General features: G+C 46.1%; 161 protein-coding genes, 1 tRNA gene and 2 pseudogenes. 84 read left to right on the top strand and 80 right to left on the bottom strand.

From position 1 onward, the window contains the following. Nucleotides 1-257: 257 nt before the first annotated feature. Nucleotides 258-1,676: an amidohydrolase gene (locus RIE73_RS20295; RefSeq protein ID WP_446402902.1), complete on the bottom strand. Its 1,419-nt coding sequence runs from the start codon at nt 1,674-1,676 to the stop codon at nt 258-260. Nucleotides 1,677-1,790: 114 nt separating this feature from the next. On the opposite strand from RIE73_RS20295, the gene RIE73_RS20300 reads away from it, so the two are divergent. From RIE73_RS20300 to RIE73_RS20310, 3 genes are all read left to right on the top strand, one after another. Next, nucleotides 1,791-1,913, top strand: coding sequence for a hypothetical protein (locus RIE73_RS20300; protein ID WP_446402903.1), 123 nt, complete (start codon nt 1,791-1,793; stop codon nt 1,911-1,913). A gap of 84 nt (nt 1,914-1,997) precedes the next feature. Further along, nucleotides 1,998-2,768, top strand: a complete 771-nt coding sequence (locus RIE73_RS20305; RefSeq protein WP_446403049.1) for a cysteine hydrolase family protein — start codon at nt 1,998-2,000, stop codon at nt 2,766-2,768. A 126-nt stretch (nt 2,769-2,894) separates the two neighbouring features. Continuing rightward, nucleotides 2,895-3,347 carry a cupin domain-containing protein gene (locus RIE73_RS20310; RefSeq protein ID WP_446403050.1) on the top strand — a complete coding sequence of 151 codons (453 nt, stop codon included), beginning with the start codon at nt 2,895-2,897 and terminating at the stop codon, nt 3,345-3,347. A 235-nt stretch (nt 3,348-3,582) separates the two neighbouring features. Here the strand turns inward: RIE73_RS20310 and RIE73_RS20315 are convergent, their stop codons facing one another. Beyond that, a complete protein-coding gene (locus RIE73_RS20315) occupies nt 3,583-4,260 on the bottom strand; it encodes a ThuA domain-containing protein (RefSeq protein ID WP_446402904.1) in 678 nt (225 codons plus the stop codon). 49 nt (nt 4,261-4,309) lie between these two features. On the opposite strand from RIE73_RS20315, the gene RIE73_RS20320 reads away from it, so the two are divergent. From RIE73_RS20320 to RIE73_RS20330, 3 genes are all read left to right on the top strand, one after another. Beyond that, nucleotides 4,310-5,956 carry a CocE/NonD family hydrolase gene (locus tag RIE73_RS20320; protein ID WP_446402905.1) on the top strand — a complete coding sequence of 549 codons (1,647 nt, stop codon included), beginning with the start codon at nt 4,310-4,312 and terminating at the stop codon, nt 5,954-5,956. Between the two features lie 735 nt (nt 5,957-6,691). Continuing rightward, nucleotides 6,692-10,705 (top strand): response regulator, encoded by a 4,014-nt coding sequence (locus tag RIE73_RS20325; RefSeq protein WP_446402906.1) that lies wholly within the window; start codon nt 6,692-6,694, stop codon nt 10,703-10,705. A gap of 60 nt (nt 10,706-10,765) precedes the next feature. Then, complete coding sequence (locus tag RIE73_RS20330; protein ID WP_446402907.1) at nt 10,766-12,028, top strand: sensor histidine kinase; 1,263 nt, start codon at nt 10,766-10,768, stop codon at nt 12,026-12,028. Here RIE73_RS20330 and RIE73_RS20335 read toward each other — a convergent pair. Beyond that, the gene (locus tag RIE73_RS20335; RefSeq protein ID WP_446402908.1) at nt 12,025-14,352 is read right to left on the bottom strand and encodes a response regulator; all 2,328 of its coding nucleotides are present in this window, start codon (nt 14,350-14,352) and stop codon (nt 12,025-12,027) included. The genes RIE73_RS20330 and RIE73_RS20335 overlap by 4 nt on opposite strands. Nucleotides 14,353-14,887: 535 nt before the next feature. Between RIE73_RS20335 and RIE73_RS20340 the strand changes: the two genes are divergently transcribed. Continuing rightward, nucleotides 14,888-15,454, top strand: a complete 567-nt coding sequence (locus tag RIE73_RS20340; RefSeq protein ID WP_446402909.1) for a helix-turn-helix domain-containing protein — start codon at nt 14,888-14,890, stop codon at nt 15,452-15,454. A gap of 221 nt (nt 15,455-15,675) precedes the next feature. Further along, on the top strand, nt 15,676-19,161 hold the full coding sequence (locus RIE73_RS20345; protein WP_446402910.1) for a WD40 domain-containing protein: 3,486 nt from the start codon (nt 15,676-15,678) through the stop codon (nt 19,159-19,161). Between the two features lie 70 nt (nt 19,162-19,231). On the opposite strand, the gene RIE73_RS20350 is transcribed toward RIE73_RS20345, so the two are convergent. Further along, the gene (locus RIE73_RS20350) at nt 19,232-20,554 is read right to left on the bottom strand and encodes an AAA-like domain-containing protein (RefSeq protein ID WP_446402911.1); all 1,323 of its coding nucleotides are present in this window, start codon (nt 20,552-20,554) and stop codon (nt 19,232-19,234) included. A 508-nt stretch (nt 20,555-21,062) separates the two neighbouring features. Here RIE73_RS20350 and RIE73_RS20355 point away from each other — a divergent pair. From RIE73_RS20355 to RIE73_RS20365, 3 genes are all read left to right on the top strand, one after another. Then, the gene (locus tag RIE73_RS20355; RefSeq protein ID WP_446402912.1) at nt 21,063-22,526 is read left to right on the top strand and encodes a sodium/glutamate symporter; all 1,464 of its coding nucleotides are present in this window, start codon (nt 21,063-21,065) and stop codon (nt 22,524-22,526) included. Between the two features lie 185 nt (nt 22,527-22,711). Continuing rightward, nucleotides 22,712-23,206: a hypothetical protein gene (locus RIE73_RS20360; RefSeq protein ID WP_446402913.1), complete on the top strand. Its 495-nt coding sequence runs from the start codon at nt 22,712-22,714 to the stop codon at nt 23,204-23,206. A 113-nt stretch (nt 23,207-23,319) separates the two neighbouring features. Further along, nucleotides 23,320-25,137: an ABC transporter ATP-binding protein gene (locus RIE73_RS20365; protein WP_446402914.1), complete on the top strand. Its 1,818-nt coding sequence runs from the start codon at nt 23,320-23,322 to the stop codon at nt 25,135-25,137. A 524-nt stretch (nt 25,138-25,661) separates the two neighbouring features. Here RIE73_RS20365 and RIE73_RS20370 read toward each other — a convergent pair. Both RIE73_RS20370 and ilvD read right to left on the bottom strand, forming a co-directional pair. Then, nucleotides 25,662-25,835 (bottom strand): hypothetical protein, encoded by a 174-nt coding sequence (locus RIE73_RS20370; RefSeq protein WP_446402915.1) that lies wholly within the window; start codon nt 25,833-25,835, stop codon nt 25,662-25,664. 199 nt (nt 25,836-26,034) lie between these two features. Next, complete coding sequence (gene ilvD / locus RIE73_RS20375; protein ID WP_446402916.1) at nt 26,035-27,738, bottom strand: dihydroxy-acid dehydratase; 1,704 nt, start codon at nt 27,736-27,738, stop codon at nt 26,035-26,037. Between the two features lie 335 nt (nt 27,739-28,073). Between ilvD and RIE73_RS20380 the strand changes: the two genes are divergently transcribed. Further along, on the top strand, nt 28,074-28,913 hold the full coding sequence (locus tag RIE73_RS20380) for a pentapeptide repeat-containing protein (RefSeq protein WP_446402917.1): 840 nt from the start codon (nt 28,074-28,076) through the stop codon (nt 28,911-28,913). A 341-nt stretch (nt 28,914-29,254) separates the two neighbouring features. After that, nucleotides 29,255-30,535, top strand: a complete 1,281-nt coding sequence (locus RIE73_RS20385) for an ABC transporter substrate-binding protein (RefSeq protein WP_446402918.1) — start codon at nt 29,255-29,257, stop codon at nt 30,533-30,535. A gap of 342 nt (nt 30,536-30,877) precedes the next feature. Here the strand turns inward: RIE73_RS20385 and RIE73_RS20390 are convergent, their stop codons facing one another. The 10 genes from RIE73_RS20390 to RIE73_RS20435 all read right to left on the bottom strand — a co-directional run bounded on the left by RIE73_RS20390 (nt 30,878) and on the right by RIE73_RS20435 (nt 47,935). After that, nucleotides 30,878-32,206 carry a bifunctional folylpolyglutamate synthase/dihydrofolate synthase gene (locus tag RIE73_RS20390; protein WP_446402919.1) on the bottom strand — a complete coding sequence of 443 codons (1,329 nt, stop codon included), beginning with the start codon at nt 32,204-32,206 and terminating at the stop codon, nt 30,878-30,880. 102 nt (nt 32,207-32,308) lie between these two features. Next, nucleotides 32,309-32,902: a pilus assembly FimT family protein gene (locus tag RIE73_RS20395; protein ID WP_446402920.1), complete on the bottom strand. Its 594-nt coding sequence runs from the start codon at nt 32,900-32,902 to the stop codon at nt 32,309-32,311. 889 nt (nt 32,903-33,791) lie between these two features. Further along, nucleotides 33,792-34,487, bottom strand: a complete 696-nt coding sequence (locus RIE73_RS20400) for a pilus assembly FimT family protein (protein WP_446402921.1) — start codon at nt 34,485-34,487, stop codon at nt 33,792-33,794. A gap of 111 nt (nt 34,488-34,598) precedes the next feature. Then, on the bottom strand, nt 34,599-35,642 hold the full coding sequence (hpsC, locus tag RIE73_RS20405) for a hormogonium polysaccharide secretion pseudopilin HpsC (protein ID WP_446402922.1): 1,044 nt from the start codon (nt 35,640-35,642) through the stop codon (nt 34,599-34,601). 82 nt (nt 35,643-35,724) lie between these two features. Next, the gene (gene hpsB / locus RIE73_RS20410; protein ID WP_446402923.1) at nt 35,725-36,585 is read right to left on the bottom strand and encodes a hormogonium polysaccharide secretion pseudopilin HpsB; all 861 of its coding nucleotides are present in this window, start codon (nt 36,583-36,585) and stop codon (nt 35,725-35,727) included. 35 nt (nt 36,586-36,620) lie between these two features. Next, nucleotides 36,621-42,716, bottom strand: coding sequence for a hormogonium polysaccharide biosynthesis protein HpsA (hpsA, locus tag RIE73_RS20415; RefSeq protein WP_446402924.1), 6,096 nt, complete (start codon nt 42,714-42,716; stop codon nt 36,621-36,623). A gap of 614 nt (nt 42,717-43,330) precedes the next feature. Next, nucleotides 43,331-43,567 carry a 50S ribosomal protein L28 gene (gene rpmB / locus RIE73_RS20420; RefSeq protein WP_446373370.1) on the bottom strand — a complete coding sequence of 79 codons (237 nt, stop codon included), beginning with the start codon at nt 43,565-43,567 and terminating at the stop codon, nt 43,331-43,333. A gap of 177 nt (nt 43,568-43,744) precedes the next feature. Next, nucleotides 43,745-45,727, bottom strand: a complete 1,983-nt coding sequence (gene htpG, locus RIE73_RS20425; RefSeq protein WP_446403051.1) for a molecular chaperone HtpG — start codon at nt 45,725-45,727, stop codon at nt 43,745-43,747. A gap of 419 nt (nt 45,728-46,146) precedes the next feature. Further along, nucleotides 46,147-47,055 (bottom strand): sulfotransferase family protein, encoded by a 909-nt coding sequence (locus tag RIE73_RS20430; protein WP_446402925.1) that lies wholly within the window; start codon nt 47,053-47,055, stop codon nt 46,147-46,149. Further along, on the bottom strand, nt 47,000-47,935 hold the full coding sequence (locus tag RIE73_RS20435; protein ID WP_446402926.1) for a sulfotransferase family protein: 936 nt from the start codon (nt 47,933-47,935) through the stop codon (nt 47,000-47,002). The genes RIE73_RS20430 and RIE73_RS20435 overlap by 56 nt, the downstream gene beginning before the upstream one ends. 281 nt (nt 47,936-48,216) lie before the next feature. On the opposite strand from RIE73_RS20435, the gene RIE73_RS20440 reads away from it, so the two are divergent. Then, a complete protein-coding gene (locus tag RIE73_RS20440) occupies nt 48,217-49,389 on the top strand; it encodes a glycosyltransferase (RefSeq protein ID WP_446402927.1) in 1,173 nt (390 codons plus the stop codon). A gap of 32 nt (nt 49,390-49,421) precedes the next feature. Here the strand turns inward: RIE73_RS20440 and RIE73_RS20445 are convergent, their stop codons facing one another. The 7 genes from RIE73_RS20445 to psaC form a co-directional block, all read right to left on the bottom strand. Then, nucleotides 49,422-50,363 carry a glycosyltransferase gene (locus RIE73_RS20445; RefSeq protein ID WP_446402928.1) on the bottom strand — a complete coding sequence of 314 codons (942 nt, stop codon included), beginning with the start codon at nt 50,361-50,363 and terminating at the stop codon, nt 49,422-49,424. Nucleotides 50,364-50,398: 35 nt separating this feature from the next. Further along, entirely contained in the window at nt 50,399-51,391 is a 993-nt protein-coding gene (locus RIE73_RS20450) for a glycosyltransferase (RefSeq protein ID WP_446402929.1), read from the bottom strand. A gap of 12 nt (nt 51,392-51,403) precedes the next feature. Further along, nucleotides 51,404-52,354 (bottom strand): hormogonium polysaccharide biosynthesis glycosyltransferase HpsE, encoded by a 951-nt coding sequence (hpsE, locus tag RIE73_RS20455; protein ID WP_446403052.1) that lies wholly within the window; start codon nt 52,352-52,354, stop codon nt 51,404-51,406. A gap of 323 nt (nt 52,355-52,677) precedes the next feature. After that, the gene (gene hpsE, locus RIE73_RS20460; protein ID WP_446402930.1) at nt 52,678-53,661 is read right to left on the bottom strand and encodes a hormogonium polysaccharide biosynthesis glycosyltransferase HpsE; all 984 of its coding nucleotides are present in this window, start codon (nt 53,659-53,661) and stop codon (nt 52,678-52,680) included. 194 nt (nt 53,662-53,855) lie between these two features. Continuing rightward, entirely contained in the window at nt 53,856-56,519 is a 2,664-nt protein-coding gene (gene clpB, locus RIE73_RS20465; protein WP_446402931.1) for an ATP-dependent chaperone ClpB, read from the bottom strand. Between the two features lie 205 nt (nt 56,520-56,724). After that, nucleotides 56,725-58,683, bottom strand: coding sequence for a glutamine--fructose-6-phosphate transaminase (isomerizing) (glmS, locus tag RIE73_RS20470; RefSeq protein WP_446403053.1), 1,959 nt, complete (start codon nt 58,681-58,683; stop codon nt 56,725-56,727). A gap of 292 nt (nt 58,684-58,975) precedes the next feature. Continuing rightward, nucleotides 58,976-59,221, bottom strand: coding sequence for a photosystem I iron-sulfur center protein PsaC (gene psaC, locus RIE73_RS20475; RefSeq protein WP_006616272.1), 246 nt, complete (start codon nt 59,219-59,221; stop codon nt 58,976-58,978). A 227-nt stretch (nt 59,222-59,448) separates the two neighbouring features. Here psaC and RIE73_RS20480 point away from each other — a divergent pair, with 227 nt between their 5' ends. After that, the gene (locus RIE73_RS20480) at nt 59,449-59,754 is read left to right on the top strand and encodes a DUF3288 family protein (protein ID WP_446402932.1); all 306 of its coding nucleotides are present in this window, start codon (nt 59,449-59,451) and stop codon (nt 59,752-59,754) included. A 99-nt stretch (nt 59,755-59,853) separates the two neighbouring features. On the opposite strand, the gene RIE73_RS20485 is transcribed toward RIE73_RS20480, so the two are convergent. From RIE73_RS20485 to RIE73_RS20510, 6 genes are all read right to left on the bottom strand, one after another. Next, nucleotides 59,854-61,257: an MlaD family protein gene (locus RIE73_RS20485; protein ID WP_446402933.1), complete on the bottom strand. Its 1,404-nt coding sequence runs from the start codon at nt 61,255-61,257 to the stop codon at nt 59,854-59,856. 167 nt (nt 61,258-61,424) lie between these two features. Beyond that, nucleotides 61,425-62,207 carry an ABC transporter ATP-binding protein gene (locus tag RIE73_RS20490; RefSeq protein ID WP_446402934.1) on the bottom strand — a complete coding sequence of 261 codons (783 nt, stop codon included), beginning with the start codon at nt 62,205-62,207 and terminating at the stop codon, nt 61,425-61,427. A 257-nt stretch (nt 62,208-62,464) separates the two neighbouring features. After that, nucleotides 62,465-63,559: a magnesium chelatase ATPase subunit I gene (gene bchI, locus RIE73_RS20495; protein WP_446402935.1), complete on the bottom strand. Its 1,095-nt coding sequence runs from the start codon at nt 63,557-63,559 to the stop codon at nt 62,465-62,467. Nucleotides 63,560-63,833: 274 nt separating this feature from the next. Continuing rightward, nucleotides 63,834-64,820, bottom strand: coding sequence for a hypothetical protein (locus RIE73_RS20500; protein WP_446402936.1), 987 nt, complete (start codon nt 64,818-64,820; stop codon nt 63,834-63,836). Nucleotides 64,821-64,828: 8 nt separating this feature from the next. Next, nucleotides 64,829-65,866 (bottom strand): hypothetical protein, encoded by a 1,038-nt coding sequence (locus RIE73_RS20505; protein ID WP_446402937.1) that lies wholly within the window; start codon nt 65,864-65,866, stop codon nt 64,829-64,831. 133 nt (nt 65,867-65,999) lie between these two features. After that, the gene (locus tag RIE73_RS20510; RefSeq protein ID WP_446402938.1) at nt 66,000-66,659 is read right to left on the bottom strand and encodes an Npun_F0813 family protein; all 660 of its coding nucleotides are present in this window, start codon (nt 66,657-66,659) and stop codon (nt 66,000-66,002) included. Between the two features lie 460 nt (nt 66,660-67,119). Here RIE73_RS20510 and RIE73_RS20515 point away from each other — a divergent pair. The 4 genes from RIE73_RS20515 to RIE73_RS20530 all read left to right on the top strand — a co-directional run bounded on the left by RIE73_RS20515 (nt 67,120) and on the right by RIE73_RS20530 (nt 71,058). After that, nucleotides 67,120-67,193, top strand: a tRNA-Arg gene (locus RIE73_RS20515). A 134-nt stretch (nt 67,194-67,327) separates the two neighbouring features. Next, the gene (locus RIE73_RS20520) at nt 67,328-67,591 is read left to right on the top strand and encodes a glutaredoxin family protein (RefSeq protein ID WP_446402939.1); all 264 of its coding nucleotides are present in this window, start codon (nt 67,328-67,330) and stop codon (nt 67,589-67,591) included. Between the two features lie 374 nt (nt 67,592-67,965). Continuing rightward, nucleotides 67,966-69,471 (top strand): UDP-N-acetylmuramoyl-L-alanyl-D-glutamate--2,6-diaminopimelate ligase, encoded by a 1,506-nt coding sequence (locus tag RIE73_RS20525; protein ID WP_446402940.1) that lies wholly within the window; start codon nt 67,966-67,968, stop codon nt 69,469-69,471. Nucleotides 69,472-69,654: 183 nt separating this feature from the next. Continuing rightward, entirely contained in the window at nt 69,655-71,058 is a 1,404-nt protein-coding gene (locus RIE73_RS20530; RefSeq protein ID WP_446402941.1) for a DICT sensory domain-containing protein, read from the top strand. Nucleotides 71,059-71,883: 825 nt separating this feature from the next. On the opposite strand, the gene RIE73_RS20535 is transcribed toward RIE73_RS20530, so the two are convergent. The 4 genes from RIE73_RS20535 to RIE73_RS20550 form a co-directional block, all read right to left on the bottom strand. Beyond that, nucleotides 71,884-73,521, bottom strand: a complete 1,638-nt coding sequence (locus tag RIE73_RS20535; protein WP_446402942.1) for a sensor histidine kinase — start codon at nt 73,519-73,521, stop codon at nt 71,884-71,886. A 131-nt stretch (nt 73,522-73,652) separates the two neighbouring features. Then, complete coding sequence (locus RIE73_RS20540) at nt 73,653-73,910, bottom strand: hypothetical protein (RefSeq protein WP_446402943.1); 258 nt, start codon at nt 73,908-73,910, stop codon at nt 73,653-73,655. Nucleotides 73,911-73,962: 52 nt separating this feature from the next. After that, nucleotides 73,963-74,100, bottom strand: coding sequence for a hypothetical protein (locus tag RIE73_RS20545; RefSeq protein ID WP_446402944.1), 138 nt, complete (start codon nt 74,098-74,100; stop codon nt 73,963-73,965). Further along, nucleotides 74,078-74,344 (bottom strand): hypothetical protein, encoded by a 267-nt coding sequence (locus tag RIE73_RS20550; RefSeq protein ID WP_446402945.1) that lies wholly within the window; start codon nt 74,342-74,344, stop codon nt 74,078-74,080. The genes RIE73_RS20545 and RIE73_RS20550 overlap by 23 nt, the downstream gene beginning before the upstream one ends. 137 nt (nt 74,345-74,481) lie before the next feature. Here RIE73_RS20550 and RIE73_RS20555 point away from each other — a divergent pair, with 137 nt between their 5' ends. The 8 genes from RIE73_RS20555 to RIE73_RS20590 all read left to right on the top strand — a co-directional run bounded on the left by RIE73_RS20555 (nt 74,482) and on the right by RIE73_RS20590 (nt 84,864). Then, entirely contained in the window at nt 74,482-75,786 is a 1,305-nt protein-coding gene (locus RIE73_RS20555; protein ID WP_446402946.1) for a general stress protein, read from the top strand. Nucleotides 75,787-75,953: 167 nt separating this feature from the next. After that, nucleotides 75,954-77,471, top strand: coding sequence for a hypothetical protein (locus tag RIE73_RS20560; protein ID WP_446402947.1), 1,518 nt, complete (start codon nt 75,954-75,956; stop codon nt 77,469-77,471). A gap of 524 nt (nt 77,472-77,995) precedes the next feature. Further along, on the top strand, nt 77,996-78,457 hold the full coding sequence (gene rimP, locus RIE73_RS20565; protein WP_446402948.1) for a ribosome maturation factor RimP: 462 nt from the start codon (nt 77,996-77,998) through the stop codon (nt 78,455-78,457). An 86-nt stretch (nt 78,458-78,543) separates the two neighbouring features. Further along, nucleotides 78,544-79,965: a transcription termination factor NusA gene (nusA, locus tag RIE73_RS20570; protein ID WP_446402949.1), complete on the top strand. Its 1,422-nt coding sequence runs from the start codon at nt 78,544-78,546 to the stop codon at nt 79,963-79,965. A 105-nt stretch (nt 79,966-80,070) separates the two neighbouring features. Then, nucleotides 80,071-80,334, top strand: coding sequence for a YlxR family protein (locus RIE73_RS20575; RefSeq protein WP_446402950.1), 264 nt, complete (start codon nt 80,071-80,073; stop codon nt 80,332-80,334). Between the two features lie 475 nt (nt 80,335-80,809). Further along, complete coding sequence (gene infB / locus RIE73_RS20580) at nt 80,810-83,830, top strand: translation initiation factor IF-2 (RefSeq protein ID WP_446402951.1); 3,021 nt, start codon at nt 80,810-80,812, stop codon at nt 83,828-83,830. A 64-nt stretch (nt 83,831-83,894) separates the two neighbouring features. After that, complete coding sequence (locus RIE73_RS20585) at nt 83,895-84,530, top strand: low-complexity tail membrane protein (protein ID WP_446402952.1); 636 nt, start codon at nt 83,895-83,897, stop codon at nt 84,528-84,530. A 130-nt stretch (nt 84,531-84,660) separates the two neighbouring features. Then, nucleotides 84,661-84,864 (top strand): hypothetical protein, encoded by a 204-nt coding sequence (locus tag RIE73_RS20590; RefSeq protein WP_446402953.1) that lies wholly within the window; start codon nt 84,661-84,663, stop codon nt 84,862-84,864. Here the strand turns inward: RIE73_RS20590 and RIE73_RS20595 are convergent. Together RIE73_RS20595 and RIE73_RS20600 are read right to left on the bottom strand one after the other, a co-directional pair. Beyond that, on the bottom strand, nt 84,861-85,397 hold the full coding sequence (locus RIE73_RS20595) for an alpha/beta hydrolase (RefSeq protein WP_446402954.1): 537 nt from the start codon (nt 85,395-85,397) through the stop codon (nt 84,861-84,863). The two genes, RIE73_RS20590 and RIE73_RS20595, sit on opposite strands and share 4 nt — an antisense overlap. A 73-nt stretch (nt 85,398-85,470) precedes the next feature. Further along, complete coding sequence (locus RIE73_RS20600) at nt 85,471-86,043, bottom strand: pentapeptide repeat-containing protein (protein WP_446402955.1); 573 nt, start codon at nt 86,041-86,043, stop codon at nt 85,471-85,473. A gap of 157 nt (nt 86,044-86,200) precedes the next feature. Here RIE73_RS20600 and RIE73_RS20605 point away from each other — a divergent pair, with 157 nt between their 5' ends. The 3 genes from RIE73_RS20605 to RIE73_RS20615 all read left to right on the top strand — a co-directional run bounded on the left by RIE73_RS20605 (nt 86,201) and on the right by RIE73_RS20615 (nt 88,142). Continuing rightward, the gene (locus RIE73_RS20605; RefSeq protein WP_446402956.1) at nt 86,201-86,482 is read left to right on the top strand and encodes a hypothetical protein; all 282 of its coding nucleotides are present in this window, start codon (nt 86,201-86,203) and stop codon (nt 86,480-86,482) included. A gap of 9 nt (nt 86,483-86,491) precedes the next feature. Further along, on the top strand, nt 86,492-87,118 hold the full coding sequence (locus RIE73_RS20610) for a TenA family protein (protein WP_446402957.1): 627 nt from the start codon (nt 86,492-86,494) through the stop codon (nt 87,116-87,118). 145 nt (nt 87,119-87,263) lie between these two features. Beyond that, complete coding sequence (locus RIE73_RS20615) at nt 87,264-88,142, top strand: sulfotransferase family protein (RefSeq protein WP_446402958.1); 879 nt, start codon at nt 87,264-87,266, stop codon at nt 88,140-88,142. Between the two features lie 79 nt (nt 88,143-88,221). Here the strand turns inward: RIE73_RS20615 and RIE73_RS20620 are convergent, their stop codons facing one another. From RIE73_RS20620 to RIE73_RS20645, 6 genes are all read right to left on the bottom strand, one after another. Further along, the gene (locus RIE73_RS20620; protein ID WP_446402959.1) at nt 88,222-89,088 is read right to left on the bottom strand and encodes a sulfotransferase domain-containing protein; all 867 of its coding nucleotides are present in this window, start codon (nt 89,086-89,088) and stop codon (nt 88,222-88,224) included. Nucleotides 89,089-89,115: 27 nt separating this feature from the next. Then, complete coding sequence (locus RIE73_RS20625) at nt 89,116-90,030, bottom strand: Npun_R2821/Npun_R2822 family protein (protein ID WP_446402960.1); 915 nt, start codon at nt 90,028-90,030, stop codon at nt 89,116-89,118. Between the two features lie 33 nt (nt 90,031-90,063). Continuing rightward, complete coding sequence (locus RIE73_RS20630) at nt 90,064-91,071, bottom strand: Npun_R2821/Npun_R2822 family protein (protein WP_446377043.1); 1,008 nt, start codon at nt 91,069-91,071, stop codon at nt 90,064-90,066. Nucleotides 91,072-91,076: 5 nt separating this feature from the next. Beyond that, entirely contained in the window at nt 91,077-92,030 is a 954-nt protein-coding gene (locus RIE73_RS20635; RefSeq protein ID WP_446402961.1) for a glycosyltransferase family 10 domain-containing protein, read from the bottom strand. Nucleotides 92,031-92,203: 173 nt separating this feature from the next. Next, nucleotides 92,204-97,513, bottom strand: coding sequence for a CHAT domain-containing protein (locus RIE73_RS20640; protein ID WP_446402962.1), 5,310 nt, complete (start codon nt 97,511-97,513; stop codon nt 92,204-92,206). A gap of 382 nt (nt 97,514-97,895) precedes the next feature. Then, complete coding sequence (locus RIE73_RS20645) at nt 97,896-98,486, bottom strand: CpcT/CpeT family chromophore lyase (RefSeq protein WP_446402963.1); 591 nt, start codon at nt 98,484-98,486, stop codon at nt 97,896-97,898. A gap of 127 nt (nt 98,487-98,613) precedes the next feature. Here RIE73_RS20645 and RIE73_RS20650 point away from each other — a divergent pair, with 127 nt between their 5' ends. Further along, the gene (locus RIE73_RS20650; protein WP_446402964.1) at nt 98,614-99,942 is read left to right on the top strand and encodes a hypothetical protein; all 1,329 of its coding nucleotides are present in this window, start codon (nt 98,614-98,616) and stop codon (nt 99,940-99,942) included. A 49-nt stretch (nt 99,943-99,991) separates the two neighbouring features. Next, entirely contained in the window at nt 99,992-100,231 is a 240-nt protein-coding gene (locus RIE73_RS20655) for a hypothetical protein (protein ID WP_446402965.1), read from the top strand. Between the two features lie 338 nt (nt 100,232-100,569). On the opposite strand, the gene RIE73_RS20660 is transcribed toward RIE73_RS20655, so the two are convergent. From RIE73_RS20660 to RIE73_RS20670, 3 genes are all read right to left on the bottom strand, one after another. Then, the gene (locus tag RIE73_RS20660) at nt 100,570-100,845 is read right to left on the bottom strand and encodes a GlsB/YeaQ/YmgE family stress response membrane protein (RefSeq protein WP_446373733.1); all 276 of its coding nucleotides are present in this window, start codon (nt 100,843-100,845) and stop codon (nt 100,570-100,572) included. A 163-nt stretch (nt 100,846-101,008) separates the two neighbouring features. Further along, complete coding sequence (locus RIE73_RS20665; protein ID WP_446402966.1) at nt 101,009-101,137, bottom strand: hypothetical protein; 129 nt, start codon at nt 101,135-101,137, stop codon at nt 101,009-101,011. 7 nt (nt 101,138-101,144) lie between these two features. Then, nucleotides 101,145-102,842 carry a choice-of-anchor I family protein gene (locus tag RIE73_RS20670; protein ID WP_446402967.1) on the bottom strand — a complete coding sequence of 566 codons (1,698 nt, stop codon included), beginning with the start codon at nt 102,840-102,842 and terminating at the stop codon, nt 101,145-101,147. A 560-nt stretch (nt 102,843-103,402) separates the two neighbouring features. Here RIE73_RS20670 and RIE73_RS20675 point away from each other — a divergent pair. Beyond that, a complete protein-coding gene (locus RIE73_RS20675; RefSeq protein ID WP_446402968.1) occupies nt 103,403-104,353 on the top strand; it encodes a phosphate/phosphite/phosphonate ABC transporter substrate-binding protein in 951 nt (316 codons plus the stop codon). Nucleotides 104,354-104,442: 89 nt separating this feature from the next. Beyond that, entirely contained in the window at nt 104,443-106,440 is a 1,998-nt protein-coding gene (locus RIE73_RS20680; protein WP_446402969.1) for an ATP-binding protein, read from the top strand. Between the two features lie 86 nt (nt 106,441-106,526). Here the strand turns inward: RIE73_RS20680 and RIE73_RS20685 are convergent, their stop codons facing one another. After that, a complete protein-coding gene (locus tag RIE73_RS20685) occupies nt 106,527-107,249 on the bottom strand; it encodes a response regulator (protein ID WP_446403054.1) in 723 nt (240 codons plus the stop codon). Nucleotides 107,250-107,724: 475 nt separating this feature from the next. Between RIE73_RS20685 and RIE73_RS20690 the strand changes: the two genes are divergently transcribed. The 6 genes from RIE73_RS20690 (at nt 107,725) to RIE73_RS20715 (ending at nt 117,874) form a co-directional block, all read left to right on the top strand. After that, nucleotides 107,725-108,960: an ATP-binding response regulator gene (locus RIE73_RS20690; protein WP_446402970.1), complete on the top strand. Its 1,236-nt coding sequence runs from the start codon at nt 107,725-107,727 to the stop codon at nt 108,958-108,960. A gap of 54 nt (nt 108,961-109,014) precedes the next feature. Next, the gene (locus RIE73_RS20695; protein WP_446402971.1) at nt 109,015-110,151 is read left to right on the top strand and encodes a hybrid sensor histidine kinase/response regulator; all 1,137 of its coding nucleotides are present in this window, start codon (nt 109,015-109,017) and stop codon (nt 110,149-110,151) included. Between the two features lie 640 nt (nt 110,152-110,791). After that, nucleotides 110,792-114,052: an adenylate/guanylate cyclase domain-containing protein gene (locus RIE73_RS20700; RefSeq protein ID WP_446402972.1), complete on the top strand. Its 3,261-nt coding sequence runs from the start codon at nt 110,792-110,794 to the stop codon at nt 114,050-114,052. 297 nt (nt 114,053-114,349) lie between these two features. Continuing rightward, entirely contained in the window at nt 114,350-115,666 is a 1,317-nt protein-coding gene (locus tag RIE73_RS20705; RefSeq protein WP_446402973.1) for a four-carbon acid sugar kinase family protein, read from the top strand. 538 nt (nt 115,667-116,204) lie between these two features. Next, a complete protein-coding gene (locus RIE73_RS20710; protein WP_446402974.1) occupies nt 116,205-116,720 on the top strand; it encodes a pentapeptide repeat-containing protein in 516 nt (171 codons plus the stop codon). 227 nt (nt 116,721-116,947) lie between these two features. Beyond that, the gene (locus RIE73_RS20715) at nt 116,948-117,874 is read left to right on the top strand and encodes a CHAD domain-containing protein (protein ID WP_446402975.1); all 927 of its coding nucleotides are present in this window, start codon (nt 116,948-116,950) and stop codon (nt 117,872-117,874) included. A gap of 311 nt (nt 117,875-118,185) precedes the next feature. Here the strand turns inward: RIE73_RS20715 and RIE73_RS20720 are convergent, their stop codons facing one another. Beyond that, complete coding sequence (locus RIE73_RS20720) at nt 118,186-119,373, bottom strand: PEP-CTERM sorting domain-containing protein (RefSeq protein ID WP_446402976.1); 1,188 nt, start codon at nt 119,371-119,373, stop codon at nt 118,186-118,188. 198 nt (nt 119,374-119,571) lie between these two features. On the opposite strand from RIE73_RS20720, the gene RIE73_RS20725 reads away from it, so the two are divergent. Next, nucleotides 119,572-120,957, top strand: coding sequence for a GTP-binding protein (locus RIE73_RS20725; RefSeq protein WP_446402977.1), 1,386 nt, complete (start codon nt 119,572-119,574; stop codon nt 120,955-120,957). Between the two features lie 589 nt (nt 120,958-121,546). Here RIE73_RS20725 and RIE73_RS20730 read toward each other — a convergent pair. The 5 genes from RIE73_RS20730 to RIE73_RS20750 all read right to left on the bottom strand — a co-directional run bounded on the left by RIE73_RS20730 (nt 121,547) and on the right by RIE73_RS20750 (nt 126,657). Continuing rightward, on the bottom strand, nt 121,547-121,768 hold the full coding sequence (locus RIE73_RS20730) for a hypothetical protein (RefSeq protein WP_446402978.1): 222 nt from the start codon (nt 121,766-121,768) through the stop codon (nt 121,547-121,549). Nucleotides 121,769-121,951: 183 nt separating this feature from the next. Beyond that, a complete protein-coding gene (locus tag RIE73_RS20735; RefSeq protein ID WP_446402979.1) occupies nt 121,952-123,352 on the bottom strand; it encodes a protein kinase domain-containing protein in 1,401 nt (466 codons plus the stop codon). Nucleotides 123,353-123,474: 122 nt separating this feature from the next. Beyond that, nucleotides 123,475-124,440: a 4-(cytidine 5'-diphospho)-2-C-methyl-D-erythritol kinase gene (gene ispE, locus RIE73_RS20740; RefSeq protein ID WP_446402980.1), complete on the bottom strand. Its 966-nt coding sequence runs from the start codon at nt 124,438-124,440 to the stop codon at nt 123,475-123,477. Nucleotides 124,441-124,521: 81 nt separating this feature from the next. Then, nucleotides 124,522-125,466, bottom strand: a complete 945-nt coding sequence (gene rsmA / locus RIE73_RS20745) for a 16S rRNA (adenine(1518)-N(6)/adenine(1519)-N(6))-dimethyltransferase RsmA (protein WP_446402981.1) — start codon at nt 125,464-125,466, stop codon at nt 124,522-124,524. A 222-nt stretch (nt 125,467-125,688) separates the two neighbouring features. Continuing rightward, nucleotides 125,689-126,657 carry a CBASS cGAMP-activated phospholipase gene (locus RIE73_RS20750; RefSeq protein WP_446402982.1) on the bottom strand — a complete coding sequence of 323 codons (969 nt, stop codon included), beginning with the start codon at nt 126,655-126,657 and terminating at the stop codon, nt 125,689-125,691. 299 nt (nt 126,658-126,956) lie between these two features. Here RIE73_RS20750 and RIE73_RS20755 point away from each other — a divergent pair, with 299 nt between their 5' ends. Then, nucleotides 126,957-127,478 carry a phosphoribosyltransferase gene (locus RIE73_RS20755; RefSeq protein WP_446402983.1) on the top strand — a complete coding sequence of 174 codons (522 nt, stop codon included), beginning with the start codon at nt 126,957-126,959 and terminating at the stop codon, nt 127,476-127,478. Nucleotides 127,479-127,594: 116 nt separating this feature from the next. After that, nucleotides 127,595-128,011: a rhodanese-like domain-containing protein gene (locus RIE73_RS20760; protein ID WP_446402984.1), complete on the top strand. Its 417-nt coding sequence runs from the start codon at nt 127,595-127,597 to the stop codon at nt 128,009-128,011. 99 nt (nt 128,012-128,110) lie between these two features. Here the strand turns inward: RIE73_RS20760 and RIE73_RS20765 are convergent, their stop codons facing one another. The 3 genes from RIE73_RS20765 to RIE73_RS20775 all read right to left on the bottom strand — a co-directional run bounded on the left by RIE73_RS20765 (nt 128,111) and on the right by RIE73_RS20775 (nt 131,077). After that, nucleotides 128,111-128,848 carry a Uma2 family endonuclease gene (locus RIE73_RS20765; RefSeq protein WP_446402985.1) on the bottom strand — a complete coding sequence of 246 codons (738 nt, stop codon included), beginning with the start codon at nt 128,846-128,848 and terminating at the stop codon, nt 128,111-128,113. Between the two features lie 270 nt (nt 128,849-129,118). Continuing rightward, the gene (locus tag RIE73_RS20770) at nt 129,119-129,403 is read right to left on the bottom strand and encodes a hypothetical protein (protein ID WP_446402986.1); all 285 of its coding nucleotides are present in this window, start codon (nt 129,401-129,403) and stop codon (nt 129,119-129,121) included. 204 nt (nt 129,404-129,607) lie between these two features. Next, nucleotides 129,608-131,077, bottom strand: a complete 1,470-nt coding sequence (locus tag RIE73_RS20775; protein WP_446402987.1) for an ankyrin repeat domain-containing protein — start codon at nt 131,075-131,077, stop codon at nt 129,608-129,610. A 130-nt stretch (nt 131,078-131,207) separates the two neighbouring features. Between RIE73_RS20775 and RIE73_RS20780 the strand changes: the two genes are divergently transcribed. The 3 genes from RIE73_RS20780 to RIE73_RS20790 all read left to right on the top strand — a co-directional run bounded on the left by RIE73_RS20780 (nt 131,208) and on the right by RIE73_RS20790 (nt 134,087). Continuing rightward, nucleotides 131,208-131,678, top strand: coding sequence for a DUF4079 domain-containing protein (locus RIE73_RS20780; RefSeq protein ID WP_446402988.1), 471 nt, complete (start codon nt 131,208-131,210; stop codon nt 131,676-131,678). Between the two features lie 325 nt (nt 131,679-132,003). Continuing rightward, nucleotides 132,004-133,344, top strand: coding sequence for an aromatic ring-hydroxylating dioxygenase subunit alpha (locus tag RIE73_RS20785; RefSeq protein WP_446402989.1), 1,341 nt, complete (start codon nt 132,004-132,006; stop codon nt 133,342-133,344). A 257-nt stretch (nt 133,345-133,601) separates the two neighbouring features. Further along, on the top strand, nt 133,602-134,087 hold the full coding sequence (locus tag RIE73_RS20790) for a sterol desaturase family protein (RefSeq protein WP_446402990.1): 486 nt from the start codon (nt 133,602-133,604) through the stop codon (nt 134,085-134,087). A gap of 128 nt (nt 134,088-134,215) precedes the next feature. Here the strand turns inward: RIE73_RS20790 and RIE73_RS20795 are convergent, their stop codons facing one another. The 7 genes from RIE73_RS20795 to RIE73_RS20825 form a co-directional block, all read right to left on the bottom strand. Next, entirely contained in the window at nt 134,216-137,164 is a 2,949-nt protein-coding gene (locus RIE73_RS20795) for a GAF domain-containing sensor histidine kinase (RefSeq protein ID WP_446402991.1), read from the bottom strand. A gap of 299 nt (nt 137,165-137,463) precedes the next feature. After that, complete coding sequence (locus tag RIE73_RS20800; protein ID WP_446402992.1) at nt 137,464-137,721, bottom strand: DUF4278 domain-containing protein; 258 nt, start codon at nt 137,719-137,721, stop codon at nt 137,464-137,466. Between the two features lie 721 nt (nt 137,722-138,442). Further along, a complete protein-coding gene (locus RIE73_RS20805; RefSeq protein ID WP_446402993.1) occupies nt 138,443-140,278 on the bottom strand; it encodes a glycoside hydrolase family 15 protein in 1,836 nt (611 codons plus the stop codon). A 52-nt stretch (nt 140,279-140,330) separates the two neighbouring features. Continuing rightward, nucleotides 140,331-142,262, bottom strand: coding sequence for an ABC-F family ATP-binding cassette domain-containing protein (locus RIE73_RS20810; protein WP_446402994.1), 1,932 nt, complete (start codon nt 142,260-142,262; stop codon nt 140,331-140,333). A 264-nt stretch (nt 142,263-142,526) separates the two neighbouring features. After that, nucleotides 142,527-144,014 (bottom strand): peptidoglycan-binding domain-containing protein, encoded by a 1,488-nt coding sequence (locus RIE73_RS20815; RefSeq protein WP_446402995.1) that lies wholly within the window; start codon nt 144,012-144,014, stop codon nt 142,527-142,529. A gap of 231 nt (nt 144,015-144,245) precedes the next feature. Next, nucleotides 144,246-144,425, bottom strand: a complete 180-nt coding sequence (locus RIE73_RS20820) for a hypothetical protein (protein ID WP_446402996.1) — start codon at nt 144,423-144,425, stop codon at nt 144,246-144,248. Nucleotides 144,426-144,509: 84 nt separating this feature from the next. Next, the gene (locus RIE73_RS20825; RefSeq protein ID WP_446402997.1) at nt 144,510-145,319 is read right to left on the bottom strand and encodes an acetylornithine aminotransferase; all 810 of its coding nucleotides are present in this window, start codon (nt 145,317-145,319) and stop codon (nt 144,510-144,512) included. Between the two features lie 384 nt (nt 145,320-145,703). On the opposite strand from RIE73_RS20825, the gene RIE73_RS20830 reads away from it, so the two are divergent. After that, nucleotides 145,704-145,859 (top strand): hypothetical protein, encoded by a 156-nt coding sequence (locus RIE73_RS20830; protein WP_446402998.1) that lies wholly within the window; start codon nt 145,704-145,706, stop codon nt 145,857-145,859. Between the two features lie 341 nt (nt 145,860-146,200). Here RIE73_RS20830 and RIE73_RS20835 read toward each other — a convergent pair whose 3' ends face one another. Then, nucleotides 146,201-146,779, bottom strand: a complete 579-nt coding sequence (locus RIE73_RS20835) for a Uma2 family endonuclease (RefSeq protein ID WP_446402999.1) — start codon at nt 146,777-146,779, stop codon at nt 146,201-146,203. A gap of 558 nt (nt 146,780-147,337) precedes the next feature. Next, the gene (locus tag RIE73_RS20840) at nt 147,338-148,645 is read right to left on the bottom strand and encodes a glycosyltransferase (protein WP_446403000.1); all 1,308 of its coding nucleotides are present in this window, start codon (nt 148,643-148,645) and stop codon (nt 147,338-147,340) included. A gap of 599 nt (nt 148,646-149,244) precedes the next feature. On the opposite strand from RIE73_RS20840, the gene RIE73_RS20845 reads away from it, so the two are divergent. From RIE73_RS20845 to RIE73_RS20905, 13 genes are all read left to right on the top strand, one after another. Beyond that, on the top strand, nt 149,245-150,342 hold the full coding sequence (locus RIE73_RS20845) for an interleukin-like EMT inducer domain-containing protein (protein ID WP_446403001.1): 1,098 nt from the start codon (nt 149,245-149,247) through the stop codon (nt 150,340-150,342). A 41-nt stretch (nt 150,343-150,383) separates the two neighbouring features. Then, nucleotides 150,384-151,742, top strand: a complete 1,359-nt coding sequence (locus RIE73_RS20850) for a polyprenyl synthetase family protein (RefSeq protein WP_446403002.1) — start codon at nt 150,384-150,386, stop codon at nt 151,740-151,742. A gap of 239 nt (nt 151,743-151,981) precedes the next feature. Further along, nucleotides 151,982-152,962 (top strand): hypothetical protein, encoded by a 981-nt coding sequence (locus RIE73_RS20855; protein WP_446403003.1) that lies wholly within the window; start codon nt 151,982-151,984, stop codon nt 152,960-152,962. Nucleotides 152,963-153,738: 776 nt separating this feature from the next. Next, nucleotides 153,739-155,394 carry a hypothetical protein gene (locus tag RIE73_RS20860; protein ID WP_446403004.1) on the top strand — a complete coding sequence of 552 codons (1,656 nt, stop codon included), beginning with the start codon at nt 153,739-153,741 and terminating at the stop codon, nt 155,392-155,394. After that, entirely contained in the window at nt 155,391-156,461 is a 1,071-nt protein-coding gene (locus RIE73_RS20865; protein WP_446403005.1) for a hypothetical protein, read from the top strand. The genes RIE73_RS20860 and RIE73_RS20865 overlap by 4 nt, the downstream gene beginning before the upstream one ends. A 145-nt stretch (nt 156,462-156,606) precedes the next feature. Then, entirely contained in the window at nt 156,607-157,482 is an 876-nt protein-coding gene (locus RIE73_RS20870; RefSeq protein WP_446403006.1) for an interleukin-like EMT inducer domain-containing protein, read from the top strand. A gap of 373 nt (nt 157,483-157,855) precedes the next feature. Then, nucleotides 157,856-158,707 carry a substrate-binding domain-containing protein gene (locus RIE73_RS20875; RefSeq protein WP_446403007.1) on the top strand — a complete coding sequence of 284 codons (852 nt, stop codon included), beginning with the start codon at nt 157,856-157,858 and terminating at the stop codon, nt 158,705-158,707. A gap of 72 nt (nt 158,708-158,779) precedes the next feature. Beyond that, nucleotides 158,780-160,864, top strand: a complete 2,085-nt coding sequence (locus RIE73_RS20880; protein ID WP_446403008.1) for an interleukin-like EMT inducer domain-containing protein — start codon at nt 158,780-158,782, stop codon at nt 160,862-160,864. A 337-nt stretch (nt 160,865-161,201) separates the two neighbouring features. After that, a complete protein-coding gene (locus tag RIE73_RS20885) occupies nt 161,202-161,735 on the top strand; it encodes a hypothetical protein (protein ID WP_446403009.1) in 534 nt (177 codons plus the stop codon). 70 nt (nt 161,736-161,805) lie between these two features. Further along, nucleotides 161,806-162,888 carry a DUF2235 domain-containing protein gene (locus RIE73_RS20890; RefSeq protein ID WP_446403010.1) on the top strand — a complete coding sequence of 361 codons (1,083 nt, stop codon included), beginning with the start codon at nt 161,806-161,808 and terminating at the stop codon, nt 162,886-162,888. Between the two features lie 66 nt (nt 162,889-162,954). Further along, nucleotides 162,955-164,118: an alpha/beta hydrolase gene (locus tag RIE73_RS20895; RefSeq protein ID WP_446403011.1), complete on the top strand. Its 1,164-nt coding sequence runs from the start codon at nt 162,955-162,957 to the stop codon at nt 164,116-164,118. 172 nt (nt 164,119-164,290) lie between these two features. Beyond that, nucleotides 164,291-164,815 carry an SCP2 sterol-binding domain-containing protein gene (locus RIE73_RS20900; protein WP_446403012.1) on the top strand — a complete coding sequence of 175 codons (525 nt, stop codon included), beginning with the start codon at nt 164,291-164,293 and terminating at the stop codon, nt 164,813-164,815. A 207-nt stretch (nt 164,816-165,022) separates the two neighbouring features. Then, nucleotides 165,023-165,316 (top strand): hypothetical protein, encoded by a 294-nt coding sequence (locus tag RIE73_RS20905; protein ID WP_446403013.1) that lies wholly within the window; start codon nt 165,023-165,025, stop codon nt 165,314-165,316. A gap of 173 nt (nt 165,317-165,489) precedes the next feature. On the opposite strand, the gene RIE73_RS20910 is transcribed toward RIE73_RS20905, so the two are convergent. Continuing rightward, nucleotides 165,490-166,155, bottom strand: a complete 666-nt coding sequence (locus RIE73_RS20910) for a hypothetical protein (protein ID WP_446403014.1) — start codon at nt 166,153-166,155, stop codon at nt 165,490-165,492. Nucleotides 166,156-166,331: 176 nt separating this feature from the next. Here RIE73_RS20910 and RIE73_RS20915 point away from each other — a divergent pair, with 176 nt between their 5' ends. After that, on the top strand, nt 166,332-166,661 hold the full coding sequence (locus RIE73_RS20915) for a hypothetical protein (protein WP_446403015.1): 330 nt from the start codon (nt 166,332-166,334) through the stop codon (nt 166,659-166,661). 344 nt (nt 166,662-167,005) lie between these two features. Here the strand turns inward: RIE73_RS20915 and RIE73_RS20920 are convergent, their stop codons facing one another. Beyond that, complete coding sequence (locus RIE73_RS20920) at nt 167,006-168,565, bottom strand: SagB/ThcOx family dehydrogenase (protein ID WP_446403016.1); 1,560 nt, start codon at nt 168,563-168,565, stop codon at nt 167,006-167,008. Between the two features lie 442 nt (nt 168,566-169,007). Here RIE73_RS20920 and RIE73_RS20925 point away from each other — a divergent pair, with 442 nt between their 5' ends. From RIE73_RS20925 to RIE73_RS20935, 3 genes and pseudogenes are all read left to right on the top strand, one after another. Further along, nucleotides 169,008-169,571 (top strand): pentapeptide repeat-containing protein, encoded by a 564-nt coding sequence (locus tag RIE73_RS20925; protein WP_446403017.1) that lies wholly within the window; start codon nt 169,008-169,010, stop codon nt 169,569-169,571. A 181-nt stretch (nt 169,572-169,752) separates the two neighbouring features. Further along, a pseudogene (gene dcm / locus RIE73_RS20930) lies at nt 169,753-171,062 on the top strand (DNA (cytosine-5-)-methyltransferase). Beyond that, nucleotides 171,008-171,673 (top strand): nuclear transport factor 2 family protein, encoded by a 666-nt coding sequence (locus tag RIE73_RS20935; protein WP_446403018.1) that lies wholly within the window; start codon nt 171,008-171,010, stop codon nt 171,671-171,673. Before dcm ends, RIE73_RS20935 begins: the two are co-directional and overlap by 55 nt. A gap of 231 nt (nt 171,674-171,904) precedes the next feature. Here RIE73_RS20935 and RIE73_RS20940 read toward each other — a convergent pair whose 3' ends face one another. Beyond that, nucleotides 171,905-172,969: a potassium channel family protein gene (locus tag RIE73_RS20940; protein WP_446403019.1), complete on the bottom strand. Its 1,065-nt coding sequence runs from the start codon at nt 172,967-172,969 to the stop codon at nt 171,905-171,907. Nucleotides 172,970-173,190: 221 nt separating this feature from the next. Between RIE73_RS20940 and RIE73_RS20945 the strand changes: the two genes are divergently transcribed. Beyond that, a complete protein-coding gene (locus RIE73_RS20945; protein ID WP_446403020.1) occupies nt 173,191-174,480 on the top strand; it encodes an ABC transporter substrate-binding protein in 1,290 nt (429 codons plus the stop codon). A gap of 135 nt (nt 174,481-174,615) precedes the next feature. Beyond that, complete coding sequence (locus RIE73_RS20950) at nt 174,616-175,299, top strand: class I SAM-dependent methyltransferase (RefSeq protein ID WP_446403055.1); 684 nt, start codon at nt 174,616-174,618, stop codon at nt 175,297-175,299. Nucleotides 175,300-175,424: 125 nt separating this feature from the next. Here RIE73_RS20950 and RIE73_RS20955 read toward each other — a convergent pair whose 3' ends face one another. Continuing rightward, the gene (locus RIE73_RS20955; RefSeq protein ID WP_446403021.1) at nt 175,425-176,006 is read right to left on the bottom strand and encodes a Uma2 family endonuclease; all 582 of its coding nucleotides are present in this window, start codon (nt 176,004-176,006) and stop codon (nt 175,425-175,427) included. A gap of 440 nt (nt 176,007-176,446) precedes the next feature. Here RIE73_RS20955 and RIE73_RS20960 point away from each other — a divergent pair, with 440 nt between their 5' ends. From RIE73_RS20960 to RIE73_RS20970, 3 genes are all read left to right on the top strand, one after another. Next, nucleotides 176,447-177,835 carry a GTP-binding protein gene (locus RIE73_RS20960; protein WP_446403056.1) on the top strand — a complete coding sequence of 463 codons (1,389 nt, stop codon included), beginning with the start codon at nt 176,447-176,449 and terminating at the stop codon, nt 177,833-177,835. 114 nt (nt 177,836-177,949) lie between these two features. Then, on the top strand, nt 177,950-178,609 hold the full coding sequence (locus RIE73_RS20965; protein ID WP_446403022.1) for an SDR family oxidoreductase: 660 nt from the start codon (nt 177,950-177,952) through the stop codon (nt 178,607-178,609). Between the two features lie 73 nt (nt 178,610-178,682). Further along, a complete protein-coding gene (locus RIE73_RS20970; protein WP_446403023.1) occupies nt 178,683-179,681 on the top strand; it encodes a glycerophosphodiester phosphodiesterase in 999 nt (332 codons plus the stop codon). 203 nt (nt 179,682-179,884) lie between these two features. Here the strand turns inward: RIE73_RS20970 and RIE73_RS20975 are convergent, their stop codons facing one another. Continuing rightward, nucleotides 179,885-180,043, bottom strand: coding sequence for a hypothetical protein (locus RIE73_RS20975; RefSeq protein WP_446403024.1), 159 nt, complete (start codon nt 180,041-180,043; stop codon nt 179,885-179,887). A gap of 975 nt (nt 180,044-181,018) precedes the next feature. Here RIE73_RS20975 and RIE73_RS20980 point away from each other — a divergent pair. Continuing rightward, nucleotides 181,019-181,216: a hypothetical protein gene (locus tag RIE73_RS20980; RefSeq protein ID WP_446403025.1), complete on the top strand. Its 198-nt coding sequence runs from the start codon at nt 181,019-181,021 to the stop codon at nt 181,214-181,216. A 319-nt stretch (nt 181,217-181,535) separates the two neighbouring features. Continuing rightward, nucleotides 181,536-183,812 carry a two-partner secretion domain-containing protein gene (locus RIE73_RS20985; RefSeq protein WP_446403026.1) on the top strand — a complete coding sequence of 759 codons (2,277 nt, stop codon included), beginning with the start codon at nt 181,536-181,538 and terminating at the stop codon, nt 183,810-183,812. Here RIE73_RS20985 and RIE73_RS20990 read toward each other — a convergent pair. After that, nucleotides 183,788-183,961, bottom strand: a complete 174-nt coding sequence (locus tag RIE73_RS20990; RefSeq protein ID WP_446403027.1) for a hypothetical protein — start codon at nt 183,959-183,961, stop codon at nt 183,788-183,790. The two genes, RIE73_RS20985 and RIE73_RS20990, sit on opposite strands and share 25 nt — an antisense overlap. 225 nt (nt 183,962-184,186) lie before the next feature. On the opposite strand from RIE73_RS20990, the gene RIE73_RS20995 reads away from it, so the two are divergent. Then, nucleotides 184,187-186,178: a CHASE2 domain-containing protein gene (locus RIE73_RS20995; RefSeq protein ID WP_446403028.1), complete on the top strand. Its 1,992-nt coding sequence runs from the start codon at nt 184,187-184,189 to the stop codon at nt 186,176-186,178. 156 nt (nt 186,179-186,334) lie between these two features. Further along, nucleotides 186,335-187,192, top strand: coding sequence for a DUF928 domain-containing protein (locus tag RIE73_RS21000; protein WP_446403029.1), 858 nt, complete (start codon nt 186,335-186,337; stop codon nt 187,190-187,192). A 256-nt stretch (nt 187,193-187,448) separates the two neighbouring features. Here RIE73_RS21000 and RIE73_RS21005 read toward each other — a convergent pair whose 3' ends face one another. Beyond that, nucleotides 187,449-190,043 carry a CHAT domain-containing protein gene (locus RIE73_RS21005; protein ID WP_446403030.1) on the bottom strand — a complete coding sequence of 865 codons (2,595 nt, stop codon included), beginning with the start codon at nt 190,041-190,043 and terminating at the stop codon, nt 187,449-187,451. 404 nt (nt 190,044-190,447) lie between these two features. Between RIE73_RS21005 and RIE73_RS21010 the strand changes: the two genes are divergently transcribed. After that, nucleotides 190,448-192,163 (top strand): ShlB/FhaC/HecB family hemolysin secretion/activation protein, encoded by a 1,716-nt coding sequence (locus tag RIE73_RS21010; protein WP_446403031.1) that lies wholly within the window; start codon nt 190,448-190,450, stop codon nt 192,161-192,163. 99 nt (nt 192,164-192,262) lie between these two features. On the opposite strand, the gene RIE73_RS21015 is transcribed toward RIE73_RS21010, so the two are convergent. The 6 genes from RIE73_RS21015 to glgA form a co-directional block, all read right to left on the bottom strand. After that, a complete protein-coding gene (locus RIE73_RS21015; RefSeq protein ID WP_446403032.1) occupies nt 192,263-193,678 on the bottom strand; it encodes a hypothetical protein in 1,416 nt (471 codons plus the stop codon). A 33-nt stretch (nt 193,679-193,711) separates the two neighbouring features. Then, complete coding sequence (locus RIE73_RS21020; protein ID WP_446403033.1) at nt 193,712-194,104, bottom strand: hypothetical protein; 393 nt, start codon at nt 194,102-194,104, stop codon at nt 193,712-193,714. 187 nt (nt 194,105-194,291) lie between these two features. Next, nucleotides 194,292-197,603, bottom strand: coding sequence for a tetratricopeptide repeat protein (locus RIE73_RS21025; RefSeq protein ID WP_446403034.1), 3,312 nt, complete (start codon nt 197,601-197,603; stop codon nt 194,292-194,294). Further along, nucleotides 197,604-197,981: a hypothetical protein gene (locus RIE73_RS21030; RefSeq protein ID WP_446403035.1), complete on the bottom strand. Its 378-nt coding sequence runs from the start codon at nt 197,979-197,981 to the stop codon at nt 197,604-197,606. 415 nt (nt 197,982-198,396) lie between these two features. After that, the gene (locus RIE73_RS21035) at nt 198,397-198,600 is read right to left on the bottom strand and encodes a hypothetical protein (RefSeq protein WP_446403036.1); all 204 of its coding nucleotides are present in this window, start codon (nt 198,598-198,600) and stop codon (nt 198,397-198,399) included. A gap of 33 nt (nt 198,601-198,633) precedes the next feature. After that, complete coding sequence (glgA, locus tag RIE73_RS21040) at nt 198,634-200,109, bottom strand: glycogen synthase GlgA (RefSeq protein WP_446403037.1); 1,476 nt, start codon at nt 200,107-200,109, stop codon at nt 198,634-198,636. A 152-nt stretch (nt 200,110-200,261) separates the two neighbouring features. On the opposite strand from glgA, the gene RIE73_RS21045 reads away from it, so the two are divergent. Both RIE73_RS21045 and RIE73_RS21050 read left to right on the top strand, forming a co-directional pair. Continuing rightward, on the top strand, nt 200,262-200,456 hold the full coding sequence (locus tag RIE73_RS21045) for a hypothetical protein (RefSeq protein WP_446403038.1): 195 nt from the start codon (nt 200,262-200,264) through the stop codon (nt 200,454-200,456). A gap of 23 nt (nt 200,457-200,479) precedes the next feature. Then, nucleotides 200,480-201,208: a potassium channel family protein gene (locus tag RIE73_RS21050; RefSeq protein WP_446403039.1), complete on the top strand. Its 729-nt coding sequence runs from the start codon at nt 200,480-200,482 to the stop codon at nt 201,206-201,208. A 190-nt stretch (nt 201,209-201,398) separates the two neighbouring features. Here RIE73_RS21050 and RIE73_RS21055 read toward each other — a convergent pair whose 3' ends face one another. After that, nucleotides 201,399-202,985 (bottom strand): cation:proton antiporter, encoded by a 1,587-nt coding sequence (locus RIE73_RS21055; RefSeq protein ID WP_446403057.1) that lies wholly within the window; start codon nt 202,983-202,985, stop codon nt 201,399-201,401. Nucleotides 202,986-203,053: 68 nt separating this feature from the next. After that, a complete protein-coding gene (locus tag RIE73_RS21060) occupies nt 203,054-203,431 on the bottom strand; it encodes a DUF1823 family protein (protein ID WP_446403040.1) in 378 nt (125 codons plus the stop codon). Nucleotides 203,432-203,763: 332 nt separating this feature from the next. Here RIE73_RS21060 and RIE73_RS21065 point away from each other — a divergent pair, with 332 nt between their 5' ends. The 6 genes from RIE73_RS21065 (at nt 203,764) to RIE73_RS21090 (ending at nt 211,575) form a co-directional block, all read left to right on the top strand. Further along, nucleotides 203,764-204,117, top strand: coding sequence for a hypothetical protein (locus RIE73_RS21065; protein WP_446403041.1), 354 nt, complete (start codon nt 203,764-203,766; stop codon nt 204,115-204,117). 35 nt (nt 204,118-204,152) lie between these two features. Then, the gene (locus RIE73_RS21070; RefSeq protein ID WP_446403042.1) at nt 204,153-205,019 is read left to right on the top strand and encodes a DNA adenine methylase; all 867 of its coding nucleotides are present in this window, start codon (nt 204,153-204,155) and stop codon (nt 205,017-205,019) included. Continuing rightward, nucleotides 205,012-205,197: a type II restriction enzyme gene (locus RIE73_RS21075; protein WP_446403043.1), complete on the top strand. Its 186-nt coding sequence runs from the start codon at nt 205,012-205,014 to the stop codon at nt 205,195-205,197. Before RIE73_RS21070 ends, RIE73_RS21075 begins: the two co-directional genes overlap by 8 nt. A 1,159-nt stretch (nt 205,198-206,356) precedes the next feature. Beyond that, nucleotides 206,357-207,808: an efflux RND transporter periplasmic adaptor subunit gene (locus RIE73_RS21080; RefSeq protein ID WP_446403044.1), complete on the top strand. Its 1,452-nt coding sequence runs from the start codon at nt 206,357-206,359 to the stop codon at nt 207,806-207,808. A gap of 199 nt (nt 207,809-208,007) precedes the next feature. Next, the gene (locus RIE73_RS21085; RefSeq protein WP_446403045.1) at nt 208,008-211,187 is read left to right on the top strand and encodes an efflux RND transporter permease subunit; all 3,180 of its coding nucleotides are present in this window, start codon (nt 208,008-208,010) and stop codon (nt 211,185-211,187) included. 181 nt (nt 211,188-211,368) lie between these two features. Continuing rightward, a complete protein-coding gene (locus RIE73_RS21090) occupies nt 211,369-211,575 on the top strand; it encodes a hypothetical protein (protein ID WP_446403046.1) in 207 nt (68 codons plus the stop codon). Nucleotides 211,576-211,831: 256 nt separating this feature from the next. On the opposite strand, the gene RIE73_RS21095 is transcribed toward RIE73_RS21090, so the two are convergent. Beyond that, nucleotides 211,832-213,169: an MFS transporter gene (locus tag RIE73_RS21095; RefSeq protein WP_446403047.1), complete on the bottom strand. Its 1,338-nt coding sequence runs from the start codon at nt 213,167-213,169 to the stop codon at nt 211,832-211,834. Between the two features lie 663 nt (nt 213,170-213,832). Further along, the gene (locus RIE73_RS21100) at nt 213,833-215,125 is read right to left on the bottom strand and encodes a class I SAM-dependent methyltransferase (protein ID WP_446403048.1); all 1,293 of its coding nucleotides are present in this window, start codon (nt 215,123-215,125) and stop codon (nt 213,833-213,835) included. Between the two features lie 193 nt (nt 215,126-215,318). On the opposite strand from RIE73_RS21100, the pseudogene glsA (RIE73_RS21105) reads away from it, so the two are divergent. Further along, a pseudogene (gene glsA / locus RIE73_RS21105) lies at nt 215,319-216,275 on the top strand (glutaminase A); the annotation flags it as partial. Between the two features lie 201 nt (nt 216,276-216,476). Next, the gene (glsA, locus tag RIE73_RS21110; protein ID WP_446403058.1) at nt 216,477-217,460 is read left to right on the top strand and encodes a glutaminase A; all 984 of its coding nucleotides are present in this window, start codon (nt 216,477-216,479) and stop codon (nt 217,458-217,460) included. Nucleotides 217,461-217,562: the final 102 nt, after the last annotated feature.

Here is a 217,562-nt window from a genome sequence, read left to right on the forward strand (position 1 = left end):
AACGAAAAATAGGGCGTTTCGGCTTTTAGAAGTTAGCTTGACCGAACCTAATTTTGTACGGTTTTTCCCCCTTGTCTTCTTTCCATCCTTGTCCTCCTTGTCTTGTCCCAACCATAAAATAAAAAACCTACACCTGTAAGGTAGGGATCAGGGGGAGCAGGGGAAGCTGGGGAAGCCGGGGGAGCAATGGTATAGCAACCGCCATAGCGGTTAGGACACATCATTTATGTTCCAGACGTTGCATGCAACGTCTCTACTTAGGAATGTTCTAAACCCATTACTTGACGATAATGCACCTCAAAGGGCTGAATGCTTTTAGACTGGCGATTCATCATCCATTCACTCTGCTCAAATAATTCCTGCCTTAATTCATCTACGTCAATGCGGGTAACTTGTCCATCCGCAACCACTCGTTCCCCATTCACCCAAACTGTATCCACCACATTTGTCGGACGCCCTAACACCAGTGAAGCGATCGGATCAGTACGGGGTAAGACAGATAAATGGGTCAAATCATATAATACTAAATCGGCTTTTTTGCCAATTGTCAATGAACCCAACTCATCCGCTATATTCAACCCCTTTGCCCCGCCTAAGGATGCCATCTTAATTGCCTGACGCGGCGTAATCCAGTGGCGATACTCTAAGTCGGTGGTATTGTGCAATAGCGTACCTATCTTAATCGCTTCCAAGACATCCTGAGCATCATTACTCGCTGCACCATCACAGCCAAAGCTAACATTAATTCCCGCTTTTCGGTAGTTCAAAATGGGTGCAATCCCACTTCCTAAGCGCAAATTACTCAAAGGATTGTGAACCACTGTCGATCGCGTCTGGGCTAACATGCCAATATCGGCATCATTTAACCAGACACAGTGCGCCAAAGACGTGCGCCGACTCAAGTAGCCCATCTGTTGCAAATGTTTCACCGCACTACAGCCATATTTTTCTTGGGCGAGTTGCTGCTGTGCTTTTGTTTCCAATAGATGGGCGTGACGACATAAATTCTGGCGATCGCTTAATTCAATGCAACCCTCGAACAGTGCGTCTGAACAGAGTTGTATCCCCGTTGGTGCAACAAGAATGTTGATTCCTGATTCGGGATGATGAAATCGCTGCACCACTTCCTGCATAAATGCCAGGATTTCCTCGGTTGAGTGATGATACTGATCATGTTTCCGGTTCACCTCCCCATCGGGAATCCCTTGGGACAGGGACTCATCTTGAATCAACGGACCAATAAACGCCCGAATTCCAATCTCCTGATACGCCCGAACCGCCGCCGCAACGGTTTCCATTTCTTTCCCTGGAATTAAAACTAAATGATCGACAACGGTTGTCCCACCCGATAATAACGTTTCCACGGCTGTTCCCAAGGCACTTAAATAAACCTGTTCCGGTTCTAAGGGCGTAAATTCATAAAGTTGGGCAATCCACAGTTCTAACGGTAAGGGTGGAATCATACCCCGTTGCCACAGTTCCGAGGAGTGAGTGTGGGCATTGATAAAACCGGGGAGAAGCAGTTTATTTTCGCCATCGACTGTAGTCTTCCTTTCCCCAGAATTAACAACCGAATGAGGAACAATTGTGGCGATCCGATCTGCCTCAATTTTGACATCGACAGTTGTATAGTCTGGTTCAAGGGGAATTAAAACGTTTTTAACAGTAAAACTCACGATTGATTAGTCGTTTAGGGAAAAGATTATTCGCATAAATCTGGTTCGTAGTTGTGCTTCAGCGCTATAAATTTCCAGTTTGCTGACGATAAACCCTAACGTCAGTTAAGGGAAATGACACTAACTTTAGAGTTTGTTGTTAGCGATGCGAGCGCTTATGGCACGCTTCGTGCCTACTACGAACGCAGATTAAGGGTGTGTCCCCTGGCGAAGCGCGATCGCATCAGTCATGCCTGAACGATAGCACCGTTATATTCTGGCTCATGTCTGGTCAGCCGTGCAATCCTGAGTACAATGATTGGCATGTCTATCATTACTGTCATGAATCAACCGTTACGGACATTAGGTGTCGCCCCGAATGCATGGGGAGTAAATGACGCGATCGCGGATTTGACTCGCCCCTCCCTAACTCCTCATCCGATTACCCTTACCACCGAAACCAAAAGCCTGCGCCTGGATTTAGTTAAATCTGCCATCCTGATCATCGACATGCAAAATGACTTCTGTCATCCCGATGGCTGGTTAGCCCATATTGGCGTAGATGTAACCCCAGCCCGCAACCCAATCGAACCTCTGACAGCCTTGCTTCCTCAGTTACGAGAGGTTAATGTCCCTGTGATTTGGGTGAACTGGGGAAATCGTCCCGACTTACTCAATATTAGTGCTGGATTGCGCCATGTTTATAATCCTACAGGTGCAGGAATTGGACTCGGTGATCCCTTGCCTAAAAGTGGGGCAAAAGTGCTAACCAAAGACAGTTGGGCTGCGGCAATTGTGGATGGATTAAACCACGAACCCGAAGATATTTATATTGACAAATATCGCATGAGTGGTTTCTGGGATACTCCCTTAGACAGTATTTTACGTAATATGGGCAAAACTACTCTTTTCTTTGCAGGTGTCAACATTGATCAATGTGTTATGGCAACATTACAAGATGCTAACTTCCTGGGATATGATTGTGTTTTGCTCAAAGATTGTGCGGCAACAACGTCTCCTGATTACTGCTTTAAAGCCACGATTTATAATGTGAATCAGTGTTTTGGGTTTACCAGCGATTCTCAATTACTTGTTAAAGCTTTAAAAGCGTAAAACATTCAGAATGCAGAGGGCAGAGAGGCAAGGAAAATGGGGAAAGTTAGCAGCTACTAACGGTTTGCATCAAAAAGGAATGACAAATGACCAATGACCAATGACGAATTTCAGGAGAAACTACCCATGGAATCCCGTTGTATGATTCCCGTGATTAAATCCCCCAAGGACTACCAAGCCTATCGCATTAGTCCCCAGGATAGCAACCGTTTAGCTATTATCTTCGATCCGGCGATCGCGGATTCATCATTAACTGTTTGTGTGGAGATTTTTGATCAAGGCGGCAAAACTCCCCCGAATCGTCATCAGATTGCTGTAGAAATGTTTTTTATCCTTAAAGGGGAAGGAATTGCCCGGTGTGATGGCAAAAATGTGCCGTTTCGGGCAGGAGATAGTTTGTTAGTGCCACCAACGGGTATTCATGAAATTATAAATACAGGTCAAGGTCGTTTATATGCGTTATGTTTCATGGTTCCCAATGAGGATTTTGTTGAACTGATTCGCAGCGGTACACCTGTAGATTTGGATGAGGAAGATTTTCGCGTCTTGGGACGTACTGATGCGGTGGTTCCGTGTTAAATAGGCAATAGGCAATAGGCAATAGTAAGGAATTAGGTAGTTCAATAAACGGGAACGGTGGAGATTATCATTCGTTTGTCATTTGTCTTATGTCATTTGTAAGAGATTGAAACCTAGAATCAGGGCGGGTTTTGAATATAGGTTATCATCAATGACGAAACGAAAGTTCCTAAACCCGCCCCTACATAAAACCCTGTCCTCGAACAAGGTGACGAGTTCAACAATCAACAATTAACTAATTTAAAGGACTTGCCCAATACACGGAATTGGTAATAACGCGCAATACATTTGGCTGATAATAAGTAGGATAAAGTTCGTCGCCAGGACGAAAGTAAAAAATTTTACCTTTGCCTCGGTGAAAACAACAGCCACTGCGAAAGACTTCACCCCCCTCAAACCAACTGATAAATACTAAACTATCCGGATTAGGAATATCGAAAAACTCGCCGTACATTTCCTCAGCCGCCAGTTCAAAGGACTCATCTAAACCTGCGGCAATGGGATGGGATGGATCAACAAGCCAAAGTCGTTCTTTTTCGCCATCATTGCGCCATTTGAGACTACATGACGTACCCATCAGTCGTTTAAAAATTTTGGAAAAGTGACCCGAATGCAATACAATTAAACCCATGCCAGACAACACACGCTGATGGACTTTATCGACGATAGCGTCTTGTACTTGATCATGGGCAATGTGTCCCCACCAGATTAAAACATCGGTTTGGTTAAGGATGGCATCAGTTAATCCATGATCAGGTTGGTCTAATGTTGCAGTTTTAACTGTTAATCCTGAGGATTGCAAATGTTGTGCGATCGCGTGATGAATCCCATCAGGATAAATCTGGGCAACCTCAGGTTTTTGTTTTTCCACTTGATACTCATTCCAAACCGTAACGCGAGGATTAGCTGTCATATTATAAACCCTTTATTTCTTTTTCAATTATGCCAATGAACCATGAACCATGAACAAAATTCATAAACAAACAGCATCCCTGTTAACCCGCGATGGAATTCGTCTAGATGCTGATATTTACTATCCCGATACTGATACAGACTTACCTGTACTCCTGATGCGACAACCTTACGGAAGGGCGATCGCGTCTACGGTAGTCTATGCCCATCCTACTTGGTATGCTACCCAGGGGTATATTGTCGTGATTCAGGATGTGCGGGGACGGGGAACCTCTGGGGGAGAGTTTCAGCTATTTGTCCACGAGGTTGCTGATGGCATTGATACCATTAACTGGGTGTCACAGTTACCCGGTAGCAATGGACAGGTGGGCATGTATGGCTTTTCCTATCAGGGGATGACTCAACTATATGCAGCATCGGCAAATCTGCCCGCGTTGAAAACCATTTGTCCGGCGATGATGGCGTATGATTTATATGCAGATTGGGCGTATGAAAATGGGGCATTTTGTTTACAAGTAAATTTAGGCTGGGCAGTACAATTAGCCGCCGAAACTGCCCGATTAAAGGGTGATGCTATTGCTTATCAAGTTCTCTATACTGCCTCTCGCAATTTGCCGTTTTATCATCCATCCTCTAAGTTTATTGAGAGTTTAAGCAAATATGCGCCAAATTCGTTTTACTATGAATGGCTAAATCATCCTCAACCCGGAGAGTATTGGCAAAAACTCTCCCCTAACCTCGACGACGTAGACTTACCAATGCTGCATATTGGCGGTTGGTTTGATCCGTATCTCCGGGGCAATCTGCGCCTCTATAAAGAAATGGCAAATCGGAGTAACTTTCCCCAGCATTTGATTATAGGACCTTGGGCGCATCTGCCTTGGGGACGGAAAGTTGGCGCAAGAGATTATGGCGCAGAGGCGGTAAGTCCTGTGGATAGGTTACAAGTGCGTTGGTTTGATCAGTTTCTCAAGGGAATTGATAGCGGATTGTTGAATCAACCGCCTGTCTATTTATTTGAAATGGGCAGTAATCAATGGCGTTATTTTGATAGGTGGTTGTCAGATAATCAGCAATCCTATTATCTTTCCAGCACAGGTTTAGCTAGTGTGCGAGATGATTCCGGGACTCTTATCCCCCAATCGGAATTATCTGACCCATTGTCCGTCTTATCGGCTGCAACTGATGTCTTTGTTCATGATCCCTGGCGTCCGGTTCCAGCGTTGGGAGGTCATGCAGCAATACCTGCGGGTTCTTTTGATCGTTCTACTATTGATAGCCGCACTGATGTTTTAACTTATACTTCAGCCGCGTTTACTGACGATTTCCATCTAATGGGGGATGTCGCGGTAGAGGTTTTCTGCCACGCTGAGCAATCGAGTTTTGATCTCTGTGCCGTGTTATCGGAAGTCTTTCCTAATGGGATCGTTTATAATTTCACTCAGGGGTATGCGACTGTAAGTCTGGGTCAAGAAACAACACCCGTTAGGATTGAACTCCAGCCAACTTGTATTAAAATTGCCAAAGGGAATGCATTACGCCTAAGTCTAAGCGCTGCTTGCTTTCCAGCGCATCCCGTGAATCCGGGAACAGGCGTATCGTCTGCGGCAATGTCCTTGATGGAGGCTCAAATTATTACACTTACGGTGAATTGTGGTGGAAACTTGACATCAAAGGTTTTGCTACCAATAACTTAAGTTTATCTTATGATATTTGGCTTGATTGATGGGACACGGAAAGAACGAAAATCAGCCATCAGAAAGGATTCTACGCTCTAGACTCTCAACGCTTAAACCTGTCTTAAGCGGTTGCCTGTTCCAGCTTTTAAGCGTTAAAGAGTATAAATACTTAGCACCGAGCTGTATTATACCTTATACAATTAAAACTGGAATAAATAATCCAGGTAAAGGGAGGCTTAAATCGGTTGCTGATGAGGATAAAAAACTAGGTACAATGAGAGAAGTGATCGAGTTCCTTTACCTGTTTGGTTTAACTCTACTATCTATCTAGCGAGAACTTTTACAACGCTAAGATCCTGACATAAAGCCTGCACTCCTGTCGTTTTTGCGTTAACCCGGATAAATTTCAGAACGAGTCTGAATATCAAATCAGTAGCCCAAGGGCGAAGGACTGCACCTATAACCGACAATTAGCATCAAAGCTTATCGTGGCTCAAGCGCCGACGACGAACAGCGCCTAGCTCAATGGCTAGCGCTCAAGGTCTGGCACGGATGTGATACAAGAAAACTAGAACTATTTTAAGGATTATCGAGAACATCTGAGACTCACACACCTTTGCCTAGGCTATTCCTACCTAACTTGTTGAGAACTCTAGTCAACTGCTGATGGTGAAAACACCTGCTTCAGCACGGTTTAAATTGACCAACTTTTCCCCCAAGCTCAACCCAGTCAAGAGTTTTGACGTTTGATTAATGATGAACAAGCCCTCCTTTCTAGAAACGACCCCCCAAGAGAATGACCAGCAACCGTTGGTACAGCCTCACAAGTCTTGGCGTCCCCGTCATTTTCTAGTCTGGATGATAGTGGGTCTAACCACGGTGGCGATTGGCGCTGTCGCCACAGTCAGCTATTTTGGAGTGCGCCAGCTAATCCTGGAAAACCTGAAGCAAAATGCGCTCAATTCAGTGCAAGCCGAAGCCAGTGAAATCGATCGCTGGCTAGCCACGCGCAAGGCTGAAGTCGAAACCATCGCCAGTACCCCGATCTTGCGATCGATGGATTGGTCGCAGATTAAACCGTACTTGGAACGGGAAGTCCAACGCAGCCGGGATTTTACCTCGTTTTCCCTGATCAGGGCAGATGGAACCTTTCAAAGCAGCAATGAAGGTCAGGGGAATGTCAGCGATCGCCGATATTTTCAACAGGCGATGGCGGGAAAAGTCTACGTCTCTGATCCCTTGATTAGTCGAGCAACGGAATTACCGATTATTGCCATTGCCGCGCCGATTCTAGCACTTCCCCCCCAACCGCCTCGACCTGTTGGTGCAACCGTGGGGGCGATTGATATTGAGCGCGTTGCTGAAGTTGTCGAAGAAATTTCCTTTGGCAAGGACAGTTACGCCTTTGCCCTCAACTCTAAAGGAGTACCAATTGTTTATCCTGACCAAGAAACAATGGGAACGCCGGAAAAACCCGCCTCCAGTTTACTTGAGTCACCCGACCCGGATCTAGCCGCGATCGCTCGCCAGATGGTGAACAAAGAACAGGGCATCCAAAAGGCAACTATTGAAGGGGAATCCGTTTATGTGGCGTATGTCCATCTAGAAGAGGCAAACTGGTCGATTGCCTTAGTCATGAACGATGAGAAAATAGAAAGTCCGATCTGGTCACTCAACTTGCTGGCGATTGTCTTAGTCACCCTATTGATCGTTGCCATAATTTTCGTCTGGCGACAGGTGAAACTCTTTGAGATGACCCGGGCTAAAGCCGCCAAAGAAGCGCTGCTTAACCGCTTGACCAATCGCATTCATTCCTCACTCGACCTGGATCGCACCTTACCCGCTACCTTAGAAGAATTGACATCGTTGCTGGGGTTAGAACGAGTCATTTTTGGCTGGTTGCTTGATAAACAGACGTTGAGAATTGCCTACGAGTACACTGATGAGGGTTTATCTAGCGAATCCAAACAGTTAAAGGTAGCGACTCCTGGTAACGTGGAGACTCAGTTCCGCAAGGGTGAGACCGTTAATTTTAAAGTGTCCCCGGTCAATGGTCAAGCGGATGATGCTGGTTTAGAAAACACCCCAAATCCGCCTCCAGCTTCAGAGGACACCTATATCCTGGAAAAGGCTCACTATTCAGCAATTCCCATCCGTCCTCAAACCGGACCGTTGGGCTATTTAATCTGTATCCACGCCACCAGTTGGTCGTGGAGTCCCAGCGACATCGAACTCTTAGAAGCGATTTCTAAACAAATTGCCAGTGCTTGCACCCAGTCCCATCTCTACAGGAAAACCCAAGACCAAATTCAACTCCTCGACAATACCTTAGACTCATTAGAGCGAGAACGCCGACAACTGCAACAAGTTATCGCCAGTGCGCCGATGGCAATGGCAATGTTTGATAACGAAATGCGCTATATGGCTCATTCCCAAAAATGGCTGATGGTGCAAGGGATTGAGGGGGAATCCATCATTGGTCGTAGCCATTACGAGGTGATCCCAGACGTACCGGAACACTGGAAACAAATTAATCAACGGGCGCTCACTGGGCAAGTGATCACCAACCCAGAAGATGTCTGGGAACGTAGCGATGGTTCTATTGTTTACATGCGCTGGGCAATTCATCCCTGGTATACTTCTGATGGTCAGGTGGGTGGGATTGTCATTGCCTCTGATCAGATTAACGAGTTAGTTGAAGCCAGAGAAGCCGCACTGGAAGCGGTACGGTTTAAGTCCAAATTTCTGGCGAACATGAGTCATGAAATTCGCACCCCGATGAATGGCGTCTTGGGGATGGTGGGACTCCTATTACAGACTCAACTCACGTCGCGACAGCGAGACTATGCCCAAACGATTCGCCGTAGTGCTGATCATTTACTGACCATCATCAACGATATCCTGGATTTCTCCAAATTAGAAGCGGGAGAAATGGAACTCGAAACCATTGAGTTTGACTTGGATGGCTCCATCGAATCGGTTCTTGATGTGCTAGCCACTCAAGCCGAAGCGAAGAACCTAGAACTAGCCACCTTAGTTGACCGCCAAGTCCCCCGACAACTCAAAGGTGATCCGGCGAGACTGCGACAGGTGTTGTTAAATCTGGCAAGCAATGCGATTAAATTTACCCCTCAAGGGGAAGTCGTTATTCATGTTACCTTAGAAACCGCCACCTCCAAAAATGCCACCCTCCACTTTGCCGTGTCCGATACAGGAGTGGGCATTTCCCCAGAAGGGCAGGAAAAACTCTTCCAATCCTTTTCCCAAGTCGATAACTCCACCACTCGTCAATATGGTGGCACCGGTTTAGGACTAGCTATCTGCAAACAGTTGGTCGATTTGATGGGCGGCGAAATCGGCGTACAAAGTCAGGTGGGTAAAGGTTCCACGTTCTGGTTTACGGCAAAATTTGACACCCAAACCAACGCTGAATCCCCCACCACTCCCTTTGCCCTCACCCATCTGAAACTGTTGGTTGTTTCCGAAAGCCGCACCACCCGCCAATCGGTGCGTTACTTAGTCAATACCTGGGGAATTGGGATTGATGAAGCCAACTCCGCAGAACTGTCCCTAGATGCCCTGCGCCAAGCCGCGAGACTTGACCAGCCTTATGATGTGGTGATCTGTGATTGGCAACTGCCCCAAATCGAGGATGGGTCGCTGATTCAAACTATTCGCTCTGATTCAGCGTTGAGCCACACCAAAGCTGTGGTGATGACGCCGATGAATCAACGGGATCAAGTCGAACAATTACTATCTGTGGGAGCGGCGAGTTATTTGCTCAAGCCAGTGAGAGCCTCACGGCTATTTGATAGTTTAATGGCGGCGGTAGCGCCCGAAATGATTAAAGAACAGCAGGAGGAAGAACTCGCCCAACATACAACGACTGGAGACTTCACTCATAAACAACCTGCGACTCCTCTGAATATTCTCTTAGCTGAAGATCATCCGATCAATCAACAAGTTATTCTCAATCAGTTACAGATGTTAGGTTATGACGCCGACTGCGCCGCCAATGGTCAAGTTGTCCTGGAATTAGTCGAGCAAAATTCCTACGATATCATTCTCATGGACTGTCAGATGCCTGTTCTGGATGGCTATGCGACTACAACTAAATTGATTGAGCGTTACGGTAGCACTCATCCGGTTATTATTGCTCTAACCGCTCATGCGTTTCCTGAAGATCGAGAACGATGTGCGGCAGTTGGGATGGATGACTATATCAGCAAACCTGTTGATGAGGAAATGTTGAGCGAACGGTTAGAGTATTGGGCAACCCAGATTAGACATGATCAAGACAAAGGGCAAATGGCAGAAGGAAACGAGAAGGTAGAGGACAAAAGGCAGATGAAAGAAGGAAACGAGAAGGCAGAGGACAAAGGGCAGATGGCAGATGGTAAGGAAGACATTAACTCAACCCTCAATACTTCCCCAATTAACTGGGAACACCTCCAGCGTGTCACCCTCGGTAAAAAATCGGCTCAAGAACGACTGTTGCACGCTTTTATCGAACATGCGGAAGCGGATTTAAAGGATATCCAAACCGGAATTGCTGCTGAAGACTATGAACAAATCTATGCAAAAGCCCATCGGTTGAGAGGATCAAGTGCCAATTTAGGCATGGAGGCGATCGCAGAATTAGCCGCCCAAGTCGAAAACCATGGACGTTCCGGTTCTCTAGCCGCGATCCAGGAAAACGTTGGCGAGTTAGAACAACACCTGACTACAGTTTGCGAATACATCCGCACCATGAATGGTCAATCATGAATTCCCTGTTCCCTATTCCCTATTGCCCATTGCCCATTGCCCATTCCCTAACAAATAACCATGGCAAAAATTCTAGCCGTTGATGATGATATAACCGTCCAAATCATTCTCCAAGAGTTGTTAGAGAGTGAAGGTCATGAAGTTCTGCTTGCGGACGATGGAGAAGCAGCGCTCCGAAAAACCCAAGAACTTCAACCGGATTTAATCATCTGCGATTGGATGATGCCTAAACTCGATGGCTTAGAAGTGTGCCGTCGGATCAAGGCAGATCCGCAACTAGCCACCATTTTTTTGATTCTACTAACCATACGTGAACAAGTCGCCGATCGCGTCCAAGGCTTAGATTCGGGGGCGGATGATTTTCTCTCCAAACCCATTGAACCCAGTGAATTACAAGCCAGGGTTCGTTCAGGATTGCGGCTGCGTCAATTAAACCAACAACTCTCACAAGCCCTCCACGAACTCAAGCAAACTCAATCTCAATTAGTTCAGAGTGAAAAAATGTCCAGCTTGGGTCAGATGGTTGCTGGAATTGCTCATGAAATTAATAACCCTGTTACCTTCATTCATGGAAATTTATCCTACATCGAGGACTATAGCCAAGACTTGTTCGATCTAGTTGAATCCTATCAACAGGAGTATCCCCATCCGAGTCCGCGTCTGCAAGACAAAATAACTGATGTAAATCTGGACTTTTTGAGCCAAGACTTTCCCAAAGTCTTGGCTTCGATGAAAGTTGGCACTAAACGCCTACAAGAATTGGTGTTATCACTGCGGAAGTTTTCCCGACTCAATGAAGCGGAACGGAAATCGGTCGATCTCCATGAAGGAATAGAAGGCGCTCTTTTTCTTGTCCAACATCGGTTATCTACATCAGCGGGACAGCCATGGATTCAAATCATCAAAGAATACAGCGATTTACCCCCCTTTGAATGCTACCCCGGACAACTGAATCAAGTTTTTCTCCATATTATTAATAATGCTATTGATGCTTTGGAAAGGGATACAGAAAAAGAGCCACTGAACAATTATTTACCTCAAACTATCCCAACGATTAAAATTAAAACAACTCTTCAAAACAACTATCAAGTTATTATTCGCATTATTGATAATGGAACAGGTATAGCAGAACGTGTAAAACCGCGAATATTTGATCCATTTTTTACGACAAAACCTGTGGGTCAAGGCAGAGGGTTAGGGCTATCAATTGCCCATCAAATTGTGGTAAATCAGCATAGCGGTGAATTGGACTGTGTGTCTCAACTGGATGTCGGCACTGAGATGATCATTAAACTTCCGTTTAAAAAATGTTTGTTAAGTTAAAATAACCGATTAAATATTGGCACCACATTACATTTTTTGGTTTCTACTATTACAGGAATTTTAATCATAAATTCACTGCCTTGACCTAAAGCTGAAATACAGCGGATTTCACCTTTGTGTTGTTCGACTACAATCTGATGACTTACGGCTAATCCTAAACCCGTGCCTCTACCCACAGGTTTTGTGGTGAAAAAAGGATCAAAGATATGCTGACGTATAGTTTCACTCATGCCAATTCCGTTATCTTTAATCCGAATAATAATGGATTGAGGCAGTGCAGAGTTAGGATTAGAGAGTTCAGTTTTTATTCTAATTGACCGAGTTATTGATTGATAATCTAAAGCTTCAATGGCATTATCGAAAATATTGAAAAATACCTGGTTGAGCAGACTGGCATAACAAGTGACTGGCGGAAGTTGACTATAGTGCTTAATCACTTTGATTTCTGGACGATTGCCTTCCGCTCTAAGTCTAGACTGCAAGATAAATAGGGTATTGTCAATACATTCATGAATATCAACGGGTTTTAACTGGGCTTCATCTAATTTGGAAAAGCTTTTAAGGGAGCGCACAATTTTCTCAATGCGTTCAATGCCAATTTGCATAGATTGGATCAGTTTATCCCAATCCTCAACCAGAAACTCTAAATCAATCTCCTCACTCAGTTGGTGAATTTCTGCCGTCGGCTCAGGATAGGTATTTTGGTACAGTTGCACCAGTTTTAATAGGTCTTGGAAATAGGTGCGGGCATAGCTAATATTGCCATAGATAAAGTTAGCAGGGTTGTTAATTTCATGGGCGATTCCTCCAACGATTCGTCCTAAACTCGACATTTTCTCGGTTTGGATCAGTTGGGCTTGGGTGCGTTTTAATTGTTTTAGGGCTTCTTGTAGCGCCTGGGATTTTTGGCGTTCTCGGGTTTCTGATTGTCGTAGCGCGAGTTCGATTTGTTTGCGATCGCTAATATCAATTGCTGCACCTAGGGTTTGTCGCGTTGTGCCGTCTGCATTCTGTTTAAACACCGTTTCTTGGGCAAATAACCAACGCCATTCCCCATTTTTGTGGCGCATCCGATACTCTAACTCAAAGACATCACCAATCTGGGCATATTTGATCCGGTGTTGATGATCCCAAACGATGTCGAAATCATCCGGGTGCATCAGTATCGAGAGAACTTGGTTCCCCATGTCTTGAATTTCTGCGGGGGTATAGCCTAAAATTACATGGATTTCTCGGTTGGTATAGACATTGCGTCTTTCTACCCAATCATGAATATAGATAATATTCGGATTCGCCTCATTAATTGCCTTTAACCAGCGCTGGGAGTCTTGCAGGGCTTGATCCAGTTGCTGGCGTTCAATTCCCACCGCGATTTCATGGGTAATAGAGGCTGAGGTATCCAGGGTGGTTTGATGGAAAGGATGACGGGAACATAGTGCCATCACTCCCACCAGATCAGCTTCCACAATCAAGGGATAGCCCGCAAAGGATACTATTTCTTCCCATCTTGCCCATTCGGGATCACTGATGTTTGGATCATTAGCGATATTATTACTCAGGTAAGGTTGACGTTGACTGGCAATGTGACCAATGATTGAATCACCCACTAAGACTTGAGCGTGAGTCCCGTCAATATGGGTGTATAATCCTGTTGAAGCTTGCAATTCCAGGAGATTGTCCTGGGAGTTTAGCGTCCAAATTTGGGCAAATGCGACATCTAAATGGTCAACTAACGCTTGAGTACAGCGAAATAGCATCGCCGATAATTCAGTTTCCTGACTTAAGGCTAATCCGATATCGGAACGTAAGGCTAACCGTCGCGTTTGTACCGCTAACTCTACTTCTGCTTGTTTGCGATCGCAAATTTCTTGTTGCAGTTGGATATTTTGTTGTTGCAGTTGCAGGGTTAAGAAACGGAGATGCAGGTGCGTTTTAATCCGGGCTAACACCTCATCGACTTGCATGGGTTTGGTGATGTAATCAACCGCCCCTAAGGATAAGCCTTTGACTTTCGCCTCAGAATTCGATGTATCTGTTGCTGCTGTCATAAAAATGACCGGGATATCTTTGGTTTTCTCCCAGGTTTTGAGATGACGGCAAGTTTCAAATCCATCCATTTCTGGCATCATCACATCCAGTACGATCAAGTCTGGAGTCAACTGTTCTAGGAGTTTCAAGCCTTTGATACCACTCTTAGCGATTCGCACTTCATAGCCAGTATTTCGTAAACAGTCTGAAATCGGTTTCAGATTTTCGACCCTATCGTCAATCAGCAAAATTGTTGCCTGTCTAGGAAAATATTGGCGAGTTGCATTGATGGTCATGAACCTATTCTGAGTATTTGCAGCCAACTGTTTATTGCATTTGATGGTATTTTGCTTTTCTGAATACCCAACAATATGGACTTGCGACGAGAATGACTATGATAACTATGGAAGTGATAAGTGTAGCTTATTCTATTTAGCTTATAGCAAGTCTTTCGAGTTGTCAAGACAACAATAATAACTGAAAAATATGACGTTTCTGACCTTCATTGAAATAAACACCTTACTTTTCTGACCTTTTCATTGCCAGAAAAATGATATATATAGAAGTATAGCGGATTAAAATTATCAGCCTTAAAATTTAGGCTGAGTATACAGGCGACACCAGGAATTAGACTGATCGTTGTCTGGATACTGAAAGGGTAACTAACTATTACATTATATTTATCACTTCCAATTTCTTTCCTTGTCTTGAATACCCCGTTCGGATGAAGTAGTCGAATGGGGTCTGTGTCAACCTGTTTGAACACAGTTTAATTCCCTTTGAATCAAGGTTAAAGTATCTTCCGGTTTCTCTTGGGACAGAAACCCATAAATGTGGGTATACATTAAAGTTAACCGAACAAAGGGATTAATAAATACCATCGAGCAATTTTACCGAGCTTTGCAATTTGTCATGGAGATGAAATTTTGTAGTCCAGAAAAACACAAACGGACACTTCAATATACGAGTAACGTTACTAAAGCAGAAAAAATAAATGAATTGAACGACTTTATTTTTAAAAGTCAAGATGTGAGAGAATGCAAAAGAGCTGAAGCCGTGAAACTGAGACTATTAGGACTCAACTACCAAGAAATAGCCAATAAGCTAGGCGTCTCTATTAGTTTTATTGCAAAAGTTCAAAGACAATACACTGCAAGAGGAATCGACGGAATTAAACTCAAATACAAGGGTTCAAAGGGTTATCTAACGCCTACACAACAAGCCGAAATAGTTCATTGGATTAATCACCCAGAACACCGTAAACTTTCGGCATTAAAGAGGCATTTGAAAGATGACTATGATGTTGTTTTTAAATCCAAGGAAAGTTATTATAAAATCTTGAGGGAGAGTCAATTTGGCTGGCGACAAGGGAATAAACCTAAAAAGCATAAAAATTAATAAGTAGGTGGACATAATTAACCTGAACGGTGAAAAACTCGCTTTCGTCAGAAGCAAGCTACGTCATTCGGGTCGGTTCTGGCGGTTCATCAAAAAGATAAATTTAGGACTTAAGGACACACGCCATTTATGGTAGGGGCACGATATTATCGTGCCCCTACAGGTAGCTCCCCTAAACCTCCATAGAACGTTAAAATTAGTTCATATCTCAATCCAGGAATATGAGCCATCATCCCTATCAGGTAGGAGGAAGTCTCACTGTAGATAACGCCACCTATATTTCCCGTCAAGCCGATCGCCTTCTCTATGATGCCCTATTCCAGGGAGAATTCTGCTATGTCTTCAATGCCCGACAAATGGGCAAATCTAGCCTCCGAGTCAGAATCCAGCAACAGTTACACGAACAAGGCTATCGCTGTGTCTATCTAGATATGACTCAACTGGGCAGTGAACAGGTGAGTCATCAGCAGTGGTATCGGGGCATTATGTTGGCAATTGTCAGCAAACTTCAGCTATTGGGGAAAATTCCGCTCAAACAACGCTGGCAAGACTGGGAAACCTTGCCGATGGTGCAACAATTGGGGGTGTTAATGGATGAGATCCTTACCCAACTCCCCCAAACCCGACTCTTTATCTTTGTCGATGAAATTGATACGATTCTCAGCTTATCCTTTCCGGTCAATGATTTCTTTGGCTTTATTCGGTATTGTCACGAATTACGCCAGAATCAAGCCACCTATCAACGATTAACCTGGGCATTATTTGGCGTGGCTACCCCATCGGATTTAATTCGCGATCGCACTCGCACCCCGTTTAATATTGGTCAGGCAATTGATTTAAATGATTTTCACTTAGAAGAAGCCTATCCCCTGCTGCGATATTTCCCGGATTATCTACCCAATCCAAAAGGAATTCTCAAAGCAATTCTCCATTGGAGTGGCGGTCAACCGTTATTAACTCAAAAACTCTGTCAACGGGTGGTTGAGTTGAGTACAATGGCAACCGCATCCAATCTGAGTCTTCCTTCGGGTACAGAAGACCAATGGATTGCAGAAATTGTCAAAACCCAGATTATTGACCATTGGGAATCCCAAGACAATCCTGAACATCTCCGCACCATTCGCAATCGTCTACTCTATGACGAACAACGCGCCGGACGATTATTAGGCTTATATCAACAGATTTTAGACAAAGACGGCATTATTAGTGATGACAGTCCCGAACAAACGGAATTACGACTATCGGGATTAGTGGCGAAACGAAACGGAAAATTACAGGTCAAAAACCCGATTTACCAAACCATCTTTAATCAGGAGTGGATTCAAAATCAATTCAATCAATTACGTCCCTATTCCCAAGCTTTAAATGGCTGGGTTGCCTCAAATTGTAGCGATGAGTCTTGGTTATTACGGGGAAAAGCCTTACAAGAGATGTTAATCTGGGGAAAAAATCAAAGCCTTAGCGATTTAGACTACCGTTTTCTATCCGCCAGTCAAGCCTTAGAACGCCAAGAAAGCCTTGCCAAAGCTGAAGCCGCCCGCCTCCAGGAAGTAGAAGCCCGTCTAGCCATTGAACATCAGCGCAACCAAGAACAGCAACGCAGTTTAAGGCGACAGCGCCTATTATTAGCAGGGGTCAGCAGTGCCTTAGTGATTGCGGCTGGATTAGGGATTTTTGCTTGGTATCAATATCGTCGGGCATCGGTGCGGGAAGCCGAAGCTATTGTCCAAACCGCTGAAGCCTTATTTGCCTCAGATCAACCCTTTGAAGCCTTATTAGAAGCCATTCGCGGTCAACAGCAACTCAAGGGCTGGCAACGGGTGAATCCCGCCGTACAATCTCAAGCCGATGCAATTTTAGAACGAGTGGTGTTAAATATTCATCAGCGCAACCGTTTGGATGGACATGAAGCAGCCGTTCTCACCGTTGATATTAGTCCCGATGGACAAACCATTGCCACAGCGGGAGTCGATACAAGGGTTAAAGTGTGGAATCGAGACGGCAAGCTACTCTCGACATTTAAGGCACATGAGGCGACAATTCGAGTGGTCAAATTTACCCCGGATGGTCAATTTCTGGCGACGGGGGCTGATGATGGCAAGATTCACCTTTGGACTCCCTCTGGCACATTAAAACGCACGATTAAAAGCGATTTAAATGGGATTTGGGATTTAGCATTTAGTCCCGATGGACAAACTTTGGTGGCGGTTGGACGTCCCAGTATCATGGAATTTTGGCAAATTGATGGGACTCCTATCGATCACTTTAAGATCACGCCATCGGGGGGATTATCGGTGAGGTATAATCCCCAGGGGAATCTAATTGCTATCGGCGGAAATGACGGTACCATAACCCTTTTCCATCGGGATGAACAGCGACAACAGATCATCAAGGCTCATCAGGCGGAAATTAATGCGGTTGCCTTTAGTCCTGATGGAGAACAATTGGTGACAGCTAGCCAAGATCAAACGATTAAACTGTGGCGCAAGGATGGTACGTTGCTGAAAACCTTGACTCATCATAGCGCGGGCATTAGAGATATAGATTTTAATCCAGATGGGCAAACCTTTGTGGCGGGTAGCCACGACAAAACCCTGTCGTTGTGGACTCGTCACGGTACGTTACTCAACACCTTCAAAGGGCATCAATCCGCTATTTGGGGCGTCGCCTTTAGTCCCGATGGCAAGATGCTGGCGTCAACTGGCGCGGATAATACAGTCCTGCTGTGGCAGATTCACCATCCTTTCCATCAAACTGTACACGGAGCGGGGGGAAAAGCATTAAAGGCGATTTACAGCCATGATGGACAACGCTTAGTCACGACTGGGGATCAAGATAATTTACTGTTAACTTCAACCTCTGATTTAATGATTAAATCTCTGGATTCTCAACAGGCAGTCGTCAGGAATTTATCATTGCATCCAACCCAAGACCAACTGTTATCGACTGGAATGGATCAGACGATCGAAATTCGCCAGCTAGATGGCACCGTTTTGCAAACGATTCGGGATCATGATGAGGTGGTCATGGGGGCTGATTGGCATCCCAGTGGCGAGGAAATCGTCTCAGCCACCGCCTCGGCTCATATCTATCGCTGGAATACCCAGGGTAAAAAGCTGACAGGTTGGTTAGGTCACTCCGCCCCGATTTGGGATATTCGCTATAGTCCCGATGGCAGTCAGTTTGCCACCGCTGGGAATGATACTACGGTAAAACTCTGGAGTCGAGAGGGCAAGTTACTGCACACCCTCAACCATGATTCAGCCGTGTGGCGAGTGGCATTTAGTGCCGATGGGGAATATCTGATCTCTGGGAGTGGGGATAAAACGGCGAAAATTTGGCGCAAAGACGGTACATTCGTCACCACCTTAACGGGACATCAGGCGGCGGTTTGGGGGGTGGCGTTTAGTCCCGATGGCACGTTAGCAGCGACGGCTAGCATTGATGAAACGGTGAAACTCTGGACGATGGATGGGACATTATTAGCCACCCTCAAAGGTCATACTTCGGGGATTCGCAGTCTGGTGTTTCGTCCCGATGGACAGGTGTTGGCTTCAGCCGGAGATGATCAGGCGGTGGTGTTTTGGAATATTGCCAACATTTTAAACCTGCAACCGTTAGACTATGCTTGCGATTGGGTTAAGGATTATCTTGATACAAACTCCCAAGTTACAGATAAGCCGCGACAACTTTGTCCACCGGGTTAACTATCATGTCCGGTGGAATACATCGATTAGGACGTTCGGCACCATTGTAGAGACGTTCCATGGAACGTCTCTACAATGAATAATGGGTCAAAAAATAGTTGCGATAGAGTTCACAGGGGGGACTTGCCATCAGTCCTTGCAGTTGCACCAAACCCAGTCCTTCTAAACGATGAGCGGTTTCAGCATCGAGGGGAATTGGCTGGGAACTCGATAAAACTTGATCAAAGGCTTGCTCTAACTGTTTATCCTGTGCCAATATCATCCACAGTTGCTCCAAATATTCCCCATAGATCCCTTTAGCTGTAGGGGCTTCTGCTAAGAGTTGTTCTAATGATAAATAGCCGGAACGTAACCAGTAAAACGCCAATTGAAGTAAGTAAGGATGACCCCCGACTAGAGCAACTAAAGGATCTCGGGTTTCTATCCCGACTTGCTCAAGTTGATAACGCTGCGCTAATTCGTGAATTTGAGGGCGGGTTAAAGGGGGCAAGGTTAACGGAATTCCGACATTAAAAGGGGATTGGTGAGGCTGAATTGCTAAGGTTAATTCGATGGAATAGGCAATAATTAACCGTAATTTTTGCCAATTTCCTGGGGTACGGGCTTGTTCGTACCAATGCCGCACCATGGAGAAAAAATGACTGGCTAAGTCGGGATAGTCAAACAGAGTATGCACCTTGTCAAAGGCAATCACCACAGGCGTGTCAACTGCATTGAGGCAATACTCTTGCATATAAACTGTGCAACTCATTTTACTCCCAGCCCCCTCAAACCAATAGTCGTCAAATTTGGGAGCTAAGTTCAACTGTTGGCTAATCACCCAACAAATCCATTGCAAAAATTGCTCCAAATCCTTGAACATGGCGGGTTCTGCCTGTTGGACATTGACTAAAACTGTTTGCATTTCCTGCTGATCAGCAATGCCGAACAGACGATGAATTAAAGAGGTTTTGCCCATCCGTTGTGGTGCTTTCAGACGCATCAAGCTCCCGGCTTGATTCAGGGTGGTAATGGCTAAGGTTTCTATGGGGGGACGCTCAATATATAAAGGTGACGTAGCGGGAAGAGGACGACCGGGAAAGTCGAGTTCTGCTATTGTGGTATTTGGTTGAGTTTTTCGCTGATAGAGTTCGGTGTTTCCTTGAGAAAACTGCGTTAACATAAACGCCAGATTTCGCTTGTTAATGTCACAGTTTAATCTTTGAGAGAGTGCCAGCCAAAGGTGAGAGCCAATGTCTTTAATATAACCCGAATCATATCCCGTTTCTTTAGCAATTTCTCGATATAATTTTCCTGACAACGCCCTGTCTAACACAATGGTCTCAATCTGGCTGAGTTTTCTGGGAGCAAGAATTGTTTTAACCCATTCAAGTGTTTCTTTTTGGCTATGCATTTTTAGGCAGAGAGGTCAAGATTACAGAAAAACTGGTTAATTGTAAATCCTCAAATTTAGAACGATTTTATCAGATCCGATAGTTTTGCAAAGATTAGCGATCACTGACAAACTCAATTAAATACCCATACCCCATCGCTGATGTTATGAATATCTGAGATCTGTTAATATCAAAACATAATTATAAATCAATATGGCTTTGTTGTTATATAGCAGTGTATTAGGATCAGGCAAGTCGGGAATTTTCTCGCCCACTATCTTTCCCTGACGAACGCTAAAATAAGCCTGATTCTGCACGTCCAAGGTGATACGCAAGGAAAAAAAGTGTTGACTGAACCCTAAGTAGAATGTCACTGATTTAAGGTGGGTGGGCAATGCCCACCCTACGGCATATCCAAGGTTTTGGCGATTTCCTCATGCTTATTTCAATGCCATTCACCCTAAGTACAACGCTTGAGTTGCTTAAAGCCAAGATAAAATCGAACATTACAGCATATTTAGTTTTTCCATGCTTAACCTTAAAGATGCCCTTTTCGCCTTTATCTTGGTTGCACTCCTAATTCTAGTGGGGCGGTTTATTCACCAAAAAATCCGTTGGATACAGAAACTCTACATCCCCGAATCCATTGTCGCGGGTGTGGTGGCGCTGGTGTTGGGACCCCAAGTTTTGGGTGCGATCGCCAATCCAAATTCACCCCTAGCCAATGGTGTCTTCCCTGAGTCCATTCGGGAGGTGTGGTCACAGTCTCCTGGGGTATTTATCAATATCGTCTTCGCCGCGTTGTTTCTGGGTGAATCCATTCCCCATCCCCGAGACATCTGGAATAAGGCTGCACCTCAGGTTGTATTTGGTCAAAGTTTGGCGTGGGGACAATATGTAATTGGGATTTTACTCACCTTGTTCATTCTGATTCCTGTCTTTGGAATCGATCCCACAGCAGCCGCTTTAATTGAAATTGCCTTTGAAGGGGGACATGGTACCGCCGCAGGGATGGCGGGAACGTTTCAAGAGTTGGGATTTCCCGATGGCGCTGACTTGGCGGTAGGATTAGCCACGGTAGGGATTGTGTCAGGGATTGTCACGGGAACGGTACTGGCGAATTGGGGGAGACGCCAAGGCTATGTGCAAGGTGTTCAGCAAAATGTAGCTGAACCGGAATGGTTTGAGGATTACACCCACAGTGAAACGCCGCAAATCCGCAGGGCGCGATACGTTCCTTCGGAACACGCTTCGCGATCGCGCTTGATGCGGAATATGTTGGTTGATCCGCTGTCGCTGCACTTTGGCTTTGTTGGATTAGCGATCGCGATCGGGTGGCTGATTCTGCAAGGATTAGTCTGGATCGAGTCGGTGACATGGGGTGTCGGTGGATTTGAACTGATGAGTTATGTTCCCCTATTTCCCATGGCGCTGGTGGGTGGAATTATAGTCCAGTTGCTAATGGAACGATTAGGACTCCATCCGCTAATTATTCGTCCTTTAATGAATAATATTGCAGGAGTCGCCTTAGATATTGTTGTTGTCACCGCCTTAGCGACAATTTCTCTGAAGGTACTGGGTGCTAACTTGGGTGCTTTTCTGCTACTGAGTGTTGTTGGAATTGCTTGGAATATTTTTGCCTTCCTTTATCTCGCCCCGCGCGTGATTCCTTCCTACTGGTTTGAACGAGGGCTGGGTGATTTGGGACAATCCATGGGCGTCACCGCCACAGGTATTTTATTATTGCGAATGGTTGACCCTGACAATCGATCCGGTGCCTTTGAAAGTTTTGCCTACAAACAGTTATTTTTTGAACCCATTGTTGGCGGTGGATTATTCACCGCCGCCGCACCGAGTCTAATTGCTAGATTTGGTCTGGTTTCCATCTTGTTGCTCACAGGCGGGATTCTCGTCGCTTGGCTGGTTTTTGGCTTTCTCGCGTTTGGCAAAAGTGCCAGACGAGCTAGAAAATCGGAAAAGGGAATTGAGTAGGGACAGGTGTTAATTAAGTGTTGACGGGTGAAGGTTGAATGTTAATTGATTTTCCCTTACCTGGCTTTGTACTCTAGAATAAACCTATCAACTGATCAGATCGATTGACCATTTCCTTCCCGGATTGCCGTCACAGGGTTGGTAGGAAAGTATGCTATCCGTCTGCTTTTACATTTGTAAGATCCATGCTCACACATCACCGCTTACCTGTTTGTCTTTCGGTTGTATCGACGGATCTGCCGATTTGGTTCACGATTGAAACGGCGGCTACGCTGTATCAAAAAGAACGCGATCGCTTTCACTTACTCTTAAGAGAACCCTCAATCCCGGAATGGGAATCCCGACACCCCCCTCAAACGGGTGTCACAGATGTCGTCAAGCGCACTCCCCAGCGACTTTTGTGGCTCGAAATTTCCCCCTATCGGATGATTATGACCATGCAGGCAAATGGTAACTTAAGTTATCGTCATCGTTGGGAACGGGGGGTGTACGGTATCAGTCGCTATTGGCTTCATAATAAGGCGACCAAGAACCATCAGTCGTTGCAACTGCGAAACTATACCCGGATGCTGAAACTAGAGGGATACCCTTTACCCCAAAGCTTGGAACTTGACTATGAACTCTGGTCGGGTAAAGTGCGCCTAGGTCACTACCTTCTCCGGCTACAGATGTATCATTGATGGGATGGGGAATTAGGACAAGAGAATTTTGATTACCAATCCAGTTTTTGCTGGATTTATTGATTATTCGTTATAAATAGAAAAATATATTGTTATGCAACCAGATAATAGAAATGGCAACATTTCGAGATATTCTCACCTATTATCGACCGTACTGGGGCATCTCGATTTTTAGCATAACGGCTGCCAGTCTATTTGAAATGATTGATTTAGCGGTGCCTTATGCGATCGGGCAGATTCTCAATGTCCTATCCGATCAACCGTTGGATAGGCTGATGCAAACGGTAATCACCACAGTCGCCACTTTAACCCAAACTCGCGTCAATCAGTCCCTCTCTCTGGCTGTGTTACTGGGTATCATTTTCATCGTCACTGTCGTCAGGGCACCGATTCAACCCTGGTTAGGCAGTTGGTTTCACTGGGCAATCCCCTTACGCGCCCGTCGCGATCAGTCAGAAAACGCTATCCGCAAAATTCTCACGCTTCCGCTAGAATTTTACGATGAAAATAACCCCGGACGAATTGCTGGACGACTCGCGAAAGGTCTAGCCAATCATACCTGGACTTATCCGGAAATTGCCGGACAACTGATTCCCAAACTGGCACGGGTATGCGGCATTTTTGTGGTGATCTGGTTCATTGAATGGCGTATCGCTTTATTATTTTTAATTTCCTTTGTGTTTATCTTGGGGTTCAGTCTCAAAAATCTCAGGGAACTGATTATTGAGGAAGGCTTATTAGATCACCATCAAGAAAATACGGAAAGTCGTACCTCAGAAATCATCACTAATATCAAAACCGTCAAAGCCTTTGCCACAGAAGCCACCGAACTCAACCGACAGCGCCAGCGTCTCAACCGGGAACTCAAATTTGTCTTGTATCGCATCCATTTAGGATATGTTAAATTAGCCACCTGGCAACGAACGGTGATCCAAATTTGTGTCTTTTCTATTTTGGGGTTAACCCTGTTGGCGACGGTGCAAGGCAATATTTCATTAGGGCATTTTATCACGACGTTAACCCTATCCAGCATTGCCTACGCTGAACTCGAACCCATCAACGATCTCTCGGAAACCTTTGCCCGTCGCTATGCTTCTATGGTTCGATTGCATGAATTCATGCAGCTTCCTGGAGGAAGAGATGCAGCGGGGATTGTTTTAGATCCGGCTGATAGCGCCAAATCCTATCAATTTCCGGGCAAAGTTGAGTTACAGCACTTGAGTTTCAGTTATGATGCTAAACGTCCCGTATTGCAGGATATTAATTTACAGATTGAACCCTGTCAAACGATCGCATTAGTCGGGCGATCGGGTTCGGGTAAATCGACGTTGGTTAAACTCTTATTTCGCTATTTTGAACCGAATCAAGGTAGCATCTTGATTGATGGGATCGACATTCGCCAGTTGGATGTGACTGGGTATCGTCAACGTTTGGCGATCGTTCATCAGGATGTTGATGTGTTTAACGGAACATTATTAGATAATCTGACTTACGGTAATCCCAACGTTAGCTTCCAGAAAGTCCAAGAGGCTTGTCGTATTGCCAGAGTAGACGAAGTGATCGACCAATTACCCAAAGGGTACTCCACTATAGTTGGTGAACGCGGTGTGCGACTCTCAGGCGGACAAAGACAACGGCTAGGAATTGCCAGGGCGCTATTAGTTGAACCCGATGTCCTGATTTTTGATGAAGCTACCTCTAGTTTGGACTACGAGTCTGAACGTTCGATTCAGTTAGCGATGCAGACGATTCAGGGAACCTGTACCACCATTATTATTGCTCACCGACTTAGCACAGTACGCGATGCCGATAAAATTGTGGTACTGGATCAGGGTAAGATTGTGGAAATCGGTAGTCATGATGAACTGTTGCGTCATGAAGGAATTTACTGGCGGTTACACTCGCTGCAAGAAACCGGGGAGTTAATTTGATTCTCATAAGTAGGCACACCACATAATGGTTGTAAATCTTTAAAGATTGCATTAACTATTCCTGGGCTTAAATTTTTACTGGGTAAATGTTTAATTTCTGCTGTCAAACTTGGCAAATTACCCTTACCCCAAAATCATTTAGATTTAATCCGAACTAGGGAGGTATTCGGAGGTCTGTACCAAGTTGAGACTCAGTGCGGTATTCAACTCTTGCGTTGCCAGATTTGTCTCTAGCAATCCCTGACTTCAAGCGTCAGCTAAGTCAGGGTTGTTGAATCTTGAGAATTTACCGATCGCCTAAATGCACATCTGATATAGCACTACCCACTAAGGTTAGGACATAAAAGAAAAATTAAAATCGCTCAATCCCTTGTCAGGTAAGCTTTTGTCTTCACTATTGCCTATTGCCTATTGCCTATTCCCTCCCCGCGTAGCGCTATATCATGTCCGGTCAAACTTATGACGATTATAAAAAACACCGATCTCCAGCTAGGAAATCGGCATTGTTAACCTCTAGAAGGGAATTAGTCCAAATACCCCATAAGTTCGTCGCTCGATTCAGTCGAATTAGGCGCGATCGGACGATTGTTCGGTAAAGGCTTAACGTCAAGGACTGTGGTGTTGGGGGTTCTTCTTGCCAACGCTTGTTGGGTTTCAGTTTGAGTGCTTTTATTTTTGGTTGTTGTTCTATCTGCCATAATCCCTTACTCCTAAACTAAAATGGGCTTCAAATTCCAGAATCGCTACAAAATATTACAATTGCTTCATATTTTAACAATTATGCACAAAAAAGGAAATCAGTTAGTCCAAGAGGGAACAGGAAGGAACAGCTTCCCCTGCTCCCAGACGTAGCATGCTACGTCTCTACATTGCTTCCCCTGCTTCCCCATCTCCCCATCATTCTGTAATCTGATTCATCACCGCTTCGAAATCCGTCACCGCACCCAGACTACTAGAGGAGACTAATTTAGCGTACTTCGCCAGCACCCCTGTAGTATACCGGGGTTTGGGCGGTTGCCAATTGGCGCGGCGTTGTTGCAGTTCCTGATCAGATATATTGATCTGTAATAATCGCGCTGGGGCGTCAATGGTAATCGAATCCCCGTCTTGGACTAATGCGATCGCACCGCCAACGAAGGCTTCTGGGGCAACATGACCCACTACCATACCATAAGTCCCACCGGAAAAGCGACCATCGGTAATTAATCCCACCGAATCCCCTAATCCTGCACCAATAATTGCTGATGTGGGGGCTAACATTTCCCGCATTCCCGGACCCCCTTTGGGTCCCTCATAACGCACCACAATCACATCTCCAGCCTGAATCTTACCCGCCAAAATTGCCTCCAGACAGGCTTCCTCGGATTCAAACACACGCGCCGGACCAGTGATTTGGGGCGTTTTCACCCCGGTAATCTTCGCCACCGCGCCTTCGGTTGCCAAATTTCCTTTTAAAATCGCCAAATGTCCTTGAGTATACATGGGATTATCCCAGGGACGAATCACATCTTGATCCGAGGGCGGTGCATCGGGTACATCCGCTAATACTTCAGCCATGGTTTTCCCGGTAATCGTTAATGCATCACCATGGAATAAACCATGAACCAGCAGCATTTTCATCACTTGGGGAATCCCGCCAACCTGGTGCAAATTCGTGGTCACATATCGACCACTGGGTTTGAGATCACACAGTACCGGAACTCTAGCGCGAATCGTTTCAAAGTCATCCAGAGTTAACTCTACCCCGATCGCCCGGGCAATTGCCAGTAAATGCAATACCGCATTCGTTGATCCGCCCACTGCCATAATCACCGAAATGGCATTTTCAAAGGCTTGGCGGGTTAAAATCTGTTGGGGGAGAATCTGCTGCCGAATCGCTTCCACGAGAACCTTTGCGGATTTTTCCGTACTGTCGGCTTTTTCGGCATCTTCTGCCGCCATGGTCGAGGAATAGGGTAAACTCATCCCCATGGCTTCAAATGCTGAAGACATGGTGTTAGCGGTGAACATTCCCCCACAAGAACCCGCACCGGGACAAGCGTTTCGTTCCACCGCCACCAGTTGTTCTTCCGTAATTTTACCCGCGCTATGTTGTCCCACCGCTTCAAAGGCGCTGACAACGGTTAAATCTTGTCCATCCAGATGTCCGGGTTTAATTGTTCCCCCATAGACAAAGATAGCGGGAATATTTAGGCGGGCGATCGCAATCATCGCCCCGGGCATATTCTTATCACAGCCACCAATTGCCAGCACCCCATCCATACTTTGACCATTACAGACGGTTTCGATGGAGTCGGCAATCACTTCCCGCGACACCAGGGAATATTTCATCCCCTCAGTACCCATAGAGATACCATCACTAATCGTAATTGTGCCAAAGACTTGCGGCATTGCCCCAGCCTGTTTAAGTCCGGCTTCTGCCCGTAGTGCTAAGTCATTGATGCCCATATTACAGGGCGTAATTGTACTATATCCATTCGCCAACCCCACAATCGGCTTAGTAAAATCGCGATCGCTAAAACCAACAGCACGCAGCATGGCACGATTTGGCGATCGTTGTACACCTTGGGTAACGACTTTGCTTCTCAGGTTGTCTGACATTGGCTTATTTTCCTTCTTTATTGGTCATTTGTCATTTGTCAAAGAAGAGGGAACAGGGAACAGGGAACGGACAATGGAAAAGCGTATGTAGGGGCGGGTTTTACTACTATCATTTCTTGCCTCACCCAGATGCGACTAAACCCGCCCCGACTGCGTTCCCAACGTAGCCGACTACGTCTCTACACACCCCATCACCCCATCACCCCATCACCCCATCACCTACCCTGCTACAGGACAATTTCTTCATTATCACTCACGACTCACCCATCATGAATCCCTTAAGGTAAACTTGATAATTTAATGCCTTTGATACACATCTACCTAGGCAATCACCTATGGATGCCGATGAACTGCTGAAACGTTATGCAGTAGGGGAACGGGACTTCAGACGAGTTAATCTGAGAAACGCCTCCCTGAGTGGCGTCAATCTGACTCACGCCAACTTGCGAGGATCGGACTTAAGCCAAAGCAATCTGACTGGGGCGTCTCTCAAACTGGTTAACCTGCGAGAAGCGAATCTCACTCAAGCCATCTTAGCTGGCACAGATTTAGCTGAAGCGAACCTCATTTCGAGTAACTTAACCCAAGCTAATCTGAGTGACGCCAATTTAATTAATGCCAGTTTGCGAGCATCAACCTTGAATAGGGCAAATCTCAGTCGTGCCAATCTGTCGGAAGCAATTCTCAGTGAAGCGATAATGCGGGAAGCTAACTTAAATCAGGCAAAATTGACTGACGCTTCACTCAGCCGCACCAATCTCTCTTATGCTACATTAATTAGCGCTAATTTAGACAAGGCGAATTTAACCAATGGAATTTTCCTAGAGACGAACTTAACCCAGGCAAATCTGAACAAAGCCCTGTTACATGGCGCTAACTTTACTCAAGCCGACTTAACCGAAGTTGATTTGAGTCAGGCTCGAATCAATGGTGTGAATTTGACCCGAGCCATCCTGATTAGGGCGAAGTTGAGAGGCGCGAGTATTTGTTGGACAACGCTACGAGGCGCTAATCTTAGCCAAGCTAATTTATATCGCGCTAAACTGTGCTGGTCTAATTTAACGGATGCAATTTTACTAGAAACCGTGTTGCTCGATGCCAATATGGATCAAGTTAACCTGCGTGGTGCGACATTAACGGGGGCGATATTACCCGATGGATTCAGTTATGAGTGAGGGAAGGGAACAGGGAACAGGGAAAAAGGGATTGATTTTTTTTGACAACCCTTAACTCAGGTGACAAAATTTAGTTTCTCTAATATTTTCCCTACACCCCACACCCCATACCCCACACCCTGCCTACCTTTGACGCGAGCTTTTCACCCCTTCAGAGGGTAGGTACTGCCCACCGGATTGATAGCCGAATCAGCATTTTAGTCCATTTTAATGGACTTAAGCTTTGAGCCAAGAACTTGAGTTCTTGGCGGATGATGTGGGAGTCTTAAAAATGGTGTAATATCTCAATTTGAATAACCAGATAAATTCGTCAATCAACCATTAACAATCAACCACGATCAATGATTCGGATCAAAACCTGGAAACAATTTGGACAATTTGCCCTGTTAGGATGGCTGTTAAGTTGGCTGATAAGCTGTAGCCCCGCCCCCACACCGTCAGCGTCGGGAGAACTAGAGTTCTGGACGATGCAGCTTCAGCCTCAGTTTACCGAGTATTTTAACCAAGTCATCGGTGACTTTGAAGCCGAGCACCCAGAGGTTAAAGTACGCTGGGTGGATGTCCCCTGGGCGGAAATGGAACGGAAAATCTTAACGGCGGTATCGGCAAAAACCGCACCGGATGTGGTTAACTTAAATCCCAGCTTTGCCTCCCAGCTTGCCACTCGTAATGCTTGGTTAAATTTAGAGGGGACGATTCCTGATGAAATTCGCCAGCGATATTTACCCAAAATCTGGCAAGCCAGTACCATTGATAATCAAAGTTTTGGCATTCCTTGGTATCTGACCACACGAGTAACAATTTACAATCAAGATTTACTTAAGCAAGCCGGAATTAGTCAACCGCCCACAACCTATACTGAACTAGCAGAGGTTGCCCAACAGGTGAAGGATAAGACAGGAAACTATGCCTTTTTTGTCACCTTTGTTCCCAATGATTCCAGTGAAGTGTTGGAATCCTTGGTTCAGATGGGTGTGCAGTTAGTCGATGAAGAAGGAAAAGCCGCCTTTAATACGCCAGAAGGAATTGCCGCGTTTCAGTATTGGGTAGACTTGTATCAAAAAGGACTCTTACCACGAGAAGTTCTCACCCAAGGACATCGGAATGCCATTGAATTATATCAAGCGGGGGAAACAGCATTACTAGCATCTGGGGCGGAATTCCTAAAAACAATTGAAACCAACGCTCCCGACATTGCCAAAGTATCAGCGGCGTCTCCTCAAATTACCGGAAAAACCGGGAAAAAGAATGTAGCGGTGATGAATTTAGTCATACCCCGAGATACAAATAACCCAGAGGACGCCTTAAACTTTGCTCTATTTGTGACAAATACCGAGAATCAGTTAGCCTTTGCTCAAGCCGCAAATGTTTTACCCTCAACCCTTGCAGCCGTGGAACAGTATCAAGCGCAATTATCAAGTAATCCGAATGCTTCCCCCGTAGAACAAGCACGAGCAATTAGTGCCAATCAGTTAACAGAGGCGGAAGTATTAGTACCAGCAATGAAAGATTTAAACAAATTACAAGCCGCAATTTATGAGAACTTACAAGCGGCGATGTTAGCAGAAAAGTCGGTAGAACAAGCCGTAGCCGATGCAGCCCAGATGTGGGATAATTTGTAGTTTTTAGTTTGTAGTAAGGGCTTTAGCCTATCAACGCTCAAACGTAGGGACTAATGTAGTTTGTAGTAAGAGCTTTAGCCTCAGGCGGTAATGATGAAGGAAGATCAAGGGAAGGGGAAAGCGATCGCGCCGACTACTTAATGCAGTTTGTAGTCAGGGATGGGAGCCTATCATCGCTTCAACGCAGGAACTAACCTCAAAATTATATCGGCGCTAAAGCGCAACTACAAACCGGAAAGCGATCGCGCCGACTACTTAATGCAGTTTGTAGTCAGGGATGCGAGCCTATCAACCTTCCAACGTAGGGACTAACCTCAAAATTATATCGGCGCTAAAGCGCAACTACAAACCGAGGAAGTAACCCACCAGATAAAGAGAACCGCACAGGATAATGGTAGAATCAGAAGCCGTGGTTGTCGCCGCTTGTAGTCCAGCTTCTAAGTTAGGATAGGTGTGACAATCGGCAAGATTAGGACAAACTGATCGCGCGATCGCAGCCAATTCTTCGGGTTCGGCTGAACTATGATCAGGCACAGGAACCAGGTAAACGCGATCGCCCCCTCGCAGTAATGCCCTAAAAATCCCCTCATGCTCTTTAGTTGAGAGGATTCCCATTACCCAAGTTACAGGCGTATTCAGCGTATCCACATATTGACGCAAACCTGTCGCCGCCGCCGGATTATGAGCGCCATCCACCAATAGGCGATAATTCTTCCATTCAGTCCATTGTAAGCGTCCCAACCATTGCGTCTTTGCCATCCCGGAAACAATCGCAGACTCTGGGATATGCCAACCTTGGCGAATCAGGGATTGAAACGTCGCGATCGCCACAGCAGAATTCGTTAACTGAATCTCCCCCAGCAACGGTAATGGATAGATTATCCCCGCATAACTTGCCCATAATGGCGCGTCTGCATTTTGATGTAGGGGCGGGTTTAGGGACTTGGGTGTCGCGATTGATGATAACCTTGGTTCAAAACCCGCCCTGACTACAGTTTGCCGATTGAATTCCTGGGCAGGTTCTACCCAGGTTACTGGACAATTTAACGCCTCAATCCGAGATTGAACAACAGCTTTCGCTTCCGGCGGAAGAGGGGCGATAATCGCCGGACAATTGGGTTTCAGGATACCCGCTTTCTCCGTAGCGATTTGACTCAGCGTCGAACCCAGAACCTGCCAATGTTCGCGACTAATCGAGGTAATAATCGTCGCCAAAGGCTGATCACAGACATTGGTTGCATCCAGGCGTCCCCCCAACCCCACCTCAATCACCGCAATATCCACCTGTTCCTGAGCAAAATAGAACCAAGCCGCCGCCGTAATCACTTCAAACTGCGTCGGCGACTCTTCGGTATTGGGGGGAATCGCCGCTTGCACCTGTTCCAGCACATTAACCAGTTCTGTCGTAGAAATCGGGTATTGATTAATACAGATCCGTTCCGTCCAATCAATTAAATGAGGAGACGTATAGCGTCCCACCCGATACCCTGCTTCACTGAGAACCGAGGAAAGATAAGCGCAAACCGAACCCTTCCCATTCGTTCCCGCCACATGAATCATCGGCACACGCTGATGGGGATTCCCCAACGCCGCCAGAAGTCGCTGGATGCGTTCCAAACCCAGGTGAACACCAAAACGTTGATAGGGTTGCAACAGAGAATTAATATCCATACCAATAGTTCCCCCCTTTTGAAGGGGGGCTAGGGGGGATCTGTTCCGTAGGGTCATTTTACTACACCGTAAATTGATTCTATTTCGTTTCCGGGCTGGAGCTTAATAACAATACTTACCTCTACTATTGGGTTTATCCTGGTCATAACCCATCCGCAAGGTTCCAATTAATGTAGACACATAAACACAACGTTGAACCGGGCTATGGTCTTTTGGAATTAGCGTAATCTGTCCTAGTTGTCCATTGGTATTACCTTTGTAGTTAAACTGGACACGCCAGGGTCCGGTTATCGTTTTGTGACCCGGACTATCTAGGGTTGTCTCGTAGACATCTTGGTCATTTTTTTCCATGTCAACCTTAATATCCTGGTTAAGATTGTGCCATTGAACGCCCGGTGGGATAAAGTCGGTATCAACCCGATGCACCGCCCACTGAACCTGCTCATTCTCCTGTCGGATGCTCACTTGCCAAGTCCGTTTCTCTCGCAACGCATTACTTTTCGCCTCTAGCATGGCTTGGTAAATTTGAGATTGAGCCGTATTCAAGCGCTGGACATTCACAAACTGTAGCCAACCCGGAGCCGCGATCGCACTCACTACCCCGACTATGATCATAACTAGAATTAGCTCCAGGACTGTATATCCAGCTAGGGCGCTGGGAACGGGTTTTGGGGTTAATTGTTTGCTGTGTAGCATGGTAAATTCACCGTTATCGAACCAACGTGTCGGAAGTTCCCTGCTACGATGCGAGCAATCTGCTTTGAGGGTAAATCTATTGTTTGACAGATGCAACTGGCTACATCTGGAATCTGAGTTTTGACCTTTTGTACACAACCAACAGCGACTATCTAATCAGACGGGTTCGTAGTGAGGACTTTAGTCCTAGATTCTGTTGGGTAACAGGCGTCAACCCAACCTACAACCTACGAAGCCAATCTATCCCAGCATTTTAGTTGTGTCACATCGGTAGGGGGTCTTTGTTGGTTTAGCCATGACTTCTAGTCGCTGGGCGCAATGTCAGAACCGATTAGCAGAGTACTCATCGCAATGGGAGCATCTTGCTCTGTTGGTAGTCATACCAAATCCGGCGAACGCTACCCCCGTGATAACCTAGTCCTTACCTTGCGGACTTTGTTTGTGTAGCAGCGATTTCAATCGCCTCCTCTTCAATCGCCTCCTCTTGCATGGGGTGATCAAGGCGGATTTGGTATCAGCACAAAACCTGCTTGGAAATACAGCGCTTAATTCTGTAATAAAGTACAGTAGATCAAAGTCCCCCTTTTTAAGGGGGATGTGAGGGGGATCGACAATGTACCGCATAGCAGAGCAAACTGCTGTAAAGCCTTTTCAGGTACGCTTAGTGCCTACTACTCACCTAATCAATAATCGGCTACAATTCTCTTAAATGGGATGCTCCTCAGGCAACTCCCTTATGATATTTTGCGACAATATTTTTTTTATGCATAGGGGGATGACAAAAAACTTTATTTAATCAATCTTAACGTATTGAAAGTTAATATAAATTGATAAATTCACTCTTTTTATAGATAAGAGGCAAGTTGACTCACTGCCCATTGTCAAATGACTACTGGAACTGGCAATCTTGTGAATTTTTCCCAATTTGCATTGACCCAATTAGGGTTTTAACGACAACGCAACGGGCTGTAGCCTCAATGGGGTCACCATTAGATTGGGGTACGGCTACGGTAATATTAATACCATCACCAATGTCTGGCTCTTCACCATCAACAAGCGCTAGATTACCTTGATAATCAAAGATAATTGTTCTTTCTGTATCTAAATTACAGTTAAAAGCTGCTTGTTCATTATCTTTATTGCTATCAATATTTGAGCAGAGAGTAACCTGTTCAGGTTTAATGTCTAACCCTTCAGTTAAAGGTCTCCAGGCGTTGCTATTGTTGTCTAAATCAATATCGTCACCACTCCTGTCTTGTGTGGGATAAACCGCCACTTGGGGACGTTCTCCAGCCGACTGTCTAAAACTAACGCTATAGCTCAGTTGTGTCCGTTTCGCTTCCCGTTGAGCCTCCTGTAAGGCACTCCATACCTGATCATTCACTTTCGAGACTCGTTGACGGTTAACAAACGCCAGCCAACCCGGTGCAGCAATAGCGGATAGAATGGCAATCATCAGGACAACTACAACCAGTTCCAGCAGACTGAATCCAGCTTCACCTTTGGTTGAGTCTTCCCGCCAAGATTGTTGAGTTTGACGAGTAGCTAGTTTTGTGTATTTTTTTAATAAGGTTGATTTATTCATAATCTTATGTTGTGTTGTTTTTGATTTATTTATGAATGTACAGGTTTTGCCAATGACCAATGACCGCCGTCGGTGAGTTAAGGGGTATTCTTTTACATCTGTTGCTCAAGATTATTCGATAGATCCAATCCCATCCACTGTAATCGTTGACTCGGGGAAGTAGGGAGAATCTTCAGCATATTCTGCATCGTTTTGAATTCTGGCGAGGGCATTGCCTCGGATGTAGATTTGAGCCAGTGTCCTTTCTGTGTCTACGCAAGCGAAGAAGCTAGTTGATTCGGGATTGTCAGGGAGAGTCTTTAACTGTTCTGGCGTTTTTTTGTCTGTTTTATCTTCTTCCCGATCGATTACACCATCACCATTTCTATCTAATCCCAGACGCGATAAGCAATAATTGTCCTCTGGAACAAAAACAGCGTCGTTGTCATCCGGTGAAGTTTGATCAATGTAATCCACTAATACAGCCTGCTGATTACCAACAGTGCTTTGAACCGTACCATCCCACGCATTCATTGCCTGCTCAAGGGACTTGCTTCCCCCTCGCTCAAACAGCTCAAATCCAGAATCCTGTGGAACTATATAAGTATCAGAATCATTAGGGTCTCTAATCCCGTCACTAATTTCAAACCGAGCAATTCTGGCGGCGTTTGACCACTGATCGTTATCTTCATCAATCAGGGAATAGACAACAAGCGAATAGACAAAGTAATCATTACATTGTCTTTCCTTGGCTTGTTCGCTAATATTATCAGGACAAAGATCACCTTCTGCTTCAAAATTTTTATCAACCGCCCTCGGTAATCTTTTCCGCTTCCAAAATGCTAAGAGTGGCTCACCATCTAGATCAAGATTATCGGCAATTCCGTTGTCACCTGTTCCATGAAGACCTTCACCATCGTAGATGTAAACAGCTTGCTCTAATTCGCGAGCGATGTAATCAAGGGCGGATTGCAGTTCTTGTCCTGTCGTCGATTTGGCTTGCTCTTTGCGGTCTGTGGCGAGGAGATTGACCATGAATCCGAGCAGCGGCGTGATCACTAAAGCTGCTAAAATAATCGCCACAAGGAGTTCAATCAGTGTAAACCCCTTGGTTTTTTGGGCTGACCCTGAGCCTTTGGGCTGAGATTTGAAGATTGATTGAATTGCCTCTCTCATGACATCTTACTCCGTAAACGTTACTCAAAACACTGGCTTTTTTTGTTTTGAGTTGTGAATTTGTTCTTTATGCTGAATTGGATTAGCAACCATCAATACCTGCATTATCGCAAATGCTTCTATATTCAGGCAGATTGTCTTCCTCTACAACAACCTCGGTTGACATGATCACTAAGGGGGCTTGAGTTGAGCTTAAGCCAATTCCCCCGGTAAAACTGGATTGGGTTGCATCTTTCTCAAAGTTCTGGGTAAAGTCAGATGTAAACGCATCAGCCCGGTAGACCCGCACCCCGAGTTTGTAACTCGGATAGTCCCGATTGGGATTTCCACCTTGAGTGGGAATTTTGCCGAATGCCTGAATGATGAAGTCTTGAAAGCTATTGCACGCATCATCTCCATCCCCATCGACACAGTAGAATACAGCGTTGTTTTGGGTGGGTTGGCTACAGTATTGATTATCGGAGCAAGTGGGAGCTGCTTTCGTTGGAGCAGGAACCTCATTTAGGTTGTCACCTGGAGTATTTGCTGAATCCTCTGTAATCGCGTTATGAGTTCCTTCTGCATTTTCAGCATCCGTCGGTCCAAAGGGAATTGCTCCGGTTCTCACCCCATCCAGATAGGATCTGGCGGCTTGAGTAGCTTGTTCCACCCGTCTGGCTTGAACCCGTGTAGCAACTGACAGGGTGATTACCGGTGCTAGTCCAATCATCAGAATCGTTACCACAATAATTGCCACTAACGATTCAATGATCGTAAAACCCGACTGACTCGCTGGGGGGGATTTCCCCCCTTGGCGGGGGTGATGATTGCCGACAGCAGCCTTGAAGGAAGGATTCAAGGGAACTGGCTGGCGAGACGTCAGTTGCTGGAAGGCAAATGATATCGAGGAATATCCGCGATTCAATTGCCTTGGATTTTGTTGCATCTGCTTGGGCTTGTTCATGGTTTAATCTGCTGCTGGTTCAAGCCTTGGGTGTTTTACCAGGGACAACTGGGGCGTTCCTTGTCACTGACCGCGTTATTGCCATCTACTGTTTTGGCGCACAATAACGCTTGTAACCAGGGGTCATTGCGGGAAACTTCCCGGTAGAACTCATCCGGAGCGCCTGTGGGGGGTGTGGTGAATTGGCTACTAAATAGGTCAGGGAGCTGACTCAGTAAGCCGACATCATACCCAACTCGCCGTTTTTGGGGTTGGGAGTAGGGGAGTTTTCCCTGAGAGTTACGGGTGGAGTATTTTTGGGTGTATTCAAACAGACCTCCTGGACTTTCCCAGAATGGACCAATCTCTAAAAACGGTTGGTACGGACTGGTGGCATAGCTACTCCGGTCAAATTGCATGAGAGAACCGCTAATAGTTAGAGTTTGGTCAGCCCAGTCTTCTAAGAGGCGGGCGAAGTTACCTACACCACCATCGGGTTCGCCTTCCCTCGCTGGGGTGTTTCCGGCAGCGCTGATTAGGTTAAAGGTGCTGGGAGTGGCTTTCTGGTGCCAATTTGTTCGCTCAACCTCTTCGTCAATATTCCCGCTGGGGTTGATATTGCCGTTGTCCTCTTTAGGGATTTGCAGTTGTAATACGGGGACGGTTATGGGTTGGTCTTGGGCGGTCATGGCGTAGATTTTGACATTCGTTCCGAAGGCGGCTACGTTATTGAAGCCGAGGAAGCGACCCCCGATTATGTCTACGTCGTTGAATGTGATGGTATTAGCCGAATTGCCGATAAAGTTACCTGCTAGTAAATGGGGATCTCCTGAAGGTGTATTAAATGTCAAATTTCCATTCTCCACAACCCAGTATATGTTGTTGGGATCAACGCCACCTTCAAGGTTAAGTTGAACGCCATTTCCACTACTATTTCCAAATGTAAGAGCACCATCAGTACGTCGCAGGACAAATATCGATTCTGGTGTTCCCTGAAGCGTAATCGTCGCACCGTCATTAAAAGTACCCACAGTCAGGTCATAGACATTGACCGACTTTTGCAGGTTTGTTGAAGTAGCATCTTCGGAAGGTTGTGCTGTCAGTGTTCCCCCAGTTGCTAGTAGATCCCCTTCGGGCTCCACAATTGCATCCCCAGGAGTAGCCGGGTTGAGAGCGGCAGGCATCAGGGCTTCTCGTACCTTATTAATTCTGAATTTTGCGCCAGATAGAGGTGTTAATGCTGCTGCTGCTACAGTATCTGAATCATCAATCATATTTTTTGCAACAGAGCATCCTTTTGCCAAGCAGAATGGGTATTTAGCAACTGGATCGTTATCCAAATTGAGTCGAGCCAATTCCGCTGCGATCGCTCCATAAGCTGGATCTTCTGCCACTTTAGGCACGAATACCTTGAAGTCGGTCCCATCATTGACATACTTCCTTTGAGGAGCACCGTCTTTATCAAGCATCCATGCATACTTATCTACATTGGTTTCGTAGTAAATTGGTCGATCAACTTGATAATCAATCCGAGTTGGATCTCCAGGGTCAGTAACCTTACCGCCGACTGTGCCGCTTACTGTGTTTCGGAACCAAAGGTTATTCTGGGTATTGCGGTTGGGTACATTGAGGTTGTTTGCCACACCCCCATAAACACAGCCATTGTTTTCCGGGGCATCACCTGTAGTATCTAGGGTACAGCCGACGCCAATGGGTCGCACAGTATTGTTACGGGCATCGTCCAGAATCAAGGTATGGTTCTTCGTCCGAGCAAAGGCAATGCGGCGCGGGAAGCGTCGGTCTGCTTCCATCAACGCGGGTTCGGCGGTTGTACCGGCTCCTAGACGATCTCGAGGACTCAGATTGCTACCAGCACTTCCTCCAATAGTTGCTACATATGGATCAAACCAATCGGCTTCATTATGCTGTAGCTGATTATCACCTCCGGCTGCTCTGCCCGCCCCAACAGGAGTGTTTATCCCAACACTCTTAGAAGTTACTAAAAGCGCACCAAGTTGATCAACCGTGACATTTTTCTCATCCAAAGTTGGATCGGGATCGGTGGTCAACACGCCATCCCCATTCCTGTCATATCCGACAACCCAGTCCTCCGCCGTACAAGCAGAAACCGGTAACTTGCGGCAGATTTCCATAATATATTCCGCAGAGCCATTGAATCGTCGCTGGACGGGAGTGACGAAGTTGTTGAAATAGGAGCTGCCAACGTAATCTCCACCCTGATTACCGTTTTGAGAATAATCCTCTTCCGTGGGAGTCTTGCCATCAATCGTTATCCCCCCACTGCTAAATCCATTGGTGACAAAGTCGTTGGCAAAGAAGCCATTGTTCAACCGATTAGTGATAAAGCTCTGATTGACAACATGATTATTTCTCAGGTCGTAATCCCCTTCATCGCGGAAGCCAAATCGGAAATCCTTCGACAGCAACGTCATCGAATCAGCAATCACCGTTGCGGGACGCCAGGTATCCCCGGTTTGACAATCCAGGCGTTCATCACCAGGACGACAAGCGAAGTCGGGATTGAGATCGTCCTCATCTTGCCCGCGACCGTAGAAGTTGTTCCAGTTTGCTGCATTCAGTTCGGCGTTGAATTCTTCCTGAGTGTGCGGATTGAACAGAGACTCATCGCCATCATCGACGATGCCATCCTCATTCTGATCCGACCAAGCCCAGAGGTATGCGGGTAAGTCGGTGACTAGGGTCAATCCTTTTTCCTCCTCCCGGAAGTTTTCTGTGTTGTTGCGAGCAAGTTTTTCACCATTGAAGATCAGGATGCCACTGGGACGACGGGTGGGGTCAAGTTTGTAGTCCACGGCGCTTGTTCGCAACGCACCAGCTATCTCCTCCTCGTCTAACTCGTCACCAGGAAGCTGATAGTCTTCTTTGTCGGGTAACTCAGGCAGCAATTGGCTGAGGTCTGGCAAAGCGTCATCACGGGAGGCATAGATAATGCCACTGTTGGGTAGGAGGTATTCATCGACACTTTCGGGAATGAATGAACCGCTGATGCCTTTTTTGCGTAGTTTATCCAGGTCTATCTTGGTCGCCCGCACCTCTAGGGGTTGGCGTTCTTCGATGGGCAGGTCATAGTCGATGACATCATTAGCATCTATGAAGTCGGCGACAGATTCGACTTTTAAGGTGTCTGGGTCATCTTTATGAATCGCTTGAATCTGACGACTATCCAGGAATGCTACCTCACTAATTGCCCCGTGTGGAATAACACTTTCATTCGGTTGCAGGGTTCCATCTAAAATCTGCAAGGCGCAGATGCTTGAGTCAATCGCCGCTTGCTGGGCAAGCGTCCGCTCATCCGGTTCTGCCAGCAAGGCGTCGCGCAGGGGTTCGTTAACAAAGCGTCCATTGGGGAAGACCAGATTCGCTTGATAGGCAAGTTTCTGTTGGATATTCCCATAATCTTCTTTACCCTGACCTCCCACCAGCCCCTGAGCATCTCTAGTCATTTTTGAAACAGTCTTGGAAGTTTGGCTGGGGGGGGCAGGATAACTCACGCCGTTATTCGACTTGCCCCAACCAACCCCAGGTTGAGTCGGGGGCCAGTCTAATTGCCCACTCACATCCGGTAAGCCTTGCGGATTCCTGGCGGTTGTGGCATTAGTCGGGTCGTAGTAGCTACTGACGCAGGCAATGGGTTCTTGCTTTTGATCGTCTCCTTCTTCCGGGAGTTGATATCTGTCGTCGGCATAGTGGTAAACTGCCGTCGCCCTCATCCGCAGGTCACCTTTGGCATACTTGCGTGTATTGGGGTCGATTAGGTTAGTACCCCCTATGGCCGTAAATTCAGCAGCACTCAGATTGGGGAATGGGCTTCCTGTGAGTGGGGGTAAGCCCTGACCATTGCCATCCTGCCAGCCCAGACCTTTCCAAGGATCGGGAACCCAATCAGAATCGATGTTTGCATAGACCTTCTCACCCGCCATCGGGGACATGGGCATGGTATCGGGCCACACAATGGGAAACGTTTCTTTTACTGAAGTTGAAGGGTCATCATAATAAGTGGTTATTACCTCTTTTCCGCCAACGGTTTCCTGCTGGAATTTCGCCTCAACTGTGTCCGTTGTCGGGTCATCCCAGGTTGGCGGGGGCAAGAAGGAATTTTTGCGTTCATACACCCCAGCGCCAGTGACAATCCGCAAACCACCCACGGGGTCGAGTAAATTTTCCGGTTCTCGGGCAGCTGCCTTCTCCCAGAATCCATCTCGACCCTTATCCCCCACATCACTGAGGGGCGTGACCTGGGAGGCGCGACTACGTGTCTCACTGGTATCATCCGGTACATCCCATGTCGTACCCTCAATCTCCTGGCGTGCGTTTTCGCCAACGGGATTTTCATCCTCATACCAGACGGCAGGCAGATTGTGACCGATTAACATGCGATCGCCCACTTCATTTTCGCGATCGCTATCTTCTAGCACCTCAGGCAGCGTCGCTTTGGGCAGAGCGCTTTCTCCCTGGGTATTCAGGGAAACGGGTGCGTATCCCGATGTCGTCTTACCATCCTCTGGATCATAGGGGAACATCCATTCATCTGGCGGACGCAACTGGTCTCCCTCACCGACTGGGTCTTGAAGCTGGGTCTTTTTATCCTTGGGAACCTCCTCGAAGGGTACCCGCCGTGTCCGATCTCTGAAGTAGGCGGTTAATGCCTTCTCTCGCACCTTCTCTTTTTCACTGTCGGCGGCATCCCGGACTTGGGTTTTTACGTCTTCTGGATCTGTACTATTGTTAACATTTGGGTTTTGATCAATCCAGCGTGTTACTAAGTGCCGGACACGAGCTGTATAGGCATCGCTATTGTAGAGGATGGTGCGGGGAACCTCACTATTGGTTGCCGATTGATTGGTTGTGGTTAAATCTTTGATGTCTGGATCATCGCCCTCAACAAACAGATGAACTTTAACGGGTCTACCATTGGCAATATCGGACAGGGGCGCGGCGTTAACCACATGACCACCCACTGTAATTTTGCTGTTTTCTACATCGGGGTAAAAACAAGAGGCGGGGGCGCTCACCTGGTAGAGTTCAATATTGCCCCTGTCTTGGGTTGTCGTGGTAAACAAGTTACCATTGGTAACCATTCTGCCATTCAGGCGCAGTGTCTCCCCACCCACCACGGCTAAGTCATCCTGAAAGACGACGGCATTATTACTCAATGGAATTCTGGCTCGGTCTTGCTGGTATTCTAGTGCTGAGAAACCTGGAGCAGTTCCAGGGGGGAAATATTCATAGTTTTCTTGGTCATTGTATGGCGGTTCATTAAAACCTGCAATACCCAGATTATTCAGATTCTCAACAATAGGCACCGTTGCTGTATAGACAAAGAAACTCTTCTTCAGCTTAGAGCCCGACTTATACCAACCCGCCTGACTCACCAACTTAGCACTCGTTTTCAGCGCCCCAGCACAGGCGCCGCTGCCTGCGCCTTCATCCATTGGGGGAGTTCTAGCGTCTAGCGGACTTCTGGCTGTCGCGAAAGAACCATCGCCCCCACGCAGCGGACTGCGGTAAGAGATGAAATAGATGGTAAAACTATCAAACTTCCCGTCGCCATCGGTATCAACGGGAAATCGCCAAGCGGTTGATACGGCTTCCTCCTGTTCAAGTCGAGCCGCCGCCTCCTCAATGTTGCCATCGTCATTGAGATCGTAACCCACCTTCAACCGCTGTTCATCCGGGAAAGTAAATTTATCTTTCTCTGGCTCACTGTTGTAATCGTCCTTGTACTCAAACAAATTATCAAGCGCACTGTCAGAGGGAGTGCCACGAGGCAGTCGCGGATCATCAAATAAAGCATCCAGCTTAGCGGTTGCCCGATCCATCGCGGGTGCAGCGGCTGCCATCACTTCTTCACTCACCCGGTAGTTCCGAGCATTTTTGGCTCGGTCAAAGGAGCGAAATACGATCGCGGTAGTGAGTAGGATCACCACCAAAATCACCATGGTTACCGTAGGCAGAATAAATCCCGCCCCAGCTAAGCCAGAGCGATGGCGCAAAACCATCAACCTTCGCAATAACCAGGTCATGACTCGTTTTGTTAATGTCCTTGATATCTTTAGGAGTTGCCGATAGAGTTTTTGAATAACCTTGGCTAGCTTTTTCGGGATTGACATGGTGATGTCCTCTCAAGAGGTATCGATAGATAGTTAAACCGAACAACAACGCTTCTCTGGGCGTTCCGTCTGGGGGATTTTGATGATAAGCAATAGCAAGACGTTTAATAGTATGTCCGGATGGGGACGAGCCTCCTTTGTATTATGAGACAAAAGCTCTGGGGGCAAGTTCCCTCTGGCGATAGAATTATTTGACCTATTTCAGACGCAGTTCTCACCGATCACCCTGGCTTAATCCGATTGTACTCTACGGTACACTTCGTCTCATCAGTGAGTTACTAAGCCTAGCTTACCCACTTTGGCGAGAAAAGTGATCATCCTGTTGGATATTTGTCCTTCGTCCTTTGTCATTGGTTAAGGGAGATGGGGAAGTTCTTGTAGGTTGGGTAGAGCGTAAGCGTTACCCAACAGGCTAACATAGCGTCGGGTTACTCGATAAGAAGGCTCTGCCTACGTTCCCAGAGTCCAACCTATAAAGGTAACAGGGTTCCAATTCTGACACCAACTCAGGGCGGGTTTAGTTGCATCTGGGTGAGGAAAGAAACGATAATAGTCAAACCCGCCCCTACACAATACTCTACTTTCCCCATCTTCCCCACCTTCCCCACGGGGATTTAATAATGATGGAGATTAATCCCTGCTTCCTTTGCCATCGCCTGTAATCCCTTCTTCTCCAGCGTCTTAATCGCCTTGGTCGAAAGTTTCAACTTCACCCAGCGATTTCCTTCTTGCCACCATACCCGCTTCGATTGCAAGTTAGCTTGCTGTAATTTTTTGGTGCGGCGGTGAGAGTGGGAGATGGCATAGGCGTTATTTGCCTTCTTTCCCGTTAGTTGACATTTGCGTGACATAACTAGCCTCTAAATGATAGTCCGTACTCCATCATATCTTGGTCATTCGTCAGGGAACAGGGAACAGGGAATGGGGAACAGGGAACATGGAATCTAGCTTAAGTTGACACCTAAAACGTCAGTGCAGGGCGCACGTCAGGTTGATAAAGGGCGCACGTCTATGCGCCCCTACGGTATCTAACGCTCAGTCAACCGCGTCAACACCTGATTCGACCGTTCCACAAACGCCTTCATTCCATTGGCGTCAAAGCCCCGTTGCGCCATTAATGCCAAATCATAGACGTGTTGGCAAATTTGATTGGCGAGTTCTCCACTGGGGGATTGACCTACCCCTTGGACAATACTCCCCTGACTAATCTCCACTAAATTCTCAATCAAGGGATGTGCCGTATTCACCACTAAAATATGCTCCTCCGGAAACTGCGCCGCTTGCTGCTGCAATAGGGCGGTCATATCCTGCAACCGTCGCATGGCTTCCGGGAGTAGTACCATGGCTGGAGGTGTCCCTTGGGGGTCATCGGATTTCAGCGCCTGGGTTTTCACGTTAACCTTGGGCTTGTTTATCGCTTTCTCAAATAACTCCTTAATCAGTTCACTGCGGGTTTTATTGGTTTTGGGGTCAACGATATCCGCCGCCTTGTCTTGGTCAACCAAGGTATTATCTAACTCCGAGTCTACCCGGGAGAACTTGACATCGGAATATTCCTGTTCCAGGAAACTAATAAAGTGGGTGTCGATAAACGAGTCCATATAAAGGACTTCCAACCCCTGATTCTTGTGCAGTTCCACATACGTCGCTTGGGCGGCTTCGTCGGTGCAGTAGAAGACGTGGTTTTCGTGCCGGGTTTTGTTGCGGTCTAAATACTCTTTCAGCGTGGTGTAAGTCCGTCCCTGTTCATCTTGATTCGCGGCGGCTGAACTCACCTCTTGCCAAGCATCGTCTTCTTGGGACTGCACTTCTACCTCTGGTGTCTCTGCTTGGCTTGCGGATTCCCCAGAATAGGTGGTGCGATAGATAATGATATCTTCGACTTGTTTCTTGAACTTGTCGTTATTCAGGGAACCAAACTTAACAAACGTCCCCACATCTTGCCAGCAGCGGATATAGTCTTGCCGTTGCTCATTATAAAGCTGATTCAGGCGGTCAGCAATTTTCTTGGCAATAAAATCGGCAATCCGGCGCACCGTCCGGTCATTGGTGAGGGCAGAACGGGAGACATTGATGGGAATGTCGGGACTATCAATCACCCCGCGCAACGGCATCAAGAAGTTAGGAATCACTTCTTCACAGTTGTCGCTGACAAACACCTGATTACAGAACAGTTTAATATGACCCTTGGTCACATCCACATCGGGTTTAAGTTTGGGAAAATAGAGAATCCCATTCAACAAGAAAGGATAATCTGTCTTCAGATGCACCCACAGCAGCGGGTCTTCCTGAAACGGATACAGATAGCGATAAAATTCTAAATAATCCTCATCGCTCAGGTTTTGCGGTGATTGTTTCCACAGTGCCTTATGCTGATTCAGTTCCTCGCCATCGAGCTTAATCGGTACAGGCATGAAGTCGCAGTACTTCTTCACCAGTTGACGAATCCGGGCGGGTTCGACATATTCGACTTCTTCATCCTGTAGGGTCAGGGTGATGGTGGTTCCCCGTTCTTTGCGAGACGATTCCAACAGTTCAAATTGGGGAGAGCCATCACAAGACCAATGCACCGCCTCAGCACCGGCTTGGTAGGATAGAGTATCAACCTCGACTTTCTTTGCCACCATGAAGCAGGAATAAAATCCCAAGCCGAAGTGACCGATAATCTGCTGGTCAGCGTCTTTTTGATATTTCTGGATAAACTCTTCGGCGCTGGAGAAGGCGACTTGGTTAATGTATTTTTTCACCTCCTCCGCCGTCATGCCAATCCCGTTATCAGAGACGGAGAGAGTCTGGTTATTTTTATCCAGGGAAATGGTAATTTCTGGTTCCCCCACATCCCCATCAACTTCCCCAGAGTAGGACACCATCTTCAGCTTCTGGATGGCGTCCACGGCGTTGGAGACCAATTCCCGCAAGAAGATTTCGTGGTCGGTGTAGAGCGACTTCTTGATAATCGGAAAGATGTTCTCGGTATGAATCGTAATTTGTCCCTGTTCTAGTACAGTCATAGGTGACACTCTGTAATGGTTCGGTTCTTCAGTACGATTGTGTGCGATCGCCCGCTTCTTGGGGGAACAGATAGCCCCCGTTAGAGAATACGGATCTCCGCACTTGGGGACGGTGAGGGAGATGGGGATGTAGAGACGTAGCATGCTACGTCTGGAAGCGGGGGAAGTTGTCAAGTTCTGATAACTTAAACTATTCTTTCCCCCTTCAGCGGTTTAAACTTTCCAATCAGGTACAGGTCTCAACAAAAGCCCAATATCCCCTTGGACGCATGTATTTTGTTAAACTTATGATAAAAATTATGACTAAGTATTGACAAAAACACAGATGACACTTTCCTCAAACCCTAAATACTGGAGTTAAAGTTCAATTTTTTTCCCGACACCCCACACCCGACACCCCACACCCGACACCCGACACCCTAAACCCCATACCCCAACTCCCGCATCATCGGCGCAATAATAGGCATCACCTGGTTAATCGCCTGCCCATTCTTCTGTTTCCACTTATCCGCTTGCGGCTGGGAAACCGTAGTCCAACTGAGACGCCCCTCCTGGATATACTGAAGACTCTCCGGGGACATTTCCCATCCAGTGAACTGACAAAACTGCTCCAATACCACCTGGGGATCAGCTAAAAGCTCTTCATAAGCAACTCGCATCAACCGCTTCTGCCAATCGGGATTCGCCTGTTCCCACTCCAGCACATAACGATTATGCTCCACCCAACTCCAGGCACAAATCTCGGCTAATGACTGGTGAACCACCGTTTGCCAACCCGGTGGAATCGGATAACACCAATGGGAAATCGTCGCACCTTCGGGAAACGGTAACGGGCGCTTCCAGAAAACCCCCGAATGCCAACCCTCCATCATTGAAGAAACACAGGCTCTACCATCACGAACCAGATGCACCAATAAAGCATCCGGAAACATCAGCTGTAGCGCTTCTAAATGAAAGCAATTGGCAACCGTTTTCTCCAAATAGCGCACCGGTTTCCTGAGTAAACCATAATTAAAGCCATCCCGCCAGCGAGAGGGGCGGCGATGGCGTAGGTTTTCGATTAACAGTTCCCGGCGAAACGCTTTAATCATGTCCGGGGTACATTCGGCTGGCGAAATATAATCGGTGGGTACAGATAATCGCTGATAGGGAAAAAACTGAAACCATAACGGATCATTCTCCTTATCAAACGACCAAACCTCTGGTAGGCGTCGAGTAATTTCATACAAATAACTCGACCCTGACCGAGGAGCCGATACAATAAAGACAGGTCTAAGCAAACGCGGCTGCCAAACCTGAAAAATCAGGAACTTTATCGCTGGTGGCATCAGACGTGATGGGCGGTGGGGATAGGTGATAACCGAAGGACTGCATCCGAGTTCCACAAATCGTTTCAATCGTTTGCAAGTTATCCTTGCCAAAGAATTCTAACCAATTCACCCGATAGTTGCCACGGGGTTGATACTGAATATCAACCTGATCGGAAATATCGTGAATTGGGTTTAATCCCACCCGTAGGGCTAAATCACGAATGGTGTTCGTCTTATCCTGGACAAAATCTTCATAGCGGATAAGATAAATCTTATCCCGGTGAGCTTGATAGGTATCCGTTGCCCAGTTCCAGCGGTGAGCGAGTCGTTCAATGTAATTACTGCCCTCGACGTGAGGAAGATCCCCCGCCAACATCAGAGACCAACCCTTGGCTGGCATTTTTTGCAACTGTTTACACCAGTTACCCTCCAAGGCTGGTAAGTTTCCCGGAAGTTTCAGTCGATTCAGGACACTGCGAATCATCTGCCGGGGATCACGCATCACTTGAACGAAGGTGGCTTGGGGAAAACAGGGCTTGACATCTTCATAGAGAAATGTAAAATTGGGATCTTTGATGATCGGCGTCGAAAAATAGAACTTGTGGGCTTGTACCACATCATCAAACGCCAGTTCCTGGTTAAAGAGTTGCTGCCGCAGATGGGCTTTGAGGTCAATGTGGTGGAAGGGGTCAATGGTAACAGACTGACCAGAGATTTGACCCAATAAAGCTGCGATCGCTGTTGTTCCCGACTTTTGATGCCCTAAAATTATAATCGGAGTCGGATGAATCTGGGCAATCTGGTGCTTGTACGCATTTCTCAAGTGATTTACCCATTGAACTGAAGCCCGTGGCAACTGTTTGACGACGGTTGGTATAGGAAGCGTTCCCTGATACATTGCTTTAATGCCTTGTTAACGAAGGAGTTATGGAATCGTTTATTTCGCAAGGGACAAGGCGGGAAAACTCAGAAAGTGAGCGTTTCCCTAGATTGGAAGTACATTTACCCTAAAGAAATGACAGAACAGGTTTTTCGGAAATAACCTGAAACTCATCAACTATCTATTAGGACATGAAAGTCCCAAGGAGCAAGACCCAGTGGTAGCAAGTTGCCTGAATTCTAACTGAATATGTGCTAAATGTAAAATACTTCCCCCATCTCCCCCACCGCCACCCCTGTATGAACAACAACATTATTATCTACCGAGACACGCTCCTACCCTACTCGGAAACATTTATTCCCGCGCAAGTGGAAAACTATGAATCCTACACCGGATTCTACGTTGGAACATCCCGGTGTCGCGGCAGAAACTATCCCCTACCTGCCCAGAGAACCCTCGTTCTCAGCGAGATGGCAAAACTCACCCTAAGACGCAAACTCTTATTTGTGATCACTGGCTTAGGCTATCCGGACTGGTTTCGTCGCCTTAGACAACTCTCACCCCGCCTCATTCATGCTCATTTTGGACCCGATGGCGTTTGGGCATTACCTATGAGGCAACGGCTGAACATTCCCCTAATTGTCACCTTTCATGGCTACGATATCACGGTTAATCAGGACACCCGCGATGATCTGAGTGACATGTTTGGTCCCCATCCCTTAACCCGTGTGTATTTCTGGCGGCGACGGCATTTATTCAAAAAAGCGCACTGTTGTATCGCCGTGTCTGAATTTATTCGCACGAAACTGATTGAAAAAGGCTGTCCCCCGGACAAGATTATCGTTCACTACATTGGCATTGATGTGGATAAATTTGCCCCTCAGCCCCACCCGTCACGTCAGCCAGTGGTGTTATTTGTGGGGCGACTGGTGGAAAAAAAGGGGTGTCAGTATTTAATTCAGGCAATGGCTCAGGTACAATCAGTACGACCCGATATCGAACTGGTGGTTATTGGTGATGGTGGACTACGCTCAACCCTAGAACAACAAGCTGCCCATGCCCTGAAACGCTATCGCTTTTTAGGGGCACAACCCTCGGATGGGGTTCGGGATTGGCTGAATCAAGCGATGTTACTTTGTATCCCCAGCGTTACCGACAGTCGCCACAATTGTGAGGGGCTACCGATAACCCTACTCGAAGCCCAAGCCATGGCGGTTCCCGTCGTCAGTTCCATTCACGCCGGAATTCCGGAGGCGATTATCCACGGCGAAACCGGTTTCTTGGCTGCCGAAAAAGACTGGCAAGGCCTAGCTGAGAATATCCTGACCTTAGCCAACAACGAACAACTCCGAAAACAGTTTGCGATCGCGGGACGCCAACAAGTCGAGCAGAAATTTAACTTAAAGCATAATACCACGAAGTTAGAAGGAATCTACGATCAGATTTTGCAGCACAGATGGGGCAGACAATGAACCATGAACAATCGACCATGAACCATCAACCCTCACCGTTTCACTGTTTTGAGTAAAGCATACGCCAGTTGAGACGGGAATATCGTCGCCAAAGCAATTTTCAACAGAACAATACTGATTATCTTGGGTCTAAGCAACCAAACCGGATCATTAATTATCGCTTGCCCAAAAAAGCGCATCGCTGTTAATCCACGCCGCCGTTCCAAACGACCTTCAATCGCTTTAAAGGTAAAATACTTGTACCGTTCTGCCAGAACCTGCCGTTTCAGATAATCCAAGGGTTCAGGTGACTGAGCCAAGGCTCGTTCAATCACCTGTAAGCTAGCCGCCTCCATTTTCCAAACATCTGTAGACATGGAGTTAGGAGAAATGCGATATAAAATTTGGGCAGAAGGGACACAAACAAATTCATAGCGAGCCGCTAGACGCAACCACATTTCCCAATCTTCTACTGCATTGAGTGACTCATCAAAGCCCCCGACTTCAGCAAATGCCTTGGCTAAAACTAAAACATTAGACCCCCCTTCTATAAAATCTCGCAAAAGCAATTTATCATAAACATTACCATTAGCTATAATGTGACCCCCTGGACGTAAAAATTGACCGGATTCATCAATCCAATCCGTCCAGCTATAAGCCACACCCGCTTGCGGATTCGCTTCTAACGCTTTGATTTGGGCTTCTAGTTTATCCGCTGTCCACAGATCATCGGCATCAATAAAGGAGATATACGTTCCGGTGGCTTGGGAAATCCCCCGATTCCGACTTGCGGCTAAACCAGCATTGGCATAAGAAAAAACCTTTAAACGGGAGTCCTTAATCTGGGAAATGACGGATAAGGTGTTATCAGTAGATCCATCATTAATCACCATCAGTTCAAAATCAGCAACGGTTTGCTGTAATACCGATTCAATGGTTTCTCTAATTGTTTTTTCGCCATTAAAAACTGGAATAATTACCGATACCAACGGCATAGTTATGTTGCTCCTTGTGTCAATTTTAGGGACAGTCAGGACGGGTCTGAACGCAGGTATCCATATAAAGCATGAACCTCAGCCAACTTGCCCAACTTAGCGAGCAACGCTTGTGCCTGCTGGGGAGGTAAGAGAGTTACAATCGTCATTCTCAACACCACTTTCACCAGTACTCGTGCTTGGAGAAGAGACAGATCATTACTAAGTGCTATCCAGAGAAACCGAGCGGCGGTTAATCCCCGTTGACGACTAGATGGTCGTTCTAAAGCATCAACAACTAAGCATTTATAACGGTTAGAAACAATATCTCTCCTCAGAGATTTTATCGATTCAGGAGCCTGATCCAGGGCTTTAGCCATCACATTTTTAAACCCTTTTTCCTGGCGTTCAACGTTATTCGACCAGGAATTAGAGGTCAGAGATTTCCGATATAAAACTTGCGGTTTTTGCACCACAGTAAATGGATAGCAGGCTGCCAATCGTAGCCACATATCCCAATCTTGACCGCCTACTAGTGATTCGTCAAAATTACCCACTTTTTCCAGGGCTTGGCGGCGGATCAATGGATTAGAACCACTGCCAATAAAATCAATCAACAATAACTTTGCCTGCACATCACCACTAGCACTAATATAAGTCCCTCGACGCCAAAATTGACCCTTTTCATCGACCCAATTTGTCCAACTATACGCCACGGCTACTTCAGGATGCGCCTGTAGTGCCTGCAATTGGGCATCTAGCTTATCGGCTGTCCACAGATCATCGGCGTCGAGAAATGCTAAATAGTCACCGATTGCTTTTTCAATTCCCCGATTACGGCTTTTTTGGGGACCTGCATTGGGATAAGAGAATACCTTAATTCGAGGATCAGGGATATTAGAAACAATCTCTAAGGTTGAATCTTGAGACCCATCATTGATAACAATGAGTTCAAAATCTGAAAAGGTTTGCTCTAAAACCGATTGAATTGTTTCGCGAATGGTTGCTTCAGCATTGTAAACGGGAATAATTACAGAAATTACTGGCATAATTAACTTCGATTAATTAGATATATTTTTTCTCCATAAATAAAAAGGACTGAGAAAGCCCCCCCAAAAAAACTCCAGCTCACAAGCCTTAATCAGATCCCGTTTTACCTGCCATCGATACATAATAATGTAGCTAATCAGGCGACGCAAGTTACCAAGCAGCGTTCGGATAAAAATCACAGGTTTTTGCCAAGGAGTGGCATTAATCATTCGCAGTTGACAGGTAGCTAACCCACACCCCCGTGAAATAGAGAGTAAATACTCCCGTTCTAATCGCCAGTGGGGGATTTGATGATAGGTATGCAAATCGGGATGATACCAAATTTCCCAGCCGGCTTTGTACATGTACAGTAAGGGTTCATAATCATCCCCCTGTATCATCACTCCCGGTAATTTACCTGTTAATGTGGGACGCGATGGCACAGTTTCACACCAGGCTTTTTTCCGCACCACTAATGAAGCTGCTGGGGGTAATCTTAAATTTTGCGGTTCAAATTGATGCGGGGTAGAACCATGTTCTCGAATCGCTAAAAAGGCTTGGATGCGTTGAAAGTTTTCCGGCGGTTCGACTTCAAAGTCCCCATGAATTTGTCCACTAAATGCACCCGCTTGGGGATGTTCCTGGGCAAATGAATAGGCTTGGGCTATCCAGTCTGGATTGGGTAAGTTATCATCATCTAAAAATCCAATTAGTTCGCCCTGCGCCGCTTGTACCGCCCGTAATCTGGCATAAGCGGCACCCTGTTGCGGTTCGAGGATATAGGTTAAGGGAACACCAAGTAGCCAATTCTCTTGATAGTCCTGCACCACTTGGATGGTATTATCGCTACTGTTATTATCAACAACAATTATTTCCCAGGAAATCTGGTCTAAATCTGTTTGCTGTCGCAGTTTCTCCAACAGCTTCGGCAAACGGCTGGCACCATTATAGGTGGGAATCGCTACGGTGAAGTCTATAGACATTGTTTGGTCATTGGTCATTGGTCAAAACACTGATTTCACGGATTTATTTGGGAGATAGGGGTAGGGAGGTGAGAGCTTATTGACACTGATTACACAGAGAATTTAGTTCTCTCATCAAGATAGGATGATTGGGATTTTAAGCGTCATTGGTCTTATGTCATTGGTCGCAGAATACTGGTAATCTTTTGGGGCGGGTTTAGTTATATTAGGGTGTTAAAGTAAACGTTAGTAGTAAAACCCGCCCCTACAATTCCCTTTTTTCTCCTGCTCCCCCTGCTCGCCTTAATCAAGCAGGATTGAGGGGTGAGTTGATTTATGCTCACCTACTTGCCTTTCAGGGTAATGATTTGGTTCTGGCGATTAAAATAGCCATTTTTGTATAAATAGAATGGACTCTCTAAACTACTCAAAACGAGTTGCCATTGACAAGCAGCGACTAAATCGGATTGGATTCCCCCCTGATATTTAAGGCGATGAATGATGAGTTTACGCAAATCGTTAACGGTATAGGCAACAAAAGCTAAGGGGCGTTGCCAAGGTTTGACACTTAACATGCGGGTGACAAAACGGCTGAGTCCAATGCCGCGCATAAAGGGGATTAAATAGTCTCGTTCTAAGCGTTTCTGGGGTATTTTATGGTCGATTTCCATGGCTGGGTTATACCAAATTTCCCAGCCGTTGAGCTGCATATAACATAACATTTCTAAGTCTTCGCCTGTCAACATATTCCCCTGAATTCTCCCGGTTAAAATTAGTTGACGGGGAACGCTGTCGAGGTACGCTTGTTTGCGGATGACTAATCCGGCTGACGGGGGTAATAACTTATTGCGGGGTTCGTAGCGAAAGGGTTGGTCACCGCGTTCGGCGATCGCTAAAAAGGGTAAGATGGGTTTTAAGCTGTCTGGGGGCGGTACTTCAAAGTCTGGGTGGATTTGACTGCCATAGGCACCGGCTTGGGGATGGGTTTGGGCAAAGTCAACGGCGGCGGCTACCCAGTTGGAGGCGGGAATGTTATCGTCGTCTAAAAAGCCGATTAGGGGGGCTTGGGCTTCTTTGACGGCTAATTGTCGGGCATATCCTGCGCCTTGTCTGGCTTCAATGCAGTATCGTAGGGGAGTGTCGGGAAAGCAGTTGTCTTGATAGGTTTTAACAATTTCGGCTGTGTTGTCGGTACTATTGTTGTCAATGACGATAATTTCCCAGCGAATTGATTCTGTTCCGGTTTGGCGGCGCAGTTGTTCGAGGACTTGGGGGAGTCGGCTTCCGCCGTTGTAGGTGGGAATCGCGACGGTGAGGTTCAGGGACATGACGGGTTAAGGGTTAAAAGTCACGTTTGCCTAGGTGATAAGCGGTTTGTTTATGGGTTTGTGGTCGGTTCTGACGTGATGACCGGCGCTAAAGCGCAACTACAAGCGCAACTATAAGCGCAATTACGAACGAGTCAAGATGCCCCTCTGCCGAATTATAACTGCATATTGGCGGAATTGGTCAGGGGTTTGGTTCAATGTACCGATTGTGGTTCTGGTAAGTTGACTGTCTCCTTTTTACTAAAGGTGAGGATGTTATCGGCACAATCGACATGGATTGTATCCCCTGCGCTGAATGTGTTTTCTAATAATTTGGTGGCGATTGGGTTTTCGAGTTCCCGTTGGATTGCCCGTTTTAGGGGACGCGCCCCATAGACTGGATCATATCCGACATTGACGATATAGTCTTGCGCCGTTGGAGATAGGTCAATGGAGATTTTCTGATCTGCTAGTAGCCGTTCAATTCGTTGCAGTTGAATCTCGACAATTTGCCGCAGTTCTTTGCGGGTTAGGGTGTGGAAGATGATGATATCATCGACACGGTTGACGAATTCGGGACGAAATTGCTTTCTTAAGGCATCGGTTACCCGTTTTCGCATCTCCTCATACTGGGCATCATCTCCCGCTACATTGAGGATATGATCACTGCCAATATTACTGGTCATGACAATAATCGTATTCCGGAAATCCACGGTTCGCCCTTGGGAGTCGGTGATGCGTCCGTCGTCAAGGACTTGTAATAAAATGTTAAATACGTCCCGGTGTGCCTTTTCTACTTCATCTAGCAATACGACTGAGTAAGGGCGGCGGCGAATGGCTTCGGTGAGTTGTCCTCCTTCTTCATAGCCCACATATCCGGGAGGGGCACCCACCAAGCGGGAAACGGCGTGTTTCTCCATATATTCGGACATATCAATCCGGATTAATGCCTCCTCACTATCGAAGAGAAACTGTGCCAAAGCCCGCGCTAATTCGGTTTTGCCCACGCCTGTGGGTCCCAAAAACAGGAAGGAACCAATGGGGCGTCCGGGATCTTTCATTCCCGCCCTAGCGCGACGAATGGCGGCGGCGACGGCTTCTACGGCTTCCCCTTGTCCAATCACTCGTTTGTGCAGATGTCCTTCTAGCTGTAAGAGTTTCTGGCGTTCTGACTCCAGCAACCGTTTTACGGGAATTCCTGTCCACTTGGCGACAATTTCGGCAATATCGGCTTCGGTGACTTGTTCTCGGAGTAAGGCGGAACCCTTTGCTTGGAGTTCCAGCATCATCGTTTCTTTTGCCTCGCGATCGCGCTGGAGTACCTCTAATTGTCCATACTTAAGTTGGGCGGCTTTATTCAGATCATAGGCACGTTCGGCTTGCTCAATTTTAACCCGGAGTTGGTCTTCTTCTTTTTTCAGGTCGTTAATTTCTTCGAGGAGTTGTTTTTCTGATTGCCATTGTCCGTTAAGCTGTTGGTGATTGGTTTCGAGTTGTTCTATTTCTTGCTCAATCCGGGCTAACCGTTCCTGAGACGACTGATAAGCACTACTGACGGCGGCGACACCCTGACGCTGACTTTCGGCTTCTAGGGATAGCTTTTCCATCTTTAGCTGCATCAGCCTGCGGTCAATGGCTTCGAGTTCTACGGGTTTGGAGGTAATCTCCATTTTCAGCTTAGCGGCGGCTTCATCGACTAAATCAATGGCTTTGTCGGGCAAAAAGCGATCGCTAATATAGCGATTGGATAGGGTGGCGGCGGCGACTAAGGCGGAGTCGGTAATCGTGACATTATGGTGAACTTCGTAGCGTTCCTTAAGTCCCCGTAAAATCGAGATCGTATTTTCTACTGTCGGTTGTCGCACCAGTACCTGTTGAAACCGTCGTTCTAAGGCGGCGTCTTTTTCAATATGCTTGCGGTACTCATCTAAGGTGGTGGCACCAATACAGCGCAATTCCCCCCGCGCTAGCATGGGTTTGAGTAAATTCCCGGCATCCATAGTCCCTTGACCTGATCCGGTACCGACAACCGTATGCAATTCATCAATAAATAGGACAATATGCCCATCGGACTGGGTAACTTCCCGTAACACGGCGCGGAGTCTATCTTCAAATTCCCCCCGATATTTCGCCCCAGCAATTAAACTGCCCATATCCAGGGAAATCAACTGGCGTTCCTTGAGGGATTCGGGTACATCTCCATTAATAATCCGTTGTGCCAATCCTTCGGCGATCGCGGTTTTACCGACACCGGGTTCGCCAATTAACACGGGGTTATTTTTGGAACGGCGGGATAAGACTTGTACCACCCGACGAATCTCTTCATCCCGTCCAATGACCGGATCAAGTTTCCCCGCTTTAGCTTGTTCGGTCAAATCCCGCCCAAATTTCTGTAGCGCTTCGTAGCGGGATTCTGGACTTTGATCGGTAACTTTTTGCGACCCCCGAATCGCCTTAATCGCGGCTTCCAGTTTGGGACTATCCAGGTCAAACCCTTTAAACAAGCGGCGTCCGATGCGTTCATCGACGGCTAATCCCAAAAGTAAATGCTCAACCGCAATATAATCATCTTGCAGGGCGACGCGGGCAGCTTCGGCATTATCCAGCATAATATCCAAGCCTCGCCCCAGATAGAGTTGGTCTACATTATTCACCTTAGCTTGGCGATTCGCGAAAGCCTCCAACTGCTGCTGAAACCGAGGTACATCCACCGACACCCGCGACAGAATCCGGGCGGCTAACCCCGCTTGTTCCAAGAGTGCGATCGCCACATGTTCAACTTCTAGCTGTTGATTGCGACAGCGGCGGGCAACGTCTTGGGATTTAACGATCGCTTCCCAGGCTTTGTCGGTAAATTTGCTGGCGTCGGTGGGCTGCATGAGTGGTTATCGAGTTTCCCTTGAATAGTATCTCCCAGTGGCAGTATAACAATCTACTCTATCGATAGTCTTCGATTTAGACTTCTCGGTCATTTATAGCCGCTACCTGGACAGGTTAGGACATGTTTTACTGTTCCCTATTCCCTATTCCCTGTTCCCTCCCCTCACCAACTCCCTACAGCAGACTCAACCTAAGGTTTGGCACTTATTCCACCGTGACTGATTTTGCCAAATTCCTGGGCTGATCCACATCTAAACCGCGCCGCGCTGCAATATGATATGCCAAAAGCTGTAAGGGCATCACGGCCAAAATCGGCGACAGTAACTCCTCTACCACAGGCACCGATAATAAAATATCAAAGGTTTGAGCGGCTTCTGGATCATGCATCGGGGTCACGCCAATCAATCGGGCATCCCGCGCCTTGGCTTCTTGGGCATTGGATAGCACCTTCTCATATACTGTACCGGGCATGGCGATCGCGACCACGGGAACTTTAGCATCTAACAGGGCGATCGGTCCATGTTTCATCTCTCCCGCTGGATACCCTTCAGCGTGAATATAGCTGACTTCCTTGAGTTTCAACGCCCCTTCTAACGCAATGGGAAAGTTAATCCCGCGTCCCAAAAAGATAAAGTCTTGGGTTTCGGCAAACTCATGGGCTAATTCTTCCAGATAATGTTCCTGACGGGATAACACCACCTCAATCTGGGAGGGAAGTTGGCGCAACCCAGCAATGATTTCGGCAATCCTTGACGGGGGTAAGGTTTGCCGTTGATAGGCTAAATCCAACGCTAAACAGTAAAATACCACTAATTGAGTAACAAAGGTTTTCGTTGCCGCCACACCAATTTCCATTCCCGCAAACGTCTCAATAATATGGGGGACTAAATGTGCCAGAGAACTTTCGGAACGATTAGTAATTCCCACCAGTCGCGGCTGATACTCTACGCCTAAACCAGTACGCCGTCGTTTTTCCATTTCTAAGGCGGCTAGGGTATCGGCGGTTTCGCCAGATTGGGTGACGCCGATGGTGAGGGTATTGCGCGTCAAGGGTGAGGGGGCATAGCGGAATTCTGAGGCATATTGTACCATCGTGGGAATTCCGGCGAGTTGTTCGATCAGATATTTCCCCACCAGACTGGCGTGCCAACTGGTCCCACATGCCAAGATCTGAACGTATTCTAAGTTTTCATACAATGACTCTGACAGTCCCAATTGTATCGGCGTGGTGGGGGATGGCATGTCTCCGGTGACTGGGGTTTGATGGGTGATGCTATCATTTTCACCCACAGACCAATCACTGCTAACATAAGCCTCTAAACAGGTTCGCACTACACCCGGTTGCTCAAAAATTTCTTTGAGCATGAAATGACGGAATCCCTGTTTTTCCACTTGGACGGGATTCCAGTTGAGGGTGCGGGGGAATTTGCGTTGACGTTCCCCGTTAAAATTATAGACTTCTGCCCCCAAGGGGGTTAACCGTGCCAGTTCGCCATTCTCTAGGTTCAACACCGCATGGGTATGGGGGACAAGGGCGGGAGTATCCGAGGCGCAGAAAAATTCCCCTTGACCAAATCCCAGGATTAAGGGAGCCTGTTGTCGGGCGACAATCAGTTCATCGGGATAGTTAGCACAAATCACCGCGATCGCAAAGGCACCGTGGAGTTGGTTCACCGCTTGGCGCACGGCGTCTAGGAAAGAACTGGGGAGGAAAGAACTGGGGTGTTGAAACTCCGGAGTTGAGGGTGTTCCGAGAAATTCGGCAATCAGGTGGGGAATCACTTCGGTATCGGTATCAGAACGGAATTCATGTCCCCGTTTCTTCAAGTCGTCCCGTAATTCCCGATAGTTTTCTACGATGCCATTTTGCACCACCGCCACGCGCTGATGGGTGTCGGTATGGGGGTGAGCATTATATTCTTCGGGTTTCCCGTGAGTTGCCCAACGGGTATGTCCAATACCGAGTCTGGCTTGGTTATCGGTGCGTTCTAGTTTTTCCCGTAAGTTATAGAGTTTGCCTTTAGCGCGAGTGCAATCAATTTTCCCTTCCCAGACGGTGGCAATTCCCGCCGAATCATAGCCTCGATATTCGAGGCGTTCTAACCCTGCCATTAAAATATCTGTCGCGGGTTGCGTACCAATATAACCGACGATTCCACACATTGAACCGCTCACTCCTCAAACATGATGCCTTCAACATCTTATGCGATACAGGCTAGAGGGCAACCCGTGGGAACGTCAAGAATCGTTACCAGGACTTACACAGACTTGACCGTTAAACCACTTATGTCGAAGGGACACGGCAGATCGTATCCCTTCTAAATTTGCCTTTTTGTATCTCCATGAAAACCTGGCAATTTCTGGTAAGGACACAGCAGCTTTACCATGCAAGCCACAGCTTGAACAGCAATGCCGCCATATCCCTACAATGATATAGATTGGTCTTAAAATACCCTTAGTAGGCAAGACCCATACTGCGGGTGGTTTCAGCGCCAAGATAAACCCGAACGCTTAAGAAATCAGTCGGACAAGCGGTTTCGCAGCGCTTGCACCCGATGCAATCTTCGGTACGTGGAGACGAGGCAATCTGACCAGCTTTACAGCCATCCCAGGGTACCATCTCCAACACATCCAGGGGACAAGCCCGCACACATTGGGTGCAACCAATGCAAGTGTCGTAAATTTTGACGCTATGAGACATAGAATAACGGCTCCAAACGAGAGTTATCGGTAATTGATTGATATTATCCCAACGCTAACCCGAATTGGGAATAGCGGGGGATACTACGATGGATTAAGGCTTAGTTTACCGCAGCCTTCTCATCTGTTTGAGCATAAAGTTACAGAACTTTAAACTCTGTAACATCTCAGGGGAACTGACCACAGACGTATAAAGAATAACGGCAAAAAAGTCAAGTCAGATTATTTATGTCATCAGTCTTAGAAAACAAAGATCAAAACCATCCCCAAGAAAAGAGCGATCGCGCCCTAGTAGATCGTCTCTTGGAAATCAAAGCCGATCCGACAGATTACCAGTTGACAGAATTGGCGCGATTACGGATTCGCTATTCTCGGTTTCCTGGTGCTAGAGAGATTCAACAGGGGCTAGAACGGATTCTCCAGCAGTGGAGTTTGACCGAAGACAGGTTATTTGAGTTAACCCGTCACATCCACAGCCAGGGTCACGTTTACAAGCAACCCAAGTCTGTCGAGAGCCAAGATGACTGGACTTAGCCATTAATGGGTTTGTAGTAGGGGCTTTAGCCTGTAATCTTGTGCCAACCCAACCGATAAAAGTGACAAGTTACTACGTAAGCCGGAGCAGTTCACCGATCACTCCGTATCCGCCGCTGACTTTTTCGGAATTGGCGGCAATTTCCTCAGGATAGGGTGATGGTGATTCCGTTGAGGTTGAGACTTAGCCAACTCCTCATCGATAGAATTGGGACTCAGTTCACGGGATTGATCCACAACATTAACCGCCGCCGTTGTAATTTCAGCACTGGCGGATTCGACAACTTGTGCTACCTCAAGTTGCTGTTCCAACTGTTCCGTAGAAGAAACAAGTTCACTCAATCCGTTGACTAACTCTTTAAAATTTTGACGGAACGCCGGATCACCGGTTAAATCTTCCAAATCCGATGTAATCTTTTGCGTATTTTCAAATGTTACCCGCGCTGAGTCTAATAGCTGTTGTAAGACTAACGCATTGCTGGGACTGTCCAGGGAATTGGAAATATCGCGTAAATCAGCAGATACCTCAGCCGCATTAGCGGAGAGAGTAGCTAAATTTTCGGAGGCGGTTTCGACGTTTTCAATGATGGTGCTGACATCCGCTTGATCGACTTGTGCATTGACCAAATCAATCGTCGTGTTGACATTTTCTAGGGTGGGTCTCAAGTCGCTTAACAGAACGCGCAACTGCTCGCTGGTTTGACCTACACTGGTTAACGTGCCGACTAAAACTGCCCGATTTCTGCTGACCAAATCATTGGTTGAGGCAATTAATCGATTCAGTTGCACGGCGGTTTGGCTAAATTGCTCTGCCGTATTACCAATGCGTTGAGTTGTCTGGGTAGCCGCTGTGGTAATCGCATCAGACGCCTGAGAAAAACCGCCGACTTCTTGACGCACGGAACGAGATAATAAGGATAATTCACCCGCAAGTTGAGCAATACCACTGGCGGCGAGGGAGGCATTTTGAGCCAGAGAGTTGATGTTATTAAAAAATTGCGGATCAGTATAGATAGTGGTTAAGCGCTCAGTATTGCGGAGAAGTTCAATAAAGCTCACCCCAATCTCACCCTGAATCTGCTCACCTTCACAAATAATCACATCCGAATTACATTCAGAACTCAGAGGCTCCATCGACTGGATATTTGAGGACAATTCCCGCAGGGGAGTAATGTCTACTGAGGTTTCCCCAATTAAACCAGATTGATTGGCTTCAATAGCAACATCCTCTGGGATCACTAAGTCTTCTGATTCAATTTCGATGGTGACATCAACACCATTGGTGGTGGCTTGAATATCGGTAATGTTGCCCACATCAACGCCGCGATAGCGCACCGTGGCACCTTCTTTCATCCCGGCGACGTTGGGAAAGTTAACCACAAAGCTGTAACTGCGATCGCCAAATTTCCACCCCCGAATCCAAACCGCCAAACCGACAAGCACGGCTAGTCCCACTAGAATTAATAAGCCAACGGAGCCTTCTCGAATGGTTCGCGATCGCATGGTTTCTCCTCACTGTACCCTTGTGTGGTGAATTGATGGGTTATCCTCATGACGGCTACCAACCCAAGCCTGGACAAATTTGTTCCCTGTTCCCTGTTCCCTTTCCCAACCAAAATGTCCCGCCTGAGACCGATAGCTTCATGACTAATGACTCCCTTACTCCCATCCTAACCAACCACCTGAATTGGTCCGCTGGTACTAGCACTGAAAAATTGTCGCACCAGAGGATTATCGGTTGTATCAATCTCGCTGATCGGACCTTGCCACTGTACCTTGCCTTTGTAGAGAAAAACAACTCGGTCGGTGGTACGGCGAATTGTACTATCTTGGTGAGTGACCATCACATAAGTCTTACATCCGCCTTCAACACATTGGAGTTGACGGACTAAATCCTCAATGACAGTAGAGGCGATCGGGTCAAGTCCAGCCGTGGGTTCGTCATAGAGTAAAATTTCGGGATTGTCTTGGGGATGATCGGGGTTCGTCATAATCGCCCGGGCAAAACTCACTCGCCGACGCATCCCGCCTGAGAGTTCAGCCGGATACTGATCGGCGATTCCGGGTAACCCCACCATCTCTAGCTTCTCATCGACTAATTCCCGAATGCGATCCTCAGACAATTTAGAATGCTGGTAAAGAAAAAATCCCACATTTTCACGGATACTCAGGGAATCAAACAGAGCGGATTGTTGGAATACCATACCGATGCCAATTGGGTCTTTGGCATCTTCAATTAAACCCGAACGCTTTTGTCCTTGCACATAGATTTCACCCCCATCCAGGGGCATTAAACCCGCCATCATGCGTAGAATGGTAGATTTACCTGTTCCAGAAGGTCCAATAATACCTAAGGCTTCGCCCTGATAAATGGTCAGATCAACATTATCCAGGATGACGTTACCCCCAAAGGACTTGGAGACTCCCTTTAATTCAATCAGTGGTTCTTTCATAAGGAACTTGTGCAAGAAGGCAGGAGGTAGAGGGCAGAATGCTCCAAGGGAAAAAACGTGTTTCCATTCCACTTTAATAGGTTCATCCCACTACCATTTCCACCTATTCCTGGGAGTCTCCCTGAAGCCCGTGCGTAGGGACGCAAGGCTTGCGCCCTTGATATACTGCGCGGGGTTACTTCGCCCCCTGGGAAATCTCAAAACCTACACCCTAGCGTCAGCCTGGTGTAGGTTGTTCACAAATCCCCAAAGACGCCTTAACGAGATCCACTCGTTGCCATGGCGGCATCGGCTTCTGATTCTACCTCCAACCCAAAGACACGACAGAAGGCTTTTTGCACCTTATAGCCTGAGTCAATCGACTCCAAGGGGTCTTTCCGCAGGCGGTGACGTAAGCACAACGTAATCACCCGACGAATATCATCCACTGTGACTTCCGTGCGCCCTTCAAAAGCAGCCAGGGCTTTGGCAGCACGATTGGTGACAATATCCCCGCGCAATCCATCCACATCCAATTCTGAGCAAACCTCAGAAATATTCACCCGCATGTCGTAGTCCATTTCCACGTCAGACAGTTGGGTCTGGGCTGTGACGATTTGCTGCTGTAATGTCTCTTGGGCTGCCTGGTGTGCTTTGATATAATCCAATGGATTTTTGTCAAACGCGGCTCGTTCCTCCACAATTTTGACCCGCAGCCCTGGCTCTTTGACGGTGCGGATTTCCGCGTGCATACCGAAGCGATCGAGGAGTTGCGGACGCAGTTCTCCTTCTTCCGGGTTGCCAGAACCCACTAACACAAAACGAGCCGGATGGCGAATGGAAATCCCTTCTCGTTCGACGGTATTCCAACCACTGGCAGCCGAGTCCAATAGCACATCAACGAGGTGATCGTCAAGTAGATTCACTTCATCCACATAGAGAATACCGCGATTGGCTTTGGCTAACAGTCCGGGTTCAAAGGCTTTCACTCCTTCGGCTAATGCCTTTTCAATATCAATTGTGCCGCACACTCGGTCTTCGGTTGCGCCCAGGGGCAAATCAACCATCGGCACTTTTTTCTTTACGGTTGGAGCAGATTGTCCTCCTCCATTACTATTCATCCAGTCCGGGTCGTTGGGATCGCTATTGAAGGGATCGTCGGCAACCACTTCAATTTCTGGCAACAAGTCAGCCAACGCCCGAATGGTGGTGGACTTACCCGTACCGCGATCGCCCATAATCATTACCCCACCAATTTTGGGGTCAATGACATTCAGCAGGAGAGCCAGCTTCATTTCGTCTTGACCCACGATGGCGGTAAACGGAAAAACAACGCGGCGGACAGTCTTAGGGGCTTGGGCAGTCAGACTCACTTTGATTACCTGATAACCGATAAATCACGCCTTTTATTGTGCCACATCGGTGGAACGTCTGGGAGATGGGGAGCGGGGGGAGCTGGGGAAGCTGGGGGAGATGAGGAGGTTAACTCAAAACTCTATTTTCCCGATTGCCCATTGCCCATTGCCCATTCCCGATTGCCCATTGTCTGTTCCCTGTTCCCTGTTCCCTGTTCCCTGTTCCCTGTTCCCTATTCCCTGTTCCCTGTTCCCTGTTTCCTAACAAAGGACAAATGACAAATAACAAAATCTATTCCAGCAACGACGCCGTTAACAACGAATAGACCTGACCATCAATCAAAAGGCGGGTAATGCCTTTGGCTTGTAGATAAGAACAGGTTTTCTGTAACATTTTCCCATCAGGCACTTTAATCACGCGCTGGGAACGGTTGGAAAAGCGGCGTGCCACCCGATGATTATCAAACACTGGTAACGTTTGTTGCTGGACTTCCTCAGCCGGAATACCTCCCAAGTCACTAAATTCTCGCAGAGGTCGCGCAATTAATTCAGCGGAACGGTCGATCACTAAATAGCAAGGTTTGGGAAAAGACGCTTCCGACAAGGGTAAGACCTGAATATTTGCCCCCCTGGGAACGTGACTCGTGGTCAGAGGTTCTGGCGTCGTCGTATCGTCCTCGTCCTCGTCTTCGTCCCAATCTTCCTCAAAATCCTCATCTAAATCCTCATCATCTAAATCCATTAAATCTTCATCCAGCAAATCCTCTAAGGGACTGGTTTCTGCCTGATCCATGTCCTCAAGCAGATCGTCGGAGTCTTCTGTATCCCGTTGAGTTTCGGTGCGATTAAACTCCAAAGGCAACTCCCCTTGTTTTGCCTGAGACTCGGCATCAGAGGGAAAGGTTACAGAAGAACGTCTGCGCCGCCGACGTTGGGGATACTCAGATCCTAATTCGTCCTCGTCTGATTCTTCCTCTGCCGATTTTGCCGAGGGTTGGGGTGAGGGAGTAACTGATAATGACTTGGGTTCAATCCGTTCCACTAGCTTGGGTTTGGGCTTCGCTGTTGTTGATGTCCCCGACCCTGGCGTGCGATTGGCTCGCTTTTGCTGGATGAGTGCTTCATAGTCCGATTCCAACAACGTGCTTTTAAGCAAGCGGCTAATCGTTGAATTACTTACACCATAACGATCAGCCAGGGTTGAGGTCGTCTCTTCTGGCTGTCGATACAAGTTCAAAATATTTTTTTTATCGGTTTCAGTTAATTTTCTTGGACTCATAGCTAATTTTAAGTTCGCCGACGTGAACCGCGACGAGAACGACTGGAGACGTCATATTCCAGGGCAGCGCCTATGGCAAAAAGTACGGCACTAAATATAAAGAAGACATCCAGGAGACCTCCGCTTTCATATTCCTGACCACGAGCCTTAGCCAGAGCGTCATAAGCTTTAAACCCCATATCCGCAATGTAGAGGGAAAACGTTGCCGCTGCAATCATGCGCCATGATTGGGCAAAGCGCCCCCCCCAAAATGCTAACAAAAGTGTTGAGGCGATGATGAGTAGGAAGACATCGAAAACGATGTAGACAAAATTCAGCGTTTTCGATAGAGGACTCAGGGCGTTATCCAGGGAAATAACCCAACTGGGCAAGTTTGCCGCTTCTGGAACCTCAGCTTCAGCCGTTCCGGCTGCTTCAGTTGGGTTAACTGCAATCGGTGGTGAAATAGAAGCAAAAAGTAGGGGCGATTCTATCGCTGTTGCTGGCTGAGTTGTCGGCAACCCAGAATTTCCCTGCGACTCTCCGGCTACAGGAGGAGCTAATAAAACCCAAACGGCTAAGGCAATCCCCAAAGCAGCGATTAATCCCACCGTTACCCACTGCTTCCACTCTAAGTTTAAGCGCCTTGGCAGAACCGCTAAAATCATGCCCCAACCAATACAGATATAAGAAATCACGTAAAAGAAATCAGCCGGAGATACATCGGGGTCAAGACCAAAATATAGCTCCCATACCCCGAAGATCAAATTAGCGATAAAGTAAAACAGCATCCCTAAACCAATTCCCAGCCAGACATTACGTCCACTAGCAATCTGAGGGCTACGCCAATTTCTATAGCAGAGTAAAGCAGCTGCCAAAAAGGGTAAACACTCTAGGACATAAGTGCTAAATGAGTACCAAAAGGGATACTCTTCTCCCGGTGGTTTGACGCTAAACAGTAGAAAAAACAGTATGGACACTACTGCCCACCCAATGCCTATATAGACGATATTCTGACCGGTCAGCAGGGATTTAGTTTTAGAGGACTTATCTACAGAACTGCTCATAATGCTTTCTTTAGTTTGAGATCTCTAACCAGGGCAATTACACAATACGTTATTTATTAAACTTAACGGCTGGCGTCCTAAAATTCCATCTTGGCAACCATCGATGATACATTTATTTATCCTTAGTGTTCCCTTATCGCCACAATTTTCCTAGGGGAGAGGATTTGAGCCACTCCATAAACTGACTTTGCTCAGCTGTAGGCATATCCTGCAAAATCTCGCCCACTCCTTCGGCAAAATTCGCATTGCCAAAGTATTCCTTGCCCAAGCGATAGAGTTCCTGTAATAGGGTGATCAGATGGTGTTCTTCCCACGGTGGAACTTGCAGGGTGTTGAGCGGATCAACCGTCAGTAAGTGGTTCACGGCTTCCGGCGAATCGGCTTGGGGAAAATGCCACTGTTGAAAGACATCCGTGATGTCCTTCTGAAACAATCCCGCCTGCCTATTTCCGAGTAAATCTTCAACATCCAGGTAAACCGTTTGCAGGAGTAAGAGACAGGCTTGGGTATAGGGAGCAATTTTGGTATCCGGACCGCCTTCTGCACCGAGTTGCTCCAGACGGATTTTTCCCCACACACTAAAGCGGTCAGGTTCTTCTAGTAAAACACAAGCTTTTCCCTGATTATCTGTCAAATCTCGCCAGAAGGAGCGGGCTTCTTCTTCCTGATGAGCGCGAAACACACTAATCAGGCGAAAGGTTTGCCCCTGGTAATTGAGAATCGGGATTTGCTGCTCTCGCTTCGGGTGCTGAATGCTAGAAATTTCAACATCCTGCCTTTTCAGAATAAACATAACACTGGCAAATGACTCCTGACCGGGCTAGGGGGGTACTACAGGACAAGCTGTAATCTAATTAACCATCTTTGTTGTCTGGGATTTGAGCGAGTGACAGACAAGTACATCCAGTTTATGAGCCATTCCCCTAAACTGATAACTCATCTGTTTTTCACGGCTAGATCCCTCATCCAGGCTCTAAGGGATGGGTGGGGTGGTTGACACAGGTATTTCCACTATGGTGGTCTATAGTAGTTTACCTTGACCTCAAGCTGCTTGAGTCTTTAGTTTCCTCAATATCTAGAAAAGCACCTCGCTACACGCAAAAACCAATGTCGGTTACAATGCTACAATCAACGATATCTTAAATATCTGCTACCCAGCATACAGGCAAGTTCAACGGCGATCGCTAAAATTTGAATCGATTGGTCGATGACTATTGCCCGTTAGGGGTTGAATTTTTGTATTATAAATCTATGCCCTCGTAGCTCAGGTGGATAGAGCAAGGGATTTCTAATCCTTTGGCCGTGGGTTCGAGTCCTACCGAGGGCGCTCTATCCTGGGGAATAAGGTGATGGGACACAGGCGGATGTTAACGTTAGCGAAACCCAACCAGACACGTCCAACACCCTCTCACGCAAGACCTCCCCGTCTTTATTGCTCTAGATGCTGTTGACCAATAGCCAATGACGAATGACACCTTAATTTTGTACAGCAAACCGGGTTGCCATCTGTGCGAAGGTTTACAAGAAAAGCTGGAACAAATTCAAACGTTAGATTTTCAGCTAGAGGTGCGGGACATTACCCAGCGAGACGATTGGTTCCAGGCTTATCAATATCAAGTGCCTGTGCTGTGTTATCACAAAGACGGTAAAGAAACACCACTTCCTCGCCCTTCACCCCGTTTGAGTGTGCCGCAGTTGGAAAAAACGTTACAGAAATATTTGTAAGCCGCAAAGAACAGCAGCCGACTGGGTGTACGCATCGGGTTGCGGTTGGATGGGGGGTTTTTGTGCCAATACACTGTAAATCAGCGTCTTTTGCTTTCGACTTTGCAGTTTAAGGTATTTAATCAGTTTAGGTAGGATTTATCTAGTGCAGCGCGGCTTCAAATACTAACCAGTTAACAAGCGGATTAAAAGCAGCTACATTATGTTCCTTATAGCCTTCTGCCATGGAGCCTTCGGACTTCTGCCTTCTTGTACTAGTGTTCTTTGAGCACCTTGATCGGGATGCGATCGCGTCTGTGTAATCCTACCAAGCAACAGGACGGCTAATCTAAGGTTCTCCTTTACCCCTATCTTATCGTGAGGAGTTGATTGAGATGAAGCTACATGACCTACTAAGGGCAATTCCTACCGTGGTGGAAATGCCGAATCATCCAGCACTTGACGCCCAAATCACAGGAATCTGTACCAATTCCCACGCCTGTCAACCTGGCAATTTGTTTATTGGAATGCCCGGAACCCGTGTCGATGGTGGGGAATTTTGGCAAAGTGCGATCGCCTCGGGTGCTGTGGCGGCGTTAATTTCTCCCCAAGCGGCACAAAAACACCCCCCTCAGCCAAAACCTGATACTGAACCACCCTGTATTATCTGTGCCACTGACATGACAGTCGCCTGCGCCCAAGCAGCAGCGGCGTTCTACGACTACCCCACCCGCCAGCTTCAGTTAGTGGGTGTTACGGGTACGAATGGCAAAACCACGACAACTCATCTGATTGAATTTCTCCTCACCCAAGCCCAACGTCCTACTGCCCTTTTTGGCACCCTTTATGCCCGATGGCAAGGATTTTCCCAAACGGCGGTTCACACCACACCATTTCCCGTAGAACTACAACAGCAGTTACGTTCAGCCGTAGCAGCAGGCTGTGAGTTAGGGGTGATGGAGGTAAGTTCTCACGCCTTGGCACAAGGTCGGGTGTTAGGCTGTGAGTTTGATGTCGCTGTATTTACCAATCTCACCCAAGACCATTTGGATTTCCACCGGGATATGGAGGATTATTTTGCGGCAAAGGCATTATTGTTTAATTCCGATTATCTGCACGGCAAAGCGATTATTAATGCCGATGATCCCTACGGTAAACGCTTAATCGCACAAGTTGGACGCGATCACACTTGGAGTTACAGTGTTCAGGATACCTCGGCAGATTTGTATACGAGTGACTTGACTTATACACTGATTGGTGTTAAAGGAACACTACACACGCCAGTGGGTGAAGTGACATTTAATTCGCCCTTGGTCGGTCAGTACAATTTGTCCAATGTCTTGGCTGCGATTGGTGCAGTGTTAAATTTAGGATTAGATCTCAAAACAGTCGTCACCGCCTTAAACCAATTTCCAGGAGTACCGGGGCGGATGGAACGGGTGCAACTTCAACCGGATCAAGATATTAGCGTAATTGTCGATTATGCCCATACGCCAGATAGTTTGGAGAACCTGCTCAAAGCCGCCCGACCGTTTATTCAGGGGAGAATGATTTGCGTATTTGGATGTGGAGGCGATCGCGATCGCACCAAGCGTCCGAAGATGGGGAAAATTGGCGCAGAATTAGCTGATGTCGCGGTGGTGACCTCCGATAATCCCCGTACTGAAGACCCAGAACGGATTATTCAAGATATCTTAGAAGGGATTCCAGAGACGGTAGAGCCACTCGTAATTAGCGATCGCGCCACAGCGATTCGCACGGCTATTTTAGACGCCAAACCGGGTGATGGGGTGCTAATTGCCGGAAAAGGTCACGAAGACTATCAAATATTAGGGACAGAAAAAATTCACTTCGATGACCGTGAACAAGCGCGAGAGGCTCTAAAACGTCGATTTAGTTGATTCGTCATTGGTCATTTGTCATTTGCGATAATTGAACGGTTAAGTCAGGGCGGGTTTAGTTACATTAGGGTGACAACGAAATGTTAGTAGTAAAACCCGCCCCTACAAAAGATGTTTTATCGGAACTTCTCTACAACCCCTGATAACTGATAACTGATAACTCCCCAGCACCCCAGCAACCTAATGAACCCACCACCGACACCGGATTTGTCTGTTTACCAGCTAGCCCTGGATAATTTGACAACGCCTCAGTCCCTCTCAATCAGTCCAGTGGGACTCAAAACCTTGGTTGGAGCCATGGTTGATGTCCTGATGGAAGAAAAAATCCCCGCCACAATCTGGGTGAAGTCCCCATCCGTCGCCGGGTGGCGGGAAGAATTGTTGCGGTATCGACAACAGAGGAGTATTCCGCAAACCCTCTATTGGTGTAACTGTGTTGATGAAACCGCTGATGCGATCGCGATTCAGGATAACTCAGCCGTTAACCCGGATGCTCCACTGTTCCCCCTTCAGCTAGCCGCCGGAAGCCAGCTTAAACGGGAGTCGTTTTTATTAGTTCTGTCTGACCAATTGACCAGTTTGATTGTGGCATATCAGCTACTTGAGGGGGAAAATCCTGGAAATCAGCCTCAATCATGGCTAGCGATTTGTACCTTTGAACGACGAGTGATCTATCGGGTTTTGCAGGGACTCAGAGGAAGTATTGCGATCGCAGATAGTACGCCCGATGAGTTACTTGCTGGCGGGGACAAGCGATTTCCCTTGGTTCAAGCGACAGATGAGAAGACATTAATCACCCAGGTGTTGGTCAAACAACTACAGCGGACAGGGGAAATTTTACACTCAGGAACAATGACTGAACCGGGACAAGATAGCGCTATCACTCAATTAACCCATCACCTTAGCCATAAAGACGAACTCTTGCGGCGAGTGGCGCAGGAACTGAAAACCCCATTAACGAATATGAAAACGGCGCTGAGTCTCTTAGAGTCGCCGCAACTCAAACCCGCCCAACGCCAACGTTACCTACAGCTACTCAATGGTGAATGCGATCGGCAAAATTCATTAATTGTGGGATTGTTAGATCTCGTTGCAGCCGACGAACCTCAAGCGGGAGTCAAATCTGTCGTGGAATTGGCAGAAATTATTCCCGGTGTGGTGAGTACCTATCAACCGTTGGCTCAAGAGAAAGGAATTCAAGTCGGTTATACGATCCCGGCTGATCTACCGAGGGTTTCCTGTTTAGAAACCTGGTTACGGCAAATCGCGATTAATTTACTGCACAACAGTCTCAAATTTACTCCCGCCGGAGGTCAGGTGAGGGTACTGGGAAGTCTTCAGGGGGAATATGTTCAGTTGGCATTTACTGATACAGGAAACGGAATTGCAGCCAGTGAAATTCCCAAAATTTTTGATAGTTTTTATCGAGGACGCCCCATTCCTGGGGAAGAAATGGGAGCGGGTTTGGGATTGACCATTGTGCAGCAATTGTTATTACGTTGTGGCGGGTCGATTTCGGTGACCAGTCAAGTGGGGAAAGGATCGACGTTTAAAGTATTATTGCCTGTTGTTGGTGATGATCAATGAGACAGGTTGTTGGGGCGGGCTTAACTAAGTAGGGTCTGCTGAATATGTTTTGTGGTGGGGAGAGGGAACAGGGAACAGGGAACAGGGAGGAAGGAGGGAACTTGAATAGCTTTGGTTTCCTGTCGCTAGAATTGATGCGTCCCTGAATTTAGCAGAATACCTATTGAATTTTCCCACAAAATTAGGGGTTGAGGTATTTGGTAGTTGATCATCACCCAGAAGGAAATAATGGTTTGTAGTCAGTGCTTTAGCACGGGAGGCACGCTTTGTACAGACTACCGAAAAGATAGCCTTTATTACCCCTTTTTGAGGAGGCGATTGAAATCGCTGCTACACAAACAAAGTCCGCCTGCGCGGACTGGTTTATAAAGGGGGATAGCTAACCCGGATTTGGTATTAGAACGCTTGGTATCACGCGCCATGCCTGACTAACAAGCGGGGTAAACGTCTGTGCTACCCGACAAAATAATGGTGCGTTACGCTGCGCTAACGCACCCTACAATTTGGGAATAATTGGGAGATAATTTGGGAATAATTTGGCTTACTTTTGAATGATATTTGAATTTCCTTGTTCCGCTTTCTTTTCGTCACCGTCAATGCTTCCAGCTTCGTCAGCGCGTCGGTATAGCGCTGGAGTGCATTTTCTAAATCAAGGGAATTCATGGGAAAATTGTGACATCCTATCCCGTTAATATTTCCTATGGAAATAAACCTGGTGAATTTCCCCACACCCCATACCCCACACTCTACACCCTGTCTTTTTTTTAGCTGTCTTGTCACCCGTTGAGATCGTTGGGTTTCGTTCCCAGGACTCAACCTGCAACATTATACCAATATTCCCTCTTGATTACTGCTACTATTCCTAACTTCCAAAGGTAAAAAGATTGTCATCACTTCCCCAGCTTGTGGTCGCTGACGCACAATTAGTTTACCGCCTAAGGCTTGGAACAAATGCTTAGTTACATTCAAATTCAAACTCAGACTGCCTGTTTCTGGCTGAAACATTAATAACTGACCAATTGACTTTAACGTTTGGCAGGTTGACTGTCCGAACTTATCCAAATTCCCGGAATTGTCTGGATTAGGTTGAGACTGAAATTGCAATTTTAACTGATCTCCGGCGGGTGTGACCTGCACCTGAATGTGACCGCCTGCGGGTAACGTGCGGGTAAAATTCTCCACTAAACCCGTCAACACCTGATCTAACATTGCCGGATTACTCACCACGGTGGGCAGATTTTGCGGTAATACGACATCCAAGCTGACATTACGCCGCTGTGCCTGCTTTTGCCAGTGGGGAATACTATTTTGGAAAATTTGAGCCAATGACATTGATGTGAGATTAACCGGGGCTTCTTTAACCGCTTTGGTTTCTAATTCAACGGCTCTAAAAATTAACTCCATGCGGTTAATCTGTTCAGTACATTCATGATCGATAATTTCCAGACGCCGAATTACTTCTGGCGCTAAATCCCGACGTTTTAATAATAATTTAGTTAAGGTGCGAATCGTCGTCAGCGGCGTGCGGATTTCATGAGTTAAGGCTTGCAATAGTTCCACATCGGGAGTGGCTTCACGAAGATGGGAAACTCGATTATTGACACGGGTTTCGGATTTAGCCAAGGGTTGCCACTCTCGGTCTTCAATTGTCTCCGTGTAAGATGAGTCTTTAGAGGCTTGAGTAACTGAATTAATCGGAGTGACCGCTATGGTTTCATTCTGGGGTTCGGGGGAAGATTTGGGCATGTTTTGTAGCAACTGACGCCCAAATTCCATGACAATTCGATAATCTGGGGACTGAGGGGAAAACTGCTTAACTAATGTATCTAAATAACTCAGTTGATGAGGATTGGCTAATAATAATCGCGGATAAAGAGACGCCCAAGCTTTTTGCACGTCCTCTGGATCAAAGGAGAAGCGAAATCCAGGTACACCATTTGGATCGTCTCCCGCCGCCATAACTAAACTAAAGCCACGGGTAAAGACTAAGCAAAACTGTTCCTCAGTGAGGGAGTCAGCCGGAAATAAACGGAGTTCATAGGTCGTATTAACCGTACCTTGCTCCTGTTCAGATTGAGCTGGAGGCAATTGAAAGGGCATAAAACTCCAGGGGTTTACGGTTTCAGTGGTAAACACCCCAGCTTGGAAATGAGACAGCAAATCCGGGTGACTTAAAACAGGTGCAGGACCGGCTAAAACTAACCCGTTGAGGGAGGTGGAGGTGTCACCTTGATCCGGTTGGCAAATAACCTGTAAGAGTAACTGTTCCAGCGACGCGATCGCACTTTGCCATTCCCTTTGCGATCGCCTTTCGTCTCTCATCCGCTGACTCGCCGCACTGCGCTGTCCCTTATCCATGACAACCGTTGTCGATTCAACCTGAGATTCGACCGGATTGTTCTCTCCAATCTGCGTATTCTGAGCTAAAACTTCGCTGATGTTTGGTAATAACCACTTTTGCACCGCTATCTATCCCCATGAACAGCCAATTCTACATGTCTATCTATGAGGATACTGGCTCTCGTCATCTCTCTGGGGTCGTAGAACCGAACCCATGAGTCGCAATTTCCCTGAAATGGTCATTTGTTTATGTCTTATGTCATACTCGTGCAAGAAGGCAGAAATAACGGAACAGCTAATATCTCCCCCAGCTCCCTCTGCTCCCCCAGCTTCATCGTCTCTACGAAGCTGCTCAAGTTTAACAAGGGGGGAGTAGGAGTAAGAGAAGCAGAAATCTGTTTCCCCGATTGACAAGCATTTAAAATACAAACCGGAATCCCTTTTCCTGTCAACAAATCAGCCAACTCCGACGCCTCCACCGGATCAGCCTTTCCCTGACTTTCTCCCTCCAAAAACTTTCTCCTCCAACTTATCAGATAACGACTTGTATGTAGCCGGACGCAATTACTCCACATTCACCCGTAACTTTGCCGTCTCAATCGCTTCAATTAAGGGACGGGAAATGGTACGATAACCGACATCCTTCTCTTCATCCGGTCGTGCTGTCACCAAGAGTAAATTAATCACCGGAAACGGTGGCATACTTGCCCCAATGGGAACGGGTTTGGTATGCTTCCGCAGCATCATACAATCCACCGCCAGGGGACGCGGTTCCCAATTGGGGAAACACCAACCATTCCTCAAAATACCATTCCAGACTCTGTTCTTGTTTCGGGGTGAAGGGGTCAGTAATCGCGATCGGATAATTTACCCGCCCATCAAAACTGAGAATCGCCGTAAATCCGCTATCGGTTACTTGCTGTTCCCGAATCGTGATCATGGTCATTCGTCATTCGTCCTACTCGCGCAAGCAAGAAGCCAGCTACGTCTTTCTTCGTACAGTGTACAAAATTTATGTCTACCTACTTATCTCCCCCGATTGATGAATATCTGCCATAAAAATGTAGAAATAGGGGTATCAGGGTGAAAACCTATAAAGAGATGGAGGCGGATACTATGACATTAGGTCAATATCAACGCGGTGTGGGGGTCTTTCCGACGCGACAAGCCACCGAAGAGGCTCTCAAACATCTGAGAGATGCCAATTTTCCCATGAACCAAGTATCAGTCATTGCCCGGGATGAGGAGCAAATTGCCGGGGTTGAAGTGCATGACGATACCGAAAATGAAGCCGGAGAAGGTGCGGCGGCTGGTGCAGTGGCGGGGGGAGTGACAGGAGGGATCGTCGGTTTAATTGGTACATTGGGTGCGATCGCCCTTCCTGGAGTTGGACCCATTTTAGTCGGCGGTGCAGCCGCTTCAGTAATTGGAAATACGCTCTTGGGTGGGGCGGTTGGTAGCGCGGCTGGCGGCTTATTTGGGGCGTTACTTGGATTAGAAGTTCCCGAAGCCGAAGCTAAACTTTACCAAGATCGCTTAGAAAAAGGACATTATTTAATCCTGGTGGATGGCACACCAGAGGAAATCAGCCGTGCGGCTTCTATCCTGAAACCTCAAGGAATTCAAGAGTGGAGAAGTTATAACCGTCCTGAGGTGAATACTCCTGCTCCCGGCTATACTCACCCAACGGCGGCTCCGGTGGGATCTCCTACACCCCTTGGTGCGGCGTACACAGGACCCTTTGGTGAACCGTTGGGTGCAACGCCGACGGGTGTAACTCCGGTTACTCCACCACCAACAGAACCAACACCTGTAACGCAAAATCAGCGAGCGATTGGTGTCTTTTCTTATGAGCAAAATTTAAAAAAGGCTCTCGATGGGTTAAAAGCGGCTGGATTTGACATGAACCTCGTTTCAGTGATTGCCAAAGACGCCGAACATCCCGATCAGGTGTCTGGGGTGAGAGTTACTGATCCGGTGAGTCATGAAAAAGCTAAAGATGCAACCACAGGAACTGTAGCTGGGGGTGTCTTGGGGGGATTAACCGGATTACTGGTTGGGTTAGTCACCGTAGCGGTTCCTGGTGTGGGTCCGGTGGTATTTGTTGGAGGCGAAGCCGCCGTGATCGCATCTGCATTAGGTGGAGGAGCCATTGGTGCGGCTGCTGGTGGTTTAGTCGGTATACTCGCGAACTTAGGCGTTCCCGAAGAGCAAGCCAAAAAATATAGCGATCGCCTGTCTCATGGGGATTATTTGGTGTTGGTTCAAGGAACAGATGAGCAAATTCAGCAAGCCGAAACCATTCTGCGCGATCGGGGGATTGAGGAATGGGAGATTTACAACAATCCCAGCGCCCCCATGACTCATCCCGGTCGTGTCTTTCCATAGCCCAAAAAAAGCCGAGTCAAAAACGCCAATCTCACGCATAGTCAGGGTTTGACAGAAACCCTGATCCCTCCTAGGATGGATAGTTCGAGTCAGCACTTACATCAATCCCTTCTGATCAGTCCAAGTTGGGTTATTCAAAACTTGGTGCTGGTCTAGTTCTAAACAATATGTCATCCATCCAAAGACTGACCCCAAGCAAAAGTAAGCGTAAATTTCGTCTTGCCCTTTTGTGGGAACGAGCGGTTGCACTTGTGGCTTCGCTAAATTACCTATTGGTTTTGTTTGACTTAACCTACCTACCTCTAAGAGATTTTTGGCTACATGGGGAAGTCCAATTATTGAGTTTTGACATCGGTCCATGGAGTTTTCCCGGTTTACCCTTAGAGGTTCCCCTACCGCCGATTACCCAGTGGTATGACCCAATCAAAGGGATTCAACCCTATCGAGAAACCGAACAATATTTGGATAAGGTTAATGCATTGGAAGCGGAGATTGATGCAACCAACCTAAGAACAAAACTGAGGAGCTTACAATCTCCTGAAGTCATCCAACTCTTAGAAGATCTGCGCCAACGTAGCGTAGACATGATTGAGACAAACCCATTCCAACTTGCCGATAAAACGGGAGATTTGGAAAAAATAAAAAATAAGATGCGGGAGCATATTGTCAATGACGAGGATTCTGCCAAAGAAGCCTTTAGAGAATTTTGGAGCCAAGAAAACTTAACCGCTAAAGACCCAGAGAATGAACTCGAATTTTTCAACGAGGAGATTCGTCCTTTAATTGAAGCTAACTACTACCGTCCCATTGGAGAAACAGGTGATTTTGTTGATTATTTTGGACTCGTTGATTTCCCGTTTTTCCTAATCTTTTTAACAGATTTCTTGGGTCGTACTTGGTTGATCAGTCGCCACCGCACTGGGGTCAGTTGGCTCGATGCAATGTTATGGCGTTGGTATGACATCTTTTTGTTGATTCCCCTCTGGCGCTGGCTGCGGATTATCCCAGTGACGATTCGGTTGGATCAGGCGAAGTTGATCGATATGAGTGCAATTCAGAAACAAGTGCGTCAAGGATTTGTGGCTGAAATCGCTGGCGACATGACCCAAGTTGTGGTAATTCAGATTATTAACGAACTTCAATATTCCATTCGCCAAGGAGAGATCGCGAATTTGCTTCAGCAACGGGAAGTTCGCCCCTACATCGATCTCAACGAAACCGACGAAGTCGCAGCACTGACTAAGATTATGGTGCAGATGACGGTTAATCAAGTGCTTCCCGCCATCCGTTCCGATGTAGAAGACTTGCTACGGCATAACGTGGACAAAATTTTGAATCAGTCTCAAGCCTATCAGGGACTAGAGAGAGTACCCGGTGTAGAAACAATTCGCAATCAGTTAACCGAACGACTGGTACACCAAATTACCCAAGCGCTCTACAATGGACTAGATGCCGCGATCGCAGATGATCCAGTTGGGGATCAAATTCTGCAACGGTTAATTCGTCATCTGGGCGAAGCTTATGGCTCTCAGATGCAGACCCAGAAAACCTTAGATGAAATTCAATACTTGCTCAATGCTTTCTTAGAGGAAGTCAAAGTCAATTACGTTGAGCGTTTGTCCCAAGAGGACTTAGAGGACATTCTTGACCAAACCCGGGCAATTCGGCAAAAGCGACAGGTGTAAGCTGTTTGGCATTTAAACCTTAATGTCAATAATGACGCCATCCTTGTAGTGTGAGCATCTTGCTCGCTACCCATTCCTTAAATGCATAACAGCTTATAGTGCGAGCATCTTGCTCGCTACTTAATTGATGAGGAGATGGGGGAAGCTAACCCTGAGCGAAGCCGAAAGGTCAACACCTCGGTTGGCGACCCGATCGCACAATGAGCCAAGATTGCGTTAAACTCAAACATAGCAGAGGAGAGATCGACTATATCCAACGAACACCCTCAAGTGTGTCATCCTATTTGGTACTCGATATCACCCTCAAGTATTCCTCAAGGACACCCATCAAGTGGGGGTCGAGGGGGAAGTAGCTGTACCGTTCAGCTTTGATCGAGTGTTCCCTTGAGGGTTCAACTCGGTGAGAAGCTCAAGTTTTTATAACAGAGCATACGGTGGAGATTGTGTCAATTATTGCTAGGCTTCTTGGCATAGATTTTAGATGGTGGTGGGTTGAACCCACTTTTTTTTGTTGAAGTTTTTCTATGACTCATCCCCTGATTCCACAACTAATTGATTTGGCAACCCCAGTAGCCGAAAAATTGGGATTGGAGTTCGTTGGGGCGGTGTTTCACACGAACAGACGTCCCCCTGTACTTCGGGTAGATATCCGCAACCGCGACGGCGATACGGGTTTAGATGACTGTGAACGCATGAGTCGGGCTTTAGAAGCTGAATTAGATGCCGTGGATCTGATTCCTGACGCCTATGTTTTGGAAATTTCTAGTCCTGGGATCTCGCAAGAGCTAACGACAGACCGAGACTTCGTCGCATTTAAAGGATTTCCCGTGGTGGTTAACACGACTGAACCTGACCAAGGACATAAAGAATGGCGAGGGAAATTAATTCGCCGGGATGATACCCGTGTATATATCAACCAAAAAGGACGGGCGATCGCCATTCCTCGCGATCAAGTGACTAAAGTACAGTTCGATGAGCAGGGTTAAACCCGTTTAGATCCTTTGGAATTTAGTCATTGAGCATTGGTTCTGGTGTTCACGACCTACAATAAACAGTTTATGGAGATTTGCCTATGTCTATCGTTAATCTGCCTGGATTAAAAAAGATGATCGAAGAGATCTCTCAAAGCCATAATTTACCGAAATCAGCCGTTCAACAGGCACTGAGAGAAGCACTGATCAAAGGCTACGAGCGCTATCGTCGAGCGCAACGTATGGAGCGACCTCATTTTGATGATGAGTATTTTAACAACTTTGAGGTCGATTTAGATATCGAAGAAGAAGGATTCCGCATTCTTTGTACCAAAACCATTGTTGAGGAAGTTGGCAACACCGATCATCATATTTCCCTCAAGGAAGTTCAAGAGGTGGCTTCAGAAGCGCAATTAGGGGACTCGGTGGTTCTGGATGTTACCCCCGATCAACGTGATTTTGGTCGAATGGCAGCTATTCAAACCAAGCAGGTACTCTCCCAAAAACTCCGGGATCAACAGCGTAAGTTGATCCAAGAAGAGTTTGAAGAGTTAGAAGGAACCGTTCTCCAAGCCAGGGTGCTGCGATTTGAACGGCAATCGGTGATCATGGCGATTAGCAGTGGCTTTGGTCAGCCGGAAGTGGAAGCCGAACTGCCCAAGCGCGAACAATTACCTAACGATACTTATCGCATTGGCAGTACCTTTAAGGTTTTTCTCAAAAAAGTGCGTGAAGGTCCTCACCGTGGACCCCAGCTTGTGGTTTCGCGAGCTTCGGCTGGTTTAGTGGTCTATCTGTTTGCCAATGAAGTCCCAGAAATCGAAGATGAAGTCGTGCGAATCGTGGCGGTAGCGCGAGAAGCGAATCCACCGTCGCGTCATGTCGGACCTCGAACTAAAATTGCTGTGGATACCTTGGAACGAGATGTTGATCCCGTTGGAGCTTGTATCGGTGCTAGGGGATCACGCATTCAAGTGGTTGTTAATGAATTGCGCGGCGAAAAAATCGATGTGATTCGTTGGTCGCCTGATCCCGCCACCTATATAGCGAATGCTCTGAGTCCCGCCCGAGTCGAGGAAGTCTTATTGGTGAATCCAGAAGGGCGTCAGGCTCACATTTTGGTCGCTGAAGATCAACTCAGTTTAGCCATTGGCAAAGAGGGACAGAATGTTCGCCTAGCGGCTCGTCTTACGGGTTGGAAGATTGATATTAAAGATATCGCCAAGTACGACTACGAAGCTGAACACCAGAAAATGCAGGAGTTACAAGCCGCGATCGCCCAGAGGGAAGCCGAACTTGCCGATGAAGAAGAAGATGAGGAACCGCTCGAAACAGAAACTCCCTCACCTGCTCATTTAGAGGCAAAGGAGACGCCTGCTCAACCCTTAGCTGAGGATGAGGAAGACTTAGCCGAGGACGAGGAAGACTTTGTTGAGGACGAGGATGAATTTGCTGAGGATGAATTTGCCGAGGATGATGAAGAATTAGCTTCTGAAGAACAAGAGGAGGATATTTTGTCCTAATCGTAGGAGGAGCCAAACCAGGTGGTAGGGTTCTTCCTACCCCTTCTGTCCTCTGGCTAATCTCAACCCAAACGGGGGTAAGTGACCCGATTTAGTCTGAATCTTATGGAACCTAATTACCGACGTTGCCTAAGTTGTCGCCGGGTGGCACCCAAATCAGCATTCTGGCGAGTTGTGCGAGTCCATCCATCGCGACAGGTACAATTAGATCAGGGCATGGGACGTTCGGCTTATATCTGTCCTCAAGCGAGTTGTCTAGCCGCCGCTCAGAAGAAAAATCGATTAGGGCGATCGCTCAGAGCATCGGTTCCCGAGGAAATTTATCAACGACTATGGCAACGTTTAGAACCTTGTCCTGGGAGCATCTAACGCCGCAGCGATTAGATCCAACCCATGCCAAAAACTCCAGCAAGGTTCTCAATGAACCGAAGCAATCGCTAGGATAGCCAGAAAAAAATGATAAGTTAGAAGCATTGGTTAGAACTCTAACCGCAATCCGCTCTAACCAAGCGGATCGAGTAAAAGATTACCGCCTGTGGACGCCTTTGTAAGAGCATCACCAGATTAAGTTCTGGACTTTCGGGCGAGAAAGTACCCAACGTGGCATCGGCGGATGAAACGGGAAATCCCGTTCGCGTAAGCTCGGCGTAAGCCAAGACGAATAAGACCGTCACTGTTTTAGCTGATGTGGGGATGCTAGAAGCCCAAACAAAAGCGAAGCAGGTTGGGGGACTTCAAACAACATCCTATTGATTCAAGCCAATCCGGCACGAAAATCAATGACCAAGCACGCTTTCAATCATTTAGTTATGGTGTAACAATATGTACGACGGGGGAATAGTGGATGAACAACGGCAAAGTCAGAATTTACGAACTATCACGGGAATTGAATTTGGACAACAAGGACATTTTGAATATTTGCGAAGGACTTCATATAGCAGTCAAAAGTCACAGTAGCACGATTACAGAATCTGAAGCTGAGCGAATCAGAGCGGCGGCAGAAAAATATTCAGAGGGGATCACTAGCCTCAAAGGGCGTGATCAAGCGACCTCAGCCTCTGCTAACCATAAAGATGGACATTCTAACAATCAGCGCAAACAGCAAATTCTGAGCGTTAAGCCTAAGCCTCGTTCCAGTTCTAGCTCGTCCCAGGGATCAGCACCTGGGTCAAAGTCTGCTCAACCCCCCGTCAAGCCGACTGTAAATCCACCGCGTCCACCTGCCCAGCTTAATCGACCAACGACACCGGCGAATTTGCAGGAGGACGATTCTGAATCAAAACTAGAAGAACCAACTCCAACTCCATCAACAGGATCACAGGAGAAAGAGACTACAGCTGAAGTGGAATCTAAACCCAAACTTATCCAACCCCCCGTTCGACCCAAGTCACCGAAACCCAGTCAACCTACCCAGGTCGAACGACCGAAATTGAAGCGCGAGCGATCAGATGAGACCCCCTCAAAGCCGGCTGAGAAAACTCAGCCGCCTGAATCGACGAGTGTTCCGGAAACGAGTCCTCCTGAACCGCCAACTCCGGAGCAAGCTCCCGCTCCAGCGCGTCCTAAACCGCCAGCTCAGCCTGTTCCTAAGCTGCAAGCTCCCCCCAAACGCTCCCGACCGACTCGTCCGGCTGAGAGTCCAGAAGTGGCAGCTATCGACTCAGGGACTCAGGAACAGAAGCAGGACGAGGTCGAAGAAGAGACAGAAACCCTTCTGGAACCGCCTGAACTCAAAGCGCCTAAAGTCAAACGACCCACACCGCCACGTCAGTCGAAGAAACGGGAATGGATTGATGAGGAAGAAGAGCAGCAAGGATCTAAAGCCGGAAAATCGGCGAAGCTCAAGCGGAGACCGAAACTGATCGAAGATGATGAGGAAGAGTTTGATAGTGACTACCAAAAAACTGACACTCCTGTAGCCATCAGTATGTCGGTGGCTCGTCCTCCTAAACCTAAATCTCAAACCGCACAGACGCCCCCACCAAGCGCAGCCAATCAGGTCAGGAAAAAGCCAGAAGTTAAAACGGGCGGTAAACCAGAAAGTCGCGATCGCCGTCGTGAAAAGCAAGAAGCCGCTGAACGCCCTGAGCAAATTGTCTTAAGTGATTCGCTAACGGTTCGAGAACTGGCGAATAAGCTGAACCTTGCCGAAACGGAAGTGATTAAGCAGCTATTCTTCAAGGGATTGGCAGTGAATATCACCCAAACCCTGGATCTGCCCACCGCTCAAATGGTGGCTGAAGAACTTGGCGTTGAGGTGCAGACAGAAGAAGCCGAATCAGAAGCCGCTAAAACCGAAATGCTGGATGCGGCAGACTTGGAATACTTGGTTCATCGTCCACCCGTGGTCACGATCATGGGTCACGTCGATCACGGTAAAACCACACTGCTCGATGCGATTCGTGAAACCAAAGTGGCACAAGGGGAAGCCGGGGGAATTACTCAACATATTGGTGCTTACCATGTCGATGTGGAGCATGAAGGTCAACTCCAACAGGTGGTCTTTCTTGATACTCCCGGTCACGAAGCCTTTACCGCAATGCGGGCGCGAGGAGCGCGAGTAACCGATATTGCCATTTTGGTCGTCGCCGCCGATGACGGGGTGCAACCCCAAACCCGTGAAGCGATCAGCCATGCCAAAGCGGCTGAAGTGCCGATTGTGGTTGCCGTTAACAAAATCGACAAGGAAGGGGCACAACCTGACCGGGTGAAGCAGGAGTTAATGGAACATGGATTAGTTCCAGAAGAATGGGGCGGTGAAACAATCATGGTACCCGTGAGTGCTATCCAAAAAGAAAACTTGGATACGCTCCTGGAAATGATCCTGCTGGTTTCTGACATTGAAGAACTCTCGGCTAACCCCGCCCGATTAGCCAAAGGGACGGTCATTGAAGCCAATCTGGATAAATCCAGAGGTCCAGTTGCCACATTGTTGGTACAAAATGGCACGTTGCGGGTCGGTGATACCCTAGTGGCGGGATCGGTCTTCGGTAAAATACGAGCGATGATTGATGACCGAGGCAAACGAGTCGAGGAAGCAGCTCCCTCCTTTGCCGTAGAGGTCTTAGGGTTAAGTGATGTGCCAGCGGCTGGGGATGAGTTTGAGGTCTTTGCCCAAGAAAAAGAAGCTCGTGCTGTGGCGGATGAAAGGAGCGCAGAACAACGCGAGTCTCGCTTGCAACAGGTGATGTCCTCTCGCCGAGTCAGCCTGAATAGCCTGTCTGCCAAAGCTCAAGAAGGAGAACTCAAGGAACTCAACTTGATCCTGAAGGCAGACGTACAAGGCTCCGTCGAAGCCATTCTGGGTTCACTCAAGCAGTTACCCCAAAATGAAGTCCAAATCCGAGTCCTATTAGCGACGGCTGGAGAAGTCACCGAAACTGATGTTGACTTAGCGGCGGCTAGTGGCGCAGTCATCATTGGCTTTAATACCACGTTGGCTCACGGCGCTCGCTCGGCGGCGGAACAAGAGAGTGTGGATGTGCGCGAATACAACATCATCTACAACCTCTTGGATGACATTCAAGCAGCGATGGAAGGGTTACTGGAGCCAGAATTGGTGGAAGAACCCTTGGGTCAAGTGGAAGTTCGGGCGGTGTTCCCCGTTGGTCGCGGTGCGGTGGCAGGTTGCTACGTCCAGTCGGGCAAAGCCGTGCGGAACTGCAAGATCCGAGTACAACGTCGGGGTCAACTGATCTACGAAGGCGTGCTTGATTCGCTGAAGCGGATGAAGGATGATGTTAAAGAGGTCAATGCTGGATTTGAATGCGGTATTGGCGTTGATCGATTCAATGATTGGTCGGAAGGTGACATCATCGAAACCTACAAGATGGTGAGCAAGCGCCGGACTCTATCAGCGACTTAAGTGATATGTGATTAGTCCTTGGTTAATGACTAAGGACTAATCACACAAGACAAAGGACTACCCAATGCGCTCTTTTTGGTCTGAACCGTTCTTGTGGATACATTTGGCGGGTTTAGCAGCACTGCCTCTTACGTTAGAGGTTGTCGCCCTAGGGCTGGCAACGGGTGAACCCCTGTTGCCTGTCTGGTTAGAACTTCTGATTGTGGCAGTTATCGGCATCGCTCCAGTTTTGTGGATGCAATTGACCCGCCCCTTTGATATTTTTAGTCTACTCATCGTTGCTCTGAAACCCGATCGCCTCACGGAAGCCCAGCGGCGACTGTTGAGCTTATTTGACCGAAAAACCAACCCCCTGCTGACGATTGGGGCAGCCGGGTTTATGGTATGGGTACTATGGCAAATTTATAGCATCGCGCCCCTAGCCGCAGGAGTTGTTCCCTGGACTGTGTCATGGCATGTGGTTGGATTGGTTGTGGCAGGATTAGGGTTTCTGGCAAGCCACTTATTTTTACAAGTGCCTCTAAGTGTGGTACAAGTTCTGTTTACGAGTGAGGCAGAATGGGCAGGGACTCAACCTTATCCCGTGGAAAAAATACCGGAAAAGTTTACCGTACCTGGGTTTCGGGTCAAACAAATTTTACCTGCGATCGCACCAGAGTCATCCGTGGGCGAATCGTCCCCTGAACAAGTGGATTCATGAACCGATCAGTTGTTGCAAATGTAACAATTTAAACAACGCAGCTTCGTTATTCTGAAAATAAGGTTAAAAAATACAAACAACATTTAAGAATTGCTACGGACTCATTCTGTTTAGATCACGATAAAGGTTTATGAAAAGCACAACTGTATCCGAATCCAATCAAATTTCCCCCGATAGTCCAGTTTGGGACAATCTCAAAGAAGCGATCGCCGCCAGTTCTGGATTCCAACGCTGGCAGATTGAGCATCCCGCCGCCCACCACCTTCAGGATCGCAGTTTAGAATATCGGGTGCGTCGGTATTTACGGGATACTCTAGAAACTCTGGCATATTAAATGCCAATCTGAGGCAAACCCTGACTCAGGCGGGTAATCTGTCGCAGGATGTCCGTCAGGCGATCGCCTTCAACATGAACATCGGCGGTTGGGTAGTTTTCTAGGACTTCAATCAAGGTAATTTGATTATCATTGAGCGCCGACAGAACTAAGGCAGATCGCAACGACTGGCGATTTGCCCGGTTAGTTGGAGTATGAATCACCTCACTCGCTTGATCCAGCATCACGTCTCCCACAGGAGTATTAAGAATCCGAGACAGCATAATCCCATTGACTGCAATGGGTTGGGTTAACGTCGTTCGCAGTTCTTCAGGTTGCTTCCCAGCCATATCCAGATAAGCTCGTAGAGAACTCGATAACTCACCAGTTTGGGCAAACGTCGAGAGTTCAGGAACCGATACCGTCTCTCGCAAAAAACGGTATTTTAAAACAACGGATTCTGAGGCGTTAGCAACAAAGCTATAAGACCAGACCCCAACGACAATGATCCCACTATATAGAAAACATCGTAAATTTGATAAATAGTTAGACATTTGAAGTAGGAACAGGGAACAGTAGAACAATCAACAATCAACAATCAACAATCAACAATCAACAATCAACAAATTAAGGTAATAAAATGCCATCTGGCATAATGGCATAACTAAGTTTAGCGTTAACCAGAATCGTATTATCCAAATCTGCTCCTCTCAAATCCGCTCCCCTCAAATCAGCCGCCGTCAAATTCGCATTGCTTAAATCCGCCGCCCTTAGTTTAGCAAGGCTTAAATTTGCACCAACTAGATTAGTACTTGCTAACTTCGCCAAATTTAATCCAGCGCCAGCCAGATTAGCACGAGTTAGATTTGCACCGATTAATGCTGCCACAATCAGATTAGCGCCAGTTAACTTCGCATCCGTAAGATTCGCAGCAACCAGACTCGCACCACTCAGGTTGGCATACTCCAGATTGGCACGTCTTAAATCGGCACGGATAAGATTAGCGCCAGCCAGATTAGCGCCTCTCAAATTCGTATTGCTCAAGAGAGCATCTGCCAATTGTACCCCGCTTAAATCACACTCGACACAGCTACCTGTTTGTCGCAATTGTTCTAGGTGTACTGGATTGAACGCTTGCGCTGAGGGATTTAGCCAGAGAGACGCAAACAAGATGAGAGGGGGAAAAACTTTAAATGTCATGGCATGACGTTTGAAGTGTGACGGCTTTGTGAGGGTTATTGGATAATACTATCTTTAATCTGGCTAAACTTAGCTACACCATTAGACTTGATGGCAATTTATTACCTTAATTTGTTGCCTATTGCCTGTGATAACTAAACCCAACGCTCTAGAATCTATGACTCCTATCACCTCAAGCTTAGACTATCATCACCAAAAATTAACGGTTTGCATCACCCGCCCTTTAATTGAAATCACCGATAGTGAGAAGATACTGGCAGTTGACAGGTCAAAAGAGCGACAATCAGAGGAGTGGGTTATGCTGGAAAGACTACTGCTAGCGATCGCGGTTACGTTCTCCGTGTATTTATCAGTAGACGGTGAATGGGATCAAACACCGAACCCTTCAGTCTTACAACTCCCCACCTTTACTGAACAACATCTGAGTCCATGGCAATAAACGAGCGCAATGACAGTTAGCAGCGATTTATGGCAATCCAATCAAGATTTAGCACAGGAGTGTCTCGCGCACCCTTTTGTCCAAGGTATCGCCACAGGGACACTGGAGCGCCAGAAATTCGCCTACTATGTGGGTCAAGATGCCTTTTTCTTAGCAGCCTTTGCTCGCGCTTATAGTATAACCGCCGCTAAATGTCCTGACTGGGATGGATTTAACATGTTTCATAATCTCGCTGGCGGTGTTCTCGAAGAACTACGCCTGCATCAGAATTATGCCACAGCCTGGGGAGTCAATTTGCACCAGATTGAACCGACTATAGCGACACGCCGCTATACTGACTTCTTGTTGGCAACAGCTTGGGGAGGTGAGATTGGTTTAATTACGGTGGCGATGACACCCTGTATGCGCCTGTATGGGTTTTTGGGTCAAGAATTAGCCAAGAATGGCATTCCCGAACACCTCTATACGGATTGGATTCGCACCTATAGTAATCCAGAGTTTGAGCAGTTAGCGCAGCAATTAGAGCGGTTGACGGATCAATACACCCAACTCTCAGCCCCTGTAAAATCCAGCTATCGCTATGCTATGCTGTGTGAGCGAGACTTTTTCGATTCAGCGTGGCAAGCTGGTTCTTAACAGCTAAATAGTGATTAGGATAGCGTATTGAAAAAAATTCTAAATCTCACTCACAGTCAAAGTAAAAAAATCAATTCAGTTAGCTGATTAGGATTAACCTTATATTTTGTAGATCAATCAACTATTTTTAGATTCTTATCCTATTATGAATAGATTCCCTGATTTTATCATTGTTGGCGCGGGTAAATGTGGTACAACTTCATTACATAACTATCTCGCTCAACATCCCCAAATTTACATGTGTCCCCAAAAAGAAACCTTCTTTTTTATTAATGAAAAAACGCGAGAAAAACACAAGCCTTGGGGAGCAGTGACTACTGTTGAAGACTATTGTTCCTTGTTTCAAGATGCACCCAAAGGTAGTGTAACGGGGGAAATCTCTACAAACTACTATGCCTATCCTGAATCAGCCCAGTTGATTTACCAGCACATACCGACAGTTAAAATTCTTGCTATATTGCGAGATCCAGCAGAACGAGCATTTTCTGGTTATCAAATGCATGTTCGTCAGGGAATTGAAAAGAGAAGTTTTGAACAAGTTATTTCGGAAGATAACAAATATGTAAAACGAGGATTTTATTTTTCGGAAATTATTTCTTATTTTACAAGATTTAATCGTCAGTCTATTAAAATTTTATTGTACGATGATTTATGCCAAAATCCTATTGCGTTTATGCAAGATTTGTTTAATTTTATTGAAGTAGATGATAACTTTATTCCAGACATGAGTAAAAAAGGAAGAAAGGGTGGACTACCTAAAAATCAATCTTTAAATCAACTATTAACCAAACCTAATTTACTAAGGAGTTCTGTTGCGGCTGTTCTGAAATTAGCTATGCCACTACAGCTTCGGCAAAAAATTAGAGCAGGACTGATTAAGAAGAATACTTACAAAGCTAAGCTTTCTCCAGAAGCAAAAAGGAAACTAATTGAAATTTATAAAGATGATATCCTTAAGCTTCAAGATTTACTTGAAAGGGATTTATCTAATTGGTTATCTATGCCCAATCAAGTCAAGGAATAGATAAATATTGAATATATTCCTAGATTGCTATATTATGGACAATTCACCGGACTTGATATTATTTCTGTGCTATTCATTTTTAAGTGGGTTTACCGTTTAACCAATGGGAACAATTTAACCCAGTAAGTTCCTGTAATTGAATGATATCATCATGGTAAAAATCGAGTATTTCTGTCCTGATACGTTCTGATAAAGGTGGTAGCGGTTTTTCCTGACTTTTTTCTAGAAACGTTTTTATTTGGGGTAAAAGTGGTTTAAAAATAGGTTTAAAAAAATTTTTTATATTATTTCGAGAGTTGACAATTTGCAAAAGTTTTCTAGAAGAGTCATCTATTTTTAGGTTGCCTTTATGATAGCGTTGTTTAAAATCAAACTCAAAATTTGAATCTACACCAATAAAAGTAAGTAGTTCTTTGAAAAATACTTGTTTTTTATGGACTATATCATCATATAACAAAATTTGTATTTTTGCTCGATCAAACAAATCAAAATATTTTTTTAGGTTTTGATAATACAAACCCGGCTTGCGAAATGTTTCTTTTTCAAAAAATTTCGATAAAACAACTGAATCAAAATCCTTTATTTGTTGTGGTGTGAAATATTCTCCCCTAGCCCATAAAATATGAGAATAAGCCCTTTCAGCGGGATTTCGCAATACGGCAATAATCTTTACATGAGGAAATAAATTTTGAATCCTGGCAGCCACACCATCACCATGAAGATAAACACTGGAAACCTCACCCAAAGCTTTTTGAGTTGTAGCTCCTTCAAATTGAGCAAGATATTCTCCTGCATCTTCAAGTGAATTTATGTAAGGTTTACGACTCAAACGATCACTGCCTTTATTGGGTATTAAATATATGGCAGGATGCTGCTTAAGATAATTATGAATAGAGGTTGTTGCCGCTTTATGCGCCCCAACTACTATGAAAGTAGGATATCTCATGGTAACTAATTACCTCTCTCTAATGTCTTAGGGTTTTCTATTTATTCTACCTTTAAGCTTTTGCCATAGATTTTTTTGCGTTGGAGTTTGTAACGATTCATCATCAGGGATATGTTCACCAAGATAGCGATAATATTTCCAGATATCCCAATAGGGACAACCGGGCTGGATGCGAATGCCTGCCCAATGTAAATAGTCTAGCGGTTGATTGACATTCGGATCAATCAGGTGATGATCTTGAACCTGAAAATGTTTGCTACCCGCCCAACTTCCTGGCGCACCACCGGGGCGGCGCACGATATTAAATCGCTGGGAAACCTGCTTCAAGATCATATAGTTTATGATAGGTTGATCAGAGGTTTTTTGGGAAAAGTCAAAGTATTCCGGATGAGACGCACATTCACTGAAGGTTTGATAGAGTGTTTCCTCAGATATCGTATTTTTCTTGGCGCCCCAAAACCCGCCATTGAACATATCCTGGATATCATTTTCGCTAAATACACCGTCTTCTAATACTTTTGGCGTAAATACATTTTTGATTCCACCGCTATGTTGATAGTCATAGCAAATAAAATCATACTTATTTAAGTATTCGGTTGTCTCTATTATTTTATCAAAGACAACAATATCTGTATCGATATAAATAAATTTATCAAATTCGCCAAACCAACAAGCTTGTTTGCGGAATTGATTGGGTCGAGCAAAAAATCCTTTGCCAAATATTTCGTATAATTGATTTGAAAGACGTTCAATAAAGTCTAAGTCTTGATAGAGTTCTACCTGATAGGATTCTTTTAATAGTTGAGCAATAGTTTGATAGTTATCATCATAAGGAATTAAACAAATTGGGGTATCAGGATCATGAAAGCGGATACTTTTGAGCAGAGCAATTGTCTGCTCAATGACTTTATCGTTAGCTGTAATATAAATTCCACGACTCATTGAAAACTCCTCGACTTATGTTGATTAAACTATCTAGGGCGTTAGTTTAAGTTTCCTCAAGATTTTAGTCGCTAGATTAGGCGGTTGATTATAGGGTTTGGGTCGAGTGGTGAATTTTGGACAATTTTCGGGTTCATGAAGGTAGCGATAATGCAAAAAAATATCACGATAGGGAAAGTCTAAATTTTCACCCGCACAAACTTTCTTGATCAATTTAGAGGAAACACCAATGTAGTGCAGATACGTTAAGCGTGTACCTTTATCGTATAGTATGTTGTCGCTATTCGTAAAATGTGAAGACGTGACAGAATTTCCCGTTTTTTGAGTAGCTGGTAGAGTTAAGGCAAAATTATGAATGGAGAGATCAGACCGCATTCTCATGTAATTTAAAACAGACTGATTAGGCGCTCGCAAGTATAGTACCTCGGCTTCTCCTGCAGCTAGCTGCGAGATCAACCAGTCTCGTCTCTCTTGGGGAAACATATTTTGCTTTGAGGCATAAAATCCAGAACAAAATATTTCTGATTTGATTTTCACGTCATCAAATACTTGAAATAGAATTGATGATTCTATGTTGTAAATATGTCCCGGATCTTTGTATTGAAAGTCATAAACAACAAAATCACTCTCCTCTAACTGTTTAAAGATGAAATCTAACGAATTCATGACCAAAGTGTCAGCATCAAGATAGATGAATCGCTCAAATGGACTGTCCGGATCAAAGGCACAGTAGCGGTGATTTTCACCCACTCGATAGAATTTCGAGGTGATTCCTTGCTCCTGCCATACCTGTAAAGCATTGGGATGGGTTTTCCATACCTGATAGGAGAAATCTTCCCAGCGTTGGAACAGGGCAGTATCTTCAAGCAAGGTCACATTTTGGCGATTGGCTACTTCTAGTCGGACTTTATCTAACTGATTGTTATAGGCAATTACACACACAGGTATGTCGGAACCGGCATTGGCTTCAATACTATTGAGCAACGCCACAAGTTGATCATAAACGGCATCGTTAGCTAGGGTATAAATTCCTTCTTTCATCAGGTTTAATTGAGTTTTGCCACTAGGTTAGATATGAAGTTAAGCAGATTCAATTTATGCAAAATTATCTGACGGGCTTCAGCGATCGCGTCCTTGGCTTCATACCAAGCATCTGGGGTTGAGGTTACTTCTTTAATATAAGCGATGCCCTGCTCATCTAAGCTAGGGAGTCGCAAAAAGCTTCCAGGTGGCAGTAATTTATCCGCCGCCGAACCGCCGTAGTAAATAGGTAAACACCAGGCGAGTAAAGCGTCCCAGAGTTTTTCGCTGACATACCAATCATTCCCAGCATAGTTTTCGATCGCCAGATTATAGTAGTACGGTGCCATGCCATGCCATTTGTTTTTCAGGGTACCCTTTGCCTGCGCCCAGTCTGGTAATCTACGCCCATACAGGTCAAACTCAAACCCACTCTCTCGTAATGACTTCAAGAAGGCTAAACGTCTACGATGTTCAGCAGTGCGATCGATTCCTGAGGTGATCCAACTACAAGGGTGTATTTTTTCCGGCGGTATCATTTCATTTAATTCTCGGAAGGAATTGGCGTGATACCAAATCGCGGGCATATAATCAGGGGTGGGAGCAAAATCATCGGGTCCGGAAATATAACCGCAATACTTTTTTGCCGCTTCGTAGTTTGCCTTGTGGTTGTGAACCACTTTATCCAGGGGGGGTTCTCGTAATAAGTAGATTATCCGCTCTTTGGGAACGCCGCGTAACTGGGAAGCGACATCGGGTTTTGAGGTCTTTTTTTGGAGCAAACGTTTCCACCAGGGGAGTTGGGGACTAGGTTTGGGAAACGAATACTGGTACATGAGCAGAAAATCAGGCTCAGGGGCTTGGGAGAGCATTTGGATGTTATCCCAGATTCCACAAGGGTTTGGTGTTTGTTCCCATAGCCAGTCCGCTTGATTCAGCCCACGATAACTACTTATCATTCCGACAATTTTTCTGCCCATGTTTTTTTGTCAGTCTACCGTATCAGTCTTAGCATTTATTCTGCCAGTCAGCCAACTGCAACAATTGGGGAATAGATTTTATGGTTAAATCGGGCGCACGTCTGTGCGCCCCTACGGTTTCTGGGCTAAGGGTTAATTCATCTTGCTGAGATGGGCTACGCCACTACTACCTACTACCAAGGATTACCCACCAGGGTTAAAGCACTCCAGTAGTAAGGATGGGTAAAATCTTGGTCTGGCGTTTGGGCGAGTTCGGGGTTTAAGGGAATCTGTATATCCCCAGCGATTAACTGTTTGTCCTCTAATCGGACTTCACCGTTAAGCATCGCCAGTTGAGTTTGGCGCAAGGCTTCGGCTTTAATTGGCGCTTGTTGCAAATGGTCATAAAAGCTGGTCATGAATCCCAGAGTACCCGTATCGCTAACATACCAGAGGCTTCCTAAGGCGGACTTTACCCCGGCTTGTATGGCTAAACCCGCAAACCCTAATTCGGCTTCTCTGTCTCCCAAAGCGGTACGACAAGCGCTGAGAATTAACAGTTCTGCCGGAGGATTATTTAATCCGAGTTGTCGCAGTTGATCTAATCTTAGCTTTTGATTCCATAACTGGATATAGGAGTTAGAGGGTTGACCTGATTTAAACTCGCCGTGAGTGGCTAAGTGGACAATACCAAAGGGTTGGGATGAGCGGATTTCCTTAATATTCTCCAAGGTAAATTCTTGGTTAAGAAAGGCTTTCCCTTGCCACAACGGACCTGCGATCGCGGATAATTCTAAGGGTACAGCAGGTAAGGGATTCAGATCCTGGAAGGTATCAGCACCCATGGCGAGAACACCAACATTACGGATATCCACATAGCGAGTATCGGTGAGTGATAGACTGGGCATCAAGCCAACGCTATAACGTTCGATCAGAAATCCTTCGCCATCATGGAGTGCGGCTACAGGTAAAGAACGTAATCCCTCGTCCATGATGAAGGCGAGGTTATCAATGTCTTGGGTTTGTAGATTGTCTTCTAGGGGAGCAACCAGCCATTGATACAGTTGTTGTCCTGGAGTGATATAGTCACGGGGAATCCTGACATTGGTGACGTTGCGGCGAAATTCCTGAGCGACTTCTAGGACTTGTCCACGGGTGACTCCAGCGATGCGTCGCCGTATCGGGGGTTCCTCGGCGGAGATGATCAGCAGTTCTAATTGATCACTCTCTTGGGGAGTAATTGTAACATGGGGACCGGAGCGATTGAGGTAGTTATCAAACGCCTCGGTATTATTCGTTTCTAATCCGATATAGTTGGTGTTTTTTGAGATTTCAGTTGGCGCAAAGCTGACATAAATGAGTGCGGGTTTTTTCCCAGTTGCTTGTTCAATTTCACTCAGAATTTGACGCGCTTCTGTCTCGCTTTTGATCGGGGTACTTACGCGATTGGATGCGATGGGTTGGACGACTGGGAAAGATTCGATTTCCTCTTCGACTTCATTTTGTGTTAGGGCAGTCGGTGAAATTTCGATTAGTGGTGTCGTTGGTGGAATTTCGATTGGTGGAATTTCGATTGGTGGAATCGTTGGTGGAATCGTTGGTGGAATTTCGATTGGTGGTTCAACGTTAACGCTAACCTGTTGCGGTTCAGAGAAGGACACGCGATCGCTCCCTATAATGGTAAACGCTAAAATATCACCTGTCTCATCCGTTGGCGGGGTATATACCAACACATCATCGACGGAGAGTTCTGTTTCCGAAGTCACTGGTATCCCATCTTCTAGCGTCAGCGTTCCGGCAGTAATTTCGCTAATTTGGAGCGTAGTATTATCACCATTTTCATCTGCCACTTCTATATCTAAATCTGACAACGTAAATGTAATCGATTCATTAGTTGCTGTCGTCGGCAATGATGCATTAACTATTAACGTTGGAGATTGGTTCACAAAGGTAATCGTGATATTGCCCTGGGATGAGGTTATCGTATCTGGAATCAGAGTACCTGACTCTGGAAATTGTTGACCCGTGGGAATAGTAATTTCGCCTGCATTAATTCCTCCGGCTATCCCATTGATACTTGCATCTCCTATCGTAAATAACTCATTATCAATTCCACCATTATGAGTAATGTCTACTATACCCGACTCAGTATTTCCTTCGGTTTTAATCGTGATATCCGTTTCTGCACCTGCAATTGTCCCCACACCCCTGACTAAACCATCGGGAATTCCATTGGCGGTGATGCTGACATTACCCCCACTTCCATCAGCAAAATCAGAAAACGCTGAGGTGTCGATACTCTCAAATACAATGTTACTTCCCTCTAATGTTACTGAATTGCCTGTTGCCGTTCCGGTTTCATCTGTAGCTAACGCAAATGCTGTTGTCTCAATTGCCCCTGTTTGAATCCCCTCAGCAGCATTTACGTTAACTTCACCTCCCGTTGCTGCACCAGCCAAACTACTCTCTTCACCAGAAGCCGAAGACAATGCAGAAGAATTAATAGCATCGGTATTGATAGAACCAGCTTCAGAAGTTAAGCTTACTAATCCTCCAGTAGCAGAACCAGAAGTCCCAAAAGATTCACTAAAAGACGAAGCTGAGGAGTTAATTACGCCTGTGACATCGATATCGCTTCCAGCTTCAATAGTTACTGATCCACCTATACTATTCAGTTCACCGTTGCTGCTACCTGAGGTATTAATTCCATCTGTTGTAATAGTGCCTGTAGCAACTAACTCTACTGCACCCCCTTGGGAATTTTCATCTCCTATGTCGTCGAATGCTTCATTAATGGAAGAGGCATTAATTTCACCTGTCTGAATATTTCCACCTGCTTCTACGTTGACTGCCCCTCCTTCAGAACCATAAAAATTATTAGCCTCAAAAAATGAATTAATCGCAGTGGTGATAATATCGCCGTCCGAGGTTAAGGTAACAGCTCCACCTGTGGGAGAGCCAAAACCCGCCCATGTTGAACTCGAATTAATTTCTCCAGTTGTAATTCCACCTGGTGCATCGAGAGTAATTGCACCGCCATTGTTATCCGCAGAACTAGAATTGAGTGTCCCTCCTGTGGTGTCAATAAAACCACTGGAACTGATCAGTTCAATCGAACCCCCCAATGTGATGATGTTATCGTTAACTTCAATATTGCCACCTGCTAATAAAAATACATTCAGTGGTTCACTACTACCCTCACCCAGTTCATTATGAATTTCAGCGTTTACAAAAATATTATTAGCAGCATCTAGTGTTAAGTTTCTCTCAGTATCTGAAAAGCTAAAAATGTCAGCAGCTAACGTAATATTACCTTCTTGAGTTCCACTATCTCCTGTGGTAATGCTTACACTCGTTCCCTCATTAAGAGCATTGACAATATCATCTACACTGATAATTGCATCGTCAGCCGTTGGCGTGAATATATCAGGATTGCCTCCACTAAAAGAGCCGCCACTACTAGCCATCTCAGTAATCGTGACATTACGTGGATCGAGTAACCAACTCCCAGGTAAACCATTAGCGGCACTCGCATCGACTGACCCACCAATGGATTCCAACAAATTTTTCCCAGATGTTTCAACAAAACCACCATTCCCACTTTCTGTACCCCCTCGCGCTGTGATTGTACCAGAAAAGCGGGTAAAATCATCTGACCAAATAATTACACGTCCACCATTCCCATTAACGCTGGCATCGGCATTAATAGTTACTTGATTACCAACTACAGTTGTGTCAGCCGTGGGAACTGTACCTTGTCCTTTATACTCGCCACCCACTCGGATTTCACCCCCACCTGTGTCACCCGAAACATCAATTTGGGCTTGATCGACTAAACCGACAACAGTTCCGAAAACATCTACATTTCCACCAACTGAGTCAGCGGAAGCAGCCACTGTTCCTGATACAATTGCGGTTCCTGGTTGCTGCGGAATTACCGTACCTGCGGCAGTTTGTACCGTGTTATCTTCATTAACCGTTAAACCTGTTTCCTCATTACTCCCTGTGAGTAATTCTGGCAACGTTAATGGTGTGATTGCGTCGGGGTTATTTGTGGATACCTCCAAACTCAAAACTCGTCCTGTTTGCGTCAGACGCAAACGGCTGGTTCCCGGAACAGCGGCTATCGTAATTGTGCCACCAGTCGCTTCCATTATCCCTGTGTTGATCACATTTCCGCCAACTAGAGAGAGTGTTTGCCCTTCCGATACAGCTAAATTACCCGCATTAACAATACTTCCAGGCTGTGAGGTGGCAAACTCAAAGGCATTGGGATTACCAACAAGATTGATATAGTTATTTGATCCTAAAGCATCAAACCAACCACCATCTAAACCAATCCCTGTAGCTGTAGTAGCCGTAAAGTCAGCCGGAACATCCAGTCTGGCGTTAGCACCGAAAACGATACCTGAAGGATTCATCAAAAATAAATTTGAGTTACCGCCTGTGACTTGAATTAAACCATTAATGATTGAGGGATTTCCCCCATTAATTCGCCCTAGTATGTTTTGAATCGAGGGTTGAGAAATAAAGTTGGCAATTTGTTCGCTGTCTAGTCCAAATTGACTAAAACTGTGGAATAGATTCGCCCCATCTCCCGATAATTGACCGCCCGTGATATCGATCTGATTACCTATTGGTGTAACCAGAGTTCCTGTCTCATCCACCGCTGGTGTAATTTGTGCCTTTGCTGGCATAACATTTATAGCGGCGATGAGAGGAAGTGCAGCAAATGATACAATCTGTTTTAAAACTTTGCGAATTGGACGGATACAGGTTGGTTGTGAGGATAAACCTGATCGGTTGATTGAACGGCGGCGTGCGATCGCCCACACGACAGCTTTACGGGCTTGCAGACGTTGCTCAATGGAGTGCTGATAACATATACTGTCTGAATGATTGCGATAATAATAGAGCGGTTTTTTAAGGTGGTATACGTCTGTTAGTTCAGAAAGTCGTAAGGATAGATCGTAGTCTTCAACATAGTAAAATAACTCATCAATTCCCCCCACTTGGTTATAGACAGAACGACGGATTAACCGGAAGTGAAAGGTCATGAATTTTTGTAGCATTCCTTCTTTTGAGAAGGGAATACGACATCGACTTCCATAACCTGTCACGTTACCGCTTTCATTAATTACCTGATAGTCGGTGTAAACCATCCCCACGTCTGGCTGAGTATCCAGAATTGCGGCGGTTTCCGCCAATGCGGTGGGGGCTAATCTGTCATCGCTATCTACCCAACCAATATAGGAACCCGTGGTTTGAGCGATCGCACATTTCAGTGAAATACCTCGTCCTTGATGTTCAGCCGCAATTACCCGGACTCGCGGATCACGTTTAGCATAGTCTTGGGCAATGGTAACCGATCCATCTGTTGACCCATCATCCCACACAACTAGCTCAAAATCCCCCCAGGTTTGTGCCAGTATGCTGTCAATCGCTGCACCGAGGTAATGTTCTCGGTTATACGTAGTGATAACAAGAGAAATAGCGGTAGTCATAGCATCCTCCGAAAGGGTGATTTTGAGTTCTTGATGCGTGGATAATCAAACGGTGAAAAACTGCGATCTGCTGCTGCGATCGCCTGCTTAATCCTACTCTCTATCGTAGTCGAGGGAGTGGCGATCGGCTAATTCCAGCAATTTAGCTAAGTAGGCGGACAAAATCAAAGTTAACGGTTGAGATTAGCAAGGAACAGGGAACAGTAAGGATGGTCGGCTTCTTAATATTTCTTAGTACAGCGTACCGAATTGATGTGCAGGAACTTAATTGTTACGGATACAGTTAAACTTTACATCAATAAGGACACGACAATGCCGTGTCCCTACCTCTATTTAACAGTGCTTAAATCAGCGATATTCAACCTCAGAGTCAACCCATTGCTTAAACCTTCACTTCATCAGCAAAACTCGCCCGTCGGACAAAGTAAAATGGACCAGCAATAGACCCCCAAATATGCTCATCGGTTACGGGATCGCGTCCCCGATCTAAACTGATAAACTGATTTTCGTCAATTTCAAACGTGCTATCTAGATAGGTTTCTTTCCCTTTGCGAACAACCTTACAGGCTTTACCCGGTTCAACCTGTCCTTTAAAGCTTTTCCCTGTCCATTCCACAATCATATTACAACCCGGAAGTTTATCTAGCTGATCAATGGTTAGGGTTTGCAGGCGATTAAGATCACGAGAGGCGCCGTAAAATTTTTCGGGCTCTTTAACGGTGTAATTTTCAATTTCAATATGATCGCCAACCACCATTAATTTCAACACCCGTAAGCGGTAGGGGACATTCAGAAGATAGTCATAGGCTTGTTCGACAAAGAAACTGACGCCATCCAGGAGTGACGACGGGAGGGGACGCATAAACACCCGGATATGGGCGTAAAAGGGCGGATTATCAAAGGCTTGTTGTTGGTTACTAAAGTCAGCCGCCATCCAACGGGCTAATGTGGCAATGTCAGTAGAATGAGTCATTATACGGTGTTTTAATCGAGATATTGGATACGGATCAATTTTAAAACGTTGTGTATATTCCTAATAACAGAGGCATTCCCATCTTGATTGCTGTACCCTAGTAGAGTTGAGCGGTGAGCAAACCTCTGTGGATGCAATTCTAGAGCAAGCCAAAGATCTCAAACAAGCCCTAACCAACTTCGTACTGGAAGCAGACGGAGAGTTAGCCGTCGCCTTGGAAAGCTATGCGGCGGATCAGTTGACGCGAGAACCCTACGATATCAACCAGCGCAACTTGGTGATTGATACCTTCTTAACTGAGGGTGAGGTGGACAATCAGACACCGTTGGATCTGTTCCTAGAACACCATCCTAATTTAACAGCCAGCGATCGCACGTTGTTAAACCGCTGGCGAGATAGCTTTATTGGCTTGTTTGAACTGACTCACATCCTCCCCGATGGCTTTGAACTGAAAAATTGGCTAACGGATAAGCATTACACCGTCAAACCCACTCATCCCACTACCATAGACCAAATGCGGCGGTTTAAGGTTGGGGAAATCTTACTCACTCGCCTCGCCCCTGTCACCGATACCTACTGGATGATTTTTAGTCCGATTATTTCCAAAGGGCGCTTAAGTCAGCCGAAGCTAGCCGTAGCGATTGGGGAATTCAAGAATAACTACAAAAATGCTCTTTACCGTGATGCGCCGGAACTGTTAGAACAGGCTTGGGACTCTGTCGCTACCTATCATCAGTCATTTGTAGACTTTTTTGGACGCGATCGCGTTACCCTCCCTGGATACCAGCTTAATCAAAAATTAGCTCAACTGCGGGATAAAATGACTCAGGAACGTCTAGCAGCGGCTGGGATTGATCCGTCGAAGTCCCTGAAAGAGATGATTCAAGATTCGGGTACGGATGAGGAGGAGGTTAAATCAGCAGCGGTAGAAGCAGGCGCAGACGCTACAGCCGTAACCAATATGTTGGATAATGCCGCTAAATCTCCGATGATGATACCTAAGGTGGATTTACCGGACGATATCCGCAACGCTGAACAGGTGACTGTTTTTTCTCATCCCCGTTGGGGTCAGATGTTTCTTCCCAGTTACACCAAGTTTCAAGAGATGCTAGCATCCGAAGACTGGCAAACTTATCCCAATGCTGAACAACGAGTCCACAAATACTTAAATGATCCTCAGATTAACCTGTTTATCTGGCAACAGCTAGCCCAGGAGTATCCGACTCAACTGGAGACGGTATTACAAACCGTGTTAGATCGTCCAGATTTTAATCTCCAGCAGGATTTAGAACCCACCCTTCACCAAGAGTTTCATAAACCCCTAGAACCGGAACTCCCAGAAATTGCTAGCGTTCCCCTGCATTTGCACAATCTGTTTGAGTCGGCTGTCGCTGAGGTTCACAAATCCAAGTCTAAAGGTAAGCGGAAAAAGAAAGCCGCTAAAGGCTTCCAATAATTCCTTGGGTAGGTTAGGATAGGCAAATTATCTACTAATATCTCTATCGATGGATAGAAAAATCATTCGCCTTTGCCTATTTATCGTGAGTTGTAGTGCGGTGGGACTTGTTGTGGGAGGTACTGCTGCTCAAGCAGAATTGAATCAATGTTTAGGTGTTGCGACACCGACCGATGACTGCTTGTTGCAAGATCCCATGGTTAAAACGGTCGAAGGAATGGGAATGGGTTTATTAGCAGGCGTTGGTGCTTCGGTTGGCGCAGTCTGGCAGATTTGGCAAAATAAGTAGGGCTTGCTGCACAAACCGCAAACCCTTATCTATCAAGAGTTAGAGGAGGTTTAAAGCCGACTAGAAGTGCAATCCATCCCTCCTGGATGGGTGAAAAGCTTGCACTTATAGGGAGACGAAAAGCACTACTGTTTCCTTCATCTCTCCCTCACCCCCTCACCCTCTCACCCCATCTCCCCCTCACCCCATCTCCCCAAGACTTATTCAGCAAGCCCTAAGTAGGTGGGATCGTCTTATGTCATTCGTCTTATGTCATTCGTCAATAAAATAGGCAAAAAGCAGATATTAACCTGACAGTCTTCTGCCTTTTGCCTTTTGCCTTCTGTCTTATTTTTTGATTAGGCGGATTTCTGAGTGACTAAACCCCAGATAAAGATTAACAGCAAGGCACCGAGAACGGCAAAGATAATACTGCCAATACTGAGAGCGCCTGAAGCGGCAGCGGCGGCACCGGACGAGCCTAACAAGAGTTTACCCAGAAACCCTCCAACTAAAGCACCGAGAATTCCTAAGCCAATGGTGGCAAAGATTCCACCGCCTTGATGTCCCGGATAAATGAGTTTCGCGATCGCGCCTGCAATTAGACCTAATACGAGCCAAGCAATAATATTCATAGAATTTTCTCCTTAGTGTAATCTTTATTGTGTCTATGTCTCTATTAGCTTCAGGATATCAATTCACTGTAACTCCTCGCTTCTACCCAATTAAATAAATTAACTCTGCCTAAATCAGTATTTATGATTATCCGAAGATGTAGAGACGTAGCATGCTACGTCTCTACACCCAAATTAATTCTTTCCCAGCTTCCCCAGCTTCCCCAGCTTCCCCAGCTTCCCCCGCTTCCCCCGCTCCCCCTGCTTCCCCCGCTCCCCCTGCTCCCCCTGCTTTTCCTATCTTTGAGCGCAACTCGGTATTAGTGGGGGCGCTGGCGTTTTAATCCAACCCAGCCTAAGGAACTAAACAGTAACAAACCGAGTACAGAACTGGGTTCGGGTACGCTTTCAACTTCAAAGACACTCACGGTGCCACTGGTTTCATTGGCAGTAACCACCAAGGGGTTATCATTGGGACTGTCGTTGGCGGCAATAAACAGCAACCCTTCCAACCCCAAATCACCGACGGCGGCTAACTGTTCGGCTGTCGGATCAGGATCTCCTTCCTCATCTAAATTAAATTCAACGGAGAAGTCGCGGTTGTTAACATAATCGAGGAAGAAGGGGTTAAACGGATCAGTGATGTCATAACTGATAATTCCACCGATGCGTTCCAAACCAATAAAGGCAATGGTGCGACCAAAGAGTTCAGCAATCGTCACCGCTTGAGGTTCAGGTCCCTTATCATCACTGCGATCGTCAAATAGGTTGATTTCGTCGTCGGAGTTGAACAACTCTGGGAGAAACTCGGCTGTAATCTGTTCAAACGCATCACCACTGTCGAAGATGAGTTCGCCGTCTGTATCAAAAATCGAGAATGAACGTCCGCCAAAGGTATACAGTTCGTCAAAGTCCCCATCGCCGTCTGTATCCCCTAGAGTATTGGTCACTTTTAAACGACCTAGATTTTCATCCTTTTGCAATTCCTCTGCATTGGGGAAAGCCTCTGGGTCGAGGATTAGGTCACCTATCCTTTCCTCCTCACTAAAAAAGTCAAAGTCGCGGCTGTCACCTTCGTTCCCGGTAACCAGATAGGTATTGCCATCCACGGTATAGGAGGCAATTCCATCGGGTTGATACATCCCGAACAGGTTGTCATAATTCGCGATATTGATCGCACCGTCTTCATCGCTGGCGTCTAAGGCATTCGGTGGCAGGCTATAATCTTTGAAACCTAACCCGATCACGTCTTCAACCTGACCACTGGCGATATCAACCACCGCGATCGCATTATTCTCCTGTAGGGTGACATAAGCTTTTTGGGAATCCTGGGACACGGTCACAAATTCGGGTTCCAGGTTTTGAGCCGGGTTATCATCGTTGGGTCCAAACAGGCGAACGTTGGCTGGGATGGAAACACCATCGAAATTAGCGGTGGTTACGCTAAAATCCGTCAGGTCAATGATACTGACCGAACCTTCTGGATCAGTATCTGGGTAATCATCACTCAACTCACCCTCGTTAGCCACAATAATCTTGGTGCCATCTGGGGTGAAGGTGAGTGAGTCCGGGACTGAACCAACCGAAACGGGGTCATGTATGGAATTACCGTCTGCGTCGAAGAACAACACAAAACCGGGATTTTGCGGTATCTCATTGGTGACAGAGACAGCAACTATACCATTGCTATAGCTGACGCTGTTGGGGGACCCAAATTCAGAAACGTCGATGGGGTCGAACAACGACGACGACGGATTCGTCGGATTGCTAATATCAAGGATATTAATCCGATCTTGACCGGAACTGGTTACGAACAACCGTTGAGTGATCGGATCATACGCCGTTTGTTCGGCGGTGCTGTCCGCGAAAATCTCTGTCGAGAAGGAACCGATGGGTGTCAGGTTGAGATTAATCGCGGCGGCTGGTGTCGCCACCATACCGACTAAGACGACTGACTGTAGGGTTGACTGAACTATACTGGGCATTCGATGAATGAGTGAATTTTGATGCCGAGACATTGGTGATGAACCTCCTGATTCGGATGCAGTCGAGCGCGAGCAGTCGGATGGTGGGTAGAATCTACCCAAAGACGTTACGTTTTGTAAAGCCAAATTGCCACAGATTTGGGTAAGAAAGCTGGGAAATTTTACCTTTCTTGATGTATCGCACCGGAATGAACACTGACTATTTGCCAAACACCGAAAAACCCATTCACGCTTCCCACCTAGCGCGAAAGGAGCAAGTTGTTTACAAAAGTTAACTATTTCCGTCGGGTCACACTACCCTACTGATGCACTCTTTATTTAGCATGGTCTTACACAAATAACCCTTAGAAAAGAGTCCTGGAACACCTTCATCAACTCTTTAAGGAAAATACGCGAAAACTTCACGAAATCTTTATGAACAAATTTGTCAAAATTTGATATATACCCAGCCAACCGACAAAATAATCTTAAACTGAAGTTCTCCCATACTTGGAAACTGGAGAAGCCTTTCCTGGCTAAACGGACAAGAAAAGCTCAAGCAAAACCAGCGCATTGTTATCAACGAAAATTTGTTATCATTAAGAGTTAGACAAATGTTGCCAAAATTCTTGAAAGAAGTTGTCCTGCTGAGTTTGTTCACCACCCTCGTAAGCTGTGGTGCAACACCAGACACCTCATCGTCAACGTCAACCTCGACGCCAACCCCAGCCCCCCAATCCACCACTACCGGAACTCTTGTCCTTGCCGACGTTAACAAAAATGCTGCTGCCAAGCTAGAGAGCTTCCAGCCGATGGCAGATTACTTAGCCGCCCGCTTAGAAAAATTTGACATTGGTGTCGGTGAGGTAAAAGTTGCCCCAGACTTAGATACGATGGCAAGCCTGCTCAAAGAAGGCGAAGTCGATATCTACGTGGACAGTCCCTACCCCGCGATGATAGTCAGCGATAAATCGGGAGCCCAACCCATCCTGCGCCGCTGGAAGGATGGCAAGGGTGAATATTATGGGGTGATCTTTACCTTGGCAGAAAGCGAGATTGACTCCTTAGCCGATCTCAAGGGAAAAACGATCGCCTTTGAGGAACCCGTCTCCACCTCCGGCTATTTTTTACCTCTGAATACCCTGCTGGACGCCGATTTGAAGATGGTCGAAAAAGGCTCACAAAACGAAGCCGTCGCCGCCGATGAGGTGGGATATGTTTACAGTAATGATGATGAAAATACGATCCAATGGGTACTCAGCGGCGAAGTCGCAGCAGGCGCGGCGGATTACTCGTTTTTGGAAGAAATCCCCGCAGAAAGCCGTGAGGCGCTGAAAATTCTGGCTGAAACCCAGAAAATCGCTCGCCATCTGGTGATAGTCAGACCCGGTATGGACCCAGAGTTGGTACAACAGATTAAGACAGTGTTAATGGAAATGGATCAGACACCTGAAGGGAAAGAGGTACTCACCACCTTTGAGGAAACCGTCAAGTTTGACGAGTTTCCCGTGGAAACCAGTCTGGATAAAATGCGCCAGTTGTATGAACAAGTTGAGAAAAAATAAAGTGCAGATGCTCTTGTAAATAATAAGTTGCCCAGATGTCCCAGCCAGGAAGCAACAGTTATCGAAATAAGGGGAGGACGATAAGGGGAATGGCTAGATTCAACCCAAAAAAAGGTTCACTAGCCACCAAAATAACCTTGGCGATGACCACGTTAGTGATTGTGGCGGTCGCCAGCGTTACCATGCTATCCCTGCGCCGTCAGCAAGAAACCTTTCGCGATGAACTCGAACAGCAGGCTGACCTATTGCTGGATACCTTAGTCGTCGCTACCCAAGATTCGCTTTACTTTCTCGATGTCTCCTTTATGAAGGAACTCATGGAAGAGTTGGGCAAGGATCAGGTATTAGTGGCGGGTCAGATTTATGACAAAGATGGACGGGTGCTAGCGGATGCCTATCGTCGTGAAGTTTTAGCTTATGGGGTCAAACCTGATCCCTTAGGCAAAGAACTGGTAGAAAGCAACGAAACGGTGTTTAAATGGCAGTCTAAGCAACTGATTGCGGGTAAAGCCGTCGTTTTGGGGCGTCAGCGGCTGGGCGCAGTTAGCGTCGGGCTTTCCACAGCACCGCTGAAGGCAAAGATGGCAGCAGTGCGGAATGAAGGGATTGCCATGGGACTGGCAGCGGCGATAGTGGGTACATTGGTAGCACTACTGCTGAGTCGTTCGATTACCGACCCCTTAAAGCAGATGACCGCCGCCACCCAGCGTCTAGCGAAAGGGGATCTGAGTCAGAAGATTGCGATTGACACCAATGACGAACTGGCAGTTTTAGCGGGTGCATTTAACAGCATGACCGACCAACTGCGAAACCTGATTGAAAGTTTGGAACAGCAGACTGAAGATTTGCGGCAAAGTGAAGCGAAAAATAGTGCTTTGTTGAATGCAATTCCCGATTTAATATTTCGGTTTAGCCAAGATGGAATCTTTCTGGATTTTAAAGCACCAAGAGGAGACTCCTACCTACAATCATCTGAAACCTGGGTTGGTCAACCTGTCTCTGAGGTTTTACCTACAGAGGTGGCGACATTATGTTTAGAGTATGTCGAGCGAACGTTAAAGACTCAAGATATCCAAATTTTTGAATATGAGTTGTTTGTGGAGGAACAGCGCCGAAATTTTGAAGCACGGTTGGTGCTTAGTGGTGAACAAGAAGTTTTAGCGATCGTTCGGGATATTACAGACGCGAAATTAGCCCAAATTGAATTACAACAGGCAAAAGAAGAGGCGGAAGCCGCTAATCGGGCAAAGAGTGCGTTTCTTGCCAGTATGAGTCATGAACTTCGGACACCTCTGAATGGTATCCTCGGCTTAAGTGAGTTACTCCGGGAGGATGCCGAGGATTTAGGGTATACCGATTTTGTCTCGGATCTCCAGCAGATTTACGACTCTGGACTCCATCTTTTGAATCTGATCACCGATATTCTGGATATTTCTAAAATTGAAGCCGGGAAGATGAGTCTTTATCTGGAAAGCTTCGATATCTCTACCTTAATCGTTGAAGTTCAGAAGACGGTGCAAACCCTGATTAAGAAAAAGAATAATACCCTAGAGGTTCATTGCACGGCGTCCCTTGGTACAATGCATGCTGACCGAACGAAGGTTAAGCAATTGCTGTTAAACCTAATTAGCAATTCCGCCAAATTCACGGAGAATGGCACAATAGTCCTCAGTGTGACTCGTGAACGTCGAGGTGGGGACAATGGTAGCTCGAAACGGGACGCTCAGGTGCTGCTGGCGAATGGAGAATCCTCGATCATTTCATCGGCAACCATCGATAGTGCTTCAATTCCCGACACCTTGAATGATTCCCAAAATTCAGATTGGCTTGTTTTTAATGTCTCCGATACTGGCATTGGCATGAGTCCAGATCAGGTGGCAAAGATATTTCAGCCGTTTGTGCAGGCTGATAACTCTACTACGAAAAAGTACGGCGGTACAGGTTTAGGATTAGCGATTTGCCAACGGTTCTGCGAGATGATGGGCGGTAATATTACGGTGGAAAGTGAGGTGGGTGTTGGTTCAACGTTTAGCTTTTACCTACCCGCTAAAGTCAAAGATGCGAAGGCAGAAAAAGTCTCTTCATGACGTTAAGTCTGCACAAATGAACACGACCCACCCCTTAATTTTATCGGGTCGCCCTGCATCAGGTATAGGGAATTATCCTGCATCCCCTAGGTAATTAATCCAGAACGGAGTGCATGGACAGCAGCTTGGGTGCGGTCATCAACGCAGAGCTTATTCAAGATATTGCGGACATGGGTTTTGACTGTGCCTACCGTAATATAAAGCTTATCCGCGATCGCAGCATTACTTGCTCCTGCCACTATTAGCTCAAGCACCTCTAATTCCCGTTCGGTTAAGGGATAGGCTTCGATGACTTGTTCGTACTCTGGACCTACCCCATCAATCTTGACGGTGCGCTCCGGATGCGCCGCGTCTACCTCCGCGGATGGCTCTCGTTTGACCTGTCGTAAAACAATACTGGCAATCGCTGGATCAATCCAGGCGTTCCCTTCCTGGGTTACGTCTAACGCCTCGACAAGCTGTTCAATTTCAATATCCTTCATGCAATAGGAATCGGCTCCAGCCGCAAAAGCAGCCAGTACCGCATCTTCACTATCATGCATGGTTAAGATGAGAACCCTTGTTTCTGGCTCCTGGGGATCTGTATGGCTACTCTTGAACTTGCGAGTCAAATCAATGCCATCCATATCCGGCAAACCGATATCCACAATCGCGACATCGGGTTTCAGGCTGTCCAGCAGCTTCAATCCTTGAGTCGCATTCGCCGCTTCTCCGACGACTTCAATTCCATCCTGTTCTTGTAAAGCGGCTTGTAAACCCATCCGCGTAAGGTTATGGTCTTCAATCAGGACGACACGCATAGGACTCACCATCAATGTTTCAGAACTCAAATTCGTTTGATCTTGGTCATTGAGAGATGTAGGACTGTTTGACTCCTTCTCTCGGATCTGGGGAATTTTCATTATTTAATCAGCCTAACCTAATCCATCTTGAGATTTAATCACTATGGCAGATCCGTGGCAGATGTACATCTATCAATAGTATCAAGCCGTTTCAGTTGAGCCAAAAATTTGCCAGCCAAGAGACTTTCAAGTGATTATGCCTATGGACTGAGACGAAAACCATAGCTATGAGCATACAATCTAAGACAAAGGTTGGACTGTCTTCAATGACAGCTTAGGCAAACTCACTTCCAGGAATAAGCTGCAACCTCCATTAAGTCAGTTGTGCGTTAGGTCAATAGCCTTGGCGCACCAGTTGCCATTTTCCCTGGGACACAACAGTGAGCTTGATGCTGACGTTGGTGATCAAGAAACCCTCAAATTCTGCTCGTTGATCAAAGAAATGCTCAATATTCTGCTCGTTGATGATGAGGACATCGATCGCTTAGCTGTGCGTCAGGCTCTGAATGCCACGGGCTTGTCAGTCAATTGTGTGGAAGCCTGTGACTATCATAGCGCGATCGCTCAGATTAACCATGAGACCTTTGACTGTGTCTTTCTAGATTACTGTCTCCCTGACAAAGATGGATTAAGCCTGGTGCAGGATTTACGAAACGCTGGCGTCAAGATTCCTCTGGTGGTAATCACCGCTCACGGTAATGAGCAAGTTGCCGTGGCGCTGATGAAAGCTGGCGCGTCAGACTATCTGGTTAAGGATAAGGTTTCACCGACAAGTTTAGAACGGATTGTGCAGAACGCCACTCGCATCTACCAAGCTGAACGCCAGGTTGAGTTAGCTCATCAGCAGTTGCGCCAGACGAATGAACAGCTAATCCGGCAAAATCAAGAATTAGCTCAACAACGGCAACAAATTCAACATCAAAATTTACAGCTAAAAGAACTCTCTAAACTTAAATCGCAGTTTTTAGCGACGACGTCCCATGAATTGCGGACACCGATGAATGTGATTATCGGCTTTGCTCAAATGCTTCTACTCCAACGCCATGGATCACTGACGCCCTCCCAAGTTAAGATGGTACAATGCATCTTAAAAAATGGCAAACATTTGTTATCACTCTTAAGTGAAGTCCTCGATTTCGCTCAAATTGAAGCAGGGTCTTTGGAACTCAAAGCTGAAGAATTTAATGTCGATCAAGTGGTTAACTCAACAGTTAATAACATCCGTCCCTTGGCACTTCAGAAAGGGTTAGACCTATCAGTGACCATTCAACTCAAAAATCCATCTGTCATTAATGATCGCTCTCGCCTGCACAAGGTTTTAGAACACTTGCTAATGAATGCGGTTAAATTTACCAAATCCGGGTCAATCTGGGTCAATGTATACGAGATTGAATTGCAACGACTGGTCATTGAGGTTGAGGATACGGGAATCGGTCTGTCTCAAGCTGAATTAGACTATATTTTTGAAGCCTTCCGCCAAGTTGATCAGACCATCGCCCGTCAATACGACGGCACAGGTTTAGGATTGGCAATGACCAAATCTTTAGTTCAACTGATGCAGGGTAATATTACGGTGGAAAGCCAAGTGGGAGAAGGGTCAATTTTCCGCGTCGAATTGCCGCGTTATCTGGCTTATTCGGGAAAGTTGACAGAAATTAAAATGCCTGCTTATAATTGATATTTTTTACCTGTTTTCACGTCACGATACATCTCATATAAAGATAGATGAAAAATGAATCTACCTGAGCAAAAAGCAGAGCGAATTCTAGCAGTTGATGACGCGCCAGATAATTTATTTCTGATGCAAACTATCTTAGAAACTGAAGGATATGACCTCAGTTTAGTCGAAGATGGATATTCAGCATTAGCAATAGTCGAAAAATCACCTCCTGATTTAATCTTGCTAGACGTAATGATGCCACAAATGGATGGCTATGAGGTGACTCGGCGGATTCGTCAAAATAGCAGTTTGCCCTTTATCCCGATTTTGCTGATCACCGCTTATGAACAATCAAGTGCGATCGAAGGACTCGATGCTGGGGCGGATGATTTTCTTCGCAAACCCGTGGATGTCGGGGAGTTGTTAGCGCGAGTGCGATCGCTACTGCGACTGAAGCATAGTATTGATGAACAAGCAAGACTGGCACGTCAGCGAGAGGATTTCGTCTCTCGTCTCACCCACGATTTGCGAACCCCCTTAGTCGCTGCTGATCGGATGCTGAGTTTATTGAAACGGGGAAGCTTTGGACAGCTTCCTGATTCAGCCATGGAAGCAATTGTTTCTATCCAACAAAGCAACCAACATTTGGTTCAGATGGTGAATACGGTGTTGGAAGTCTATCGCCACGATGCTGGGTCTAAAGAGTTAACGTTTGTGACTATAAATCCTCAGGAAATGATTGAGGAAGTCGTTCAAGAACTGACTCCCTTAGCCCAAGAAAAAGGACTAGCGTTAAGGTTGAATCTAGGAGAGTGTACCAATTCATTTAATTCAGGTAATTGTCAGGTGATGGGCGATCGCCTCGAACTCCGTCGCGTCTTCACAAATCTCATTGGCAATGCGGTCAAGTTTACGGAAAAAGGATCGGTCGATGTTGATTTAGGTTTAGAATCAGAACTCACAAACTCGGCAGATAGTCAACCCCCTTTGGTGACAATTTCCATTCAAGATACGGGAGCAGGTATTCGTCCAGAAGATCTCTCCACTCTCTTCAAGCGATTTCGCCAAGGCAAGCATAAGCGATCGGGAAGTGGTTTGGGGTTATACTTATCTCGTCGGATTGTAGAAGCTCATCAGGGTAGGATTGAAGTCGAAAGTGAATTGGGCAAAGGTAGTTTATTTACGGTTTATTTGCCAGCACAAACGTGAACTAAAGGGAACAGGGAATAGAGGGAGCTGGGGGAGCGGTGTAGAGACGTAGCATGCTACGTCTGGAAGCTGGGGGAGACAAAATTCAATTAGAGCTTTTTAGGGAATAGATTTTATGGTTCAATTAGGCGCAAGGCTTTGCGTCCCTACCGCCCCTACTGGACTGACACAGCTAAAATTGTGGAATAGATGTCACCATCGGATCGGGAATAAGGTGTGCCACGCCCCTACGTTGTGATATCACTACAGCAGTTTTACCTTAAGTAATACAGCCAACGTACAGTAAAATAGGGGTTTTTCATGGCTGCTGTATTACACCCGATCAGCCAATTCGGTCATTTTCTCAGAATTGTACGGAAATGATTCAATGAGTCCTGTATTTCCTTTACAGGAAGAATTATTTTCATCCCAACCCATTAAAGATACTATAGGATTCCTTGGGAAAAATCAATCGAGGAGTCCCGACTTGGCATTTGTCTAGGAAGACGGAGATTTATTCACTTTAGCGATACTTTAGGGATACTTAAGTTTTTGGTACAAAAGGAAGTAGCTTTTCGCTTTGATGATGCAACGCCAGAAAACCTGATTAATCAAATCGACGAGTTTATACAGTGTTATTCATGTAGGTGATCCTTGCCCCATGTTACTGCCAACCATTACCCGTCAGCTTGTCAAAGGCGCTAAACGCAGTCAAAAGATGCCATTGCGTGTGGTTCTGGTGGTTCCCTTTCTGCTCCAGATTTTTGCGGCGGTGGGGTTGACTGGATATCTCTCCTTTCGCAATGGACAGCAGGCGGTTGACAATCTGGTTACGCAGTTACAGACCGAGGTTAGCGATCGCATTGTACAACATGTTGATAGTTACATCGAAACGCCTCTTCTAGTCAACCATGTTCTCGCCAATGCTGTGCGTCGGGGTCAGGTGCAGACTCAGGATCAGCCTAGTGAACGCTATCTGTGGCAACTCGTCCAGATTACCCAGTCTATTAATACCATTCAGTTTGGCAGTGAGCAAGGAAACTATATTGGCGCAGGCTATACCCAGGATAGCCGCTTAGTGCTAAAAGTTGCTGATCCATCAACCAACCATAACTTTCATACCTACACCACCGACAGCCAAGGAAATCGGCAGCAACTGTTAGATAGTCGCGCCAATTATGACCCTCGCATTCGTCCCTGGTATCAAGAGGCTGCTTTTAAAGGTAAAACGGTTTGGAGTCCTATTTATGTCATGTTTAGCCATTCTCGGTTAGGGATTACCCTAGCTGAACCCGTATTTGACGACAAGGATCAATTATTAGGTGTGGTTGGTACTGATATTTTACTCTCTGAAATCAGTAAATTTCTCAACAGCTTAAGAATTGGTCAAACGGGACAAGCGTTTATTATTGAGAAATCCGGATTACTGGTTGCCAGTTCCACATCAGAACAGCGATTTATTCAGGATGGCGATAAAACCCAACGCCTATTTGCTACTCATAGCCGTGATCCTTTAATTCAATTAACGGCGCAGTATTTAAACCAAAACGTTGATACCTTAAACTCGATTAACCAGAGCCAACAGCTATCCTTTAACCTAAACCGCGATCGCTATTATTTACAAGTCACCCCTTTCCAAGATAATCACGGCTTAGAGTGGCTGATTGTGGTGGCGATACCGGAAGCGGATTTCATGGAACAAATCCATGCCAATACCCGCACCACGATTAGCTTATGCTTCGCGGCGTTCGTTGTGGCAACTGGGTTAGGAATCTTCACCGCCAGACGGATTACCCAGCCGATTACCCAGTTAAGCATAGCGGCGGCAAAAATTGCCCAGGGACAATTTGACCAACAAGTAAAAGTCAACAGCAAAATTCCGGTTCGGGTGAATGAACTCGAAATTTTAGCTCAATCCTTTAATCAAATGAGTCAACAGTTATACTCGTTTTTTACTGCCCTAGAAAACAATCAAGCCGAGTTAGAGTCGCGAGTTGAGCAACGCACCGCCGCCTTACGCCTATCGGAAGAAAAATTTGCTCTGGCTTTTCGCTCATCCCCGAACCCGATTACGATTACTACTCTGGCTGAGGGAACCTTTATTGAGGTGAATGAAAGCTTTCTCAAGATTACCGGATATGACCTAGAGGATGTGATTGCTCATACCTCCATTGAACTCAATTTTTGGGTTGAACCCCAAGAACGAACCCGAATCCGTAGCCTATTACAAAAGACAGGCGCTATTCGGGATCAAGAGTTTAATTTTTATACCAAATTGGGTCAGGTAAGAACGGGACTGTTATCCGCAGAATTAATTACGATTGGGGAAGAAGAATGCATACTGGCGGTAATTAATGATATCACCGAACGCAAACAGGCTGAACAACGAGTTGAGTTACTGCTGACAATTAGCCAAGCGATTAATGCCGCCCCCGATTTTCAAGCTGCCTTAGAAATTGCCCTGCATCAAGTGTGTCAAACCACAGGCTGGATTTATGGCGAAGTCTGGATTCCGGCGACAGACGGCATGGCATTAGAATGTAGCCATCGTTGGTATTACAAACAGACCGGACTTGATCCAGAGGTTATCACCGCCCTGGAACAATTCCGAGAGTATAGTGAAGCCCTAACATTTTTACCCGAAGAAGAAATACCGGGACGGGTTTGGTGTCACGGTGAACCGGAATGGATTAGTGATATTGCCGCCGAATCAGACGATGTTTTCTTGCGACTCAAATTGGCAACCGACTGTGGGTTAAAATCAGCCTTTGCTGTACCCATTGTTGCCCCAGCCACGCCGCAAACCTCTGCCCCGGTTTTAGCGGTGTTGGTGTTTTTTATGGCAGAAGAACACCAAAATGATGAAAATTGGATTGAGTTGGTGTCTGTCGTATCGGCGCAGTTGGGTCCAGTGATGCAGCAAAAGAAAGCCGAGGCGGAAATGAAGGCACTTTTTGCCGCGATGACGGATATGGTTCTGGTGGTAGATGCATCGGGTCGTTGTCTGAAGGTAGCACCTACTAATAAAGGAAAATGGTGTAAATCTCCGGGGGACATATTGGGAACAACGCTGTTGGAATATTTCGATTCCAGTCAGGTAGATTTTATTCTCAATAGTATTCGAGAAGCGTTGTTAACTCAAGCGACGGTGAATATCGAGTATTGCATCAATCTGGCAGGAGAAGATATTTGGTTTGCGGCGAATTTGTCACCGCTTTCCGATGATTCGGTGATTTGGGTAGCGCGTGATATTACCGATCGCAAACAGGCAGAGGTGGCATTACAGTTAGAACAAGAAAAATCGGAACAATTATTACTGAATATTTTGCCTGAACTAATTGCAGAACGGCTCAAACAAGACCAATCAGCGATTGCGGAGCATTTTGATGATGTGACAATTCTATTTGCCGATATTGTCGGATTTACGCCCTTATCGGCGCGGTTAAAACCGATTGAGTTGGTGAATTTACTCAATAAAATGTTTTCCACATTTGATCAGTTGGCAGAACGTCATGGTTTGGAGAAAATTAAAACCATTGGTGATGCGTATATGGTGGTTGGCGGATTACCCCAGCCGAGGGAGGATCATGCAGACGCGATCGCGCAGATGGCGTTGGATATGCAGCAGGCGATTACTCAGTTTCAAGCCGAACACAGTGAGTCGTTGCAAATTCGCATTGGAATTAATACCGGATCAGTCGTGGCGGGGGTGATTGGGATTAGAAAGTTTATTTATGACTTGTGGGGAGATGCGGTGAATGTCGCCTCACGGATGGAATCGTCGGGAGAACCGGGAAAAATACAAGTCACGGAGACGACATACCAGAGATTACAGGACAAATTCCAGTTTCAGGAACGAGGTGCGATCGCGGTTAAAGGGCGCGGCGAGATGAAAACCTATTGGCTGATGGGAAAATGTTGAGTTTTGATTGACCCTTCACGACCTTCGAGGACATGATGTGTAGGGGCAGGTTTAGGGATTCTCTTGTCGAAATTGATAGTAACGTTAGTACAAAACCCGCAATCTGTAGGGGCGGGTTTAGGGACTCTCTTGTCGCCATTGATAGTAACGTTTAGAACAAAACCCGCCCTGACTCCCTTCCATCTCCCAGACGTTGCATGCAACGTCTCTACATTGCTTCGTGCTTTCTCGCCAAGATCCTGATACCCTGAATTTCAGGGATAAATTGACCCTTGCCGATCGCAGGACACCAAGAGCATGACTAGCAAACCCAAAATTATCGTTTTGGATGATGACCCCACCGGTTCCCAAACCGTTCACAGTTGCTTGCTGCTGACGCGCTGGGATGTGCAAACGCTACGCTTAGGACTAGCAGATGCTTCGCCGATTTTCTTTGTCCTGACGAATACGCGGGCGTTAACCCCAGAGGAAGCCGCCACAGTCACCTGTGAGGTTTGCCATAATCTGAAAATTGCCATAGAAACCGAAGGAATCGACGATTTTCTTGTCGTCAGTCGCTCTGATTCCACCCTACGCGGACATTATCCCGTGGAAACCGATGTGATTGCCCAAGAAGTGGGACCCTTCGATGCTCATTTCTTAGTCCCTGCATTCTTTGAAGGTGGACGAGTCACCCGCGACAGTGTTCATTACCTGATGGTGGATGGCGTCCCTACACCCGTCCATGAAACTGAATTTGCCCGTGACTCGGTATTTGGCTATCGCCACAGCTATTTACCCGATTATGTGGAAGAAAAGACCAACGGAAGGATTAAAGCCGAAAACGTTGAACGATTTGTCCTCTCCGATATTCGTTCAGGAAGTTTAGAACGCCTCCTCAACTTAAGTGGGAATCAATGTGGTGTGGTTGATGGGGAAACTCAAGCCGATTTAGACCAATTTGCGGCTGATGTCCTCAGCGCCGCCGCCCAAGGGAAACGGTTCCTATTTCGTTCTGCTGCCAGTATTTTAACCTCGCTGGCGAGTCTAGGCGCTCAACCCGTCCCGCCAGAGAATATGGCACAATATGTCAGAGAAGGGAAACCGGGCGTTGTGTTGGTGGGTTCTCATGTTAAAAAGACCACCCAACAGCTTGAAGAACTCCTGAAACTCTCCGATATTGTTGGCGTTGAGGTGGATGTTACTCATTTACTTGAAGAGTCAACATCCCAACGGGATTCACTGTTAGCCAAAGTTGTCGCTGCTGTTGAGGAGATTCACAACTCGAATAAAACAGCCGCCATTTATACCAGTCGTGAGGAATTGGTCTTTAAAGACGTGCAAACTCGGTTAAACTTTGGCGCAGCCGTTTCAGCATTATTAATGGATATTGTTCGAGACTTACCCAAAGATATTGGCTTTTTAATTAGTAAGGGTGGGATTACGTCAAATGATGTCTTAAGTACAGGATTAGACTTAAGATCTGCCCGGTTACTGGGTCAAATTATTCCCGGCTGTTCTGTCGTGCGAACTCCAGGAGATCATCCTCAATTTCCTGATTTACCTGTGGTACTATTTCCGGGTAATGTTGGAGATGCGAATGGGTTAGTAACGGTTTATCAGCGCTTTTGTTGATTGTCATTGGTCATTGGTCATTGGTCATTGGTCATTTGTTAGGGGTTGATGGCTATTGACAGAACTTAAGATGAATGTCACTGACTTAAGCGGGGTTCGTAGTAGGCACTTTAGTGCCATAAGCGCTGAAGCGCTGACTACAAACTCTAAAGTCAGTAACATTTAACTTAAGAGGGTTGAGTTGATTTCCACCACCCTCATTAATGCAGCAAGCCCTATTTGCCGAATACAACTGCAAGATAAAAAGCTAGACGATTGCACGACAAGGTTTTCCTATTCCTTTTGACTCCTTCCCTGTTCCCTAAGTCATAAACCTTCTCCCCTCTCCTTAGAGGCTTGAGACTTTTGCTACAATAGGGTTTAGTTGGAGAATAGAGACGTAGATCACACAGGAGAACTCATTAGAGTCACGCCGGATGGTGGGTTAAGTTACCTCGAAAGCGGATTAAATTCACCGGAAATTAGGACTATTCTCAATTAATCGTTCAGCCAAATATCTGAAGATTAACTATGTTGAATTTATCAGGTAAAGCAGGCTATGCAATCCTCTGATCGAAATATGCTTAACCCAAACCAATCCTCAGCGTCAGCTAGAAAGCAAGACTTGTTTAAGAAACTAGAACGAATCAGAATGGCACCCGATCGCCTGCTAGAGGAGTATGCGGCGGGAGAACGGGATTATCGGGGATTTAACCTCAGCAATCTGGAGTTAAACGGCGTAGATCTCCAGAGAATTGACTTGAGTCAGGCAAACCTAGAAGGGATTGTCTTAGAAAAAGCTACGTTGACACGGGCAAACTTCACCAGAGCCAACTTATGTGGGGCGAATTTACGCCGAGCGGATTTGATTTGGGCAAATTTACATGGTGCTAACCTGCGAGGGGCAAATCTGAGAGGAGCTGATTTAAGCGGCGCTGATTTGAGTGGTGCAGATTTGACCGATGCTGATTTAGGCGGAGCCATACTACCCGACGGAACGATTGTTTTAACCAGTGAACAGTCGAGTCTCTTATGTGGTAAGCTGCGAAAATTGCCACTCAAACCGTCCAAATAATCCCCAAGAGAGAGGTTGAGTAGGACGCGATCGCACACGATAAGATCCATAAGCAGTCATGCATTTAAATTGGGTAAAAACCGTTCATACCCTTGCACCGCTATCAGGGAAAATGTATCATCGCTTCCCCGGCTTCCCAGACGTAGCATGCTACGTCTCTACATGCTCCCCTATCCCTAAAAACATTGTCAGCGTATTCTAACTCTAAGCGCGATCACACACTTAACATGGCATATCGATTAAAGGCACCCGAATCTATATCTGAGGGAGTTCAGCGCATTGCTTACGAACAGATTGACCAAGCATTAGCTCAATTACTGGGTCAAACTGATGATAGCCCAGACGAAGCGGTTCATGATGCTCGCAAGCGGTTGAAGAAGCTACGAGCATTATTGCGTTTAGTGCGGGATGAAATTGGTTCAGAGACGTATCACCAAGAAAATAGCTGTTTCCGAGATGCAGGGCGATTATTATCCGATGTACGAGATGCTCAGGTAACAATTGAAACCTTAGATGATTTAACCGAACATTTTGCCAATATTATCTCAGCCGATGGCTTTAGGGAAGTGCGTCAAGCCTTAGAAGCCCGTAGTCAATCCATTAGTGAACGAGTTCTGGACGAAAAAAATGCCCAAGAGGACGCCATTCGCATGATTAAAGCGGCGCGGGAACGGGTCAAAGATTGGTCAATTAAAAGCAATGACTGGTCAACAATCCAGCCCAGTCTCCAGCGCGTCTATAAACGAGGGGATAAAGCATTAATTGTAGCCTTTAATCAGCCTAGCGTCGAAAACTTTCATGATTGGCGCAAGCGGGTAAAATACCTTTGGTATCATCTGCGACTGCTCAAATTAGTATGGTCAAATTTGATGGCAGAAATGGCATCAGAAACGAAACAATTAGCTGATTATCTAGGGGATGACCATGATTTAGCGATGTTGCGTCAGTTACTGGAACAGGAACCCAAACTAGCAGGCGATCGCCCTCAACTAGACGCCCTAATTGGCTTAATTGATCGCCGACGACTTCAATTGCAGCAGTCAGCGTACTGTTTAGGACAGCGCATTTATGCAGAGAAACCAGGAGTCTTCGTTGAGCGGATAGGAGTATACTGGCAGATTTGGCGATCGGAACGTGAGCAACCAAGTTTGTAATTAGGGCTTGTAGTTGCGCTTGTAGTTGCGCTTGTAGTTGCGCTTGTAGTTGCGCTTTAGCGCCATCAACGCATAGCTGAGAGGAACTTCAGTATAAACGACGACCAACCCTTAAGTGTCCAGGTATCGACAGGTAGGGAGAATAGCGGTTCCCCAGTAGAGCGCGATCGCACTTAATATACCTTGATCTGACCCCACCCTAACCCTCCCCTTATCAAGGGGAGGGAACTCGAACGGCTTACTTTTCTACCTTAAGTTGACACTACTTTTCTACCTTAAGTTGACACGGATGGAGCGTAAGTCTTCTTGTATTAATCGTTTTGCTTGGCTTTTTTTCGTCTTCTTGAATGCTCTCGCTTGAATAAGGCTCCAAATCCGAGAGCAGTAGCTGAACCAAGAATAGTCAGAGGTTCTGGAACTGGCTCTGTGTTGGAATCGAGCCGCGCTATCCAGGCTTCAGTATTTCCTTGAGGATTAGTTCCATAACCAACAATAGTTAAACCATCATTAGAAATGGCACGAGCCGTTCCCAAACTCCAGCCTGTTAAATTTAACTCAAAGTCACTTTCCAGAACCTGTTGCAGAGAACGCATACCTTTAGTGCTGTCCCAGATAAAGGCTCCACCACCAGAAGAGCTACCGACAACAACAGAACCATCTGCAGATACGCCGTAAGCTATGCTGTAGAAATCACCTCCAGGAAGATCTCCTAGTCCTTGGATTCCGCCCGATTCCGTCCAGCGAAAAGCTTCAAGACCTGAGTTACTCCCTCCCATTCCCACAACCACAGAACCATCGGCTGACACATCCCAAGCCGCAGAGGAACTACCTCCAGGTAACTTACCTAGTCCCTGTATTCCGCCCGATTCCGTCCAGCGAAAAGCTTCACCACCAGGGCTTGTGGAGTGACCTACAACTACGGAACCATCGGCTGACACACCAGAAGCTAAACTGTTGAAATCACCTCCAGGCAGGTAACCGAGTTCCTGTATTCCTCCCGCTTCCGTCCAGCGAAAGGCACCAGAAGCACTTCTGCCATCAGTCCCCACAACAATAGAACCATCGGCTGACACATCAATGATTCCACTGAGAAAACCACCATCAGCATCGTCACCGAGTCCCTGCATCCCTCCCGCTTCTGTCCAGCGAAAAGTTTCATAACCAGAACGACCAGAAGCACTAGAGCCAAATCCTACAACCACAGAACCATCGGCTGACACACCAGAGGCACCACTGCCGAAATCACCCCCAGGTAAATCCCCCAGTCCTTGCATCCCTCCCGCTTCCGTCCAGCGAAAAGCTTCATCACCGGAGGCACTATTGCTTATTCCCACCACAACAGAACCATCGGCTGACACACCAATAGCCGCACTAGTAAAATCACCGCCAGGTAGATCTCCTAATCCTGTAAATGATGCAGCTAGGGCAGAGTCACTCTTAGCGATCCCTAATCCCAAGACAACACCAAAAGTTACAATCGCAAGTCTAGAGATACCCATAATCATCTTGAACTCCTTCATTCTTTGAATTAAGGTAATGTCACGCTACCAAATATTCTGGGTATTGTTTGTTTTTGTGAACTTTAACTCACAGATGTGAACTTGCTGATTGCTTTGTTGCCATTCCCAGCAAGCAACAACATTCCTATCGCTCGTTAGACGACAATAGATCTGTAGCCCATCCTTTCCCATCTAACCTTGAGTCAATCACCATCCCCTTCCCCTAAACCCAGTCGCAATCGCCAAGACTACTATATTCACCGCGCTCGTGCCAGTTTGCGGCATACTTTATTCTGGTACAACAACCTGCATCACCGCCGCCCCCTTCCCGATGTGGAACTGCAAGCTGCCCTCCAGAATGAACTAGAGGTATTGCAGTTTAGCTTAGACAAACTTGAAGTTGGCGTGATTCGCATTGCTACCTTTGGTTTAGTCAGTCGCGGCAAATCGGCTGTTGTCAATGCATTGTTGGGTCAGAAAATCTTGCAAACGGGTCCTCTGCATGGGGTAACCCAGTGGCCCAAGTCGGTACGTTGGACGCCTGGTGGTGAGGGGAAAGTACAGGTTGAGTTAATTGATACACCGGGATTGGATGAAGTTCAGGGAGAAGCACGGGCGCAGATGGCGCAACAGGTGGCGTCTGAGGCGGATTTAATTTTATTTGTCGTGGCTGGGGATATTACCCGCACGGAGTATCAGGCGTTGTCGGAACTGCGACAAGCCCAAAAGCCACTGATTCTGGTATTTAACAAAGTTGATTTGTATCCGGAACAAGATAGAGAGGCGATTTACCAGCAACTGCAAGAACTGGGTACAGGGACTCCCCGCGATCGCCGCTTACAAAAGATGTTATCACCAGAGGAGATTGTTCGGGTCGCCGCAGAACCGTCTCCCATACCAGTGCGGGTAGAATTGCCCGATGGAACCGTCAGTTATGAATGGGAAACCCTACCGCCGCAGGTAGATGAGTTGCAGCAAGCCATTTTAAGGATACTCAATCGCGAAGGGCGATCGCTCTTGGCACTGAATGCCCTATTCCAAGCCCGAACTGCCCAAGTTAGCATTGCCCAGAAAACTGTGGCACAACGTAAGGCAGACGCCGAAGATTTAATCTGGCGCTTTGCTAAGTATAAAGCCTTGGCAGTGGCGCTGAATCCGATTGGTCTGTTGGATATCTTAGGGGGAACTGTAGCAGACTTGGCACTGATTCGTTCCTTATCGCGACTCTACGGTTTACCGATGACGAGTTATGAAGCGGGAAAGTTATGGCGCAAACTATTAATTAGTTCCGGTGGTTTACTGTTGGGTGAACTGGGAAGTAGTGCGCTGTTGGGAATGGGTAAAAGTGCCTCAGCTGTTGCCAGTATTGGCGGAGTCACGGCTTTTGCTGGAACCGCCGTGACTCAAGCTGGGATTGCCGGGTATGGCGCGTATACGGTTGGTCATGCGGCGCAAGTGTATCTGGAACAAGGCTGCACTTGGGGACCTTTAGGTGCGAGTACGGTGATTCAAGATATTCTCAGTCAAGTTGAACCGGATATGATTCTCTATCGCCTGCGACAGGAATTGGGTCAACATTTATAATATAATAGGTGGGGAAATTTAAATTGAATGGTAGGGAGCGTCATTTGTCATTGTTATTTGTAGGGGCGGGTTTAGCTGTTTAATTTTGCTATCTACCGATAACCTCTCAACAAAACCCGCCCTTCCTATTAAATTAAAATGAGATATTTAACAGTGGTGGGAATTTCAGCAGACATGATAGTGCTTTTTGAGAAGGCTTAGTCTACTGGCGTGGCACAGCTAAAATGGTGCAATAGGTTGTAGGTTGGGTTGACATAGGAAACCCAATAAAATCTAGGGCTAAGGTTCCCTACTGCGAACCCAATTTTTAACCATCAATTCAGGTGTGTCACACTACTGGCTTGACACAGCTAAAATTGTGGAATAGATTTGACCATTGAATCGGGCGCAAGTCTTTGCGCCCCTACAGTTTCCGGGCGTAATTCTAATTCATCAAATAGGGTGTGCCACGCCACTACTGGACTGACACAGCTAAAATTGTGGAATAGATTTGACGTTTAAACCGGGCGCACGCCATGCGCCCCTACAATTCTAATCCACCAATTAAGGTGTGCCACGCCACTACGTTTCAGAAATTCAGCCGACAACATTAGGGTGTGTTGGCTTCAGCGCGACTCTGCATGGTTTCTTGCAAGTGTTCACTTTCCTCACGCTGCTGGGCTGCTGATTCTCGGCTTTGTTCTTGAGTCGGGGTATCAGCAGAGGGCGCTTCGACTTCTGCTTCTGCACGGTTGAGCATGTTTTGTTTCAATTGTTCGTCGGCGAGACGTTCTTGAGTGGCAAGTTTCCGTGCTTGATCTTGGGTATTCATAATTTTATTCTCCATAGTCTTTACACTGCAATGGTTATCGGAGTTTTTTGCTTGTTCAGATCAGGTCGGGGTATGATCCGAGAAAAGCATCCGAGCCTATCCTCTTTGGTATCAAGATTTTGGTGTCCAGATCGTCCCCCAAAAGGGAGAAATTAGGCTGATGCTCTAAGGCTAAAGCCCCTACTACAAACCACATTGTTCCAACTTAGTCGCGATCGCTTCAGCATGACGCCACCAGTCGTAATATCCTCCCACCCAGCGACGGGATGGTAGATGTCCGGCGGGAGATTTAAGATTAAATTGATAGGCTGTATCCGGAACGCGAGGATTGTGAATCGACCAACCCACGCGATCGCAGAAACTGGGATAATCAGCTTCAACCTCTTGATAGATGCGACGTTGCACCGTAAAGCCAAAATGGTGTTTACTGTATTTCACCCATAGCTGATCCAGGGTATGCAAGTCTTCACAGGGTAATTCTTGGATATCATCCAACTTCAGATAATAACCGGGGAATTTGCCACAGGCTTGACCCAATATCATCCAGGTTTCTTCATCGGCTTTTTGCCATTTATGGGTGGCTAAGAGTTGCTTTAACCGCTGATAGTCAATTCCCACTTCTGAGGCGAGACGATTTCGTTTAGTTTTGCGGGTTTTGGGTTGCCGAAAGTTGATAAAATGAGTGCCGACGGGAGGAGATATAGCAGGTGTCAAATCCGCGATTACCTCATCAGCCGATTGATAGCGTTGTTTGAGACTAGAATGAGTTAACTGATCCAGGATTTTGCCTAGGCGATCGCTAATCTGGGTTCCAGGGGGTAAGAAATCCCGCCACGCCCAGGTTTCGTTGAATGTATCATACAGGTCAAAGGGAGATACCTGAGTCATTAGATAAAGGCAAGTTACTCCCACACTATACAGATCACTTGCCCAAAATGCTTTACCTTTGAGTTGTTCGGGAGCCATATATTCCGGGCTACCAATAATTGTACCCGTTTGCAGCAAGGCGGTATCCGTCAGCAATTTGGCAACGCCAAAATCAATTAACACTAATTTACCGTCATCTTGGCGGCGGATAATATTGGCGGGTTTGATATCTCGATGCAGTACACGATGGGAATGAATATAGCGAATTAAGGGTAATAGTTCGCGCAAGAATTCCCAAATTTGCGCTTCGTTGTAATGTCCCTCTTGGTTTAACTCCTCGCTCAAGGTTAGCCCCGGAATAAAGTCTTGAATTAAATAAAGTTGTTGATTCTGTTCAAAATGTGCCAGAAGTGCGGGAATTTGCGGATGCTTGCCCAATTCATCTAAACGGATGGCTTCTTGGTGAAACAGTTCTTTGGCTTTTGGGAAGGTTTCTGGCTCGGAGTTTTCCAGATAAAGTTGTTTGATCACACAATAGGGTTGACTGGGAATATCTTCGTCAACTGCCAAAAAGGTTCTACCAAATCCACCGCTACCGAGGGGGCGTAGAGGGCGGTAGCGTTCTTTTAGGCGTAACTGTTCCCCACAGGTTTGACAAAAGTGAGCGGAATCGATGTTTTCTGGTGTCAGGCATCCCGGTTTAATACAATAAGTCATAAGTTATAAGCAAAATTCGCCCTAACTGTAGAGACGTAGCATGCTACGTCTCTACATCTCCTACTACGTTTCTACATCTCCTACTTCCCCATTTCCTGTTCCCTGTTCTCTCGAAATCATTATTAGGAGACAATCTGAATCCCATGGCTGGCAAACTTCGTCACCCAAAACCCTAAATTTGGATCAGGGATTTCTGACTGGACGTGTTGTAAAAGCGCTTGGGCTTGTTCCTGAGACTGACAAAGAGCGAATACTGTAGGACCCGAACCGGACATCATTGTGCCTAATGCACCACAATTTTCAAAGGCTTGCCGCAGTTGCAAGACTTGGGGATAGTTCGGGAGTACAACTTGCTCCAAATCGTTGTATAGCAGTTGACCAATTTTAGCTACATTTTTATTTAAAATAGCCTGAACCATAGAACCCGAATGCACGCGAGTGGGGGTATCTATTGTTTCAGTTGTTGTGGATTTATTGACTCCCTCAGAACGCCCATAAGTATGGCTAAACTGAGTCCGATAGGTTTGATACGCCCAAGCTGTAGAAACAGCTAAATTTTGATGTTTGGCTAATACGACATAGAACGAATCCAGACTGGGTAAGGGATCAAGTTCTTCGCCTCGCCCGGTTGCGATCGCGGTTCCTCCTGCTAGACAAAATGGTACATCTGAACCCAGTTTCGCCGCTAACTCTTGTAATTCTGGCTGCGTGAGTCCCAATTGCCAAAGCATATCTAATCCTACCAACACAGCAGCAGCATTGGTTGATCCTCCGGCTAATCCAGCCGCGACGGGAATCTTCTTTTTAATCGTGACTTCCACACCGCCAAACTGCGCCCAGCAATCGGGAAACTGTTGACTCATCAAATCCACCGCCCGGTAAGCCAAATTCGTTTGATCCAGGGGGACTTGCGGGTGATCGCAGTGAATTTGAATAGTTTGAGTCCCAATAGCCCGGACACTCACTTGATCAGCGAGTTCAATGCTTTGCAGGATCATCGCCAGTTCATGATACCCATCGGCGCGATCGCCTAGTATTTCCAGATACAGATTAATTTTGGCAGGGGCGATTAGGGAATAGGAACGCATGGGAATGATGAGTTATAAATTATGAATTATAAATTACTATTAAATGGATCACTCGTGCAGCTTGTAGACATAATCCATCAGTCAATTCCCTGCTCTCCCAGCTCCCCCTGCTTCCTCTGCTCCCCCTGCTTCCTCTGCTCCCCCTGCTTCCCCTGCTTCCCCAGCTCCCTCTGCTCCCCCAGCTCCCCCTGCTTCCCCTGCTTCCCCTACTGTCCCATTTAAGCGATTAGCCAGAGCAACCCATTGGCTAACGCTCAAGTCTTCCGCACGGGCTTGGGGATGACTGTCTACTTGTTCGAGTAATTGGTTAATTTTATCGCGATCGCATACGGATTTGAGGTTATTTCGCAACATTTTCCGCTTACTGGCAAAACCCAGCTTGACTAAGGTTTCTAGCTGTTGGGGGTTATCGGCTGAAGGGGCGATAAGGCGGGGACGCAAGCGGACAACAGCGGAGTCAACTTTGGGGGGTGGGGAAAAGGCAATGGCTGGGACATCACAAATCCAGTCACAGTCTGCCAGATATTGTACTCGCACTGATAATGCGCCAAATGCCTTAGAACCCGGTTTCGCACATAATCGTTGTGCCACTTCTTTTTGCACTAAGAGTACGATTAACTCAAAGGCGGGATTAACAGGTTGGGCGATGGTTCCCAGCAGCGTTTGCAAAATTGGACCGGTAATGTTGTAGGGAATATTAGCAACAACTTTATTCGGATGCTGGAATTTCTCAAAGGCGGTGAGATGCTGGTGTAAGTTCAGGGAGAGAATATCCCCTTGTAAGAGTAAAAAATTTTCGTTTTGACCGAAGCTTTTAACCAAACGTTGACATAAATCCCGGTCAATCTCAACCGCCACCACTGACTCCACCTCCGCCAAGAGTCGCCGTGTCAGCACACCCGTTCCCGGACCAATTTCCAGCAGGCGATCGCTCGGCTGCAAGTCGGCTGCTTTCACGATTTGATTTAGGGCTTTTTCACTACGCAGCCAATGTTGAGCGAACTGTTTACGGGCTTTGGGTGTCATTACTCGATTATTTGATAACTTATGAACAAGGGCGGGTTTTGTTGATCAGTTGTGGGTAACTAGCTAGATTGAGTCCCTAAACCCGCCCCTACTGGCTTATTGCTTATGAATAAGGGCAGTTTTTTTGTTCAGTTGTGGGTAACTAGCTAGATTGAGTCCCTAAACCCGCCCCTACAGTGGCTAAAGGGAGCATGCTTTTGACAGAGATGCCAGGACATGTCTCTACTTATCACTTGTTAAAAAATCTTTCAGCCTCTGTTGATTGTCAGCAATGTAATTTCGGGCAAACATGGTAAGATTAGCAATATTTTCCGGACTGGCGTTGTCGATCTCAAAATTCATAATATCGGGTTGGAGACGGAGGTAGCGCTGAAAGTCACGATTATCTAAGTCCTGAGAACTCAGGATCTGCCGAGTAATGTAATCGTGAATATCAGAAGAGGCATCAAATAATACATCAATCAGGCGTCCTTTCCATCCCCATTGTGCCAATCCCCAACCGCGTGTCTCATTCCAGGGAAATGGACGCTCAGAACTTCCAGTACCAATTGAGAGTACAGAAATGTCTTGAATTGAATAATTTAATCGTAGGGCTTCTGCCAGAGCCGCCGCCGCCGGATTATTGGCACCAACGCCACCATCAATGACCGAATATTGTCGAGTCGATGTTTGTAAAAGGTGAGCCGGGAAATAGGTGGGTGCAGAGGAGGAACAGACGCAGGCTTCCCATAAAGGAATCGTGAAAAAATCTTGGTCTTGACGCCAACTTTTGAATACAATTGGTTTTCGCCCCATGGTATCGTAGGCAATAATCATCAGTTGCAGAGAGTTCTCAATATCCGATAACCGGGTTGAGCCAAACTCTTCTTGTAACACTTGAATTAAGCCATCGTCTGGGTAGAGCGGTGCGGAAAGACCGTATTGAAACACTAATCCCAACCGCCGGGGGGAAAAACGACCTTGATAAGGAAAAATTCTTGCCCCTTTGCCTCGATAGAGCCTGATAATCTCCTGGCTTTGGCGTCCCGTGGCAATCGCTGAGGCGAGGATTGAACCGGTAGAGGTTCCGGCAATCAAATCGAAATATTGGTTTAATGGTTGGTTGAGAATTCGTTCAACTTCTGCTAAAATGACGGCTGAGATAATGCCGCGAATGCCTCCACCATCTAAGCTTAAAATTCGATAGGTCACGTTTAAATGTCTCCCCAACTCTCGTTTAAGTGTAACTTATATTACAGTTTCTAGAAAAGCGTTTAGGTAATCAATAAATAGAGAAAGTGGGCAAAAGTTGGAATAGGGTATTTTTTTGGCGTCACATTTATAACTTATATAGCATGTCCCAATCAGGCATGAAATACTAGGCTAGTTGCTAATGACACAAAAAACACTTGAACCACTTTCCTACTGTTTTCCGTTTCCTGTTCCCGGTTTCCTATTTAGGATTTAAGGGAACCATTCTATCCCGATTGACCCTTTACTGGACGATACTTATGTCAGACCTATATGTCACTTGGTCAGAATACCATAAAAAAATTGAACGCCTAGCCGTCAAGATTTATCAAGCCAACTGGGAGTTTAACCAAATTGTCTGCATTGCTAAGGGAGGATTACGAGTCGGGGATATCCTCTGCCGAATTTATGATAAACCCTTAGGGATTCTTGCTGCATCCTCTTATGGGGGTTCCCAAAACCGTGTCCGAGGTGACATCACCTTTTCCCACCATCTGACGATGACAACGGAAACCCTGGGGAGTTGCGTGCTGCTGGTGGATGATTTAGTGGATTCCGGCGTTAGCCTACGGGAATCGATGAATTGGCTAGAGGAACGCTATGGGAATGAACTGGAGGAGATTCGCACGGCGGTTCTGTGGTACAAAGCTCACTCCCTGATTACCCCGGATTATTACGTGGACTATTTACCCGACAATCCCTGGATTCATCAACCCTTTGAACCTTATGAACAGATCAGTCCAAATGAATTAGCCGCCAGCTATTTGGTTAAGGAAGCCTAAGCATTTATACTCATCAGGTTGCCCGGATTGGGAAACCTTACGTCTAAAGAAAGAGGTTTACAAGAGGAAATTGTGATTATGGTGAGGTAATTAGGACTTATCACTACACAACTATTATGTCAGACCCACAAACAACGAACCCCATCGCCGAGGCAAAAGAAAATGTGAATGAGGCAATTCCTACCCCACCACCCCAACAGATGCCAGAGTCTAGCGCTCAAGCCGTTAAATCCCGCCTCCAATGGGGTGAACCCGCTTTGACGATTTTGGATGTTCGCGATCGCGGTGCCTTTAACCAAGGGCGGATCATGGGGGCGATTCCCATGCCAATCGATGAACTCAGCGATCGCGCCACCGCCAGTCTCGAACCGCAACGTGAGATCTATGTCTACGGTGACAATGATCAACAAAGCAATGAAGCCGCATCCAAACTGCGGGAAGCGGGTTTTGAGTCTGTATCGGTTCTCAAAGGCGGATTAACAGCTTGGAAAGCTGTTTCTGGTGCAACAGAGGGTCCAGCTGAACAACGTTAATTGAGTGTTGATATAACTTCGCTAACCCCATCTAAATCTTGTGATTTTAGATGGGGACTGCGCTCAACTTTCGTTTAAATTTGTCTGAGTGAACCACACTTACAATTGTTCTGGGTCAATTCCTCTAGATCGTAATTTCTCCATCAACGCTTGATAGCGCTGTTGTTCTTGTTCCAATTGAGCCATTGTTTCCTCGGCGCGTTGACGTTCTTCCTCGGCGCGTTGACGTTCTTCTTCTGCCCGTTGACGTTCCTGTTCTCGGAGATGATCGAGTTCAACTGGAGTAAGAAATCGTTGTCCATCGGGGCGATAAATGACCAGGGTATCAGGGGTGAGTTCAAACCGTATTCCTAATCGTGGACTGACCCATCCATTCATATCTTCAATGGGGTCTAACCATTCTCCAGACCGCAATAAGCCAGTTAATTCGATGTCATCTGGATCATAAATGTAATATTCTTCAACACCGTAACGTTGATAGAATAAGAGTTTTTCTGCCATCTTTTTGGCACGGTTTCCTGGGGAGAGAATCTCAAAGACAACCTGGGGGACAATATTCTCTTCTCGCCATTGCTGATAGGAACCTCTGTCACCTTTCGGTCTACCGAAGACAACCATCACATCAGGGGCTTGGCAAGCTTTGGGTTTTCCCTGAACAGGATACCAAAGTAAATCGCCAGCTACGAATACATCAGCATTAGCCGCAAATAATATTTCTATATTTTCTTTAACTGTCACAATCCAGCGAAATTGTTTGGTGTTGTCTGCCATAGGTTGCCCATCGCTGTCAGGGTAGATAATATCGGTGGCTGAATCAGTTTGCAATTGTTGGATCATATCACTAAGTCCATTGAGTTGAGTTAATTGAGGAAGGAAAAATCGTGTTAGTTCATTTATTTTTATGCCATAACGTAGGGGCGCACTGACGTGCGCCCTACTGACGTGCGCTCAGAAATCTCGCCAATTCTATGGTACTATTGTAGCCTTACCCAGTTAAGTCTGTAGCCAGGGCTTTAGCCTAAAAAAAATCCTGGCTGAAACTATTGAAATACCATTGTTTTAGGTAATGTTGTTTCCAAAATGGGATGCTCCCAGAAAACCGCGATATTACTTTGAGCAAACAAACTTGAGTGAAGCTTCTGCGGCAGAACCGGGTTCAGGTATACCTCCTCTGCCATCTTCTCCATAGTTATAATCTTCAATTGTTTGTCCGTTAGCATCCAGAAACCGCACAAAGCGCACCTGATAAATCTGATTCTGGCAATCCACCGCTATATAATATGTAGTGCTGTATACCTCTTGCCCAGGTACGATATTAGTTCTGGGTTGTCCGTAGATAACAAAAGTTATTGACAATAAACCAAGAGGTAAAATCTTTTTGTTATTCGTCATTCGTCATTTGTCATTTGTCGAATATTTCTTGCACTCTATCGGGGCGGGTTTAGTGATATCAGGGTGAAAAACCTTCCCGTTAGTAGATCAAACCTACCCCTACACACAGGGCGGGTTTTGCCGCCAAGCTAGGGATAACAACCAATATTAGTCCCTAAACCCGCCCCTACTCTCCCCCATCTTCCCCATCTCCCCTATCCCTTTTTACTCCACCACCCCTGCTGCTTTCAGAACTCCCACGACTTCCGCATACCCATTAAATTCAGCAATCATCATCGCCGTATAGCCCCCCCGATTTTTGAGGGTGACATCTGCACCTGCGTCTAATAAACATTTCACGGCGGGAATATAACCCCGATGGGCTGCCCACATTAAGGCTGTCGCCCCCGCACTATCTCGCTGATTCACATCAACCCCGGATGCTAATAATGAGCGTATCAGTTCACTATCCCCTTGATCAGCCACCTTCATTAACAGGGTTTTCCCTTTTATATCGGTCAGATTGGCATTTGCCCCCGCTTTGAGCAATACTGTTACCGTTTCGGGGTATCCCTGAGATAGGGCAAGGGTGAGTGGGGTTTCACCTTGGTTGGTGGCATTTACGTCAGCACCATGTTGCACTAGCGCGATCGCAATCTCTGTGTGACCATGTAAAGCGGCTAGCATCAGTGGGGTGTCACCGAGCTTATTTTTCAGGTCTACGTTAGCGTTACGCTGGAGTAACGTCTCCACAACCTCCGTATGCCCTTCTACCGAGGCTAAATGCAAGGCTGTCTCCCCATCCGCATCCTGGAGATTAATCTCTGCCCCCGCCTCCAGTAATGCCCGCACAATGTCACAATGACCCCCGGCTGCTGCCGCCATTAGCGCCGTTCCCCCCCTGGGATTGGGGTGATTTACATCCGCACCCGCCGCGACTAAAGCCTGAACCACCAACCTATGCCCTTGATCCGCCGCTAACGTCAGCGCCGTTTCACCATCCTCATCTGGCAAATTGACATCAGCACCATGCGCCAACAAGGACTGAATAATCGGTAAATAGCCTAACTCCGCTGCCTGGATGAGTGCGGTTCTGCCATCAACGTTGCGAGTATTGGCATCAAACTCACCCTCCAGCAATCGGTTCACCATCTGAGTATGACCCTCACTCGCCGCCAGCAGCAATGCCTCTGAACTGAGTGTGCCATCTGCCCCAGCTTCAAGTAAGAGGTTGACAATTTGGATATGACCACTTTCCGCCGCTAGCTTCAGGGCGTTATCGTTATCTTTGTCTTGAATATTGACATCGGCACCTGCTGCTAATAACCGTTGCACCAGTGTGAAATGACCTTTATGTGCCGCTACCATCAGCGCCGTGCTACCATCCTCATTCTTGGCGTTAACATCCGCACCCGCCGCGATTAAGGTTTCCACTGCATCCACCTGATTCGCGGCGACGGCTAGCATAAGTGCGGTTAACCTATACCGTTTTCGCGGCAGGTTCACAGTAGCACCTGCGGCAATGAGCGATCGCACGATTTCGGTATAACCTCGTTGAGCGGCGATCATCAATGCTGTTGTGCCATCGCGATCGGTTGCATCGATATTCACCCCCTGACTCAGCAGGGTTTTGATTTGGGTCAAGTTACCACTTTGGGCGGCTTTGAGCAGTAAGCCATCAGTGTTTTGGATCATCGCTGTTGTCTAATTGCAGGGGAAATCTACCTCTTGGGAGGGAAGCCAGTTTCGTTATCAGACTTTAGACGAAACCGCAGCTATGCTATGTTAACTTTTGTCACTATATTAAAACTGCTCCAATAAGCTTATGAACTTCGACATCCCAGAACCGATTAAAGTTTACTCCCAATTCTTTCACCCTATAGTGATGTGGCTCTTGCTGGCAACTGCCATTTATGCCCTGTATCTGGGGATCAAAATTCAACAGACGAGAACGGCAGAAGGTGAACTCCGCAAAGAGCTAGTCAAGGGCAAATACAATATCAAACACCATCAAATTGGTTCAGCCCTGTTAGCCTTTATGGTGATTAGCACTGTCGGGGCAATGGCGGTGACTTATATCAACAACGGCAAGTTGTTTTTCGGTCCCCACTTGCTGGTTGGCTTAAGTATGACTGCCATCATTGCCACCTCAGCGTCTCTGACACCATTCATGCAAAAAGGACAAATGTGGGCACGTTATAGCCATATTGCCCTGAATGCGGCGCTTTTAGGACTGTTTGGCTGGCAAGCGGTGACGGGAATGCAGATTGTGCAGAAGATTATCAGCAAAATGTAATATAGCGCTACGCGGGGAGTCTTGACGTTAAACTGCCTTGGGTTCAAACCCAAGGAACCAAAAGCAAAAGTCAGCTAAAGCTGACTGATTCAGAGTTTTTGTCCACTAAGCGTGAACTTGCGCTTTTAGCCAACACATTTATTTTCTGGCGTCCGAGTGCTATTCCACTTAAGACGAATGCCACTGACTTAAGCTGGGTTCGTAGTAGGCACGAAGCGTGCCAGAAGCGCTTTAGCGCTTACTACAAACTCTAAAGTCAGTGACATTCCACTTAAGACAGCAATACCATAAAATATGGAGCCTTTAATTTCCTGTCGCCTAACTCATGACCCATTCCTTCGATCACACAGAAGCCTGGTATCCGGTTCATTACCTAAAGGATCTCGATCAGTCCCAACCCACGCAATTCACGCTGCTGGGTCGAGATTTAGTGATTTGGTGGGATAAAGTTGCCGATCGCTGGCGTGTCTTTGACGATCAATGCCCTCATCGACTTGCTCCCCTGTCACAAGGTAGGATTGCTGAAGATGGGCTGCTGGAATGTCCTTATCATGGTTGGGCATTCACCGGAGAAGGAACGTGCGATCGCATTCCCCAACAAACCGAAGACAGTAGCGCCCAAACCTCTCAACGCGCCTGTGTTAACGCCTTACCCACGACTGAATGTCAAGGGCTATTATTTGTTTACCCCGGCAATCCAGAAAACGCGCCCAATGTCAAGGTTCCTATCGTCGAACCCTTAAAGGATTCCCCAGAGGGATGGGTTTGTATTGACACGTTTCGGGACTTGCCCTATGATGCCTTAACATTGCTGGAAAACGTGCTAGATGTAAGCCACGTTCCCTTTACCCATCATCGCTCGGTGAGCGATCGCGCCTACGCCAATCCGGTTGAGCTAGAGGTTACGGAATCCGGGGAACAGGGGTTTAAAGGGGTTTGGGAACAAGGACCCCGTAAAGGAACCCTAGGACGCCAAGACACCACCTTTATTGCCCCCACATTAATGTGGCATGACCTCACCTCGAAACAATTTGGCAGAACCATGACGGTGGTGTATGCGACACCGATTCGCAAGGGAGAATGTCGTCTATTTGCTCGTTTTCCCTTTAAATTTGCCTCCAAACTCCCCGGTTTCTTCATTAAACTCACGCCTCGCTGGTATTCTCACATTGGGCAGAATGGGGTTTTGGAAGATGACCAAATTTTTCTCCATTATCAGGAACGTTACCTGGAATCCAAAGGCGGAAGTGCCAATTTCAGCAAAGCGTTTTACTTACCCACTAAAGCTGATCGGTTTGTGTTTGAGTTGCGCCAGTGGGTGAATCAGTACAATGCAGACCCATTCCCAGACCAACCCTTACCTCCCCGATTATCACAGGAGACGTTGCTGGATCGCTATCACTCTCATACCGTCAAGTGTAAAAGTTGCAACACTGCCTTAGCTAGAATTCGCCAGATTCGTAGAGGGGTTGCGGTTGTAGGGGCAATGGCTTGGGCGATTATCCCATTACTGGCGCTATTTTTTGATAAAACGGCAACGGTAGCCGCCATTGTCTCCAGTGGAGTCGCGTTAATTGCTGGCTTCGGCTGGTTCGGATTGGGTAGGCTGGAACGGCGATTTTACGAAGGGCGAACGGTTCCACCCCGGAATTTAGCACAGGGGTAGGGAAGATGGGGGAGATGAGGAAGATGAGGGAGATGGGGGAGAAATTGTACTGACGTGACCGTGGAACGTCTTTTGTAGGGGCGGGTTTTACCATTAACATTTGCTTGTCACCCTGATATAACTAAACCCGCCCCGATTAGAGTGCTTTTCGGGAAGGGAGCATAACAAAAGACAAATGACAAATGACAAATGACCGATAATATACTGATAAGCAAATTATCGCTCAATTCATTAGTCGAACGTGTGAGGAAAAAGAGTTGATTAGCCTAATCATCTGTTTTGTTCTGGCATTTGTCCTCGCTTCCTTCGTGGAGTACTGGATGCATCGCTTGATGCACGCGAATGCCCGCATTGGTGAACGTCACCGGGATCATCACCGCCGCAACGAAGGACAGGGAGTGCTGTGGGAGTTCCGGGATTATGTGCGGGGTAGCTTTATTGTTATGTGCCTCCTATTTTTCTATTCATGGCAAGTTGGACTCGGTTGGTTCCTGGGTGGACTTTTTTATGCTGCCTTTTCTGCCTATGCTCATCAGTTACAGCACGAAAATCCAACCAAGTGTTTCTGGATGAAAATGCCGGTTCACTATGTCCACCACAAATATCAAATGTGGCATCACAATTTTGGTTTAGCTGTTGATTGGTGGGATCGGGTTTTCGGAACTTATAAGCCTGTGGACTGGTTAACCGATGAGGAATTGCAGCAACCTGAACGCGGGTATTTACAATTGCGGTGGCGGTAAAGGTGCAGGGGAAGCAGGGGAAGCAATGTAGAGACGTAGCATGCTACGTCTGGAAGCAGGGGGAAAATGGGGAAGATAATGACAAATGACAAATGACAAATGACGAATGACAAATGACAAATGACCAATCACAATGGAATTTTTACGATAAATTCGGTGCCTTGTTCAAGAGTCGAAGTGCAATAAATTTGCCCTTTGTGTTTTTCGACGACAATCTGATGACTAATCGATAATCCTAACCCTGTACCACTACCGACAGGCTTAGTGGTGAAAAATGGGTCAAATATTTTCGGCATAATATCTTCGTTGATACCCGAACCATTGTCGGCAATTCGGATAACAATAAAGTCGGTTGTCGCTCTTCCATCATCCGTGGTTGGTTGTTTGCTCCCAGTTTCTACTTCAGTAGAGATAGTAATTATTCGTGGTGATGGTTGGTTCTCTAAAGCATCGATCGCGTTATTCAGGATATTCATAAATACCTGATTTAATTGACTGGCATAACAGGTGACTAATGGGAGTTGACCATAGTGTTTAATCACCTGAATCCCTTGGGCATTACCCACTGCTTTAAACCGATGCTGTAAAATTAAAAGGGTATTATCAATGCCTTCATGAATATCAACTTTCTTGATTTCTTTTTCATCCAAGCGGGAGAAGTTTCTTAACGAGAGAACAATGGCACGGATGCGATCAGTGCCAATTTGCATGGATTTGAGCAAATTTTGCCAATCGTCGAGCAGAAAGTCTAGGTCAATTTCTTCAATCAGTTGTTGAAGTTCTGCTGTGGGAGTGGGATAGGTCTTTTGATAAGTTTGAATCAAACGAACTAAATCTTGAACATATTCCTTCGCAGGAGTCAAATTACCATAAATAAAACTAACCGGATTGTTGATTTCGTGTGCCACACCTGCCACCATTTGTCCCAGACTGGACATTTTTTCGCTATGAACCAATTGGGCTTGGGTGCGTTTGAGTTGATTTAAAGTGAGTTCTAGATCTAACGCTTGTTCCTGAGTTTTCTGTAATAATTGTGCTTGCTGTACGGCGACACCAAACTGAGTGGCTATTTGTACCACGACACTGATTTCCGATTTTCGCCAAGCGCGAGGACTGGAGTTTTGATAGGTGGCGAGTAATCCCCAAAGTTTTTTACCACAAAATATGGGAGCAATAATGTAGGCTCGGGCTTGAAATTGTTCAAGGAGTTCGATATAACAGTCCGTAAATCCAGCATTATAAATATCTTCGACAACTCGATAACTTGCACCTTGGCTGTAAGCCCCGCCTTGCGTTTCTTTTAGATAGGTATCCTGTAGCGAGTTATCGGATTGGAGATTGGTAATGTTAGGGTTTGGACAAGAATAGGGCGGATAAAGTTGGGGATGGAAACTTGAAATCGAGAGGTTTTCTGAGCCATCCAAGGTTTTGAGGGTACAACGTTCTTCTTCTAAAACATCGGCTTTGAGATCCGGATTATTTTGCTGTTCAATGGTTAGCGTCACCCAGCCATCCGCCACAGACTCAGCGACAAACTCGCCACTCCAATCCGGATTAAACCGATAGATGGCGACGCGATCGCAGTTCAAGACATGGCGCAATTCTTCTGTTGTCGCTGTGAATATCTTGTCAATATCCAGGGTTTGACGCATCCGTTGCAAGACTGTCGCGATCGCCCTCTCCCGCACCGCACTCTCCCGTAAGGCTTCTTCTGTGCGTTTGCGTTCAATGGCTGTGGCAATGATATTGGCAATGGCTTGTAAAAAGTAACTATCATCGTCCGTGAATTGGCGTGTCTGAGTGGTATGAACTCCTAACACGCCAAAGGGTTGGTTTTGACCGGGAATTGTCGTACTCATCCCACTAACCACCCCATGATTCTGGAGTAAAGCTGAACCCTGAAACCGTGTCTCTGTGTCTAAATCTGTGAGAATAATCGGTTCATTATAGAGTAAGGTATAACCCGCTTGAGACTCTTTGCCAGCACTCACGGTGGCTTGACCCACTAATCCGGCTTGCCAACCGAATCCGGCGACAAGCCGCAATTCCTCTCCATTGGGTAAACGTTCCAGAATTTGGCAATAGTCTACATTCAACGTTTGGGCAACCAGAGTGACTGTCCAATCCATTAAAAGTGATAAATCTGCCTCAATTAATGCCTCTTGACCCAGTTGTGCGATCGCGGCGTCTTGGCGTTGGCGAATCCGTAGCGCGGCTTCGGCTTGTTTGCGGGGGGTAATATCAGTCACCCGCACCAGATGCATTGGCTGACCTGCCACATCAATTTGTCGAATGGCTAAGTTGCCCCAAAATACGTTACCTTTTTTACTGACATATTCTAACTCTTGTTGCCAAAAACCGTAGCGCTTAACCTGATTGGCAATAGAACGCAGTTGTCCGGTCGTAAATCTTTTTTTTTGGAGAAGATGCCCCTCGGTATTGAGTAATTCTTGCTTGCTGTGGGCTTCAAAGAGTTCCACCGCACGGTGATTGCAATCTGAAATCACCAAAGTTTTAGCATTGACGAGGAAAATCGCATCAGCCGATTCATTAAATATCGATTCAAATAAGTCCTTAGCACGAGTATTGTCTTGGGATTTGCTAAACGACTGGGAGGTTGACTTCCTTAGCCAACGTGTGATCAAAATGATTATCCCTGTCGTGGTCACGAATAGTCCTAGACATAAAATAATCGTCGTGCGCGTGTTAATAGCATTATGCTGGAAAAATTTGTTGGTTTTAGCTAAAGTTAAATGACTAGAGAAATTGCCGATAAAATCGATAATGTTCGAGTTGACTGGATCGGGGTGTATCGTTGGTCGATTGGGTAAACTGATTGGACTGAGATGAGCAGTCGCTGATTCAGGGGCGAGAGATGGCTGAGGGCGATCGCTACTTTCGTGAGATAATACTTGAGAAGCTACCTCATTGACAGCCTGTCCATTGCTAAAAGCCAAATATCCCCCTAACCCCACCAGTGATGCTATTGGCACAGCTAAGAGAATAATTAAGATGGCTCCCAGGGAGGTTTGTCTCAACTCCTGGGCAATTAAGTGGTATAATATTCCGATACACATAGAGGTGCAGAGATAATCAAAACCCTACTTCAGACTAACATCTCCTAGAGTCTCAGTCCGTATTCAGGATTGCTGTAGCTCTCAGCACCATACATGGTAACAGAGTATCTGAATCAACTGTCCACTTTAAAATTGAACGAAATAGTTGAACCCAGTCCCCATCTAGAATCTTCGATTTGAGTGGGTGCGTTCAAGATATAAGTACCTGGAATGAATTTTGTCCACTGATTTAAGTGGAATGGCACTAAGTTTAACTCAGTGCCCTTATCGCTCAATCAAAGTGCTGTTTTTATTAGCAATTAAACTTGGGCTTTGATAGGTTCAACAAATACATGGGAAATATTATATTTGCATCCCAAGAATTGCACAGTATGCTTACCTGTGTCTTCAGGAACGCCGCGATAAACCAATCCTGATTTATCCTGAGGGGCTAAATTCATAGCTGTCCGGTGAACCATGTAGTAGCCTCCCCGAAATTTTGCGACTTCACCCATTTCAATGATTTTGAATTGAACAGGATTTTTTTCGTAAGAGACACCGCGATAGCAAAACTTCATTGGTTTTTATTGAGTTCATTTACTTTTATCTATCATAGATAGCTAACTATACTCCTGATTGTGATTAAAAAACCATGTTCCGGTGATTATTATCACGTCACTTCTGGTCAAACTGTGAAGCGCGACAGCCGATATTTTCTCTAAAATTCCTCACCCTTCAATAGTATAAATCATTTGTGAACAAACAACCTTTTCTCAGCAAGCTTTTTACCCCTGTTTTTGTTCACAACTCATTTCAAACTGTGCGATCGCGGCTTGAACAACCACAGCACAAGCTTCATACTGCGCCAAAAACCCAACAATTCAATGTAAAGGTTGGTGGGCAATGCCCACCCTACGGTATGTCAAGGGTTGTGGCGATTCCAAAATGCAAATTTTCAGTGCTATTCTACTTAGGTGAGGGCGCAAGCCTTGCGCCCCTACATTTGGGTGTACCGTTGTTAGCACTTGAGAGCCGCTACAGAGTATTCTGGCGTTAGGTAAGGTAGGAGCGATCGCGTCATTGATTATTGTGCTACTGTTCTAGAGCGTCAGTCGGTGTAATAGCAGTTAGCGGTGGGTAATACAAATTTGGGTTGATTACCTCCTTTATAATCCAGTCCGCGCAGGCGGACTTTGGCAAGTGTAGCAGCGATTTTAATCGCCGTGACTTTGTTTGTGTAGCTTTGGCAAGTGTAGCAGCGATTTTAATCGCCGTGACAAAAAGGGGGTTACTGATACGCTAAAAATCACGCTCAATTGCCCGATTCAGATTCCACGCCGCACTGATTAAAGACACATGGGTAAACGCCTGGGGAAAATTGCCCAAGGCTTCACCACTCGATCCCGTTTCCTCGGCATATAATCCTAAATGGTTGGCATAACTGAGCATCTGCTCAAAAATCAGTCGAGCGCGGTCAAGTCGCTTCCTGTCTACTTTTCCCGCCCTGGTTAACGCCTCAACTAGCCAGAATGTACAGAGATTAAACGTTCCTTCTGTCCCCGAAAGACCATCCGGTGCTTCTTCGGGATTATACCGATAGACCAAACTATCAGACACCAGTCCCCCTATTTCTGGTGGGGAATTAATCGCATCCAAGGTTTTCAACATGCGCGGATCAGTGGGAGACATGAAGAATATCAAGGGCATAATCAGATTACTGGCATCTAGAGACGTGCTACCGTAATACTGCACAAAGGCTTGACGCTCCTCACTCCATCCCTTCGTCATAATTTCTTCATAGATGCGATCGCGTTCCTTAAGCCATCGCTGGTGATCGGCGGGAAATGAGCGCTTTTGAGCCAACCGTAAGCCGCGATCGAGGGCTACCCAACACATCAAATTAGAGTAAATATAATCCTTGCGTCCCCCGCGTGTTTCCCAGATTCCTTCATCTTGGCGTTGCCAATTATCGCAAACCCAATTCAGTAACCGCCGTAGGGATAACCACAAGTCATAGGAAATCGGTGTGCCATATTTATTGAACAAATATACCGAATCCATCAACTCGCCATAGATATCAAGCTGTAACTGCTTATAAGCCCCATTGCCAATCCGAACCGGGGAGGAACCCTTATACCCCTCCAAGTGATCCAGAATCTGTTCATTGAGATCATGATAGCCATCAATACCATACATAATCTGCAACGGATCATCTAAATCCAACTCCTGACAGCGATTTTCCAAGAAGAGCATAAACTGGGCGGCTTCCTCGGTAAACCCGATACGGAGTAAGGCATACAGGGTAAAGGATGCATCTCGAATCCAGGTATAGCGGTAATCCCAATTTCGAGACCCACCAATCATTTCCGGTAAGCTACACGTCGGCGCGGCGATAATGGCTCCCGTGGGTTCGTAGGTAAGCAATTTCAAGGTTAGGGCGGAACGTTCCACCGTCTCGCGCCATCGACCTTCATAAGTACATTTAGCAATCCAGCGTCGCCAATACGCCACCGTATCATCAAAGAGTTGAATCGCTTCTTGATGGCGCAGCGGTAAACTACACCCCCCATCCGTGTCAGTTTCTTGCAGCACAAAAACGGCAGTTTGTCCAGACTCTAACGTAAATTCGGTAAAGACACCGCATTCATTCTGTTTTAAGGGGACATCCGTCACCAATCCCAAATTCAGAGACGGTGACTTAAAGCACGCCCCTGTGGATGACAGGATCGTCTCGTGGCGATCGCGGGCATAATTAAATGCAGGATAGCACTCTAAGCGAAACTTCATCTTACAGCGCACGACTCTAACTTGCCGCACTAACCAATGATACCCTTGCTGATTCACGGGCATACCCACAGGCATAAAGTCAATAATCTCACCCACCCCACAAGACGCCAAGAAGCGAGTCACCAACACATTCGTTTCGGGCCAATATAACTGTTTATGAGTGACGCCATCCACACAGGGAGCAATCTTAAAATGACCCCCTTTCTCAGCATCCAGTAATGCGGCAAAAACGCTAGGGGAATCGTGTCGAGGAAAGCAAAACCAGTCAATTGAACCCCCTAAGCCAACTAAGGCGGTGGTGTGCATATTGCCGATAATGCCGTAATTCTCGATAGATTGATATGCCATTGAAGTATGAAGCTTGAATTATGAATGTTCAATTTTGAAATAAGACATAAGACTATTCCCCAATTTCCGCCAATTCCAACCAACGTTCTGTGGCTGTATCAATAGTCTGCGTCAAGGTTTCTAATTGCTGATAAAGTTCCTGCACCTGATCCACTTTACCCGGAGGCGCATTATACAGCGCTTTCTCCACCTCCGCCTTCTCCGCTTCCAGTTGGGGAATTTTATCCTCTAATTCTTCAAACTCGCGCCGTTCCCAATTAGACAGCCGACGCGGTTTCCCATTACCAGAGGATTGCGTTTTAAGCGTTGCTCCATTGGTAGACTTTTCTGATTTCTGTTGCATCTTAGCACTGGCTTCAGCCGCTGCTGCTGCTTCGGCTTCTTTGTAATCCAGATACACGGAATAGTTCCCCGGATACTGGCGCAGAATTCCTTCTGATTCTAAGGCAAAAATTTTGTTAACGGTGCGATCTAAGAAATAGCGATCGTGAGACACTACAATCACACAGCCATTGAAATTTTCCAGATAATCTTCCAATACTGAAAGCGTTTGTACATCCAGATCGTTGGTGGGTTCATCCAAAATCAACACATTGGGAGCGCTCATCAGTACACGCAACAAAAATAGGCGGCGCTTTTCTCCGCCAGACAGTTTATGAATGGGAAGGTATTGTTGATTCGGGGGAAATAGAAACCGTTCTAACATTTGGGACGCTGTAATCAGGGTTCCATCTCCGGCTTTCACATAGTCTGCCACTTCTTTCAGGTAGTCAATTACCCGCTGATTTTGATTAATTGCCGTGAGTAAATGATCGGAATGTTGATCAAAATAGCCGATATGAATCGTTGCGCCAATATCCACCTCACCCGAATCCGGCTCAATCCGCCCGGTGATAATATCCATTAACGTGGATTTACCACTCCCATTTTCGCCAATAATGCCAACCCGATCATCGGGGCTAAATTCGTAGGTAAAGTCTTTAATTAACGTGCGATCGCCATATCCCTTCCAGACATTCTCTAACTCAATCACTTTCTTGCCAATCCGCCGACTGGCTGTGGAAATATCCACCTTGCCTTGAGCCTGTTTAAACTCTTGATCCTGCATCTGATGGATGCGGTCAATTCGGGCTTTCTGCTTCGTACTCCGCGCCTTGGGACCTCGTTTCAACCATTCCAACTCTCGTCGCAATACATTCTGATGTTTCCGTTCTTGACTGGCGGCAGTTTCTTCAGCTAGGGCTTTTTTCTCTAAGTAGTAGGCATAGTTGCCATTGTAGGTATAAAGGTCGCCTCGGTCAATTTCAATAATCCGATTGGTGACTTGATCCAAAAAATAGCGATCGTGGGTAATTAATAGAATGGCACCGGGATAGGATTTCAAGTATCCCTGTAACCATTCTACCGACATGGCATCTAAATGGTTAGTGGGTTCATCCATCAGTAACACATCGGGTTCTGAGAGTAACGCTGTCGCCAAAGCGATGCGCTTCCGGTAGCCCCCGGATAAATTACCAATTGGCGTATCAAAGTCTTGAATTCCGAGCTTAGTCAGGATGACTTTGGCACTGGTTTCTAAGTCCCAAGCGCCTAAGGTTTCGATGCGCTGCGTCACCTGAGATAGACGTGCCATGACTTGTTTATCGTCTGGATTTTGTGCTAATTTGTGGGATAATTCTTCATAATCCCGGATTAGTTTCATTTGTTCACCACTATCGGCAAACACTTGTTCTAAGACAGTGCGATTTTCATCTAAGTCAGGTTGTTGGGGTAAGTAGGCAATTCTTGCGCCAGGATTGACCAAAAATTGACCGCCATCAATGGGTTCAAGTCCAGCAATCATCTTTAAGAGAGTGGATTTGCCTGATCCATTGGTACCGATTAAGCCGACTTTATCGGTAGCATCGAGGCTAAAGCTGGCATCGTTGAGGATTTCTTTAATGCCAAAATCTTTTTTAACGGATTGTAGCGTGAATATACTCATTCAGTTTCTAACTTGATCCTATGTCTCAATACTTGATAGTCTCCCTCATCCTTATTTTCACGCTAACATGTTCACATTCAATTCGCGATCGCAACCTCTCTCCACCCTCTGCTTCCCTTGGTACCAGGCTCTTGACGTGCATGATTTACAATGCATGTCAACTTAAGCCACCCCATACCCCACAACCCCCTCACCCCCAGCTTCCCCAGCTTCCCCTGCTCCCCCTGCTCCCCCTCACCACAGCACTTATTCAGCAGCCCCTATTTAACCTAACTCCCTTAACGTCGCTCGACGAATAATTTCCGTTACTTCCGTTGCCATCCTGGCATCTAATTCCACCACCTCACGCTTGGCATCCCTGGGTTCTAACCGCTTTGCTCCCTTTAATGCCATGCTAAACGTCACCAACTCTGGCACACCCATTGTACTGGGTTGAATAAACTGAACCAGCGCCACATAAACAGCTTCCGCCCGATTCCGAATCTGAGTCACACCATTTCCGAGTTTAGAAATAATCACCGGCGAACTAATTTTATCCTGCAAATCTAATGCCTCTAATGCCACATCGGTTAAACGTGCCGCATCTGCACCCATCGCCCGAATCACCGATTCTAAACTATGCCATTGGGCACCCGGTAAGCGTGAGGCTTGGGGGATGTGATAATGCCAACCCAACATCGAAATCATTCGAGTTAAATCATACGCCGTAATTGTATTTTCGCCGCGATGTCGTTCTGATACGCCTTTGAGAATAACATTTCGGGGACGCCACCATGCTTGAGGAGGTTGCGTCGATAATTCGGGTTCTGGGATAAACGGTTCTTCGCCATATCGTCCGGTAAAAATCAAGTCTTGATTTCCGGTCATACTTTTCAGCCAATTCTCTAACTCGGCAGGCGTGGAAAATTGCTTTAACATTGCGGCTAGGGAGTTGGATGAGGCAATGCGATAGTCGTAGGAGAGAATGTCTTTAAGCACATCATGGAACGAGAATTCTCGGTATTGTCCGCTTAAATCTCTGCCTCGAATCAGGCAGGTATCAATATCTACTTGAAAGGCATTGGTGTTGCTGCGAGAGACGACATTGAGAATGGGAATAATTTTACTACTACTCCAAAACTCGGTTTTACTTAGCGCATTTCTGCCTAGCCATTTGGTTTTGAAGTCTCCATTAACAAAACTGCCGACACAAAGACAGGCTTCAGTAATCTCTGGATGCAAAAAACTTAAGCCTTGGTCATCAATCTCCGGTCGTTGTCCTACTGGGGGGAAGGAGTGGAAGTGGGCGGTATCGTTAGTGACAGAAACCAAGGTTTTGCCATCCGGTTTCTGCATCAGGCGGGCGGCATAGTCTTTGAGTTGAGTTTTGTAGGGAGAGGTGTCAATTCCTTTATAAAATAGGGCGGGTTTGTCAACAGTACCTTTAACGGATTCTTTTAAGAAGGTTTGATAGATTGTGTCTTTATCTTTATCTTTGAGCGAGGGAAGAGGGTTGGGTGTTTCCGGCAGTAGTTTTTGCGCCCAGCCTTTGCCAAATTTCCCACTGTCCATGTTATTCAGGTAAACCGATTTACTGAAATCAGTCATTGCCTGTTCTGTCTGGTTGCCATAAGCACCATCCAGCCAGGAACCACCGGGGTAAAATCCTAAGCGATTCAGTTGAGTTTGGATTTGCTTAACTAATTCTGGGTCAGTCTTGAGGGTATCTAAGTGAATTACGATATCGTGATGGATAATATCGGTGAGTTTCATTAGGGTATTGATTAAGGGATTTAATTTAACGATGAGTTATTATAACCTAAGTTGCTGGCTTCTTTAAGCTGTCAGGAATTTGAACCTATCCTGTAGGGTGCGTTAGGCACTGGCTTTAGTTAATGCGAAAAATAACTGGGAATTTGTGCGCCGTAACACACCGTTCCCAGTTGTATAAAAAAATTAAAAAAGGAGAATGCCAAAAGCTTTTCTCCTTTTACACTATTTTATTTATCCGGTTAAATGACAATAACCTGATTGTCTTCTATCAATAACAGCCACCGCAACGACCACCACGATAGCAGCTACCGCATGGATTGTAACCGCCAAACTGAGGACGATAACCACCGCAACAACTACCACCTGGGCAAGGGGGGCGAGTACAGCCTCCACAGCTTCGACAACTACCACAACAATTCCAACTCATAATGAATTGACCTCCGTTTATCTTCTAACAAAGTTTAACATGATCGACAATGAAATTTTAATTCTAGACTAGAGTCCAGAATCATTTAAATCATCAACAAGTCCACCAGACGTAGCTAGATTTGCCGTTGATGATTTCTCAGGCAGAAAATCTGAATCGCAAACAATGCTCTGGGTGATAGCACGAGCCAATTGCTTCGCTTTCACATTGTTCTTCGTTTTTGAATCCCCGCAAACATAGATAGATGAGAGGAACTTTGCCTCGCAGAATGTATTACACTCAACAGTGGCTTCGTATTCTAGCTGTTCAACTTCGATATGGGAGTGAATCTCGCTGCGATAGCAGGTACTATTGTCGCCTTTACCGATACGTCCAGCTTTTACCTTCGCAGAGTCAAAATCAATGGTGCTGTGGTTACTACACAGAACGAGGGCTGGCGCTACCGAAGGAGACAAATAACACTGATCAATGATTAAGTGCGAGAAGCCTGTAACCATTATCGAAGCGATATCGATACCTGACACATGGACAAATGAGTAAAAAGCGACTGACAGTCCATATACCGCTTCTTCTTTGAGAACCTTGACTTGTACAGCACCAGGATCGTCAGGTTCACCAATTAGGTAAATCTGTCGGGCACCTTGACCGTAGATTTGTAGGGCATCGTAGGTTCCGGGAGCCAGCTTAACATATAGGTCAAACCGTTCACCGAAATCACAGTTATTATTTGCCCAGACGACGGCATAATCAGCAGAGGCAAAAGGCTTTGCTTCTGTTCCATCACCGGTTTCGTCGGAACCATCGGGAGAAACGTAGAGAAGCAAGTTGTCGGTTAATAACTTCCGGCTGTCTGCTGAAACTGTTGAGCTTGCGACCATTTTAATTTAACCCTCCTTACAAAACACCGAGAGACTCTGAAACGGGAACGGGTAAGTGCCTGTTTCAGTTATCGAGTGAATCTAAATGATTTATGAAACTTGATAGGGCGGAAAAGCTTGCTAGATAAGGCTTTTCATCCCACACCTATTTCACAACTGATTTAGACAAATCTATGAATCTTGATCGTGAATCGATTTTGCCATATTGCTGCCAGAGGTTCCGGCGTTAATAGGCTGTCTCGTTATTGACGATTCATCGAGAATAATTGATTAACGGTTCAGGTGTAAATATAGAAAAGTTGGTAAAAATTCAGGAGTTTTTCTCGCCGGACAATCCCGATGCTTAAATTGGTCTTTTTGTCAATACATAAAAAGTGTGGAGTTTTGAGAAGGGCTATTGCTGATTGGTTAGCCTGGAGTCATCAGATGCGAAAACAACAACAGGAAAATCCGCCACAATTTATTGAAAAGCTACGACAATTGAAGGCAAAAAAACAAGTAAATTCTCAACAAGATACTTCAAGTCAAGCCATGAGTTAATGACAATTAAATATTTCCTGGATGAACATATTCCACTGGTGCTTCGCACACAAATGTTGCAACGATATCCTCAATTGCAAGTTTGGGTAATTCCGTAATTATAGGTTTTCTTATCTCCAGAACGGGGGACAATTGCCCAGTGTAAATAATCAGAAAGTATAGATTGTAGGTTGGGTTGAGCGAAGTCCAGTAGGGTGCGTTAGGCGCCTGCTTGGGTTAATGTGACAAATAACTTGGAATCTTTGCGCCGCAACGCACCGTTCTCAGCTACAAACCCAACCTAATCTAGGGTCTGCTAAATAAGTCTTGTGGTGGGGAGAGGAAATTGACAGAATTTTGGCTTAGAAAACTGGTAACTCTAATATAAATCCAGGTAAGACATCCTCTCCGGATAAACTCGCGGGTAATTGGACAATCTCAACAGGCTGATTCTGACGATAAATTTCAACTTGCTGGGCTTGGGGATTAATTAACCAGCCTAATTGTAAACCACTATTGCTATACTCCTGCATTTTTTCTCGTAAGTCGGATAAAGAATCGGTGCGAGAACGGAGTTCAATCACAAAATCTGGACAAATTGGCGGAAATTTTTCTTGTTCTTCGGGAGTTAAGGATTCCCAGCGTTGGTTGGCTATCCAAGCCACATCGGGAGAACGCTTTCCACCGTTGGGTAAGCGAAAGATGGTTGATGAACTAAAGACTTTTCCCCGTTGAGTTTGACGATTCCACAGGTTTACGTCGGTAATTAAATCGGATTCTCGATTGCCACTCACTCCACCAACGGGAGGCATAATCAATAATTCTCCTTTAGCGGTTTGTTCCAGTTTCCACGTTTCATTAGCTTGGCAGAGTTGATAAAATTGCTCATCGCTTAAGCCAACGTGTTTTAAGTTTAAAATGACGGGTGATAAATTGTTCATAGGATATAAAGATTTTCTAGGCTTTGTATAGGACGATACCAAATCCGTGTTTGATATCATGTCCGGTTGAATACTCACATTTAGGTGGAGACAAGGCAGAGGGCAGAAGGCTCCAGGGCAGAAGGGAAGGAGCAAGGTTGCAAGGAAGAAGGATATTATGGTTATTTCGGCGGACATGATATGAAACCCCCTTTATCCCTTAAGAAGGGTTCGATAGTATCGAACCCCTACGCAATCAATGATTCTTGAATGTTAGGGTAGGGACACGGCAGTGCCGTGCACTCAACCTGATGTCTTTGATTGCCCATTTTCCTGAGATATTAGATAAGACTTTTGACTTATTACCCGCCACTAACTTTGGTGACAGTACCGACGCTCTAGGCTTTGTATAGGATGACTCGCGATCGCGCTTTTTAGTCTCGGTTTAAATCCTAGCATTGATGACTTATCTGTAGCCACAAAACGACAAGCAAGATTAAGAAGGGTTCGATAGTATCGAACCCCTACGCAATCAATGATTCTTGAATGTTAGGGTAGGGACACGGCAGTGCCGTGCACTCAACCTGGTGTCTTTGATTGCCCATTTTCTTGAGATCTGAGATAAGTTTCGATCGCGTCACTCGCCGCCTTGACTCCATCTTCTTGCTGCACCCGCTTTCCCACCTCGGCGGCTTTGATCCCATAACTCGGCTCAAATAAGAGTTGCTTAAGTTCAGCTATTAATGTAGTCGCACTATATTCATGTCGGGCGAGAGTACGCGCTACCCCTAAACGCACCAAACGCATCGCATTATCTGGCTGATCATGGGCATAAGGTACCACCAACATGGGACGCCCCGATCGCAAAGCTTGTCCAGTGGTGCCAACTCCGCCATGATGGACAATCACCGCCGCACGGGGAAAAATTTCCGAGTGAGGGGCATAGTCAACCACAATCACCCCTTCCGGTAACTGTTCTAATGGTAAGTTGGGGACTCCCTTGCCCACCAATAACACCGCCCGGTATCCTAATTGTTGAGCCGCGATCGCAGCTTCTAAATAGAAGTTTCCGGGTGTCCATACCATCAGCGAACCCAAGGTAAATACAATAGGAGGAGATCCAGACTCAAGAAACCTTGCCAATTCTGGAGACAAATTCTCCTGTTTAGCGCGATCGTAAAACGGAAATCCCGTCACCTGAGTTTGGGAACACCAATCGGGTTGGGGTGAGGCTAGCGTCTTAGAAAATAACGCTAGTACCAAATCCGGTGAATGTTGACCTTCAAATATAGGATCATAACTGGGTGGTAACCCCAATTCCCCACGCAGTTGGCGTATCGGCGCACTCCACAATCGCGCTTGCCAACGAAATTGGCGCAGGCGGGCGTCATTAGCGACAACGGCTAAGGCTTGTTCATAAGGGGAGATGGTTGTAGTGGACAGGGTTTGAGAATCGTAAGCCGACATAAATAGGATCGGAGAGAGAACCGTTGACACCCACGGAATCCCTGTTTTTGCTGCAATTAATGATCCAGCAAAGCTTAAATGGTGCGTCAACAGCAGATCCGCACCCTGCACCGCCTCCAGTAACGCCTTGTATGTCGCCCTCAGATGGGGCATTAATAGATAACAGATAGTATATTCACTTTCCCGACGGGATTCGGATAGCACGCCGATAAACTCCCCATCCTGCTGCATATCGATCGCACTATCGTAGCGAACCGGATGAAATCCAATCCCCTCGGCTTCAATCTTGTACCGATACAGCTCACTTGTGGCAATAACAGCACGATGTCCCCGTGCTTGCAACTCTAATGCGATCGCCATATAGGGATGAATATCGCCAAAGGAACCGTAGGCTGTTAAAACAATATGTTTATTGGTCATTGGTCATTGGTCATTGGTCATTGGTCATTGGTCATTGGTCATTGGTCATTTGCGATAATTGAACGGTTAGGTCGGGGCGGGTTTAGTTACATTAGGGTGAAAACGAAACGTTAGCAGTAAAACCCGCCCCTACAAAAGATGTTTTATCGGAACGCCTCTTTTCCCCCAGCTCCCAGACGTGCCATGGCACGTCTGGAACATTGGCTTCCCCAGCTTCCCCAGCTTCCCATCTCCTAACATCCCTGCACAATATTAGTGGTAGAATTATTTTTTAGCCTATCATTGACTTGATGTAAATAAAGCCTGTTAATTTTCTTCTCTAATCTCAAAAAATATATAGCTATAGAGGAATTTCAAATCATTCGTGAACGAAAATTTTGCTTGATTTGACTCCCCGTAAGGATTTAACGTGAATGAATGTTCACATTTCATTTGTACAGTCTCATTTCTTATCCCGTCCCTTATTCAAGGATAGGACGTCATAAGGAAAGTCTAATTCTTGATTTCACCAGACGAGAAGCCGAAGAAAGCGCCCCCAGCAAGAGTCCATCAAGCCAAAACGCTGTCACCCCTCATTGGTCATCAGGTTAGTGAATCGTATGAACCCACCAAACGTTAACCCCGCTAGAAATGGCGTCACGACAACAGTACAGGTGTCCTCAGCCGGTTATGATCACGGTAACTCGGCATCGATTAAACGTAATACCCAAGACTTAGGTGAGAATTGCTACAATCGCGGACTCAATGTCGCCGTCTTCGATGAATTTACCGGACAACCCATGTTTGGTACGACGTTTGATACCTTTAACTCCGGTAACTCCGAGTCCTTTGCCCAATTTGTCTCTACCTTACCCCCTGGTCGGATTGTCGCTATTGCCATTAAAGATGATGCTAGCTTGAATTTATCTGACCCGGGCAAAAGAGCCTGTAAATCCTTGGGAAGTCGCCTGATTGATCACCTGCAATTCCGCAGTTCTTGGGCGATAATTGGTCAAACGGGTGCAGCATCGGGAACAGCCGTAGAACAGTTGTCTGACGAGTCGGCGGTTACTTGTTCACGGGAGATTACAGCGACAAAGGTTCAGGTTCCCAGTTTTGTGGTCGCGGCGATATCGGCGGGGAATACTTGGGGTAACATGGCTCAAGTTACCTGTAATGGGGAACTCGTTTCCCTTACGGGAGGATATCAACGGGGTTTGAATGTTGTCGTTTTCGATCCGTCCAATGGGCGTCAACTTCAGAGTCGATCCTTTGATATCTATGCTGATCCCGCGAATGCGGATGCTTTTGCTGACTGGATAGAGACTATACCACAGGGTCGGGTGGTGGCGATCGCGGCAAAAGATGACGCCAGTTTTAATCTCTCGGATCGCGCCAAAGCCGCCTGTAAATTGATTGGGAGTACCCAAATCGACCGTCTTCAATTTCGCGGATCGTGGGCAATTGTCGGCGTCAAAGGTGCTTCTGGGGGTGCAGTTATTGAAAATCTGAATAACTTCGGCTCCGTTTCTGTCAACGCTTGGTTTCCTGTGCTTGACTCTCCTCCCGTCACTCCATCGGTGACTCAACCTGTGGCTCAACCGATAGAATCTCGCGAATCCGGCACCGGAAACCAGAAACAAGTGGTGATTATTGGACTTGTGCTGGCGATTCTGGTCATCGTTGTCATCGGGGCTATTTTGATTAATCAGGACTAAGACGAATATTCCTGAACCGAAACTTTAGAGGAAAATTGTTAATGCTAGGACTATTCTTATTTTTCGTATTTTTTGTCTTCTTCAGTTTGTTATTGTATGATCCCCAAAAGTTCCCAATCCTCAAGCTAAAACGTACACCCCGCCAAGTTTTACTGCCTCAACCCCCGATTTCTACCCCTTCATCGTCAACGGTATCCGATATTGATTCAGGAAGTCGTAAGGCGATTGCCACAACCTTATCGGATCTAGCCCAATTAGAGGCGGCGCAGGATGCTCAGGATCAACGTCTTGCGGCTGATCCCTCTAAGTTTAATCAAACGATTATCAATGAGGCATTACAGGGATCACGGGATGCTATTTTTGTCAAAATTGAGGAATTTATCCAAAGCCAGCGCCAAGTCTCTGGTGCTTATACTCCCCTCTATGAACTTTTAAGTGATTATCCCTTTCGCGTCGGGAAAATGCTGCGTCCGACGATGTGTATTAGTGTCGCTCGGGCGGTGGGAGGAATGGGACATTCGGCATTAACTGCGGCTGCCGCATTGGAACTGTATCATAATGCGTTTTTGATTCACGATGATATTGAAGATGAGTCGGAGTCTCGCCGGGGGAAGGGGACATTACACCAAATGATTGGCATTCCCCGTGCGATTAATGTTGGGGATGCAACGAATGTTTTAGCGGTGGGATTGCTGCTGGAAAACTTATCGGTGCTGGGAGTATCCAAGGCGCTGAATATTTTACATGAAATTGAGTTCATGGCACGGCAATCTGTGGAAGGTCAGGCGATGGAATTGGATTGGGTGGCGACGAATCCTTCCCATCTGAGTGACCAAGATTACTTTACCATGTGCGTGAAAAAGACCTGCTGGTATTCCTTTATTACCCCTTGTCGGATTGGTCTAATTGTCGGACATCCTGCCTCAAGTGTGCAGGATTTAGTGGAACCCTTGGCTGGATTAACCCGGTTTGGCATGATTTTGGGGATCGCGTTTCAAATCCAAGATGATTTGTTAAATCTCCAGGGAGAAATGGAATCCTATGGCAAGGAAATTGGTGGCGATATCTATGAAGGCAAACGCACGTTGATGCTGAACCATGTTTTAGCCAACAGTAAACAGGAAGCAGAGAAAATGCGGGAAATTCTGGCTCTACCTCGCCCCCAGAAACATCCTGATCATGTTGCCTTTATTATGGAGCAAATGCAGCGCTGCGGCAGCATTGAACATGGTTGGAACGTGGCGCGATCGCTCGCCCAAAAAGCCGCCGATATTTTTGATTCTTTGGAGTTTTTGTTCCCGGAAACCCCACTGCGACCCGGAGAACAATGGGTTTCTCCAGTTCATGACCGTCGATTTATGAAGGAGTTGATTAATTATGTCATTTATCGAAGTAAGTAGGTAGGTTTAGATTTTCATTTGTCATTTGCTATGGCTTTTTGCAGTATGGATAAATGATTAAAAAACTATGACTGTAAAATTGTTAAGTTTTGAAAAGAATAAATGTTTTTGAGTAGAATTAAATGAATTTTGGCTAAAATAAGAGAATCCTACTTGTTAGGATAGTTGTCAAGTTGATCAAGTTTCAGACAAAACTTGACAGGTTCACAAATCAAACAAAATAATCAGGACTGAATGACATGGCTCAAATCAAAGTCGAAACCGTTGATCTTAACGACTGGAAAGAAGAATCCTATGAAAAGGGTTCCGGAAAGTGGGATGTATCCCGGAATGGTCAAGAAGTGATCCAGAAGAAAAATGGTAAACCTACGTTATTTTATAGTCCATTTAATGTATTTAATACCAAAGTCTCCGGGAAAATAAGCGTCGGCAACACGGGGGATGATGATTTTATTGGGTTTGCTCTAGGATTCCAACCCGGGGATACCACCAATAGTTCCGCTAAATATCTACTCGTTGATTGGAGGAGAGGTCAGCAGAAACGGTGGGGAGAACTTGCCCAAACCGGATTAGCGGTATCCTTAATTAATGGAGTTCCTAGCGATCAAGCTGAATTCTGGAGTCATACGGGTAAAGTGACTGAACTGGCGCGGGGAAAAACCCTGGGCAATAAGGGATGGGAAAAAAATGTTGAAAATACGTTTGACTTTGTTTATACCAAAACGAATTTGCAAGTCTCAGTTAACGGTAGTCTAGAAATTGATATTGACGGCGATTTTAGTGAAGGACGAATCGCGTTCTATAACTTCTCCCAAAATAATGTCACCTATAAAGCCTTTGAGAAAAAAGTTCTCCCCTCCGGTCAATTGCAAGTCCATGCAAGTTTTGAACAAGGAGTAGAGTTCCAAAATCCTATGGACACGGCTGCTAAAATTAAAGTCACCCCCTCTGGTACTTGGTCGGTGAAAGACGGAGTAGAGATTACCGCCGCCGGAGAACCAGGGGCTGAACTACTCAGTCATGTGACTCATCCGAACAATACGCCCTATTCACTCGTTGCTGTGGATAAAGTCAGTGGTGAAGTTATTGAAGAAATCAGCAGTGCCAAAACTCTCAGCCTTAAAGCAGGTCAAATTGTCATCTTTAAAATGAATGATGAACCAGGATGGTATTGGGATAACAAAGGGTGCATCACGGTGGATTGGATGGTTCTAGATTAATTAGGGTCTGCTGAATAAGTTTTGTGGTGGGGAGAGGCAATAGGCAATAGGCAACACCTCGGCTTCGCTCGGTGTGTCATGGGCAATGGTTTCAACATCTCGACTTCGCGGCAATTGAGCGTTCGACTGAGCGCTCAACCCTCTGTTGAGGGAAAATTTGGCGCTTAGGTCGGCGAAAATCCTAAGATGCAAGAGTGTCTAGGTATCAAAATCTTGTCCCAATTTAAATGCATGACAGCTTCCCTGTTGCCGTTCCCCTATAAAAGACGATAATTTACCAATTTTTATGTATTGACAAAATGGCAGATTAATGAATGTAAGGTTAGCCCAAAAAAAAGAACCAATTTTTACTAACTTTTATCTATTTACGCCGCTGCGTCCTATTGGTTATCGTGGAGAACATTGAAGGTAACCAACTAAAACCAACATTTTGTAGGTTGGGTCTGTAAAATCCTAGGTTAAGTCTTCTCGAAGCGTAACCCAGCCGACCCTCGATTGAGAGTAAAGTTTAGCCACAACAAACCCAACCTGCTTTTTAATTTAGTGGTAGTCTAAGTCGAATATCACTGAACTAAGTAGGTCAGTGGAAATAAACTAAACTATGTTAAGTTATGTGGATGTCCCTTAAACCCTTACATACATAAACGAACGGCTTGCTTCTCAATGGGAGAGAGTATGACAAATGACATAAGACGAATGACTAGAAAAAAAGAGTTTATAAAGATGAAATAAGGATTAAAATAGACAAAGTAAAACGCCGTCCGACTAGGTGTTAAATGAGTCAGCGCTTAAAAAAAACCCTTGTCCTGCCCCAAGTAACGTTACAACTCCATTCCGGCACAGACTTGGTTTTCCAACTATTGATCCGGAACCAACTTCATGAAGCCGTCCTTTTACGTCCGACTCTAGATGATTGGCTAGTCAATGACAGTGAGATTTTGCCCATTGTTAGTCGTTTGGAACCCCCTTATGTTTATTTGTTCCCAGAGTATGAATCGACCTGTCAGTTAACCGTTCCCGTACCCGACTATTTGCCGAGTGGGACAAGCCTGAAAACCTGGTTAAGATTTCCCGGTTGGCTAGAAGACGCCATTCCCATCCAATTGGAAATCTTAGAAACCACAGAAACCCGCGATCGCACTCCCGTAATCCATCCTTTAATGGTCACCTTTCCGCCGCCGAGAGACAGCAAGGAAAACTACTTGGGAACGGCTGAACCCAGTACCGCCGGAATCTTTGGTCTGATGTCGGGGTTAATCGATTTGGATAAAATTCCTGCCCGTTGGTTGATTGCAGAATTGTTAACACGGCTGTGCCAACATGGAAATGATTATGCCCAGACGCCCCAAGGGAATGAACTCCTTACCCAACTGAGTCGCACCCAGTTCTTTAAAAATGGCGTTTATGCCTTTTCCTCTGCCCAAGTTCCGGCTTGGATCGCCAGTAGTCTATCCATGGCGAATACTATCCTCGCCGCCCAAATTGGACAACGACATCTGCTTTCTATTTGGGAGGAATGGTTATTTGATTTAGCCCAAACTGATATTGAAATCGGAGATGGGGGAGATGGGGGAGATGGGGAAGATGGGGGAGTTAACTCAGAATTGAATAAGGGCGGGTTTTGCTCAAACGTTACTATCAATCGCGACAAGAAAATCCCTAAACCCGCCCCTACGAACCCGGTTCCCTATCAGCGAAGCGAAGCGTCAATACTCAACACGCAAAACCCTGAACAATGGTTTTCAGGACTACTTTTAGGACTTGCCCAAGTGTCACCTAGAATGGCGAATTGTTTTCGGGCGATCGCGACTCAGGACTCCACAATACCAACTGTTGATAATACAATTGCTGCCCAAGCTAGCTACAGTTTAACCACCGGATTACCCGGACTGGATGCGCTTCCGGGGCGTTGGTTGGTGGTGGAACTCCTGATTCTGCTAGCACAACAAGGGGATACCTATAGCCGCACAGAATCCGGTAGCCAATTACTCAATCAACTTAGCCGTACTCGTTTCTTTAAGAATGGCGTCCTCGCCTTTGCTTCAGCCCAAGCCCCCCGATGGCTGGTGATCAGTCAATCGGCGGCGGCGGCGTATCATTCCTCTCTGGGGGTGCAGATGGGACAAGGGGGATTACTTCATGTCGGCGAACGATGGTTGTGGACGTTGGTTCCCAATACCTTAAACGTTAAGGGAATGGACAACCCGGTTTCCGTATCCAATGCGGCAACAAAAACCTTTGTTTCCGAACTGGGAATGGATGCCCAGCGCTGGTTTGTGGGGATTCTGTTGGGACTGATTCAGGTGTCACCAAAAATGGCGACGTGGGTAAAGGCGATCGCGGATCAAGCCCCGCCGCCTCTCACACCTACCCCAACCTCCCCCGTCATGTTCAATGATGTTCTCAATGAAGGAGGTTCTCTAGGACGATGAATGTCAACGAACAACTCCTTCTCAACCGTGTCGAAGCTTTACGTATTCCCCTAGAAGATCCCGCCTTACCCCTAGATTGGAAGGATTGGTATCACTTTATTTTGCTGGATTTGAAAACGGGAATCCGGCTACTCGTCAACGCGACTCTCATCGGCAAACCGGAACAGGGGCAGATGCAAGTCAGCTTTATTGTCAACTTGCCCTCCACCCAAATTACCCCAGAACTGGAATCCTCTCCCTCGGTAGCAACCTTTGGCACAACCTTTAGTTTAGACTGGCAACCTGACATGGTGTGTCGTCATCCCTTACGTCTACAAGGGAGGGGGATTAATCTGGAAATTAATGGCATGAACTCATCGGTTCACGTTCACGACGAGAGGGCGCAGCTTTCTCTCAACGTTCAAGGACAAGCAGAAGCCATGCCCCTATTAGTCACTGAAGATGCGCCATTCGGTAGCGGTTTTATTGGTTGGGGATTGATCCCCGGATTAAAGGTTTCGGGAGATCTATCCGTTTGTGGGCGATCCTTTGCCATTGATCACGACTGGTTTTGCTATCACGATCGCAATTTTGGTCGGTTTCGCTGGGGCGAGGATATTGGTTGGGAATGGTTTGTGGCTTATGTTACTGACAAGCAGGGCAGATCCTTCACACTCGTGTTAGATAAACGCACGAATAGAAATCATTCTATTAGTGGTTTACCCTATATTTTTATCTATTCTGGCACTCGCTTGCGGAAGGTGTTTTTAGGGTCTACGTTACAAATCGATTGGGATTGGTCTGCCGCTGCCAGTTTACCGTTACGTCTCCCTGGAATCATGGCATCCCTGTTTGGCGATCGCACGGTGAGTATGCCCCGACAGTTACAGGTACAAGCGGCGGATGATCAGGATCAATTGTCATTAACCATGGCATTTGATGCTACGAGTGAGTTAATTGTACCCGATAATCAGAATCGCCAATATACCTTTATTGATGAAGTGACGGGTGCGGTTGACGTGACTCTCGTACTGCAAGGGGAAACAATACAAGCAAGGGGGTTTGCCTATGGCGAATATGTTCATTAGTTTGTAGTAAGCGCTTTAGCGCTTCTGGCGTTTCTGGCACGCTTCGTGCCGACTACGAACATCATTTAACGGTTGCATCAAGCCCTAATTAATTTAAATGACTTCTTCACCAGTAACAATAAAGGTTCAATCAGCGGGTGGGTTCATGGGTGACTCAGCCCGGATCACACTCAACGACCAAGAAATTGGGTTTATTCACTATAGTCGCGGACTGAATGTTGCTGTTATTGATGAAGTAACAGGACACCCCTTAGTTTGCACCACATTTGATACCTTTTTACCGGGAAACGCCGACCGATTTGCCGATCTGGTGGACAAGTTACCCAGGGGTCGAATTGTCGCGATCGCGGTTAAAGATGATGCCAGTGCCAACCTGAATCAGCGGGCAAAACGCGCCTGTCAATCCCTGGGCAGTCGGCAAGTTCACTGTCTCAGATTCCGCACCTCTTGGGCGCTAATTGGTCAAAAAGATGCCAAACCCGGAATCGCCCAGGAAGAACTATCGGACTATTCAAATGTGGTCTGTTCTCGTTTAATTCCTGTCTCGGCGGATGCTGTACAGCGTCCTAGCCTAGGGGTGATATCGGCAGGGGGAAATCAGGGCAATTTTGCCCAAATGACCTGGAATAACGAAGAGATAGGGATAGAAGGAGGATATCAACGGGGATTGAATGTTGTTGTCTTTGACCGCCATGATAAAACGCAAGAGTTCGGTCGTTCTTTTGATTTATTTACTAATCCGGAGAATGCCGACGCCTTTGCCCAACTCATTGAAGACTGTTCCCCAGATCACGGTATTGCCATTGCGGTCAAAGATGATGCCGCTATCAATCTTTCCGAACGGGCAAAGCAAGCCTGTGAATCCATTGGGAGTCGTCTAATTCGCTATCTACAATTACGCAGTTCGTGGGCGATTGTGGGATATAAAGATACATTAGCCGATTCCGCCATAGAACAACTGAGTCATGAGCAACCCGTCGGATTTCGAGTCTGGTTAGAGAACCTCTCGGAACTGAGTTAAGTCGGTGGAGTTTCATGAAAGTTAACGGTTAATCAGAGGGATATGAGTCAAGTCAAAACTCAAACGTTATCTATTTTATGGTATCTGCTCTAGTAACATTAACTTTCATGAACTATCTAGATCAAAAAAGCAAAATAAGATATTATATTTTTTTTATTACCAGACGTTCTCTAAAGCTGACAAAAATTATTTGATATCATGTCCGTCGAAATAACCGTAATATCATTCTTCCTTGCCACCTTGATCCTTCCCTTCTGCCTTGTCTCCACCTAAATGTGAGTATTCAACCGGACATAATATGACATGGCTTGAGCCTCCCTGAAGCGTTAACTCAAAAACTTATTAACTAGAATCCAGGTTACTGATGATGCAGATGTTCAAACCTAAAGAGGCATTTCTTGCCTCAGGTATCCTATTTTTGACGCTAGGAACAGTTCCCCCTCAGTTTCGATTCACCTCCCTGCGGCTGAGTCCGGTATTGGCTCAGGTTTCACCGGAGGAATTCGAGGTACCAGAATCCGTTCCCCGTGGGACAACGGTGCGGCTGGATGGTTCTAGCAGTATGGCAAAGGTAAATCAAGCCTTAAAAGAGCGCTTTGAACGACAGTATCCCAATAGTGATGTTCAACTCAATGCGGCTGGGAGTACCGCCGCCTTAAAAGCCTTAGTCAACGAAGAAATTGATCTGGCGGCGATTGGACGCCCGTTGACGGCGGTGGAAAAGGCACAAGGATTAGTGCAAATTCCCTTAAGTCGGCAAAAGATTGCCATTCTGGTCGGACCCAATAGTCCTTATCGGGATATAGATATTACCTTTGAGCAATTTTCCCGGATATTCCGAGGAGAAATTACCGATTGGTCAGAACTGGGGGGTGAACCCGGACCGATTCAACTGATTGATCGCCCGGAGTATAGTGATACCCGGCGGGCGTTTCAACGCTACGATGTGTTTAAAGCGGCACCGTTTAGAACTGGAGCCAATACCACCCAGGTAGAGCGAGATAGTACTGATGCCGTAATTGCAGAACTGGGGAAAAACGCTGGCGGGATTGGGTATGCGATCGCCGATCAAGTGTTTGATCGTCAGGATGTGAAAATCATCCCCATGCATAAAGTCTTTCCCGATGATGAACGCTATCCTTTTTCCCAATCCCTTGAATGCAACTTAGTATCACTACTATCTTTTCGGTTACACCCAGATGTAAATAAACGCGCCCCGACTTGACAAATGACGAATGACAAATGACAAATGACGAATGACCAACTTTTCAGATGCGGGTGAAGGAAGAAGAAAGAAATGAACCATAACGAAGCCCATCTCCATATCACTGTTCAGTCTGCCGCTGGTAACCAGGGAAATTCGGCTCGGATTACTGTCAATGACGCAGAATTCGGGTTTGACCCGTACAATCGCGGACTGAATGTGGCGGTTATCCATGAAGTGACGGGTCAAAAGCTGGGTAGCGCCACCTTTGATACCTTTGGTGATCCCAGTTGTGCGATCGCCTTCACCGAATGGATGGAGAGTTTGCCTGTTGGTCGAATTGTGGCGATCGCGCTGCAGGATGAGGGGACTGTCTATCTGGATGAACGGGCGAAAAATGCTTGTGCGGCGTTGGGGGCGTATTGGGTGTACTATCTGCAATTTCGCAGTTCTTGGGCGATGATTGGTCAAAAGGGAGCGACACCGGGAACGGCGACTGAAGCGTTATCGGATGAGCATGGCGTCACCTGTTCTCGTTCCTTTGCGCTTCCCTCCATTTTCGCGAACACAGCGACAATTTCGGCGACATCGGCGGCTGGAGAGTACGGCTTTTTAACGCATATTAGCCGGAATGGATCTGTGATCCCAATTAAAGGAGGATATCAGCGCGGGTTAAATGTGGTGGTGTTTGAACCCGCTACTGGCAAACCCCTGTTGGCGGGTTCGTTTGACTTGTTTGCGGATGCGTCTGTGGCGGATGCCTTTGCTCGGAAGATTGAAGCGATACCCGATGGGAAGATTGTGGCGATCGCACTCAAAGATGATGCCAGTATCAATCTCTCCCAAGCTGCCAAAGATGCCTGTCGCGCGATCGGTAGCCGTCTGATTGATCACTTAGACTTTCGCGGCGCTTGGTCAATTGTCGGCTATAAAGGCGCATCTCCGGATGCCGTGATTGAAAATCTGAATAATTCTGGGTTCACCTCCGTCAAAGCCTGGATGCCGTTAGTCATACCCTGCCCAACCTGGCAGCCTCAACAGAAGCTACAACCCCCAGATTTACCCGAAAAAGGTATCTTTGGTAGCGCGATTGCCATGAGTGGCGAGACAGCGATTATTGGGGCGCGTTTGGCTCCAGTGAATGGTTGTCCGGCTGTGGGCAGTGCCTATATTTTCCAACACACAAACGGCGTGTGGACGGAAATACAGAAACTGCAACCGTCGGGGTTTGGGCATCAAGATGTTTTTGGGAATGCGGTTGCTATTCATGGAAATCTGGCGATAGTGGGTGCCTATTTTACTGATGCGCCCGATCGCCCGAATGCCGGAAGCGCCTATATTTTCCAACAGGAAAACGGCGTGTGGACAGAAATACAGAAACTCCAACCCGCTGACTTACAGGCAAATGACTGCTTCGGGAGTGCGGTGGCGATTGGTGACAATTTCGCGATCGTCGGTGCTTATACCGTAGACGCCGAAAGTCGTCCTGAAGCCGGGAGTGCCTATATTTTCCAGCTTGAGAACGGGGTGTGGCAACAAAAACAGAAACTACAACCCGATGACTTACAGCGTGGGGATGGTTTCGGCGGTGCGGTGGCGATTAGTGGCAACACGGCGATCATCGGGGCGCGTCTTGCCAAAGCAGATGGCGGTCAATTTGCCGGGAGTGCCTATAGTTTCCAGTTAGAGAACGGGGTGTGGCAACAAAAACAGAAACTCCAACCTGCTGACTTACAATATGGGGATAATTTTGGGAATGCGATCGCGATCAGTGGCGAGGTGGCGATTGTCGGTGCCTATGGTGTTGATGCCCAACGGTATCCCGATACTGGCGCTGCCTACATTTTCCAACAGGAAAACGGGGTGTGGCAGCAAAAACAGAAGCTGCAACCCGATGACTTACAGCGTCGCCATGGCTTCGGCTGTTCTGTCGCCATTCAGGGACAAGTGGCTGTCGTCGGGACTTCTGATGCCGGAAGCGCCTACATTTTCCAACTCAATCAGGGGACATGGCAGCAAAAACAGAAATTATACTCCCCAGAGGTGCAACCACAAGACGGGTTTGGGTATACCGTTGCTCTGAGTCAGAGTGTGATCATCACCGGGGCGCATAATGCAGATGCTCAAGGGTGTCCTTATGCGGGTAGTGCTTATATAGCATTTGCCAACGAAACGTGATCACTCTATCCCTGTCCTCCCCTGACTCAGGGGAGCTAGGGAGATGTTCGCTGTTCAGTTATTTCTGCCTTCTTTCACTAGGGAAAAATCAGCCGTCCAGCACTTAGACCTTAATCGCAAATGCTGTACATGTAGGGGGTGTTAGCGTAGCGTAACGCACCATTGCCACTATAGATGGCGTAGCTGCGTAAATCTTGAACAGGTTTCATTAAGAAACACAAACGAATGTTGGCTTAAGGGCAACATATCAGACATTATAGAAGCTTGAAGGTTAGCAATCCATTCAGCTAAACTGTCTTTTTGAGTAACTATTTGCAGCATTTATAGAGGGTGAACTATGACCAATCAAGCTCAATCCGGGCAATCCCTTTTGACTCGTTCTCCTGATGTGACAATTATTAATATTGATGCGCGAGCTAATAACAATAATAACCCCGTCATCAAATATTTGAAACCGGGTACGTATGAGATTCAGTTTATTGGTCAATCTCAAGGTGGCATGTATGATGCCTGGAGTCGTTGGAGTTTCGTCTATGAATGTGATGAAAATGGCGAAAATTGTACTACTGGATGGCTGAATGAATACTACATAACCTCCAGTGAATTTGTCGTTAGTGTACCCACGACAGGTGTATATGCAACACCAGAACTTGCCCTATCTAAAGCAAAAAACACCTCATTTACCCTAAAATTTGGCAGTGAGGTCAGCTTTTTTATCAGTGATGACCTACTGGCGGATAATCAGGGGGGAGTCTCTTTGCTAGTCAAACGACAACAGATTCGTCAACCCCCTTCATTACTGGGAAATTTAGTGTTAGTCGGGTTACTGATTGCTTCAGTTGCGCTAACCTGGTTCATTTTAGATCCTTAAATCAGTCACTATAGCCAAGGGAGAATCTACCGTTTATGTCAATTCAGTTTTTTTGGAGTAGAAATCATCAATGAAGCGTCTGGTTGTTTGTTGTGACGGAACCTGGCAAAAACTAACGAGTCCTTATCCCACGAATGTGGTTAAGATTGCCCAAGCCGTTAAAGCAACCTGTAGTCAAAATATTCCCCAGCTTGTCTTTTATGATGAGGGAATTGGTACAGAAAACCCATTTGCCAAGATTTTGGGTGGTGCTTTTGGTCAAGGAATTGATCGCAATATACAAGATGGCTATCGCTTTCTTTGTTTAAACTATGAACCCGGCGATGAAATTTATTTATTCGGTTTCAGTCGCGGTGCTTATACGGTTCGCAGCTTGGCAGGAATGATCTTTAATTCAGGACTCTTACCACGAGACAAGATTCGCAAAGCTCCTGAAGCTTACGAAAACTATCGCTCCCGTAAGAGTGAAGATCAACCCGATTCCTACAAGATGGAACAGTTCCGCCAAAAAAATAATGCCGAGCAAGTTCCGATTACGCTTCTTGGCTGCTGGGACACAGTTGGTTCCCTAGGCATTCCCGATTTATCAGAGTTTCTGTCCTTAGACCGAAAGGTTAACCAGAAATACGCATTCCACGATACTTCATTAAGTCCAATTATTAAGAATGCGCTACATGCTGTTGCTATTGATGAGCAACGTGAGGTTTTCAACGTTACCCCCATGGAGATAAGCCGCAAGAGCGAATATAAGGGTCAACCTGTGGATCAATTCCTACGTCAAGTCTGGTTTCCCGGCGTTCATGGCTCAGTGGGCGGTGGATCTCAAGAACAAGCTGGTTTATCCGATGGAGCGTTGCTGTGGATGATTGACTCTATTGAGCAATTGCGCCAGCAACAACGTCTAGGTTTGGAACTTGATCCAACCGTCATCGAATATGGTATTCACCCTGACCCAACTATCATGTTCAGCAATGAGCCGCAGAGTTTTATCGGTCGATTAACATTCAAAACTGGACAGATAACCCGCACAGTAAGTGATGACTTTAATGAGCTGCATGAGAGTGTTAAACAACGTTGGCAAAAAGTTTTTGACTACCGACCTAAAAATCTGGAAAAATTCAAAGTTCTATTAGATCAATACGGAGAGCAATAGACAGATCAAAACTATGTCCTTAAGCGAAGCCCAGGATCAACACTCAACCCTTTACACTGAAACACCATGATTACTCCAACGGCTGATCAAATCGCTCAAACCAAAAAAGCGATTGAAAATTACTACATTTCCTGGTTCTATCACCCAGACAAACGTGAAGGAGTGGCTCCCTTTTATCAGATGCATGAACCGGGAGAATCTATTCACGGGACAGTGATGATCTTTCATGGCTTCTCTGCCAAACCAATGCAAATGTTTCTGATCGGTGACTACCTGTTTCGCAACGGGTTTAATATCTATCAAATTCCTTTAGCGGGTCATGGGTTTATGCCACCTGATAATTATTGGCCCCAAGTTGACCTCAAGCCCGAATTTCGTGATCCGCTACGGGGAAAAGCCCGAGAAGATGCCGTTTTAGACCTTTTCTTGTCCAATCGTGATAATAAATCGCAAGGGCAATTTCAACGATTGACCACGTTTCAGAAGATGGCGCTGATTGGTCGGATCATCAAAATGGCACCCCAGCTATTGGATATGGCATTGGCAATTGAGCGAGCCAATGACCCGGATTTTGATCGCTATTTCACCTCGTCTCACATGGAGTATTTAACCGATGCCCAGGAACGTTTGGCAGAATTAGAGGCGATGCCAGGACCAATTTATACGGTGGGACTCTCTGTTGGTGGTGCCGTTGCTCTCGGACTAGCGGCGTCTCGACCAGATCGAATTAAAAAGGTGGTGGCTTATGCTCCGCTTTTAGAAGTGTCTAATGAAGTTAATGAGCGTTACATTAACCTCACGGGTCCCCTAGACTTGAGAGAATTTTCTTGGGAGCAAAATATTAGTTTTCCGGTGGGCTGTTTGACTGCTGCTAACCGTTTTGGTGCCTTTGTTCGTAGTGATAAAAACCGAGAAACCTTAGAGAAGATCCCCACATTTTTGGTATTAACGGAGAACGAAGACGCGGCTGATCTGAAAACTAACCAGAGATTCTTTGACCAAATCGGGGCGAAAGGCAAGGGACACTGCTACTATCTCTATCCAGCCAGTGACCTTGTACCTCATCCGATGATAGACCCGATAGAAGTGAGTCAGGGGATGACGAACCGTTTCTGGAAGAGTTTGTATCAGGAAACCTTCCGTTTTCTGACGACAGGGGAGATTGATGCGGATAACATGAGCAACCTCGAGGAAGCACCGGACTTACCACCGATTCCAACTTATTCGTAACTAGAAGCTGGGGAAGCTGGGAAAGCTAGGGGAGCTGGGGAAGATGTGAAACAAAATTTCTATAGCCCATTACCCTATTCCCTATTCCCTATTCCCTATTCCCTGTTCCCTATTCCCTGTTCCCTGTTCCCTGTTCCCTGTTCCCTAACAAATGACAAATGACGAAGGACAAATGACAAATAATGAACAGTTGGCTCAATGGTTATATCGCCTGGTAGAAATCCTGCGCCGCCAAGGAAATTCGACGTGGTGCAGGTTGGTTCAGACTGTTTCTGGCAAAACGGCTGTGATTGAACTAGATGGAACTCAGTTGCAACTGTGGGCGCAGGGAGATGAACGGTTACAGGTTCGCATCGAATCCTTGGCGGAACCCCAACCCGTTCACTTTTGCAGCGATGCTGAAACTCTCAGAGATATCATTACAGGTTCTGTGACATTGGATGCGGCGGTAATGAGTGGCAAAATTTATGTTAGGGGTGATTTACCCGACTTACTGGGTATCAATCAGGTCGTCATGGGGATTTTAGCCGACAGTGCGATTAATCTACAGTTACAACGCCTCTGGAACGAATTTGATCACCACTGGTTCCATCCCCCCTCTCCTCCCCCCTGTCGATCGCTTGACCAACAAAAACCATCCCGTGGTTATCTGATCAACCAGATTCCCGCCGATGTACTCAACATTGAAGTGGATTGACATCACCCGAAAGGGCGATATACTCTAATTTGTCGCCCTCTGCTTGGTAAATTTTACGGAGTTTTACCAAGATTCTTAATGAAGATTTAAGATTTCTGACAATTTCGTTTATTGGCGGCGATCGCACCTATCGTTATATACAGAGCGCCTGTTGACGGCGACACTCACGTTTTGTTCACTCACTTGCCATAACGAGCTAATTATTTTATGACTACTCTACCTACATTGATTCGTTCCCTTGCTTTAACAACCCTGCTCAGCTTTACTGCTCCTGTTGTCCTTTTCATGGGCTTTTTCGCCTTTCTGTGTACGCTGAGCTGGGTTCCTGGCTTGGAAACTCTCGGTCAAACAGGCGCCAACGATGTGTTGCAATTTCTGGCAATTTTTGGTAACGGCTGTTTTGTGGAAGGGCTGATCGTGATTGGCTTGACCTGTAGCTTTGTAGCAGCCTTATTTGATACCTACGCCTTCTATAGCTATCAGCATCTTAATGACCACTAACGTAAACCATTGTAACCAATGATTTCCTATACTCGGTTAGATTGCTTTAGGCAACCTGGTTATGGTGTAATCCATCTTCCATCACGGTAAACCACCCCGTCTCGTAGGAGGGCGGGGTTGACAATTCACGTTAGCTCTTTTCAGGGTGCTGAAACCCTTGCAATGCCGTTACTTTAGGTCATGCTTTTTCCTAAAGGGGATGCTCCCATCGAAGCACCATTCCCACCATGTAGACGGGTGAGGAATTCCGCGAATTGAGTAAAAGTCATTCCGGTTAACCCTGCAACTAACATCCACGTTATCCCTAAACCCACGACTTCGCTCAAGAAAAGATGGGTGACGTGACGCAAAATTCCGCCAACAATCCAACCTATCGCCAAACTGATCGACCAGTATAGAATATTGGCAAAAATCCATCCCCACGCTTTGCTAACATACTGTCTGAGAACCCACCATTGCGCCATTCCCAGGATTAGCCCCAGGGTAGCTCCATCAATGACTCCATAAACTAACCGAGGGAAAAGACGCAGGGTTCGGGGAGCAAACCAACCGATGAACCCAAACGAACTCAACCCAATGACTCCCCAACCGAGGAGGCTGGCAATAATCCACCACCAAGCGGAGGAAAGATGTCGTCTTAACACTAGCCATTGGGCGAATCCAATGATTGTGCCACCAATGATTCCCTCAATCAGATTAATATCTGGTCTTTCTCCAATCTCAATCCAAAATAGGCTTGCCACAAAACCCAACAGCGTTAGTAATACCCACTGCAACCAGAAGCTACAGCGAGTTTCGATGGGTTGGGTTGGGGATTGATAGTTAATGGTTACTGGCACGCTGATGATAAAACTTAAGAATAGTTTAACCTAAATTAGCAAAATTTAGTCCGAAGGATATCACGATTAGTAATGGTGGAGGAACCCCTCTGGAGTGCAGACGGCAAGAAATTAAACACCCTATCCGGACATCAAGATTGGGTAGAACGTGTCAGCAGGTTGGTCGAGGTGGCGTCATGGCATTATTTTTAATAACATCTGTATGTGATGAAGGCGTTTACGAAAGCAACTTCAAAGTTGTTGAGGCTCCATCTAAAGAAGCGATCGCTCAAGATATGCTTGATAACCCCTATCGGTGGGAACAATTTTTACGCAGTACCACTGTATGGTGGGATTTGACGTACTATGAGTATAAGTATGGAGAACCACGAGGCTGGAGTCCCAAAGAACTCCTGGAGCAGATTAATAGTACCTATGTTGATGGAGATAGTTATTTCCAAGTCCGAATCCATGAAATTAAGACGATAGAAAAGGTTCATGACAAATCCGGACAAGATGCTAGCTAGATAAGGGTTGCTGTCTTTTAACCTAATTTTTGTCCTAACCTCAATGCGTAGTGCTATAGTAAGCTGTTCGGCATTTAAATTGGGATACCTAAAACCCTGAAAGGCAACAGGCAACAGGCAACAGGCAACAGCTAATACACAATTTAAATGCATTTTAGCTTAGTCCATTTTAATGGACTTAAGCTTTTAGCCAAGAACTTGAGTTCTTGGCGGGTGTCGAGGCTTACCGACAAAGATATATGATATCCGATTAACGTTTCTTTTGTCCTCAAATATAACGAAACCCGCTCCCTATAAATGCAAGGACAAATGACGAATAACAAATGACAAATGACCAATAACCATCAACGTCTCGGACGCCCCAAAGTAGTAATATAGAGAACCGCCTCATCGGGTGGAATCCCCAAAACCTCATTCACTTGCTGATCAAAGAACCCGCCAATACCACTCACCCCCAAGGTTAAATAAATCGCCGCTAAATTGAGCCGTTGTCCCAAATGACCTGCATCCAAATGCAGGTAACGATAAGCGCGATCGCCATACTTTGCCACAGCTTTGTTTAAGTCAGCGGTGTGAAAGAGAACCACACTAGCATCTCGCCCTAACTCTTGTCCCAAACACAAATAATGTAATTCTCGCCGGAAGTTTTTAAAGCGGATTTGCCGCAATTCTTGGGCTTTGGGTGCGTAGTAATAGCAGCCTTCGTCTAAACCCGCTACTCCTGAAATTGCCACAAAGGTTTCAATTAAACTCAGATCAAAATAATCGGGTGAACAATCAAATCCTTGCTCACTGTAGTGTTGCGGTTGATAGGTGAAATCAAGCAGCAAGTTAAGTTCATCTAACGTTAGCGGCGCACCACTGTAAGCGCGAGTGGAGCGCCGTTTGAGAATCGTGTTTTCCAAGGCTTGAGGCGCATAGCCTTCCTCTGTCATGCTACCCCATTGAATCGGTGCTGTAGCCGTGGAGATTTTGGTACAGAAGGGAAAATTATACTTATCTTCACCTAAGTTTTCCGACTCTGAATCCTCCGATGGTGGCGATTTGATTTGTTCTTTATCCGTTGGTTCAATTTGTGTTGCTTGGTGCAGGTAAGCCAGCAATTCCCCATCAGGAAGTTCAGGATAGTCAACCTGTGTCGCTGACGGTAAAGCAGTAGGCTGAGAGGGGTTGCTTTGTCCCTGAAATTGATCAGCGAGGGGAACAACTGCGATCGCGCCTTCTTGTTCCGGGTTAAGATAAAGCAGATCATTCACCTTCTGATCCACAAAGCCCCCAATCAGAGAGGGGCGATACCCCGTTAACGCACCCGCCAGTTCAATATTGCCCAACAAATGACCCGTATCCAGAAACACTCGCCGATAGGCGCGGTCTTCATAGCGCCAAGCCGAACGATAAAATATAGCAGTGGTGATAATCGCCAGTTCTGTTGTCTCTAAGCTAGGATGCTGGAAGCAAGCCTCCTGTAGCGCCGACCAAACCTCGCTATCCCAAAAACGCACCAGAGAATGGCTAGGACACTGATAGTTATACAATCCCGGCGATAATATAGAGGTTCCCCGAGAAATTAAATAGACTTCCGCTGGATACAATCCCCCCGCCGACGGCGCCGCCCTTAAATAAACGGGAGGTCCTATCATGGTTGCCATCTTAGCCGTTAAGCCATAGCTGCACAACAGCAACCGTGACAACCGCCACCAACGTTTACCCGGTTCCTGGGCGAATGCTTGGGGATCTTCTTTTAGATAGGGCTTCAGGTCAATGGTCGTCCCTAGTTTATACTCTTTAAAGGGTATCGGTTGATTGTCCCAGTCTAGTCGCTTATTTTTGGACGCGATCGTCTCCGGATCGTATTTGGTGCGCTCGTGATAATGTTGTGCGATCGATAATTGGGGGTTGGACATAGTTTTTTCAGGATAGTGTTCGCTCTGGCTTTTATCTAGAAGTGTTTAATATAGCTGTCGTCATATAAGAGTTAATCATTTTCAATCTTGATCATAAAACATCCCTGGATAGATTACCAAACCGACTTTCATGATTCATGATTATTAGGATGAAAAATATCGTCATTTGCCTATCTAGAAACCCAGTTGATTAGCCCTGATTTTGAAGACTTGACTGATACGCTCAAGCTAGAGTTTATTTATCACATATATTTCTTCCTGTCAATCTATATCAAGGGTTAAACATAAATTGTGATAATCCTTAAAAAAAAATTAGAAATAATGTAGCTTTTGCTACAATGCCTTACAATTTATACAGGGTTTTAATCATAAATCTCTACTGACCTGATCAGGCAGATTAAATTGGGAAGAGGAAGCACAAGCTTCCAGAGTCACAGAACCGATGGAGAAAATTGGTAGAACAGAGTTACTAGCTCAATATGCTAGGGGTAGACGCGACTTCAGTGCAATGGATATCAGTGAGGCGGACTTATTTGAAGCTAATCTACAAGGCATTAATTTGAAGGAATCTAATTTACAAAAAACTTACCTACCTTACTCTAATCTCAGTCAAGCTCAACTGCAACAAGCCAAACTACAAGCGGCTGAGTTAAGCGATACTAAACTATGCCAGAGTAATCTATCTCAGGCAAATTTACAACAAGCGAATCTATCAAGAGCAACATTACGTCATGCCAATTTACGGGGTGCTAATTTAGCCTATACCAATTTACAAGGGGCTGATTTAGGCAATGCTGATCTAAGCGATGCGAATTTGAATTATGCTAACTTAAGCGGTGCTAATTTAACCAAGGCAAATCTAAGTCAAGCTCAGTTAAAGGGAGCAATTTTTTTTCGCAGTCATAATGTTAATTTTTCTAATGCTTATGTCGATTGTTCAACTATTTATCCAGATGGACATCGACATGATTGTAAAGCATCGCCAGGAAATCAATTTCCTGGCTAAAAGCTAAAGTAAGCTAAAGCTTACTATAGTTAATGTTCCCAGTTATTTTATCCTTTTATATAATGATATAAAAAATCAGCTTAAAAATTAATTATAAATTATCATTAATGTAACAAATAATTGATAATGACTCCAAAGTCTCGAAGAAGTAAGGAATTAAAATTATCTATCTATGTAGCTCATGACTAAGATCCGGTTTATTGATTTATTTGCAGGTATAGGGGGTATGCGCCTAGCCTTTGAACAAGCAGCTAACACCTTAAATTACAAAACTGAATGTGTTTTAGCAAGTGAAATCAGTCCAGATTGTCAATGGGTTTACAAAAATAATTTCAACCATGAGGTATTAGGAGATATCCGAGCAATTAACCAATTACCACCCCATGATTTTTTATTGGCAGGTTTTCCTTGTCAGTCCTTTTCCTATGCGGGAAAAAAGGCGGGATTTGGAGACACGAGAGGAACATTGTTTTTTGAAATATTGAGATTAATCGATACCTGTAAACCTCAAGCGTTAATTTTTGAAAATGTTCGCGGTCTTTATACTCATGATCGGGGTAGAACGCTAGAAACAATCAAGCATGAAATTCAAGAGCGAGGCTATAGCTTTGATACATTTCTGCTAAACAGTGCTAATTTTGGATTACCGCAAAACCGGGTTCGCCTGTACATGGTCGGGATTTTAGGGGCTTCGCCAAAATTTGAGTTAATTTCTGATGTGGGTCCGCCCGATTCCCATTCTTATAATTGTCAGCAGCTATCCTTATTTAATCCCTTGAGCCAACCAGTTGCTGTGGCTGATATATTAGAAGATAATCCTGACTCTAAATATGATTGTTGCCGGAGTTTGTTGAAGCCCTAAAAAATCGGTTAAACAATAATTTAACTCAATTGCATGGTCGGCGGCTGATTGATTATCGTGGCGGAAATTCTCTGCACTCCTGGGAACTGGGTTTACGGGGAAAATGTAGTCCAGAAGAAATTGAGTTAATGAATCGTTTTATTTTGAAGCGTCGGAATAAAGTATTCGGTCGTAATCAAGATGGTAAGTTGCTTAGTCGAGAGCAAATCGCTAGCTTTTTTAATCATCCTCATTTAGAACAAGTTCTTGATTCACTTGTGGCTAAAAAATATTTACAAATTGTTGATGGCAAATACAAACCTGTATCAGGAAACTTCTCGTTTGAGATTTACAAGTTTTTAGATCCCCGGAAAATATCAGTCACGTTGGTTGCTAGCGATGCCAATCGATTAGGAATTTATCACAATCATCGTGTTCGGAGAATAACACCGCGAGAAGCCGCCCGTCTCCAGGGATTTCCCGATGAGTTTATTTTGCATCGTAACGATGATAAAGCGTACTATCAGTTGGGCAATTCTGTCAGTATCAATGTTGTGGAAGCTGTTGCCCGCGACGTTATTTTGAATACATTATCATGTCAACACACCAACAAAAGTCCGATGACGCTAAACTCTCTATCTGGAAAGTGATTATTGGGAACATGTCAAGTTTGCACAAAATGTTCCAGCCAACCAAGGGAGTTGGGCGAGTTGGGTTTCGTTCCTCCACCCAACCTACAACGTTGACATGCACCGTGATTCTCGGCGCGATCGCGTTGGCTATCTTGAGTTACTCTAGCCTTACAAGTAGCGCAGTTGCGGCTAATCTGCACTCCTGTTCTAATTTATCGAAGGGTAGTATTATAGCGATGCTCTCACCAGACACCAAACCCATAAAACCAACGATTCCAGAACTGATCCAACGGCAAGCGCAAGCTTGGGAAACGGCGGATTCAGATAAAATTATCGCTGATTTTGCCGAAGATAGTGTGTTTATTGTCCCTGGTTCTCGATTCAGGGGTAAACAGCAAATTCAAGCAGCAGCAGAGGATTATTTTGCCCAAGTTACAGAAACTCAGATTACTATTAACACCATAATTGTTCAGGGAAATAAAGGAGCCGTAGAATGGATTTGGCGTCAAAGAAATAAAGAAACAGGTGAATTGTCAAAAGCTGAGGATGCCATTATATTTGAACTTGATCAAGGAAAGATTACATACTGGCGAGAATATATGGATAATATAGCAAAAGGCAGAGGGTAGAGGGCAGAAGGCTCCAAGGGAAAAGATTGACTGGTCAAGGTTTCAGCGTTGGGCTTTGTCCTAATCGCCTTGGCGACTGCTATAAATCTCAGTAGTCGGAAAAAAGAAAACAGCACGCCCACGCTTGTTTTATAAACAAGCCTCAAACCCTTACAAAGGACGAATGACGAATGGCATAAGACATAAGACAAATGACGATCCCTGCCGTTAACTGTTATTGCACCTACCGACTTAACCATGTTTAGGTCGTCGTACCCAGTGAGAACGCAGGGGGCTGAGAACACGGTTGAGTAGGCGAATTTGTTCGGCTGTCCCCATGCAGATGAGAACATCTCCAGAGAGTAGGGGGGTTTCACCATTAGGTCCAGCAATCAGATTGCCATCGGCGCGGCGAATTGCCAAAACTAATGCCCCGGTTTGCGATCGCAAGTGGGCTTCCCGTAGGGTTTTTCCGGTAAAAGGACAGCTTGAGGGATCAATTAGAAATTCTTCCATGTAAAATGAACGATCAGCCCCCGTGATAATCCCATCGACAAAGTCCATCACCTGGGGTCTCAGGGCAGCCGATGCCATGCGTTTACCCCCAGTGATGTAGGGAGACACCACCGCATCTGCACCCGCACGCTGCAGCTTTTTCACGGCGTCTTCAGAACTCGCCCGGGCAATAGCGCGGATTTTGGGATTGAGGGTTTTAGCAGAGAGAATGGTATACAGATTTTCTGCATCAGAGGGTAACGCCGCCACCAAACAAATTGCCTTTTCGATGCTCACCGCCTGTAGGGTACTATCTAAAGTGGCATCCCCTTGAGCAACAATATAACCCAATTCCCGCGCCTCCTCGACCTGATCCGCTTGAGAGTCGATGATCACAAATGGAATCCCCTCCGCCTTAAATTCTAGGGCAATCTGACGCCCGGTACGCCCAAAGCCGCAGAGGATATAGTGGTTGGTTAAGGTATCAATCAAGCGTCGTCGTTGCCTCAGTCGAATTCCTTGTTGAAAGTAGCCTTGAATCAGGGCTTCTGTAAAGCGATTGACGATATAACCAATGGCGATAAGACCCATGAAGATCAGGGAAATGGTGAACAGCCGTCCGCGATCGCCCAGAGGATTCGTCTCGCCATAGCCAACGGTTGCCAGAGTAATAATCGTCATGTAGGCAGCATCTGACCATGACCACCCCTCCACCAGTTTGTACCATAACGTACCGATTAGAGCGACTCCCAACAGGGCGAGTCCACCACCAATCAGTTCTTTCCGCAGGCGTTGGTATTTCTCTTCCAGGGTTGAATACACGCAGATGAATGATGGATAACTAAGTAGTCGGACAAATTAACGTTAACGGTTGAGATTAGGGAACAGCTCATCTGGCAACAGGCAACAGTAAGGATTTGAGGCTTCTTAACCTTTCTTAGTACAGCCTACAGAATTTAGGTTCAGGTACTTATTCCCATAGTTAAGCTATTTTCACAGTAAAATAAAATTTCTGCATTGCGTCCCTGGAGTATAGAGAACGGATGTTCATTCCCAAAATCGGTAAACTGACCTGTTTATGCCTGAGTTTATTGATCCTGTTAACCGCTTGCAGTTTTCCGGGAGAACAGTCAAACCCAACCGTGACACTCATGGGTACGCTAACCGGGAAAGGAATTCAAGAAGTGCAACAAGTAGTCGCCCCCTTTACCGAGGCGACGGGGATAAAGGTAAAGTATGAGGGAACGGATGCATTCACCACGGTGTTACCTGTGCGGGTTGACGCCGGAAATCCACCGGATCTCGCCCTGTTCCCCCAACCCGGTTTAATGGCAGACTTTGCCAAAGATGGGAAACTGATACCCATTGAACAAATTTTGTCGCCCACCCAATTGTCAGAAGCCTTTTCGCAGAACTGGCTCAACTTAGCGCGGGTTGATGATACCGTCTATGGTATCTGGTATCGGATATACCTAAAAAGTTTAGTCTGGTATAGCCCATCCGCCTTTGCTGAAAAAGGGTATCAAATCCCCAAAACCTGGGATGAAATGATGGCACTGTCTGACCAAATTGTGGCAGATGGGGGCGTTCCTTGGTGTATTGGTTTCGGCAGTGGTGAGGCAACGGGTTGGGTGGGCACCGACTGGATCGAGGATATCATGCTGCGAATCGTGGAACCCGAGGTTTATGATCAATGGGTGAACCACGAAATTCCCTTCACTCATCCAGCGGTTAAAAATGCCTTTGAGAAGTTTGGTACGATTGCCTTAAATCCTGACTATGTGGTTGGGGGGAAAACGGGTATTCAGAGTATTTTCTTTGGGGATTCACCCAAGCCACTTTTCGAGCAACCGCCCGGATGTTATCTGCATCACCAAGCTACGTTTATTTCCTCGTTTTTCCCCGATGATGTGGTGTTGGGAGAAGATGTTGATATTTTTCTACTTCCCAGTATTGAGCCGGACTTAGGTGTGCCGTTGTTAGTGGGAGGACAAATCATCGGTATGTTTAATGATACTCCAGAGGCACGGCAGTTAATGGAGTATTTGATTTCTGTGGAACCCCATGAAATTTTAGCCGGAATCAAAGGGTCAATTTCCCCCCACAAACAGGTGAGTTTAGAGGTTTACCCTGATCAGGTGACCAAACGTCAAGCTAAACTCTTATTATCGGACGATGAACTCATTCGTTATGACGCTTCTGATCTGTTTCCTGGCGCTGTAGGAACGGGGACATTCTGGACAGGTGTTATCGACTATGTTTCTGGGAAAGATTTGGATCGGATATTGCAGGATATTGAGGCAAGTTGGTCTAATACAAATAGTAGTAACTGAGTGTGTGGGGTGTGGGGTGTCGGGTGTCGGGTGTGGGGTGTGGGGTGTCGGGTGTGGGGAACAATTGAACCAAAAGGATTAAGATCACCAACTGTTTTACTCGGATCGGTTTATCGATCGAATAGAGACTATTTTATGTTTGAACAACAACCCGAAGGATTACGGCAGAAAGTCAAAAGTTTAGCAACAGAAGCGCTAAACAAATCCGATCCCTCCGGATGGTTTGATCGCTTATATTCCCAAGCCAATGGTAATCCCCAACAAGTACCGTGGGCGCGTTTGCAACCCCATCCCTATTTCCAGGATTGGCTGGATAAAAATAAGCCAAAAGGGAATAATCGCTCAGCTTTAGTGATTGGCTGCGGATTAGGCGATGATGCAGAAGCCTTGGCTAGACTCGGTTTCAACGTGACAGCCTTTGATATTTCCCCAACCGCGATCGCATGGTGTCAGCAACGGTTTCCCAATTCCCCAGTTACCTACCTTGTCGCTGATTTGTTCGCCTTAGATCCGGCTTGGCGTCATCAGTTTGACTTGATATTAGAATGCCGAAATATCCAATCATTACCCTTAAATGTACGATCAACCGTGATTGATGCGATCGCGTCTTTGGTGGCTAAGGAGGGAATCCTATTAGTCATTACCCGATTTCGCCAGACAGAGGCTGAACCCGATGGTCCACCTTGGGCGCTTTCTGAGAGAGAACTTGCCCAATTTCAGGACTTAGGATTAGAGGAAGTTCACCGGGATAGCTTTATTGAAGCCGAGAATCCTTCTGTGGAACAGCTGCGGATTGAATATAGGCGATCAAGACAGTAGAGAGGTTCCATGCAACGTCTGGAACACTCACGTTACGCCACATACCGTGAACGTGAAAGTTAAGATATCCTGTAGGGTGGGTACTGCCCACCAGCCTACCAGTCAGTGTCATTCGACTTACTATTTCAATCAGATAAAATTCCGGTCAAATCCAAGACAAATTCAGGCAGAATTGATTCTCCCGATAAAGTCGTCGGCTGGTTGAGACTTTCTACAGCTTGATTAGGGCGATAAATCTCTACCATTTGCCGCTGGGGATCAATTAACCAACCCAATAGTAAACCATGTGCCAGATACTCTTGCATTTTTGCCTGAATATCTTCTAACTCATCACTCAAAGAACGTAACTCTACTAAAAAATCAGGACACAGGGGGACAAACTTTTTCCATTGTTCTGGGGTTAAAGCTTGCCAACGATCTAATCGTACCCAAGCCGCATCCGGAGAGCGAATAGCACCATTCGGTAAGCGAAAACCTGTAGACGAGTCGAACCCTTCACCTAAACCAGTTTGTTGATTCCAGAGCCAAATTTGACCCGTAAAGCGTAAATTTCGTCTTCCGGTATCACCCCCAGTTAATGCCATAACGACTAATTCTCCTTGTGCAGTTCTTTCAAATTTTAAGTCTCGATTGGCGCGGCAAATTTGCTCAAACTGTTCATCGGTAAGGGTGAGGGTGGGACGTAAGTTTAAGGTGATGGCTGTCATAGCGTTTTCGATGATAAGCGGTTATTAACATGATAGAAAATTTGCCGGATGGGGGATGCGATCGGTTCGTAGTTGCGCTTTAGCGCCGGTCAAAGTTCTGGTGACTTTTATTAAAGTAGGCAGATCAGGGATAATCGGTTCGTAGTTGCGCTTTAGCGCCGGTCAAAGTTCTGGTTATTTTTATTAAAGTAGGCAGATCAGGGATAATCGGTTCGTAGTTGCGCTTTAGCGCCGGTCAAAGTTCTGGTTATTTTTATTAAAGTAGGCAGATCAGGGATAATTGATTGGGTAGGGACACGATACTATCGTGTCCTGATATATCTTGGCTATGCCATATTATTCCTGGAAAAAGCTAGGATCGAAGTAAGCACAACCCTAGCGCAGGAGGTAGAATTTTGACGAACAATTCTCCCGGTTCCAACCAAGACTGGGATTGGGCAATGTGGAGTGTTGACGCAGTTCAAGGGGAACTCCACTACAAACGCGCCCAAGACTCCTTGCGTGAGTTAGTTCGCAATCTCGACTTAACCCCCCAAGAACAAGCGGGGTTGGAGTCGGAAGTTGAGGATTTAACCAACCTCTTGGACAAACTCGAACACAGTTGTGTGCAAATCGCTGCCTTTGGTATGGTAGGACGGGGCAAATCCTCGGTACTGAATGCGTTATTAGGACAATCGGTGTTTGAAACCGGGGCATTACATGGGGTGACTCGCAATGCTCAAACCGCGAATTGGCAGTTAAGTCAGGAAACCTTGGCAAATACAGATCAGGAAATCCTGCGCGTGGCGTTACCCAGTATTGGAGAATCCCAAATTCAGTTTATTGATACGCCAGGGATAGATGAAGTTCATGGAGAAACCCGTGAGGCGTTAGCGGTAACCGTTGCTAGACAAGCGGATCTAATTCTATTTATTATCGCTGGAGATATTACCAAAGTCGAATATGACGCCCTGTCTCGATTACGAGATAGTGGTAAACCCATGCTACTCGTCTTTAATAAAATAGACCAATATCCCGAAGCCGATCGCGAGGCGATTTATCGTAAAATACGGGATGAACGGGTGAAACAGTTACTCTCTCCGGCTGAAATTGTCCGCGTGGCGGCTGCACCCTTAGAAGCAGTAGCCGTGCGTCGCGCTGATGGTAGCCGCACGATTCAACGCCGTCAGGGAACACCCCAGATCGAAGAATTAAAGCTAAAAATACTGGAACTATTGCACCGGGAAGGTAAATCCTTAGTCGCCCTCAATTCGATGATGTACGCGGGTGAGGTAAATGAACAACTGGTGCAACGGAAAATGGCGATTCGGGAAGAAAGCGCCAATCAGATGATCTGGAAAGCCGTGATGACCAAAGCTGTCGCGATCGCACTCAATCCAGTGACGGTTCTAGATCTACTCACTGCAACGGTTGTAGACGTGGTGATGATTCTAGCATTATCTCGCCTCTACGGTATTCCCATGACTCAGCAAGGCGCGGTGGGATTACTCCAGAAAATTGGCTTGAGTATGGGCGGAATTGGTGCGAGTGACGTGTTAGCCACATTGGGATTGAGTAGTATTAAAGGATTGTTAGGGCTTTCCGCACCTGCAACCGGAGGGGTTTCGTTAGCGCCTTATTTATCTGTCGCCATGACGCAGGCGGGTGTCGCGGGGGTTTCCACCTATGCGATTGGACAAGTGACGAAAGTTTATTTAGTTAATGGTGCCTCATGGGGAGAAGATGCACCGAAAACTGTCGTTCGTCGCATTCTGGCGTCATTAGATGAAACCTCAATTCTCAATCGGATTAAAGGAGAATTGGCAGCTAAGTTAGGTAGTACCTCTTGATCTCAACCGAGTGAAGTGTTTTCCAATGAGAACCGCTATATCCCAACCGCTTGGGTAGTGTTGTGATTAACCATATCTGGCACAATAGCGTAGGAACAAAAATTATGGATAAATATGGCAACGTATTTAGTAACAGGCGCAAACCGAGGTATCGGCTTAGAGTTTTGCCGACAGCTAACTGAACGAGGAGACACGGCGATCGCAGTTTGTCGCCACACATCTGAAGCCCTCGACAGCTTGGGAATCCGGGTGGAGACGGGGATAGACATCACCTCAGATGACTCCGTTGCTGACTTAGCATCACGTTTAAAGGATACTCCTCTGGATGTATTGATTAACAATGCCGGAATTTTGCGGAAAAATACTCTCCCCCAGCTTGACTTTGATGCCATTCGGGAACAATTTGAAGTAAATGCGTTAGGCGCGTTGCGTGTAACCCAAGCTTTACTCCCCCATTTGGGTAAGGGTGCTAAGGTGGCGATTATGACTAGCCGCATGGGTTCTATTGAAGATAACACTTCAGGTAATTCTTACGGCTACCGCATGTCTAAAGTCGCCGTTTCCATGGCGGGTAAATCTCTGTCGATTGATTTAAAACCCCGGCAAATTGCGGTGGCTATTCTCCATCCGGGTATGGTGAGTACAGACATGACGGCTCATCATGGGATTCCTCCTCAGGAAGCTGTTCAGGGACTTTTAGCCCGAATCGATCAGCTTAACTTGGAAAATTCTGGCACGTTTTGGCACGCCAAGGGGGAAGTATTACCGTGGTAAGTTAAGGGGGGTGCATGTAGAGACGTAGCCTGCTACGTCTGGGGACAATAAAAAGAGGGCTATATATATAAGGATGCGATCGCGTGATAAAAATTCCCGTCCTCTGGTGATTGCTCACCGAGGCGCAAGTGGCTATCGTCCCGAACATACCCTCGCCGCTTATGAGTTAGCGATACAGATAGGGGCGGATTACATTGAGCCGGATTTGGTGATGACGCAGGATGGGGTATTGGTGGCGCGTCACGAGAATGAAATCTCTGGGACTACCGATGTGGCGACTCGTCCAGAATTTCGCGATCGCCAAACCACTAAAATAATTGATGGGCAAACTGTCACGGGTTGGTTTACTGAGGACTTTACTCTGGCAGAACTAAAAACTCTACGAGTCAAAGAACGATTACCTCACCTGCGTTCGCCAGAATTCGATGGGTTGTTTGATATCCCTACTCTGGTAGATATTATTGAGCTAGTTCAACGCCAAAGTGCTGTCACTGGATGCATGATTGGCATTTATCCAGAAACCAAGCATCCCACCTACTTTAACGCGATCGGACTCTCGTTAGAAGAACCGTTGGTAAATATCCTCAACCAGTACGGATTGGGCGATCGCACTTCCCCTGTGTTCATCCAATCCTTTGAAACAGCGAACTTGAAAGCGCTCAAGCAAATCACCGATGTATCCTTGGTACAGTTAGTGAATGACATCGGTCAACCCTACGATTTTATTTCTCATCCTCAACACCATGACAATAGCAATCGGACGTATCGAGATCTGGTAACGCCTCAGGGGTTAAGGGAAATTGCTGATTATGCAGATGCGATCGGAGTTAACAAACGCTTAATTGTACCCACGGGGGCGGATGGTTACTTATTACCCCCCACCTCGTTACTCGATGACGCTCATGCTCAGGGTTTGCAGGTTCATGGTTGGACATTCCGCAATGAAGAGGTTTTTCTCGCCCCCGACTATCAAGGTAATCCTGAGTTGGAGTATCAGCAATTCTATCGGCTGGGAATTGATGGACTTTTCAGTGACTTCCCAGACACAGCGCTCCAAGTGAAAAGAAGTTAAGAAAAATTAATTTTTTTAAAGTTAAAGTCTTGAGTGCATGGGAATTTTTTCACTCAATTATAAAAGTACAAATGAACTAATTAAGCATATATAGCATTACGGGCATACGTTAGGACATTACCCTGTTGCCTATTGCCTATTCCCTATTGCCTTGTCACCTAATTTTATTGTCCTAACCTGAATGCGTAGTGCTATAACCCTTACTATCCTTGAATTATAGCAGTCGCCAAGGCGATTAGGACAAAGCAAAATGCGCCAAACCTTGACCAGTCAATCTTTTCCTTTCTGCCTTCTGCCTTCTGCCTTCTGCCTTCTGCCTTCTGCCTTCTGCCTTGTCTCCACCGATAGCGTAAGTATTCCACCGGACATGATATGACTTCCCTTTCACCGAATTTTCACGATCAAGATTTTTAATGAGGTGGATGTGAGTTCAAGGTAAGCATGTTGCTGAATCAAGGTGATGGGGTTAAGTGTATTTCCGCCAGAAATGGACTGAAAGGCAAGATTCATGGGAATTACCCGCTATGCAGATGTCAAGGGCATGTCTGGAACAACCTGCCAGGGAAAAGGGTCTATCTTCAGGCAATTAAGTAGAATCACTTACTCGTGACCCAGTTTTCAGGAAATGTGAAGCTAAATCATGTAAATAACCTTATAGGAACTGTGATGTTACAAATTATTGCGTTACACTTCTTTATATAAGCAAATCTTACATTACATTTCTTAGCATAAACTTACTTTGTCAAAAAACTCTGACAAGAGAATAAAAAGCAACCCTTCTACCATAAGGATTTCATCGTTGCAACTCCCTGACGAAGAATCGTATAGATCTCACTTTGACGGAAAAGGAAAGTCGTGTCCCCCTCTGAATAGTTCAACCCAACTCCATTGACAGTCGTAACTTAAATACCACTAAATCCAGGATGTATTTCAAATGTATTTCGGTTCAACTACAGTCATAGTCTATAGTCTACGGTTTTGTGTCTTACGTAGAATTTTATCTAGCGCCGTAACTTCGGTGTACTTCTTGACCTATCACTTCTGTAAAGAAAACTTAACTCATAAGATGCCCTTATTAAGGGTGTATGAACTCTCAATGAAGCTTTGATAAAGTTCTTGGATTCGGTATTTTCTCTTGCTATAGTTTAATTATAGAGCAGTGGCAGAAAAAGATTTCTCTCAAATTTCCACTAATCGGGTGCGCCACTGACAGGGTAACTCCAACAACTGAATAAAAAGTCTCTGATAAGAGCAATTTATCTCTCAAAATCAAATTTTAGGGCTAGGTGAATCACACCAAGCTCACAGGTTCGTACATCTACTCGGAGAAAAGAAAAATGAAACTCGTTGCATCTACCGCGATCGCTCTCAGTCTAACATTTTCTACTCAAGTTGGCGCAGCTCCTGTTTCTGCCAATTCCACCATGGAGAATAGAGTTAGGCAAGACCAGCCTGTAAATCCTCAACAGCAGATAGAGGATGCGACTCAGCCAGATTTCTGTAGGAGGTTTATGGGGTGGCCAATGTGTTTCTAACTCAGATGAAGCGTCTCAAAGTAAACGTGCTCTGACGATAGGCATTTATAGCACTACGAGGATGCGTTAGGACATCAGTTAATCCCAACAGGGAACGGGGAACAGTAGAAAATGTCCTAACCTGCCTTAGTAAGGCTATATATGAAGTAGCCTTGGGTTTGGTAAATTCTGTTTTCTATTGAAAGAATTACCGAGAAACAGACAAAATCCACTGGAACGATAATCCTAGGGAAGGTGTCTACCAAGAGTTTCGATGAGCTTCCAAGCGTCATAGAAGAGAAGTTGTTAGACTCTTGTTAGGGAACCTTGAGGTATTCGTATGAAAGGACGCCGTTCTCCATTCTGGCTACTGCCAATAATTTCCTGTTGCTTTCTCATTCCAGTTCGCTCGGCTCAAGCACAAATTTCTTCAGATGGGAGATTACCAACTCCCACGAAGGTTAATACCACTGATAATCTTACATTCACCATTACGGAAGGCACGCGACTCGGGGATAATCTCTTCCATAGCTTTGATAAGTTTTCTGTGCCAACGGGTGGAGAAGCTATATTTAACAATGCTTTAGATGTTCAGAATATCATCAGCCGTGTGACAGGTGGCTCAATCTCGACTATTGATGGCTTACTCACAGCTAAAGGTAGTGCCAATCTATTTCTCCTCAATCCCAATGGAATTATCTTTGGTTCTAATGCGTCGCTAGATTTGGGTGGTTCCTTGATTGCCACGACAGCGAATAGCATAAAGTTTGCTGATGGCACAGAGTTCAGCGCGACTGACCCTTCAGCCTCACTGCTGACCGTCAGTGTGCCAGTTGGACTCCAATTTGGAACTTCCCCAGGACGCATTGTTAATCGTTCTCAAGCTGGTCAGAATCTAGCAACTGAAAGAGCCGCAGGTCTGGAAGTGAAGTCTGGTAAAACTTTAGCTCTAGTTGGCGGTGAAGTCCTGTTAGAGGGGGGCAATCTAACTGCGCCAGGAGGACGAGTTGAGCTGGGGAGTGTTTCTAACAACAGTTTAGTTACTCTGCAATCTACAAACCGAGGTTTGACTCTCAACTATGAGAACGTTCAGAATTTCCAAGATATTCACCTGTCGCAAGCGGCTACCATTGATGTCAGTGATCTCGGTTCGATAGTAACAGGTATAGATATCGGAAGTGGTGACATTCAACTACAAGGTAGGCAGGTCACACTAACTGATGGCTCACAACTAGCCTCTACCACTACAGGCAAAGAATCGGCTGGAACTATAGCAGTTACGGCTTCAGACTTGATTGAGTTGATTGGAACTTCAACCAATGGTCAGGAATCTACTAGCTTTAATACTGGCACAGTCGGTCCTGGAAACGCAGGGAATTTGAGTATTACCACTGGGCGATTGATCATCCGCGATGGGGCAGGAGTAACCACTAGCTCTTTCTCTATTCCATTCGTGATCACACCCACCCATGGTCGCAGTGGGAACTTAACTGTCAATGCCTCGGAGTCTGTAGAAATCATTGGCAGTTCTCCAACAGTTGGAGCGAGTGGATTAGGTGTAGGAACATTCACTGACGGAAATGCTGGCAACTTGCAAATTACGACTAGAGAACTGATTATTCGAGATGGAGCTAAAGTATCTGCTGCCACTTCCAGTGGTGGTCAAGGAGGAACTTTAACGGTAGATGCTTCAGAGTCTGTAGAAATCATTGGCACAGGTATTGGAAACAATGATCAAGTTATTGCCAGTACCTTAGAAGTTTCTAGTGAAGGAACAGGCGATGCGGGAAATTTAGAAATTACCACCAATAATTTGAGACTCCGAGATGGCGGAGAAATCAGGGCAACCTCAGATCAAGCAGGAGGAGGTAACATCGATATCACGGCTGAAGATATTCGTCTACGTGACGGTAGCTTGATTAGTGCCAGTGTGTTTGAGAGTATTGGCGGCGGCGGCAATATTACAATTAACTCCGATGTTTTTATCGCTCTAGAAGATAGTGACATTCTGGCAAATGCTGTTGATGGAAGGGGCGGTAATATCACCATTATCTCTCCCGTGTTTCTGGCAGACTTTTTCTCCAGTGGTCAAGCAACAGCCGTAGGTCGCAACCCCGGTTCTTTTGAGCCATTTCGGGGCAATGATCGGGTTGATATTTCAGTAGAAGCATTGGGTAGCGGTGATACGGGTAATTTATTTATAGCCTCGCTGAATTTGAATCAAGATTCCCTCTCGCCACTATCAACCAATTTTCTGCCACCGGAACAAGTGATTGCCGATAGTTGTCTCACTCACCGCAATAAGGAGCAAGGTAGCTTTATCGTTACAGGTAAGGGGGGTTTACCGAATAACCCCTATGATCCGCTATCAGGTCGCTATTCCGTTACTCAGGTTCAGGGAATTAGTGGCGATGCTGCACAACAAACTACTGCGCCAACGGTCAATTCCCCATCCTCAACCTCCAGTTTCTGGAAACCGGGCGACCCAATTCAAGAAGCTCAGGGTATGATGGTAACGTCTGATGGACGTGTCGTCGTGGGTACGGCTCCGGAACTGGTAGCGATCGCGAATGCTGATGATTTAATCTGCTATCAGGCTGCATCACAAGAGGAATAGGCTGCGCGATCGTTTAACCCAACCGACTTGAACTTATGGGCAGAACTGACAGGCTCCCGGCGTGGGGCGGGTTTAGTCAGGTTATCGGTTTGTGAAAAAATGTTATCGGTAAAACCCGCCCCTACACCCTCTGCTTTCAGACGCGCCATGGCACGTCTGGAACATTGCTTTCAGCTTAAGTTGACACCAATGATAGCGATGCGCCTTGATCAGGGATAATTTTCCAAAAATGGTATTCCAGAGAACTCAAATTTAAAGTTTTAGTAAAAATTGATTCCTTTAAACCTAATTTTTCTGTTTCAATTACTTTGTCCTTGAATAAGGTAAGCAGAGAGATCTAGCTTTCTAACCATCAAGGAGCGCTAAAACATAAGATGTGGAAAGAACTTAGACAAAAAATTTGGGAAGGGCGAGGTGTCTGGACGGTTGCTCCTGGTGTGGCTGGACTCGTTATTCTATTAAGGCTTCTCGGCTTTTTGCAGGCTTGGGAATGGGCAGCTCTTGACCAATACTTTCGCTGGCGTCCACGAGAACCTGTTGATGAACGAGTTCTGATTGTGGGAATTAGTGAGACGGATCTAAAAAATGTCGGACAGTGGCCCATTCCGGATAATGTTTTGGCTGAACTCCTCAAAAAAATCAAAGCGCAAAACCCGAGAGTGATTGGTCTTGACCTGTATCGAGATTTACCCGTTTTGCCCGGTCATGACGAATTAGTCAATGTTTTTGAAACAACTCCCAATTTAATCGGGATCGAGAAAATTAACGAGCAAGATCCCAGCGCCAGTGTAGCACCTCCACCCGTGTTAGAGGAACTTGGACAAGTGGGATTTAATAATGTGGTGATTGATGCGGATGGTAAGCTGCGTCGCTCATTGCTTTATATGGTTAAAAATGATCAACCCACTATCTCTTTTGGTATGAGACTGGCGTTGATGTATTTAGAAGAGCAAGATATTATATCTAAACCTTCACAAACAAATCCCCTGATTTTTCATTTGGGCAAGGGAACGTTTCAACCGTTTCAAGCCAATGATGGCGGTTATGTTGATGAATTAGAATTCTATATTGGAGAATTAAAATTCCTTGCCGCTCCCTGGGTTACACTACCCGCAGATGATAGGGGTTACCAAATTTTGCTAAACTATAGGGGGTCGGCTCGTACCTTTCCCAGGGTGTCATTGACAGAGGTACTCGAAGACCGGATACCACCAGACTTAATGCGCGATCGCCTCGTTTTAATTGGGGCAACGGCAACTAGCCTGAATGATTTCTTCTACACTCCCTATAGTGGTGATACAATTGCCACCCAAGAGCGCACGCCTGGGATAGAAGTTCAGGCTAACATGATCAGTCAATTGCTGAGTTCAGCCCTAGAGGGGCGTTCTGGACTGAAAACCTGGTCGGAACCAATCGAAGGGATCTGGATTTTTCTCTGGTCTTTGACGGGTGCAACCCTGTGTTGGGTTTTGCGAGATGCCGAAGGTCTGACTAAATTACTCCCTCGTTGGACCGTAATTAGCCTGGTACTGGCGCTGGCAGGTTTGGTGGGAAGCAGCTACTTAGCATTTATCATCAGCGGTTGGTGGATTCCTGTGATTCCCCCAGCTTTGGCGTTATTGGGTGCCGCTACAGCAACGACAGGGTACATCGCTAACTTCGAGCGTGAAGAGCGACACACCGTTATGAATTTATTCGGTCGCCATGTAACCAAGCAAATCGCCGAAGCAATTTGGCGCGATCGCGAACAACTTCTCAAAGAAGGACGTCTACGTGGTCAGAAGATGACGGCTACGGTTCTGTTCTCAGACCTGAAAGGGTTTAGTACAGTGGCAGAAAATATGAGTTCTGAAACGCTGATGGCTTGGCTGAATCAATATATGGATGCCATGGCGGGAACGGTGCTAGATCATGGCGGTGTTGTGGATAAGTTTATCGGCGATGCGGTTATGGCAGTGTTTGGTGTGCCGATTAAACGCACGACATCCGCAGAAATTGACCAAGATGCGATCGCGGCGGTCAACTGTGCTTTAGCCATGGCACAAAAACTGCAAACCCTGAATCGAGAATGGCAACGTCAAGGCTATCCCCAAACCGCAATGCGCGTGGGAATTGCCACCGGAGATGTGGTCACGGGTAGCTTGGGGAATGCTCAACGGCTTGACTACACCACCCTAGGAGATAGCGTGAATGTAGCGGCTCGATTAGAAAGTTACGATAAAACTCTCGATGGAGGAATTTGTCGGATTTTAATTAACGAAGAAACATACCAGCATCTACACAACCAATTCCCCACCAAACAAATCGGTCAGGTGAGACTCAAAGGGCGCGAACAGTTAACTGCCGTTTATCAAATTTTGCTGTAGTTGTTTAACATGCCATGTATAATGATCTAGATTTTGTCAGCCAAGAGCGCTATTGAGTCCAAAAGCCTTCAGGCAAAATTTTTCGATAGCTAGAGTAGGTGCATCACATCCCAACCCTTTGTAAAAAGACCCTTATGAAACGAAGGAATTAATCTCATGAACACTACTCGGCAAAAATTAATAACCATCATTGCCGGGACAGCTTCAATTGTTTCCCTGCAAATGTTCGGCTTCTTAGACCTACCTGAACCCCGGATTTTTTCGTCGTCGGAGAATTTAGAATTTCTGACCGCGACCTGGAGCGATTTACCGGCTAACGCCCAATTAAACAAAACGTCAACCCATCGTGCGTCCAAACAATATATACCACCCGTGGCAAGGAATCCACGGCGGACTATCGGATCAGGTTCACGCGGCTGTCACCAATCGTTAACCAACAATTTAGTCACATTGTTGATCCCATCGCAAGAGTATGCCGGACAAACCACATCCGGTCATCCTACCTTTTTCTGGCACTTATCACAGCCTGTACCTGCAGGTGTACCCATACGGTTTGCTCTGGTGGAACCCGGCGTTCCGGAACCAATCTTTGAGAAACAGATTGATTCTCCCCAAGTCGGGATGATACAGTTGCAAGTGCCGAAAGACCGACCGGAATTGCAAACCGGACGCACCTACAAATGGTCAGTCACTCTGATCTGTAATACTAAGCGTCCGTCGGCTAATCCTGTATTCATTAGTTGGATTGAGCGTGTACCCACACCAGCCGCTTTAGAACAACAACTACCATCAACTCCCGCCAAGAGCAATGTGCCGACACGGGTGTGGCGCGATCGCGCTTGGAGTTATGCTGAATCTGGACTGTGGTACGATGCCTTAGACGCAATGTCCAACGTTGAAACCGCTAATTCTAATCAGCTAGCGACCAACGATGATTTGCTGGCTCTGCTTGAGCAAGTTGGTTTGACTCAAGTCACGCAGCAAGAACGGCTGGATGTTGCCAAAAGACCGTGACTGTCGAAAAGAAAGCGGGTAAAGCGTGAACATTAGTGCAATACCGGGAGTCGGGATACACCATGTAACCCTGCTCCCTCTTTTAGGGGCTGCTGAATAAGTCTTGTGGTGGGGTAGGGAGCTGGGGGAGCTGGGGAAGCTGGGGAAGCTGGGGGAGCTGGGGAAGAGGATTACCAATGAACCATGAACAATGAACAATCAACAAATGACGAATGACGATTTCCACTTTTAACTTTAATTATGTACACCTACTGAACTAACTCCAATTGCCAATCAGAATAAACGGTGACCAAACGGCTGGATGATTATAATTCACATTAGAAATCATCTTTAGCTGTGCCTGCCTTAACGCTTCTGCCCTGGTGATATCTGGTTGGCGTAGCTGGCGATAAAATTCAGCAATCAACGGTACAGTTGCTTCATCATTGATATACCACAGCGTCGCTACCGCACTCTCTACACCAGCTCGAACCGCGACACCCGCAATTCCTAAAGCGGAACGATTGTTTCCCGTTGCGGTTTGACAAGCACTCAAAGTGAGCAGTTTCACCGCTTCTCGGCGACCGCGAGACCGTAAGAGATTGTCCAGTTCTTCAATACTAATTTGTTGATCATAACCCAGGATAAAAGTACTCTGGGAATCAACACCAAATTTGCCATGGGTAGCCATGTGAACCACGGGAAAATTTTGGCGTCGTAGTTTGGTTTGTAAGTTTGAGAATGTAAATTCTTGATTAATTAACTCTGTCCCGCCTAAGATTTCTTCGACCGCATTTAACTCAGCTTCTACATTCGTCAGGGGCGCAAAGGGCGGTTTAGCAACGGTTAAACCTAGACTCAACGCTTTTAACTGATTGCGATCTAACGGTTGGCTGGTGGTTAATGACAGACTGGGAGTAATGGCAATGGGATATTTCTCAATCAAAAACTCTTGACCATCATGCAGCGCACTCATCGGTATCTGACGTAAGACGCCATCGTTGATGAAGACTAACGTTTTGGGTTGCATGACGGCTAAATCGGCTTCCATGGGACGAATTAACCGATCATAAATTTTTTTAGCTTGGGGAATATATTGCTCCGTGGTGCGTAGTTCCAGAAAGTAGCGGAGCTGCTCAATCTCGGCTTCGATCTCTTCCTTACTGATCGGAATCGGATAGTTTTTCAGGGAACCATCGGGCGATCGCAAGATCATTTCGGTGCGATCGTTTAAAATGATCGAGTAGATGACCGCCGTATTCGTATCCGCTAACCCTTTCTCATTTTGGGCTTTGTCTTTAGCGACTTGCACGCATTCATCGCCGAAAAAGTTTTCCAATTCTGCCAGTTTGAGCAGTTCGACGATATCGATGACCTCTTTGAGAGGTGAAACCTCTTCCTGGGAGTTGGCTTCGCTCAAATCGCTACTGGAAGCATTGAGGAGCAAATCAATTAATTCCCGATAAACGGGTTCAACCTGTTCTCGGAAATCCAGTTGTAATTCTTTATTGGTGACTAAATCGCCGCGAATATTTTGCAGCGTCGCGATCGCTTGTTCATACGCGACAATGGCTGAGGCGATGTCACCTCTGGCTTTCAGCATCCGCCCAGCTTGCCATTCCCAGCGATACAGACTATCGGAGGATTGAATTTGCTGGGCGCTAAATTCAGCTTGACGAGTCAACGCCATCGCCGTGTTGTAGTCTCCAGCGGATTCATACAACTGTCCTAAGCTCCCTAGGGCAAAGGATTGGGCTTTGGTATCGCCAATCTTTTGCGCTACCATGAGGGCTTGGGTTAAAAGCTGGATCGATTCTTGGGTTGAAACCTCTGACTCGATCTGTTGGAAACTCTCGGCTAGGTTAATCAGGGTATAGGCTTTCTGTCGTGAATCCGGTATTCCAGGCAGGAGTTCTCTGACTCGTTGCCAATTGCTCTGAAGAAATGCCCGATCGCCCTCACTCAAGGGTTGGGCGGAATTGTCAGCGACAGTAGCGGAATGACGACTAATCACCCAGCGATTTAAATTCATTAAAGCTTTAATTTCGGTCAAACTTCCCAAGGCTTGCGCCGTTTCCAGACTTTGCTCAAAGAATAGTCTGGCTTGCGTCCAATCCTGAAGCGCGTCTTGGGTTAAGCGCGTCGCCTGTTGCACATCTCCTTCTAACTCCGCCACCTGCGCCTGATAACTAGAGCGGTTGGCTCGGCTGACATAAACATTTCCCACGTTATTTAAAGCCGTGGCAATAAAACTATTATTATTCAATGCGCGGGCAATTTTCAGGCTTTGTTTGTGGGCAGAAATTGCCTGATCATAGTTTCCTAAACTCCAGTGAGCATTGCCTAAAGCGCCCTGAGCGGCGGCTTCGGCTAAGGGATCTTGGTATTCAGTGGCGAGTTCAATGGCTGACTCTAAAAGGGTAATCGCTCGCGGATGTTGTCCCAAATCATTGTAAGCTTGGGCTTGTTCCGTTAATAGCCCAGCCATCCGTTTTTGGGTTTCTGCATCGGGTGAAGCTTGGTAAATTTGGATCGCCTTTTGCCAGTGGGCGATCGCCTGAGCCAGTTCCCCCATTTGCCGATAGGCTAACGCTAAGTTATTGTGAACAATTGCTTGATCTTTGTCGTCACTGATTTGAGGTAAGGCTTGTTCCCACCAGCGAATCGCTTGGGCAAATTCTCCGATTTGATAGGCTGCAATTCCCTGGGAGACAAGCTGTTTTTCAGAAGTCGGTGTGAGCCGTTGCTGCTGTTGAATTTTTGTTGCGGGTTCAGCTTGTCCAGTAGACCAGGGATGAAAGCTGATACAAAAGATCAGACTGGCTAAGGATAATCCAATAAATCGACGCCAAAACTGCCAACCGTGGGACATTTTTCGGAACAATGATAACAATTAACTCTATTTTATAAAATTTTGATCTGAACTGGGTGGTCTGAATTTGAGGGTCTCTGGGTTTCTCAACAGATAAAAACAGGGGACAAAGCGTCTCCTAAGCTGCTACTATATTGTATTTCTTCCGGTCACTGATGCTGAAAGCAGAACAAGCAATAAAAGACTATTACCTAGCAGGAATGCCATGGGGGATGAATTAATTTTTGGGAAAACGAGATGCGTTATAGCTATCGTCATAACGATTAGGACAGGTTTAACCGCTCTGCCAACCACATACCCGAATCAACTGTCTGCCCTAGAGCCTCCTGATCCTACCTTTTGCGATCAACAGTCCGGGGTTTCTCTGCATCCTTGTCAACTGATGACCTTTGCACTACTGGTTTATGTTTAAACGGTTTCTTTGGGCTTTAAATCTGGTGTACTTGAGCTGGAGTGGTATCGCCTTAGCTCAAGACTTGCCATCGATGAGCCAAACGACTCCAGAGATTCCACCGGGTATCCTGGAACCCACTCGTCCCAATCTGCCTTCTTTGCCGACGACGCCCCCAGAAACGCCTCCATCACTTCCCCCCCTCACACCCACCCCAGAACCCTCGCTGACGCCAGTACCGGATGTGGAGGTTAATGTCACGGTTGAACGAGTTGAGGTATTAGGGAGTACGGTTTTTTCCCCGGATCAATTGCAAGATGTGGTTGCACCCTTTATTGGTCAAAATGCTTCCTTTGAAGAACTCTTAGCGATTCGCACGGCGATTACCGAGTTATATACAGACAATGGCTACACCACTTCCGGTGCTTTTCTTCCGTCTCAGGATATTACCGAGGGTGTGGTGAGCATTCAGGTGGTTGAAGGTAGCATTGAACGCATTGATATTCAAGGATTAGAGCGTTTGCGGGATGATTATGTGCGATCGCGGATTCAGTTGGCGACGCAAACCCCGGTGAATATTCGTCGTTTGGAGGAGGCGTTGCAACTGCTGCAACTTGATCCGGTACTCGATCAAATTCAAGCCGAGTTATCAGCAGGAACCATGGCGGGGACAAATGTGTTAACCCTAGAGATAGAAGAGGCAAAACCTTGGACGAGTGCTGTCATTGTCGAGAATCGAGATTCTCCCAGTGTCGGTTCCTTGGGGGGAACCGTGAGAGTCGAGAATCGGAATCTATTAGGATTAGGCGATCGCATCAGTGCTGATTATGGCATAACCGAAGGGGTGGATCAGTATAGTCTGAGCTATGAAATCCCCCTCAATCCCAGGGATGGCAAGTTAAGTCTTAGTTATAACCGTAGCGATAGTGACATTGTTGAAGATCCGTTTTCGGTCTTAGATATTAACTCCAACTCAGAAACCTTTTCTGTTGGATTTCGCCAACCGATAGTCCATACGCCAACGAGTGACTTTGCCTTGTCCTTGTCTCTGGATTTACGTCAAAGCCAAACCTTTGTCCTCGATGATATCCCCTTTTCCTTTTCCCTGGGACCCGAAGACGGGGAATCGAAAGTAACTGTGGTGCGGTTTAGTCAAGACTGGCTCAACCGTTCCACTGATCGCGTCTTAGCCGCGCGATCGCAGTTTAGTTTTGGCTTGGATGCCTTTGACGCCACCATCAATGACACGGGTACGGATGGGCGGTTTATGAGTTGGGTGGGACAGTTTCAGTGGGTGCAGGCTTTAGGCGAAGATAGTATCATTATTGCTCGCGCTGGGGCGCAATTATCGAATGATTCTCTCTTACCATTAGAACAGTTCAGTATTGGCGGAATTGATACCGTGCGAGGGTATCGCCAAAATCAGCGCGTGGCTGACAATGGAATTATTGGTTCTGTGGAAGTTCGTTTCCCGATTATCAGCCAACCGGAGGGAATTGGCACGGTGCAAATTGCTCCGTTTTTCGATAGTGGCACGGTTTGGAATCACGAGGATGAGGTGACTAATCCTAATACTTTAGCCAGTATTGGCTTAGGACTTTTATGGCAACGTGATCCCTCGTGGTCAGCCCAACTGTATTGGGGAATTCCCCTCAATAGCGTTGAGGATGAAGGCGGTTCTCTGCAAGATCATGGGATTACTTTTTCCATTCTTTTTCAACCCTTTTAACCCTTAGCTACTTTTTCCTGCTATCCCTTCTGCCTTCTGCCTTCTGCCTTCTGCCTTATCCCAACTCAAACGGGGGCAAGTGACCCGGATTTAGTATCATTAACGTCGCCGCCAATGGGCGATGAGGCGATAGAGGAGGGCGATGAGAAAGGGTGAACTAAACAGCAGACTCCAGAAGACAATCGGTGAGGATAAAAATGAAACATCTTGGTAGGATTTCGGTTGGGGTTGTTGTACGGAAATCGCTGTGGCGGTTAAGCCGCTAATCGCTAGTCCAATTCCAGCTAAGGCAATGGTAGTATCTAGGGCGCGATCGCTCTTGGTTTGCTCAACGTCGATAATCCCTTGTAGGGTACTATTCAGGTTCTCTAGTAACGTGAGTCCGGGTTGGAAGTTCTCACAGTCGGAGGCGACTTGGCGCTGGTATTTCTGGGCGTAGAGTTCACTGCTGAATTCTGCCAAAACCGTTAAGTCACTCGTTGGATACTTTTTCTGCATACTTTGCAGCCGATATTGATAGTTTTCCAGGTTAATGGTTAGGGTACGACTTTGGTTTTGTAGGGCATTTAAGGCAATAGCATATTGCGACAAATTAATCAAGTGTTCTTTCATCGTTTGTTGCAAATGTCCCAACCTGATCCGGTTTTTTTCGCATTGTTCAGTCATCTGTTTAATTTTGTGGATCGCGGGTTGAATATCCACGTATTCCCGTTTAAGGTCATATTTCTGGGCTTGGCTTTGGTAATACGACCAAACGATTTTATGGCGGTATTGAAACAAGCGCAACCAGTCATAATAGGTGGCTTGTACCTGGGTTCGCATGGCGTTGGGGGTGGAATCGTGGGGAAATAGCCAGATTAACAGGTGATGGCTTTTTTGGCGATAGTTTTGCCAAAATTCGGCAGGGGATAAGCCGGGATTTGCGGGACGATACCAGAGTTCAAATAGAGTTGCACCGTTTAACTGTCCTTTGCCAATGATGTCTCTATTCCAGTTATAATTGCTGAGAATTTGAGTGTAGCACTCTTGGGCGATTTCTTCAATCTCCGTATCAGTTTTCGGGGTAGTCAGTTGACCCCAGAGTAACCAGGTTTGTCCGAGGGTTCCGGTTTGTTGGGATAAGCGTTGAATCAGGTCTTGTTTGAGGTGAAAGAAGGGTTGATCATCAAGGTTTTGGGGGTCATCATTAAATTGATGATTGGCATTCAGTTTGCCGGAATAATTCACCTGAAGCGCGTAAGTGTCACCCAGTTGTAGCGGATAGTACCAGCCATCTAAGGGTGAGGGGAATGGCTGAATTTGGGTATCAAGGAGTTGAATCGGATCGGTATCTGGGGTTTGGGGATGCTGAAGTTGGGCGTATTTTTCGTTAAAATCATGTTCATCTAAATTGCCGTAAACTTTATGCCAAAAGTTGTAGCGGTTTTGGTTAATTTGATCAGAACTTTGTCCTAATCCTTCTTTGAGATCATAGAGGAAAAGGTTAATACTAGGATAGATAATAAAATTAGACATATTAGTAGGGTAGGCATTGCCCACCTAAATTGTTCAGTCTTCACCCCGAATCCCTTGCCAAAGGCGTTTGAGAAGATTAGGCTGATTTTTTGTCTTCGCTTTGGTGACAGAATCCGAAGCGTTAAAAGTATCAATAGCCGAATTGGTCAATTCTTGCGTTGATTCATTGGGTAAAGGGAGTGGTGGTAATCCTTTGTTACGAATACCTGCATTTTGATCTAACCGTCTCTGTTCTGCCTGGTAAAGTTCATTTAAAGGAGGATAGTCTTCAACAATAATATCCAGATTCCCGATAGTATCAGGATTGGCTTTCATTGTTTCTGCCAAATCATTAAACTTAGATTGCACATCCGGCGGTAAAGGATTATCTAACTGTGCCAAAGCATTCAAGCAAGCCGTTAATAATCGTTGGTCACTAGCATTCATCTCTACACCTCTCCATTCACCTTACCTTATTTTCCCATCAAATCAGACTCCCAACCACCCACTCCCTCTGCGAACCTCTGCGTTAACCTCTGCGTCCTCTGCGTTGAAAAATATAATGCTCAACCAGACAAATTATAACCAAATTGTCGCAAAATTGTAGGGTGCGTTAGCAAAGCGTAACGCACCATCAGCCCTCACCCCCAGCCCCTCTCCCAAGCTTGGGAGAGGGGGGCAAGAGGGAACCTGTAATCGTAAACGCCGCCCAATAATAGGGATGCTCAAAGATTCTTTCTTGCAATTCTTCCTGTTCCATTTGGTCAATTTTCCATAACTCATTTTTAACAAAAGGACGCAGCGGTTGCTCCTCTCTTGGTAATTGTTTAAAAATCACCCAATAATATCGCCTCAACTTCTGATAGGTAAGATTCCTTAACCAGTTTTGCGCTTTCACCAACGCCACCGCAGGCGGTTTACCTTTTTTCAGTTGCCAGTAAAAATAAACGATAAACAGTAAACTACTGATATGATCAGGAATCGTCCACAGGGTACTCAAAACATGAGAAACGCCTTGATAAACAAACGCACTAACTAATCCCACATAATCTTTTTCAATCGTTTCTCTTCCAGTAAGCGCCGTTTCACAGGCGGCGAGGGTGACAAGTTGATAGTGATTTAAGCAAAGCTGACGGATATCGTTAATCGTTAGTTTATCCTGATCATTGAGGAGTAAGGCTGAGTTTTGGGGTGTGTCGTTATTATAGGTTCCATGTCCGGTAAAGTGGAAGATAGTGTAATTTCCGTTAATCGCATCGGTAACGGCTGTTTTAGTCGCCTTTTTACCTGACAGGCGCTGAGAATTGGGGAACAATTGAGCAATCGCGGCTGATTCAATTTCTGCGTAGGGAAGCGGTTCACAGTCTTTGTGAGGCGGATAGTCTACCTGTAGGGGCAAAATATGTGGTGTCTCTTCACGGTTATTTAAATTGAGTCCAATTTGGGCGCTGGGGAGATAGGTAATTGTGAATGTATCGGGAAATAATGCATGGAGGGGAAAGCAGTGTAAGTCGCGATGGGGAATCAGAATCAGATTGTGAATTTGAGGGGTGGGATTGGTGATGGATTCGGGATTTAGTTGAGTTAAAATGGCGGGAATATTTAGGATATGATGTAATTCTTCGAGTAAGTTAGGTAATTTATCCTGCCAAAAATTCCCCAATTCTTGCTCGCCCCTTTTATCCCCCTTCCATCCCCCTTTTTCGATCCCCCTTCCGTCCCCCTTCAAAAGGGGGAGACCAGAGGATGCTTCGCTTTTTGTTCCATGGGGGAAGCCAGAGGATGCTTCGCTTTTTTGGCACGGGGGCTGGAGGGGATTCTTCCGATAATCCTGATAAAATTCATCCCAGGTTTTAATCCAATCCTCTAAGGGTTTAATCCCTCTGACTTCCCCCGACGCGGAGAGAGGCGCATCAATAATAATCGGATTTTCGCGATCGTGTTTAATAATAAACGTCGTCAGGGCATTAGGACTCAGATGCCAATAAATAATCGCGGTTGTGGGATTGGTGAGGGATTGAATCTGGCGATAATCGGGACTCAGCGTGGTTTCCTTTCGGGCATCGAATATCCAGGTGAGATAGAGATTCTTATTCATCTCGGCGGCTTTTAATGCCAAGATAGGTTCACCTTCTTCGACTAAAACATCAACCCGCATTTGGGAGAAGGGGAGGAATTTAGCCCGGAGTTGGCTTATCTGGAATGTGGATTTTTGACTATTTAATAGCGTCTGGAATACCTTTAAACCTTGGTTGCGCCATTCCTTGGCTTCTGTGTGTTGGTTTAAGCCCAATAAGACACGAATTAAGTCTTGGAGAACCTCTAAATGTTGTTCAGGATAGGCGTCTGGGGTGAGGGTAATCAAGGCTTGGCGATATTCGGTTACGGCTTTATGCCAATAGTCGCGGTAATTGCGCTGGTACTTTCCTTGCTGATAGTGGGCTTTTCCTATGTATTGATGCAATAAACCCCAACCTTCGGGGTGGGTGTCTTGGAGACAATGCTTTAACCCTTCCTGATACGATAACAACTCTCCTGGATAACCGCGTTGAGTTAGAGCCGGATTGGGTAAGATTGGGGAGATATTGGGGAATTGGAACTGTAAAACAGTCGCCGCTTCGGGATTATAGTGTCGAGAGTTTCCAGCAGCAATCCCTCGGTTTAGCCAAGCGTCGTGGAAATCAGGTTTGAATTGAAGAGCTTTGTCATAACAGACAATTGCTTCTTCATGTTCTCCTAAATAAGCTAGCGCATTACCCCGGTTGTGCCAAGCGTCGTGGAAATCAGGTTTGAATTGAATGGCTTTGTCACAATTGGTGATCGCCTTTTCATACTCTCCTAACTGAGCCAGTGCCAAACCCTGGTTGTTCCAAGCTTCGTAGTAATCAGGTTTGATTTTAAGGGCTTTGTCATAATTGGCAATCGCTTCTTCATATTCTCCTAAATCAGCCAGAACATTACCCCGGTTGTTCCAAGCTTCGTAGTAATCAGGTTTGATTTTAAGGGCTTTGTCATAATTGGCAATCGCTTTTTTATACTCTCTTAATCCAAACAACGCCACACCCTGTTTGTCCCAAGCGTTGTGGAAATCAGGCTTTAATTGAAGGGCTTTGTCATAATTGGCAATCGCTTTTTTATACTCTCTTAATCCCAACAGCGCCACACCTCGGTTGTGCCAAGCTAAATGGTCATCAGGTTTGAATTGAAGGGCTTGATTAAAAGATATAATCGCGTCTTTATATCGCCCTAAATTATCACATAGAACTACCCCTCTGCTGTTCCAAGCTTCATGCAAGTCTGGTTTGAATTGAAGGGCTTTGTCATAAGAGGCGATCGCCTTTTTGTACTCTCCTAAATAATCTAGCGCCAAACCCCGGTTATACCAAGCTAAGTGGTCATCAGGTTTGAATTGAAGAGCTTTGTCATAACAGGCAATTGCTTTTTCATATTCTCCTAAGTGCTTCAACGCCAAACCCCGTTTGTGCCAAGCTAAGTGGTAATCAGGTTTAATTTGAAGGGCTTTGTCAAAAGATGCGATCGCCTTTTTATCGCGCCCTAAATTATCACATAGAACTGCGCCTTTGCTATTCCAAACTTCGTGGTCGTCAGGCTTGAATTGAAGGGCTTTGTCAAAAGATGCGATCGCCTTTTTATATTTTCCTAAATGAACCAGCACCAGACCCCGGTTGCGCCAAGCTAATTGGTCATCAGGTTTGAATTGAAGGGCTTTGTCAAAAGATTTAATTGCCTTTTCATTTTCTCCTAAATGACCCAGCGCCACACCCCGGCTGCACCAAGCTAAGTGGTAATCAGGTTTAATTTGAAGGGCTTTGTCAAAAGATGCGATCGCTTGTTCAAACTGCTCTAACTTACAATATTCATATCCTTGCTGCAACCATTGCTGTGCTAAGTATTCATTAATATCCTGTCCTTGAGATGGTGTCATCTAGCCAAGTTCTCCTCCTGCAAAATCCCTAACAATCTCTGCGGCAATTTCCCCCAATTCCCCACACCCTACCCGACTCAACCGCACCAACTGCGACGCCAACTGATGATCCGCGTCTGGCAATTTCCGTAACTGTTTCCCATACTCTCGCAGCCACGCCTTAAAATAGCGGTCATTCATCCGATGTCCTAACTGTTGGAATACCTCTTGTGAGTTCCATCTCTGACTTACCCCAGTTAGCAGTTGCCCCAATAGCTGCTGATAGTCTGCATCACTGAGGCGTTGACGTTTCACCCGCCTGTGTCGTTTCTGTTTGAGGAAGGGGGGTAATAGGGGCTGAATTAGCCGGATTAGCCAGCGCCAAAACTGCTTCACCATTGGCTTGTCGAAAAGGGGGTATTGTTTTAGTATATATCGTTATTTTATCAATGGACAATTAGTAATTGATAATTGATAATTGATAATTGATTAATTGGGTCTCTCGAACTTGTCACCCTCATCCCCTAACCCCTTCTCCCATCGAGGGAGAAGGGGAACCAGACTGTTCAATATACTATGATAAGTCTCTAAACTACTTCCTCTTACATACCTCTTGCTCCCCTCTCCCCGGAGTGGGAGAGGGGCTGGGGGTGAGGGGTTTTAGTTAACATCAATATCACGCATCCCTTTGATGTCTGGAGACGATTTAATCGGTGATATAGCGCTTTCTTTTTCTTTTAATTTATCCAACGCTACACCCCAGGTTTACCAGGCTAATTGGCAATCCGGTTTAAATTAAATCGCTTTCTCATGCCTATGCGATCGCACGTTTTCTATTCATGCGCCGTTTGAGTAAAGGGCGACCCGATCCAATTGAGTGAATGGGTAGTGTTAATTGATGCAGACGGGTCGCCCCTACAGCATCGTAGGCTTGTGTTTGTTCAATCCTGTTTAATAGTTGCCGAATGTAGGCTGAAATCCCCTCCAAATAAAAAATATATTCCGCTATCTCCCTCATTTCCCCCTCACCTCACCACTGATTCAGCAACCCCTATTGATGCCGGATCATGTCATAGATTTTCACATACTTAGATGCCGAAGCACTCCACGAGTAATCATACGCCATACCTTGAATCGCCAGTTTCTGGAACTCTTCGGGATAGTCATACCACAATCCCAACGCTCGATCCATCGCGGATTCTAACGCATAATAATCGGTGTGATTAAATACATATCCATTGCGTTTATCCATGGGGTGAGTCGAGTCGTGATCGCGGTCAAATACAGTATTAACCAGTCCCCCCACACTCCGCACAATTGGCACAGTTCCATACTTTAAGCCAATGATCTGAGTCAGTCCGCAGGGTTCGTAATTACTCGGAACCAGCATAAAATCGGCTCCAGCATAAATCAAATGAGATAACTCTTCATTAAAGCCCAGTTCCAAGTGAACATCCGGATTATCATTTAAGTAGTATTTTTCGTGCCAGAACCAGGAATTAATTGCCGCCGCTGTCGCTGACCCTAATAAAACAAATTGAGCGCCCTTATGCAGGGAATAGTAGATGGCATGATGAACCAGATGCACGCCTTTTTGATCATCTAAACGACCAATAAACGCCACAATTGGTTTATCAACATCCTGAATTAACAGCCGTTCCCGCAACGCTTTTTTATTTTTCGCTTTGTCTGCAAAACTATCCGGGGCGTAGTGATAGGGAATATAGCGGTCTTGTTCCGGATTCCAAAAATCATCGTTAATGCCGTTGAGAATCCCGGTAAACTTATCCTGATGTAAATGTAATGTATGACCTAACCCACATCCGATGGGCGTGAACCGAGCTTCCCAGGCATGATGGGGCGAAACCGTCGTTATCGCATTGGCGTAAACAATACCGCCTTTCATAAAGTTTAAGGCAAAGGGATTAAAATTATCTTTCAGGCGGTCATCCTGAAAATAATAGCCTTCTCGATTCAACCCCGTTGCCCACAGGATTTCACTTCCCCCCATTCCTTGGTGTTTAAAGTTGTGGATGGTGTAGCATATCCGTTGATTTTCCATGCCATGATATTTGTAGATCTCAAACAGCATGACTGGGAGTAAACCCGTCTGCCAATCGTGACAGTGGATTACATCAGGACGCTTATTACTCTGAAGCAGAAACTCTAACGTGGCTTTACAGAAGAAAGCAAAGCGCATGTTATCGTCATCACAACCGTAGTAGCAACCGCGATTGAAGAAATTATCCTGGGAATGAGGTTCGATAAAGAAACAGACTCGTCCATGCACCCAACCACAATAGACGGAACAGTGAATCGCTGCACCGTACCAGGGCACCCATAGATTAATATAGGCATCATGGAGTCCCCAGATGTGGTCATAGCGCATGTTGTCGTATTTGGGCAGAATCAGTTCGACGCAATGCTCCTGAATCTCTAACTCCCGACTCAGACCATACACCACATCCCCTAAGCCGCCGGCTTTGATTACAGGGGCGCATTCAGAGGCAACCTGGATAATGTACATTCCGCTTCCTCACTTAATCATCCCGTTTAATTTAAACTAAGATGTTGTACCATTTTTCGTCAGCCTCTGTCATCCGCTAGGCAGGGGAAGCTGGGGAAGCTGGGGGAGCTGGGGAAGCTGGGGGAGCTGGGGGAACAATGTAGAGACGTGCCATGGCACGTCTGGGAGCTGGGGGAGCTGAGGGAGATGGGGAAGATGAGGGAGCTGGGGGAGATGGGGGAGATGAGGGAGATGGGGAAGATGGGGGAGATGGGAGACAAAATTTCTATAGCCCATTACCCTATTCCCTATTCCCTATTCCCTGTTCCCTGTTCCCTGTTCCCTGTTCCCTAACAAATGACAAATGACAAATGACAAATGACAAAGAATCATGTACGTATTAATCGGCGGCGCGGGATTAGTGGGGTTGAGTTTAGCCCAGCAGTTAGTGGAATTAGGACATACGATCGCGATTATTGATGCAGATCCTGCGGCTTGTCGGTATGCTCGCGAACAAGTGGGGGTGATGGCATTTGAAGGGAGTGCTGTCACCACCCAAGTGTTACTCGAAGCCGGGATTCGCAAAGCCGATGCGATGGCGGCGGTGCTGCGAGATGATGCGTTAAATCTGGCAATGGTTACCCTGGCTAAACACTATGGCGTTCCCCATATTATTAGTCGCATCCGCCAACGGGATTTTAAGGAGCCTCTACGGATTGCTGGCGCTCATCATATCATTAGCACGGTTGACTTAGCGGTTAATCGCATGGTTAACGCGATCGAATATCCAGAAGTGGAATCGATTATGCACTATGAACAGGGTCAAGTGGAAGTCTTTAAACTGGGAGTACCGGGGGAATCGGATGTTGCAGGGCGTACTGTGGCTCAAGTTATTCAAAATTCTCGGTTTCCAGAGGGTTCCTTAATTATCGGTTATCAATCCCATCCTCATGCGGATTTAGTGATTCCCAATGACAATACGGTACTTGAACCCGGATCAACGATACTCGTGGTGACAAAAGCAGACTTGTTGCACCAAGTCATCGATTTTTTAGGCGTTGGTTCTAAACTTGCACCACTTTCATCGATTGAGGGAACAGGGAACAGGGAAGGGAGATGAGGGAGATGAGGTAGATGAGGGAGATGAGGGAGATGGGGAAGATGGGGGAGATGAGGGAGATTGGGGAGATTGGAGACAAAATTTCTATAGCCCATTACCCTGTTCCCTGTTCCCTATTCCCTGTTCCCTAACAAATGACAAAAGTTGACACCAATGGTCTCTAAACCCGCCCCTACAGTTCCGTGCTGCACTAATCATCTTCTAGCTTTAACAACAGCTCATCAATCCGTTTAATCCGCTTTTGTACCACGACTTCAGACAAAATTCGCTTCCGCAAGGCGTCTGTTAACGCCCCTTTTTCTGCTAAAAGTAATTGCCGCCGAATCGCTTCTAGTTTCGTGCGATCGCTCCGATTTTCGGGTGAATGTTCGGGACGCTGGTTATAGATTTCTCGCAAGGTTCTATCAGCCGTGGCGACTCGCAGTTGATAAGACGCTCGCATTTCTTCGTAAATTGATTTCGGTAATACTCCAGTTTTTAGCAGATTGCCTAATTCATCCTGTGCGGCTTTAGCTGTCATCAGTTGAGCTTGCAATTCTTCAATTTGCTGATAGGATTCTGACCGATAGGATAACTTCAAATGCCGCACTATCCACGGTAAACTTAACCCCTGTGCCACCAAAGAAACCAAAACTATTCCCAAAACGATCGCCAGCAGCGTCTCTCGTCCGGGTAAATCAGCAGGTAGACTCAAGGCTAAGGCGGTAGAGAGAGAACCTTTAATATTACCAGCTAATAGGATATGTCGCCAACGCATCGGAATCGGTTTATCAAAAAAACGGACGAAGGCTAACAACGGATAAACGGTAAGCAAACGCCCCACTTGATAGGCAATGAAGGCTAAGAGTATAGCGGGTAAGGTTTGCCAAATGGTAATGATGTTTATCTCTAAGCCAATGAGCAAGAAAATAAACGTATTAACGCCAAAGCCAGCATATTCCCAGAAGCTAAATAAGGTCACCTGATTCGAGGCTGATGTTACCTGCGAATGCTCAAAATTACCCACAATAAGTCCGGCGATTACCACAGCAACCACACCGGATACATGTAACAACTCTCCCGCTTGGAATGCGCCTAAAGCCAGAGCCACGGTGAGCAAAAGTCCGCCCAAGGGATCATCCGTTTGGCTCAATAATCCAATACTCAGATATCCCAACGCTGCGCCGACTAAAGCACCGCCAATTAACACGAATAAAAATTCTTGAATCACATCCAACGCGGATAAGGCTCCTGTTTCATGAATCGTCAAAATTAGGCTAAATAATACCAACGCGACATCATCATTGAGCAGGCTTTCTCCCTCAACCAGAGTTACCAGTCGGTGGGGAACCGAAACCTCTTTAAATACGGCAATGACTAAAGCCGTATCGGTAATGGATAAAATCACCCCCACCATCGCGGCGGGTATCCAATCAATCCCTAATTCAAGTCTCAATAAAACTGAAGTAATTCCCGAACAGATCAACACACCGGGTCCGGCGAGTAAAGCAATCGGTTTAATCGTGCTACGGAGGCGGGAAATATCGGTATTAATTGCCGCTTCAAACAGGAGAATCGGTAAAAAGAGATTAAAAATCAGCGCTGAATCCAAGCCGATGCGACTGGGTAAGAGTTCCGTAATCGCTAATCCGGCTAACACTAACCCTGTAATATACGGGATACGGAATCGCCGCGAAATCAACGCCACGCCTGTGGCGACAAGTAACAGAATAATCAAGAAACTGACGACTTCCGCCACATTCCCATTACTCTCGCCGATGGGAACCGCCAGGAGGATGCGATCGCTAAACCATTGCCCAGGGTTTGTGAGTGTTAAGCTGGTGATGCTAGTCGTGATCAATGAATTCACGCTTGGCTCAATCCCGTATCTTTCATGTAACTTAACAACCAATTTGCCATCGTAGCTCGACGAGTCTGTCTCGGACCAAATTCGCCGATTTTATAGCCTTTAAATCCTAACTGTTCTTTCAATAACTGTTTATTTTCCTTGGGAATCGAACGAGTGAGTTTAACGGTGGCGGGACGACTCTCGATAAAGTCGGGGGGTTCTGGATAGTTCTCATACCAGTCTGGAGGTACGTTAGTACAATCCCATTGGCTTGTTTCTGGGTCATAACGATACCCCAAATAATGCCAGACAAGCTGATTGACGGTATCATCATCCAGTTCTTCGTTCAAGATTTGCCAAAGGGTTTCGGTATTGAGTGGAGGAAGTTTAGACATGAGTTGAATCGGTTTGAGTTGTAAATTTTGAATGTGTAGGGGCGGGTTTCACTACTATCTTTTCTAGGTTGACCCAGATGCGACTAAACCCGCCCTGACTTGACCCTTCGCTTTTCGGTCATGGTTTTGAGTGGCTATTTGGCGCTAACTATTCATGATAATGTTACCTCAAAACCCGTTCTTCTGGAGTCGGAGAGTGTTGAGTGTAGAGACATACCCTGGGGCGTCTGGTGGTGAGTTAATCTTAAGCAGAAGGCTTGGCTAACAGGACTTGTGTGTGCCTGATACCGATTTTGCCAACAAACTAGAGTACAATAGATGCACTTACATTGATGTATAATCATATCAGCAATATTGTCTCTTTTGCAAACTTGTTACTTTTCCACAAAATGGCTAACTCAGAAAATGCAATTATTGAGGATTATTTAAACTGCCGCAATCAGCTTCTATCGGAACTGTCTTCTCAGGAGTTATGGAATGCTTGCAACACTGATAGCGAGGATAATCCTCTGTTTTTTGTGGCTCCCACTAGATCTTCATATTTTGCTTGGGGAGATATATCTTTAAAGCAATTTAATAAAATCACTAATAGCTTTACTCTTTTGACAACTGAAATTCTATACTTAATCCCCTTACCCCCAGCTTTTCGTGTCAATTCTTATGAAGCTGGCTATCCTGTACAATAGTACTGTTAGAGATTATTGGTTGTGAACAGCAAAAAATGGTATCGGCAAATAAGGGAAAAAATAAATCAAAAAAGCTAGTAAAACCTTTCTTAAAGTGGGCGGGAGGGAAAAGACAGCTAGTTCCAGTAATTCGAGAAAACCATTTACCCAAGGATCTAAATCGGCATACCTACTATGAGCCTTTTGTGGGTGGAGGAGCGCTCCTTTTTGCCTTGCAACCCAAAAAAGCTGTGATTAATGATCGTAATGCAGAACTGATGAATTGTTATAAAGTGATCAGAGACTCGTTAGATGAACTCATTAATGATTTAAATAATCATGAAAATGAAAAAAATTACTATTATGCGGTTAGAGATTGGGATCGTGATAAAAGTTTTGAAAATAAGACTTCAGTCGAGCGAGCCTCAAGAATTATATTTCTGAACAAGACCTGTTATAATGGCTTATTTAGAGTAAATTCTCAAGGTCAGTTTAATGTGCCTTTTGGTAGATACAAAAAACCGAATATTTTAGAAGAAGCTGTGTTAAAAGCCGTTAGCCAATATTTAAACACCAACCAAGTGGAACTGTTAAATCTAGATTTTAAAGACGCTGTTCAAGGAGCAAATAAAGGAGATTTTATTTACTTCGATCCACCTTATGATCCCATTTCCGATAGCGCTTCATTTACAGGCTATGATGTCAATAAATTTAATCGAGATGAACAAAGGAGATTAAAGGAAACAGTTGATGAGTTAAACCGTCGAGGTTGTAAATTTTTACTCAGTAATGCTTACACAGATTTTATTGTCGATTTGTACCGTGACTACAACCAAACTAGAGTATCTGCGATTAGAGCGATAAACTCAAATCCTAGTAAAAGAGGCAAGGTGGATGAAATTTTAGTCAAAAATTATGAGTAATTCACAAGAACAACAAGGAAAAACGAACAATGATGTAGCTTGGGAGAAAATATTTCAAGACTATTCAGTTTTGGACAGACTCTCTCAAGACGGTTTCTTTGAAATAGACTCTGCTACAATAAATTGTAAGAATTGTTGGGGAAATTATTTACTTGTCTGTGTCAATCTGTGTCCCTAACTATTTAGTATTCACATAACCTGTTATCTCCTCTCTCTGTGTAATCTGTGTTTTTGTCAATACTTAGTCATGATTTTTATCTAAACTTTAATAAAATACATGCGTCCGAGGGGATGTTGGGCGTGAGACGAAAACCAGAAATTATACAAAGTTCTACGAAGATTCAAGGGGTTTAGCTGTGACTAGATTATTTTTACCCACAAAATAGCCACCATAAATAGTATACCTGAAAATCGTACATTTCTCTCACAATCGCCGTAACCCTTGAAAATTCGTAGATTATTTGGGAAAAGGGGTAAAAAACGAGCAATTATGACGTTTTGTTGAGATGCATGGCTGATTGGAAAATTTAAACCTTTCTGTGGCAAAGAATAGTTTAAATTATCAGACCTTGACAAGTTGAGCCAAAACAACATTGAGTCAAGGGAAGGAAATGTCAATAGCGAAGGAGAAAGAAAAAGCCAAGGGGTGTGTCGTGAATCGTTGTAAGTTGTTTGGCATTTAAACCTTAATAGCGTGAACTATGTAAGGTATTTACATAAGTGGTTGGACAAAGAGAGTAGTTGTGATTAGAAATCGCAATTACCGAAACAATGAGGAAATCCTTGTAGTGCGAGCATCTTGCTCGCTACCCATTTCCAATTTAAATGCATAACCGCTGATCGCCAGGAGTGCGATCGCCCAGAGATGATCGGCTCTGATTAGTCGAAAGTCAAATCCCCTACGAAAGCCCCCCCGCACCCCCGCTGATAGGTGTAGGTTTTTTATTTTAGGTGGGGACAAGACAAGGAGGGCAAGGAAGGAAAGAAGACAAGGGGAAAAAACCGTACAGAATTCGGTTCGGTCTAACTAACTTCTAAAAGCCGAAACGCCCTATTTTTCGTTCTCACTCTTCCTTGTCTACTGGTCTACTTGTCTTCCTTGTATTACCTGAACCCCAATTTAAAAAACCTACCCTTGTGAGCCGCACCCCTGCACTCCCATTCGATACACCCGACTGGAGGATATATTTTATCGAAGTCTTAAGTAGTATAAACAAGTGAGGACAGATTTAGCCCTCCAGGGATGGCATTGCCTGACGGTTCTCACGATCTGAACCCACAATCCAACGATGGACTGTCGCGTAAAATCCGAGTACTTCCATCATCAGAACACAACTATGGCATCTTCTGACTCCCAAACCCCCATTCCCAAGTCTTCAAACCCAGAGTGGGAATCCGAGGATTCTATCATCTCTGACGCCGACCAACCCCTAAGAAAATCCTCAAATAAGCCGAAATTATGGCTAGGGTTGTTACTCACCCTCTTTGTGTTCGGCGCTGGTGGTTGGGCGGCTTGGCGTTTTTTACTGCAAAATAACTCACCGCCAACGTCTCAGCAACCTGAGGGTGTCCCCGTGAAACTGGAGCAAGTCGAATCAAGTACGCTGGAAGACAGTTCTCAGTTTGTGAGTACCTTAGAGGCGGAACAAAAGGTGGAATTGCGACCTGAAACGGCGGGTCGAATTACCCGAATCGTTGCTTCATCGGGCGATCGCGTGCAAGCTGGCGATATAATTTTACAACTGAAGCCAGAACGCAGTGAAGCCGAACTCAGAAGTGCGATCGCCAATGTTAATGCCCAAACTGCTACCCTAGATAATGCGAAAGCTGAAGTCAGAGCCGCTCAAGCCGATATTGCCCGTCTCAAAGCGGAAGTGGGACGCCAAGCCGCTGAATTGCAAAGCCGAGAAGCGGAATTAGAACTGGCGCGGGTGAACTATCAACGCGCCGAACAGTTGGTATCTCAAGGGGTTCAACCCAGACAAGAACTCGATGATAAAACCCGCGATCGCAATCAAGCCATTGCCGCCCGTGATGCAGCCGCTCAAGCCTTAGCCGCCTCTAGGGAAGCCCTGAATGTGGCTCAACAACGAGTCCAAGCCGCTCAAGCCACGGAAGCCAGAGTCGCCGCCAACCTGTCTAGTGCGAGGGCGGATGTGGAGGTAAAACAGGAAGAGTTGCAATTTAATCGCGTCGTCGCTCCCATTGATGGAGTGGTTGGGGATATTCTCGTCAAAGTGGGAGACTATGTAAATGTGGGTGATACCCTCACCACCATTACTCAAAACCAAACCTTAGAAGTCGAAATTCCCATTGACGAACAGGACAAAGAGAGGATGCGTCAGGGACTCACCGTGGAGTTACGGAACCAAGGTGTCCCGGCTAGTGAACCCCCCATTGCAACAGGGCGGATTAGCTTTATTTCACCGCAAGTGGATAAAAATACCCAAACCCTCTTGACAAAAGCCACATTTTCTAATCCAAATGGTCGCCTGTACGATCAACAGAAAGTGGATGCACGAGTCATCTGGGAAAAACGTCCGGGTGTGTTAATTCCCGTCAATGCTGTATCGCGTCTGGCGGGGAAACCTTTTGTGTTTGTGGCGCAACCGCCAGAGGAAGCCAAACCGGGCGCACCTGAACTCATCGCCAAGCAACGCCCTGTGACATTGGGTGATATTCAAGGGAATCGATACCAAGTGATCGAGGGGATTGAACCGGGCGATCGAATCGTTGTCTCCGGTATCCTTAATTTATCCGATGGCGCTGCGATTATGCCAGATTCTTAGTTATTGGTCTTATGTCATTGGTCATTCGTCCTTTGTTTTTTCCCTGTGCATCTAGAAGGGCGGGTTTAGTCAAATTGTCACTGTGTAGCCATAAGTTATCGGTAAAACCCGCCCCTACATCCCTGTTCCCTGTTCCCTGTTCCCTGTTCCCCATTCCCCATTCCCTATTCCCCATTCCCCATTCCCCATTCCCTAAAAAATGTTTGTTGAATTTTTTATTAAACGACCTGTATTTACAACGGTTTGCTCCCTGATTGTCCTGTTAATCGGAGCAATTAGTATTCCCACGCTTCCTGTTGCCCAATATCCTGATATTAGTCCCAAACAAGTGAGTGTCCAAGCCAACTATAACGGTGCCGATGCTCAAACCGTGGAAAATGCCGTAACGACTATTTTAGAACGGTCAATTAACGGTGTTGATGGAATGCGCTACATGACATCTAGTAGTAGCAATGATGGCACCAGTTCGATTAATATCACCTTTGCCCCAGACAAAGATCAAGATATTGCCGCCGTTGATGTTCAAAATCGCGTCTCTTTAGCTGAACCCCAATTGCCAGAATCTGTACTCCAAACTGGGGTAACCGTTAATAAAGAATCCACTAACTTCCTGATGGGATTTGGTTTGTATTCAGAAAATGGTGAGTACGATAATCTCTTTTTAAGTAACTACGCTGACCTATATTTGGTAGACGCCCTAAAACGAGTGAATGGGGTGGGGAATGTACAAATTTTTGGTGAACGTACTTATGCGATGCGGCTTTGGCTTGACCCCCTACGTCTGGCGAGTCGGAATCTGACGGCGCAAGATGTGGTTGATGCATTGCGGGAACAGAATATCCAGGTGGGCGCAGGGCGTATCGGTCAACCCCCCGCGCCAGAGGGACAACAATATCAAATTGATTTACGGGCAATTAGCCGCTTGGAAACGGTTTCAGATTTTGAGGAACTGATTTTAGCTACGAATGAAGATGGCACGCTGATTAAACTTAACGATGTGGGACGTGTGGAATTAGGGGCGCAAAGTTATGGCACGTTCCTGCGATTTCGGGCAAATGAAGCGGTTGGATTAGGGATTATTGCCGTTCCTGGGAGTAACGCTTTAGAAGTCGCCGATGCGGTGAAAGCGGAAATGGCAAAATTGGCGACGGAGTTCCCGGTGGGGATGACTTATGATATTGGGTTTGATACCACCGATTATGTGAATCAGTCCCTCTCGGAAGTGGTGTTCACCCTGTTTAAAGCCGTGGGTTTGGTGGTGTTGGTTATTTTTGTGTTCTTACAGGATTGGCGCACCACAATTATTCCGGCGATTACGATTCCGGTGTCTTTAATTGGTACGTTTGCCTTTGTCAATATTTTTGGTTTTTCGATTAATAGTTTGACCTTGTTTGGATTGACTCTCGCCACGGGGATGGTGGTGGATGATGCGATTGTGGTGGTTGAAGATATCACCACGAAGATTCAACGGGGGGGAATCAAATCTCGACAAGCGGCGATTATTTCCATGCGGGAATTGGTGGGGGCAATTATTGCTACGTCCTTGGTGTTAATGGCGGTGTTTGTTCCAGTGGCATTCTTTCCGGGAACAACGGGGGCGTTATATCGACAATTTGCGTTAACGATTGCGTTTTCAATTGCCGTTTCCACGTTTATGGCGCTGACGCTGACGCCAACCCTTTCTGGTTTAATTTTGCGGCAAAAGCCAGAGGCGACGGGGTTTTGGGGTCACTTTTTTGACGGATTTAATCGGTTCTTAGACGGAATGCAGCGGCGATATCGGCGATTGCTGATTATCCTGACTCGCGTGAAAACCCTGGTGATTGTGGCGTTTATTGGCTTGTTGGCATTAACAGCTTGGGTTTACGATAAGGTTCCAGGTGCGTTTCTCCCTGATGAAGACCAAGGCTATTTTATTACGATTGTTCAAGGACCAGAGGGTTCGTCGCTCAACTACACCCATGATGTGATTGAGCAGATTGAAGATATTATTTTGCCCTTGGATGAAATCAGGGCTACGTTTGCCGTGGGTGGTTTTAGCTTTAGTGGCAATACAGCAAATAGTGGTATCGTTTTTACGACGCTGAAGCCTTGGTCAGAACGAACTGATCCGTCTCAATCTGCTGAAGCCGTGATTAATAAAGTCCGAGGTGCTTTGTTTGGGATTAAAGAAGCCAGAGTCTTGCCCTTGAACCCGCCTGCTATTCGGGGATTAGGAAGTTTCAACGGGTTTCAATTTCAACTGCAAGACCGTCGAGGTAATTTTAGCTTAGATTCGCTAATTGAAAACATGGGAAAATTGCTAGGTGCGGCGAATCAGAATCCTAATTTAAATCAGGTAGTGAGTTTTTATCAAGCCAATACCCCCCAGTTGCAAATTGAGGTGAACCGTAACCGGGCGAAGGCGTTGGCGGTGGATATTGATGATATCTTTGATACGTTGCAGACCTATTTAGGGTCGCGTTATGTGAATGACTTTACCCTGGAACGACGCACCTATCGGGTTTATGTCCAAGCTGACGCCCAATTCCGTTCAAACCCGGAGGATATTAATCAACTCTATGTGCGTTCCGAACGAGATGAGATGATTCCCTTGGGGAATTTGGTCACGGTGACACAAACGACAGGGGCGCAAACCATTAATCACTATAACTTGTTCCGGTCAATTGAAATTAATGGTTTAGCCGCGCAGGGAGTTAGTTCTGGAGATGCGATTCAAACCATGGAAGAAGTCGCCGCCGAGGTATTACCGCCGGGATTAGGCTATGAATGGTCTGGATTATCGCTAGAGGAAATCCAGTCGGGAGATCAAGCGACGATTATTTTCGGCTTTGGCTTGGTCTTTGTATTCTTAGTGTTGGCGGCTCAATATGAAAGTTATATCGACCCGATTATTATTCTATTGGCGGTTCCCTTGGCGATTTTGGGAGCGCTAATGGCGCAATCTCTGCGGGGTTTACCCAAGGATGTCTACTGTGATATTGGCTTGGTGATGCTGATTGGTTTAGCCAGTAAGAACTCGATTCTGATTGTAGAATTTGCCAACCAGCTACGAGAACAAGGGCTGACGCTGAGGAAAGCGGCGATTGAGGCGGCGCAGCAGCGTTTGCGACCGATTTTAATGACAGCAATTTCTACATTGTTCGGGATTTTTCCCCTCGTCATCGCCACGGGTGCAGGGTCAGGAAGCCGCCAATCTTTGGGGACGGCGGTGTTCGGGGGAATGTTTGTCGCCACATTCCTGAGTCTATTTGTGGTTCCTATCCTCTATATTGTGATCAAATCGGGGAGCGATCGCTTATTTAATTCCCCTGGCAAAAACCAGAAGACACCGGAGTCACAAGAGCTTGAGCCGAAACCTGAAGTAACAATGCGGTAATATTAATTAAAGGAATGCCACAGAATTCATCAAAAAGTATAAACAAAAGTTAGGCAATGTTAACAAAGCCATAATTTTGTTGCAAAACTTGACTTGAGAACCCCATTTTCCCTAATCTTTGGTAAACGTAAACGTAGAATACCTCAGATCACTACAGTTTTTTCAGTTTAGGTTAGGGAAAATGAATAGTAAGCGAATTATTTTTTCCAGCGTTATCACTGGTATTGCGGGGGTAATTTTAGGCATTGGGGTGGCTGAAATGAATCATGCGGATCAGCGACCCAATGCCATGTATCAATATGCCACGATTGGCGGAGTGATGGGATTAGCCGTGGGTGCAGGTCAACAGGCGTTGCGAGAATTAGAGCAATTGTCAGAAGAGTCATAAGTAGGTGGGGACAATTAAAGTTAACGGCTGAGATCGTCATTTGTCATTTGTCATTCGTCATTCGTCATACTCGCTACCCTTGAGAAGCAAGCTACGCCCTTTGTCAGGGTTTCAGGCTTGTGCAGCAAGCCCCAAGTAAATTTTAGCGGACAATTTAAGTCTTTGAACCCGTTTTAACGGGTTTTAGCTTTTAGCTAGAACTTTAGTTCTCGGCTATTTCTTAAGCAATTTATTCCAGGCATTGACTACATCTTGATCATCGGAATGACAGAACTTTTCTATGGTGACTGTGCATAATTAATTCAAGTAACCAAAAACAAACAACCGTTAACCCCGTCAACACTGTACCCGTGGCAAAACACCAACTATATCCAAAACTCGCCGCTATATAACCGCTGACAAGAGAACCCACCATTGTTGCCACCCCAATAATGGAATTATAGACTCCCAGCGCCATTCCTTCCTCACCTTTGGTTGCCAGACTTGCGACTGAAAGAGTACTGGCAACATTAATCACAGCCCAGGTTACACCCGTAAACAGATGAGCAAATCCAATCATCACTAAACTCGCTGGTGTTGGCTTGAAAAATGCCAGAAGGGTAAAAACAATAAAAACTGCCACCCGCACGGCTGTTCCCAGAGTTTGCCATCTAATACTGTCATGGTTTTGCACGAACCGACCGATAGGGAAATAGAGAAATGCCTCAATCAACGCCTTGCCAAAAATAATTAATAAAATCAAGGAATTGGTCGCTCCCAAAACCTCAGCCAGAAAAATCGGGAAGGGAAGATAGACAATTTGAACCGCTAGAAAAAATAGAGCCGAACAAAGGTAATAAAGATTCAGGGGACTATAGAGTTTTTGATGTACCTGATTTAACCACTCTGGACGCAGGATAAAGTAAATCATCCGGGATGGATAAAACAGCACTCGCCGTTCAATCACACCGACAGAGAGTCGTCCGAGTAACGATGGGCTAAATAGGCGATTGGAACGAACCTGCGGCGGTTCCTTTACCCAGATTAAACAGAGAATCAAGCTGAGAAATGTTGCCCCAGATGCAAAAATAAATAAACTTCGCATCGCTGAGACAGTACCCCACGAATCCGAGACAAGTTCTTGCCAAATCCCGCCGCCAATTAAAGCGATAACAAAACTCCAACCCCCAATCAAATAAAACCGACCAAAAGATTTAGACCATTGTTTTTCGGGAATAGTGTCTAATACGAGGGCAGTGGATACAGGAATAATGGCTGCCATCACAAATCCTGCCACTATACTGAATTGCTGCACTTGAACCAAATTGTCTGCCACACCAATCCGCCACATACACAAAGCAAATCCGATGTAGCCCAGAATTAGAAACGGGCGACGGCATCCTAATCGGTCAGAGAGATTGCCCCACAGGATAAAAGCAACCACACCAGCCAGGGAGACTAAGGAATTGGTTTTACCTACATCGGTGATACTTCCACCAACGACTTGTATGATAAATAGGGGAAGCAGGTTAATGAAAAAGCATTCTCCTATTTTGTAAGGAACTAAATGGAAAAACCAAAGCGGCGTTGAAGATAACAAACTGATTTTAACCATAAGGTTTAAGTAGGTGGACACAATTAACGTGAACGGTTGAGATTAGGAAGGATCAGGGAACAGTAAGGGTTTGAGGTTTGTTCACAAAACTTAGTATGGTGCTGTTTTCTTTTGTCGGACTAGATAAATGTGAAAGGCACTACCGTTTTCAGCGAGTATCGCTATTCAGAAGTAGAGACGTAGTAGGCTACGTCTTTTGAAAATTAAAAGAAGGCAAAAGGAATTTTATGCGGCTCATTTACGGTGAAAACAAGCCACATAAGACTGCTTTAATTTTGCTATTGGCTTGGTGGCGAATTCCTGACTCTTCGTTGCTCAGAGCAAGTTTTCTGAAGCCAACAATTTGTAGCGAAGCTGCCAAGCTAATGCAAGATATGTCCTGAGCAATATAGCGCCTAAATGCTAGACGCGAAAGTGTCTATTACTTCCACCCTACCATAACTGATATGAGGTCTCCTTTGGAATTCAATAAGTAGTATAAATTCTTATATCACTAAGTATACATCTTTTAGCCATCAATGCCTTGTGGCTTTTCCCTGTTCTCTCTCCTGATCACAATACTTATTTAGAATCCCGACTTAATTCTTGAGTGAGTGCGGTAGAGACGTTGCACCGAAACATCTCTACTCATTGACTACCTTAAAAACGTACCACTGTCAAGCCTTATTTGGAAAACTCATAGACGACCAAAAGTCCATGGGCAGTTCCTAAACCTTGCTGGAGGTTCCACTCTAGATTCCGCAACAAATAGGCAAGTTGGGGTTCAACTAAATTGGCTCTAGGGTCTTCAAAACACAGTGTCGGTGCTGTGCGTACCACGTTGCGAATGGTGCGGATCGCGTCTTCGACAACAGGGGGATAACCCGCTTGCGGTTCAGCGAGTAACTTATGAGGGTTGCGCCACTGATCTAGAGCCTCAATGCAGGCATAAACGACGGCATTCCAAGCCTCTTGAAAATTGGAGAAGAAGCGATTGATGTGAGGATGATCCGGATGAGGACGATACTCAAAAATCAACTGAGACAGATCGGTGCGACAGTTGATTTCATGGAGAGAGTTAATCGCCGCCCGAATTGGCGGGGCTTCCGGATTAAATTCACGGGTATTCATGTGGCGACCCACCAAAATCGAGCGATCGCACAATCGTCGCCGGGAAACCTTCACCCCTTTACTCTCAGCTACGGCGTGGATAAACTGATCGAACTCCTCGCCCCCCCAATACCGGATCTCGAATCGTTCCACCTCAATTTCGCCCCTAGCATCTGGGGGATAAATGTAGGACATCGAGTAGGTATTCATCGTAGATTGCTTCCCATTGGATTCTCCCCAGTAGCGGGGCCACTCATAGGAATAGCGAGCCAGAAAATCACCCACAAAAATGGCTTTATCTCCCATCTGGTCACAAATATTGCCAATCAGGTTGGCTAATGCGCGATCATTGAGGTGAGACAATGCCCCGTAGGAGGAAAAGTAGATATCGTAGGCAGGTTCCCCCACAGCTACAGGTAGCCCTTCATTCAAATCCGCGACTTCAAACTTAGTTTGCGGGTGGTGAGCATGAAGAGTCGCAGCTTTCTCAATCATCGCTGGACTAATATCCACACCCTTGTAGTGACCAATATCTTGATAATCCAGCACCGTCTTAACCTGAGCATCCAGTGTTAGCGGAGTTTGGGGTAAACTCGTCAGGATACCTAACCCCTCTCCTGCACCACAGCCCAAATCCATCACCCGAAGCTCGGTTCCTGCCTCTTGCTTCTGGGTAACCAGGGGACTGAGAAACTGACTCATGACATTACGGTTAAAGCGGTCTTCCCATAACCGTCTCACATTGTCATGTTTACCAAATAGACCGGGAGAATGATGGTCATAAGCACCAATCGCTACAGCTTTGGCGTAGTTTTTCAGAACGTCGAGTTGCTTCATGCGGTTGAGATTGTTGCTAATTAGGGACATTCGTCAACTGCCTGATTGGGTGAACGACAGGGATTGATCCCCGCGTTGCTTCAGGTACAGTAAAAGCGAGTTAATCTTACCACGGGCTGAACTGTACCGGATTGACTGTTCATTCTGTGCTGTTTATCCGCCTTGACTAAGATAAATTACTTTATGAAGAAAATTTAAGCCAGTCCGGACATAGCAGACCAGGATGATCAACACCAACGAGTTGCAAACACTAGCCAAAATAACGGAGCAGTTGCCCGATATTCTCCAAGAATTGCATCGCTTATATCAGCCTCTGAAAGTGGGATTCGTCGCCGACTATATCCCAGAGTTGGCACAAGCGAATCCGGATTGGTTCGGGATTACGGTGGTGACGGTGGATGGTCAGGTTTATAGCGTTGGTGATACGTCGATCCCGTTTACGATTCAGTCAATTTCAAAACCCTTTGTCTATGGACTGGCTCTCGAAGATCGGGGACTGGACTATGTTTTGGAACGCATTGGGGTTGAACCAACCGGAGAACCCTTTAATGAAATTATCGAACATGAGGAGATCCAAGAGCGAAAATATAATCCGATGGTGAATGCGGGGGCGATCGCCACCACCAGCCTGATTAAAGGCTTAGATTTATTTGAGCGGCAAACTCGCTTACTGCGTATGTTCCGCCGCTATACAGGTCGAGACGTGCAAGTCGATCAGGCGCTCTTCCAGTCCAAGAAGAAAACCGATAACCTGAATCGGGCGATCACCTATATCATGCAGAATTTTGGCTTGCTCGAAGGCAAGATTGATGACATTCTCGACCTTTACTTCCAGCAGTGCGCCCTCATGGTCAATTGTCGGGATTTAGCGGTGATGGCGGCGACGCTGGCAAATGCTGGCATCAATCCGATCACCGGGGAACGCGCCTTGAAAGCCGATTATGTGAAAAACTTAATCAGCGTTATGTACGCCTGTGGTCTTTATGACTTCTCTGGTCAATGGGCATACAAAGTCGGTCTCCCGGCTAAAAGTGGTCTATCTGGGGCAATTATTGGTGTCGTTCCCAACCAAATGGGAATTGCTGTGTTTTCTCCTCCTCTAGGAGAACACAGTAAAAGCCTGCGAGGGGTCAAGGTGTTTGAAGCCCTCTCTAAGCACTTGCGACTTCATGTCTTTGATAAAGTCGTTGAGATGTCAGGTAATTCCCCAGACAGGATTGACCTAGACAGTAACAACGATATGCCGATTAAAAATGACCCATTGGCGATGTCCCAAACACCGTCCTATCCCCAGTCACGGGCAGTTGATGAGGGTACAACGAATACTTTACCGATGCGAGAAGTTCTCCCCAGGGTTATGCCAAAACTCAACTCAGCAGCCATGATCGCTCAGTTGCATGTGAGTCCCACGTCCTTTATTAACGATTTGCGGGAACTGCATCGCCAGTATCTTCCCCTGAGACAAGGGAAAATTTATGTAAGCGAACCGGATCTGGTGGAAATTAATCCCGATTGGTTTGGTATTTGTGTGGTTACCGTCGATGGTCAAGTTTACACGGTTGGGGATTGGGAACAACCGTTCTTAATTCAGTCGATCTCGAAAGTGTTTGCCTATGGGTTGGCACTTTCGGATTGGGGACGGGATTATGTGTTAAGCCGAGTTGATGTGGAACCAACCGGAGATGCCTATAACTCGCTGATCAAGGTAGAAGAGAACTCCAAGCGCCCCTACAATCCCATGGTAAATACAGGTGCGATCGCGATTACCAATTTAATTGAGGGAAAAGGACCGGCTCATCGGCTAAATCGTCTCCTGGACATGTATCGCCGCTATGTGGGACACCGGGTTTTTGTCGATACGCCCACCTTAGTGTCCGAACAAACAGCAGGCGATCGCAACTGGGCAATTGCTTACTTGTTACGAAATTTTGGCATGATTTCTGGAGGAATCAAACAAACCCTAGATCTTTATCTCCAGCAATGTTCGGTCATTATCAACTGCCACGATTTAGCAGTGATGGGAGCCACTCTTGCCAACAATGGGGTCAATCCGATGACGGGAGAACAAGCGATTCATTCCCCCTATGTAAAGGATTTACTCAGTGTTATGTTTACCTGCGGCATGTATGACTTTGCTGGGGAATGGGTATACAAAGTCGGATTTCCGGCTAAGAGTGGCGTTGGTGGCGGCATTATTGGTGTTGTTCCCGGTGTAATGGGAATTGCCGTCTTTTCACCGCCCTTGGATAAGCGGGGGAACAGTATCCGAGGGATTAAAGTATGTGAGGAACTATCCAGGCGCTTCGGCTTACACATCTTTGAACAAACCGCTTCTAAAAACCTAGACAAACCTACCCACAAGTAATTCTGTCTTGGTATAAGTCCACGGTGTAACTTTTGATCGATAACCGTTAACGCTTACACTTGGCTGATACCCGGCGTTGTTGCTCGATATCAGCCTTAACCA

It is taken from the genome of Coleofasciculus sp. C1-SOL-03 (assembly GCF_040220555.1).
Classification (GTDB): Bacteria; Cyanobacteriota; Cyanobacteriia; order Cyanobacteriales; family Coleofasciculaceae; genus Coleofasciculus.

What these genes read in the sequence shown, in the direction of transcription:
- RIE73_RS20300 (WP_446402903.1), top strand. Translation starts at nt 1,791, where the DNA reads ATGACACTAACTTTAGAGTTTGTTGTTAGCGATGCGAGCGCTTATGGC.
- RIE73_RS20305 (WP_446403049.1), top strand. Translation starts at nt 1,998, where the DNA reads ATGAATCAACCGTTACGGACATTAGGTGTCGCCCCGAATGCATGGGGA.
- RIE73_RS20310 (WP_446403050.1), top strand. Translation starts at nt 2,895, where the DNA reads ATGGAATCCCGTTGTATGATTCCCGTGATTAAATCCCCCAAGGACTAC.
- RIE73_RS20315 (WP_446402904.1), bottom strand. Translation starts at nt 4,260, where the DNA reads ATGACAGCTAATCCTCGCGTTACGGTTTGGAATGAGTATCAAGTGGAA.
- RIE73_RS20320 (WP_446402905.1), top strand. Translation starts at nt 4,310, where the DNA reads ATGAACAAAATTCATAAACAAACAGCATCCCTGTTAACCCGCGATGGA.
- RIE73_RS20325 (WP_446402906.1), top strand. Translation starts at nt 6,692, where the DNA reads ATGATGAACAAGCCCTCCTTTCTAGAAACGACCCCCCAAGAGAATGAC.
- RIE73_RS20330 (WP_446402907.1), top strand. Translation starts at nt 10,766, where the DNA reads ATGGCAAAAATTCTAGCCGTTGATGATGATATAACCGTCCAAATCATT.
- RIE73_RS20335 (WP_446402908.1), bottom strand. Translation starts at nt 14,352, where the DNA reads ATGACCATCAATGCAACTCGCCAATATTTTCCTAGACAGGCAACAATT.
- RIE73_RS20340 (WP_446402909.1), top strand. Translation starts at nt 14,888, where the DNA reads ATGTGGGTATACATTAAAGTTAACCGAACAAAGGGATTAATAAATACC.
- RIE73_RS20345 (WP_446402910.1), top strand. Translation starts at nt 15,676, where the DNA reads ATGAGCCATCATCCCTATCAGGTAGGAGGAAGTCTCACTGTAGATAAC.
- RIE73_RS20350 (WP_446402911.1), bottom strand. Translation starts at nt 20,554, where the DNA reads ATGCATAGCCAAAAAGAAACACTTGAATGGGTTAAAACAATTCTTGCT.
- RIE73_RS20355 (WP_446402912.1), top strand. Translation starts at nt 21,063, where the DNA reads ATGCTTAACCTTAAAGATGCCCTTTTCGCCTTTATCTTGGTTGCACTC.
- RIE73_RS20360 (WP_446402913.1), top strand. Translation starts at nt 22,712, where the DNA reads ATGCTCACACATCACCGCTTACCTGTTTGTCTTTCGGTTGTATCGACG.
- RIE73_RS20365 (WP_446402914.1), top strand. Translation starts at nt 23,320, where the DNA reads ATGGCAACATTTCGAGATATTCTCACCTATTATCGACCGTACTGGGGC.
- RIE73_RS20370 (WP_446402915.1), bottom strand. Translation starts at nt 25,835, where the DNA reads ATGGCAGATAGAACAACAACCAAAAATAAAAGCACTCAAACTGAAACC.
- ilvD (WP_446402916.1), bottom strand. Translation starts at nt 27,738, where the DNA reads ATGTCAGACAACCTGAGAAGCAAAGTCGTTACCCAAGGTGTACAACGA.
- RIE73_RS20380 (WP_446402917.1), top strand. Translation starts at nt 28,074, where the DNA reads ATGGATGCCGATGAACTGCTGAAACGTTATGCAGTAGGGGAACGGGAC.
- RIE73_RS20385 (WP_446402918.1), top strand. Translation starts at nt 29,255, where the DNA reads ATGATTCGGATCAAAACCTGGAAACAATTTGGACAATTTGCCCTGTTA.
- RIE73_RS20390 (WP_446402919.1), bottom strand. Translation starts at nt 32,206, where the DNA reads ATGGATATTAATTCTCTGTTGCAACCCTATCAACGTTTTGGTGTTCAC.
- RIE73_RS20395 (WP_446402920.1), bottom strand. Translation starts at nt 32,902, where the DNA reads ATGCTACACAGCAAACAATTAACCCCAAAACCCGTTCCCAGCGCCCTA.
- RIE73_RS20400 (WP_446402921.1), bottom strand. Translation starts at nt 34,487, where the DNA reads ATGAATAAATCAACCTTATTAAAAAAATACACAAAACTAGCTACTCGT.
- hpsC (WP_446402922.1), bottom strand. Translation starts at nt 35,642, where the DNA reads ATGAGAGAGGCAATTCAATCAATCTTCAAATCTCAGCCCAAAGGCTCA.
- hpsB (WP_446402923.1), bottom strand. Translation starts at nt 36,585, where the DNA reads ATGAACAAGCCCAAGCAGATGCAACAAAATCCAAGGCAATTGAATCGC.
- hpsA (WP_446402924.1), bottom strand. Translation starts at nt 42,716, where the DNA reads ATGTCAATCCCGAAAAAGCTAGCCAAGGTTATTCAAAAACTCTATCGG.
- rpmB (WP_446373370.1), bottom strand. Translation starts at nt 43,567, where the DNA reads ATGTCACGCAAATGTCAACTAACGGGAAAGAAGGCAAATAACGCCTAT.
- htpG (WP_446403051.1), bottom strand. Translation starts at nt 45,727, where the DNA reads ATGACTGTACTAGAACAGGGACAAATTACGATTCATACCGAGAACATC.
- RIE73_RS20430 (WP_446402925.1), bottom strand. Translation starts at nt 47,055, where the DNA reads ATGCCACCAGCGATAAAGTTCCTGATTTTTCAGGTTTGGCAGCCGCGT.
- RIE73_RS20435 (WP_446402926.1), bottom strand. Translation starts at nt 47,935, where the DNA reads ATGTATCAGGGAACGCTTCCTATACCAACCGTCGTCAAACAGTTGCCA.
- RIE73_RS20440 (WP_446402927.1), top strand. Translation starts at nt 48,217, where the DNA reads ATGAACAACAACATTATTATCTACCGAGACACGCTCCTACCCTACTCG.
- RIE73_RS20445 (WP_446402928.1), bottom strand. Translation starts at nt 50,363, where the DNA reads ATGCCGTTGGTATCGGTAATTATTCCAGTTTTTAATGGCGAAAAAACA.
- RIE73_RS20450 (WP_446402929.1), bottom strand. Translation starts at nt 51,391, where the DNA reads ATGCCAGTAATTTCTGTAATTATTCCCGTTTACAATGCTGAAGCAACC.
- hpsE (WP_446403052.1), bottom strand. Translation starts at nt 52,354, where the DNA reads ATGTCTATAGACTTCACCGTAGCGATTCCCACCTATAATGGTGCCAGC.
- hpsE (WP_446402930.1), bottom strand. Translation starts at nt 53,661, where the DNA reads ATGTCCCTGAACCTCACCGTCGCGATTCCCACCTACAACGGCGGAAGC.
- clpB (WP_446402931.1), bottom strand. Translation starts at nt 56,519, where the DNA reads ATGCAGCCCACCGACGCCAGCAAATTTACCGACAAAGCCTGGGAAGCG.
- glmS (WP_446403053.1), bottom strand. Translation starts at nt 58,683, where the DNA reads ATGTGTGGAATCGTCGGTTATATTGGTACGCAACCCGCGACAGATATT.
- psaC (WP_006616272.1), bottom strand. Translation starts at nt 59,221, where the DNA reads ATGTCTCATAGCGTCAAAATTTACGACACTTGCATTGGTTGCACCCAA.
- RIE73_RS20480 (WP_446402932.1), top strand. Translation starts at nt 59,449, where the DNA reads ATGTCATCAGTCTTAGAAAACAAAGATCAAAACCATCCCCAAGAAAAG.
- RIE73_RS20485 (WP_446402933.1), bottom strand. Translation starts at nt 61,257, where the DNA reads ATGCGATCGCGAACCATTCGAGAAGGCTCCGTTGGCTTATTAATTCTA.
- RIE73_RS20490 (WP_446402934.1), bottom strand. Translation starts at nt 62,207, where the DNA reads ATGAAAGAACCACTGATTGAATTAAAGGGAGTCTCCAAGTCCTTTGGG.
- RIE73_RS20500 (WP_446402936.1), bottom strand. Translation starts at nt 64,820, where the DNA reads ATGAGTCCAAGAAAATTAACTGAAACCGATAAAAAAAATATTTTGAAC.
- RIE73_RS20505 (WP_446402937.1), bottom strand. Translation starts at nt 65,866, where the DNA reads ATGAGCAGTTCTGTAGATAAGTCCTCTAAAACTAAATCCCTGCTGACC.
- RIE73_RS20510 (WP_446402938.1), bottom strand. Translation starts at nt 66,659, where the DNA reads ATGTTTATTCTGAAAAGGCAGGATGTTGAAATTTCTAGCATTCAGCAC.
- RIE73_RS20520 (WP_446402939.1), top strand. Translation starts at nt 67,328, where the DNA reads ATGACGAATGACACCTTAATTTTGTACAGCAAACCGGGTTGCCATCTG.
- RIE73_RS20525 (WP_446402940.1), top strand. Translation starts at nt 67,966, where the DNA reads ATGAAGCTACATGACCTACTAAGGGCAATTCCTACCGTGGTGGAAATG.
- RIE73_RS20530 (WP_446402941.1), top strand. Translation starts at nt 69,655, where the DNA reads ATGAACCCACCACCGACACCGGATTTGTCTGTTTACCAGCTAGCCCTG.
- RIE73_RS20545 (WP_446402944.1), bottom strand. Translation starts at nt 74,100, where the DNA reads ATGCCACCGTTTCCGGTGATTAATTTACTCTTGGTGACAGCACGACCG.
- RIE73_RS20550 (WP_446402945.1), bottom strand. Translation starts at nt 74,344, where the DNA reads ATGACCATGATCACGATTCGGGAACAGCAAGTAACCGATAGCGGATTT.
- RIE73_RS20560 (WP_446402947.1), top strand. Translation starts at nt 75,954, where the DNA reads ATGTCATCCATCCAAAGACTGACCCCAAGCAAAAGTAAGCGTAAATTT.
- rimP (WP_446402948.1), top strand. Translation starts at nt 77,996, where the DNA reads ATGACTCATCCCCTGATTCCACAACTAATTGATTTGGCAACCCCAGTA.
- nusA (WP_446402949.1), top strand. Translation starts at nt 78,544, where the DNA reads ATGTCTATCGTTAATCTGCCTGGATTAAAAAAGATGATCGAAGAGATC.
- RIE73_RS20575 (WP_446402950.1), top strand. Translation starts at nt 80,071, where the DNA reads ATGGAACCTAATTACCGACGTTGCCTAAGTTGTCGCCGGGTGGCACCC.
- infB (WP_446402951.1), top strand. Translation starts at nt 80,810, where the DNA reads ATGAACAACGGCAAAGTCAGAATTTACGAACTATCACGGGAATTGAAT.
- RIE73_RS20585 (WP_446402952.1), top strand. Translation starts at nt 83,895, where the DNA reads ATGCGCTCTTTTTGGTCTGAACCGTTCTTGTGGATACATTTGGCGGGT.
- RIE73_RS20590 (WP_446402953.1), top strand. Translation starts at nt 84,661, where the DNA reads ATGAAAAGCACAACTGTATCCGAATCCAATCAAATTTCCCCCGATAGT.
- RIE73_RS20595 (WP_446402954.1), bottom strand. Translation starts at nt 85,397, where the DNA reads ATGTCTAACTATTTATCAAATTTACGATGTTTTCTATATAGTGGGATC.
- RIE73_RS20600 (WP_446402955.1), bottom strand. Translation starts at nt 86,043, where the DNA reads ATGACATTTAAAGTTTTTCCCCCTCTCATCTTGTTTGCGTCTCTCTGG.
- RIE73_RS20605 (WP_446402956.1), top strand. Translation starts at nt 86,201, where the DNA reads ATGACTCCTATCACCTCAAGCTTAGACTATCATCACCAAAAATTAACG.
- RIE73_RS20610 (WP_446402957.1), top strand. Translation starts at nt 86,492, where the DNA reads ATGACAGTTAGCAGCGATTTATGGCAATCCAATCAAGATTTAGCACAG.
- RIE73_RS20615 (WP_446402958.1), top strand. Translation starts at nt 87,264, where the DNA reads ATGAATAGATTCCCTGATTTTATCATTGTTGGCGCGGGTAAATGTGGT.
- RIE73_RS20620 (WP_446402959.1), bottom strand. Translation starts at nt 89,088, where the DNA reads ATGAGATATCCTACTTTCATAGTAGTTGGGGCGCATAAAGCGGCAACA.
- RIE73_RS20625 (WP_446402960.1), bottom strand. Translation starts at nt 90,030, where the DNA reads ATGAGTCGTGGAATTTATATTACAGCTAACGATAAAGTCATTGAGCAG.
- RIE73_RS20630 (WP_446377043.1), bottom strand. Translation starts at nt 91,071, where the DNA reads ATGAAAGAAGGAATTTATACCCTAGCTAACGATGCCGTTTATGATCAA.
- RIE73_RS20635 (WP_446402961.1), bottom strand. Translation starts at nt 92,030, where the DNA reads ATGGGCAGAAAAATTGTCGGAATGATAAGTAGTTATCGTGGGCTGAAT.
- RIE73_RS20640 (WP_446402962.1), bottom strand. Translation starts at nt 97,513, where the DNA reads ATGACTACCGCTATTTCTCTTGTTATCACTACGTATAACCGAGAACAT.
- RIE73_RS20645 (WP_446402963.1), bottom strand. Translation starts at nt 98,486, where the DNA reads ATGACTCATTCTACTGACATTGCCACATTAGCCCGTTGGATGGCGGCT.
- RIE73_RS20655 (WP_446402965.1), top strand. Translation starts at nt 99,992, where the DNA reads ATGGATAGAAAAATCATTCGCCTTTGCCTATTTATCGTGAGTTGTAGT.
- RIE73_RS20660 (WP_446373733.1), bottom strand. Translation starts at nt 100,845, where the DNA reads ATGAATATTATTGCTTGGCTCGTATTAGGTCTAATTGCAGGCGCGATC.
- RIE73_RS20670 (WP_446402967.1), bottom strand. Translation starts at nt 102,842, where the DNA reads ATGTCTCGGCATCAAAATTCACTCATTCATCGAATGCCCAGTATAGTT.
- RIE73_RS20675 (WP_446402968.1), top strand. Translation starts at nt 103,403, where the DNA reads ATGTTGCCAAAATTCTTGAAAGAAGTTGTCCTGCTGAGTTTGTTCACC.
- RIE73_RS20680 (WP_446402969.1), top strand. Translation starts at nt 104,443, where the DNA reads ATGGCTAGATTCAACCCAAAAAAAGGTTCACTAGCCACCAAAATAACC.
- RIE73_RS20690 (WP_446402970.1), top strand. Translation starts at nt 107,725, where the DNA reads ATGCTCAATATTCTGCTCGTTGATGATGAGGACATCGATCGCTTAGCT.
- RIE73_RS20695 (WP_446402971.1), top strand. Translation starts at nt 109,015, where the DNA reads ATGAATCTACCTGAGCAAAAAGCAGAGCGAATTCTAGCAGTTGATGAC.
- RIE73_RS20700 (WP_446402972.1), top strand. Translation starts at nt 110,792, where the DNA reads ATGTTACTGCCAACCATTACCCGTCAGCTTGTCAAAGGCGCTAAACGC.
- RIE73_RS20705 (WP_446402973.1), top strand. Translation starts at nt 114,350, where the DNA reads ATGACTAGCAAACCCAAAATTATCGTTTTGGATGATGACCCCACCGGT.
- RIE73_RS20710 (WP_446402974.1), top strand. Translation starts at nt 116,205, where the DNA reads ATGCAATCCTCTGATCGAAATATGCTTAACCCAAACCAATCCTCAGCG.
- RIE73_RS20715 (WP_446402975.1), top strand. Translation starts at nt 116,948, where the DNA reads ATGGCATATCGATTAAAGGCACCCGAATCTATATCTGAGGGAGTTCAG.
- RIE73_RS20720 (WP_446402976.1), bottom strand. Translation starts at nt 119,373, where the DNA reads ATGGGTATCTCTAGACTTGCGATTGTAACTTTTGGTGTTGTCTTGGGA.
- RIE73_RS20730 (WP_446402978.1), bottom strand. Translation starts at nt 121,768, where the DNA reads ATGAATACCCAAGATCAAGCACGGAAACTTGCCACTCAAGAACGTCTC.
- RIE73_RS20735 (WP_446402979.1), bottom strand. Translation starts at nt 123,352, where the DNA reads ATGACTTATTGTATTAAACCGGGATGCCTGACACCAGAAAACATCGAT.
- ispE (WP_446402980.1), bottom strand. Translation starts at nt 124,440, where the DNA reads ATGCGTTCCTATTCCCTAATCGCCCCTGCCAAAATTAATCTGTATCTG.
- rsmA (WP_446402981.1), bottom strand. Translation starts at nt 125,466, where the DNA reads ATGACACCCAAAGCCCGTAAACAGTTCGCTCAACATTGGCTGCGTAGT.
- RIE73_RS20755 (WP_446402983.1), top strand. Translation starts at nt 126,957, where the DNA reads ATGTCAGACCTATATGTCACTTGGTCAGAATACCATAAAAAAATTGAA.
- RIE73_RS20760 (WP_446402984.1), top strand. Translation starts at nt 127,595, where the DNA reads ATGTCAGACCCACAAACAACGAACCCCATCGCCGAGGCAAAAGAAAAT.
- RIE73_RS20765 (WP_446402985.1), bottom strand. Translation starts at nt 128,848, where the DNA reads ATGATCCAACAATTGCAAACTGATTCAGCCACCGATATTATCTACCCT.
- RIE73_RS20770 (WP_446402986.1), bottom strand. Translation starts at nt 129,403, where the DNA reads ATGACGAATAACAAAAAGATTTTACCTCTTGGTTTATTGTCAATAACT.
- RIE73_RS20775 (WP_446402987.1), bottom strand. Translation starts at nt 131,077, where the DNA reads ATGATCCAAAACACTGATGGCTTACTGCTCAAAGCCGCCCAAAGTGGT.
- RIE73_RS20780 (WP_446402988.1), top strand. Translation starts at nt 131,208, where the DNA reads ATGAACTTCGACATCCCAGAACCGATTAAAGTTTACTCCCAATTCTTT.
- RIE73_RS20785 (WP_446402989.1), top strand. Translation starts at nt 132,004, where the DNA reads ATGACCCATTCCTTCGATCACACAGAAGCCTGGTATCCGGTTCATTAC.
- RIE73_RS20795 (WP_446402991.1), bottom strand. Translation starts at nt 137,164, where the DNA reads ATGTGTATCGGAATATTATACCACTTAATTGCCCAGGAGTTGAGACAA.
- RIE73_RS20800 (WP_446402992.1), bottom strand. Translation starts at nt 137,721, where the DNA reads ATGAAGTTTTGCTATCGCGGTGTCTCTTACGAAAAAAATCCTGTTCAA.
- RIE73_RS20805 (WP_446402993.1), bottom strand. Translation starts at nt 140,278, where the DNA reads ATGGCATATCAATCTATCGAGAATTACGGCATTATCGGCAATATGCAC.
- RIE73_RS20810 (WP_446402994.1), bottom strand. Translation starts at nt 142,262, where the DNA reads ATGAGTATATTCACGCTACAATCCGTTAAAAAAGATTTTGGCATTAAA.
- RIE73_RS20815 (WP_446402995.1), bottom strand. Translation starts at nt 144,014, where the DNA reads ATGAAACTCACCGATATTATCCATCACGATATCGTAATTCACTTAGAT.
- RIE73_RS20825 (WP_446402997.1), bottom strand. Translation starts at nt 145,319, where the DNA reads ATGGTCGCAAGCTCAACAGTTTCAGCAGACAGCCGGAAGTTATTAACC.
- RIE73_RS20835 (WP_446402999.1), bottom strand. Translation starts at nt 146,779, where the DNA reads ATGAACAATTTATCACCCGTCATTTTAAACTTAAAACACGTTGGCTTA.
- RIE73_RS20840 (WP_446403000.1), bottom strand. Translation starts at nt 148,645, where the DNA reads ATGACCAATAAACATATTGTTTTAACAGCCTACGGTTCCTTTGGCGAT.
- RIE73_RS20845 (WP_446403001.1), top strand. Translation starts at nt 149,245, where the DNA reads ATGAACCCACCAAACGTTAACCCCGCTAGAAATGGCGTCACGACAACA.
- RIE73_RS20850 (WP_446403002.1), top strand. Translation starts at nt 150,384, where the DNA reads ATGCTAGGACTATTCTTATTTTTCGTATTTTTTGTCTTCTTCAGTTTG.
- RIE73_RS20855 (WP_446403003.1), top strand. Translation starts at nt 151,982, where the DNA reads ATGGCTCAAATCAAAGTCGAAACCGTTGATCTTAACGACTGGAAAGAA.
- RIE73_RS20860 (WP_446403004.1), top strand. Translation starts at nt 153,739, where the DNA reads ATGAGTCAGCGCTTAAAAAAAACCCTTGTCCTGCCCCAAGTAACGTTA.
- RIE73_RS20865 (WP_446403005.1), top strand. Translation starts at nt 155,391, where the DNA reads ATGAATGTCAACGAACAACTCCTTCTCAACCGTGTCGAAGCTTTACGT.
- RIE73_RS20870 (WP_446403006.1), top strand. Translation starts at nt 156,607, where the DNA reads ATGGGTGACTCAGCCCGGATCACACTCAACGACCAAGAAATTGGGTTT.
- RIE73_RS20875 (WP_446403007.1), top strand. Translation starts at nt 157,856, where the DNA reads ATGTTCAAACCTAAAGAGGCATTTCTTGCCTCAGGTATCCTATTTTTG.
- RIE73_RS20880 (WP_446403008.1), top strand. Translation starts at nt 158,780, where the DNA reads ATGAACCATAACGAAGCCCATCTCCATATCACTGTTCAGTCTGCCGCT.
- RIE73_RS20885 (WP_446403009.1), top strand. Translation starts at nt 161,202, where the DNA reads ATGACCAATCAAGCTCAATCCGGGCAATCCCTTTTGACTCGTTCTCCT.
- RIE73_RS20890 (WP_446403010.1), top strand. Translation starts at nt 161,806, where the DNA reads ATGAAGCGTCTGGTTGTTTGTTGTGACGGAACCTGGCAAAAACTAACG.
- RIE73_RS20895 (WP_446403011.1), top strand. Translation starts at nt 162,955, where the DNA reads ATGATTACTCCAACGGCTGATCAAATCGCTCAAACCAAAAAAGCGATT.
- RIE73_RS20900 (WP_446403012.1), top strand. Translation starts at nt 164,291, where the DNA reads ATGACAAATAATGAACAGTTGGCTCAATGGTTATATCGCCTGGTAGAA.
- RIE73_RS20905 (WP_446403013.1), top strand. Translation starts at nt 165,023, where the DNA reads ATGACTACTCTACCTACATTGATTCGTTCCCTTGCTTTAACAACCCTG.
- RIE73_RS20915 (WP_446403015.1), top strand. Translation starts at nt 166,332, where the DNA reads ATGGCATTATTTTTAATAACATCTGTATGTGATGAAGGCGTTTACGAA.
- RIE73_RS20920 (WP_446403016.1), bottom strand. Translation starts at nt 168,565, where the DNA reads ATGTCCAACCCCCAATTATCGATCGCACAACATTATCACGAGCGCACC.
- RIE73_RS20925 (WP_446403017.1), top strand. Translation starts at nt 169,008, where the DNA reads ATGGAGAAAATTGGTAGAACAGAGTTACTAGCTCAATATGCTAGGGGT.
- RIE73_RS20935 (WP_446403018.1), top strand. Translation starts at nt 171,008, where the DNA reads ATGTCAACACACCAACAAAAGTCCGATGACGCTAAACTCTCTATCTGG.
- RIE73_RS20945 (WP_446403020.1), top strand. Translation starts at nt 173,191, where the DNA reads ATGTTCATTCCCAAAATCGGTAAACTGACCTGTTTATGCCTGAGTTTA.
- RIE73_RS20950 (WP_446403055.1), top strand. Translation starts at nt 174,616, where the DNA reads ATGTTTGAACAACAACCCGAAGGATTACGGCAGAAAGTCAAAAGTTTA.
- RIE73_RS20955 (WP_446403021.1), bottom strand. Translation starts at nt 176,006, where the DNA reads ATGACAGCCATCACCTTAAACTTACGTCCCACCCTCACCCTTACCGAT.
- RIE73_RS20960 (WP_446403056.1), top strand. Translation starts at nt 176,447, where the DNA reads ATGTGGAGTGTTGACGCAGTTCAAGGGGAACTCCACTACAAACGCGCC.
- RIE73_RS20965 (WP_446403022.1), top strand. Translation starts at nt 177,950, where the DNA reads ATGGCAACGTATTTAGTAACAGGCGCAAACCGAGGTATCGGCTTAGAG.
- RIE73_RS20970 (WP_446403023.1), top strand. Translation starts at nt 178,683, where the DNA reads ATGCGATCGCGTGATAAAAATTCCCGTCCTCTGGTGATTGCTCACCGA.
- RIE73_RS20980 (WP_446403025.1), top strand. Translation starts at nt 181,019, where the DNA reads ATGAAACTCGTTGCATCTACCGCGATCGCTCTCAGTCTAACATTTTCT.
- RIE73_RS20985 (WP_446403026.1), top strand. Translation starts at nt 181,536, where the DNA reads ATGAAAGGACGCCGTTCTCCATTCTGGCTACTGCCAATAATTTCCTGT.
- RIE73_RS20990 (WP_446403027.1), bottom strand. Translation starts at nt 183,961, where the DNA reads ATGGCGCGTCTGAAAGCAGAGGGTGTAGGGGCGGGTTTTACCGATAAC.
- RIE73_RS20995 (WP_446403028.1), top strand. Translation starts at nt 184,187, where the DNA reads ATGTGGAAAGAACTTAGACAAAAAATTTGGGAAGGGCGAGGTGTCTGG.
- RIE73_RS21000 (WP_446403029.1), top strand. Translation starts at nt 186,335, where the DNA reads ATGAACACTACTCGGCAAAAATTAATAACCATCATTGCCGGGACAGCT.
- RIE73_RS21005 (WP_446403030.1), bottom strand. Translation starts at nt 190,043, where the DNA reads ATGTCCCACGGTTGGCAGTTTTGGCGTCGATTTATTGGATTATCCTTA.
- RIE73_RS21010 (WP_446403031.1), top strand. Translation starts at nt 190,448, where the DNA reads ATGTTTAAACGGTTTCTTTGGGCTTTAAATCTGGTGTACTTGAGCTGG.
- RIE73_RS21015 (WP_446403032.1), bottom strand. Translation starts at nt 193,678, where the DNA reads ATGTCTAATTTTATTATCTATCCTAGTATTAACCTTTTCCTCTATGAT.
- RIE73_RS21020 (WP_446403033.1), bottom strand. Translation starts at nt 194,104, where the DNA reads ATGAATGCTAGTGACCAACGATTATTAACGGCTTGCTTGAATGCTTTG.
- RIE73_RS21025 (WP_446403034.1), bottom strand. Translation starts at nt 197,603, where the DNA reads ATGACACCATCTCAAGGACAGGATATTAATGAATACTTAGCACAGCAA.
- RIE73_RS21030 (WP_446403035.1), bottom strand. Translation starts at nt 197,981, where the DNA reads ATGGTGAAGCAGTTTTGGCGCTGGCTAATCCGGCTAATTCAGCCCCTA.
- RIE73_RS21035 (WP_446403036.1), bottom strand. Translation starts at nt 198,600, where the DNA reads ATGAGGGAGATAGCGGAATATATTTTTTATTTGGAGGGGATTTCAGCC.
- glgA (WP_446403037.1), bottom strand. Translation starts at nt 200,109, where the DNA reads ATGTACATTATCCAGGTTGCCTCTGAATGCGCCCCTGTAATCAAAGCC.
- RIE73_RS21045 (WP_446403038.1), top strand. Translation starts at nt 200,262, where the DNA reads ATGGCACGTCTGGGAGCTGGGGGAGCTGAGGGAGATGGGGAAGATGAG.
- RIE73_RS21050 (WP_446403039.1), top strand. Translation starts at nt 200,480, where the DNA reads ATGTACGTATTAATCGGCGGCGCGGGATTAGTGGGGTTGAGTTTAGCC.
- RIE73_RS21060 (WP_446403040.1), bottom strand. Translation starts at nt 203,431, where the DNA reads ATGTCTAAACTTCCTCCACTCAATACCGAAACCCTTTGGCAAATCTTG.
- RIE73_RS21065 (WP_446403041.1), top strand. Translation starts at nt 203,764, where the DNA reads ATGTATAATCATATCAGCAATATTGTCTCTTTTGCAAACTTGTTACTT.
- RIE73_RS21070 (WP_446403042.1), top strand. Translation starts at nt 204,153, where the DNA reads ATGGTATCGGCAAATAAGGGAAAAAATAAATCAAAAAAGCTAGTAAAA.
- RIE73_RS21075 (WP_446403043.1), top strand. Translation starts at nt 205,012, where the DNA reads ATGAGTAATTCACAAGAACAACAAGGAAAAACGAACAATGATGTAGCT.
- RIE73_RS21080 (WP_446403044.1), top strand. Translation starts at nt 206,357, where the DNA reads ATGGCATCTTCTGACTCCCAAACCCCCATTCCCAAGTCTTCAAACCCA.
- RIE73_RS21085 (WP_446403045.1), top strand. Translation starts at nt 208,008, where the DNA reads ATGTTTGTTGAATTTTTTATTAAACGACCTGTATTTACAACGGTTTGC.
- RIE73_RS21090 (WP_446403046.1), top strand. Translation starts at nt 211,369, where the DNA reads ATGAATAGTAAGCGAATTATTTTTTCCAGCGTTATCACTGGTATTGCG.
- RIE73_RS21095 (WP_446403047.1), bottom strand. Translation starts at nt 213,169, where the DNA reads ATGGTTAAAATCAGTTTGTTATCTTCAACGCCGCTTTGGTTTTTCCAT.
- RIE73_RS21100 (WP_446403048.1), bottom strand. Translation starts at nt 215,125, where the DNA reads ATGTCCCTAATTAGCAACAATCTCAACCGCATGAAGCAACTCGACGTT.
- glsA (WP_446403058.1), top strand. Translation starts at nt 216,477, where the DNA reads ATGATCGCTCAGTTGCATGTGAGTCCCACGTCCTTTATTAACGATTTG.